Origin of the sequence: Spirosoma flavum (assembly GCF_042686045.1) — a bacterium.
GTDB classification, from domain to species: domain Bacteria; phylum Bacteroidota; class Bacteroidia; order Cytophagales; family Spirosomataceae; genus Spirosoma; species Spirosoma flavum.
Map to the genome: position 1 here is coordinate 518895 of NZ_JBHUOM010000002.1, position 230686 is coordinate 749580.

Below are 230686 nucleotides of genomic sequence, written 5' to 3' on the forward strand. Positions count from 1 at the left end.
CCATAAAGTGAAGAGAAAGTGAACCAGTTCACAGGAATAATGTAATCTAGTTCATTTTTCAGGACTTCAACTGACGGCACCTTTGTGTTTGTAAAACAACACGAAAATGTCAGGTAAATTAGAAAATACAGTAGCTGTAATTACCGGGGGTAATAGCGGTATTGGTTTAGGAACGGCAAAATTATTTGCCAGTGAAGGCGCAAAGGTTACCATTACGGGTCGTACTCAATCCACGATTGACACGGCTATCGAAGAGATCGGTCATGGTGCCATCGGTCTTGTAAGCAATGTAGGTGAGGTGGCCAGTTTTGAGCCGCTCTATACTACAGTTAACCGTACGTTTGGTAAAATAGATGTACTGGTCGTCAATGCCGGTATTATGGTCATGGCTCCGCTCGAAGAGTTTACCGAAGAGCTATTTGACCAGATCATTAATATCAATTATAAAGGCGTTTTCTTCACCGTGCAAAAAGCACTTCCCTTTCTGAATGAGGGTGCTTCCATCATTATTACATCGTCTACAGTAGCCAACAAAGGCATACCCAACGGCGCAGCTTATACCTCCTCAAAAGCGGCAGAGCGTTCACTGGTCCGTGCGTTTGCCGCCGAACTGGCGGGTCGGAAAATTCGGGTGAATGCTCTTTCTCCAGGCGCAGTTGATACGCCGATTTTTATAAAAGCAGGGTTGTCCCAGTCAACAGCCGACGGAATGAATAGCTTTTTTGCTAATGCAGTCGCCTTAAAACGACTCGGAACCGTAGACGAGATGGCGAAAGGATTCCTCTTCCTGGCGTCGGATGATTCGTCTTATATGACCGGCGCTGACCTGGTCATTGATGGTGGATTCCGGGATTTGTAAACTCAAAAATTAATAGTGAACAGGGCTTTCTTATTGCCGTGGTGTCGGTTTTAAGAAACCGACACCACGGCAATAAGAAAGCCCTGTGGGAATGCAGAAAATGAATTATTGTTAAAGAAAATTCATCATCGGGTGAAGAATAACCTGGAAGTATTGTTCACCAGAAACTCTACCAGGGCCAAAACCTGGGTGCTGAGGTTAATGAAAGACTATTTCATTAACCTCAGCGATAATATACTTGATTCGTTTGGTGAACACAAAAGGGTGCAAGTGCAGATGGAATATGCCATGAACGCATCGAACATAGATCTGGACTAGTCTAGTCTAGTAGTAATCCTGTCACTAGATTTAGGGCACTTCTTTCAGGGGCGGACTTGCCCGCTGAGAAACGAAATGTGAGTTACACTCGCCTTGTTGGTGACGGCCAATGTCTTGTCAAAAGTGATATACCTTCTTTGTAAGATAAACGAAACGCTTGCTGGATAGGCAACGTATCCGGCTGTACAGCCATTTTCCTAATCTGGTCTGCCACGGGTCAGTTAACATAACAAGGTCAATGTCACTATTTTTAGCTCCACCTGGGATTTTTATTTCTTGATATGTTGGAAATCTTTTCTCCAGTATCTTTTAGCCTCTTTTTCACCAGGATTAACATGCCGGGATTGAATCCACTTGAGTGCCTGTCCAGGAATGCTTCGGCATCCGTTACGTTTTTTAGCGCCTTTTGCCAGTCGACTTGTTCCCAGATGGCCCCCACATCAACTTTCGCAGCTTTGTATAATCCCATGCTGCCTGTAACAACGGAAATAGCTGCCCCACCGCCACCTGCTACCGCTCCTATTGCTTGGGAGCCCACCTCGGTAGTCGCCATCAGTCCTCTGGTTAGACCCTCTTTAGCGCCTATGGCCCCAGACCCTTTTGCTAACTCCTTTCCTCCCAAAACTGCTCTTCCATGCTGCACGCCACCTTCCTGCCGTGCGTTTGCCAGTCCTCTATCTGCAACTGCCCGTGCAGCACCTATCCCTACACCTGCTGCTCCCGAAGATACCGCAATCGCTATTCCGGCAGCGGTCATTGGAATTGCCGCCAGTCCGCCGGTAGCCACAATGGCACTAATCATTAGTCCGGCACCTACCAGGCCCAACGCTATTTGTGCTCCGCTTAATGCCGCCAAACGGTTTCGCCACGTTGTCACATCGGTCTCATTATTCTCAAACAGGGAAATGAGTTCATCAATATTTTGACACCATGCGGCTAGTTCGCTGAAACGTTCCAGTTGAAGTTTACTAGGCATGGGAGTCATGATTCCGCGGTCCCTACTGCTACGCGCCCTGCCTTCCCCTGCGCCAATATCGGCAAAGGAGTCATCCACTTCATACGCTAGCGAAGTGCCCGGTTCGGCAGCAATGAGAGCAAACGGCTGATCTAATCTTGATATGAGTTCAACCCCGGCTTCGCTGGTATTTAAGGGGGCATCACTGATGAGCGGAGTTGATGCTTCATCCCATCCGCCATTGCGGTCCCGCCCATACCAACCTGATTTTCTTACGGTCGCTCCAGTTCCTTGATTCCAATATCTCCACTCCCTCCCGCCTGTGTGCACTGTGTGCGTCTTTTTGGCCACCCAATACCCCCGGGAGCTAATCTTACCTGGCAATGATGCCAACTGTCTCACCTGGCCAACAGCAGCAACACTCGCTTGAGCAACCTGCCGTGGGCTACTTGCTTGATGAGCTATTTGCCGTGGGTTACCACTCACTGCCACTGCCGGCCTTGCACTACTGGAAGAAGCAGGTTCACTAACGGCAGGGCTAACCTTCCGTGGCACAACAGATTTGGGAGCAGATCTAGAAAACATGGGGATAAAGAATTATACGTAACTAACTGATAGAGTCAATAAGTCAAAGTACTCTCCAAGAAAGAGTAATTTAAAATTAATTAATTTAAAGGTAACTTTTTTAGGTAAAATGTAGTATTTCCCAGCGAGTGCTTCGGCGTGTAAGCTGTGTGTGTACGTATTAATAAAGCGTTCCCCAATCACCTTAATTTAAAACTCTGCAACAAGGCACTTGTAACGGTACATTTCATTTCTTAACGGGCAAATTCTACCCTTAAAAGAAGTGCCCCATTTAGTAAGGTTACCTGGCTGCTCTGAAAAACAGTATTGTGCTTATTATCAGTTATAAAGCAGGTATTTCTTGCGCATTTGTTTATACGCTGACAAGCCGGGTTCCCAGCTTTGGCGAATTTCTTTTTCGGATTTACCCGCTATGATCTGCTGCTTTAAGTTTTCTGTGCCAGCTAGTTTGTCAAAATTCCCCATTTGCTTGCTCTGGCTCATATCGAAAAATCGGGCTTTGTCGGGGTAGGCTTTGTATAACTCCATCAGCCATTTCAGATTGAGTTGCTTTGTTTTTCGAAACACGTTGGTATCATACTTTCGTAAATCAAGTCCGTAGCAATCTGTATCCTGATGTAAAGGCGTTTCGCTCATGCCCTTGAGGCTAACCGGTCGAAACGAAAAAGGATACAGACCTTTCAGAGCGGGTGCGCCCAAAACCGTGAAGGGCATATATGTGCCCCGACCCTGGCTGATAATTGTTCCTTCGAACAGACAAAGACTTGGATATAGCATAATGGATTGCTGCGTATTTAGGTTTGGTGAAGGCATTACGAGCAATGTATAGGGCGTATCGTGCGTGTAATTCGCTACCTTAATAATACGAAGTTTGCACGGGGTCTTGTTTGGTAATCCCCATCCTTCTCCATTGATCATTTGGGCAAATTCGGCCATGGTCAGCCCATGCGTAATGGGAATACGGTGCATGCCAATGCCCGAATGGAGATGATCGTCTAAAATGGGGCCATCTACGATAAAACCGTTTGGATTAGGACGGTCCAGAATCAATAATTCTTTATTGTTTTTGGCGCAGGATTCCATCACGTGATTGAGCGTGTTGATGTACGTATAAAAGCGCGCTCCCACGTCCTGAATATCGAAAACCATCAGGTCGATGTCCGCTAATTGCTCCTGCGACGGCTTTGCATTTTTGCCATACAGGGACACAACCTTAATGCCGGTTTTAGGATCGACGCTATCGTCAACCTTAGCGCCATTGCTGGCATTTCCTCGAAATCCATGCTCGGGACCAAAAATTTTCACAATGTCAACGCCCAGGCTAACCAGACTGTCAACGCTGGGTTTACTGCCAATAATAGAGGTTTGATTAACGACCATCCCGATGCGTTTTCCTTTGAGGTAGGGCAGATAGGCGGAGATTTGCTCCGCCCCCGTCAGTACTTTCTGGTTCGCTTTTTTCGGTATGGTGGTGACTACATCAGGGGCAGCTACGAACGAATTACGGAAAAGGCCAACATGTGTTATTGAGCAAAGAAGCCCGATTACCAATGGTAGCAAAACGAATAAAATGATTTTCATGAAGATCAGCGTAGCGGTAGTTGGGCAGCAAGTTGCTGATAAAAGAGTTTGTGAACAAGCCTTGTTATGCCGTTTGTACCGTCTTTGCCAGATTCGTCAAGGATGATTTGATAGGTTGAAAACTGTTGCTAGAACCGAGATCAAAACCATAGCTGCTATTACCGGACGGGCTATTAATCCTGAAAGTAAAGTCCTGTATACCGTGTAGCCTATAATAGTATGAAAAGTTACGCCATGTTAAATTAATAATACATTTAGTACCTGTTTAGAATAAAATAAAACTTTTATGTAGGTTTATCGACCAGTCATCAACAAACCTACGTGTATGCTTGAATTCATAAGATCCAAAAAATTTTACGCAGCCTGCGCGGTCGTTGGCTCGTTGATAGTAGGCTGTCATTCAATCAGTGAGTTGACGCCAGGTGTCAATGACAAGGCTCTTTCCAGTGGAGCCCGAAAGCTGGCTGTATCACTGGCAGAAGGGTTTGAAGTTGGTTCAACTAGCCCCAAAACGGCGTATGATGTGTCGCCAACCGGATCAGCCAGCGGAGATAATGTAACGTTACCCTCCGGCTCGTGGACTATTTATGATGCACTAATTGGTAATTTGAGTGGTGATCTGAAAGCGGGTTCATGGTCGGCTAGAATCCGTAACACAGGTAAAATCACTATGCTGTTCGATGTAACGTCAGGAATTAGCACCGTTACGATCAAACACGGAACCTATAGTAGTGACGCGTCGAGTCAATGGGGATTATGGTATTCGATTAATGGGGGCAGTAGCTGGACACAAACGGGCTCAAACATTACCACAACCTCAACGCTACAGACGCAAAGTTTTACACTGAACGCATCGGGAACGGTTCGGCTGGAAATTCGTAAAGTTTCTGGATCAGCAAATCGAATTAATATCGACGATATTAGTATCAACGATAATGCTGGAGGAGGCACGCCTACAGGCAAAAAGTTTTTGTTTGATGCCAGCCATTATGAAAACGCCGGTAGTGCCGATTGGCAGATTGACGCCGACGGCACCGAAAGTGTTCCGCTCTATACGGGCGGGACAACTGTAGAAACGAAGGCTCAACGGGTACCAACGCCATCCTATACCGGCATCACATCAAGTACTCTAGAAACCTACTGGAAAGGCGGTATATCATCCTGGGCCGTTGAACTGGTTAAACGTGGTAATCTGGTTGAGACGCTTCCAAATGGAACGGCTATCACGTACGGAAACGCTGCCAATCCGCAGGATTTAAGCAATTACGCTGTTTATGTAGTCGTGGAGCCTAACCGTCTGTTCACCGCTTCAGAGAAAACGGCTATCATGAATTTCGTCTCCAATGGTGGTGGATTGATGATGGTTGCCGACCATACCGCTCCGTCGCTGACGGGTACCGACCCTAATGGCTACAACCCATCAGACCGAGACGGCGATGGAGCCGATTCGCCCAGAGTGTGGAATGATCTGATGTCGAACAATGGTATCAACAACAATAAACCGTTTGGCTTTGTCATCGACTACATAGACATCAGTGAACAGCCAACAACCAAAGTATATTCGGGTACTAATACCAATGCGCAAAAAGTACTGGGCGGCCTTGCCGGTACTGCCTCAAAGCTGGCTTTCTATAATGGGACAACTGCGACCCTCTACCCGACAAACAACACAAACGTACAGGGCTTATTCTGGCGGATGAGTAGCACAGTAGGTAGCACAACTAGCGTTATGGCATTGCTTTCTACGTATGGCAGCGGACGCGTGGTATTTGTCGGCGATAGCTCACCAGCCGACGATGGAACGGGTGATACGAATGACAGCTTATTTAATGGCTGGTCGGGAGACGCTCCATCTGGGTATACCTCGCATCCGGCCTTGCACATTAACGCTTCGCTGTGGCTGGCTAAAATCCAGTAAACGTAATGGGGAGTAGGCTAGCTTACTCCCCATTACGTTTACTCACTTCGCAGACTTTTCACAGGGTTCATCAGAGCGGCTTTGATACTCTGAAAAGAGATGGTCAATAAGGCAATGCTTACCGCCAGCAAACCCGCCAAGCCAAACATCCACCAGGCTAGATCAATCTTGTAGGCAAAACCCTGCAACCATTTATTCATGGTGTACCAGGCAATAGGCGAGGCAATGATAATGGCAATAAGCACCAGTTTCAGGAAGTCGGTTGAGAGTAGTGTAACGACGCTACCTATTGATGCACCCAGCACCTTGCGGACCCCGATTTCTTTGGTGCGTTGCTCTGCCGTAAAAGTAGCCAGTCCAAATAAACCCAGACACGAAATGAAAATGGCGAGACACGCAAAGTAGTTGGCCAATTGGCTAACGACCTGTTCGCTCCTGTAAAGTTTGGCGTACTCCTGGTCCGAAAACTGGTATGTGAACGGGAACTTGGGATTCAATTCTTTGCAAACATTCTCCAGACTGGTGAGAGCCTCTTTAGTTTTGCCCGCTTCGATACGAACGAGTATGGTGCCCCACTGTCGTTTTTCATCCAGCCGCATGATCAGCGGCTCAATTGTCTGATGCATTGAGTTAAAATGAAAATCTTTCAAAACGCCAATAATCACGCCTTGCTTTTTACCCCAGATCAGTGGTTGGCCAATCGGCGATCCGGCCAGTCCATTTGTGTGATTTCGGTTTTTATAGCCGATTTTCGCTAAAGCAGTCTCGTTCACCAGAAAACCTACAGAGTCGGTACCAAAGGCTTTCGAGAAATCCCGTCCTTCCTTTACTATCAGATTCATTGTCTTCACAAAATCGTATCCAACTGGCGTATCGGCAAACGATGTTGCCACATTGGGGTCTTTGCCGGGCCATGTGAAATCGCCATTATGATGAGCAATAATGGTGGGCGTTCCGCGCATTTGTGAAATGCTCAGAACACCAGACATTTTGCCCGCTTCTTCCTTAAACAGACTATATTTTTTCGCTAAATCGCCCTCTAACGGAATGTAAATGAGGTTTTCGCGATTGTAGCCAAGGTTCTTCGTTTGAACGTAATCGGTTTGGCGATACATCACGATCATGCCTATAATGAGCATAACCGACAGTACAAACTGAAAAACTACCAAACCTTTGCGGAACGTTGTTGCGCCGGCACCAAACCGCAAACTGCCTTTTAACACCCGAATGGGACTCTGCGATGACAGGAAAAGCGCGGGATAACTACCCGCGACGAAGCCTGTTAGTACGAATAAACCCAGCAATGTTGCCCAGAATATAGGCTGGCTAACCGGTAGGAATAAGTGCTTTCCCGTGAGGATAGAAAAGCTAGGTAAGATCAAAGCTACCAGACTAACGGCGATACAAATGGAGAAGAAAGTGAGTAACATGGCCTCGCCAACAAATTGACCCACCAGCGCAGAACGAACCGCCCCAACGACCTTCCGAACACCAACTTCTTTGGCTCGTTTCGTTGAGCGGGCGGTCGCCAGGTTCATGAAATTGATGCAGGCAATGAGCAAAATAAAAATAGCTACGAAGCTAAACAGGCGCACGTATTCAATACGGCCACCATCAAGATACCCATTTTTAAAGGTTGAATGAAGGTACTTTTCGGAATACGATTGCAAACCCAGTTCCGTGATAAACCGTTTGTCTTTTGCTTTATATCGGTAGATAAAGTCCTTGATTTTCGCTTCGACTTTAACGGGATCTGCCTCTGGTCGCAATTGTAACAGGGTGAATGGGTTGGTGTTATTCCAATTACTAACCCACTCATTTACTTTTATATAGGCTTCCCAGGGTCGTAGGAAATCAAACTGCTGCGACGAATTCGCCGGTAAATTTTCAAATACCGCCGTTACCTGTAAATCATCTTTGTTCTCGTAACGTATCTGTTGCCCGATGGCTTTTTCGGGGCTGCCAAAAAACTGGTTAGCCATTTTTCGGGAAATGGCAATACCGTTTGGTGCGTTTAAGGCTGTTTCGGGAGTTCCCTGCAAGAGCGGGTAACTGAACATCTTGAAAAAATCAGCCCCGGCAAACGTTCCCTCCATTTTATTAATCTTGTCCCCGGCTTCGAAGGTAACGGGGTTGTTCCATTCCATACTACTGGCATACTGCACTTCGGGAATGACTCGTTTAAGCTCGTCCGCCAACAAGCCCTGTGTAAGGTAGTCTGCCTCAATTTTGCCATCGTATTGCTGGCGTTCGTACACTTGATACAACTGCTTTCCGTTGGCATGAAAACCATCTACGCTACGTTCATCCTGAACCCAGAGTAGAATCAGCAAACTACACGCCATGCCCAGAGCAAGCCCCACTATGTTGATGCTTGAAAAGCCTTTGTTGCGAACCAGGTTTCGCCAAGCGATTTTGAAATAATTACGTATCATGTCAGGGCTTAGAGAAAAAGGTGTCGAATAGGGTGCTGATAGTGTTGGTTTGGCCAGAGGCCGCAGCAATTTGAGTACGCTCGCTACGTATCGCCAGCGGGCTTTGCGTTCCCCCGCCGTCCGGACCCAATTCGCATAAAGTTCGAGCAAGTCGCCCTGAGTTTCCTCCAGGGTGTTGGGGTCGCCGAAGTTCTCTAGAATTCTCTGAGCCCAGCGAGGTGGTTTAAGGTTGGCGTTCATGTTTTTTTATGTTGTAGAGACCGGTCCGCCGGTCCCTACAAAATTTACTCGCTACGTAGTGATTTAACCGGATTCATCAAGGCCGCTTTGATGCTTTGAAAACTGACTGTTACCAGCGCAATCGCGATGGCCAGAAAGCCTGCCAGAGCGAAGACCCACCAGTCAAGGTCAATTTTATAGGCGAAATCCTGTAACCACCTATTCATGGCGTACCAGGCCAGAGGTGAAGCAATGACAATAGCAATCACGACCAATTTCAAGAAGTCTTTCGACAGAAGGGCCACAACGCTGGCCACCGATGCGCCGAGTACTTTGCGAACACCGATCTCTTTGGTACGTTGTTGCGCCGTGAACATAGCTAGTCCAAACAGACCCAGGCAGGAGATAAAAACCGTTAGCCCGGCGAAGATGCCGAATAGCTGCCCAACTCGTTGCTCAGATTGGTACACCCTGTTGAACCGCTCATTTAAGAATGAATAGGAAAATGGGTTATCCGTTTGCGTTTTCCAGCGTTGCTCTATTGTTTTCAGAAGACCGGGAACATCTGCCGTACGAATACGTAGCGCCATCTGATATTTATCGGCGCCGGAAAACATAACTAACGGCGCAATGTGTTGATGCATGGACTCGAAGTGGAAGTCCTTTACAACGCCAATGACGGTATACAGACGATGACTTCCCGGACTACCATTGCCAACTGTCCAGATTCGCTGACCGACTGGATTCTTCCAGCCAAACCGTTTGACAGCAGCTTCATTTATCACGATGGCGGTACTATCGGACGGATACGCTTTCGAGAAGTTTCGACCCTGAGCCAGCCGGATGCCTAAGGTTGGCAGATAGTGCTCGTCGATATAATAGTTTTTCTCCCGGTAGATTGTCGTTTTGTCGGCTCCGTTTTCTGGCTGAAAACCATCGTTAGAACTGTTAGACGGCCCAGCAGGTATATACCCCGCCTGCGTAACGTCAAGAACTTGCGACAGCTTCACCAGTTCATCTCTAAACGCGCTGTTTTTTTGACCGAGGGCATATGTATCATGTAAAATCAGCACCTGATCTTTATCGAAACCTACCTTTTTGTTCTGGATAAAATGTAGTTGCTGATAGACGACGATAGTGCCGACAATCATTCCGATGGAAACGACAAACTGGGTCGTAACGAGTGTGTTACGTAGCCAGCCACTTCGGAATCCCGCCCGAATGGTTCCTTTAAGCACGCTAATCGGTTTAAAGGCCGAAAGGAAAAAAGCGGGATAGCTACCGGCCAGCAACCCAATCAGCAAACAGGCCAGCAAGATACCCGGCAACATCCAGCCACTCATAAGGGCACTAAATCCAAATTGCTTACCGGCCAACTGATTGAAGCTGGGCAGGGCTGCCGCTACTATACCAAGCGCTACCAGCAATGCAATGAACGTGAGTAACACCGATTCACTCAGAAATTGCCAGACGAGTTGCTGTTTTACCGAACCCAACACCTTCCGGATACCAACCTCTTTGGCCCGCCCTGCCGATCCGGCTGTGGATAGATTCATGAAATTGATGCAGGCAACCAGCAGGATAAAGACAGCGATGATTGAAAAAATGTAAACGTACTTGATGTCGCTATTCGACTCGATTTCCGATTCAAGGTCTGAATGAAGATGAATTGACGTAACTGGCTGAAGCTGAAAGTCGACGCCATTGCCTTTTCGTGTAAACTCAGTCAGGCTTACACCGAAAAGCCCCTGAATTTCCGAGCCGATGTATTTTTTTGTCAGTTCGGGCAGCTTAGCGCTCAGGTCGTCAGCCGAATAGCCCGGACGTAACACAATGTAGGTGAGTATGCTACTGGTAAGCCACGTTTCGCGCAACTGAATTGAGCGCAGGGAACCGAACATATCGTAGTGAAAGTGCGTGTTTGAGGGGACGTCCTGGCACACACCCGTCACTTGGAAAAGTCCACGAGTACCCAGCGTTAACGTTTGGCCGATTGGGTCATGTTCACCAAAATATTTCCGGGCAATTGTTTCCGTAACGACAATTGTATTCGGCTCTGTTAGTGCTGTTTTAGAATTTCCTTTTAGCAGAGGTATCGAAAAAGTCTCGAATACGTTGGAATCAGCGAAAACGACGTGTTCTTCTTTGAAACTCTCCTGGTTATGTTTAACGATAAACGTCCCTTCCTGATTCAGACGGGTAAACGCTTCTACTCCGGCGTAATCACGTGCCAGCGTCGGCCCAATCGGAACGCTCCCCTGTGCTGCATTGATCTCCTTTCCACCCACCTGACCATGAATAATCATTCGGTAGATGCGGTCAGCTTTAGCGTAGTAGCGATCATAGCTCAGTTCGTGGGAAACAAACAGCACAATCAGCAGACACGTAGCGAGACCAACAGCCAACCCGACACTATTAATGGCGGTAAAGGCTTTATTGAGAACCAGATTTCGCCAGGCAATTTTGATGTAGTTTCGTAACATAGCAGGACTTAGAGAAAAAGGTGTCGAATAGGGTGCTGATAGTTTTGGTTTGGCCAATGGCCGCAGCAATTTCAGTACACTTAGGCTGTATCGCCAGCGAGCGCGTCGTTGGCCCACTGTTTCTACCCAGTAGGCGTAAAGTTCGAGCAGGTCGCCCTGCACTTCTTCCTGCGAGTTGGGGTCTGCCCACCAAGACAGGAGTTTTTCACTCCAGCGGGGTGGCTGTCCAACTGGTTCGGCGGTTCGGTGAGATTGCTTTTTGTTAATTGTACTCATCAGTTACCCATCAGTTGCAATGTTTGTGGGGGTAGTGCCTCCCATAATTGTTCGCGAACCTGTTTAACCTCAAGCAAGGCCTTGCGTCCGGCAGCTGTAACGATGAAAAACCGCTTTCGGCGACCCCCGCGTTCAGCCGTAGCCCCGCCCATCTTGGAGGATAGAAAACCTTTTTCTTCCAACCGTTGTAGCGTCGTGTGAACCGTGCTGAACCCAACCGAACGACCCGTTTTCTGCTCTATCGCCTGCGTAACTGTAACGCCGTAAGCGCTTTCATCGAGAATCGCCACCGTTAGCAGAACTACCTCTTCAAACTCTCCCAGAAAGGCCCTTTTCATGACATAATGATATTATACGATAATGTCGATCAAATGCGGTGCCAACTATCAAAATCGCTCTTTTTCACTCTGAAATGGCGTTTTTAGGAAATTGTGCGTGTATCATCTGTCCGATTCTGGACAATGGGTGTCTGCAAAACGGACACGGCAATCCGTAGTGGGGATTGCCGTGTTATGAAGAAAGAAAAACCTTACTAGTCGCTGCGTAAGCTTTTCACCGGGTTCATCAGAGCGGCTTTTATGCTCTGGAAACTCACCGTCAGCAGGGCAATTCCCACCGCCAGCAGACCCGCCAGGGCAAATATCCACCACTCAATGTCAACTTTGTAGGTAAACTCCTGAAGCCATTTATTTATGGCGTACCAGGCGATGGGTGAGGCAATGACGATAGCGAACAAAACTGGTCTGAGGAAGTCTTTGGAGAGAAGTGAGACAATGCTTGTAACAGATGCCCCCAGTACCTTGCGAACGCCAATCTCCTTTTGTCGTTGCTCGGCGGCAAAAGCACTCAGTCCAAAAAGGCCCAGGCAGGCAATCAAAATTGCTACGGTAGAAAATGCCATAAAGAGTTGCTCAATTCGCTGCTCGGCGCGATACATTGCGTCAAAGTCTTCACTTAAAAAGGAGTAGTCAAAAGGCCGCCCCGGAGCGATCTGCTTCCAGTTTTTTTCAATAAAAGCGAGTGCCGAGGAGACATTAGTGGTATTCAGCCGAAATGAAACGGCATCTAAAGAATACGTTTCGACAGTGCTACCCAACATGGCTGCATCCACGACCAGCCCAACCGGTTCGATGGTGGTGCGTAGTGATTCGTAATGGAAATCCTTCACCACGCCAATAACTGTCAGTTGCTCCCCGCCGGTCTTATGAATAATCTTTCCGACTGGGTTTACGTAGCCAAATCGTTTGGCCGCACTTTCATTAATAATTACGGCTTGATTATCCGCAACACGTCCTTCTGTAAAATTTCTGCCCTTCAGAAGCTGCATACCCAGCGTGGCTATATAATCCGGATCGACCTTCCATTCCTGCATGCCCACAGACTGTTTTTGGTCGGTTTCGTTTTCCGGATACCACATGTCATTGCTCCGGTTGGACGTAACAGGCAGATATCCGCTTACCGTACCCGTTTTTATGGCTGGACTGCGCAGCACTTCATTCTTAAAGGCGATTACTTGCTGTTTGGTCGATTGAGATGTATTGACCACTACCACCTGTTCTTTGTTAAATCCTAGTTTCTTCGTCTGGATATACTGCATCTGCTGATTAATGAGCAGCGTGCCAATGATAAGTAGCACAGACAGGGCAAACTGAAAAACTACTAAGTAACTGCGCAAGCTTTGGCGTCCGGGCATTACCCATACTTTGCCTGTTAAGGCTGTGATTGGTTTGAAAGAAGAGAGGTATAAGGCGGGGTACAAACCAGCAATGACACCTACACATGCTGACCCGAACACCAAATAGAGTATAAATGATGGGCTTATTACCTGACTGATCGATAGGTTTTTAAGGGCAAGTGTATTGAAGGCAGGCAATAGCAAATAGACCAAGCCCAGGCCAACTACTAAGGCCAGAAAAGTAGTTAATAGTGACTCCGATAGAAACTGTAAGACGAGTTCCGCTCTGGTAGAACCGGCTACTTTTCGGACGCCCACTTCCCGCGCGCGTTTGGCTGATCGGGCCGTTGTCAGGTTGATAAAATTAAAAACGGCAATTAGCAAAATGAATAAAGCAATGAGTAAGAAAAGGTACACATACTTGATGCTGTTGGTAGGCGTCAACTCGCCCTGCCGGTCAGAATACAAATGAATATCCGTTAGGGACATCAGGGAGTAATTGAAATAATTACCCGCTTTCCTCGTCTCAGCCAGCGTGGTATTAAAGAATTGACGTAGTGCCGGATCGACGTAAGTTTGAAGGATGCGTTCAAATTTAGCCTCGACCAATCGGGGGTCAGCGTCTGGCCTGAGCAAGACATAGGTATTGAAAATATGGTTGCCCCACTTATTGACTTTAGCGTCTTTGGTTCCGTGCAGAGGCAGGAAGAAGTCAGCCTGAAAATGCGACTGTGCTGGAATATCCTTGATGACTGCTGTAACTTGTCTGACATCATTATCATCAAAGATCAGTACCCGGTTCAACGCGTCGATTGTGCCGAAATACTTTTTAGCAGTACTTTCTGTAATGACGACAGACTGCGGTTCGACCAGTGCCCTTCTGGGGTTTCCTGCCAGCATAGGCAACGTAAACACATCAAAGACAGTCGAGTCTGCATAAAGAACTTTTTGCTCACGAATGCTCGTCTGATCACTTTTTACCAAATGGCTACCATATTTTCCTAACCGGGTAGCCTCCTCTACCTCAGGAAATTCTCGCTTCATCGTTTGGCCCATTGGAGTAGGGGACGTTGCCGCCTTTACGCCCCTGAGCGAAAAGCTGATGTCGCTGTTGATTCGGTAAATCCGACTGGCCTTTTCATTATAGCGGTCGTAACTTAACTCATCTGCTACGTAAAGAATACTTAACAGGCTCACTGCCAGACCAAGAGCCAGACCAAAAATTGTCAGCGCCGAGTAGCCTTTACTTTGAGTTAAATTCCGAGAGGCTATTTTTACATAATTTCGTATCATAATCGGGCCTAGAAAAGATGGTGATAAATACTCACTGGATTTTGGTTTGCTGACGAACGGCCATCCCGGTGGAGGTTTGACAAATCCCAACACATCCCACCAGTATCGCCAGCGTGCTCGACGCTCACCTATGCGCCCGACCTGGTAAGCGAACTCCTCGTGCAGATCGCCCAGGGTTTCTTCTAGCCGATGTGGGGGGCAGACAAATTTGAGCAGTTGGTCGGCCCGGCGAGGTGGTTGGGGATTCATACCTTACTCGCTTCGGAGCGATTTGACTGGATTCATTAGCGCAGCTTTTATGCTTTGGAAACTCACCGTCAGTAGGGCGATTCCTACGGCCAGCAGACCTGCAAGAGCAAATACCCACGGGCTAATTTCAATTCTGTAGGCAAAACCCTTTAGCCAATGGCTTATGGCATACCAGGCGATTGGTGTAGCGACCACAATCCCAATCAACACCAGCTTTAGAAAATCTGTGGAGAGCAACCTTACAATACTAATCACCGACGCGCCAAGGACTTTACGCACCCCAATTTCTTTAGTACGTTGCTCAGCGATAAAGGTGGCCAAACCGAAAAGCCCCAGACAGGCAATGAATAAAGCAAAAATCGTAAATGTCCCAAAGAGAGTAGCTAACCGAGCTTCCGACTTGTAAATGTTGTTGAACGTCTGATCCAGGAAATAGTACTCGAACGGTTTTTCTGCATTTAACCGTTGATACGTTTTCTCAATGCGGTCAACCGTCTGCGGCAGATCAGCACCGGGCTGAATGCGAATGTATAAACTGCCTCCGTTTGCCGCCATTGCGCTGGCGGTGTCTTTGGCGACAAACACCGCCAATGGCTCGTTAGAATCGTTGATATCTGTAAAGTAGAAATTACGCATAATGCCCACGACCTCGCTCTTCTCGTTACCAAATGCTAATTTCTGCCCTAATGGCTGGCCGCCAAACCCCAGTTTACGCACGGCTATTTCATTAAGGACAACTGTGTTGGGAGCGGCCAATTGCGTTGGGTCGGGTTTGCTTTTCCAGGGTATTTGCAGCGTTTCGGCAAATTGATCATCTACCGACAGCACATGAATACTAATATCTTTTTTAGTTGTTGGCGATTGGGTAAAGTAAATGGTTCCGCCCTCTTTATAGAGAACCGACGAGGCAGCGGCTACCCGTTCCACTCCCGGCACCTGCCGTAAGTCGTGCTTGAAAACGCTGTATTGTTTCGCCAGCGACGCATCGACCGGCACCACCAAAACCCGATCTTTATACAAGCCTAACTTTCGGTTTTGCAAGTGCTGCACCTGCTGGTAAATCAGCACACTACACCCAATCAGACCAATGGACACGGCAAACTGCACTATCGTGAAAACGCGCCGTACTTTTGTGCCTCCGTTGCCAGGAGACAGGGAGCCTTTCAGTACATCGACTGGACTAAATGATGACAACAGCAAAGCCGGGTAACTGCCCGAAAGCAAAACGCAGGTAATCAATAAGCCCAATGCTGCCAGCCCAAACATAGGGCTATAGATAAAAGACGGATCGATCTCGAGTTGCAACACTTGATAAAAAGAAGGCCGTAATACCTGAACTAACCCGAGTGCCAAGCCAAAGGATAGCCCCGTAATGAGGATAGATTCGCCGTAAAACTGCCCCGCCAGTTCATGCCGGGCCGCTCCCATAACTTTTCGAACACCCACTTCTCGGGCACGCTGGGTAGCGCGGGCAGTGGTCAGACTCATATAATTGATTAAAGCCAGTAACAGCGTTAGAGCGGCAATACCTAGAAAAATAGTGATGTACCGCGAAGTGGTCGTATCGCCAAAATTCATGCCCAGGTGTACGCTCGTTAGTGGGTCAATCACATATTTTGTGCCTTCCACTTTCGCGCCCGATGTTTTTATCAACGTTGGCAGCGTACGGAGAATACTGGCTGTGTCGGCTGACGAACGAAGCAGGAAAAACGTTTGGAAATTACCATTTTGTACATACTGGCTGTTTAAAGCCACATCGTCGTCTTTTATAAAGCCTTCCCGGAGACGCTCTACCGCCGGATGACTCTTGAGTGAGGCTACAAAATCGAACTGCACGGTTGAGTTCGACGGTGGGTTTTTTAGCACGCCTGTCACTTCAAACTGAAGCTTATTATTGAACATAACCGTTTTGCCGATGGGGTCTTCCCGTCCGAAATAACGTTCGGCGGTGCGCTCGGTTAATAAAACTGTCATGGGCCGTGTCAAAGCCGTTTTAGCTGATCCTTCCACAAGTGGAAAGGAGAAAATCGTTAGAAACGATGGGTCAGCCATGATAAAGTTATTCTCAAAATACTTCCGGTCGGGGCTGGTTTTAATCACAACCCGACCCTGTGGCGTTCCAATACGGACAACATCAAGTACACCCGCATTCGCTTCCTGAATAGCTGGCCCGAATCGTGCCGACATCCGTTCCAACTGAATCTCCTGCTCACCAAACCGCATGTTGGCATAAACCCGAAAAATGCGGTCGGCATTGGTGTGAAAGTGATCGTAGGTTCGTTCGTGAACCACAAACAACAAAATCAGTAGGCTAACGGCAATGCCGAGGGCTAATCCACCGATATTAATGAGGCTGTAAAGCTTACTCCGCCAAAGGTTCCGCCAAGCGATTTTAAAATAGTTTTGGAGCATATCAGGGCTGAAAAAGTAAGGTGAAAAATAATCACTTGAGTTACCGTGTTTGCGTCTTGTGGCGAACGGCCATCCCGGTGGGGGTTTGACAAAGTCCAACACATCCCACCAGTATCGCCAGCGCGCCCGACGCTCACCCATGCGTCCGACCTGGTAAGCAAACTCCTCATGCAGATCGCCTTGCACTTCTTCCAGTCGGTGGGGGGCACAAACGAATTTGAGTAGTTGATCGGCCCAGCGGGGTGGTTGGCAATTCATACCCTATTCCGATCGTAGTGATTTGACCGGGTTCATTAAGGCGGCTTTAATGCTTTGGAAACTTATTGTCAACAGCGCAATGGCAACTGCTAGACTACCTGCCAGAACAAACATCCACCACTCAATGTCAATCTTGTACGCAAAGCCGTTCAACCACTTACTCATGGCCCACCACGCCACCGGCGACGCAAGAAGAATACCGATTGCCACTGGTTTTAGGAAGTCTTGCGAGAGTAACCCAACGATATTGCCCACCGATGCGCCCAGCACCTTGCGGACCCCGATTTCTTTGGTTCGTTGTTCAGCGGTGAACGTTGCCAACCCAAACAGACCTAAGCACGAAATGAAGATGGCCAGAAAGGCAAAGTAATTGGCTAGTTTACTGACAACCTGCTCGCTTTGGTATTGTCGGGCGTATTCCTGATCGGTGAAATAATACGTAAAGGGAAATTTAGGATTCAATTTTTTGCAAATGATCTCTAATTGCGCAAGGGTTTCGGTTGTTTTACCCGCTTCGATACGAACGATTGCATTACCTCCATGTCGTCTGGAATTTGTGTTTAGGTATGCAATCAGGGGTCTTATTGATGTGTGCAAAGATTGAAAATGGAAGTCTTTCAAAACACCAATTATGGCACCTTTATTATTACCCCAGGTTATCGTTTTGCCGATTGGATCTTTATAGCCAATTACTTTAAGCGCAGCTTCATTGATGAGAAAACCAGTAGAGTCTGTGGGGAAATCTTTGGCGAAATCCCGGCCTTCCACGACGTTTAAATTCATGGTTTTTACAAAATCGTATCCTACACCAACAGGCGTAAATCTGACTTTGTCAGTTGGATCGCTACCCGGCCAACTTATTCCCTCAGTACCCGACCCATTTGAGGCTGGTGATTCGGTCATTTGCGATACCTGTTTTACACTTAAAATCTGCGAAATCTCCTCTTTCAGAACGTCGTAATTTTTCGACAAATCACCTTCTAACGGAAAGTAAATGAGATTCTCTCGGTCGTACCCTAAGTTTTTAGTCTGCACATATTCAACTTGTCGGTAAATGATAATCATACCGACAATCAAAATAATAGACAATGAAAATTGAAATACGACCAACCCCTGCCGAAGCCACGTAGATTTTGTGTCAAATTTCAATGCTCCCTTCAGTACGCGAATGGGGTTCAGTGAGGATAGGAAGAATGCCGGATAACTCCCTGCCAGTAAACCGGTAAATACCGTTAATCCACCTAGTATTCCCCAAAACGAAAGGTCATTGATTGGTAGTGCTATTTGTTTGCCGGTGAGACTATTAAAAGAAGGTAATAGCAACCCAACAAATAGGACGGACAGCATGACGGAGAAAACAGTCAATAACATAGCTTCTCCCAAAAACTGACCGACTAATACCGCACGGATTGCTCCAACAACCTTCCGAACTCCCACTTCCTTCGCTCTTTTTGCCGAACGGGCAGTTGCCAAGTTCATAAAATTGATGCAGGCAATCAGCAGAATAAAAACGGCGACCAGACTGAATAGTCGCAAATACTCAATGCGTCCGCCATCTATCTGTGCATTTTTAAAATTGCTATTCAGATAATATTCGTGAAAAGGTTGCATGGCCAATTCCGTATGAAAAGGCTTGTTCGCATCTTTATTAAATTTGTCCATAAAATGCTTGATTTTGGCTTCTACCTTCTCAGGATTTGCATCAGGGCGAATCATAAAAAAAGTGAGCGGGTCAGTGCTTTCCCACCCTTTGGCCCAGGGATTGTCTTCTAAATAGCCATCCCAATTTTGTAAACAGTCAAACGTTAATGTGCTACTCTTGGGTACATTTTCAAAGACTGCTGTTACCAATAGATCCTTGCGGTTGTCGAACCGAATTGGTTTACCAATAGCCGCTTCGGGGCTGCCAAAAAACACCTCGGCCATGCTTCGGGAAATAGCCAGACTATTGCGGTCTTTTAAAGCCGCTTCGGCGGTACCCTGCAAAAGTTTGTAGCTGAACATTTTGAAGAAATCAGCCCCCGCCGTGTTTGTCTGCTGTTTATTTACCTTATTTCCTACCGAAAAAGTTTGACTACTGGCCCAGGAAAAAGCCGTTGATAATTGAATCTCGGGAATCGACTTTTTTAATTCGGCAGCCAGCGGACCGGGCGTCCAAATCACTCCTTGTACTTTTCCGCTGAAATACTCGCGCATATAAATGCGATACAATTGTTGCTTGTTAGCGTGAAAAGCATCTACACTACGCTCGTCTTGCACCCATAGCATAATCAGTAAGCTACAGGCCATTCCCAGCGCAAGCCCGAGCATATTTACTACCGAGAATGTCTTGTTCTTAACCAGGTTTCTAAAGGCAATTTTGGTGTAGTTTCGTATCATAACAGGACTTAATAAAAAAGTGGTCCGGCATTCCGGTGATGAATAGTCAATTGTCGATTTTGGTTTAATGGCAAACGGCCATCCCGGTGGGGTTTTGACAAATCCCAACACATCCCACCAGTATCGCCAGCGCGCCCGACGCTCGCCAATACGCCCGACCTGATAGGCAAACTCCTCGTGCATATCGCCCAGAGTTTCTTCCCGTCGGTGGGGTGCACAAACGAGTTTCAGCAAGCGGTCGGCCCAGCGAGGTGGTTGGGATGTCATTCTTGTCATTCGCTCCGTAAGCTTTTGATGGGGTTCATCAGGGCGGCTTTAATGCTTTGAAAACTGACCGTCAGCAGAGCAATAGTCAACGCTAGTAGACCGGCTATGGCGAACATCCACCATTTGATGTCAATGCGGTAGGCAAAATCCTGCAACCAATGGTTCATGGACCACCAGGCTATCGGTACGGCAATGACAATGGCGATTAAAACGAGTTTGATAAAGTCTTTGGCCAGTAGTTGAATGATGCCGGTTATACTGGCACCCAATACTTTCCGAACGCCAATTTCGCGGGTACGTACTTGAGCCGTATACGCCGCCAATCCGAATAAGCCCAGGCAGGAAATGAGGATGGCAATGACCGCAAAAACAGTAAACAGAAATCCCGTCTGCTGCTCTGATTGATAGAGATCATTGAACGTATCATCCAGAAAGGCATAGCTAAATGGGAAATCCGCGTTGTACTGTTTCCAGGAACGTTGGGACGCAGCAATGGCCTGTTCGGCGTCTTTACCCGTTGTTTTTACGTAAATCGCACCCATGTTGTTGGGATCATACAGGAAAATAGCGGGCTCAATCTTCTGTTTCATAGAGGCAAAGTGGAAATCTTTAACCACGCCAATAATGGTACCATTGCGATTCCATAATCTAAACTGCTTCCCAATCGGGTCTTTAATCCGCGCTGCTTTTATAGCGGTTTCATTCAGAATAAAATGCAGTGAGTCGGCTACGGCACCGGTAAAATTGGCTCCCTGCTGCAACTGCATTTTGAAGAAAGGGATAAAGTCCTTGTCGATTGTCACCGGACGCATCATCATTGTCTCGCCGGTTTCTTTTCCTTCCCAGGCATTATCGCCGGTCTGATTGCCAAGCTGTACTATATTAGAATTGGCCCGAGTAATGGCCGATATGCCGGGCTGATTGAGCAAGTCCGCTTTGATCGCATCATAATGAGTTTTCATGTCCCGCATATCGAAAGCGAACACATGGGTTTTATCGTAGCCTAGCTCCTTGGAACGGATATATTGTAGTTGATTACTAATAATAAATGTACCGGCGATCAGAATTACCGAAACGGCAAACTGAATCACTACCAGGACTTTACGAAAGGAGGCTTCGCTGATACGGCCCGAAACTTTGCCTTTTAGTGCTTTAAGTGGCTCAAGCGAAGAGAGTAATACAGCGGGGTAGATGCTTGACGCAGCCAATGTCCCGGCAATTGTTAAACCAATAACCTGCCAGATGTGGTAGTCTGTGAAATCCAGAGCGAGTTCTTTACCTGAAAGCTGATTGTAGACGGGCAATAAACCATACATCAATCCAATAGCCAATACCGCAGCCAACGAAAAAAGTAGCGTCGTTTCAATCAGAAACTGCAAGAATAGTTGCGTTTTTGCCGCCCCAACAATTTTACGCATACTTATCTCTTTGGAGCGGAGCAGCGACCGGGCGGTTGAAAGATTTACATAGTTAATGCAGGCAATTACTAAGATCAGAAGCGCAATAATGACAAACATCCTGACCGTTTCAATGCCACCATCGGTGCCGTCGGCTTTGTACAGGTGCATGTCTGGTAACGCCTGCAACAGGTAAGTAAGGTCTACATCGTCGGGCTTATTGCGGAGGTGAATATTCCGCAGTTTAACGGCTAGATTGCTTATAGACACGCCCGGTTGAAGCAATAGATAGGTGTTGTAACTAAACTGTCTGAAATCATTATCCATGTTTCTGCCATCCTTTCTTCCTTCATACATGGTTTTAAACAAGAGAGATATCGGCAGAAACAGGTCACCCTGGATACTTGAATTTTTCGGCAAATCCCGAACAATACCACTTACTGTAAAATAGACATTATCATTTGCCGCCAATACTTTACCCAGCGGGTTTTCGTCACCAAAATAGCGTTTGGCCGTAGTTTCTGTAAGAACAATTGAGTGGTTATCGAGAAACGGTTTGGCCGGATTTCCCTGAGTAAGGTTAAAATCAAATACCGAAAATAGGGTTGGGTCAGTAAATGAAGAATTTACTTCATTGAAAAGCTTATCCTTGTACTTAAACAGGGTGTATACGTCATTATGCGTTAAACGAACGGCATCTTTCACCTCAGGCACTTCTCGCTTGGCGAAACTGGCTATCGGCGCTACAGTAGCTGTCCAAATTTGCCGACTGGTTCCGGTGCCTGCCCAATTTTCGAGCCGATAAATAGACGCTGCTTGTCGGTGAAAGCGATCAAATCCTACTTCATCCTGTACCCAGAGCAGGATCAAGATTCCAACGGCCAACCCAACAGTTAGACCTGTAATATTGATCAGCGAATAAAATCTGTTCTTCAATAAATTGCGCCAGGCGGTTCTAAAATAGTTACGTAACATAGCAAGACTGAATAAAGATGTTGTCGAATACGGATAATAACTGGTATGCCGGAGCGTACTACCTGTCGATTTTGGTTTGCTGGCAAACGGCCATCCCGGTGGGGGTTTAACAAAGCCCAGCACTTCCCATCCATAGCGCCAGCGCGCCCGTCGTGCTCCAATCCGCCCAACCTGGTAATTGAACTCCTCATGCATATCGCCCAGGATTTCCTCCAGCCGGTGCGTATCCAAAACCCAGGACAAGAGCCGGTCGGCCCAGCGGGGCGGGGCTTTCATAAACTGGTTACTGGTTTAAAGGGATTCAACAAGCGGCTCCATAAACTGACGCGCACCTCCTGAGTCTCCTGCAATGTCCGGCGACCGTATGCTGTAACGGTAAAGAGTCGTTTCCGACGGCCACCCCGTTCGGCGGTAGGTTCGCCCATTTGCGACTTGAGCATACCCTTTTCCTCTAACCGTTGTAAAGCCGCATGAATCTGGTTCAATCGCACCGACCGACCCGTTTGTTCAATAATTTCGTGGGTGATGGCTACGCCGTATGCGCCAGTTTCCAGTATGGCAACGGTTAGTAGCACAATCTCTTCAAACTCGCCTAAGTAGGTCCGTTTCATAGGGTTGAATTAGTTCTATTTTTGCTGATCAAATGCCTTGCCAATGTAAAAAAAGTGCCTATGCGGGTAATAAAGGTAGTTTTGCTTCCTTGTGCAGATGATAGTTGTCCGAATATGGACATCTCAACGTCCTGAACCGGACGTTCTTTGGATAGGGTTAAAGCTGATTGCTAAGACCTCTTTATCCGTAAATGTTAAATAAACCGGGTAAAGCGGCTTCTGCCCTTCCTTTTGTCCAGAACCATATCCTTCACTTTTCTATGAACTACGTAACAAAATCCCTGCTTTGCGGGCTGCTACTTTCGGTAAGTGCCGTTTCGTTACTGGCTCAGAAAGGGCCTGAGGATAAAGCCGGTTGGAAACTAGGGGCGCAGTCCTATTCGTTCCGGTTGTTTCCGTTTGCCGACGCATTGCGCAAGATTGATAGTTGTGGACTAAAATACGTAGAAGCGTTTCCGGGTCAGACAATTGGCGGGGGAGTGGCCGGAAAGATGGATTTCAGTATGGACGCCACTACCAGGCAGGCGGTCAAAAAGTTGATCAAAGATCGGGGGCTTACACTGGTTGCTTATGGTGTCGTTAATCCTAAAACCGATGACGACTGGAAAGCCTTGTTTGAGTTTGCGAAAGACATGAATATTCTGAATATCAACTCAGAGCCTACCCTTGAGCAAATGCCGTTGGTTCGTAAATTGGCCGATCAGTATAAGATAAATGTGGCATTGCATAATCATCCAAAACCATCTCGGTACTGGCATCCCGATACTGTGTTGGCGGCAATTGGCGGCAGCAAATATATAGGTTCCTGCTCCGATATTGGGCACTGGGTACGTTCGGGACTTGATCCGGTCGAGTGCCTGAAAAAGCTGAACGGCCACGTGTTGGGTATGCACTTCAAGGATGTGAAAAAAGATACGCCCGACCGGGACGCCGGAGCGGGAAAATATCATGATGTTGTCTGGGGAACGGGCGATTGCAAAATCGAAGCCGTTGTTGCTGAACTAAAACGTCAGCATTTTAAAGGGCCAATCTCAGCAGAATACGAATATCACTGGGAAAACAACGGACCCGAAATTGCTGAAAGCGTTAAAAACTTCCGCGAGATTTATAATCGTGTGAAAGTGCAGTAGTATAGAGACCACACCGACGTGTCGGTATGGTCTTTATTTTTATTCAGAACGCAAACTATTCACAGGGTTGATCAAAGCCGCTTTCACGCTTTGAAAGCCAACCGTCAGCAAGGCAATACCTACGGCTAAAAACCCAGCCAACGCAAAAATCCACCACTCGACATCAGTTTTATAGGAGAAATCCTGCAACCACTGATTTAGGGTCCACCAGGCAATGGGGGAGGCAATGATCAGCGCGATGATGATCAATAGTAGAAAGTCTTTTGAGAGCAGCGCTACGATACTAGCCACCGATGCGCCCAATACTTTCCGAACACCAATTTCTTTCGTACGCTGTTCAGCCGTGAATGTTGCCAGCCCAAACAGCCCCATGCACGAAATCAGAATAGCGATGGTCGTTGCCGTATTGACAAGCTGGCCTGTTTTCTGCTCTTTTTCATAAAGCTTGGCAATAGAGTCATCCAGAAACTCATAATCAAACTTATTGTCTGGATACACTGCTTTCCACTGCTGCTCAATGTTCGCCAATGTCGTTGTCAAATCGCTTATTTGGCCCCCTCTGGTCACTAGTTTTACACCAATGTTTTTTGACTGCCGGGGCATATAACCGATAAAAGATGAACTGATTTTTTCGTGAAATGACTGCTCATGAAAGTCGGCTACAACCCCCACAATCGGATACTGTTTACCCTGCATCTCAACAAACTGATTTATTGCTTCGGTTGGCTTTTTGAAGCCCAGGGCTTTGGCATAGGTGGCATTGATCACCAGTTCCCGGAGGGAGTCACTCTTTACATAATTTCGACCCGCCAGCAACCGGAGCTGATAAAGCGGAATGAAATTCTCATCGCCCACTTTTGCTGACACATCCATTTCTACTTCTTTCTTGCCCTTATATTTCAGTTTGGTCATCATGTAGCTTGTGCCCATTGGCGGAAACCATTGCATTGTGACCCGTTCAACGCCTGATAACTGCTTAATTTTTTGTGCTAATACGAGGCTTTTGTCGTCGCGCAGCGTATGAACTTCTATAATGGCGTCGGTCGAAAAGCCTAAATCTTTATTGCGCATAAAATTGAGTTGCCGACCAACCATAAGTGTTCCAATAATAAACACCAGCGACACCGCGAACTGGAAAACAATAAGCCCTTTTCGCAAATACCCTTTCTGACTTCCTTTCAACGCACTTTGGCCTTTTAACGTTAATGCTGGTACGTAGGATGACAATATCCATGAGGGATAAAAGCCAGCTAGTAAGGATGTTGTGACTACGACAGTCGCCAGAAAAAGAAGGGTTTGCAGACTAAATAAGTTGAACGTTAACCCCTGGGGAATCAAGCTGTCAAAGATGGAAAGCATTGGCTTGATAAGCACTAAGGCAACCAACACCGAAATAAGGGTTAGTATAGTGGTTTCGCTCAAAAATTGTATAATCAACCCTTTTCTGTTGCTCCCCATTACTTTCCGAATGCCTACTTCCTTCGCTCGCTTCGATGATTGTGCCGTTGCCAGATTAATGAAATTGATGGCCGCAATTAACAGAATAAAACCAGCTATAGCCATCAATCCATATAGGGTTGGTAAATGGGCTTTGCGCGAATAATTATCTTGATAATCTTCATTGAAATGAAGGTCGGCCAGGGGTTGTAAGCCCGGCACAAATTTCAGATCCTTTCGAAAATGCTTAGTGGAAAATTGCTGGAAGGGTATGGCCAACTGAGCTGACGTTACACCTTTTGGTAGTTTGATAAATGCCTGTGATGCCGACCAAATATCATCCCATTGGTCGAGGTCAATTTCCCGTTTTAACTGACTGGCCCGGATTGTGGCAAATGAAATAAAATCGGTAAACGTAAAATCAGTTGGTTGTGTCCAATCTTTCACAATACCCGCCACACTAACCCGAACCGAATCCTGATAAATAACCTCTTTGCCTATGATTTCTGCGAGCGGCAAATTGCCAAAATAAGTACGCGCTTTCTGTTCAGACAGAACCAGTTTAAATGGTTCATTTAAAGCGGTTTTTGGATTGCCAGCTAACCACTGATAGGTAAAAATATCGAAGTACTGTGGGTCAACAACCACAATATCGGCATTGCCGCCTGTACGTCTTCGGCTCTCAAATCGCTTCGGCTTTTGACTGCCGCTCGGTATCAATACGTCTGATTCAATATTGTAAAAGGCGGCTATAGTTTCAAGTCCCGCAATTTCCTTTCGCAAGGCTAATGGAACCGCATTCGGCGCGAAACCTACCGGATGTTTTTCGCCGGTCGGTCCATACTTAGCCTCACCAACCAACCGATAAATCTGCTCACTATCAGGGTGGAATGTATCATAACTGAGTTCGTAATTGGTAATGATGTAGATTACCAGACAAGCCGTTATCCCTAAGGTCAAGCCAAAAAGGTTTATAGCTGAACTGACTTTATGCTTGGTTAAGTTGCGGAAAGCCGTTTTAAGATAGTTATGTAGCATGACAGGGCTGAATAAAGGGGGTGATGAATAGTTGCTGGTTTGACGCTTAATGGCAAATGGACGCAGAAAACTTATTACTTCCCATGCGTATTGCCGCCGGGCCGCCTTTACACCAATCAGCTCTACATGCCGCTCAAATCGCTCATGCAAATCGCCCTGCACTTCCTCCAGCAAGTGCGGAGCGCAGAACCATTCGAGTAGGCGGTCAGTCCAGCGAGGGGGGTAATGGGTCATAGCTGTAGTGCCGTCCGTCCCGGTCGGCGGAGAAAGAAGGTTTAGATAACAGTTACTCCGCGGTTCGGCTGGTACGCCGGTGCGATATCGCTTGACGCTACTACTCAGTCTTTAAACTTTTCACCGGATTGATCATTGCAGCCCGTAATGACTGCCAGCCAACGGTTAGAAAGGCAATAGAAATCGCAATGAAAGCGGTCACTAGAAAGACCCACACGTTCATGTTTATTCGATAAGGATAGTTTTTAAGCCATTCCTGCATGGCATACCAGGCGGCAGGGAAAGCAAAAATGAATGAGATGGAAACCAATTTCAGAAAGTCGGTTGAGAGTAGTTGAACAATGCCCGAAACCGATGCTCCCAACACTTTGCGGATACCAATTTCTTTAGTTCGTCTTTCGGCTGAAAGTGTAGCTAATCCGAAAAGACCAATGCACGAAATGAAGATGGTCAGGATAGCGCCAAATAGCATCATTTGTTTCCACTTCGCTTCCGACTCATACCGTTTGAGGTTTTCCTGATCCATAAATTTATACGAATATGGATTGAGCGGGAAACGTTTTTTAAATATTTTTTCAATATACTGGAGGCTCGCCGTTTCGGTATTGGGTTGAATTTTAATAAAAGCCGTACCGTATGAATTACTTTGTTTCATCGTAAATAATTGCGGCTTTATTGCCTGACTCAACGATTCGAAATGATAGTCTTTCACAACACCGATTACGGTATATTTTTCGTTCCTAAACCAAAAGTCAACGATCTGACCAATGGGATTTTTCCAGTTAGCTTTTTTAACGAATGTTTCATTGACTATAACTGAATGCGAAGAATCAGATGGGAAATTAGTTGAAAAATTGCGTCCTTTTATGATTGGTATTTTGAGGAGTGGTAAATATGTTTCACTAACTGTTTCGTAGGCAAAATCTACCTGTGTTTCACCATTTACTTTAGCGACTGTGCCCCATCCTCCACCATTTTTTGGCGCTACATTAATGATGTTCTGGTTTTTTGCTAACTCTTCCGTTAATAATTTTACTTCACTGCGTTTTAAGTTCGATTTGTCAATGATGACCAGATTTTTATCATCATATCCCAATTGTTTACTGGTCAAATGATTGAATTGCAAATAGATAGTGAGTGACGCAATAATCAGAAAGGATGCCAGCGTGAATTGAAGCACAACCAATGACTTTTGCAGGTAATTCTTACTCGAAAGATTGAATCGGCTATACAATGTTTGAACCGGACTATAACCAGATAAAACAAGGGCGGGATAAAATCCGGCCAGTAGACTCGTTACAATAAAAAGACTAATGTAGCCCGCTACCAGATTAGTATCCAGTAGATAAGAAAGTGAAAGTGCTTTGTTTGACAGCTGATTGAACGCTGGCAATGCCAGTTCCAGTAAGACAATGGCTAGCACGAAAGCGGCAAAACAGAGGATAAATGATTCGCCTAAAAACTGGATGATTAGCTGATTTCTAGCGCCACCGACCACTTTCCGAACACCAATTTCTTTGGCCCGTTTGAGCGATCTCGCTACGGTTAAATTAATAAAATTGATACAGGCAATCAGCAGAATAAATAAAGCAATACCCGATAATATATACGAAAAGGTAGGATTGCTTTCGTCCACAAGTCCGTTGGTGGCCGGTAGTTCTTTACTCAGGTGCATATCAGTAAATGGCTGGAGTACATACGTTGTTCTGCCTGTTATGCCAAACTTTTTAGCCACTAAGACAATACTTTCCTGGGCATCTGCCAAATAAACCTGATTCATTTTAGCCTCTACAGTTTTAAGGTTAGCTTTGGGGTTAAGAACGACGAACGTATTCAGAAAGACGCTGAACCAACTTTCGTTATCTGCCAATTGCTCTTTATCTATTTCTATCGGCATTAGTACATCAAATTTGATGGACGAATTTTGCGGGCAATTCTTCGCAACTCCCGTTATGGTATAAGGCTCAAATTTGTCATCATCTTTAAAGAACATGAGCTTGCCCAGTACGTTTGTTGTTCCAAAGTTTTCCTCAGCTGACTTTTCCGAAATCACAACCGATTTTGGGTTTTGTAAGGCGGTTTTTGGATTGCCGCTCATCAGTGGAAAAGTAAAAACCGAAAAGAAGCTGGCATCGGCAGAATAGACGGTCTGACTCTTTACCTCGGCACCTTGTTTCAGGTCTCTTCGGCTTTGCTGATACCGAACGAAAGACGCTATTTCCGGAACGCCAGCCTGAAACTTTGGGCCCGGTAAAACACCTGTGTTAGACTGTTGGAATTCAACAATACCGGCTGGTGTCAGACTTTTGCTGGTGATCCGGTAAATCGCCGGATTGTTAGCATGAAACCGGTCATAGCTGACTTCATCTTTGGTATAAAGCATAATCAGCATGGCAGCCGCCAAACCAATACTCAAACCAATGATGTTGATGGCCGAATAAGCTTTGTTTCGGGCCAGATTTCTGAAAGCGATTTTGACATAGTTCTGTAACATAGCAGGACTGAATAAGGGAATTGGCGGATACTCGTTCGGTTTGCGTTTCAGGGCAAAGGGCCGTAAAAAACTTAGCACGCTGAGGCTATACTTTTGATTCGCTTTTGTAGCGCCAACTCGGTCTACATCCCGCAGATAGCGCTCGTATAAATCGCCCTGCACTTCCTCCAGCAAGTGTGGCGCGCAGAACCATTCCAGAAGTCGATCAACCCAACGGGGCGGCTTACCAGTTCGATGAGACTTCATAAGCTAATGGCGGGTAGCGATTGTGGTGAAATAGATTCCCAGAGTTGTTCGCGTGTAGCCCGGATATCATGTAGCGCACGGCTGCCCAGTGGCGTGACCGCAAACAAACGTTTACGCCGACCTCCGCGCTCGGCAGTGGCTTCACCCATATGTGATTTGAGCATGCCTTTTTCTTCCAGCCGATGTAAGACCGCATGAACGGCGCTAATACTCACCGAGCGGCCCGTTTGTCGTTCCAGCTCGTCGGTGATAGCAACCCCATAAGCCCCTTCATTCAGGACCGCCACAGTTAGTAAGACGACTTCTTCAAACTCGCCTAAGTACGTTCGTTTCATAACGGAAGGATAAGATTAACTTTTGTAGAACAAATGCTTTGCCAAACTATAAAAAGTGCTTTTGTGACCTGTATTCCCTTAATTTACAAAGTGTGTCTTGTCCGAAATCGTACACGTTTGTCCGAAGCCGAACAATCCCGACAGGAAGCACGTAATACAATGCGCCCATGTTTGTACCTTCGCGGTCCTGTATAATCCTTATATACTGCTCACTGATACTTACCAATATGGCTCTTAAAACGCTGGTCAAAATATCTAACGTTACAAATCTCAGCGATGCCCGCTATTGTGCGGGTATGGGCGTTGATATGCTTGGCTTTTCGATGGATGCTGACTCGCCGGACTACGTTAGCCCCAAAAAATTTGAAGAAATAAGGGCGTGGGTGGCTGGTGTACAAATTGTTGGGGAGACAACTACGACTGACCCTGAGATAATTGAGCAACTTCTCGAAACCTACCAGCCTGACTTATTACAGGTTGACGAAGCGGCTCTGCTTCCCTATCTTGGTACGTATGGTAAACAACTCATTTTACGGGTCAATCTAGCGCAATTAACACTCGACCAGTTCGATACGCTGTTGCAGACGGGCGTATCCAGTGCTGACTATATTTTGCTTGAAAGCAATGGCCCACTTTATCTAGACACTGATCTGAAAACCCTTCTTCAAAAAAAGGCGATCCGGTATCCAATCTTGTTAGGAATTGGCATATCAGCCGAAAACGTTCAGGAGTTATTAGCCAACTTGTCGGTGCGTGGCATTGCCCTGAGTGGCGGCATTGAAGAACAACCTGGCAACAAAGACTTCGGCGAATTGATGGATATACTGGAAGCTATTGAAGAGGATTAGTTACAATCTATAGCTACTAATCGCTCTTAGACCCGTGTGGGGAACTGCAACTGTTGACTGGCCACTACTATGCATTGCCTACTATCATTGAAAACATACATCCATCAATACGCGTGTCCATTCTTCCGATTCTCCTTTTGCTGAACCTGTCTACCTGCTAGGTTTACATCGGTTTTAAACAACGGTCCGGCGTTCCGGAGAAGCCATGAAAAAACGATTGGAGCGTATTGCTAACCAGGCCCAGATTGGGGGCGTGTGCGCTGGTTTAGCCGATTATTTTGACATTGATCGCACGTTAATACGTGTACTTTTTGTCGTTGGAATTTTCCTGCCACATTTTCCAGCCATCATCATTTACATTATCTTGTGGGTTGTATTGCCCCAACGCCATTTCGATGGGTCTATAAGTTCGTCAACAGCTTTTTCTAATCCTTATTTCTCTATGAATCCCTACAATCCCAACAAACCTGCATCACCCGATCGCTCTGTCATTGGCGGGGCCGTGCTGATTTTCCTTGGTGTTCTGTTCCTGATTGATCGCTACTTCGACATTGATTTCGGGGATCTGTGGCCGTTTGTCCTGATTGCTATTGGTTTGTGGCTGATTTTCAGGGATCGGATTAAAACCCCGTTCGACCAAAACCAGAATGATCCCTACAAAAGCGATCCGACTCAAAATACGCCGAATGACCCTAATGGCACCTTATAAGTGACAGAGAATGCAGGCAATAGGGTTTTATGGTAAACACACCTTATTGCCTGCCTCATACAGACAAAAACGATCATGCAACGAAAAAACGGATTATTCTGGGGCATTTTTCTGCTCACACTGGGTGTGCTTTTTCTGGCCCGGCGGGCAGGCTGGTTAGAGGTGGACTGGCATTCACTCGTGAATCTATGGCCACTTTTGCTAATTCTGGCGGGCGTTAATCTGATTCTGGAACGGCGCGGCAATCCAGCGGCTTTTGTCACAACGGTTATGTTGGCCGTGGCTGTACCGACTACATTGTTTGGCTTTCTTGCCCGCGACCGGAACCACGAAGGATTTAATATGCGCTGGAATCATGACGACGATGATAACGATGACAACAATGAAAGCGACTCGGACGATGATAATGGAAATGACGATAACGATAGTGAAGATGACTATCGTTCGGAACGTGAACGCCGGAATGTAGAAGGTACTGAAGCGCACAGCAACACATTTGCTGAAGCGATGGACGTCGAAACGCGTGAGGCTGTATTGAAGTTGTCGGGTGGTGCCGGGCGATTTATTATTAGTGACCCCACTACCGAACTCATCAAAGCTGATACAAAACAGACTGTTGGGACGTATTCAATGTCTGTGGACCGCGACGAGACCACTCATATTCCAACCGTTGAGTTAAAGCCGACGGAAGAAAATCAGCATGTTGATTTGAAAGACGGCAATTTTGAGAACCGTGTAGACGTACACCTAAATGCAACGCCCGTCTGGACAATGGATGTAGCCCTCGGTGCCGGTCAGGGCGATTTGGACTTGAGTGCTTATGCCGTAAAGAGCCTGAAACTCGCTGTTGGTGCGGCTGATCTTGATTTAAAATTGGGTGCTAGATCCGACCAGACCGATGTGAAATTAAATGTCGGTGCAGCTTCGGTTACGGTTCGGGTTCCGAAAGAAATTGGTTGCCGGATCAAGAAAGATGGTGCCCTGAATATAGAGCAGTTGGATGATTTTACCGATGTAGGTGGGGGTGAGTTTGTCAGTCCTGGCTACGATACCGCCAAAAAGAAAATGACTATCCGCTTCGACGGGGGTATATCGCGATTTAAAGTTGTGCGGTACTAACCGTTTAGTTAAACAAAGAATGGGGTGTTTACGTGAAAAGATGATCGTCGTCTTTTCACGTAAACACCCCATTCTTTGTCGTACGTCAAAGCGATTTTCGAACGACAAGGTGGAACGGATTCTCTACGTGTTCTACACTGGCGTTCAGTACTAATTGGGCCGCAGTTCGCCCCATTTGGGCAAAATCTGTTGACACAACCGTGATGCCGTCCAGCAGAAATTCTTTCAGTGGGGTGTCATTGTACGAAAGGATGCCCACTTCCTGACCGACAATGTATGGTGTTGTCTTAATCCTCTTGATCAACTCGACCAGATCTTCTTCCATCAGGTTAATGTAAGCATGTTGGGGCTGAATCACCTCATCCTGAATGTTGTTGATAACCTGTGCTTCAAAGCCATGTTCGTAACAGAATTTATAGAATCCGTTTAATATGGCCTTCGGATGGTAGGTGTAAGCGGGGAACAGAATACTTAGGGTCGTGTATTTTTTTAGAAGTGGCAGGGCATCCGTCAGCGATTGATAAAGGTCTCGTTCAAAATTTTGGAATACGGCTCCGTAACTCCCCGTTATCCCTTCTACCAGTTTGTCCAGAATCACTAATTTGTGTTTCGGTAAACTATTGATCAGCTCATCGGCTTTTTCTCCCCCCTCAAAAAAATGTCCGATAATAACATAGTGAGTATGATTGCGAGCCTGCCGCTGAATCAAGTCCCGAAACAACCGAAAATCATTGTTGTAAATAAAAAAATCAATAGCCACACCCGGTCCCAGCAGTTCTACAAATGAATCATAAATGATCTTCTTATGGACGCTCAACTTGTTGAATAACAGGAATATTTTTAAGTTGTTCCCCGTTGGCGTATAGTTGATATAAAACCCCTTGCCCTTAACAGCGCCGATAATTTCTTTCTCCTTCAAGAGTTCATACGCTCGTTCGATAGTGCCTTTCGAAATGTCGAATTCGGCGGATAGTTCATGAATGGATGGGAGCTTATCGCCCGGCAGAATATCCCGATTCTCGATTCCTTCAATAATTGAGTTGTAAATCTGCTGGTACTTAGGTGTATTCGAGTAATCGTTAATTTTAATATGATAAAGCATAATAAAGTAGGAGTTGGAGCCAGGTTGAAGGAAAAGTAAGTAGCTGCCAGAAAGTACTGTGTACCTATAAGGGGTCTTAAGAACTTAGGAGTCCCTGCAGGTATATGAAAAGAAGAACACGAAGCTTATATATTGAAAATACTGAGAAAATTATTCAAAAAATGATACTACTGGGTATGTATAGGAAAGTTGTAGAGACACATGTGGTAATATTTGGCTATTAAATTGACTTTTTTTGAAGCCAATTTATATCAATTGCCCTTATCTTATCTAAATATGACCATGAAAAAACTCTATCAGTTAGTGGCACTGAGTATGGTAGTAGGCTCATTGACAAGCTTTGCCCGGGAGCCCAACAATAGTCCACAAAAAAACCGTACGCTTACTAATAGGCTGATCGGACTGAATACCCCAATGCACTCGGATGAAACATTAGCGGACGTTACCATAACGGGTAAAGTGAGTGATGAGAAAGGAGAAGGATTGCCGGGCGTAAGTGTAATTGTGAAGGGATCTACACAAGGAACTACCACCGATGGCACGGGCAGCTTCAAAATTGTAGCGCCAAACACCGATGCGACGCTGGTCTTTAGTTTCGTTGGTTATGGGCGAAAAGAAGTGGTTATCGGTACGCAAACATCGATTAGTGTTACCCTTGCGCCAGACGACCAAACGCTGAACGAAGTGGTTGTGGTTGGCTATGGTAGTCAGTTGAAAAAAGAAATAACGGGCGCTGTTCAAACGGTAAGTGCTCAGGAAATTAAAGATCTTCCCGTTTCTCAAATTGGTCAGAAACTACAGGGCCGTCTGGCCGGTGTTCAAATCAACCAAACCACTGGAAAGCCCGGTCAGGGTATATCCATCCGTATTCGTGGGCAACAGTCGGTCTCAGCCGGTAGCGATCCGTTATATGTGATTGATGGATTTCCAATTACGGGTAGCATTGGGCAAATGAATCCCGATGAAATTGATGATATTACGGTTCTGAAAGATGCCGCGTCTACGTCTTTATATGGCTCGCGGGCGGCCAATGGTGTGGTGTTGATCACGACCAAAAAAGGCAAGCCCGGCCAGACCAACATTAGTTTCAATACGTATGCGGGTGCGCAACAGGTGCCGATGCGGGGACGGGTGAAAATGCTGAACGCCGTTGAGTTCGCTCAATTCAAAAAAGAATACTACCAGGATCAGGGCCAGGCCGTGCCCGTTGAATTTCAGGATCCATCGCAATACGCAGGCAAAAACAACGACTGGTATAATGCGCTGATTCGGGTAGCTCCCGTCCAGAGTTACAATTTGAGTATTTCATCGAACACAGAAAAATCAAATACCTCATTAGTTGCCGGGGTATTTAATCAGCAGGGTGTCGTGATCAACAACGAGTATAAGCGGTATTCGCTCCGGCTTAACTCGAACTATAACCTGTCTAACAAGGTATCTATCGGCTTCAACGTGGCTCCTTCCTATGTGTTCGATAACACCCCTAAAACGGATGGTGATCGGGGCACCGGGATTCTGTTCAACGCGCTGCACACCTGGCCTGTTATGCCCATCTATGATGCTAATGGTGAACTAACCAAGTTTAACAATTTTCCGGGAAGTACGGGCAACATTTTTGCCTATCCGAACTGGGTACGGGCCGCGAATGAACTGAAAAATGAAACGAGAAATACAAACCTGCTGGCGAATGCTTATGTTCAATACCGGCCGGTTGCCGGGCTAACGCTCCGGTCGACCATCAACGTTGAGTATTTGAATTCCAAGTATTTCTTTTTTAATCCGTCGACAGCCACCAATTTCATAAACGTTCCGATACCAACCACCGCCGTTTCGATACGGCAGAGTACGGAAAACATATCGTGGCTCAACGAAAACTTGGCTACCTACTCTAAAACCATCAACAGCGATCATAATTTTGAGCTGCTGGCTGGTTTTACTCAGCAACGTTTCCATCAGGATTTTACGCAGATTCAGGCCAATACGTACGCCGATGATCGGCTTCCAACTATCCAGGGAGCGCTTAATATAGACCGATCAGGTAGCCCAGATAATAATACCAGAAGTGGTGTTCAAGAGTGGTCATTACTTTCCTATCTCTCGCGGTTAACGTACAATTACAAAGGCAAATACCTGTTCACTGCCGCCGTACGTAGTGATGGATCGTCGCGTTTCGGCTCGGCCAATCAATATGGTACGTTCCCGTCGGCTTCGGTAGGCTGGGTACTATCGGACGAGAATTTTCTCAAACCAATCACGCAGGTGTCCTTTGCAAAAGTCCGGGCCAGCTACGGTTTAATTGGTAATAATAATATTGGTAACTATAGCCAATATGCGCTGGTTAACAATACGACAAATGCCGTTTTTGGCAGTAATGTCGCTACAGGTGCAGCATTAACCTCGCTGTCTAACAAGAACTTAGGCTGGGAAAGGACTAAGCAGTTTGACATTGGCCTTGACTTAGGGTTGTTTAACGATCGGATTCAGTTCGTGTATGATTTTTACACCAAACGAACCTCGAACCTCCTGTATGCTGTACAGATTCCGCAGGAATCGGGTTTTACGAACTTCACCGATAACATTGGCGAAATCAAATTCTGGGGTCATGAATTTTCCATCACGTCCAAAAACACAACGGGTAAACTGCAATGGACAACCAATGCCAATATTTCGTTTAACCGAAATATAGTTGTTTCGCTGGCACCTGGAATCGACCGCGTATATGGGGACGATCACATCACGCAGGTCGGACAACCATTTGGTATGTTCTATGGCATGGTTAAGCAAGGGTATTATCAAAACGCCGATGATCTCAAGAATTCGCCAAGTATTCCGGGCCGGTCGGCAGTCGGGACTATCAAGTTTAAAGATGTTAACGGTGATGGTGTCATTACCTACGGTGGTGATAAGGATGACCGGGCGATCATTGGCAGCCCTTTTCCTAAATTCACGTACGGGCTTGTCAACAGCTTTCGCTTCGGCAAATTCGATGCGTCGATTACGGGTTCTGGTTCCTATGGCAATCAGCTTTGGGTACGTCACTTATATAGTACAGCCAACCTGGACGGTGTGTTCAATATGGTGGAAGGCGTAAAAGATCGCTTCCGGGTTAGCAGTGACGGTACGGTTATAACGCCAGGAAAGGGCATGTTTGGCGTAACCAATGGCGGTGGTAACTACACCGGTGTTGAGAGGGACTGGAACAGTTCGCAATTTGTAGCCAATGCGTCGTATTTCACGATTAAAAATATAACGATTGGCTATACGATACCACCGGTGAACAAGCTGTTCAAATCGGCCCGCTTATATGCCTCTGTGCAGCAGGTTTATGTATTCACGAAATACTGGGGTGGACCCAATCCGGAAACGAGTGCTAACGGCGCTGGAACTGGTCCCGGCGATAATTTAAGTCAGGGCGTCGACCTGTCCAACTACCCCGTTCCCCGTACCTACACGCTGGGCGTCAATCTGAATTTCTAGGCTTATAAAGTCTATCAAACTTATTTTTTAACATTCTTACTAGTCACAAAGGATGAAAACAAAACTTATAGCTACCTGGCTTTTAGGCGTTGCCCTAACTGGTTGCCAGAAAGATTTTTTGACCATTGTTCCTCAAACGGCCCTTAGTTCGGCTACGTTCTTCAAAACAGAATCCGATTTCCTGCAAGCGGTTAATGGGACTTATGTGCCACTTCGGTCTAGCTTCAACGATCGGGCATGGGTATTAGAGGAAATGCACTCCGACAATACGTATTATGCCCGGAATACGCTTTATGGGGCTGTAGATCCGACGGAGAACGTCGCTGATTTTGCGGTTCCGACATCTGGCGGGGTCACAGCGAACGACAACGTACTGCAACAATATCGACTCGATTATTTGATTATCTCTCGGGCCAATCAAATTCTGGCGCTAATCGACGGTGCCGGAATAACGTTTAGTTCAGATGCATCCAAGGGCAATCTGAAGGGGCAAGCCTTATTTCTCAGAGCATTCGCTTACTTCGATTTGGTTCGTTTGTTCGGTAAGGTTCCCCTGCATTTAACGCCTGTTGTGGGTCGTGAAGATGCGGCATTGCCCTTATCAACGACCGATCAAATTTATGCGCAGATTGAGAAGGATGCGTTGGCTGCTAGCACCCTGTTGTTAAATAAATTGAACCAGGAACCTGGTCGGGCAACATCGGGAGCCGCAAAAACGCTATTGGCGAACTTGTATATCACGCAGAAGAAATGGGCACTGGCAGAACCCTTAATGAAATCGGTTATTACCAATGACGGGTATGTGCTCATGCCTGATTATAACCAGGCTTTTTCGTTTTCGGCCAGTAACAAGAACAATCAGGAATCGGTTTTTGAGGTTCAGTATTTAGAAGGTTCGGCGGGCTATAGTGGTAGTTTCATTTATCGCTTTATACCCTCTCCCATAACAATCGCTGAATTGAATCCTATTACCGGTACGTCTAATACGCAGCCTACGTCTCAGGAGAGCAATAATATTCCGACGCCGGATCTTATTGCGGCTTACGAAACGGGTGACAAACGGAAAGATATTTCCATTGGTTACGTTACCCTAAGCCAGAGTCTGCGGGTTAACCAGACGTATCCATACATCAAAAAATATGCACGAACGCATGCATTGCATGGTAACACCGGCACGAACTGGCCTGTCTATCGCTATGCAGAAGTGTTATTGTTTTTAGCCGAATCCTTGAACGAGCAGGGTAAAGCTGGCGAAGCCGCTACCTACATAAACCAAGTGCGGGCTCGTGCGGGTCTAGCTGCTACGACAGCATCATCGCAAGCCGATATGCGCGAGGCTATCTTTAAGGAAAGACGCGTTGAGCTGGCCTTTGAAAACAAACGCTGGTTCGATCTGACCAGAACGGGCCGTGTGAAGGAGATTATTAGTGCCTATGGAGCTCGTGTGAAAGCCAATCCAGACGCCTATTATTTCCCTAAAGGCGCGATTCCTCCACCGAATGCCTTCACCGTATTGGATGATTACTATGGTCTTCCGGCGGTTGAGTCTGCATTAACGCCTAATTTCTAATTTCTCAATAAGTCGGCTTCTGGCAAATAACAACCGACTTGTTGACCGGATGTATTGCGCTGGTAGCAATTTTCTCTTCTACAGGAGGAGATGAGTTTTGTGACTTTTTCTTTGTGAAATCAAGGTTGGTTATCTAGAAGCAGAATCGTTTCGGCTCTGCTTCTATTCTTTCACCTATCTATTAATAGACAAAAAGCCGGTATATCGCTATCATCTTATGCTTTATATGAGAAGGTTACAGCACGTTTTCAATTCGACAGCCCACCGAGGCATTGATATTAATTTACTTACTCAATAGTATTATGTTTTTCACGTACAAACCAGCCAAGTTGCTGCTTATTGTTTCGGCTATTGCACTTGCTGGAACATCTTGGGTCAATATGAGCGGAGTAACGTCCGAAACGACCAAAGCAGACAACCCGAAACTTGATAAGTTAAAGCTGCAACCCGGCTTTAAGGCTGAGCATTTATATAGCCCCTCCGATAACAAGCAAGGCTCTTGGGTTGCTATGGCCTTCGACGATAAAGGCCGGATGATTACGTCAGATCAATACGGATTTTTGTATCGGCTGGAATTGCCGCCTGTTGGCTCTGGGATGCAGCAACCTAAAATCGAAAAGCTGAAAGTTGGTATTGTTCAGCCGGGCGATACAACTGTAGGTATGGGCTACGCGCAGGGCTTATTGTATGCCTTCAATAGCCTCTACGTAATGGTGAACAACTGGGAAAACAAAAACTTCAGTAAAGGTAGCGGCCTCTACCGCTTGCAAGACACCGATGGCGACGACCAGTTCGACAAAGTAACCTTACTAAAAGCCCTCAAAGGTGAACCGGGCGAACATGGTCCCCATAGTATAAAGCTTTCACCCGATAAGAAATCATTATACGTCATTGCGGGTAACCATACCGATGTGCCGCAAATGGATGCCTATCGCCTGCCGTCTAACTGGAAGGAAGATAATCTGTTCCCGCAGATAAAAGACCCACGCGGTCATGCTAACAATCGAATGGCCCCCGGCGGCTGGGTGGCTAATGTTGATCCGGAAGGAAAGCGTTGGGAACTGATGGGTGCTGGTTTCAGAAATGCATTTGATATTGCCTTCAATGAAGCAGGTGATATGTTTACCTATGATTCTGACATGGAGTGGGATTTTGGCCTACCCTGGTATCGACCGACTCGTATTTGCCACGTCACCAGCGGTGCTGAATTTGGCTGGCGTACGGGTAATGGCAAGTGGCTGCCCGGTAATCCAGACAATTTACCACCCGTTTTGAACATTGGTCAGGGATCGCCTACGAACCTTGTTTACGGCGATAACGCACGATTCCCACAGCGATACCGTCAGTCATTGTTCGCCTTCGACTGGAGTTTTGGGATCATTTATTCAATTCATCTAAAGCCTAAAGGGGCTACCTACGAAGCTGAGCGGGAAGAATTTATTTCGGGCTCACCGCTGCCTCTGACCGACGGTATGTTCGGACCCGACGGAGCGCTTTATTTTCTGACTGGTGGGCGTCGCCTGGAGTCTGATTTGTACCGGATTACTTATACCGGCACAGAATCGGTAACGCCCGTTGCCAAGGCACCTGTTCTGACAAAAGAACATCAACTTAGAACCCAGTTAGAGCAGTACCATCAAGGCGCTAATCCGGCAGCCATTGCGGCTGCATGGCCCAATCTGAACCATCCCGACCGCTTTGTTCGGTATGCCGCCCGGATTGCTGTTGAACACCAGCCTGTAGCCCAATGGCAGGATCGCGTATTCACCGAAACCGATCCACAACGCTTAACGCAAGCGGCCATCGCGCTGGCCCGGCAGGGTACTCCGGCTCAAAAAAGCCAATTGCTCAACGCGTTGTTGACAATAAAATACGATCAGCTGCCGGAATCTCAGCAGTTTGATCTGTGTCGTGCGTTCGAACTGGTTTTCCTGCGGATGGGCATGCCCGAAGGCGCTGATAGAGAAAAAGCCATTGCTTATCTGAATCCTCACTATCCAGCTAAAACGGCTCTGATAAACCGGGGATTAAGCAAGGTCTTGATTGCTCTGGAAGCACCGGGTGTGGTCAATAAAACGCTGGCGCTCATGGATATAAAAGACGAACCTGGTAGTAAAGACCTTGGACTAGAAACCAGTACAGCTTCTTCCGATCTTATTCTGCGCAATCCGCAATATGGTCTCGATATTGCCAATATGCTGGCAAAGGTGCCGCCCCTGCAACAAACGTTCTATGCCGTAATGCTCAGTCGTGAAGATACTGGCTGGACACCTGAACTTCGGAACAAATACTTCAGCTGGTTTGCCAATGCGTTTAAATATCAAGGCGGGCGAAGTTATGTTGGTTTCATTGACAGAGCCCGTAAACTGGCCTTAAATCACGTACCTAAAGACCAGTTTGAGAAATACAATAAATTGTCGGGAGCCGATTTATTGACTACATCTGGCAACGATTTTGTTAGCGACTTTTCTCCTAAAGGCCCCGGTCGGCCCTGGAAATTAGATAGTGCCTTAATGGTTGTTGACAGTGGTCTGGTTGCCCGTAATTTCGATACAGGGAAAAAGATCTACTCGGCCATTTTATGTAGCCGTTGCCATTCGATGGGGGGACAAGGTGGAGACATCGGCCCTGAACTGACTCAGCTTGGCACCCGCTTCTCAAATAAAGATATACTGGAGTCTATCATTTATCCCGACAAAGCCATCTCGGATCAGTACGTGTCAACCATTTTCACGCTGAAGAACGGTCAGTCGGTATTGGGTCGCCTGGTTAATGAAGACAAGGCTAACTATTCAATTTCTCAGAACCCATTTGCCCCGGATGATCTTCGGAAAGTCTCGAAGAAAGACGTAGTGTCAAAGAAAAATTCAACCGTTTCAATTATGCTCCCAGGCCTTATTAACAGCCTGAATCCTGGAGAACTCAAAGACTTGATAGCCTACCTAAAGTCGGGCGGTAATCAGGACAATGAGGTGTATAAAACGACAGGTGGTGCAGTGAAAGGTAAATAAAGCGTAACGTGGACGGTTCGCTATTGCAGTCTATAGACCAACCGTCCACGCTACCCAAAACCCTAAAAGAGAAATCGACATGGTAAAAAGGATAGCTTCCAGGTTTTTACAAGTAGGACTATTACTAGCGGTCGTGATGACCGCCAGTATCAATATGTCCTGCATGGCGCAAAAGAAGAAAGATGGCTTTGTTAAGATTTTTGATGGAAAAACGCTCAAGGGTTGGGATGGTGATCCAACTTACTGGCGGGTAGAGAACGGTAATTTGGTGGGTGAGATTACGCCCGCTACGTTGCTGAAAACCAACTCCTTTATTATCTGGCGGGGGGGAGAGCCGGGAGATTTTGAGTTTACCGGCGAGTTTAACATCACTAGCGAGGGTAATTCTGGTATCAACTACCGAAGCGAACAGCTAACCGACGTTCCGTTTGCGTTGAAAGGTTATCAGGAAGATATAGATGGAGCGAACCGGTATACGGGGCAGAACTACGAAGAACGTAAACGGACGACGCTAGCCTATCGCGGTCAGAAAACGCTTATAAAAGCACCAACTGGACCGATGACGCCGGAGGAAGTAAGGGCAAATGTTAAAAACAATGCCTGGAGCGGATTGGCAGTCGTTGGGTCGTTGGGTAGTTCAGATTCACTAAAGACATTAATTAAATCTGAAAACTGGAATACATTTCATTTGGTCGTAAAAGGTAATCATCTTCAACACTACATCAACGATGTACTGATGAGTGATGTCACGGATGACGACGCTGTTAACAGAAAAGAAAAAGGTCTACTAGGCGTACAGGTTCACGTTGGTCCGCCCATGAAAGTGCAATACCGGAATCTGATGCTGAAGCAGTTGTAATAAAATTAATATTTTTTCTTTTTTGACAGGATTAACAAGATTTTCATTCAAACACAATCTTGTTAATCCTGTCAAAAAATCTCGTTCTCTATCCCTTGTTAGGTTAAAGCGGCATTGGCCGACGATAATTGAAAACAGTCTTGACTCAACAATCCTGGACGGATAAAGTATCGAATCACACCCAGATCGGCGGTATCGAGACATCAACGCTGGATAATGGCACTGGGCGGGGTACGCGGATTGCTTGGATAAATACCGGAACGGGACTGCGCTATAAAGTGGTCATTGACCGCGCAATGGACATTGCCGATGCCTTTTATAATCAACACAGTCTGGCCTGGCTCAGCCACACGGGTATTACGCCACCCCAACCCTTTTCGGACAAAGGTGCTGGCTGGTTGCGGACATTTGGCGGTGGCTTATTAATCACCTGCGGACTCTCGCACGTGGGTGGTCCCGAACAGGATGAGTACGGCGAGCGGGGATTGCATGGGCAAATAAGCAACTGCCCCGCCGAAATCGAATCCATTATCCAGCCTGATCCCAGAGCGGGTAAACTAGAGATGAGCATCACCGGTATAATAAAGGAAACGAAGATATTTGGGCCTAGTCTGGAATTAAGACGGACCATATCCGGCACACTTGGACAGCCTTTTATCCGGATTCATGATGAAGTCATAAATAGGGGTAATGCACCCGCGCCACACATGCTGCTTTACCATTTTAATTTCGGTTGGCCTTTGGTCGACGAAGGAACCGATATTATCTGGCAGGGAAACTGGCAGGCGCGGGAAGGCGGTATTAACGCTGATATCTTTCATGAAGGTAATACCTTTCGTAAGTGCCCTGCTCCGATAGACGCGCACAGCGGCACTGGCGAAGCAGTTGCATCAATTGATAGTACTCCCGATAGTTCAGGGCAATGTACTGCCGGATTGCATAATGCTCAACTTGGCATTGCGATGGCCTTACGGTTTCAGAAGGCGCAGTTGCCCTGGCTAATTAATTGGCAGCATTGGGGGAAGGGCGAATACGTGACGGGCCTCGAACCATCTACTAATCAGTTAATTGGACAGGCAAAAGCTCGTGAACAGAGCACGCTTATCTTTTTGGCACCGGGCGAAATCCGGACGTACGATTTAGAGATTGAAATCTTACATGAGAAAGTTGCGATCAACGACTTTATGTCAATACATGGTAGCTGACTACTAATAAACCTCTTATGGAAACAACGGAAAAACTGAGTTTAATAGCAAAAGCATTAGAACAGGGGAAGGGAATTTTGCGGCTAACCCCAACGTGGGTACCTCGGTCTTTTTGTGTGCCAGGGCGTCGAATTAAACTTCACCCGGATGATTATTACGTGTTGGGTGGCGAGCGGGGCGGCATCGACGAACGTTGGTTCTCCTCAACGACCCCCGCTAAAAATGGTCCATTGACGAGCGAAAATGAAGGCTTGAGTCATGTTGTTTTCAATGATGACGGCAAGGAAGTTCAGTTTTTGCTGAAGGATGCCGTGAGTGAGTTGAAAGGCGAATTGATCGGCGACCGTTTGTGGAGTGAGTACGGTGCCTGGCCTATGTACTCTAAGTTTTTTGATAATATGGGCCCTCTGCCCCATCACCTGCACCACAACGATGAGCAGGCAGCCCTGATTGGCCAATTGGGTAAACCCGAAGCCTATTATTTCCCGCCCCAGGTGAATAACCACGGTGGTGATTTCCCCTATACGTTTATCGGAATCGCTCCTGGCACCTCGAAAGAGCAGATTAAAGAGTGCTTACAAAACTTCACCAAAGGCGATAACAAGATCACCAATTACTCGTCAGCTTACCGACTGGAACCCGGTACGGGTTGGGATGTGCCGCCGGGACTGCTTCATGCGCCGGGAAGTATGTGCACGTATGAGCCGCAAAAAGCGTCTGATGTCTTTGCCATGTACCAATCGCTGGTCAACGAAGCTATCATTCCTGAAGAACTGCTTTGGAATGGGACGCCCAAAGATCGAATCGGTGATTTTGATCAACTGATGGAAGCCATTGATTGGGAGTTGAATACTGACCCACAAATGATGGCAAACCGATATATGGTTCCGAAGCCGGTTCGGGATGTGGACGAGATGAAAGCCGAAGGCTATAGTGAGGTCTGGGTGTGTTACAAATCAGACGCCTTCAGTGCGAAAGAACTTACCGTTTTTCCGGGAGAAACTGTAACCATAAAAGATAGTGCTGCCTATGGCTTGATTATGATGCAGGGACATGGAAAAATGGGCGATTGGGCTATTGAAACGCCTGCCCTGATTCGGTACGGCCAGCTAACTAATGATGAGTTTTTTGTGAGCGAAAAAGCTGCTCGCGAAGGGATTACCATTGTCAATGCCTCGACAACAGACCCAATTGTCATGCTGAAACACTTTGGCCCAAATAATCCTGATCTGGTTCTGTAGACGTTCACCGGAATTTAGTCCGGTGAGGATAACTAATTAACAATCCTTACTCTTTCTTCTCATGAACGAGAATAACTATCCTAAACTCCACAACGCCATGTGGCCGGGTGTTGTTGGAAAAGGTCCCGATTCCGAACCCGTTGTGGGTTTCGATACCATGCTGGAACTGACAGCTGCGGCTGAAGTAGATGGGGTGAAATTCGATGGCGTCGATCTAGCTCTCTTCGAGCACATTGATGTCAATATATCGGATGATGAAATTAAAAAACTGGCCGATAAAGTAGGCGGATATAACCTTAAAATTGGCTCGTTGGTAGCGCCAATATGGGGTGGTCCGGCTATGGGCAGTAAAGAAGATCGGGCCAGCTTTGTTGAGATGGTGCGTAAATCATGCCATATCGGCCAGAAACTGACTGAACTCGGTATTCGCCCAAGTGGTGTGGTACGCATCGATTCGGCCAGTTCTCCGCACGACTGGGATGCCGATCCGACGGGGAATTCTAAACTCATTGCCCAAACCTTCCGCGAAGCCTGCGATGTAGCGGCTGAATACGGTGAAAAACTAGCTGCCGAAGGTGAAATCTGCTGGGGCGGCATGCATAGTTGGAAAACCATGCTTGAAACGCTGGAAGCCGTTGATCGTCCGAATATGGGTTTTCAGGCCGATATGGCGCACACGTTATTGTACACTTTAGGCTATAACCGGGAACAGGACCGTATTTTACCCCCCGACTTTGATTGGAGCGACCGGGCTACTTTAGAGGATGCCCTCAAAACCATAACCCAGGCATTACGCCCCTGGACCATAGACTTCCACGTTGCCCAAAACGACGGAACGGTATTTGGCTCCGGCTCACACGATAAAACAGGTCGCCATTGCCAGGCATTAGACCCAAATGGTAAACTAGATGTTGTTCATGATGCCGGTTATTGGTTACGCGACGAAAACGGTATACTGACAAAAGCCTTCAAACACATCTGTTGGGATGGCTGTATGTTCCCCAATGCGGTGATGACTAACCAGCATACCTGGAACGATATTCTGGCTACCATGATCAATGTCCGAAAAGCACATGGCTGGTACGAAGCGTAAAAAATGCTTGGTCATGTAGAGACCGGTTCGCCGGTGCGATAATACGTTGCATCTCGGTATGGTTTCGCTGACCCATAAGAGAGTATACAGACTAGTCCAACAATCCTGAACCTGAAAAATGACACCGAAGAAAGAACTAAGAATTGGTTTAATCGGCACCGGTTTAATGGGCCGAACTCATTCTAACGGATATAAACGCATTGGCGACTTCTTTCCCGAACTGGAGTACCGTCCGGTGTTGAAAGCGGTTTGCTCACGCAACGAAGAAAACCTGCGAAAATTTGCCGATCAGTGGGGGTATGAGTCAGTAGAAACCGATTGGAGGGCTATCATCGCTCGGGACGACATTGACGCAGTCGATATTTGTACGCCAAATGATACGCACGCCGAAATCGCGATTGCTGCCGCTGAAGCCGGAAAAATGATCTTGTGCGAAAAACCCCTTGCTCGTACCTTAGCCGAAGCGCAACGTATGGTGGAGGCTGTCGACAAAGCGGGAGTTCAGAATACCGTTTGGTACAACTATCGCCGTGTTCCGGCTGTTACACTGGCCAAGCAGATTATCGATTCAGGTAAGCTTGGCAAAATATTCCATTATCGGGCCAACTTTTTGCAGGACTGGACTATCAATGCAGACCTGCCGCAAGGGGGAGCTGCTCTGTGGCGACTGGATGCCGACGCAGCTGGGTCTGGTGTGACGGGAGATTTGCTGGCTCACTGTATCGACACCGCCATGTGGCTGAACGGTGGTATCACCGATGTATCAGCTATGACGGAGACCTTCGTCAAAGAACGGGTTCATCAGTTAACTGGTAAAGTACAGAAAGTTAGCATTGATGATGCCTGCATTTTTCATTGTCATTTTGAAAATGGCTCGTTGGGTCTCTTTGAGGCTACGCGTTACGCTCGTGGACATAAGGCTTTGTACACGCTTGAGATCAACGGCGAAAATGCGTCCATTCGTTGGGATCTTCATGATATGAACCGCCTGGAATATTTTGATTATGCCGATGAGTCAATTGTCCGTGGTTGGCGGTCCATCCTTGTAACGGATAGTGATCAGCCTTACATGAAACGCTGGTGGATACCGGGAACGAGCATAGGGTATGAGCACACCTTTGTTCACCAGGTAGCTGATTTCCTCAAGAGCCTGGAAACCGGCGAACCCTGTGCACCAACCTTTCAGGATGCGTTGCAAACCCAGAAAGTTTGTGAAGCTGTTCTGGAGTCGGCAGCTTCTAAAAGCTGGAAAGATACCGGTGCCAAGGGTATATAGACCAAGCAGGTTGCAGTAAAGGGAACATTTCTGATGTGTCTCCTCAACAAAATCACCTGACTATATCAATAAGAAGCCTGACCGAAATTCGGTCAGGCTTCTTATTGATATAGTCAGGCTCCTTAATTAATTTGATTATTCAGTTTGTTCAGGAGCATTTTATTGAACATTTGTTCCGTTTTATACAACTCAGCTAACTGAGCCGGTGAAATAACTTTCAGAAACCGACTCATATATTCCTCATCGAGATCGGCAAGTTTTTGTTTGGTCGAGTTAACTTCCCGCAAGCCGTTTACTAATTGCTCATCATTAAGACTGGTACGTGACGGCGCATTATTTAGTTGCCTGACCCGACGGTTCAATTCCTGCTTCTTAGAATTGTATTCGTTGTAAACAGCCCAAAACTGCGGAGCCTGATCGGTAGTCAGGTTTAGGCGATTGGTAATCAAACCAATCTTTGCCGATTCAATTTTCTGCCTTCCGTTAATGTCGTTCTGCGCTTTGGCGAATTGAGTCGTCAGTGTCAGAGCAATCATCCAGCCAATCCATGCGTGTTTCATCGCGGTAAAGTTAACCATTCTAAAATCAGGAGCCGACATTCGGACTGTCAAATACCGTTTCGTCCTTAATATGCTGCTGAATGTCATTGGGCTGCACGTTCAGGTACTGAATGGCAGTCGTATCATTTCCTAATGAATTGTGAAGTTGTTGACTGTCAGCTAATTCATCAGCGTTAACACCTTGCTCGTCGAGGTAAGCTGTAATGATTTCATTACTCACACCGGCCAATGCCTCGCTTGGCAATGACTCCTGGCGTTGGGGCAATGTTTGCCAAACGAGCAAGGCAATCAGGCTGGCCCCAACTAATGAAGCCGTTGTCCGTTGCCAAGACCAGCTAATACTGAATGCTGACTTAGTTCGGTGATTTACACGAGCCTGTACCCGCGAGGGCAGCGTATCGAAATAGCCATCCGGTGCCACAAACGGGTGTTGCCGCATCGGGTGTTCTGGTGGTAATTCGTCAAGCCGGAAGTTATTATCCTCGTTCATGGTAAGTGGTGTGTGTATCACACAATTCAGTCTCTGGTTATTAGTATTTGACAAGGCTGAACGGCTGAGGTTTAATCGGTCGTATCAGTTTTAGTCAGATAATCTTCTATTTTTTTAGTTGCCAGGTGATATGATGCTTTCAACGCACCAACAGACGTTCCGGTAATCTCCGAAATCTCTTCGTATTTCATATCATCGAAGTATTTCATGTTGAAAACTAACCGCTGTTTGTCGGGAAGTTTAAGAAGCGCCTTTTGCAACTTCAATTGTATCTCCTCGCCACTTGGATCGTTGCCTGTAGTAACATAAGCAGAGTTGCTTTCCAGCTTTTCCATCAACTCACCTTCAACATCGCCGATGGGCAGAAAAAACCGTCGTCGTTTCTTGCTAAGGAAGTTAAGGCATTCATTAGTGGCAATACGGTAAATCCAAGTATATAACTGACTATCACCCCGAAACTGTTCCAGGCTTTTCCATACTTTAATAAATGTTTCCTGTACCAAATCGTCCGTGTCTTCGTGGTCGATGACCATTTTACGGATATGCCAATAAATTTTCTGCTGGTACTTGCGTACCAGCAAATTAAAGGCGTAGTTCCGGCTTGACAGGTCGCGGTATTTGGCGAGGATTTCTTCGTCAGTCATTCGTTTATAATGTAGAGACCATCCAGCGCGGCATAGTCACGCCTTTTACACAGTAGCCCTCTTGTGCCGCTAATATGAAACAGCTAGTTAGGGAACGTAAGTATGCCGCACCGATCTCTACTTTCTTGCCATCACTTTCTTCACCTGCTCAACAATTTTGTCGGCGGTAAGGCCATATTTCTGCATGAGTTGATCGGGAGTTGCGCTTTCGCCGAAGGTGTCATGAACGCCTACGTATTCGAGCGGGGCGGGGTAGAAGCGAGCCAATACCTGCGCTACACTGTCACCTAAACCACCATTAATCATGTGCTCTTCAGCCGATACGGCACAACCCGTTTTCTTCACCGATGCCAGGATGGCCTCTTCATCTAACGGTTTAATCGTGTGAATGTTGATAATATCAGCTTCAATTCCTTGTTCGGACAGGATTTCACCCGCTTTAATAGCTTCCCAAACCAGGTGACCGGTGCAGAAAATCGACACATCGCTGCCTTCGTTGACGGTCCACGCTTTGCCAATTTCAAACTTCTGGTCGGCAGGCGAAAAGACTGGAATTACTGGCCGACCAAAGCGTAGGTAAACTGGTCCAACATGGTCGGCAATGGCAAGGGTAGCCGCTTTTGTCTGGTTATAATCACAAGGATTAATGACTGTCATGTTAGGCAGCATTTTCATCATGCCTAAATCTTCCAGAATCTGGTGGGTAGCGCCATCTTCGCCGAGTGTTAGACCCGCGTGCGATGCGCAGATTTTAACATTCTTATTCGAGTAAGCGACCGACTGACGAATTTGGTCATAAACCCGACCGGTAGCGAAATTTGCGAATGTTGTGGCGAAGGGAATGTGGCCACCGATGGTCAGACCCGCCGATACGCCAATCATGTTCGCTTCGGCAATACCACACTGGATAAACCGTTCTGGGTTCTCTTTAATGAAAACGTCTAGTTTGAGAGAACCAGCCAGATCAGCCGTTAGAGCGATAACATTAGGGTGTGACTTACCCAATTCGGCTATACCCGCGCCGAAGCCCGACCGGGTGTCTTTTTGCTCAGTATATTCGTACTTTTTCATGTATTCGTTTGGATATTGAGACGCAACGTGTTTTTAATCCATCGGTGCGGTCTTCTGATCGTATATTTTCATTGACGAGCGGAGTTTTCCTGCTCGGAAGATTTATCTGATGCAAATAGAAATTGCATTAGCACTAGTCTCTACAGACACTAAAATCAATAATCCGTTACGCCCACCGATAAGGGTAACCCGTTCAGGGCTTGCGTTAATTGAGCCGCGTTGGGTGCGGTGCCATGCCATTTGTAGTTGCCTACCATGTACTCGACGCCGAAACCCATTTCGGTGTGCATCAGAATCATCGTTGGAACGTCTGGGTTTTCCTGCGATTTTTGGAGTGTCCGAATTACATCTGCAATATCGTTACCCTCCATCTCATCCACGAACCAGCCAAAGGCCCGGTATTTAGCGGCCAGGTCACGATTGCTGTTTACATTGTCGGTAGTGCCGTCAATTTGGGCGTGGTTGAGATCAATGACAGCGGTAATATTGCCAAGCTTTTTATTGGGTGCAAACTGAGCTGCTTCCCAAACCTGTCCTTCCTGCTGCTCACCATCGCCCATCAAAACATACACATGACTTTTGTCGCCATTGAGTTTCTTCGAGTAAGCCGCACCATTTGCTACCGATAACCCCTGGCCCAGCGAACCCGATGCAATGCGAATACCCGGAAGGTGTTCAGCCGTAGTTGGGTGGCCTTGTAAGCGGCTATCTAACTTGCGAAAAGTCGCTAATTCTTCAATTGGGAAGTAACCCGCCCGTGCCAGCACCGAATAAAATACGGGTGAAATGTGGCCGTTCGACAGAAAGAAAAGGTCTTCGTTGCGACCATCCATGTCAAAGATGGGCTTGCCATCGGCATCTTTTTTTCGGTTCATCACCTCAAAATAAAGAGCGACAAAAAAATCGGTGCAGCCTAAAGAGCCGCCGGGGTGTCCCGAATTAACGGCCGCAACCATACGGAGAATGTCGCGCCGAACGGCGGTTGCAGTGTGTTTGAGTTGTTCGATTTCCATGTAGTAGTGCGGGTGGAAACCCGCTTTTTCAATCAAAAATGACGGGTTTCCACCCGCGTTACGTCAAAATCTGTTTTGCGTGTTCTTTGGTATCTATCTTACTGATAATATCGGTAATAACGCCGTTTTCATCAATCAGAAACGTCGTTCGTACCGTGCCCATGTAGGTTCGGCCATACATTGATTTTTCTTTCCAAACATCGTAGGCTTCAACAACTTTCTTATCGGTATCGGATATGAGTGTAAACGGTAAATCGTATTTTCCAATAAATTTTTTATGTGACTTCTGGTCATCTATGCTTACACCCAAAACTTCGTAACCTGCTGTCTGTAAATCGGCGTAATGATCACGAAGACTACAGGCCTGCGCGGTGCAGCCCGGCGTATCATCTTTGGGATAAAAATAAATTACTACTTTTTTGCCTCGATAGTCAGACAGTTTAATCAGCTGGCCATTCTGGTCAGTACTCGTAAAATCGGGGGCAGGATCGCCGATGTTCAGGCTCATGTAGTTATGGTTTCAGCAACCCTATAAGGTTTGTAAAAACCTTATAGGGTTAATGGTTATCGTCTCTTTCGTCGTTTCGGAGCTGTTTTGCGCCGTACCACTGGATGAGGTACTTCAATAGTTGTGCTGTCAGAGCCTATGTTGCCCGAACGATCTTTCACTTGTATTAGCACCTCGGCACCGCTTTCAAACGGCTCGTCTTCATTCAATTTATCCGACCACAGCAAGGCCCGTTTGTAATCGTATTGCATTAATACCCACTCGCCGTTGACCAACGCACGGAACTCGGAAATTCCCGATAGATCATCCCGAATTTTGGCCGTAATACCTTTGGGCGTAGCGGTCAAAATTTCAACCGCTGGTGGATTGGCATCGGTTAACAATTGAAACCGACCAAGCGAACGGGTTTTAAACTCAATCTTTCCTTTGTTCCATGTCCCACCTAGAAAACTTTCCCGACCACCACTAATCCAATACGCTTTGGTTCGCATAGTATCGATGGCAATTGGATAATTTGGCACATAGTGAACGGTTAGGTAATCATTAAGTGGAATAGTAGCCTGATTAATTTCCAAGCCGCCACCCGGCAACGGTCGCATTGCCAGATGTAACGTATCAAACAACGTTTTTGAGCTAAATTCCAGCCGAGTGTTACCTTCCGTAAAAACCTCCTTCTGGCCTGGTATAATCCGTTTTTTAAAATTTGTTCGTACTACACCCCGACCAAATTGTACTGAGTCGGGCAAAGTCTGACGCAAATCTATAAGATAAATGGCTTGGTTGTTACGGATATAACTAACCGGTTGCTCTGTTACAGTACGTCCAGTGATGAGTTTTGCAACGGGTGGATTGCCTGTCCCGATATTCTTAACCGTTAATTTCAACACATTTTCATCGGTCGTAACGGTTACGGCAGACTCGCTGTCGGCTAATTCCGGCGAGTAACTTACCGAATGAACGGTCAACGAATCCATTGAGGGGGGATTTGTCGTCGCTACTTCGGGCAGAATCGTAAACGTGAGTCGGGCCGCATGATCATAAGCATCATAGAGAATTAGTGTAACCTCGTGAGGTTGCCCGTCCAGTAAGGGCAACCGGCCTCGGTAGGCTGCGTTACTTTGTAACTTGTATAAATTCAGGATATTGCCATCCGCAATGTAAGCCCGGTGGTACCGCTGGCCGGTTATTTGCTCTACCTCGTAGTTTTCATGGATATTCATGAACCGCGTCTGCTCGTTTGGGAAACTGTTCATGTTGTAGGCAAATACCTCACGACCATCGAGCCGGATTTCTAAACAACTGATACCATTGCGATAGGGTGACCCATTGGTTTTATCATACCCTAACACCTCCAAGCCAATTAATCCTGAGGCCGTAATAGGTTTGGTAAGAATGTATGAGCCATCGGCCTGACGAACGGGTGCGTACCCAATGCGCTGATATTCACCATTGATACGCGATGTGGCAGTCATAGTTTTCAGGGCGATGCGCTCAAAATAAGGTGGTACATCATCCTGAATTTCTGAAAAATTGTAGAGTAACGGGTTAATCAAATTATCTTTTGCATCGCGAATTTCGAAATGCAAGTGTGGGCCGCCTGAACCACCCGTGTTGCCCGACGCGGCAATTACATCACCTTTCTTGACCGGAAATTGCCCCGGTTGCGGACGGAGATCAATTTCAAAAGTTTTTTTCTGGTATTGCAGTGTGCGAAGATAGACGCCAAGCGAATCATTTAACTTTTTAAGGTGGCCATAAACGGTGGTGAGGCCGTTGGGATGTTTGATGAACATGACGTTGCCATAGCCACCAGTAAAAACGGCAATCCGCGACACATAACCATCTGCAGCTGCGTGAACGTTCAACCCTTCGCGACCACCGGTACGAATATCCAGGCCCGCGTGGAAATGATTGGGGCGTAAGTCGCCCATACCGCCTGATAGCGAATTGGTAGCACCGGGTTGAATCGGAAATAGAAAATAACCGTTTTCGATAGTGCCGGGTTGAAGATAGCCTGTTGTGGTAGTCGAATTTGTTGGCATTGAATCCAGCCTATTTTGCCCGATTGCCCAACCCGAAGTTAAAAGAGCGGTTCCTACCAACTGATAAATTAATGCTTTTCTCAAAAGTTAAATTAATTGAAAACGTTAGGGTTAGTCAAACTTGACAGTCTAGTTTAACAAATCAAAAACGTTCATTTTACATCAAACGTCAGCATTGGCTTATCGTCAATGAATGCCGTTAGCCGGTCACCAATTTGCACGGGACCAACCCCTTTAGGCGTTCCAGTAAAGATGATATCACCCTGCTGTAGCAAAAAATACCTCGATACAAACGAAATGAGATAGTCAATTTTGAACAGCATCATGCTTGTATTTCCCTGCTGACGGGTCTCGCCATTCACATCTAACCGGAAGTTTAAATTTTGTAAATCGGGAAAGTCTGTCTTAGGCACGAACCCTGAAATAGGAGCGGAGCCGTTAAAACCTTTAGCTAGTTCCCAGGGTAAACCTTTCGCTTTTAATTTGCTCTGAACATCACGGGCTGTAAAGTCAATCCCAACCCCAATTTCATCGTAATACTTATGCGCGAATTTCCCGTCGATGTTCTTTCCTACCCGGTTTATTTTTACCAGAATTTCCACTTCATGATGAACGTCATTGGAGAAATCGGGGTAAAAAAAAGGCTCATTTTTCAACGGAATCGCCGTTTCGGGCTTCATGAAAATGACCGGATCCTCGGGATGTTCGTTGTTGAGTTCCTTAATATGTTCGGCGTAATTGCGGCCAACGCAAATAATTTTCATAGATATAACGCAGAGACAACTGGTGCTTTATTTTGACAATGTATGGATTTTTGTAAACGCTGGCTGACCACATTACATTAAACCTATACGAAGACTACAAATCTAAGGACTAAAGAGGGCCTGACCGCACCGGTTCAGAAAATTTTGAACAATTCTGGTACCTTGCGGGTCATATAAAGCTAGAATACCCAACCACTATAAAACACACACAAATGAAAAGAGTCATAATTGTTATGTTATCACTTGCTTTTGCGGTAACCGCCTGCGAGAAAGTACCTCTTACGGGACGAAAACAACTGATTTTAGTGCCTAATAATGACATGCTCGCAATGAGTTTTACCCAGTACAAAGCATTTTTAGATACCAGCCGGGTGGTCGCTACCAGCAATGGAGATGCCGAAATGGTTAATCGGGTTGGAAATCGTATTCGGCAAGCTGTCGAAAGTTACATGAACAGTAACGGGTATAGCAAACGACTCGAAGGGTTTAAATGGGAATATCACCTGGTGCAGAGTGGTCAGGTGAATGCCTGGTGTATGCCTGGCGGAAAAATCGTTGTTTACTCAGGTATATTGCCCTATACACAGAATGAAGCCGGTTTAGCGACGGTATTAGGGCATGAAGTCTCACATGCTATTGCCGAACATGGTAACGAACGCATGAGCGAAGGGCTGGTTGCCAATGGTCTTCTTCAAGCTGGTCAAGTGGCTACAGGAATTGGTACTTCTGGAAAGAGTGCGCAAACCCAGGCCCTGTTTCAACAGGCATTTGGCGTAGTGGGACCACTGGCCTATCAGTATGGTGTTGGTTTGCCACATAGCCGTAAACAGGAGTCAGAAGCTGATCACCTCGGCTTGATTTTTATGTCGATGGCCGGGTATGATCCCGCTGAAGCCATTACGTTTTGGACACGTATGGCCAAAGCGGGTGGTGGTAAAGCGCCGGCCGAATTTATGTCTGATCACCCTTCTGACGCACGTCGGATTGGTGACTTACAGAAATTACTTCCTGATGCCCAAAAGTATTATGCCAGCAACCGGGGACGGTAGAATTAACCTATTGCCTATACACAGAAAAGCCGAAGCGTGAGCTTTGGCTTTTCTGTGTAAATATCTAACAGAAAAAAACTGCTGGAACTTATAAGGAGGCTATAACCTGACGTACTTTTTCGGCAGCTTCTTTTAACAAGACGGCTGATTGTACTTTCAGACCTGATTCATCAATGATTTTTGCGCCTTCTTCAGCATTGGTGCCCTGCAAGCGAACAATAATCGGAACAGGAATATCACCGATAGCTTTGTAGGCTTCTACAACACCTGTTGCTACACGGTCGCAACGCACGATACCACCAAAAATATTGATTAGAATCGCCTTCACGTTGGGGTCTTTCAGAATAATTCGGAAGCCTGCTTCAACCGTTTTGGCGTTAGCTCCACCCCCAACATCGAGGAAGTTAGCCGGTTCACCACCTGATAATTTAATGATGTCCATAGTGGCCATCGCCAGTCCGGCGCCGTTCACCATGCAACCTACATTACCATCAAGTTTTACATAGTTCAGGTCGTTAGACGAGGCTTCAACTTCGAGTGGATCCTCTTCGGCTAAGTCACGCATCGCCTTCAAGTCGGGATGACGGTACAGGGCATTGTCGTCTATGTCTACTTTCGCATCAACGGCCAGAATCTTGTTATCTGATGTTTTCAAAACTGGGTTGATCTCAAACATGGACGCATCCGTATCGACATACGCTTTATAAAGCGACGTTACGAATTTTACCATTTCCTTAAACGCTTCACCTTCCAACCCCAAGCCGAACGCTACTTTTCGGGCCTGAAATGGCTGTAAACCCACGGCTGGGTCAATCCATTCTTTTGTGATTTTTTCGGGCGTATTCGCGGCTACCTCTTCAATGTCCATGCCGCCTTCTGTGCTAGCCATGATAACATTGCAGGCTTTTGAGCGGTCAAGCAGGATGCCGATGTACATCTCTTTTGGTTCCGAAGGACCGGGGTAATACACATCCTGAGCGATAAGTATCTTATTCACCTTCTTGCCTTCAGGGCCGGTTTGGTGCGTTACGAGTACATTACCGATAAGGTTTTTAGCGATGTCGCGCACATCATCAACCGACTTGGCCAAGGCCACACCCCGCTGCTCACTGCCAACGATTTTGCCTTTACCACGTCCACCCGCGTGAATCTGCGATTTTACAACAACGAACTTTGAGCCGGACTGCGCCATAATTTGCTTGGCGGCTTCAACGGCTTTCTCGGGCGACTCAGCAACGATGCCCTCCTGAATGCGGACACCGTACTTTTTGAGAATTTCTTTACCCTGATACTCGTGTATATTCATGACAACTGCAACAAGGAGGATTGGAAATCGTATTTTTGTGCGGCAAGTTAGCACGAAATGATGAATGATGGATGAGAATGATGAGGTATAAGCATAACGATCTAAACCTCAATTCGTGATTCACTAGTTTTTCATCGCAAAGCGACCGCCGATGGCTGGCGGGTTATTATTCCCTATGAAATCATTACTTCAAACGACCGACATTCGCCGAAACTATGGCGATCTACCCGTACTTAAAGGGATTAATTTAGCTATCGAACCGGGTGAGGTCGTGTCTATTGTCGGCGCATCAGGAGCGGGTAAAACTACTTTGTTGCAAATTCTTGGCACGCTTGACCGTCCCGATTCGGGCGAGCTTCACATCGCCGGACAAAATGTATTTACGCTGAATGACCGTCAACTGGCACAGTTTCGGAATGAACGCATCGGTTTTGTATTTCAGTTTAATAACCTGTTGCCCGAATTTACGGCGCTCGAAAACGTGTGTTTACCGGGTTTCATTGCTGGCAAGGATGAGCGGGCTGTTCGGCAACGTGCTGAATCACTGCTGACGACGCTTGGACTGAAACACCGCTTGACTAATTTGCCTTCACAACTGTCGGGTGGAGAGCAGCAGCGGGCAGCGGTGGCACGGGCATTGATCAATGAACCAGCTATTGTGTTTGCCGATGAACCCAGCGGAAATCTCGATTCGCGTAATGCCGAAGATCTACACCAGTTATTCTTCCGCCTTCGCGACGAACTTGGTCAAACGTTTATTATTGTAACTCATAATGAGGCTTTGGCAGCCCTGGCTGATAGAACTGTAACTATTAGAGATGGTCTCATATTTACTTAGCAGGAAACAGGTAAAATTAAGATTTCGATAAATTTTTCTGAGTAAATATACTTATTTAGAGAGCGAAAGCTAGAAGCATTTAAAGTCGTAATTTATTGGTTATCAATTTGTTTTGAATTTCCGTAAATATTTTTTTAGAGAAAAGACACTAATTTCTGTATTTTTGTTTTATTATTGTGTCGAAAAGAAAAGTTTTTCATAACGTTGAGTAAATCAGAAAGCCAAGAGAGTGTCTCGCTTGGCTTTTTTGTTTGTCAATATGTCGGTTTTGTAAGTATACCTTGTGCAGAGATACGTATACATTTCTCTCTGTTGTCCGTAATCTTCCCGCAGCATCCCATACAAGTTCAGGTCGTAATAGACAGCGTCTGTCTATTGTCCTAATATGGAGGATTTTTTTAACAGTGTGCAGCCAAATCCTTTACTTTCAACTGAATAGAGTATCGTAGATAATAATATATGGTTGTAATTCAGCCAATTAAACGCATAAAAAATGTCCCCAATCTTTCGACGGGGACATTTTTAGTATAAAGTAATCAGCAACTTGATATTACATCATGCCGCCCATGCCGCCACCGCCGTGCATACCTGCACCGCCACCGGCTGGAGCTTCTTCTGGCTCGTCAGCAATGACACACTCGGTTGTTAGCAACAGACCAGCGATAGACGCTGCGTTTTCTAATGCCAAACGCGTTACTTTTTTAGGATCAATAACACCAGCTGCAAACAGATCTTCGTACGTGTCGTTTTTGGCGTTGTAGCCATAACCACCCGTACCTTCTTTTACTTTGTTTACAACTACTGAACCTTCGCCACCGGCGTTAGCTACAATCGTCCGTAGGGGTGATTCCAGCGCCTGACGAATGATATTGATACCAGTTTTTTCGTCTTCGTTGATAGCTGTAATGCCATCCAGAGCCGAGATAGCTCGGATCAGAGCAATACCACCACCCGTTACGATGCCTTCTTCAACGGCTGCGCGAGTTGCATGCAGCGCATCGTCAACGCGATCTTTCTTTTCTTTCATTTCTACTTCGGTAGCAGCACCAATGTAGAGAATAGCCACACCACCCGACAGTTTAGCCAGACGTTCCTGCAATTTCTCGCGGTCGTAATCTGATGTCGTGTTTTCGATTTGGGCTTTAATTTGATTTACTCGACCCGTAATATTTTCTTTCTCACCAACACCATTGACAATAGTTGTATTGTCTTTGTCGATCAGAATTTTTTCAGCCTGACCCAAGTATTCGATCGACGCGTTTTCAAGTTTGAAACCACGTTCTTCGCTGATAACCTGGCCACCCGTTAGGATAGCGATGTCTTCCAGCATAGCTTTCCGACGGTCACCAAAACCTGGAGCTTTCACGGCAGCCACTTTCAGTGCGCCACGAATTTTGTTTACTACCAGAGTAGCAAGTGCTTCACCATCAACGTCTTCAGCAATGATTAACAAAGGACGGCCGGTTTGAGCAACCTGTTCCAAAACTGGTAACAGTTCTTTCATCGACGATACTTTCTTTTCCGAAATCAAGATGAACGGACGTTCCAGATCAACTTCCATTTTCTCGGTGTTCGTCACGAAATACGGCGATAGGTAACCCCGGTCAAACTGCATCCCTTCTACGGTTTTAACTTCCGTTTCAGTTCCGCGCGCTTCTTCAACCGTAATGACACCTTCTTTGCCCACCTTTTGCATGGCTTCGGCAATCATAGAACCGATTTCGTCATCGTAGTTGGCCGAGATCGTTGCTACTTGCTTGATTTTGCTGAAATCATCGCCAACGGTCTGCGCTTGTTGGGCCAAATTAGCTGTTACAGCTATAACAGCTTTCTCGATACCACGTTTTAGATCCATTGGATTGGCACCAGCCGCTACGTTTTTCGCACCGATCGAGTAGATCGCCTGTGCCAATACGGTAGCAGTTGTTGTCCCATCACCAGCTGAATCAGCGGTTTTCGAAGCTACTTCTTTTACTAACTGAGCACCCATGTTTTCCATGGCATCTCTCAGTTCAATTTCTTTAGCAACCGTCACACCATCTTTGGTGATAACAGGTGAGCCGAATTTTTTATCAAGAATTACGTTCCGGCCTTTAGGTCCGAGGGTAACTTTCACCGCATCAGCAAGGGTGTCAACACCCTTTTTAATACGCTCGCGGGCTTCGGTATCGAAGAAAATTTTCTTAGCCATGATTGGTTAATAATGAGTTATTAATGATGATTTAGACCGAAGAAACAAGACGAAAGAAAAAGAATCAAAACAGTCTTTTATCGGTGTCCGTTATCTAACGTCTGCTTACAGGATTGCGAAAATGTCGGATTCACGCATGATCAGGTACTCTTTACCTTCAACGGTGATTTCTGTACCAGCATATTTGCCATACAATACCGTATCGCCCACCTGAACCGTTAGTGGTTCATCTTTCTTACCTGTGCCAATGGCTATCACTGTGCCACGCTGTGGCTTTTCCTTTGCCGTATCGGGAATGATAATGCCGAACGAGGTTTTTTCCTCAGCCGGTGCGGCTTCTACCAGCACCCGGTCGGACAGCGGTTTCACGTTCACTTTAACGCTTTCCATTTCTGCTACCATGATAATGAGTTGATTAAGGTTATTTACTGTTTGTGTATTGTACTTACACGACCGCACGGGCGGCCCCGGGTTCTCGATCGCCAATTACTGTGCCAATACGCTGAACTGCCAAATTTTCCGGTTTCTGACTGACATACTGCCATTCGCTACTTTAGCTAAATTTCCTTCGGTGAATGAACAACCTTTAGCAAATAGAATTTGGCAGTTTGGTAACGATTGGCTAGTTTAACCAAATCATACACCCAAAAATGAGTTTCTCCGGTTTATGAAAAAATTACAATCTGACTGGTTTACGCAAAATTGGCTTGACGCCGAATATCAGAAATACGTCGTGATGGCATACTTGCAAGCGGTTCAGCAGAACTTCGTAGAGCACAAACTTTGCCCGGACCTGCCTGAATTACGCAGTCACTACGATGCTGGTATTCGTTTTTCGAGGGGCAAAGGTACGTTAAATGCTGCGTTTCCCAAGCGTATTAGCCGAGTTACTGGACCACCCCCCCGAATCGAATACAAATCTGAGGTAACGGACTCCGCATTCATGGCAGAAATGGATGCTATTATGGAGTTTGCCTTACCGCGCTTCCAGGCTATGCTGGCTGAAGGACAACAGCGTTGGGCCGATATTGCAAAATCACTTACACTCGCGCCGGTGGGTTTGTTACCCTTACGTCCAGAAGAGGGATACTTGCTTTTAAATGCGACTAATCAGGCCGAAACGCAGGTGTATTATTTCTGCCTGACTCTCTATTCGGATCAGGAGCCGGGTGGGCGGTTAGTACAACTGCGGTTTGTTGAGGTTGTGCGAAAGAGTCTGGTCAATACAGTCGAGAACATAAAGCTCGATCTAATTCGGCGGCATCGACATATGCCCAATCCAGCAACGTTTATATTGGAGAGCCAGCAAACGTACCCTGTGCAAGAGACGCTGTTGCCAATTGCCCGGCAGTTGCTGGCACAGGTAGTCGCCTAAACAGGCTAAACTAAAAAGCCACGCCTGAAAGGGCGTGGCTCGTAACATAGTTTTTTGCACAACTTACTTTTGGGGCGTTGGTACCGGGGTAGGCGTGCCTGGTGTCGGAGTTGCACCAGGGGACTGGCTTGGAACCGCCTGATTTGGTGTAGCACCTGGTGTTGGTGCTGCCGCACCCGGTAGCGTTTGGGTTTGCGCCCGATCTACGTTTGCACTATTGATACCGCCTAGCTGGGTGCGGTCAACCATGATGTAGGTCGATAGCGACAGTACCATAATAGCAATGCCAAGACCCCACGTAATCTGCTCCAGCAGGTCAGTGGTTTTTTTTACGCCCATAAGTTGGTTAGAACCTAAGCCACCGAATTCGCCGGTCAGCCCTCCCCCTTTTGAGTTCTGAACAAGGACAATAAGAATCAGAAGAACGGTGAGAATACAAATGATGACAATAGTTGCCGTTATCATGAAATCAGTGGTCACCGGGTCGCCGGTGCGTTAAACAGTTAGGAGTAAACAGTTTACAGCTCGTTAGGAGTGGTTTCACGATTCAGTCGATCCTCTATCCACACTCGTTAATTCGCTGATTTTTGCCGCAAAGTACGCCTTTTTTTCTGGGTTTTTCTCCATAAGTTTCATATAGATTTCGCGGGCCTTGTCAAGTTTGCCTTGCTTCTCTAATATTTTAGCGAAACTCTCTGTCACCAGACTACCACCAACCGGCTTGTTACGCTTGGCTAAATCTTCCTGGTTGAGTAGCTCACCGGGTTTGGCTCGAACCGGCGAAATGCGGGGTTCTTTCTTAATAAAACTGTCAATCAGATCTAATTGTCGCTGACGTTCGAGATCGGCTACGGATGGCGTAGGTTGAACGGAGACCGTTTCTGCAATCTGTGTAAGATCGTTTTGCAGGTTTGTTTCAGCCAGTGTCGGGTCTTCGGGCGTAGGTACAGTTACAACGGGTTCAGGTAGCTTGAATGCTACATCACCCACGTCGGTAGGCTTATCATCACGGTCGATCTGGCTGGGCAGTCTCAGCAGTGATAGCTTTGGAAAACCATTACTCAACCCCGCTTTTGCTTTGAAGAGTGCGTAGCTTTCCTGTTGATAATCGTCAGGAATCGAGACATGTTTAGTCGATAATTCGTTTAACTTGGTCAACAGATTATCTGACCATTGAAACTCATTATCAATTAGTTTTCGCAATGCGTTACGACTCAGCGCATGAGCAGCTGCCTGGCGGACGTAAGAAATAGCCTGACTCCGCTGGTGTACCGAAGCCGCTTTCGCCGTCAGGGTATGCAGTGTCTGGCAGTACGGGTAGGTAGCCAGACTTTCCCGTAACTGCACAAAGTCGGTAGGCGCAAGGTCGTCGGGGTGGGTGACCCAGTAGGAGAATGTTTCTTTATCGAGAGCGAGCACAGGGCATGTACGATTTAGGAGGTACGGAGTAGGAATTGGGTGTCACGAAAATACCGACTTCAACCGTAAATGGTACTTCGTAACGCATAAATCTTCTTACCAGTCGGCAGCTGTTTTATTAAATATGTCCAGTACAATCTGGTCCAGAATTTTCGGTACCAGACGACTTTCATTCTGGCTAAGGGTTTGGCCTTGTGGAAAGTCCTGATAAAAAGAAAACGGCTGTTCAAAGTTTTTGCTCTCGTCTTTATTATTGTAGAACCGGGCCAAAACCGTGATTTGAAGGCGATTAACACCGGCCTGATCCTGAGCCGTTGGTGCTACCGCCAGAAGATCATAGCCCGTAATATTACCTTCCAGCACCATATCACCATTGTTGGGTACGACTTTCAGATTGGTATAACGCTGGTAATATTCCTTCAGCCGTTCGTTGAACGTCAGTGGCAGGTTGGCCGGACCACCTGCCGTAGCCAGCGTAAAGTTATTCACCGTTACCGATTTAATAGCGGGCGAAAGCGTGGTGCCGGTGAACGAGTAAACGCCACAGGAGGAAATGAGGAATGAAGAGTTAAGAATAAGGAATAAGACTAGTAGCCTTTTTGCCTCTTTAATCTTCACTCTTGATTTTTCCGCGTCGGCGGACCGATTCTTATCTACTAACTTACTCTTCATCAATCTCATACTGTTTGATTTTTCGGTATAACGTACGTTCGGAGATGCCAAGTGCCTGAGCCGCATACTTTCGTTTATTATTGTTGCGCCGAAGGGCTTTCAGGATCATTTCTTTTTCCTGACGTTCTAGTGAGAGCGACTCGTCTTCTTCCGTTTCGTGGGTTACATCTTCCACCTCCGTCACATCATTAATGTCGCCTTCTACATCATCAAAAATTTGTACGGGCGGGTGGCTGCCGTATGTTTCTGAGGGCGGTCCGGTGGTTCGGGCTGCCGTATCTCGGGGTAATTGGGGTGTTTCGGGTCGGAGATTTCCGTTGACAGCGGGTAGCAATCGCGTTACATTCGTATCGGTCAACGGGCGATTATCACCATCGGGCGAAATGGAATCGAATAGGTCTTTATGGGTGTGCAAAATATGCCCTGAGTCCTGATCATTGCCCAACAGCACATCGCGAACGAGTTTTTTGAGGTCGTTCACATCCCGACGCATATCAAACAATACCTTATAGAGCAGGTCACGTTCCGAAAAATTGTCGGCACCAGTACTACCAGTGGCCTGTGGAAATAAGGCCAGCATTCGGCTGGGTTGTTGCGGCTGAGGCAGGTATTTCGTCAGCGTTTCGGGATCAACAGGCTTGTTTTGCTCTGATTCGAGGATAGAAATTTGCTCGGCAATGTTTTTTAATTGCCGGATATTTCCCGGAAACGGATACCTTACTAACTGTTGTTTAGCGCCTTCAGTTAGTTGTAGGGGGTTGATCCGGTAACGCTCGGCAAAATCGCTGGTGAACTTACGAAATAGCAGTTCGATGTCGGTGCCGCGTTCGCGCAGAGGAGGCACGAAAATAGGTACCGTATTGAGTCGGTAATATAAATCTTCCCGGAACTTGCCTTTCTCAACGGCTTCCATCAAATTGACGTTTGTAGCGGCCACCACGCGCACATCCGTTTTTTGGGTTTTCGAAGAGCCCACGCGAATGAATTCACCGTTTTCGAGGACACGGAGTAATCGAGCTTGTGTACCGAGTGGCATTTCGCCAATTTCGTCTAAGAAAATAGTGCCGCCATTTGTCGTTTCGAAATAGCCCTTTCGGGACTCAACGGCTCCTGTAAATGAGCCTTTTTCATGGCCGAACAGTTCCGAGTCAATTGTGCCTTCTGGAATAGCCCCGCAGTTGATGGCAATAAACTGACCATGTTTGCGGGCACTAAGGCTATGAATAATTTTAGAAAACGATTCTTTACCACTACCGCTTTCGCCCGTGATGAGCACGGTTAAGTCGGTAGATGCTACCTGCATCGCTACGTTGATGGCGTAGTTGAGGCTGGGTGCATTACCGATTATGCCGAAGCGTTGCTTAACACTTTGAATTTCCTGTTGATTCATAACTATTGTGGTGTCGGTTTCCACAACGGCGGACCGCTCAAAGCCGACACTCTAAGACAACTTAAGATTGTCGGCTTTGAGCGGTCCGCCGTTGCGGAAACCGACACCACCTGTCAAACCGCTTCCCCTCGCAGTGTTGCCGACGTACATTCTGTTATTAATACGCTGACATACTGTCCTTTTTGATGATTTCCTTTTGGGAAAACAACTAATTTATTCTGGTCACTCCGACCGGATAAGTCATCGTCGGAGCGCCTGGATGTGCCTTCAACCAACACCCGCTGCACTTGGCCAATGTGTCGTTGGTTACGCTGGGCAGAATGGGCTAACTGTCGGTCGATGATTTCAGTCAGTCGGCGTTTCTTGACGTCCTCTGGAATGTCGTCGGGGTATTTTTTTGCCGCCAGCGTACCGGGCCGCTCCGAGTAAGCGAACATGTAGGCGTAATCGTACCGCACATAATCCATGAGCGATAGTGAATCCTGATGTTCTTCTTCTGTTTCAGAGCAGAAACCCGAAATCATGTCGGTTGAAATGCCGCAGTCATCACCTAAAATTTCACGTATACGGTCAATCTTACCCATATACCAGGATCGGTCGTACGTTCGGTTCATCAACGCTAATACCCTGCTACTACCACTTTGGGCGGGTAGGTGAATGTAGTTGCAGATGTTATCGTACCGGGCTATGGTGTGGAGTACATCGTCGGTAATGTCTTTCGGATGCGAAGTCGAAAATCGTACCCGCAGGTCGGGGTGGATACGAGCTACCCGTTCGAGGAGGCCAGCAAAACTTAATGATGAATCAGTCCGACTGTCAGCCGACTTATCATTTGTCATTTCTAATTCATCATTCCACTTATAGCTATCCACATTTTGCCCTAGCAGCGTAACCTCGCGGTAGCCCCGGTCGAAGAGGTCCTGCGCTTCGCGGACGATACTGTATGGGTCACGGCTTCGTTCGCGACCGCGCGTAAACGGTACGACGCAGAAACTACACATATTGTCGCAACCACGCATGATGGACACCAAAGCCGTAACCCCGTTGGAACTTAGCCGAATAGGGGAAATGTCGGCGTATGTTTCTTCGCGAGACAGAAACACGTTAACCGCTTTTTGCCCGGATTCGGCTTCTTCAACCAATTTAGGGATATCGCGGTAGGCGTCAGGACCGGCCACGATATCCACCACTTTTTCTTCTTCCAGAAGCTTGGTTTTTAGCCGTTCGGCCATGCAGCCGAGTATCCCGACCAGCAGTTCGGGTTTCAAGCGTTTAAGACCTGTGAGGTGCTTCAGTCGGTGACGAACTTTCTGTTCGGCATTATCGCGGATGGCGCAGGTATTCAGGAAAATCACATCTGCTTCTGCCGCCGACGAGGTCGTGGCAAAGCCAGCATTGCGCATCACAGCCGCGACAATTTCGCTATCGGCAAAATTCATCTGGCAACCGTAGCTTTCTATATACAGCCGTTTTTTTCCTACTGCCCATTCATCTTCCAACGTATGTGGGAGGTCAATTTGCTCTTTATCGTTGGGTTGCAGTATGGTTAGTTCGGGGATGAGCGTCATAATGGTCAATAATTGATGATCACGGTTCGCCGGAATGCCGGGCCGCCGGAGCAGTCAATTAATAGTTATCAACTATTGACAACCACCAATTGATTTACAAATTTACGAAGAAAGCCCCGATAGTGCTGTCATTTTGGCAGGATTTGACCGTTAAAATAGCTTAACCTCTTGTTTTAGGGTAATCCGTCCGCCAAAACGGTTCTAAAGGCCATGTGTTGTCGTTTGCCAGTGGAATGTGAACTATGAATTAACTAGAATGGATACCCAATACCAAAGTTGATTACCAGTGGGTTAGCGCTGCTGAATAGCTGACCCAGCGAAAACTCGGGGAGGATAAATCGCTTGTCCACCAATTCATTTTTGGTGTCTATGTACCGCCGGGCGGGATCCCAAACTTTGATACCACCATCGAATCGGACAACGAAAAATGAAAAGTCAAATCGTAATCCTACACCGGTTCCAACGGCAATCTGCGGTACAAACGTATCGAATCGAAAGGCGGAGCCGGGGCGGGAAGAATTATTGCCCAGTGTCCAGACGTTGCCCGCATCGACAAAAATGGCTCCATTTACGTCGGCCCCGAGGTGAAACAGACGTCCTCGCAGTTCGGCAGAACTTTCGATGAGTACGTTGCCCGGTTGCTCAAACAGGTATATGAACTGTTTGTTGTCCGTGTTTATAGCTGGTTGTGTTGGGTCATTAGCCTGATAAGGAAAAGCCGAACCTGGACCTAAACGCCGGGGCAACCACGCCCGAACGCTGTTACTACCCCCGGCGAAAAAAAACTTCTCATACGGAACCGGACCACCATTTGGCCCATATCCGTAGGCTAGGCCCGTGTTTATCCGAAAAGCCAATGTTGTACGGCTACGAATAGGAATATAATGCCGGTAATCGACGTTGGCCCGCAGAAATTTATAAAATTGCAAGCCTGTCCCATTGATCGAGTCGCTCCATTGGGCAATGGTTTTATCCGAAAGAAAGTTGAGCGTCGTTCCGCCCGATTCAACAACCGTACGCAGAAAATTAGCTCGACGATTTTGGCCCGGCGTGTTCGTATTATACGTATAGGCCAAGCTGAAACTTGAACTCAGTGACCGCCGGAAACTCAGGTATACAGTACTCCCCTCATTTTTCAGGGTGTTTAGCTGTTGCTTAAACGCGTCGCTGATAACCTTTTCATTGCCATCTCCAGCGTTGATGAGATTAATGTCAGCGATCAAAAAACTAAATAGCTTGGTGGGTGTCGTTTGCCAATTGTAAGCCATTGTGGCTCGCAGGAGTGACCGTCGAAAATCGGGCCGAAACGTGTTGTTAAAACTTAAACTGACCTGTGTTCGGGGAGCATAGCGGGTAAATCGGAAACGAAGACGTCCCGGAAATAAAATCTGCGGAAAGATAAGTGAACTGCTGACACCTAACTCCTGAGATTTATAAACCACACGATCAGGATTATTCGGGTCGGTCACGAAACCCGTCTGGGCCTCAATACCATAGCGGACAGACGTTTCGAAGGTTTCCAGCCCACCAAACATATTACGCACCCTGAAGACAAGGCTACCAAACCCACCGGGGAAACCTTGGCCCTGATACAGCAGGCCCGTAGCACCCCCTTCGGCAGTGGCTTCGTATTTATCCAGTGGCGTCGCGGTGATAAGCGTCCGCAGTTGACGGTTGGTAGTATCGGTGAAATTAAGATTGACGAACTTAAATTGATTCAGCAGAAAGAGTTGCCGTTGGGTATCCCGGTAATTGGTCTGATTATACAATTGCCCCTGGCGAAGTAAGATTTTTGCTTCTAATAACCGGACCGAAATATCGCGTCCGCCCAACAAATAGGTAATGCCCTTACGACTGACTGTATCGAGGCTAACAGGCGCGACGGCTGGCTGAGTAGCGTCGGGGCTGATACGAACTTCCACCTCGCCAATATGGTAAATCGGATGGGATGACTGGCCCGGAGGGTTCGCTAGTTGTAAGGTCACATCAACATTTCGCCGAGTGGAATCGCCGGGTTCGAGGCCGTCGCGGAAACGGCGGTCATTCCCCCGACGAACTGTATCGACGTCGGTTGCCCGAATGTATTGCCGGGAGAACGTGTAGTACCCCTGATCGCGCAATAAGGATTCAATCCGAAGGCGCTCCCCTGACATATTATCAAAATCGAAGCGATCACCGGTCTTCAGTTTTGATTTGTCGAATGATTGCCGAACGATAGAATCTACGCGCGGATCAGCAATTTCGTAGACGATATTTCGTAGATAAAAACCTGCGTTTTCGGTAATTAAATAATTGACTCTAATTTGTCTTCGTCGCAGCGTATCGAGTTTGTAGGCCGTTTGTCCATTGAAAAACCCCCTGTCCGACAGATATTTCTGCATCTTCACGGCATTGGCCTTTGCATCTTTTTCTGAAAAATAGGAAGGTGGCTCGCCGAGATTACGCATTACCCAATTGCCTTCTTCCGCTTTTTGACGAAGGCGTTTTAGTTGGCGACCATAGCGTCGATTTAACTTTTTGAGTTCCTTGGGCTGGTTGGCTGCTAGCTGGCTTTGCTGTTCAAATTCGTTAGTTTGGGTCTGTAACTCACGCAAGGCTGCTTCACGGTCATATCGGCGCTGACCGAGTTGGTACAACCATAATTGGGTTGTGATGGGTAGACCAAGCAGTCGGCGGTTCGGTTTTTGCGGAATCAGGCTTGTGAGGTTTTCGCTCAGAATGGCATGGTTTCCCCGCACCGTCTGAGATGTGAGTATATATTCGTTATTTCGCAGTTGCTTAGAACTCAAACAACCCGACAGGCAAATTACTATCGCCAACAATAGTATTGCTGCTCTATGATGTAGGCTACATGATATGTGGCTCAGTAGCCAATCATACATCACATATTTGACATCATACTTTTTTTTCATGCTTTCTAAAAATCAACTTAAATATATTCAGTCGCTGCACCAGAAAAAATACCGGCAGCAGCACGGCGCATTTCTGACCGAAGGAGCCAAGAGCGTTCAGGAAGTACTTCGGTCCGATTTTCAGGTCGAACTGGTAATAGCGACAGAAGCATTCTACAAAGAAAACGCTCACCTGACAGACTACCAACGAACATCGTTCGAAATCGCGTCAGTGGCCGACCTCGAACGAGCCGGAACGCTCGAAAGTAACAACGCGGCTATCGCTGTGGTGAGAACGAAAGAGAACCGCCCACTATTGGCCGGACCCAACGAGATTGCTCTGATTTTAGACGACATCCGCGATCCCGGCAATCTCGGTACTATTCTTCGCATCGCCGATTGGTATGGTATTCGTAAAATTTTGTGCTCCGAAACCACTACTGATGTGTATAACCCGAAAGTGATCTCGGCCAGCAAAGGTTCGTTCACCCGGGTAAACTGGTGGTATGGCGATATCGTGCAATTGCTGCATCAATCAGCCAGTGTGGTGCCGGTATATGGGGCGTTTCTGGATGGCGACGACGTACATACGCTGGCTTTTGGCTCGTCGGGTTATTTAGTCATGGGGAACGAATCGAATGGTATCCGGCCGGAGGTGGGTCAATATGTTACGCAACGGGTAACGATTCCGCGCTATGGCGATGCCGAATCGCTGAATGTAGGAATTGCTACGGCAGTGCTGCTGGACAACTGGCGGAGGACAATGACCAGCGTTAGTGCTACATAAAGTATATTAACCGTTCGTATGGAGCCGTCCCTTTCCTGGCAAAGCGCACTCTGGCGAACGTTCTAAACTGATTATCTTTATGTATCGTATCGTCAGTTTGTTTTTTCTAATAGTGGCTCTCCCATCCTTTCTTCCTAAGGAGTTATGGCCCGTTGGTCAGCCCGTTTACGAGCAGTTTCTTGCCGATAAAAATAAATTTCACCAGCAGTTGCAGCAATTGGCCAACTCTGTTGCAACTGATGCGCCTGTCGATTCGATCCGGGCGGCATTTAAACGAAGTCGTCGCGACTATAAGCGCATTGAATGGTTATTGGAGTATTATCAGCCATTTTTAGCCACTCACGTCAACGGTCCCCCGGTGATAGAAGTTGAGGAACAAGAGCCGGGACAAGTTCCTATTTTGCCAACGGGATTGCAAGTTGTGGAGCCGTATTTATTCCCATCGTATGACCCATCCCGAAAGGTCGATCTTACCCGTGAGTTAACCGTACTAATTTCATATGCCTCCCGTCTGGAGCAGGGAATACCCGCCGACCGGATAACGGATACGGACATACTGGACGCTATTCGGCAGGAATTGTTCAGGTTAGTAACGGGCGGAATTACCGGGTATGATGCCCCCGAAGTTCGGACAGGTTTATCAGAGGCAGCCCTAACCCTACAAACGCTTCATAAGGTGTTTCAGTCGTACACTGGGCGACTACCTCAACCGATGTCAGGCCACCTGGAACAGCAATGGATGGATGCAATTCGGGTTGTAAATTCAACTACTGATTTCAACGGGTTCGACCGGGTTTCTTTTATCCGACAGCAGCTTTATCCACTTTGTCGGTCTTTGCAAAAGGCCCGGCAGGCACTGGCTATTCCGACTGCCACCAGTGGCCGATTTTTGTCGCCAACAGTTGCGACATTATCTGATTCTGGGGCTTTTCGACCTGATTATTTAATTAATTTCGGTGAGTTTGCCAGTACGCCCCAAAAAGTAGCTTTAGGAAAAACCCTGTTTTTTGACCCATTACTGTCGGGAAACAACGCCCGTAGTTGCGCATCATGCCATCAACCAGAACGGGCGTTTACCGATGGACGAACTAAAAGCCGGTCGTTCAGTGGGCGGAAGCCTGTTCTTCGCAATGCTCCTACGCTGATTAATGCTGGCTTGCAAACGGTTCAGTTTTACGATTCTCGGGTATTTTACCTCGAAGATCAGGCCCACGATGTACTGAAAAATGCGCATGAGATGCGTACGTCGCCCGATGAGATCGTGCAGAAATTGTCGGCTAGCACCGCATACAAGAAAATGTTTACTGATGCTTTCTCCAGTGGACTAATGGCTCAAAACGTTCGCAATGCGTTGGCGTGTTATATTCGTAGCTTAACGGGTTTGAACGCCCGGTCGGACCGCTATCTGCGCGGGGAATCCGTCATCTTCTCGGCTGATGAGCAACTGGGTTTAAATCTGTATTTGGGAAAAGCCCGCTGTGCAACCTGCCATTTCTTCCCGATCTATAATGGCTTCGTGCCACCCCATTACGAAAAAACGGAGAGTGAAATAATCGGCGTACCACGTCGCCGGAAGACTCGTAATGCACAAATTGATACGGATATGGGTAAGTTTAACACCTACCAAAAGAACATTCATCAGTTTGCCTTCAAAACGCCAACCGTTCGTAATGTCGCACTGACGGCCCCGTATATGCACAATGGCTCGTATAAAACGCTGGAACAGGTCGTTGACTTCTACAACCGGGGTGGTGGCCGGGGCATTGGTATTCAACTCGATGGGCAGACTTTATCTGAATCATCCCTTAACCTGACTGGCGTGGAGCAAAAAGCACTGGTCGCCTTTCTTCGTTCCCTGACCGATACAACAGGTCTCACCCAACGCCCTTCCCAACTACCAACCGTTGATGGCAACCAATCCTGGAATAAACGAAAACCCGGTGGCCGCTATTGATCTCCGCTATGACTTCGCATTAGCTACCTAGTTATAGAGCCAGGAAGAGATGGGCATTTGTGCCGTAGGTCAACTTTATGCCTGAGTCGAAAGACACGCGTAAGGCATGAGCCTCTGTATTGGCCGGAATAAGCACAAGGTGCTTAACCTGTAACACATCGCCACTGGTTGGAAGCCGATTGCCCGACCATACGGTAGGGTCGTTCCAGCTTCCCGGTTTAACTGTGAGCATAGTGCCCGAACCAATTACCTGCACGTTAAATGAGTCCTGCACGCAGTTTTTACTGTCTCGCACTACATATGTAGTATTGGTACCGATAGCCGGGTTAACAACAACCGAACGGGCCGACGAGGAGAAGGTCACATCAGCCGAATTACTCCATTGATAGTCACTGATAAATGAGGACGTTAGCGTTGCCGATTGACCGGCGGAAATGGTTAGTGACTGGGGCTTCTCTACGTCTTTCATCACCGTAAATTGGTCGCCAATGGAATAAGGGGATGAATTTGGTTGGATAAATTTTGCGTCCAGCCGGTTATCTTCAACCTCGAAATAAAACGAACCGCCAGCCAGTCGTTGCGTAGAAACCATAACCGGGTGAGGGCTCAAGGCGGGATTATACGCTAGTGCGCCAGCTGAACCGGCAAGCACATAAAGGGTTCCCTGTTTCTTTTTCTCCGATGTCGTTTTATAAGGGCAGGAATTTGCCGAACCGTCATAACGACCTGTGCTATTGTCTTTTGGGAAGCGGTAAGCCGATGGGTTATTCGTAAAATCACTCATCGGACCATACTGGTCGTGGAGCGGGTAAGAGCGTTCATAATTGTGACTGTGGCCCAACAAAACCATATCGACACCAAAGCGTTCGAGAATAGGGTTAATGCGCTGGCGAATGGCGATTAAATCGGGATCAGTTTCAGAGTTATGCGCCCCCTGACTGTAGGGCGGAAAGTGCATATAGACAATTTTCCATTTCTTGGTCGTGGCCGCTAAATCCTGCTTCAACCAAATGGCTTGTGGATGATTGAGCGTATCGGAATAGAACCGCATGTCCATGCCGCCAACATTTCGTTGGCCATATCCATCGAGCATAACAAAGTGAATAGGCCCATAGTCGAACGAATACCACTCTTCGGTGCCTGAAGCAACTCCACCAGCCTCTGCATTGGTTGGGAAACTAAAAATAGAAAAATAAGGAATGTTATGCGTAGCAGCTAGCGTGGGATTGTTGTTATAATCATGGTTACCCGGAACGGCAAAAAGCATTGAATTCTTCATCAGGGTGGTCTGATAAGGTTCGAAAAAATTCGCCTGAAACTGCGGGTCGTCGCCGTCATAGGAATTATCGCCAATGAGCATCCAGAGATCAGTGGGGGTATTTCCTCGAAAGTTCAGGAATGCGTTCCGAACGTTAGTCTGGTTATTGTTAGGATTTTGCCCACAGTCGCCGAAGGAGGAAACCCGAATTTTTCGCTTCGTATCAGCGGGTGGAGCCGTTAAAAAATAATTATCTGTGCCTTGTTGCAGCACCTGGATTGGGGTGCCGATACTGTAGAAATATTGCTTATCGGGCGTTAATCCCGTTAGTCTAATCTCATGTTCGGTGGTGCTGGCTGTTTCGCTGGTGTTGCCCGTTAAGCTACTCACCGATAGCCCGTAGTTGACCTGTCCTATATTGGCTATATCAGTGCGCCAGCGGATGGTGGCACCAGTCTGAGTGCCAAGTTGCAGGTAGGGTCCTCGTGTGACAACGGCAGTTTGAGCAGTTGTTGTCACCCAGTTCAGCCATAGAAAGCTCAGTAGTAGACCTATTTTCATAAAGCCATATTACATAAACGAACTCATTGCCGACTCGTTGGCTAACTCCTCCGCATGTTCCTTGCCTAAATACCGGTCAATGAAATAATGGGCTACATAAAGCACTGGTGTCAGGACAATGGCCGACGTGGCTTTGTAGATGTAGTTGATAATTCCCACCGCCAGTACTTGTGTGAGCGACCAGTTACCGAAAATATAGAACGCAATTCCCAATACCACAAACGAATCGACCAATTGCGAGACCAGTGTTGAGCCGGTAGCCCGAAGCCAGATTTTTCGGTTACCCGTGATTTTCCGGAGTGAATGAAAAATATATACATCCAGAATCTGCCCAATCAAGAAGGCGGTAAGGGACCCAATAATAATTCCCAGCCCTTGCCGAAATATCATTTGAAAGGCATTATTGATATTGATGGGGTTACCAACACTATCTTTTGCATTTACATCGAGCCAGAATTGTGCCGGGGGCAGGATGGTCACGGCATAAATAATCAGGAAACTAAAGCCCACAAATCCCGCTGTCAGAAATGAAATGCGCCGAACGCCCGCCTTTCCAAAATACTCATTGATAATATCGGAGGTGATAAATACGAACGGCCAGATAACGGCTCCTGCGGTGAGGTTGAAGTCTAGAATGAAGTTACCAAACAGGTGAATCTGAGCCGGTTTAGTCCCGAATAATGTTTCGACCGAAAATATTTTAACGCCAATGATTTCGGCAATGAGCGCATTGGTCAGGAATACGGCACTCAGGAAAATGTACAGATTTGTACGCTTATTGGTAAAGGAGGAGGGCATAGCAGAATAGGTTTTATAAACCTATAAGGTTTTAAAAACAGTATAGGTTTCCCGCCAACTATTTTCGCTTATATACCCCCGTTGCAGCCGTTTTTTCGTACCGAAGAGCCAGCGCAGGGGCACGTTGGAATAGCTTTTCGACCACGTTTTCCCGATCTATGATGTAATCGGGCGGATCTTGCCGAAAATGATCGAATACATTAATAACTGATTCGTAATTATCTAAATTTTTGAGGTCATACTTTGCCAAATCCCAGTTTAGATAAGGCGTTGCTAATCTATTTTGGCGGTAGGCACTCAGGTCTTCGCCGATAATGAGTACACGCCGGTTTATGATGTCATTTGGTAAGGGAGACGGCTGCACCTGCAAGCTGCCCAGACGGCCCAGTTCAGCTCCCGGAACCAGACCCAGCGCGCCCTGATAAAACAGCAAAAGCATCAGGCAAAAGGCGATCAGGAAGGTGATTTCGACCAGCCATTTCTTGCGGATATTCTCGAAGTAATAAAAGGCAAAGTAAGCCATTGGCGGCACAAAACTCAAAAATACCATCGGGGCCAGAAACGGCATCAGGGCAATGGTCAACACAGCAATGACAAACCAAATAGCCATAATTTGTTGCACTCGCTGCTGAAAGTTGACGTATCGACCCGCCCGATTGAACAGACTCAGAAATCCTAATATCCCCAGTCCCAGCGGAATAAATAACGAGGCTATCAGCGACTGGAAATCGGATAGTGGGTACTGCCGGACCCGGAACACCGACGCCAGCAGGTTCCGGTTAAAATCGTCAAGACTATCGGAGAGGTAATAAAATAAGACTGTGGCGGCAAATGGGAACAGAAATCCGAACAGCGATAGTGAATACTGCCGCAAGGTAGCACCCGTGTAGAACAGCAGCGACAGGATAGCCCACAGAATAAACAAGGCCGAAGGTAAGTAGAACAGAGCGGCAATGCCAATGTAAAAGCCCACTTCAAACACCTCGTCGGTGGCACCCCGGCGGTCCATTTGCTTAATGAGCGTTCCGAAGGCCAATAGCAGAAAACTCGTTGACATTAGAACCGGTGAGAGCGTCAGGCAGTCAAACGAGAGATGCATGAACAGCATGTAAATCAGACCCGGCCAGAATGACCTGTCTGGATATACATCTCGGTTATTAGTCAGGTAGTTGAAATAAACGATTTGAAAGACAGATACCAACGTTGCCGCTCCGTGGAGCACTAATGGCGACCGGCCAAACACACTGTTTATTCCCCAATAAACCAGCGCCGACAGGGGGCTGACACTATCCCAAATGTCGCGGTAAAGCAAGTTGCCCTGACTCATCTGCTCGCCAACAATCATCCAGTTCAGTTCTGGAATCAATAGCGGAAATGGATGTAGAAGTAGGGGCAACCGGATAAGTATCAGCAATCCCAGCAGACTGACGTATTGGTAAGAAAAGTAAGATTGGAAGAAACGTAGCAAAGGAGTTAACAGTTATTAGATACCGGTGAACAGTTAATTACGAATAGCTTCTATATATGACTAGGTATTGGTAGCTGTTCACGGTAAAATTACAGGCAATTTCGGCAGAACGGAAAAATGGGCGGATATTTGCAAAATAGAGGTTCGGACGAATGTAAACCATTCGCTCATTCGGACCGTTCAATTTAGTACCCAAGTACCGATAATATGGAATCTAAACGACAGCAGAAAGTATCCCGACAGTTACAGAGAGATTTAAGTGAAATTTTTCAGCGTGACGTGCCGCATTTGTTCAATGGTGCATTTATTACCGTTACCAGTGTGCGTATATCGCCCGATTTGAGCGTGGCACGGGTGTATCTTAGTTTTCTGGCTGCTAAGAATAAGCAACTGTTGCTGGACTCAATTTTGGAGAAAGGTAAAGTGCTTCGCCAGCACCTCGGCGACCGTGTCCGGCATCAGCTGCGCATTGTTCCCGAGTTACATTTCTTCCTGGATGACACGGCTGATTATGCCGACAAAATGGATAAACTCTTTTCTGGTCTTGAGATTCCACCCGCCCCGGCGGAAGAGGATGACGATGAATAATGAGCAAATTATGACTGGTCTGTCGTTACGGTGAGTGATTGGTGAAGCTGCTTACGAAAAATATTCACTAACTACGCACTGTAACAGAAGCCCGGTTACTTAGTCAAAACTAGTAGATGAACCTCCCTGTTTGGATTGCCCGTCGGTATTTCTTCTCCCGTAAAAAACGCAGTTTCATCAGCTGGCTGTCTATTTTGTCGATGCTAGGTGTGGGCGTCGGCACGATGGCGCTGGTTGTGGTACTGTCAGTATTTAACGGTATGGAGGAATTAAACCGCCAGATATTCAAGACCTTCGAGTCTGATATGACCGTTTCGCCAAAGCAGGGCAAACGGTTTTTGGCCACACCTTCATTGCTGACACGCCTGCGTCAGACGGCGGGCGTTAATCTGCTGACACCCGTCGCGCAGGATAACGCGCTGGCTCGCTATGGCGCTTCCCAGACCGTTGTGCGACTGAAGGGTGTGGATGACAATTACCTTCAGCGCCGGCAACTCGACTCCTCTCTGCTCGAAGGGAAACTCTTGCTTCGCCGGGAGGGCGTTAATTACGCGATTGTGGCCGATGGGGTTCGCAACGACCTGACGATTTCGCCAGTTGACATTCTGACCCCGCTGGAGATACTTTATCCACAGAGCGGGCAGGCGTTTAGTGTACTTAATCCTGATGCGTTTAATCGCGAAGCGCTGACGGTATCCGGTATATTTTTCATCGAGTCGAAGTACGATAATTTCGTACTAGCGCCAATTAGCAGCGCCCGGACGTTGTTTGGTTATAAACCTGATGAAGTAACGAGTCTCGAAATCCAACTCCAACCCGGTACCGACGAAAACAAAGCTAAACAGGCCTTGCAGGACGTAGTGGGTGCAAACTTAACCGTACAAAGTCGTGACGATTTAAATGTTGACCTCTACCGGGCCATTCGTGTCGAGAAACTATTCGTGGCTCTGACACTTTCGTTTATCATCCTGGTCGCGTCAATCAATATTTTCTTTTCCCTGTCGATGTTAGTCATCGAGAAAAAAGCAGACATCCAAATTCTATACGCTTTAGGCGCAACGAGACCAATGGTTCGTCGAATTTTCCTGACCGAAGGGGCTATTATTGCCTTAACAGGAGCTTTTGCCGGGTTGGTATTGGGCGTTGGTATTTGCTTAGCGCAGGAAAGCTACGGATTCATCCGTATGGGAACGGTAAGCTCAATTATTGATGCCTATCCCGTACGTCTTGACGCCAGCGACATTCTACTAACGGGTGTATTGACCATTCTAATGACTATCTTAACCTCTTGGTTTCCAGCCCAACGAGCCGCTAATATTCGGTAAATGAGCATTGAGAGGCCCCATTCAGCTATACTGAAAAATTATTACTCATTCACTACCGTAGTCCCTTCGGCAACTGTTACGATATACGCTTTTCCTCCTTCCCGCTGAATCGCTTCCGCAACGGCTTCGGAATGTTCAGGGGCATAAGCGAACATACAGCCGCCACCCCCTGACCCATTTATTTTTCCGCCTAAAGCACCAGCGCTAAGGGCAGCATCCAGCATTCGGTCGATTTTAGGCGTCGAAATGCGTTGAGCGTCTCTGAGATTGACTTGATGAGCTGTCAGAAGTTGACCAAAACGAGCGTGATTAAAGGTTTCTGCCGAATTACCTGGAGTCTTCAACAAGGTTAAGGCATCTCGCAGAATATCGCGGTTGGCCAGGTTACCTTTCAATAAAATGTACTCGTCTGTTGTCAGGAAGTCTTTAAATTCGGCGGCTTCGGTACTGGCGGATTCTTCTAACGAAAAATTGGGGTTTATATTTTTCAGATTCTTTATAATGGCCAGCATCCCAAACTTAACCCGCCCCAAAATACCAATGGTATCTTTGGGTTCCTGCGAGTCGCCCAGCACAAACGCGCCTAAAGGTGGATTAAGTTTTTCTAGCCGGATTCTGGGCTGCGATTCCAAATAGATGACATTGCCAACGGCTGTTGAATAATGGTCCATCATGCCACCGGGTTCGCCAAACTCCAGCACCTCGGCTACGTAGGCGAGTTCGGCTATCTGTTCAGCAGGAAGCGTACGCGGTTGATCGGCGAGTTGGGTGAGCACAGTAAGCCACGTAACGAGCAATGCTGACGAACTTGATGTGCCTGAATTGATTGGAATATTACCATGTACGTCGCCTTCGATACCTTTCTCAAACGTGAAACCTTCTCGTAATAAGATATTTACCGCCGAGCGAAAGTAATCCCTAGTTTGTGGGTAAGGCAGCGGTTGGCCATCAAATGGAATGTTGACCGACCCATTAATATCAGGTAAACTCAATCGAAAACCCCGTTGGTCTGCCTGATGAGCCGACACCTGAATTCGACGCGAAATGGCAGCTGCGATCACCGGCAAGCCTAAATAATCCTGGTGTTCGCCAAAGAAACAAATGCGTCCGGGCGTCGAAGCCGTAATGGTAGATCCTGTAATGGGCACGTTGACTGCAATGTTAAAGGAATAATACGTCTTCTACCAACTCGTTTTTTTATGGCCTGAAATAGCGTAGTAGAGTATATACCCGAACAGCGGTAAGAGCAGGGCATACGCCATTTTGGGACTGATGGCATCGGTCAGGTAACCATGCAATAAGGGTAGTAACGCACCGCCCGAAATGCCCATAATCAGTAAGGCTGATCCAAGTTTAGTGAATTTTCCAAGCCGGTTTAGAGCAAGTGGCCAAACCGCGGGCCACACTGGCGAGATGGCAAATCCCATAAGAGCAATGCACAAAACGGAAGCAAACCCATCGGTTACCAACGCGCCTACTGTTAAGACTAAGGCTAATATCATACCATAACGTAAGGCACTTTGCTGAGAAATGAACCGGGGAATGGTAAGTATTCCTAGTAGATAACCCGCTAGCAAACCAATTAGCGTATAGGTAGTGAAATGTTTGGCTTCGTCGTTGCTGAAACCGATGGCACGGCCATAGCTAATGATTAAATCGCCGGTAATAACTTCCGCGCCGACGTAACAGAACAAGGCTAACACGCCCAAAACTAAATTTGGAAACTGCCACACGCTGTCATGAATGGCTAACGCATCGGCGGGAATATCATCCTGTTCTTCTGATACTTCGGGCAGATTTGAAAAACGGATCAGGCCTGCCAGTACGACCAGTACACCGGTTAAGATTAGATAAGGGGTAACGACTTTTTCGAGCGAAGCAGCACCAATTACTTCATTGGCTCCTGACAGCAGTAACCCGCCAAACACAATCTGGCTCAGGATACCCGCCAGTTTGTTGGCAATACCTAAAAAACTGATGCGCTGGGCGGCACTCTCGCGTGGGCCGAGAATAGTGGCGTAAGGATTAGACGCCGTTTGCAGTACGGTTAGCCCGATACCGATGATAAACAAGCCCACCAGAAACAATGGATACGAAACTGACCTGGCCGCCGGGATGAAAATAATGGTGCCAACAGCCATAGTTAGCAATCCCAACGACATTCCATTCTTAAACCCTGTGCGCCTTAGCAACGCCGACGAAGGAATAGCCATCAGCGTATAAGAGATAAAAAAAGCAAACGCGACTAAGGTTGATTGGAAAGACGTTAGACTAAAGGCTTGCTTGAAAAAAGCAATCAGCACACTATTGACCCACGTAACGAAGCCAAAAACAAAGAAAAGGGCACCGATAATGAGCAGCGGGCCGGTATAATTTTGAGTTTTAGTCGGGGCGGTGGGCGTCATGGGCTGATTCGGGGTTAAGAGCAGGTGAAGGAGAAAGAGATTTTAAAATATTTTACAAATTAAAAATAGAAATTGAATTCTCATCAACTATCTGTCAATAGTTGTCGCCCAAGCCGAAAATTGGCTTGTTGGTTTTCCATTTGCCCCGCGTGAAATCGGGAATCTCAACGGGCTTGCTACCGCCGGCTATACTCTGCTCAGACAGTGGGCTAATCGCACTCCAAACAGCCGCATCATATACGTCGATGGGGGGAGCCGTTTTGGCTTTTATTGATTCGATAAAGGCGCGGATAACAAAGAAATCAATGCCGCCATGTCCTGCGCTTTCGGCCGTTTGGGCGTGGCGTTTCCAGAGTGGGTGGTCGTACTTTTCCTGATAGGCAGCAAACGGTTCCCAACTATGCGGCTTTGGCGAAACGCCTTCCAGATAAATCATGTCGTTGTCGTCCATCCAGATGCCGTTGGTGCCCTGCGCTCTGAACCCAAGGGAGTAGGGGCGGGGAGAATTTGTGTCGTGAATAATGACAATATTTTCCCCATTGGCGCACTGAATTACCGTCGTTACTACATCGCCAAGTTTGAAATTGACCTTTGCATTGGGATGATCCGGTCCTCCTTTGTCCACCACATATTTATGTAATCCCCGGCTTTTAGTCGCGGTTGACGTCAGGTGCGTAAACCGATTACCTCGGTTGATGTCGAGCCAGTGCGCCACCGGGCCGAGGCCATGCGTTGGGTATATGTCGCCGTTGCGGTCTACCGAGTGCTGCGTTCGCCAGTGTGCTTCCGAGTAACCTTTCGCGCCAAATTCGGCACCAACACCATTAATAGACTTGCCATCGTTGAATTTAATGTTCCGCAAATCGTGTTGGTAGCCGCAGTGAGCGTAGGTCATTTCTCCAAACATACCCTTCCGAATCATATTCAGCACGGCCAGCACATCGCGCCGATAGCAAACGTTCTCCAGAATCATACAATGCGATCCTGTTTTCTCGAATGCCTCAACCAAATCCCAGGATTCTTTGAGTGTTACGGTAGCTGATACTTCCACTCCGGCATACTTGCCTGCTTTCATGGTTGCCACGGCCATTGGAACGTGCCATTCCCAGGGAGTAGCAATTATAACCCCGTCGATGTCATCGCGTTTAAGCATATCTTTAAACGCTTCGTCGCCTTTACCATACGCCACCGGTGCTTTCCGACCCGCCTTTTCAATCATGGCTGTGGTACGGCTGATAGCTTCAGGTGCAGGGTCGCAAATGGCGGTTATTTCGACATCGTCACGATAGAGAGCCTGCTCAACATGACTGCGCCCCCGCGACCCAACACCAATAAACGCCAGCCTGACTTTAGGGTCTGCGGGCTTGCTACCGGTCAGAATAGCGGGAAAAACAGATGTTGTTGCGACAGATGTTGCTGCGCCAGTAAGAGCGGCTGTGCGAATGAATTGGCGCCGGGTAGGTGTCTGCATAGCGATGCGTTACGTAGAAGGAGTTTACTTGCCAAAGAACGATGTTTCGCGGCACAAAAACATACGTTCAGCAAATTTTACCCGGTAACAATGACTATGGCGTAGGGCTGGTACCAGCGTGGCTTGGCCTTACGCCATGATCTCATTCAATAATTCCACCAAAGCGATCGGGGGTAGGTCACGCCAACGACGAGAGGCTCTCCAATCATGGGCGTTGTGACATCCAGTTTTTGCTCGGTTGCCCGTATTGTAAACCGTTCAATGGGTTCTTTCCAGCCGTGAAGGGCCAGCGAGAATTTCGCCCAGTGAACTGGCAAAACTGTTTTGGCGTGCAGGTCCTGCGCAGCTATGACAACCTCTTCGGGAAGCATATGAATAGTGGGCCAGTCCTTGCCATACTGTCCGCATTCGAGAATTGCCAGGTCGAATGGGCCGTACTTATTGCCAATCTCCCTGAAGTGTTTGCCATAGCCCGAATCGCCACCCAGATAAAGTGAATACCCGTGTAGTTTCAGGACAAAAGCTGTCCAGAGAGTTTTGCCGCGTGCAAAACTGCGGCCCGAAAAGTGGCGAGCTGGAACTGCCGTTAAGTCAATGTCAGGGGTGACACGATTACTTTCCCACCAGTCGAATTCCACAATCCGATCTGCCGGAACGCCCCAGCGTTCGAGGTGAGCGCCCACACCCAATGCTGTATAGAATTTTTTGACTTTGGGAATAAGCTGGATAATCGTCTTATAATCAAGGTGGTCGTAATGGTCGTGGGAGAGGACCAGCATATCAATATCCGGCATGTCGTCAACACCATAAACATTGGAGCCGGGATACGCCCCTCCAACAAACGAAACTGGCGACGCATTGCCACTAAAAACCGGATCGACCAGAATAGTAATCCCCTTTGATTTGATCAGGTAGGACGAATGCCCGAACCAGACAACTGTGGGAATTGAATCGGGGAGGGTTTTGAGATCGGTGCGGACGGAAGGAATCGGTTTTGGAGGAGTATTGTCTTTGGGTTTGTTGAGATTGTCCCACAAAAGGGCCGTGTAAGAGGCACCCTTGCGCATGACTTCCGTTGGTTCCAGATTCTGAAAAGCCCCATCGCGGTAGTTTGGAGAACGTTTTATGCGTTCCAGTCGGAGTGTGGTCGGGTCGCTTCCAAAGGTGCTTTGTTGCATGAATAGGAAGGTAGTAGCAATCAATCCAGTTACGATAAGTATAGTCAGTAGCATAGGTTTGCGCAGGCGTTTCATGGGTGCACAACGGGTAGCAATCTTATCTGGTTCCGTACCTGCCGATGGAATAGATAGGTGGGAACAATACCGGATAAGCGGACGTTATCGACCTAAACCGGGATAGACTTTGTTTAATCTTTTGTTAAAAATGTTGAACAAAGAACATGAACTACCCGTTGAGTTATTGCATACGAAAGAGCGTTTTAGCTACTCGCTCGGCGTCTGCCTGTGTTGTACACAAACTTTGTAACGACAGGTTGATCGAACCCTATTTCGATTCGTTTTTATGAACAATTCCCCCCGGGTTGCTGTGTTTCGAAAGGAACACTTTAATGCAGCTCATCGTCTGAATAACCCTAATTGGTCGGACGAAAAAAACACGCGGGTATATGGTAAATGTAATAATCCTCATTTTCACGGACACAATTACGAACTGATTGTACAGGTTACCGGCCCAATTGACCCCGAAACTGGTTTCGTAATGGATATGAAGTATCTGGGCGACTTAATTAAAGAACACGTTACCGATCGTTTCGATCACACAAATTTGAATCTCGATACCGAAGAGTTTGCCGATTTAAATCCGTCGGCAGAAAACATCGCTATTGTCATCTACAACATTTTACGTACCCAACTAAGCGAGGGCTTAGACCTTAAAATCAGACTCTATGAAACTGAGCGGAACTTCGTCGAATATCCCGTCTAATGGTCAGGCTACGAATGGTAGTCACAACAACGGTCATGGCTTAAACGGGTATCACACCGAACTGCCAGACAACGACGAATTAATGGATGAAATTGGCGATGCCCATGGTGCCGCTGCAATTGATACACCCATGCGTCCTGACGCCTTTGCTATTGATGACGATCTCAAGATTGATCTCATTGAAGAACATTTTCGCGAAATAATGAGCATTCTTGGCCTCGACCTAACCGATGATAGCCTGAAAGGGTCACCCCGGCGGGTAGCTAAAATGTATGTAAACGAAATCTTTAGCGGCCTGAATCCAGCGAATAAACCTGAACCAACGCTGTTCGACAACAAGTTTCGGTACAATGAGATGCTGGTTGAAAAAGACATTATCGTTCAGACGTATTGCGAACACCATTTTGTCCCTATCATCGGAAAAGCTCACGTTGCTTACATCTCCAGCGGAAAGGTTATCGGCTTGTCAAAATTGAATAGGTTTGTCGAATATTTTAGCAAGCGGCCACAGGTTCAGGAACGCTTAACGGTGCAAATTGCCGAGGAATTGAAGCGCATTCTGGAAACCGACGATGTGGCTGTAATTATCGACGCCAAACATCTTTGTGTGTCAACGCGGGGCGTTCGCGATATTAATAGTTCGACCGTTACATCATCTTATAGTGGCAAATTTGCCGAAGAAGCGACAAAGCAGGAACTGCTGCATTATGTTGCTCAACCGAGCGTAACAATTTGATTGAACGGATGATTTAGGATTGTAGGCGTATGATTACACGATCAGAAGCCGCAATCCTAAATCATCCGTTTAGTTATGCAGGGTAAAAATATTCTCATTATTGGCGCCAGTTCGGGCATTGGTCACGCGCTCGCTCAGCAACTCCAGACACAAGGTGCAACGCTATTCACGGCTGGTCGTACTCAGCCCGATGGCATTCAGTCCACGCACATGATGTGGGATGTTACGCAGACTCCCGCCGTTGATGCCTTTAGCCAATTGCCCGATATATTACACGGGCTGGTTTACTGCCCCGGCACCATAAATCTTAAACCATTTCAGCGACTTACGCTGGACGACTACCGGCACGATTTCGAGATAAACGTGTTGGGCGCGGTGAGTGCTATTCACGCGACTTACGCAGCCATCAAAAAGTCCAAATCGGCCAGTATCGTATTGTTTAGTACCGTAGCAGCCAAACTTGGGATGGGCATGCACTCATCGGTGTCGGTGGCAAAATCAGCGGTTGAAGGGCTAACCAAGTCGCTGGCAGCAGAATTAGCCCCGTTCAACGTTCGGGTCAATGCTGTTGCGCCTTCACTGACGGATACGCCAATGGCGGGCTTCCTGCTTGGCGACGATGCAAAACGGGAATCTGCCAACAAACGACACCCGTTGAATCGATACGGCTCTCCGCAGGACATTGCGGGTATGGCTGCTTACCTACTTACCGATCAGGCCAGTTGGATTACCGGTCAGATTATTGGCGTAGATGGGGGAATGGGAAGTTTGAAATAAATTATAATGATGCCGGGATAGGTACTCAGCTTAGGCATCACTTTGCACGTTTTTAGGTAAAATATAAAGCGTTTGTTAGATGGCATATGGGATGCCATCTAACAAACGCTTTATATCGTTATCAACTACCGACTGAAGATTGTGTCAGTTTACCATCAACATTTCGCCAGATACCAAGCGGGTTGGCATTCTGTAAGGCCAGCGGTAGTAATTCATTTGGGAAACTTTGATACGTGAACGGCCGCACGAATCGTAGAATGGCTCCCGTACCAACGGAGGTTGAACGACTGTCGCTTGTAGCGGGGAAAGGTCCACCATGTGTTATGGCTTCAGACACTTCTACACCCGTTGGGTAGCCGCCAAACAATACCCGTCCCGCCTTCGCTTGCAATAAAGAAACCCAATCCGTTTCAGATTGAGTCAGTTCAGTTGGTGTGGCATAGATCGTGGCCGTAAGTTGCCCTTCCAGAGTAGTTAAGCATTCGACTAGTTCGGCTTCCGTTTCGCAAACTACAATTAGCGATGTAGGACCGAAAACCTCTTCACTTAAGGCCGAACTGCTCAGAAAAATAGCTGCACTGGTGCTAAGTACGATGGGTCTGCCCTGCGTTTGACTGTCTTCTGCATCAACGTCAGCTTCGGCTAGTACATGAACACCGGGTATTATTCTGTTTTGTTGAACACCCTTCTGATAGTTGCGGCAGATACCCGCATTCAGCATTGTCGCTGGAGCCGATGAGCGGATTTTCTCAGTCAGTGTTTCTAGGAAAACGGATGTTTTAGGTGAATCAAGCAGGAAAACTAGCCCCGGATTGGTGCAAAACTGCCCCACACCGAGTGTTATGGAAGCGGCTAAACCGGCTGCTACCGTAACGGCTGAATTCGGCCCGGTATCCTGGCTAATAGCTCCTGGCAGAACAACAAATGGATTAACCGCGCTCATTTCGGCATATACCGGAATGGGTTCGGTACGCTCCTGCGCTACTCTCAGCAAGGCCAAACCGCCCGCCCGTGAACCCGTAAAGCCTACGGCTTTCACCGCCGGATGAGCTACTAGCTGTTGTGCAACATCAATATCAGCGTGGAGAAGTGAAAAAACGCCGTCGGGCATACCTGTTTCTAGCGCAGCCGCCACAATTGCCTGTCCCACCAGCGATGAGGTGCCCGGATGCGACGGGTGTGCCTTGACAACTACCGGGCAACCAGCCGCTAAAGCCGATGCCGTATCGCCCCCCGCTACTGAAAATGCCAACGGGAAATTACTGGCTCCAAATACGACTACGGGGCCAAGCGGTATCAGCATTCGGCGCAGGTCTACGCGCGGCAATGGTGTCCGGTCAGGTAGAGCCGGATTAATTCGGGCATCCACCCACGAACCCTCACGCAGTACGTTGGCAAAGAGCCGAAGCTGGCCTGTTGTACGACCCCGCTCGCCCGAAATACGTCCCGTTGGGAGACCACTTTCGAGTACGGCCCGCTCAATGAGTTCATCACCCAGATCCTCTATCTCGGTAGCAATGGCCTCTAAAAAATCAGCCCGTTGGGCAGGAGTAAGTTTAGCGTAGGCTGGGAAAGCTGCGGCTGCTTTTTCAATTGCTTGATTGGCTTGTTCGGGGGAGACATTCGCGAACTCGTCGGCAAGGTTCTCGTGCCGGGCAGGTGCGAAAGCGTGGAACAGATTACCGTCGCCCGAAGTCGGTTTGTTGCCAATAAAACTGACGTTGAGAGATTGTTGCGTGATTGACATATTGTTTGGATTGGTCAAAAAATCGGTATAGATACAGGTTACCGGGAAACAACAGAATAAGCAAAAAAGTGGCCTGACTACGCGACTTCATGCGTGTACAGGCCAAAAAATTATACACTATAGCTCAGCTTTAAACCATTGGGCCAACGCGCTCCAACACGGCCTTAGCTTTACGAATACCATCGTATTCTTCCAGTTTGTCACCTTCATATTCGATGCCGATGGTGCCTTTAAAGCCGCTATCTTTTACAATTTTCATGATGCGGTTATAATCGGTTTCAACGCAATTACCATTGGCGTCGAAGTCGTAAAATTTAGCCGATGCGCCTTTTGCGTAGGGCATTAATTCTTTCGTGCCTTTATAGCGGTCATATTCCTCCAGGCAAGCGTGTCCTTCGCCATGCTTGATGCAGAAGTTGCCGAAATCGGGTAACGTGCCAACGTTTTTCATTCCGACCTGCTTCATCACATTAGACAGCCACTGCCCGTTTGATGAATAGCTACCGTGATTTTCAACGATAACGTTAATGTTCATTGTTTTGGCAAATTCGCCTAGTTTTCCCAACCCCTCGATGGCGGCTTTGGAAACTTCTTCGGCAGTACCTTGCCCGGCGGCATTGACCCGAATCGTTTTACAGCCTAAGAACTTCGCACATTCAACCCACTTATGGTGATTTTCAACGGCTTTCGTCCGTTCGGCAGCATCAGAAGCACCCAGATTACCCTCACCATCGATCATGATAAGGTGGTTCGAGATGCCGTTGTCTTTACAACGGGTCAGCAGATCATTGAGATACGTTTTATCCTCTGCTTTATCTTTGAAAAACTGGTTTACGTATTCAACTACACTGATATCGAACTCTTTACGAGCAATGCCGGGAAAATCTAAATTTGTGATTTTCTTGCCAAACAGGGCTTTATGCAAGGACCATTCGGCCAGTGAAATATCGAAAAACATCTTTTTCATGGGAGTTTCGGCAAAAGCAGTCGGCAGAATGGCCATGCCAGCTAGTGAGCCAGCAGCTAGTTTCAAAAACGAACGACGATTGGGGGTCATAACGAAACGGGTTTACAAGACATGAATTTGGAAAAGCAAACGACTGCTTACCTCATAAAGAAACAAAGCAACGAAAAATTACTCATTCGATTTGACATCTGGTTATGGGTTTAACCAATACCGAATTGTTTTCTTGCGTAATTTGCCCATATCTGTAGACGACTAGTGATGATTACATTCGATACCATTCAGGATGCCCATGACCGTATCCGACCTTACATCCATCGCACATCCGTGCTAACGAACCAAACCATCAACGACCGTGCAGGGGCCGAGCTGTTTTTTAAGTGTGAAAATTTTCAGAAAATAGGGGCTTTCAAAGCGCGGGGCGGGCTAAATGCTGTGTTGCAGGTGGCCCAAAATAAAGAAGGCGTAGCCATTACGACTCACTCATCAGGCAACCATGCGCAGGCCGTAGCTTTTGCCGCCCGTCAGGTAGGAATGCCTGCGTATATAGTTATGCCACGAACGGCCCCAAAGGTAAAAAAAGACGCTGTTTTGGGTTATGGAGCCGAAGTTATTGAGTGCGAGCCAACGCTCGATGCCCGTGAGGCCGGTGTGCGTGAGGTAATGGCGCGCACCGGAGCCGTGCTGGTTCATCCGTTCGACGATGATCGTGTTATTGCCGGGCAGGCCACAGCCGCAAAAGAATTGATTGAGGATGCTGGCGAGGGGCATCCGTTCGATGTGATTCTGGCTCCCGTTGGTGGGGGAGGGTTACTAAGCGGTACTGCTCTAGTAACTCACTACATGTCGCCGATAACCCGCGTTATTGCCGGAGAGCCGGAGGGTGCAGCCGATGCAATTCTATCTTTTCGGAGTGGACGCGTTGAGAAAGCTCCCTACATCAATACCATTGCTGACGGACTTATGACGAGCCTCAGCGAACGTACATTATCCATCATTCGGGCACACGTTACCGATATTTTGACGGTTTCGGATGCCGAAATCGTAGCGGCTATGCGGCTCATTTGGGAACGCATGAAAATTATCATTGAGCCATCGTGTGCGGTGCCATTGGCCGTCGTACTGAAACACAAAGACCAGTTTGCCGGACAGAAAATTGGTCTTATCCTGACGGGTGGGAATGTTGATTTGGGTAAGCTACCGTTTTGATTTTTAGGTAATGACAACCCAACCACAAGATACCGTTTCAATCCGGTCAATTACCCCCGAACAAACCTATCCTCTTCGCCATGCTGTGCTTTGGCCTGACAAACCACTTGACTATGTAAAGGTCGATAACGATGCTGATGGGTACCATTTCGGGGCGTTTCGAGATGAAGATCTAGTTGCTGTAATCTCGCTATTTGTTGACGGAAAAGAGTCTCGTTTTCGGAAGTTTGCCGCCCGCCCTGACCGCCAGCGACAGGGTATTGGAACGCTTTTGCTGAATCACGTCATGGCCGAAGCTCAACGGGTAGGAGCAATGATTATCTGGTGCGATGCCCGTTTAGATGCGGCTGATTTTTACCGTCGGTTTGGTATGGAGGCCGTTAGCGAGGTATTTTATAAAGGCACGATTCCGTATGCCAAATTTTCGCGTACCTTGTAATCACCTGCTATTAGGTATCCTAAAAACCTATAAACCAATGAAATTTACCTTAAACGCTATATTTTTGGGTAGTCTGCTGGCTATTGCTATCAGTACAAATGCCCAAACCACACCAGGCTCGTCGGCTGATTCTACCAGCTTAAAGGCGTATGCTGGTTCCTACACACTTGCTAGTGGTAGTCCGATTCAAACGTACGTCATTACCGTTGACAAGGGGGATTTGTTCGGTGAGGCTGATAGTTATGGAAAAAACAAGCTGGTCAAGCAAGCTAAAACCGACACCTATCAGTCAACGAGTAGCTACGGGTCTATGATTACCTTCATTCGGGATGCAGCTACCAAAGCGGTTACGAGCCTGACAATGTCTGCTCAAGGAACAGAGTTAACAGCTAAGAAAGACAATCCATAACTAAACGAATGTTCAGCGAGTTGAGTAGTTAATTATACAATTAACTCAACGATGAAAACACCAACGCTTTTCCTCACAGCTACTACGCTGTTGGCGGCTGTATTGGCTTGTAGCCAGAAAAAAGAAGCTAATCAAACGGGTGAGGTGGTAACTACTGCCGACACCACGATTAGCTTGCCTGCTCCATATGCCACAAAATCAACCCAAAATTTTAGTAATGTAATTGGCTGGCCGGCTGGCAAAACGCCTTTGGCCCCAGCGGGCTTCACTGTAACTGAGTATGCCCGCGATTTGGCGAGTCCACGCTGGTTATATGTTGCGCCCAACGGAGATATCTTTGTTGCCGAATCAAATACAGAGCGCAAAGGACCTAAAAATGCTGTTATCAGTGCTGTAACCGGAAGGGATAAATCTGAGCGTACAGCCACCAGTGCTAATCGAATTACGCTCCTTCGTGACACCAACAATGATGGAAAACCTGATTTACGCGAACCCTTCCTGACCGGCCTGAATCAGCCTTTTGGGATGTTAGTGCTAGGTAACAGTTTTTATGCAGCCAATACAGACGGGTTGATGCGCTATGACTACAAACCTGGCCAGACGAAAATAACCGCGCCTGGCAAGAAAATTTTAAGCCTTCCTGCCGGAGGGTATAACAATCACTGGACACGCAATCTACTGGCTGGTCCGGATGGAAAGAAAATTTTTATTACGGTTGGGTCGGGTAGTAACGTGGGTGAGCATGGGCCGGAAAATGAAATCCGCCGGGCAAATATCCTGGAAATTAATCCCGACGGAACTGGTGAGCATATATACGCCAGTGGACTGCGTAATCCCGTTGGTATAGGATGGCAGCCAAAAACAAAGATACTTTATGCGGCTGTTAACGAAAGAGACGAGCTAGGCGATGACCTTGTACCCGATTATATGACAAGTGTGAAAGAGGGCGCATTTTACGGTTGGCCGTATTCGTACTATGGTCAGAATGAAGACCCACGTCGGAAAGGTGAGCGTCCTGATTTAGTGAAAAAAGCTATCGTTCCCGATGTGCCGCTGGGCGCGCATACGGCCTCGCTGGGATTGGCCTTTTATGACAAGACAGCTTTCCCCGAAAAATACCGAAATGGTGCGTTTATTGGGCAGCATGGTTCCTGGAATCGTTCGCAACTGTCTGGCTATAAGGTTGTTTTTGTTCCATTTGAGAATGGAAAGCCTGGTAAGCCAGAAGATTTCCTGACGGGATTTGTGGCCGGTAAAAACAAAGATGTATATGGGCGACCAGTTGGTGTAACTGTACTGCCCGATGGATCGATGCTCGTAGCCGATGATGCCTCTGGGCGAATCTGGCGGGTGGCCGCGAATAAACAGTAAGTAAACGAGTGGTGTAAGGTTCGAAAACCTGATACCACTCGTTTGAACAGGCAAGGGGGTGAAGTCGTAAACATTACGACTTCACCCCCTTGCCTGTTTTTTAACTATTCTTTTCTAAAACTGGTATAATACCCGCGCTCGTAAGCCGAGTGTTGTATGATTCTGCCAGTTAGGATCATTCTCAGACTGCATAGGCAAGGTTAGTACTGGACTGGTTTGTACAACCCAATGGCGATGCTGCCATTCTATACCGGCACCCAGTGCAAAACTGTTAATCAGTGCAAAAGGCCGATCGTTATTGGGGACTATGAATTCATCAAATCCACGTTTTTGTGGCATGAATACGGGACAGTAGTACGTTACATTTTCTGAGCTTCTTATATTTAGAGACGTACCGATAGTTGGCAATAACGACAACGTTTGGGTAAGTGGGATTCTGTAGCCGAAGGAAACGGGAATCTGTAAACGAACGGTTTGAGTATTGATATTTAGAATGTCACGTCTGGGGTCGATAGAATGGGCAAATTCCTTCCGGAAATCCCGGCGTGTACGTACGTCGAAATCATAATCGTTTATAAATATACCGTTGTAGGCCGCCTGATTAAGCCCGACACCCACTGTCACATGCTTGCCAATCAATATTTCGGTAAACACACCGGCACTCAACACATGAGAGGCTACTTCACCACCCACACCCGCCCGGAATCGGGTAGCTTTCTGGTTTATTGGCTGGCTAGCTGGTGCCGCCTTCTCAACAACTGCCGCAGCGAGCACTGGTTCAACGGCCACCGCCCGTACTGGTCGTATATTTTTTGCCCGTTGGGCAAGCCTGACAGTCCAATTGATAGTTGGTGTTGACATTGGCAGGCTATTCACGAGCTCATAATTGGCCGATGTAGAAGTCTCGTCTTTCTCATTAACTGATTCAGGCTGTGTTGGTGTCGTTGCCGTAATTGCATTTGTTGTTGGGATATTAACAGAATTCGTTGGAACTGCCTGCTTGTTTTTAATTTCCCGACCTGCTATATATTCGCCTTTCGACCCGCGTTGTCTGGCAAGCTGACGGACTGATTTAGTCGTTGCTATCGAAGAGTTATTGGCTTCTTTATTAACTACACTAGAAGGAGTAGAAGGTGCACCATACGCGTCTGTTTTTGAGTTATAGGTTGTTGAATTTTCTGATTGATCAGGTTGAATTTTTGATGCTGATGGGCGATCAGTCGTTGCATACCGTTGTTCGGTTGTTTTTTCTGAACGCTCAATTACACGCTCTTCTTCGGGCCGTACCGACTGAGATCGTGAAGGCACAGCTACATTACGGGTTATATAAATCGTATCGCGTTGGCGCGGAAGGGCTGCGTAGTTTTCAGACGATGCCGTAGGCTGTTGACCTGTCTGAGGACGTACCCCTTGTGATCGCGTTAATTCGGGAGCGTTAGTTTTTGACGCCACAAGATCAGGTTGCCCCAGACTGGTCTGGTGCGTTGGATGCTTATTTAGTTGGCTAATCGTCTGGCGCAGATTATTAATTTCGCGTCGTTGCCAGAAACTAAAAGTTACCAGCACAACCGTGCTAATGGTGGCCGCGGCCATCAACCAGGGTTTGGCTGCCCACATGCCACCACTAAAGGGTTGGCCAGTGGTAGGCGAACCGGGCTGAGGAATTCCCGTTTGCAGTGAGGCCTGCATCCTGGTCCAATCTTTTTCGGAAAATTCCGGCCGAATACTTTCCAGTTTTCGCCGGATAATATCGGTAAATCGGTCAGTTTTCATGATATGGAATAGAGGCTGTCGAGCCAGTTTTAATGTAGTGAGCTTGTTTGATGAGTTGTTGTAATTTCTGCCGGGCACGGGCAAAATTAGAGCGCACTGTAGCTTCGTTATGACTTAATATGCCGGCAATTTCGTGGAGACTGTACCCATCTACAACGTGCATCATAAACACCGTTCGGTACGTTGGACTTAGCTGCTGTACTAAGCCCAGAATCTCCTCAGCCGCAATCTGATCCACTACATCTTCATCGCAGGCAACTTGTTCGCCCGATTCCAGCGAAGCATGTTGTTCAAACCGATGATTTTTCCGGTAATGGCTAATAGCTGTGTTTACTAAGATCGTTCGCAGCCAGGCTTTGAAGGGCAACGTTTCGTCATAGCTGTCTAAATGTTGAAACGCTTTCAGAAACCCTTCGTTCAGCACATCTTCAGCTTCTTCAACGCTTGAGGTATAGCGCAGGCAGATGCTCTTGGCATAACCAAAGAATTGCTTGAATAACGTTCGTTGCGCACGAGGGTCATTGGTACGGCAAGCCTGAATGACGCTCAGTAGGTCATGGTCGGCGAACGGAGACGATTTTCGAAAAAACAAAGCTTGGTCGGATTTATGTAAATTACTCCTGACTACAAACAGACTACGCTTTTCTAACGCATAACGTTGCAGCTATCATTCAGGTTATTAACTATTTTTTTTGATCACTGCCACACTTATAGGCGTCAGTACGTACTGGCAACAAATGGGTTTACTCACCCCATTTGTTGTTGGCTAATGAAAGTCTTGGTAATTGGTGACGAACATACCTATGGCTATGGGCTGTCGACCGGAAATCTTAGTTATATAGGTCATTTTATTCGGCAAATTGGTCGTGCCGGGCGGGCAGTCTCCGTGGAAGCGTATGCCCATCTAACAATGGCACAAACGATCTATACGCTGGCTCAGCTGCCGTTGAATCGGTACGATCTTATTATTCTTCAACTCGATTATACATTAATTCAGGGATCTTCCTCACAACTGGCTGGTTCGCCACGTATATTGATACCTGTACTTCCGGATTTAGCTCACTCTCCTAAGCCAACTGCTCAGCCAACATTCGGTAGTCACATACGGGCCATTGGTAAAGCCTTGCGCTCATTTGTGTTGCCACCCCAAGATCTTTCACCAGTGTCGCTATTGCTCAATCAATTAAAGCCTTACCGGCATAATGTACTGTTACTAACGCCCTTTTCGCATCAGCAAGTGTTAAGTCGATGGATGCGAAAACGAAGCCGGGCCGTGCTATTGCGAGAAGCAGAGAGACGTTTGATTAGCGTTTTTGATACTGATTCGGTGATCCATCCACGAGAGGAGTATTTTTTGCCGAATGATAACGAGCACTTGAGTTCCATAAGTCATGAGTTATTGGGGCGGTCGTTATTTGATTTTTATCAATCTGCTCCAACTATCGTTACGATTCAGGCTATCCGAAGGGAATAAAAAAGGTGGTGTCAGGTTCTGAAACCTGACACCACCTTTTTTATTCTTAATCCTGATTTTTGTTGACCTACGACCGAAATTCCGGTTTTCTATGCAGCGTGTCGTAGCGAAGCAGAGCTTCCAGATAATAGTAATCGGCATAAATGATGGGCGTATCAACTTCGCTTTTCTGGGGTTTGTGTCCCACGCTGTGTTTCAGAATGAAATTATTGTTCTCGCCTAAGTTGGCTTTATATGTCGGGCTGGATAAACTCTCCAACATCTTTACCGCCGATTGATAATAGATTTTAGATGACGGGCCACCGTATGTGCATAATTCAAGTAGAGCCGAAGCCGTGATAGCACCCGCTGAGGCATCCCGCTCTTCATTCGGAATGGCTGGCGCGTTGAAATCCCAATAAGGAATCTTGTCGGTGGGTAAGTTGGGGTGATTCAGGTAAAAATCGGCAATGTGCCGGGCGTGGTCCAAATACTTTTTGTCTTTCGTTTCTCTATACATGACCGTGTAGCCATATAATCCCCAGGCCTGACCCCGTGCCCAGGCCGAATTATCAGCATATCCCTGCGCCGTTTTTTTTGCCGTTACTGTGCCGTCTGGATTATAACAAACGACATGGTAACTGCTGTAATTAGGCCGATAATGGTTTTTCATCGTGTTGTCAGCGTGAGTTACTGACAGGTTATAAAAATCCTTGTTGCCCGATGTCTTAGCTGCCCAGAACAAAAATTCCAGATTCATCATGTTGTCGATAATGACAGGGTAATCGTACGTCTGAAATTTATTCCATGATTTAATCACACCAACTTTGGGGTCAAATCGGGTTGCCAGCGATTTGGCACCGGTTAATAAAATGGGTGGATACGTGGCATTTTTCGTGAGTCGATACCCGTTCCCAAATGGGCAATAAAGCATAAAGCCAAGGTCGTGTGTACCGGTATTGCCTTGTTCCTTCGCTACCGCCATTGTCCACTTTTGGGCGGCTTCTTTCAAAGCAGGGGCTTTTGTTCGTTCGTATAAGTACCAGAGTGAGCCGCCAAAAAAACCGCTACACCACCAGTCTGAAGACATATTACGGACAGTTCCGTCGGGGTTAGTTGACTGCGGAAATTTAGTAGTGTCCGGGTGTGATTTCAACATTAGAGCATATTGCTGGGCGGCAAAAGCAAATTCATTGTCAACGTTAATGGGTTTTTGGGCGATGGCAACCTGCACTAGTAAAAACAGACAAACAGAGAGATAGCGTTTCATACGTATTTTATATCGGGAAGCAGGCCATTTATAGGTGGAAGACTGGCTCGCTAACACTCTAAGTAGAAAGCTGGCGATTTTTAACTAAGCGAAGACTTTTTAGACGAATTATTTCCTTTACTAACGAGACAGGGGTGATCCAATTTATTGGATCACCCCTGTCTCGTTAATGTATATCTAGTTTTTAAGCATGCAGTTCCAGTTCTTCTGGTTTTACATCGTCTTTCTTCTGTATTTCAGGCTCCACCTGACCATCTTTTCGACGACTCATGTAGGTATAAATAACGGGAACGACATAAAGCGTCAGAATAAGGGAGAACATTAGCCCACCTACAATAACGATACCGAGTGGAATTCGACTTTTCGAGGCTGAACCCAGCGCGAGGGCGAGCGGCAAAGCACCAAAAGCAGCCACAAGCGTAGTCATTAAAATAGGTCGTAGGCGCAGAGCCGCTGACTCTGTCGCGGCTTCAAATTTATTTTTACCCGTTAAGCGCTGCTCATTAGCAAACTCCACAATCAAGATACCATTTTTAGTTACTAATCCGACCAGCATGATGATACCAATCTGACTGAAAATATTCAGTGTTTGGTTAAACATCCAAAGCGAGAGCACGGCTCCGGCGAGGGCAAGTGGTACGGTAATCATAATGATAAGCGGATCGATAAACGAATCGAATTGCGCGGCTAGTACCAGATAAACAAGGATAAGCGCCAATCCGAAAGCAAACAGCGTATTGGAGGAACTTTCGGCATAGTCGCGGGAAGGGCCGGAAAGAGCCGTTTGGAAACTTTCGTCGAGGGTTCTGGCGGCAATAGCCCGCATGGCTTCTACACCGTCACCAATGGTTTTGCCGGGCGCTAGCCCTGCCGATACCGTCGCCGATTTAAACCGATTAAAGTGATACACCTGTGGTGGGCTGCTGACTTCCTGAAATTTCACCAGGTTATCTAACTGAATCAATTGCCCCTGGCTGGAGCGAACATAAAACGACGCTAAATCAACGGGAGCGTCGCGGTCGGCCCGGTCCACCTGCCCAATTACCTGATACTGCTTTCCATTCATTAAGAAGTAAGCCAAACGCCGGTTACTGAGCGCCAATTGCAGTGTTTGGGCTACATCCTGAACCGAAATACCAAGGTTTGTCGCCTTTTCGCGATCGATACTAATGTTCAGTTCGGGCTTATTGAATTTCAAATCAACGTCGGAGTTCTGAAACGTAGGATCTTTCTGTACTTCGTCTAAGAAGAGTGGCAGCTTTTCACGAAGCTTCTCAAAGTTAAGATTTTGAAGTACAAACTGCACCGGTAAACCACCGCCCCGTCCAACCTGAATCGTCTGATCCTGAGTGGCAAACATCCGGGCTTCGTTGAACTTTTTGAGGTTTTTGGTTATGTAATCCACAATGTCCTGCTGCGAGCGTTTTCGTTCGCTGGGATCACTCATGTTAATCATGACAAAGGATGAGTTAACAGCCCCCGCGCCCGAAAACCCTGGTGCTACAACGCTAAAGGCCAGTCTTGTTTCAGGAATGGAGTCGAGAACAAACTGCATTACCCGGTCGGTGGTGGTGGCCTGTGACTCATAACTGGTGCCTTCGGGTGAGGTAATCGCGATACGGGTGCGGCCACGGTCTTCGAGAGGAGCTAACTCAGACTTGAGCAATGATCCCAGACCGAAGATTAACAGCATACATACGCCAATCATAACAAATGCCCACCCCCGCCGACGCATGAAACTATCGAGCGAATCGCGGTACGAGTTGTCTAGCCAAGCGAAAAATGGTTCTGTTTTCCGATAAAACCAGGAGCGTCCATGATTTTTGCTCGTTAGCTTTACACTTAACACCGGAGTTAACGTAAGCGAGACGAAGGCTGAAATTAAGACCGCTCCAGCCACCACAATGCCAAACTCCCGGAACAACCGTCCGACGAAACCTTCAAGAAAAATAATGGGCAAAAACACAATGGCCAACGTGATTGATGTGGCTAGTACGGCAAAGAAAATCTCGTTAGAGCCTTCCCGTGCTGCCTGCTTGGTCTCCATGCCCTGTTCTATCTTCTTGAAAATATTCTCCGTCACGACAATGCCATCATCAACCACCAGGCCCGTAGCCAGAACGATACCCAGCAGGGTAAGTACGTTGATACTAAAATCAGCCACGTACATAATGAAAAACGCACCGATGAGCGACACCGGAATGTCAATCAGTGGCCGGAACGCAATAAGCCAGTCGCGGAAGAAGAAATAAATAACCAATACCACCAGCACGAAGGAGATAAGCAGCGTTTCGCCCACTTCTTCAATGGCTCGTCGAATAAATATACTGCGATCAATGCCAACGCTAACAATAATATCGTCGGGTAGATCTTTTTTTAGTTGATCGAAGCGTTTGTAAAATTCGTCGGCAATACTAACGTAGTTGGCACCAGGTTGCGGAATCAAAACCAGAATAACGCCTACTGCGCCGTTCTGTTTTGAAAGGGTTTCTTCATTCTCTGCGCCCAGAGTTGCATAGCCTACGTCCTTAAAACGCACGATCTGATTACTCGTTTGCCGTAGAATTAAATTGTTAAAATCATCTTCAGTTGTTAGACGCCCCACGGCTTTTACCGTTAATTCGGTGTTGTTACCATACACTTTTCCGCTGGGCAGTTCAACGTTTTGAGCTGTTAGTGCATTCTGAATGTCCTGCGTTGTCATCCGATAAGCAGATAACTTGATGGGGTCAATCCAGAGTCGCATCGCCTGACGTTTCAGCCCGTAGATGTTGGCCTGACTTACACCAGGAATCGTTTGCACCCGCTCCTGAAGCACATTCTCGGCGTAATCTGATAATTGTGTCGGGTTGCGCGTAGTGCTCTGAACCGTCATGAAAATAATCGGTTCAGAGTTAGCATCGGCCTTCGTTACCACTGGTGGGGCATCGATATCCTGCGGGAGTTGCCGCTGTGCCTGGGCTACCTTGTCTCGCACATCGTTAGCGGCCTGTTCCAAGTTCGCATCAAGATTAAACTCGACCGTAATGGTACTGGCACCAAGCGCACTATTGGAGGAGATTGTCCGAATGCCTTCGATGCTGTTCAGCGATTTTTCGATGGGTTCGGTAATCTGCGACTCAATAATATCGGGGTTTGCCCCGGTATAGTTTGTCCGCACCGAAATTACCGGCGGGTCGATAGCTGGGTATTCTCGAACGCCCAGAAAAGTGAAGCCAATAATCCCAAAAAGAACAATGATGATAGACATCACCATGGCAAAGACCGGTCGGTTCAGGCTAAGTTCGGGGAGACTCATAGTGGTTGAGTTTGTGTTTTTTCGTTTTGATTTGTCACTCCTCCATTGGTAGGTAGCCAACGACAAACCATACCTTTATATCAATTAGTGGCTACTTTCAACTCATTACCCGGCAACGATATAACTTTACCAACTTTAACCGGTCCATCAGGTTTGAGAAACAACAACCCGGTTGTTGCCACTGTGTCACCCTTTTGCAAGCCCGATAGAATTTGGATTGTGCCTGCCGTCCGAAGGCCAGTAGTCACATCTTTAAACGTGGCTTTACCATTTTTAACCACAATGACCTGATTGGTTCGGGTTTGTGGAATGACCGCCTGCGTTGGAACGACCAAACTCTGCTCGTTTTGAATCGTTAATGTTACACGGGCGAACGTACCGGGTCGAAATAGCGGTTGTCCATTGCCAGCAGATCCATTGTTAACCCGCGCCCGAATGCGAAGGTTGCGCGTTTGCTCATCCACACCCGGCTCAATGGCATATACAACCCCTTGACTGGTTTTTCCACTTCCATCTACTAAGAACGAAATCTGGCTTCCATTGTGCACGGATGCCCCATATTTTTCGGGAATGGAAAAGTCGAGCTTAAGGGATGATATCTGTTGAAGTCGGGCAATGAGTGTACTGGGTGATACGACAGCCCCGTTACTAACGTTACGGAGGCCAATTACACCAGAAAACGGTGCCCGAATTTCGGTCCGTTGCAGGTTCGCTTTTACCAACTCAATATCGGCCAGTGATGAGCGCAGGTTAGTCGTAACAATGTCATATTCCTGTTGGCTGATACCACCCCGTGCCAGCAATTGTTTATTTCGCTCTTCGGTACGCCGGGCATTGTCGGCCTGTGCCTGAAGTTTCTGAAGTTGTGCCCTTAGGTCAGTGTCGAAAAGCTTAACTAGTAAGGCTCCTTTGGCAACGGGCTGACCCTCCTGAATGTTGAGCTGGATGATACGGGCCGAAATTTCAGGATAAATATCGACCTGCTCGGATGCCAATAATGAGCCGCTGGATACGACATCTTCCCGAAGCCGTTGCGATATGACCACGAAACCATTCACGCTGGCTGGTGCGCCACCGGCCATGCCGCCCTTGCCGCCACCCGACCCTCCTTTAGTGTCTGATCCGCCTTTGCCACCACCTGCCGACGCACCCGGTGCCGGGTGTAATACTTTGTTGTACACAATTATCCCGCCGAGTATTAGGACGACGAGACCGATAGCAATCCATCTTTTCACAGGAAAATATTTTGCAGGAAGGACGTTAGTTTTTAACGGTCGAATGACCGTATTTGTTCTCTTACTGCAAAGCTATCAAGGTTGGCGACTATATCAATCGGCAGATAGCTGAATATGAAGGGATTTTGCGAGAATTATTTGCGTTGATATGAAGAATGTATTCAGCTTCGTATCCGTAAAAATGCTCATTTCTTTGACGATACTTTTAGTTGACTTTTATCGGTTTAGCAAGCTCATGCGATGGTAATGAACTGAATAGCTTCCGTAGATGATGGTATGCTGACGGACGTAGATAAAAGACACTTTCAGGAAGTACTTATAGCCGACTACGAAAAGAAAAATGCACCCCGTAAATGCAATGAAAAGTTCCGGACCCGAGACACTGATTCAGGGTCGGGGATTTACGAATCCATGACCATAAGTAACTCGCTAATCATCATGGCTGTAGCGCCCCAAACACGGTAGCCCTGAATCTGATAAAACGGCGCATCAATCATTGTTCCGCGGACCTCAATCTGACTGTCGCCAACGATGGTTTCATCTAACAACGTATCCAGACTTACTTCGACAACCGCTTCGACCTCGCGTGGGTCGGGGTAAAAGTCCGGTCGGTAAGGCAGCACACCAACAACGGGCTGCACGTAGAAATTGCTTGGTGGAATAAAGAGCTCCGTTAGTAATCCCAGCACTTTTACATCAGATACCCGGATGCCAACTTCCTCCTGAGCTTCACGAAGAGCCGTGCGGGTCAGGTTTTCATCGATTCGCTCAATTCGTCCGCCCGGAAACGCCATCTGCCCGGCATGAACACCGTCATACTGGGGTCTGAGAATCAGGGGTAAATAAATTGAGTGCTGATAGGGATAAAAACAGATCAACACCGCACTTCGGCGTGTTCGCTCATTTGGTTTAATGCCGAGTCGGTAGCGGGAAGCCGATGCCATTTTTTGATGGGCAGTTTCGCCCGGTAGCGGCTTCTGCAACCGTTGACGGAGATGTTCAGTGAAGGTATGGAAGCTGGTGTCAATCATTTATATCATTCGTTGGCATTGATAGTCATTCGTTGACATTAACTGGTAATGATAACGAATGACGGTCAATGACTATATAGTTTCACTAATTCTTCTGCACATCGTTCGCCATCCATTGCTGCCGAAACGATGCCACCGGCATAGCCCGCGCCTTCGCCACAGGGAAACAATCGCCGAACCTCAACGTGCTCACATGTTTCGCGGTGTCGAGGAATACGCACGGGTGACGATGTGCGACTTTCAACGCCAATCACTTGCCCGTCGTTGCTCAGATAACCGCGCATCTTTTTACCAAAATCGCGCAAACCCTGCCGCAATGGTTGCGTAATATAATCGGGCAATACATCGGCCATATCGACTGAGGCCAGTCCAGGCTGGTAGGATGTTGGTAGTAGCTCAGCTGAGATACGCCCATCCACGAAGTCGGCGATGCGTTGCGCCGGAGCTGTTTGTCGGCCATCACCCATTTTGCAAGCCCAACGTTCGAGGTCCTGTTGGAGAGCCAGCCCTGCCAGCGGTCCCTCATCGGCATAAGGCCGCAGATCATCGTCAGCGATAGCCACAACCAAACCCGAGTTTGCGAATTGCGAATCCCGACGTGATGGCGACATACCGTTAACTACTAATTCGCCCGGAGCGGTTGCCGCCGGGACAATAAAACCTCCCGGACACATACAAAATGAAAAAACGCCCCGGTCTACCCCCTTAAAACGTGTTTGCGACACTAAACTATACGAGGCCGCGGGTAGATAATCGCCCCGGCCCAGAGTAGAGCGGCCCACATTGGAGGAACTGGGCAGATGGTACTGAAATTGATCAATCAAACTCTGCTGATGCTCAATGCGAACGCCCATAGCAAAAGGCTTGGCTTCGATACGAACATGGCGCTTGTGAAGCAGATAGAATATGTCGCGTGCCGAGTGGCCCGTTGCCAGGATAACGCCAATGCCAGTCAACTCTTCGCCGTTGGCCAACACAACGCCTTTTAACTCATTCGGGCCAGATGTAGCTCCGGTCAGAATCAGGTCTGTCACTTTGGTATCGAACCGAACCTCGCCCCCGGCATTCAGGATTGTCTCGCGGAGGTCGGTTACTACGTTTGGAAGTTTGTTGGTGCCGATGTGGGGGTGAGCCTCTACCAGAATCTGCTCAGTTGCTCCGTGTGCAACAAAAATTTCTAAAATACGCCGAACGTCACCCCGCTTTGTGGAGCGCGTATAGAGCTTACCGTCGGAGTAGGTTCCTGCTCCGCCCTCACCGAAGCAATAGTTCGATTCAGGGTTGACAATATGGTCTTTATTAATGGCCGCTAAATCGCGTCGGCGGGTACGAACATTACTGCCACGCTCCAGCACGATGGGCTTTATGCCTAACTCAATCAGCCGAAGAGCCGCAAACAACCCCGCTGGTCCGGCACCCACGACAATTGCCTGTGGTGACTGACTAACATCAGTTTGTGGCTTTCGGTACTGGATGAGTGGGGGAGGGATTTCACCGGAAAAAACTTCAGCGTCAACCATCACTCGAACGTTTCGGTTGCGCGCATCAATCGATTGTCGGCGTTTACGCACCACCACATCGTCGGTGTCGGGCAATGAAAGGTGGCTTAATGCCTGGTCCCGGAAAGCTATTTCGTCCAGGGCGAGTTCGGGTGGGAGCGTAAGTGAAAGCTGGTGAATCATCGTCAAAAAGGCCGGTTCGGTCCGTCGTTACGGCTACTCGGCAGATAACAACTTACTGTCTTACTAGCTAGAGCTAGCAATGACAGCGCGAATTGAATAACAGGAAGACAACGGTTTGGGTTCTTTTTAGGCGATTTCGGTAGTATTTGCCAAATCAACGGCAAAGTGTAGTTTCGTCTGAGCACTTCTCTTGTCTGAGATTAAAGTAGAATTTGGCCTAAATGTGCTATCTACATTACTAAACAAGAAGAAAACGACGATGAAATTTAGTCTTTTCGGTTATCTGTTGGTCTTCAGCCACTTTATATCGGCGCAGTCAACTGCCAATCAGCCCGACCGCGATACGCCCTGGTCGCAGCGCATGGTTGCAACGATCATGACCAACAATGCTGATTCGATTGCTTACGTAAAAGAAGGTAAAGATGCCCATTGGGAGTATGAAATGGGGGTTATCTTACAAGCTGTTGAACAGGTATGGTATCGGACCGCCGATGATCGATATTTCCAATATATCCAGAAAAACATGGATCGGTATGTAACCGCTAATGGCGACATCCGAACATACAAAATGGATGATTACAACATTGATTTTGTTACACCCGGTCGGTCGTTGTTGATGCTTGCCCAACAATCATTACCCGGCAACGAAAAATACCGCAAGGCCGCTGACCTGCTTCGCAAGCAGATAACGCAACAGCCCCGCACAAAAGAAGGTGGTTTCTGGCATAAAAAACGGTATCCATATCAGATGTGGCTCGACGGATTGTACATGGCTGAACCGTTCTATGCCGAGTATACCAAATTATACGGACGGTCCTCTGGAACGGAGACTAAAGATTTCGATGATATTGTCAACCAGTTTGTATGGATGGAAAATCACGCCCGTGATGCGAAAACGGGCTTGCTTTATCATGGATGGGACGAGAGCCGGGAGCAAAAATGGGCGAATAAAGAAACGGGTAAATCGCCAAATTTCTGGAGCCGGGCAATGGGTTGGTACGTAATGGCCCTTGTCGATGTGTTGGACTATATTCCACGGTCGCACCCGCGCCGGAACGAATTAATCACGATTTTACAGCGCACTATTCCTGCTATTGTGAAGTATCAGGACCCGAAGTCAGGCTGCTGGTATCAGGTAACAAACCGGCTAGGCGACAAAGGAAACTACCTCGAAGCATCGGGTACGGGCATGTTTATTTACTCAATTGCCAAGGGTGTGCGGCTGGGTTACCTGCCCATGTCGTTGCTGGCTTCTGCCCGAAAAGGGTATGATGGCATGTTGAAAAATTTCATTTCTACGGATGCTAAAGGCTTGATTCACTTGGAGAAGACAGTTCTTGTAGGTGGTTTGGGCGGCACACCTTACCGTGATGGTAGTTATGAATATTATCTGAGTGAACCGCTGCGTCAGGATGATTTGAAAGGTGTTGGTCCGTTTATTATGGCCAGCGTCGAAATGGAGATAGCACGGCCCGGTGATCCGGCTGAAAGCAACGTTGGGAAAGGGAAAACAGTAGCCGTCGATAACTACTTTAATCACGAGTTCCGTAAAGGTATTTCGGGTGAACAGGAGCCGTTTCACTATACCTGGGACGACCGTATGCATTCCGGTTTTTTCTGGTGGGGCAGCATCTTTCAAAATCTGGGGGCTAAAACCGCTACGGTTTTGGGTGCGCCAACAGCCGCTTCACTGAAAGGCGTGGATGTATACATTATCGTTGACCCCGACACCCCAAAGGAAACAGCTAAACCAAATTATATTAACGATGCCGACATTAATGCAATCGCCAGTTGGGTGCAGGCGGGGGGTACGCTGGTGCTGATGGCCAACGATACATCTAATTGTGAGCATATTCATTTCAACCGGCTTGCCGCTCGGTTTGGGATGCAGTTCCTTCCCAAAAATCGCAATATGGTTCAGGGAACGCAGTGGAATCAGGGTACAATTAGCCTACCGGCTGGTAATCCTATCTTTCCTAAAACGAGAACGGTTTATATTAAAGAGCTGGCGCCAATCGATATAAAAGCCCCGGCTAAAGCTGCCGTAACCGATGGGGGCGATGTGATTATAGGCGTTGCCAACGTTGGCAAGGGAACGGTCTTTGCCGTTGGCGATCCCTGGCTTTATAATGAGTATGTAGATGGTCGCCGAATACCGGCCAAATTCGAAAACTTTCGGGCAGCTAAAGAACTGGCAACCTGGTTATTAAACCAGGCAAAGACTGCCTCGAAATCGGCCACAAGTAGGCGGTAACGAAATAGTGGAACACGGGTTGAACAGACAGATGACCCATGTTCCAATCAATTACAACGCCAACGCTTTCAATTGCTTTACGGCATAATTGGCGGCTCTTGCCGTGAGCGCCATGTAAGTTAGAGAGGGATTTTGCGTACTAGTCGAGGTCATGCAGGCTCCATCGGTCACAAATACGTTTTTGCAATGATGAAGCTGGTTCCAGCGGTTTAGTAGCGACGTTTTAGGATTAAGTCCCATACGAACACCGCCCATTTCATGATTTTCACTGCCGGGCAATCGCCCGGTGTCTTGTGTGCGAATATTTTTGAAACCGGCCTGCGTGAACATTTCTGTAAACTGCTCGAAGAAATCCCGGAGAATTTTCTCGTCGTTCTCATCGTATCCCACCGATACCTGCAGTTGCGGAATGCCCCAATTATCTTTCAGCACCGGGTCGAGTTGTACCGTACTACTGACTTTGGGAATAGTTTCGGCCATCATCGCCGAACCCACCTGCCAATCGCCCAAGGTAGTGTTTAACAGACTCTGTTTCAGCGACGAACCGATATCTGCCTGATTTTGAACGGTCGCTCTCGACGCGTAAAATGAAGACGCATATCCACGCAGAAAATCGGTTTCCTGCTTAAACACGTTTCGAAACCGGGGAATATAGCTGCTGTTTGGTCGGCGACCGTCTGTTGTGAAGGCGTCAAAACCTTCATAAGAAGCCGAAATACGGCCCCGGTAGCTATGAAAGGCCATATATTTGCCGAGTAATCCGCTATCGTTTCCCAACCCGTTCGGAAACCGGCTGGAGATTGAATTTAGTAAAATCAGGTTAGTATGAAGCGCCGACGCATTCACGAAGATGATACGGGCAAAATAGTCCGTCAGCTGCTGAGTATGAGTATTAATTACTCGTACACCCGTTGCCTTATTACGCGTTTCGTCGTAGATAATGGAGTGCACGACAGAATCGGGTTGTAGGGTGAGCTTTCCCGTACGCATTGCCCAGGGAATAGTGGAGGCATTGCTACTGAAATAACCACCGTATGGACAGCCTCGCTCGCACAGGGTTCGATGCTGGCACCGCGCCCGGCCCTGTTGAAAATGAATAGGTTTGGGCTCTGTCAGGTGAGCCGCTCGCCCAATAATAACGTGCCGGTCGGAATAGTGTGCGGCTACCTGTTTCTTGAAATACGTTTCAACACACGACATTTCGTGTGGCGGTAGAAATTCGCCATCTGGTAAGGTTGCCAGTCCGTCTTTGTTGCCGGTGATACCTGCGAATTTCTCCACGTGGCTGTACCAGGGGGAAATGTCGGCGTAGCGGATAGGCCAATCGACGGCAAATCCATCGCGAGCCGGGCCTTGAAAATCAAAATCACTCCAACGTTGCGTTTGTCTTCCCCAGGTCAGCGAGCGGCCACCCACCTGATAACCATGCATCCAATCAAACGGCTTTTCCTGCACGTATGGCTGGTCACTGTCTTTAGCAAAAAAGTGCCGCGTATCTTCGTGGAAGGCGTAATTCCGGCTAGCGATGGAATATTCCTGCTGTATGTGAAGCGGAACTTGTCCCCGGTGTTCTAATTCCCAGGGGTTTAGGTTGGCGGTGGGGTAGTCGGTAACGTGGCTCACTTGCCGACCCCGTTCCAGCAATAAGGTGTGTAGCCCATGTTCGGTGAGTTCCTTTGCCGCCCAGCCGCCACTAATGCCTGAGCCGATAACAATGGCATCGTAGCGATCCGTCATATGGGTACGGTTTTCAGGCTATCGGTAAGTAAATTAGCCATGTATGGAAAAGCCTGTAGGATCGATTTTTTAACTATGTAAAGTTGCCTTTCCTGATTATCAATTTTCTGTACAGGTATGGGCTTACAGTCAATTAAGTCAAGGAATTACTTACTTAGGCATATTGACAAAAAAACAGTACATTAGTAACAAGCCCTAACTTTTCGAGTTAATCCCCTATGCAAGCTCCTTCCTTAACTCCGCCCCGGAATAAGGTTGACTCGTTCGAGTCGCCCGATTTCTACTGTCTCGATGACTTACTAACGGCCGAACATAAATTGGTCCGGTCAGCTGTGCGAAATTTTGTTAAACGCGAGATTACCCCCATTGCCGAAGAGTATGCCCAGCGTGCTGAATTTCCTCGGCATCTCGTGTCTAAATTCAGTCAGATAGGGGTATTTGGTGCCACTATTCCGGCTGAATATGGTGGAGGAGGACTTGACCAGATTTCCTACGGCCTGATGACGCAGGAAATTGAACGGGGCGATTCAGGGTTGCGCTCGTGTGTGTCGGTGCAAAACTCATTAGTAATGTACCCAATATGGGCTTTTGGGTCAGAAGTCCAACGACAAAAATATTTGCCCCGGCTGGCCAAGGGCGAATTGCTTGGATGCTTTGGCCTCACTGAAGCCAATCACGGCTCTGATCCCGGCGGTATGGAAACCAATTTTATTGAGCGTAGTGATTATTATTTGCTTAATGGCTCGAAACTATGGATTACCAACGCTGACATTGCCGACATTGCCATTGTGTGGGCCCGAAATGATCAGGGTAAAGTTCGGGGGCTGATTGTAGAACGAGGAATGGAAGGTTTCTCGACTGCCGAAATAAAAAACAAATGGTCTCTACGGGCCAGCAGCACCGGCGAACTGATATTTCAGGACGTGCAAGTGCCGAAAGAAAACCTTCTGCCCGAAGCCTTTGGCCTGAAAAGTGCCCTGAAATGTTTAGAACAGGCTCGATATGGCATTAGTTGGGGCGTGTTGGGAGCCGCTATGGAATGCTACGAAATCGCCCGGCGCTATTCGCTGGAACGCATTCAATTTGGCAAGCCGATTGCCAGTTTTCAGTTGGTACAGAAAAAACTGGCTGAGATGCTAACCGACATTACACAGGGCCAATTAATCTGCTGGCGGCTCGGGATGCTTAAAAACGAAGATAGAGCCACAACGGCGCAGATTTCTATGGCTAAGCGCAACAACGTTGACATGGCTCTTCGGGTTGCCCGTGAAGCCCGCCAGATTTTGGGAGCTATGGGTATATCGGGCGAGTATCCAATTATGCGTCACCTGATGAATCTTGAATCGGTTAGCACATACGAAGGAACCCACGATATTCAACTGCTAATTTTGGGCGCAGAAATTACGGGTATTCCCGCTTTTAAATAAAAATGTTTCGTTTAGAACCATACCAAAGCCGCTTTGAACTATTGCCGTGGTGTGGTTCTAAACGAAACCGCTGATAAGAATTTGTGCCGTTGGTAAACCGGAAAAGACAGGCAATAAAAACTGTATTATGGCGGGTAATGTGTTCTTCGCCTGAATGTTAGTTTACGATGAACCCGCTTTTATCCAGGACTGGCACGCCTGATCATAATATTTAATCACTTTGGCTGGATTTCCTGCTACGACCGAGTAGGCGGGAACATCTTTCGTAACGATGCTTCCGGCTGCTACAACGGCATGTTTGCCAATTTGTACACCAGCCGTAATGACAGCGTTAGCACCAATCCAGCATTCATCGTCAATCAAAATAGGAAGTGCGGTAACGGGCTGTAATCCAATGGGTAAATCAATGGCCTGGTAACCGTGATTAAGGCCGGAAATGACAACATGTTGGGCAATAAGTACTTGATTGCCAATAGTAACTGGTCCAATAATAACGCTGCCAATGCCAATGCGTGAATACTCGCCGATGATCACATCACCCACCCCGTTATTGATGACACAATAATCTTCGACGGTAGACATTTGCCCCAGTTCAAACTTGCGGAAAGGTAAAATGTCCATCCGGGCTGAACTGCAAACATGAGATCCTGCGCCTTTTTTGTGTACCCATGGATTTACCACCCAGCTTACCCAATGACGTGGTCGGGCTTTGTTTCTGGGAATAAGTAGGTAATGGATCCAGCCTTTAACCCGACTGTTTTGATTTATTAACTCAACAATACTCATAGGTATACGGGATTGGCCGATACTAATTGACTCTTATATAAATTATTGATAGCCTCTTTTCGCATTAAACTGAATTTCCTCCGACAATCATGCTTTTTCCAATAGCCAAACACTATTATCCATAGCTGGATAGCCGCAATGAAAAAGGCAAAACTCTTAGGATATATAGACAACAAGAAATTTACCTATGTCATATGTAGAATATAGTTTATTTTAAAATAGATACTATTTGTTAAGTAAATGTATATATTTCCGAAAAATAAAAAACAAATAATACATCAGTTTGTTCATTTACGGGATTATATGCAGACTATTTTAGAGAGAGTCGGGGGAAGTATGAGCCTACACGGTCCTGCAAGTTGCCGTATTATGAATCCAGGAACGATCTAATGGGCCGGCAAGCGGCTTCTTCAACCAACTGTTTTCTGTTTATAGTGGCACAAGTAATGCAATGACCTAGCTGCCAGGCCAGGTTGGTAAACTAAATTGGCTCTACTCCGGCAGTTTACGTTCTGATTGTTAGCCGCTAATACAGCCCTGCAATCTGTATTTTTCTTCATGATAAAGCCAGGTTCAAATAACCACCTGAAGTGAAACAGCCGGATTCCACGCCTGATCAATTGCTTTCTTATTAATAGATACGACCTGTAATCGATGATCATCCTCAACCTATTGGTAGCAATTATTCTTGGGTACACGGCTTTCGGAACCGCCTGTCTTTTTTACTTCGCCGTTACGGGTCGTACTGGGGAAATCAAGTGTACAAACAGTATCAATTCTGCCATGTACCAGCAAATCGTTGTTTTGATATCCACGTATAAGGAAGATTGCGTTATCCTGGAATCTGCCCAGTTGTCACTGTTACAAAACTATCAATCGTCGATGTATGACGTTGTTGTTAGTGCTGATTCACTGAAAGCGGCCACTGTAGAAACGTTACGAAAGCTACCTGTTAACGTAATTGAGGTCACAATTGAAAAGCCAACGAGGGCTACTAAGATAGTTCAGATTTTGCTACCCTCCAGAATGTTGCTGTTATGTTGTCTTGTTGTGAGCACGTTACTTAGTGGAGCACTCCAAAATCACTACTTTTTTATGGCTTCGAGCCTCCAACTCATACTGGTGCTTCTGACACTCTATATATCAACGCCCGTCTCATTAATCCGTCAGCTTGCACTAGCCGAACTGCTGAAGCTACAGTTTTATCTTACTAGTTTCTTGAAACCTACTTATAAGATGCAGACGGCTAAAAATCAGTTTCTGCATACTCTCCACAGGTCTAAACAGGTAAATCAGTAAAAGCGTGAACCAGCGTGTCGGCGGGTTTGAGAATCCGACAACACGCTGGTAGCAAAACGACTAATTAGGTTGTAATTCAACATCATCGGCGCGTCGGGCCTTTTCCCAAACCCCCGACGTATTACCCCGCCAGTAACGCAGAAAGCCCAGAATGGCGCACACGTTCATGAAGGTAAAATAAAACGGCACGAATAACGCTTTCACTCGAATCCGTCTATGTTCCAGTCGATAACCTACATAAGCGGCAGTATAAAAGAGGCATTGGCCTATGAAAAATGCTGTCCAGAAAAGCTGTAAAGGACTCATCGGCGTTTGCGGAAATGGTAGAATCAAGGCCAGATTAGTTAGCCAGATCAACGGCAGGCAAAAGGGCGTAACGGCCCAGCGTAATACCCGATGCGACACGTACTGGAACGATAGCCAGCCATAGCGAACAATATTTAGCAAGTACAGCAAACGCATAATGGACTGGAATCCACCGGCGGCAATTCTGATTTTTCGCTTCTTTTCTTCGTCAATTGAAAACGAGGGACGCTCCAAAGCATAGGCGTCTGGCTCATACTCAACCCGGTATCCTTTACCGGCAATTCGTAGTGAGATAATGAAGTCGTCCAGCAGCGTGTCGGGCTCAACAGTTTCGTAGAGTGGCGCGCGTAGCGCAAACAACTCACCGGCGGCTCCAACAACGGTATGCAATTGAGCATCTTTCCGCTTTAAGTAGGACTCATATTTCCAGTACAAGCCTTCGCCAGAACCAGCAGCTGACTCACTGTCAAGGACTTCTATTCGTTTTTCGCCTGCCACAGCGCCAACAGACTCATCCCGAAAATGACGAACAAGGTTTCGGATCGCCCGGCTATTAAGTTGTGTATTGGCATCGCTGAAAACAACAATCGGTGTCATAACGTGCTGCATGGCCCTATTCATAGCGGCCACTTTACCAGCCCGTTCCAGCCCGCCCAACACCTCAATCTGGCTGTCAACGCCAGCGCGTAGGGACTCCAGATAAGCTGTAGAGCCATCGGTTGAGCCTTCTGTAACAAACAAAAGCCGAAGTTTTTCCGCAGGGTAATCTAATTCGCGAGAATTTTTGAGCTTGGCCAGCAGGAAACTCATTTCGTTATAGGCAGCCATAACTAACGTCACCATCGGCGTATAGGAATCATCATCCACAACTGGCCGAAGGGGTTTGAACAGGCTGCGTACTTTGACCAGTAGTGTAATCAGGATTCCGTATCCTACATACGTGTAGGCAACTATGCCTAGGCACAGGAGGAGAAAAAGTTGCATGATTAGTAGACAATTGAATAAGCGTGAGCCCTGGTATTCTGAGCCGCAGGCGCGTGTGTTTTATAGGTGGCAAGTAACTGCTGGGCTGTATGTTTCCAGGAAAAGTGGGCGACTCGTTCCTTACCGCGCCGAATCAACAGTTGTCGGAGCAGTGACTTGTCGACAAGTTGATGCATGGCTTCGGCGATACTTTGGGGCTGGTGTGGATCGACCAGCAATGCGGCATCACCGGCTATTTCTGGCATAGCGGTCAGGGTACTCGTAATAACGGGCGTGCCACAAGCCATAGCTTCTAAGATTGGCAAACCAAATTCTTCACTGATTGATGGAAATAGAAAAACTTCCGCCAGTGTATACAGGGCCGGTAAATCGTCATTGTGAATAGTACCGATAAACTGACAACGTTCCTGTACAAACGCGTACTCATCAGTTGTCAGTAATGGCTTTATTAAGCTGGAAAGTTCACCACTAATTATCAGGCTAATACCTGGATTCGTTCGACCGTACTTGATGAATGCCTGTAAAACGTTTTTACTGTTTTTACGCGGGTCTGTACTTCCAAAAAAGAAAAAATAACGATCAGGTAATTGATAAGCTTTCCGTACGCTGGCTAAGCGGTCATGAGTCACCGGATCATTAAACCGATTACTAACGCCATTATACAGCACATCGATTTGGGCCTTGGGGATGTTTAGCGCTTCTTTAATTTGCTGAGCCGCAAATCTGGAAACTGTTAGAACGTTGCTGCTGCGGTTAATTAACCGGCCAACCAGCATAGTGCGGTATTGATCTCCAAAACGTTGGTAAGCTGAAGCTGTATTAATGCCCGATGTTTGCCTCAAGAACAGTACATCATGCAACGTCACAATTAATGGTACGCCCGTTAGTCGTGGAGCTATATTACTGGTACAATGCAACACATCTAACTGATAGGTACGCAAGGCTTTGGGCAGTGCCACCTGCTCCCAATAAATAGAGTTCACCCCCGGTACGCTTACTAGCGTAAAGTTACTGTGAATAGTAAGAAACTTTTTATTTTCGCCTGGGCAAACGAATATAAAATACGTATTTACGTGGTCTATTTGCTGGAGTGCCTGAATGAGTTCCAGTGCCGTAATATCTGTTTCGTGTTTGTGCGGGTTCAGCAAGTGCTGAGCTTCGATTCCAATTCTCATACACTTGTCTTTAGCGTTAGTAAATCATCAGGTTACCTTACCTTGACTAGAAGCGAGGGTAATCAGAGAAACAAGCAGTACAGATTTATACATTTTCTTTCTGAAAAACGGCTTTGACGGTCCTGATTAAAATGATCAGATCCGTTTTAAATGAATAGGTTTTAGCGTAGAGTGCATCCAGTTGAATACGTTCCTGATCTGATACGCCAGCCTTTCCTCGTTTCGTGACCTGCCAAAGACCCGTCAGGCCAGCGGGTGCGGCAAACCGTCGGGCATAGGCTGTTGTGGTTAATTTTTCGGCCTCGTAAGGTGGTAATGGCCGATTGCCAACAAAAGACATGTCGCCTTTAAGAATATTAATAAGCTGGGGTAATTCGTCGATACTGCTATTGCGCAGAAATTTGCCGAGCCGAGTTACCCGGGGATCTTCCTTGAATTTCATGAACATAGCCTTTGCTTTTCGAGTGCGCTGAACTTGTTTTTCGCACACTTGCATATTGTCCTGAAACATCGGCTGCTGGCAGGGGGTATTGGCTAGTTGACACGCTTCGCACAGTTCGCCGGGAGCCTGTTCGGGCAGGGCCGATTTGTACATGTTCTGCGATGCCATACCGGCTATTAGCTTATCAGCTCCGGTGCTCATTGTCCGAAACTTATACATAAAGAACAGCTTATAACCCATGCCAATCCGCTTGGATTTGTAAAAAATAGGCCCTTTCGAGTCAAGGCGGATTAAAGCCGCCACCACAATTAACAAGGGTGATATGGCTAATAAAACGCTGAATGATACGATGATATCAAACAGTCGTTTTCCAATTGGAATCCGTTGGCTTCGGGAGTTATCCACTTCGCCCTCTAATTCATTGTATTTCTTACGGCGAATGAGGTAAGCTAACCGTTGCCGGAGAGCCGTTTCGTCGAAGTCCAGTGGGAATATGTCAATAATAGGATGCCCTTCCGCCTGAACGTTTGTGTCGGTTTCTGCATTGGCAGTGAGCAACATGGTTGAGAATTCACGATGAATTCTAGTCGAATCAATGATATTTAAAAATTTGAGGCCGCCCAGGGCATCATTGATAATTACTAAATCGACAGCTTCACTTCCCTGTAACCGCATGATAGCTGCCGCCCGGCTGGAAACAGTCGTCATTGTTATCATCTGAGAAAAAGCCTGCTTAAATTCAGATGCTCTTTGAGGGTCACTTTCGACGTACAAGACGTGAAAATCTTTCTCTTTTGGTATTGATTCCGAAAGCATACAATTTTAGAAAGAGTTACTAACGAAGTGGAGTTAAACGCGTTGAGTCAAAATTTGATCGAAAATTCTGCCGCTCAGTAGTCCGGCGTAGCAGGGCCTTAATTTTAGCTTTCACCTCCAAAGGATTGAACGGTTTCACAATAAAATCATCGGCTCCCTGTTCTATGCAGCTGATTTTTAGTGAGCTATCTTCCATACTTGATAGCACAATGATTGGTACGTTACGGTAAAGTGAGCTATTCCTAATCAGGCCAATTAGCTCCTGTCCATCCAATAGCGGCATCCGTAAATCCGTAAGGATAATATCAGGCACATTCCCTTTTTCCAACCATGCCATAGCTTCTATCCCGTTTGTGCAGGAACTAAGCTCAAATTCTGCGCTTAATGTGTGCTGGATAATTTTCCTTATGTAGACATCGTCGTCTACATGAAGCACATGATATCGGGTTTCCATCAATATATATTTGTTTCGAAAAAATGAGGATTCTATTCAAATATAGTAAACTATAAGTTTATTTGTAAGAAAAAAAGTAAATATAAAGATAGTTTATTGATTACTAAGTGATTTATGTAGAAATATTTATTGATTATATAAATAAAATTATAGTTAGCGAGCACATATATACCAAATTGGGTATGGAAACGTGACTATTACTTGCCTTTAATGATCTTTGGCTTATCAGATCTTATTATTCATTCTGAAAAAAAGTAAAAACATTATACAGACGGTAACTTATATTTACCATATTATCGCTTTGTGTCTCAATTAATTAATCCTTTATAATTGACCTATATTTTATCCTACAGTTTAAGCAGTTGATATTATGTACTATTTAATTAATTAAAACCGTAAAAGGTAAAGTTATAATTGTTAAATTTGGCTAGTAGTAATTTTTGGTGACTTTGGTAATCCTACCCTTTATTAGTAATAAAGCTTGTTAGTATGCTCTGGTAAGCTTCATCGGGTAATGCTTGGCCCTTAATAAAAGCCTATAAAGAATGATCTGGAAACTATATAAAATGATGGCGACGATACTTTTTCGGTGCACTATCCTTGCCTGTTTTAGTGCAGATGCTTCCGGCCAAATTGAAGTGCAGACACAAAAGATTCGCCGACTTAGCCGGATTGTTAGTTGTGTGAGACAGTATTACGGACTACACCCTAACTTCGTTATGGACAGATATGGTAATATTGAGATCTATCTTAAACAGCACCTTTCTGAGCAGGATTGGGCTCTTTTAGCTCAACTACAGGTTATTAAACTCACGCCCGTTCATAGTCACCACAATCAGGTTTTAGATATTGCTTAACCTATACGGTTCACTTTCTATCATAATCTTATTCCTGTTTAAGTAACGTTCAGAGAGAAAGTAGCGCAAAACGGATAGTTCACCTGTTATTTACGCCAGTCAAATAACACTGTACACCCTGCCCCCGGCGCCGTAACCACCCGAAGTGTTCCGCCTTGCTCTTCCACAAGCATTTTAAGAATATTAAGTCCAACTCCAGTACTACTTTCCCGTTGCGAATGCCCGCTTGGTTGGAAAAGCTGGAAGAGGTGGATTTGCTGTTCGTTCGTCATTCCAGGGCCGTTATCCCGAACAAAGAACTCGATGAAATCCCCCTTGTCATTACAGCCAACGTCAATTTGACCCTGAGCTTTGTCATTGTATTTAATGGCATTACTCAACAGGTTTTGAAAGACCTGCTGCAACTTTACTTTTTTGGTGTAAAGCACCGGCATCGGTTCAATAATATGAATTTGGATATGTTTTGGCGGAAACAGCAAGTGGCTTGTTTGTGCTAGAAGTTCGGAGACAGATACCTCTTCAGATGCTTGTTGATCAATGCTTTGCCGCGAATACTCCAATATAGTACTGATCATTGTGGAGAGGTGATACCCGGCCTCTTTTAAATCACCAACATAGTCGGCTAGTTCACTCTGGCCAACGGGGTGGCTATCGTTCGTACTTTCTAATAAGTGCAATAAGGTGATTAAGCCGGTAAGGGGCGATTTAAGATCATGGGCGACTATATATACGAACTTTTCCAGCTGTTTATTAATCGTTGCCAGATCAACCGCCGATCGTTTCAATGCCTGCTGGTAGAACCATAACTGCTCGAATACATTTACTTTAGCCTTGGTTACATTACTGTCCAGGGGTTTGGACAGATAATCAACCGCACCTTCTTCAAAGCCTTTCAGTACATACTGTTCTTCCTTATTGATAGCCGTTACAAAAATGATGGAAATATCGCGGGTCTTTGGATTAGTTTTTAAGAACTTGGCCACTTCAAATCCGTCCATGTCAGGCATCTGCACGTCCAGCATAATCAGGCCAATCTGATCATTCTTTAAGGCATATTTAAGTGCTTCGTTCCCGGAGGTTGCTTTAATGAACTGACGATCACCATTATCCAGCAGTTCTTCCAGAACAAGCAGGTTTTCATCCCGATCATCGACTAGGAGTATTGTAAATGGATTAGATTGTTTCGTAGAGGTTAACATCAAATAGAACTAATTAAAATATGTGTCGGTAAAAATTAGTGGTGAACGTGTAAACGAGTCGCTGAGTTAGTCATGGGAATCAATACATAGATGTTCTTCAGCTCATCGTGTGCGTCGAAAAATTTTGGCATCAGAACTAACTGTTTCAAACTGCGCTCGCAGGTCAGTAAATAAGAGTGATTCTCTGGGACCGATGGCTAAGTAGCCCAACGATGATAGACTATCGTGAAAAAGCCGGATGACATGATTTTGCAGATCTTTGTTGAAATATATCAGCACATTGCGACAGCATACCAGTTGAAACTCATTAAAAACCCGGTCTGTCACTAAGTTATGTTGCACAAATAGTATCGAATCTCTAAAACTCTTGTGCATTATTGCGTGATCGTGATGAGTTGAATAATACGTTGAAAAATCACCGGTGCCACCCGCCTGACGATAATTGAGCGCATATTCATTCATGTAGTGTAATGGTACTAAACCTTGCCTGGCTTTTTCTAGATTGGTGGGGTTTATATCGGTTGCATAGATGCGGCAGCGATCCAGCAGATTAGCCTCTTTTAACATAATAGCCATCGAATACACTTCCTCACCGGTGGAGCAGCCAGCGTGCCATATTTTAATATTTGGGTATGAGGCTAATAGTGGTAATACCTTTTCGCGCAGACTTGCATAAAATGGCGGGTCGCGAAACATTTCGGTCACGTTTACCATAATTGCCCGTAAAAACCAGGCAAAAAATTCGGAATCGTTGGCGAGCTGAAACTGGAGGTCAGAGGCCGATCGAATAGTAACCAGGCTCATACAGCGCACTATTCGGCGTTTTAAGGAAGCCTGGGCGTAATTGGTGAAATCATACCCATAAACAACCTTGATAAGCGTTAGAATCTCTTCCAGTTCTGTGGTGCTAAGTTTGCAATCCAGATTCATAGTCAGGCGGGCATCCAAACAGTCATCACCGTTAGTAATTGGTTAATATCCAGTGGCTTGGTAATGTAATCTGATGCGCCAGCTTCAATGCATTTCTCCCGGTCGCCCGGCATCGCTTTGGCGGTCAGAGCAATTATTGGCAGATCTACAAAGCGCTTATCTGTACGAATCCGTCGCGTGGCCTCATACCCATCCATAGTTGGCATCATAATATCCATCAGAACCAGATCTATCTTAGGGTTCTCGTTAAGGGTTTCAATGGCTTCCTGTCCATCGCTGGCGGTAACAACCGATAGTTTATTTTCTTCCAGTAATGTGCTGATAGAAAACACGTTACGCATATCATCATCAACCAGCAATACGGTTTTTCCCTGCCAGTTTGTTTGGGTCAACAACGGGGGATCAGTGGTTAGAGGTGGATTTATGGATGGAGGTAAGGGATGGATGAGATTTTCCTGTTGAACTTTATACAGAAACAAATCCAACTGATCCATCAATCGATCTTTCGCCTGAACAGAGTTATAAACGACCGTATCAGACAGTTTCTTTAACTGCAATTCATCGAAATCGGAGAGATCTTTGTCTAAATAAATGATTACCGGAATCTGATCGTTCTGCATGGCAGCCTGCAACTGGCGTAACTTGTGAAGGCCCGGTTCCAGGTCTTTACCGATGTCAGCGATTACGCAGTCGTAAGCCTTTTCATGCACTTTTTGCAGCGCTTCATCATTTAAAACGGCATAATCGCATGTAATGTCGAAGTGTCTTTCATCAATCAGTTTCGTCAGTGAGTTATCCGGTAAGTAGTCGCCTGATAGCACCAGCACGTTTTTTATCTGCTCAGTAATACGGTTGTTGATTCGGGTAAAGGCATCTTCCAGATCCTGTTTTGTAAGCGGTTTCTGAATATAAGCCAGCGCCCCCTGCAGTGCCACTTTGGGCGCATCGTTTGCCGATATAACATGAACAGGAATTCGGTTTAAATGCGTATCGTCCTTGAGCAGTTTTAGTACGCTTATGCCGTCTAAAACGGGTAGTTGTAAATCCAGAATGATAGCCGACGGTTCATACCGTCGGGCATAAGCCAAGCCCTCGTCGCCCTGCAAAGCCACCAATGTTTTATACCCTTTGGCGCGGGCAAAGTCCTGTACGATGCTGGCAAAACGAACATCATCTTCTATAATGAGCATTACCTTATCACCTTTTTGCAGGTTTTCCCGATCATCAGCAATGGTACTTTGCTGCGTTAGAGTGGTTGGGTAATTGGTGCCATTGATGCTGGTTGACCTCACCAGCGGCTGAGACGTTGCAATAGATGGCGGGTTAAAATCAGTTGTTGAACTTTCTACTGACAGAGGTAGCCATATGGTAAATGTACTTCCCTTGCCATCTTCGCTTTGCAGGGTAATTTCGCCCCCCAGCCGTTTTATCAATTCCCGACTAATGGACAATCCCAGACCCGTTCCGCCATATTTGCGGCTGGTTGAACCGTCTACCTGCTGAAAAGCTTCAAAAATAAGTTGTTGTTTATCGGAGGGAATACCAATCCCTGTATCTGAAACAGCAATGGCCAGCAGCGAGGTTTCCTTACGAAGATCCTGCCGGGTGAGTGAAGGAACGCCCTGTTCTACCGAGAAAGACAATGTGATTTTACCATCGCGTGGGGTAAACTTGAACGCATTGGATAATAGGTTTTTGAGAATCTGTTCTAATCTCAATCGGTCAGTAGTTACCTCCGCCGGTACAGATTCGTCTATTTTTGTAATTAGCTGTACCTTTTTTTCCTCGGCCACTACGGTGAACAACTGGGTAAGGTCTCGCAAAATACTTTTTACCGATACCGTTTCACGATGTACTTCGATATGACCGGCTTCGATTTTAGCCAGATCCAATATATCGTTGATGAGTTTTAGCAGATCATTACCCGATTTATAAATGACATTGGCATATTCGATTTGCTTTATCGTGAGGTTTTCTAGTTTATTATCTGCCAGGAGCTTGGCCAGAATCAGCACGCTGTTTAAAGGCGTTCGCAACTCGTGCGACATATTAGCTAAAAAGGCAGATTTGTATTGACTGGTCACTTCTAATTCTCTGGCTTTCAGGGAAAGTGATTGCCGGGCAATTTCAACTGCTTCATTTTTCTCTACTAATTCAGCATTAATCTGACGTAGTTCCTCCTGCTGAACGGTCAGTTCTTCCTCCGATGACTGCAAGTTTTCGGCGTGACGCAACAAAGATTCATTGGATTGTCGCAGTTCTTCCTGCTGATCGGCAACCAGTTCATTTTGTTGTTGCACCCGTTGTAAAAGTGTGCGCACCTGCTCGTGAGTTTGTGCTGAATTAATGGCTACCGCCAGCGACTCCATCAGGCGTTTAAGCAGATTTATAACAGGCGGCTCCAGTGTTCGGAAGGAAACCAGCTCAAGCACGCCAATGAGTTCTTTATCTTTACGATACCACAAAGGCACCAGCACTAACTGGCCCGGTTGAGCCTGTCCACTACCCGATTCCAACTGCCAGTATTCGGTCGGTACCTGATTAATAATCGACATTTTTTGACTCTTAGCTGCCTGTCCTATCAGCCCTTCGTCCAGAGTAAATTTACTGGCTACGTTAGCCGGCAAGCCCACGGCTGCTACTCGCTCCAGATAATGTCCTGCCGAATTGTATAAGTACACAGCTCCAGCGGGTAAGTCAAGGTGAGCAGTCAATGTGGCAATAATATTTCTGGCCATATCCTGAGGACTTTCCTGATCCTGCAAACTGTGGCTAATAGCCGACAGGCCAGAGAGTTGCCAGTTTCGTTCTTCGCTCTCCTGATTGTAAGTTTGCAGCGTTGCCAAATTAGTCTTCAATTCCCGTTCGGCTCGGCGACGTTTTCGGAACTCTTCAAAAATGACTAATATTAAAATAGCAATGTTAATAACGGCGACTAGAACCGCTACCCACATAGCACACTCTTCCATGTAGTCGGTATCGGCTTCTTTCTGTTTCCGAACCAGCAACTCTTGTTGAGATTGTTGCTTGATTTGTGTCAACTGGCTGCGAATATTGTCCAGTTGGCTGATGTCCCCCGCCAGATAAGCAATCGTTGCCTTTTCAACCTGATTGAATCGATTCAGTTGGGAGGGTTCCAAAGCCAGTAGATCTTTCAGATCGCTAAGTATTCGATCGATGGCTGATAGCGTCAGTGGGGAAGAATATGATCTGGGTATGGAAGTAATGGCCGCGTTAGGTTGACCAGTGTTCTTGATTTCCAGTAATGTTAGTTGAAGGCTGGCAATCTGTTCCGCTATTTTTTCAACTTTTGTGGAATGTACCAGTAACGCATCATGCCTCCGAAAAGCACTAAAATAGAGTATAATTATTACTGGTACGGTTAGAAAGGTAAGGGCAGTTCCAACATAAATTCGACCAGCTAAAGACTTTATCATTTACCGTATACTGTTATTTTAAACAATAAAGATTTGAATTTTACTATTAGAAAACAAAATTTATCTGATTAAATATATTTAATATATAAGGATAGCACCTATCGAACTGGTCGATTAGAGTTCTCTTAGTAGCCAATTTGTTCTAATCAGTTGACCTCGCAAGTCTATTAACAGACTAAAAGAATAGCTAATCCCTGGTCTGGGCCGATAGAGTTTGTGCCATCTTTCTGTTGTAAAGAAAGAATTGGTTAGCGGCTATAGTGAGGTGATACGTCAGCAATAATTCAACGAATAGTAGATAGGCAGTAAAGTGAGGTTCTCAAACCTGACTAATCCATTTAAATAAGTACAGAGTAATGAAATGGTAGGCCGATAAACCAGCGATTCCAATTGGGCCAGTTCAGAGAGGTAAAACGTAGGAATCAGTGTTTATGGATTTTATAAAAGCAATTAATTCTGGTATGTTAAGGATATGATCAACCGGAGTATGTAGAATAGCTTGTTGCGGCATAAAGGCAACCTGGGCAGTTTCGGGCTGCTGAACGACCAGAAGGCCCCCCGCTTTTTTAACAGCTTTTAGCCCCAATGTGCCATCTGAGTTAGCCCCTGAAAGCAAAATTCCGACTAGTGAGGAACCATACACATCGGCTGCCGATTCGAACGTAACATCTATGGATGGACGACTATAATTGACTTTTTCAGAATCGTCCAGCGAGAAAAAATCACCCTGTTCGATCAGCAGATGGTAGTCGGCAGGAGCCAGATAAATGGTCCCTGGCTCAATTGCATCTTTATCGTCTACTTCGTGCAGGGGGCTGGTTGTTTTAAGCGAAAACAAGTTGGCCAATGTAGAGTCAGCCGTATTTTTACGATGCAGGACAATGATCAGAGCGAACGATAAAGGGGTCGGTAGCGCTGGCAGTAGGCTAAGCAGTATCTCAATACTGCCCGTAGAACCACCCATAACGACGACTTTGTACTTTTTGACTAGCCTATTTTCCGCCATATCTTTTCGCTAGCTATTTGCCTGTACCTTGGCTGTAAGGTTGAGAATTTTATTGTTTCCTTAGCCCCTAAGGCTAAATATCCAAGCGGCCCGATACTCTCGTCGAAAAGTGTAAATACTCGCTCTTGTAAGGCTTTGTCGAAGTAGATCAACACATTACGGCATAGAATTAAATCAAATTCGTTAAACGACCAATCTGATACCAGGTTGTGTGTTGAAAAAACCACTTTTTCGGTTAAGTCATTCCTAAATTTAACGTGGCCGTACTTTGCTGTATAGTAGGATGAAAAATCACTTGTTCCTCCTGACAGAATATAATTTTCTGAGTACTGTTTCATCGGCGTTATCGTAAAGATACCTTCCCGAGCCCTCTCCAGAACTTCCGGGTTTAGATCAGTAGCATATAGCAACGATTTATGAAGCAAATTGGCTTCTTTAAGTAGGATAGCCATCGAATACACTTCCTCTCCCGTTGAGCAACCCGCGTGCCAGATGCGAATGAAGGGCTTAGCTGACAGTGTAGGCAACACCTCTGTTCGAAGGGTTTTGTAAAATAGCGGATCGCGGAACATTTCAGTCACGTTGACTGTCAGCTCCTCTACAAAACGCTTTAGATAATCCACATCCGACCGGAGTTGGTAGCGAAGTTCGGCGAAACTGGGATATTTATCCAGTAGCCACAGTCGATTAATCCGTCGCTTTAAAGAAGCTCGGGCATAGTGGGTAAAGTCGTACCCATGTACCTCAAATAGATCAGTTAGTAACAAATCAATTTCTTCCTCCTCAATCATACTAGCACACTATTTGTTAACTACGTGACAAAAGAAGTAACAATCGATCCACATCAATTGGCTTCGGTATATAATCCGTTGCTCCCGCCCGAAGGCATTTTTCCCGGTCTCCAACCATTGCCTGAGCGGTTACCGAGAAGATAGGCGTATTTTTCCGGTTATCCAGATTTTTGATGCGCGGAATGGCTTCGTAGCCGTCCATGTAAGGCATCATCATGTCAATGAGAATCACATCAATTACTTCATTGGTTTTCAATAAATCCAGCGCTTCCTGAGCATTGCTGCACGCGATACAATCGAATGATTTTGCCCGTAAGGTAGCCGTAAGGGCAAAAATATTTCTGGAATCGTCGTCAATGATCAAGACTCGTTTTTTGCTCATTTTGTTAGTTTTAAGAGACTAATTCGGCTCGTTTCCATCGTGATATAATCGGCTACCCGGCCCTACTTTTTTACGATCGATCATAGAGCCAAACGCGTAATAATGATATAAGTTGCTCAATGTCAACGGGTTTTGTAATGTAATCGGAAGCTCCAGCCTGAATGCACTTTTCCCGGTCGCCGGTCATTGCTTTGGCTGTAACGGCAATAACAGGTAAGGTCTTCCACTGATAATTTTCGCGAATTTTTCGGGCCGTTTCGTATCCGTCCATCTTAGGCATCATCATATCCAGTAAAACGACATCAATGGCTGGGTTTTCGTCTAATTTTTGTAGAGCTTCTTTCCCGTCCAGTGCGGCTATTACGGTCATATTATACTGTTCCAGGGCTTTTGACAGAGAGAAGATATTCCGTACATCGTCATCGGCTATCAGTACTGTTTTTTCGTTGAGTACCTGGCTCAGAGCACCAAGCTTTCTGGCTGCGCCGTTCTTGCCGGTAGCCTGTTTATTTTCCTCAACTAAATGCAGGAAAAGCGAAACTTCGTCGAGCATACGTTGGTAGGAGTGGGCCGTCTTGACAATAATCGAGTCTGCATATTTTTTCATTTTAAGCTCCTCGGACATTGACAGACTTTTGCCAGTAAAGATGATGATGGGCAGGTTTTCCAATCCTGGGTTTTTCCTGGCTTCTTCCAGCGTTTCGCAGGCATTCGTATCGGGAATCCCCATATCCAGAATCACGCAGTCTACTTCTTCACGCTTCAGCGCGTCGATGCCTTCTGAAATGGTGCTTTTTAGTTCAGAAATGATGTTGTAAGTCTCCAGAAAATAAGCCAGTGCTTTGGCATGTATGGCATTATCTTCAATGATCAGAACTTTTTTGGGGTCGCGGTTAAGTACCTGTTCAATCTTTTTGAAGACTTCCTGGAGTTGTTCGAAAGCTACCGGTTTATCCACGAAATCAACGGCACCTTTCAACAGACTTTCATTCTTCATATTGTGAGACGACATGATATGCACCGGAATGGGCCGGGTTTGGGGATTTGCTTTCAGCGCATCCATTACCTCCCAGCCACTCATAACCGGCAGTTGAATATCCAGCAGGATACCAAGTGGTTTGTAGATAGCGGCCAGCCTTAGGCCCTCATCGCCCTGAACAGCTACAATACCTTTGTAGCCCTTTTTGCGCGCATAATCCAGCAGCGATTTGGCAAAGTTCAGATCGTCTTCAATAATCAGGATTGTTTTATCCTGATTGGTAACGCCATCACGATCATCTGAAATAGCTGCTGGAACATTGGCATTGATATAAGATGAAGCCGGACGTGTTTCGACGGATGGCGACTTTGCTATCGGGCTATAATTTTCCTGAACTGAAGGAGACGGAGCATCTTTATAAAGAGGTAAGTGTATCGTAAACTCACTGCCCTTACTTATCTGGCTGGAAAGAGTAATTTCGCCCCCAAGCAATTTCGCCAGTTCGCGGCTAATGGATAAGCCTAAACCCGTTCCGCCGTATTTTCGTTTGGTCGAACCATCTGCCTGCTGAAAAGCCTCAAAGACAAGGGGTTGTTTTTCGGGAGAGATACCAATACCGGTGTCCTTAACCGCAAAACTAACCGTATCTGGTTCTGAAGGCTGTCGTTTAATTGTGAGCGTAACATGTCCACTCGATGTGAATTTGAGCGCGTTAGAGAGTAAGTTTTTGAGAATCTGCCCTAACCGCATATGGTCAGTATTGATAATCGACGGCACATCTGGCTCAACGGTAATGGTGAAATCCAGCCCTTTCTCTTTCGCCAGCAAGCCAAAGAGAGCCTGTAATTCATCCGTAATTTCGGTAATAGAAACAGCCTGATAATCGAGTTGCATTTGACCGGCTTCGATTTTGGACAAGTCCAATATCTCATCAATCAAACCAAGTAAGCCATTACCCGATGATTGAATTACACGGGCATATTCCACTTGATCATTCGTGAGGGTTTCATCGTGATTTTCGGCCAGTAAACGACTTAAGAGCAAAATAGAGTTGAGTGGGGTCCGGAGTTCATGCGACATGTTAGCTAGAAATTCTGATTTATACCGGGTCGTTACTTCCAACTCGTCGGCTTTCTTCTGAATCTCATCATTTTTCTCTTCCAGCAGGAGGCCACGTTCTTCAAGTTCGGTGTTAGTTTGTTGCAACTCTTCCTGCTGAACCCGCAGTTCTTCTTCGGATGCCTGTAGTTTTTGGGCCTGCATTTCCAGCTCCGCATTCAGATTTTCCAACTCGCTGTGTTGAGCCTGTAATTCTTCTCCCTGAGCCTGAGTCTCTTCCAGAAAGTTCTGCAACTTGCTATAATCCAGGGCGGAATTGATGCCGATAGCGATGGCTTCCAGATTGTGTTCTAAAAAGTCGACTTCCAGCGGGTCAGGGTCTCGTAGAAGCCCCAGCTCAATGGCACCTATGCACACATCGGCGTAAACCAGGGGAGCAATGACCAGGGCGGATGGAAGAGAACTACCCAGGGAGGAGGTTATCTGGCTATAATCGGGAGGTAAATTCTGAACAATAATTGTTTTTTTACGCTCAATAACCTGTCCAATAAGCCCTTCTCCGGCTCTAATAGTAGTGGGCACGTATTGGGCGGCATAACTACCGGCCAGGTTAAAACGTAGGTCGTTATCAATCAGGTAGATCGTGCCCAACGGCGCATTTACGTAGTTGGTGATGGTATCGATCAGGCGGTTTGCCAGTTTGGGCAGATCCTTTTCGCCCCGAATGGCATCGCTCAGTTTTACTGCACCGGTTTGCAGCCAGTTTTTATTTTTTAAATCAGTAAACGTTTGTTCGAGCGAGGTCGCCATTTGGTTTAGCGCCTTCGAAATGCGTCCCAGCTCATCATCTCGCGAATCTACACTTCGCACAGAGTAATCCCCCCCGGCGATTCCCCGGGTTATTTCTTCCATAACCGCAATACGTCCCGCCGTTTCAATGTATTTTTCGTCGGCTAGTTTCTGTTGGATAATCCGGTTATCCAGATCTCTTCTGATTCTAAAATACGTGCTAATCGTGATGAGTATGGATACAATAGCCGCGATAATTAGCAGAAAGGGGGTATAGGTGATGTAAATCTGTTGCTGTTCAACGCGATTATTAAGTAGATTTTCCTCCTCGGTTTTTATCTGGCTGATAACTAATCTGAGAGCATCCATAATTTGTTTGCCCTTTACCATTTCTCTATGCCGCTCAGCCGTATCCCGCATGAACCCTTTGTCTCGTTTTGATAGGGCGATAATCCGTCTCATTTGCGCAAATTTGGCTTCATACAAGTTTTTTGCTTTGTCAAGATTCCTCTGCTGGACCGGATTATCGGGGGTCAACGAACGAACCCGGTTATAACTGGTCGTTACTTTTTCGTAACTGCCAGTATAAGGTTGTAAAAAAAGAGGATCGAGAGTAACCAGATAGCCGCGCTGACCCGTTTCCGCATCCTTCATGTAAGAAATAATGTTCTCGGATTCGATCAGTACCTGATTGGTATGATTGACTAATTGGGAATTGCTGATTAGCTTTTGACTGCTGTAGAACGACGCGACGAGGCTAATCAGGAGTAAGAGTGTCGAAAGCGAAAAGACAATTTGTAGTTGTCGGATAACCGAGTTCGATGTGGATGTCTGTGGCATGAGTAAGTAATTAACAACGTTCACCTTGCTTCATTAGCCGGTATCGAACTAGCTTGTTTGATCGGTAAAACGAAAATAAAACGGGCTCCTTCATTAACTCGGCTTTGGGCCGAAATGATACCATGATGCTTGTCGATATTTTTTTTGACAATAGACAGACCAATACCCGTGCCTTCGTAGCTGGTTTGGCTGTGCAATCGCTGAAAAATAATGAAAATTCGGTTCAGGAATTTTTCATCAAAACCAATGCCATTATCGCATACGGTAATCCGGCAAAAATCACCCGTAGCCGAGGGAGTACTGTCAATTGCCTTACTGTCAACTCGTTCTGCGCTAATGTGAATAGCGGGAGGCTGATCTGGTTTGGCAAACTTGAGCGCATTACTAAGCAGATTTTGGAAAACCTGCCGTATTCGAGTCGGTACGGCGTCAATAATGGGTAATGAATCAACCGTAACAATAGCCTCTTTCTGGCTGATTAGTTCGTCGAAATCCAGTAGTAGTTCTTTGAGTAAATCAGTAAGATTGGTTGGTTGAAACGGCTCAGGAACTGATAATTCCGAATAGGCTAATAGATCTTTAATGAGGTTAGCCATACGTGCCGAAGACTGAATCGATCGGTCAAGATAGGCAGATGCTTCGGGGTTATTACTGAGGTATTTTGTTTTAATAGTGTCGTTGAGCAGCTGTATTTTTCGGAGTGGCTCTCTCAGGTCATGCGATACAACCCAGGTGAATTGCTGAAGCTCATGATTGATTCGCTCTAATTCCATATTCTTTATTAGGAGCTCATTCGTCCTTAAATTGACTTGCTGTTCTAGTAATTCGGCTGCCTGTTTTTGCGGGTGAATATCCGTAAAAGTGCCAATCCAACGAGTCAGTACGCCTTGCTGGTAAATGGGGATTATCCGGAGTAAATGATAGACATACGCCCCTGTAGCCAGTGCTTTCAGGCGTACTTCGCGTATGAACTCGGTCCCGCTATCCAATGAATTAGTCCAATCGTTCCAGAAGTCATCATCTGGGTGCGTTGTCGGAAATGTCGTTGAATCGGTGGCGTAGTGAAACCAGTGCTTATTAACATACTCGATTCGGTTATCTGGAGCTACACTAAACGCCATTTGCGGCAAAGAGGCCAGGACAACCTGTAGCTCCTGCATGCGCTCTGCCAATTCATCCTGCGCCTGTTTCCGAACGTCGATTTCCTTGCGTAGCGAAACTTGAGCAGCCCTGAGTTCCTGTTGCTGGTTGTACAGTTTGTGAAACGTCTTAACTTTTAAGACCAGAATATCAGGGTCAGCGGGTTTTGTCAAATAGTCTATGCCTCCTGATGTGTAGCCTTTGGTAATGAATTTTTTATCAGTATTAACGGCTGATAGAAAGATAATGGATGTGTCTTTGGCTTTACTGAATCCTGCAATGGCATTGGCAACTTCATAGCCGTCCATGTCAGGCATCTGCACATCAAGAATAATAACCGAATAATCGGTTTTAAGAATTTTCTTTAACGCTTCTTCTCCCGATTCGGCGGTATCGACCGAAAAGCTGTGCAATTCGAGAATTTTTTTTAGGGGAAGGATATTCTCGGGCCTATCATCAACAAGAAGAATCATGTGTAACGGTTAGTAAAACGTTGATAGAGAACGCATGACGACTGTATTGCGCGTTCGATGCAATTGTTAAGACAGACTGCCTGTTTGGAAAATTGCGTGAAGGTATAACCGCAGTTAACGTGTTTCCAAATCAGGCTGACTGCGGCTATATGATGAACCAATTCCGACCGGGCTATCCAAAGTTTTGTAGAATAAGTATGCTTATGCTGCGTTGGTTTACCAGATTACAGTGAATCGATTCATAGAATTTGAAAGAATAACTCACCAAAGTGAATTATTCTTTATTTTATTTGGATGATACATAGTATCCAGGCCGTTAATTTTTTTAACATTTAATTTACGACTACATTCAATATAGTGTAAACAAACTGATTACCAAAAGGTTGCCGTATTGTCTAATCGGTGACATATTCTGCATCCACTTACTTGCTCTTCTAAATCGACAGTTAGCACTCTTTACTACGTCGATCATGAAATTTCTATCCCCTCCGGCTATCGATGCCATTTAAATGAAACGAGTATCTTCTCGTATTGCTAACCGGCTTAAGAGCTTGGTACACAAGATTTTCTTTCCTCAGACCTCTTAAAAACGTACCGATGAAATCTATTGTGGAGACAATTAAATATCAAGACTGGGCAATAAAGGGTCAAGATTGGTCAATTAGCGAATGGCAAATTCAATTTTTATTTTCCGACCAGCAGCTTCAAGAAGTCAAGAAATTATCAAGAGTAGACAACTGGTATGAAGATCCAATTGTAGCAGATACATACATTGACCGGCTTTCTACTTGCTTTAACAGTATCAAGAAATTTCACACCACATTTGGTAGCCTACCCCAAATTGGTGACCGGTTGTTTGATGATGATTTGGGTATGATTATTCAGAACCGAGCCATTGATGGAGATGTAATGACCATTACGTTTACACTCAGCATTTAGTCAACTATGCCTTCGTAAACTAGTATCTGGCCCCGCTCGGCTTATCAGGTAGTCATATCCTGAGCAAAAGTGATTAAGTAATTTACTACCTGAATGGAATATTGTATTGTTTATATTAGTTCGGCTTTTCTATCTGAAGAAGAGTTAAACCTAATCATGTATCAAAGTCAAAAAAAGAACCGTGCTTTAGGTATTACCGGCGTTTTATTGTACTTCAATGGCAGCATTATTGAAGTGCTTGAAGGGCCGGAAGAAAAAGTAGAAGCCTTATACGAAGTCATTAGTCAGGACAGTAGACATACCCAACTAATTCAATTATACGCGAATCCTATTGAACGCCGATCCTTTCCGAACTGGTTTATGGGCTATAAAACAATATCGGCTATAGAGCTGGAGCATCTAAAAGACGTAGTGCCATTTACAGAAAACTCAGTGTCTGAGACGCTAAATGAGGAAAATGTTATCCTGGCAATGGTGAAACTGTTTTATAAGAACAATTATTGGAATTAACCTTTATTATCTGCTTGGTATTAATTAAAAATGAAGGTATAAATCAGAATACCCCACGCAGGTTATTGACAATTTTAATTAGTTGCTGTGCTTAACGGAACAAGTATGGATGTGGTCAATAGCGGTCATTGAAGCAAAATTTTGGTTTTAGGTAATGAATGCGTCAACTAATTGGTTACGTGTTTGACTCGTATTCAGTAACGTCTAACCTACCTATAGTTACTACATTTACTACCCTATACAACCACCGATTTTGTATTTATGCAATTACTATACTCCTATCTGCGCCATTACTGGGGCTTGCTGGCCCTTGCCCTGTTCTTAGCCACCATCAACCAGGTTTTCTCGTTACTTGATCCTTATATTTTCCGCAAAATCATCGATCAGTTCGTCGTTAAACCTGGTGGAGAACTACCGACGGTAGGCTTCTGGGAGTTTTTGAGCGCCGGGGCTGGCGTCCTGATTTTGCAGGCTTTAGGCGTAGCTATGGTTAGCCGTATCGCCAAAAACTTTCAGGATTACTACGTCAACGTCATCACCCAGCGGTTGGGTGCCCGGCTCTATACCGACGGACTTCGGCACTCGCTGGAGTTGCCTTATCAGGTGTTTGAAGACCAGCGGTCGGGGGAGACGCTAGGTAAGCTCCAAAAAGTGCGGGCTGATGTAGAGAAGCTCATTCAGTCGTTCGTCAATGTATTATTTACGTCCGTTGTCGGCATTGTATTTGTCATGTGGTACGCCAGTACCGTGTATTGGCCCATTGCACCCGCTTATTTCCTGACTATTCCGCTACTTGGTTTCGTAAGTTCGTTGCTAAGCCGAAAAATTAAAGTGGTTCAAAAGACCATCGTGGCTGAAACAACGGCCCTGGCAGGATCAACCACCGAAAGTCTGCGTAATATTGAACTCGTTAAAAGCCTTGGTCTGGCTCAGCAGGAAACCGAACGCTTAAATGCGACAACTGAAAAAATCCTGCGGCTGGAGTTAAAGAAGGTTCGCTATATCCGTTCGCTTTCGTTCGTACAAGGTACGTTTGTGAATCTGCTTCGTAACGCTATTATGCTGCTCATGTTATTCCTGGTTGTGCAGGGACGCATTACGGTTGGTGAGTTTTTCTCGCTCTTTATTTATTCCTTCGCCATTTTCGGACCCTTGCAGGAGCTAGGTAACATTATCAATATTTACCGGGAAACAGAAGCATCGCTGGCCAACTTTCAACAGATTCTCGATACTCCGCGCGATGTAAAACCACTTCATCCACAAGCAATTAATAACATTAAAACTCTCGCTTTCAAGGATGTACGGTTCAAGCATCTTTCAGCCGATGTCCCGGCACTCGACGGTATTTCGTTTACGGCGAAACTTGGCGAAACTATCGCCTTTGTAGGTCCGTCGGGTTCTGGTAAAACAACGCTGGTGAAATTGCTGGTGGGCCTTTATCAGCCTTTAGCTGGCAAAATACTATATAACGGCATCCTCGGTTCGGAGATCGATTTAGACGAGTTGCGCGAGCAGATTGGATTCGTTACGCAGGATACACAACTTTTTGCTGGTACTATTCGAGAAAATCTACGTTTCGTCGCACCCCAGGCTACGGACGACGAATGCCTGTTGGCCTTGCATCAGGCTGCTGCCGATACCCTTCTCAACCGGGCTCCGCAAGGACTTGACACCGTGATTGGCGAGGGCGGGGTGAAAGTTTCTGGTGGTGAGAAACAGCGTCTGAGTATCGCCCGCGCGTTGTTGCGTCACCCAACCTTGCTCGTGTTTGACGAGGCTACATCGGCCCTGGATTCGCTTACTGAGGAAGAGATTAGCAAAACAGTACGTCAGCTTTCGGGGTCGCGGCAACACATTACTATATTAATTGCCCACCGCTTGAGCACTATTTTACATGCCGATCGAATTTTTGTACTGGAACGGGGCCACGTTGCCGAAGAGGGTGGCCATGCTGAACTCCTGATGCAGAAAGGGCTGTATTATGCTATGTGGCGGCAGCAAATTGGCGAACGCAAAGAGATATCACTGCCTGAACAAACATCCTTGCCAGTAAACTAGTGTCGGTTTAACTAATTGCACCACTATCGGACTATCAGCACTAAGGGGGGAAATAGAATTAGAAGTCTTTGATATCTTTATGAGGTTTCCACGAAGTTTTACTTTGCTCAATCTTTGTCGCCTGACCCGAACAGACCCGGCAAAGATACACGACCTCTAAAGACCATCCTTTATCGACATTACCAACCGAAAAGCTGATCTGAGTTCTTGGCGTTAGCCAGACGACATTCCTGATATCACCCAGAAAGGAGGCTTTTCCAGGACCATATTTCTCCGTTAATAGTGCCTCGAAATCAACAGATGCCGCAAGTACATCATCTTTGGTAATGGACGCGGTGGTATAATAATAATAGGATGCAGACAGTAGAGAATCGCCATTAAAATCGTATTCGAGACCAACTTTCCGATCCACAAGAGGTACTTGGGTATAGATTACTTTATCTTTCTTTGTAGAGGATGGCTTGGCTCTTTCGGCTTCTTTAACCTGTTTTGGCGTAAAGCCCCAACGCACATTACGGACATCAGCCGTTGGTTGCGCATTGAGGTGACCAACGGTCGGCAAGAGCATCACGACAAGTAAAAAGAAACGTTTAGAAGGGGTCAGCATAATCGTTAGGCTTGAAGACACAGCAAAGTCATTGCAAGATACGCTGACTGATCTGGTAAATTACTCCTCTACATAGTCTCTGTTTCTTTTGCTTTTAGGCCATTATACACGTCTTGTCGAATGAATGTACGTTTCATCGCATCTGTGGAATGGACTAATACATAACCTGCTTTTTTGAGTTTAGCACAAGAATTTTTTATTCGAAAATGAAAGGATTTATCGTTGGCATTATGAACTTCATCAAACTCGACGAGAATGATTTTAACAGCTAACTTATCCTCAAGCAGTGTATCTATGACCGCATATTCAGCGCCTTCAATTTCCAGTTTTACTACATCTACTTCGCTGTGTCCCAGGGTTTTCATCAAATTGCTTAAGCGATCAACCGGAGCTTCTATATAATTCCCCGACTCTTTAAATAGGTATACAGAATGGGAAGCATAGTTTTCGCGTTGGGGCGCATAAAATCGTAGCGTTGTTTGGTGATCCCAAACGCCAATCGGCACGAAGGTGATCGTTTTAACCTGTTCGTTTGTAATCCGATAGGTAAAAGGCACCTCATTCGCCAACGTAAGGGGTTCACCCCGTTCAGTGTAGTCGTTTAGCTGTTGAAAATGATTGATACCTTCAGGAGTTGGGTCGAAAATGTACACCTGCGCATCATAAATAACTTTGAGCTCCGTATCAAATGAAATATCATCCCCAGCCCCAACACAGTAACAAATTGAGTTGCTAGTCAGCCACTTATCCGGCAGGTGGTAGCCGTGGAATTCGGAGCCTATATGGACCAGATGGCGCAGTGGTTGTACGCCCTGTTGGGGATGAATACCGATTATCTTTTTTGCCAGTTGCGAAAAATTCTCCATTATGACTATAAACGGGGCAAGCAGGTGGGCGATTTTGACAAACAAGATGATTGAAAGCTACCATCAAGCTCTCTAAGCTAACAGATGTTTATCAATTCTCTCCATACGACTACTTCAAAAATTTGTCCAAATTGTCTTTGGTGACCAACTGAAACGGGATAAGTGTTTCTTTATCATAGGCTTGCCCTTTAGCTGCCTTGATAGCCGTCTCAATAGCCTTAGCCCCTTGCTGTTCGGCATTCTGAAAAACTGTAGCGTCCAGCGTTCCTTTTTTTACCGCTTGTAAAGCATCTGGAATCGCATCAATGCTGACAACGATAATCTTGTCTTTCAGGCCCGCGTCTGTCAGGGCTTTTACTGCGCCCAAACCCATTTCATCATTATGGGCAAAAACTGCGTTGATTTTTGGGCCAAATGATTGAATCCAGTTTTCCATTAACGACATCGCCTTGGCCCGATCCCATTCGGCAGTCTGATTGGCAATGAGCTTCAGGTTTGGGTATTGTTTCAGAATTTCCCGTGCGCCCTGTTCTCTTTTTAGTTGGGCGGCCTGACCCATGTAGCCGTGAATCATCACTACATTTCCTATGCCGCCCAATTTGTCGGCAATGTATCTCATGGCTATTCGAGCCGATTCCACGTCGTCGGAACCAACAAACGCCGATGGTTTTGACCTTGTCTCCGAGTTTACGTTGATAATTGGAATCTTTGCGGCTAACGCTTTGGCTACCGCTGGAGAACTGGCTTCCACTTCGCACGGATTCATGATGATTGCATCCACCTTTTGTGCAATAAAACTCTCGACCTGTTCGACCTGTTTCAGTGCTGATCGTTCTGCATCAACGGTAAGTAACTCAATACCTGTCTCCTGCGCTTTCTTGACCATTTCGTCATGCACATTGACGATGAACTCATTCTGCATGCTGAGCATGGTAACGCCCACAACGAGTTTCTTGCTGCCGTCTGTTTGGCTTTTTTCGCTGGTAGTTGCCTGATTACAACTAGTAAATAGAACCGAAATAAAAAGTGCAGTGCTAAAGAATGGTGAAGATATCCGTCTCATTATATACTGATTGTGCTGTTGATTATTCGTTACTGGATTGATTTACACTGTCCAAAACCACGGCTCCGATAATGATGATTCCCATCACTACCTGCTGGTAATAAGATGTTACGTTGAGCAAATCTAGGCCATTGCTGATTACGCCAATTAATAACGCGCCAATCAAGGTGCCTGTCATCGTTCCGGTTCCGCCTGATGTGCTGGTTCCACCAATAATTGCAGCCGCAATAGCGTCAAGTTCAAAACCCGTTCCGGCGTTGGGTTGCCCTGTTGTAATGCGGGATGTCAACAGAATACCGGCCAATGCAGCTAAGCCACCACACAGTGTGTAGACGATCATTTTTACTTTATTCAATTGGATACCAGACGCTTTAGCCGCTTGTTCGTTGCCGCCAACAGCATAGATGTAGCGGCCCAGAACGGTTCTTTTTAGCACGATTGAGCAGAGGATAAAGAGCCCAATCAGGATGATAATTAGCGTTGGTATGCCCAGAATTTTGCCACCACCAATGAAATTGAACGAATCGGACAAATTAGATACCGGACGGCCTTTGCTCAATATAAGTGCCAGCCCCCGGCCAATTGTCATCGTGCCTAATGTGACGATGAAAGGCGGAACGTTGCTTCTGGTAATGATGAATCCGTTGAAGGCACCAAAAAGTAAACCGGCAGATAATCCCATAAGGATAGGAACCCCCACCGGATACGTATCCGGGTGAGCGAAAGAAGCCGCCACGACGCCTGTGACAGCAACCATCGACCCAATTGACAAGTCGATGCCGCCCGCTATAATGACAAACGTAACGCCAAAGGCCAGCAAGGCATTAATGGATACCTGCGTCAAGATGATCATCAGGTTCTGAATGGTCAGAAACGTTGGCGTCAATAGCGAAAGAGCGAGGCAGATTAGGACAAAGGCAATGATAAGTCCGAATTTGCCAATGCCTCTGATACGAGTTTTGTATGAATTTCCAGTCTGCGTAAACTGAGTAAGAATGCCGTTTTTCATTAATTTTAGTGAGATGTTGGCGAGTAGGATTGCATCGCATAACGCATAATAGTTTCCTGGGTAGCTTCTGCCCCTGAAAGCATGGCGGTTTGTTTTCCTTTTGACAGAACAAGCACCCGATCACTCATGCCCAGTATTTCGGGAAGCTCTGATGAAATCATAATGACAGCTATGCCGCTGGCGGTCAACTGGTTGATTAGCTTATAAATTTCAGCTTTGGCGCCTATGTCAATGCCTCGGGTTGGTTCGTCGAGGATGACCAGAACCGGTTTAGCCAGCAGCACCTTTGCGATAACCACTTTTTGCTGGTTTCCTCCACTGAGATAAATCACTTGTTGATTCAGGCTGGACGCTTTTATTTTTAAATCAGCCATCATAGTGGTGGCTGTTTCATTCTCCCGTTTAGACTTGATAAATGGCCCACTCACCAGTGTCGATAAGCTCGCCAACGTGATATTGTGCTTAACCGACAAGCGGGGGATAAAGCCGAATTGTTTCCGGTCTTCACTAACGTAGCCTATCCCATGCCGGATGGCCTCATGCGGAGAGTTGATTTTTGCCTTTTTGCCTTTGATGTATATTTCGCCACTCGTAAAGCGATCTAATCCAAAAATTGTCCGCGCGATTTCGGTTCTCCCCGCACCCATCAGCCCCGCTAGTCCAAGCACTTCTCCAGCATAAACATCAAAGTTGATAGTGGAAAAATGACCGGTTCTGCTGAGGTTTCTAACCGACAGAATCTTTTCTCCTTGGGGACTAAAGTTGGTTGGAAACAGCGTATTGATTTCGCGGCCAACCATCAGTGTTATCAGCGTAGTTACATCAAGTTCAGACGCTGGTTTTGTCACGATGTATTTGCCATCTCTTAGCACCGTGATAGTATCGGCGATGGCAAATATCTCCTCCATCTTGTGTGAGATGTAAATAATAGCTACTCCTTTTTTGGTCAATTCACGGATAATACGAAAGAGTGTAGCAACCTCTTTACTGGATAGGGCGGAGGTCGGCTCATCCATAATAATTATTTTGGCATCGTTCGAAATAGCTTTCGCAATGTCTACCATTTGCCTTTCTGCCACGCTCAAATACTTCATTTTTACAGTGGGTTGGATACTTACGCCCATCTGCTCAAGAAGTTCGCCCGCCTGCTTCGTTAGCTTTTTGTCGTCCAGCCAGCTAAACAACCCGCTATTCGTTTCCCGACCCAGGAATATGTTCTGAGCAACGGTCAAGTCGGGGACAGCCAGAATCTCCTGATGAATCATTGACATACCCTTCTTTAGTACGTCATTGACATTGCTGGTCTTTAGGGCTTTACCGTCAAAAATAATTTCACCGGAATCGGGCGTCTGCAAACCAATCAGCAGCTTCATAAACGTGGATTTGCCCGCTCCATTTTCACCCATTAAAGCATGAACTTCACCTTTCCGTACGGCCAATTGAACGTTATCCAGCGCCTTCACCCCCGAAAATGTTTTCGTTAGTCCGGATACCCTGAGAATATACTCCTGATTGATAGGCATAACCTAATGACTGGTGGCAACTGTGAATCGTACAAGGAACTTAGTGGCAAATTTTACCCTTTCCTTAGTACTTATGCACTTGTTCATTACCTCCTTAAATTCGGGCAGCAACGGAAATTGTTATTATGTCGGGAATGAAAAGGAAGCTGTTTTAATCGACGCGGGTATCTCTTGCCGGGAAACCGAAAGGCGTATGCTGCGACTTGGCTTGTCACTCGACAAGGTGAAGGCGATTTTCGTTTCTCATGAGCATAGCGATCATATTCGGGGGATTCCTCAACTGGCGAAGAAGTATCAATTGCCGGTTTTTATCACACCAGATACCCTGAATAATTCAGGTTTGCCGCAGAAAGGCTTTCCTCTTCGCCCGTTGCGGGGGTATGAACCCGTCTGGATTGGGGAGCTTTGTGTTACCGCTTTCCCGAAGTTTCATGATGCGTCTGACCCGCATAGTTTTCTTGTAGCTGGTCAAGACACCAATGTGGGCGTATTTACTGATATTGGCGCCCCTTGTGAGCATGTCATTCACCACTTTAAGCAATGTCATGCTGCTTTTTTAGAAGCAAATTACGATGAAGATATGTTAGAGAAAGGACGGTATCCGTATTTTCTCAAGAACAGAATCCGGAGCGGAAAAGGGCACTTATCCAATCAGCAGGCGTTGGCTCTTTTTAGAACGCACAAGCCTTCTTTCATGAGCCATGTACTGTTGTCTCACTTGTCGAAAGATAACAATTGTCCGCAACTGGCAGCAGATTTGTTTACCCCCCATATGGATAATACCGAGATAATTGTCGCTTCCCGCTTTGAGGAAACGCCGGTATATAGGATTAGTGCTACGAACGAAACGCGTTGAATACGGTAGTCGGCGAGATAAATTAATAGCGTTTACTGATTAGATAATTCACCTTTTCATCTCTAGTCATAAATACCTTCCCGTTGTAGTAGTCGATAAGTGGTAGCGGTTGTTGAACGGCCTGCTTATTTAATCTTGATCTTATGTCTGATCGTAAAACCCGGCTGGCCATCATTCTGATTACCTCGCTGTTTTTTCTGTGGGGATTTGCCCTCAATCTGAATCCAATTCTGATTCCTCATCTCAAAAAAGCCTGTCAACTGAGTGATGTTCAATCCGCCTTAATTGATTCGGCTTCCTACATTGCTTATTTTCTGATGGCCTTGCCCGCGGGGTTATTTATGAAGCGGTACGGCTATAAATCAGGGATTACACTTGGTTTGCTACTCTTTGCATTTGGTACGTTTTTGTTTTATCCGGCGGCTGAACAGCGGCTGTTCGGCTTTTTTCTGGTGGCCCTGTTCATCATCGCCAGCGGATTGACATTACTGGAAACGGCTGCGAATCCCTACATTACAGTGCTGGGCGACGCTGAAACGGCAACCCAACGACTGAATTTTGCGCAGTCGTTCAACGGGCTGGCTGCTTTTCTGGCTCCACTCATGGGCGGCACGTTTATCCTGTCGGGCAAAACCTTATCCGAACAAGAACAGCAAGCAATGTCGGCTAGTCAGCTTAATGCTTATCTGGCTAAAGAAGCGGCTTCGGTAGAAATTCCCTTTCTGGTCATTGGTATTGTTGTTTTGCTGGTCGCCCTGTTAATCTGGCGAACGCCGTTACCCGACATTATTGAAGAAGCTGACACCTCAGAGAGAGCCAAAGGATCAATTTTTACTGAGAAAAACCTGGTGCTTGGGGTCATAGCTCAATTTTTCTATGTGGGTGCTCAGGTATGCATTAGTAGTTTTTTTATTCGTTTCTCGGATCGCGTGGCGGGTGTTGACGAGAAAACGGCGGCTTTGTATTTGTCCGGTTCCTTACTGGCATTTATGATTGGCCGCTTTTTTGGCACCTACCTAATGCGCTTTGTCTCACCGCCCCGGCTACTGGCCATTTACAGCATCTTAAATGTTATTTTGCTCTTTGTAGCTATCCTGACGCACGGCATGTTTCCAATCTATGCGCTGATTGGCGTCGAGTTTTTTATGTCCATTATGTTCCCAACCATTTTCGCCTTGAGCATTCGGGGGTTAGGGTCAAAGACTAAAATTGGCTCCTCACTAGTTATCATGGCTATTGTGGGTGGCGCGGTTTTCCCCGTCATAATGGGCCGCATTTCGGATTTGACGACCATCCAAACCGCTTACATTGTTCCGGCCCTGTGCTTTTTGATGGTTTTCTATTTCGCGCTGAAAAACAGTACCGTAAAGAATGTAAAACTGGTGGCTTCTCATTAAATACTTACGCGAGCCAGTTCAACTAGACACCCCAATATGGACTCATTAGTGTGTATAACTCCCCGTCAGTTTACGTACAAACAAGCCACAAAGCCCGTTTTGATGACCGGACAGGCTATTCTGAAGATCAGACGAATTGGTATCTGTGGTACGGATTTGCACGCCTTTGAGGGAACACAGCCTTTTTTTAATTACCCTCGAATTTTGGGCCATGAGTTAGCCGGTGATTTGGTTGATGCTGATGGAGCACCCGATTTTATGGTTGGCGAAGCGGTTACATTTATTCCCTACTTCAACTGCGGTTACTGCATTGCCTGTCGCTCCGGCAAGCCCAATTGCTGCGTTCGGCTTCAGGTTAGTGGCGTTCATATTGATGGCGGTATGGTCGAATACCTGTCCGTGCCGTCTTATTCACTGGTGCATGGCGCGGGTTTGAGCCACGATGAATTGGCACTGGTTGAACCCCTGGCCATTGGTGCTCATGGCGTTCGTCGGGCCGATATTCAGCCGGGCGAGGTAGTGCTGGTGGTAGGTGCTGGACCCATTGGATTAGGGACGATGGAGTTTGCCCGGATTGCAGGCGCTACAGTCATTGCCCTTGATATTAACGACGGTCGCTTGGCCTTCTGCCAGAATCGATTGGGGGTTAGTCATACCATAAATGCCCAGTCGACGGACGTAGCCGACCAACTTGCGGCTATTACCAACGGCGATATGCCAACGGTGATTATTGATGCAACCGGAAGTCTTCGCGCTATCAATACGTCGTTTTCATACCTGGCTCACGGTGGTCGCTATGTACTGGTTGGCTTACAGAAAGGGGATATTAGTTTTAGTCATCCCGAGTTTCACAAGCGGGAAGCCAGCTTAATGAGCAGTCGGAATGCCACACGGGCCGATTTCGAACATGTAATCGCCAGTATGAAGGCTGGTCTGGTTGACCCAACGACGTACATCACGCACCGGGTTGGTTTCGATCAGGTAGAAACTGAATTTGAAAGCTGGCTGAATCCGGCCAACGGCGTTATCAAAGCAATGGTGACACTAGCCTAGGTGAAAAGAGCCTTATTCCCAGTCTACTAATAAACGACCAGGCGCATCAGCCAGGCTGTAATTAATCCGCCGTAAGTGCCCAATACGTGACTCAGCACAGCCAGCAATACACCAACAGGAGCCAGGGCCGGATGGAAAATAGAGGCTACTGCTGGCGCGGTTGACACTCCGCCAATATTCGCCTGACTTCCAACCGCCACAAAAAAGTAGGGCGCTCGAATAATGCGGGCAGTGATGAGCATAACCGTAATATGAATGAGCATCCAGATCACCGCTACCAAAAACAAGCCCATGTTTCCGCCTAAATTGGATAGATCAAGGCGCATGCCAATGGTCATAATTAGAAAATAGACAAATAGCGTAGCCAGGTCAGTTGTGCCGAGTTTCTCGAGTTTTCGCAATCGGGTAAACGACAAGCCGATACCGAGGGAGGTAGACAAAATAACAACCCAGAGAAAATTGGATGTGAAAGGATCTAATCCGTAGGCGGCTAAGGGTACTTTGTAGGGTTGAAGGGTAGTCGAAATTACATAAGCCAGCGCGTGTGCAAGAGCCCCACCGCCAAATCCGAGAGCTAAAATGGTACTCAAATCCACCAGGTTGGCTGGTCGATCAGGCTCCTCTTTATAAGCCAGTATGCGCTGTTTTACTTCCTCAATTGAACTCGTATCGGCATGGAGCCATCCGTCAATTTTGTCTCGGTAGGCGGCTCCGTAAATTAAGCAGGCCGTCCAGGTCGTTGACACAACGGCGTCGACAACGAGAATAATAGCGAAAAGAGCTTCGCTGCAACCGTATATTTCTTTCAGGGCCAACTGACTGCTGCTGCCGCCAATCCAACTGCCCGAAATCGTAACCAGACCTTTCCAATAGTCATTGGCAATGGCCTGTTCGCGAAAACCAGGTAGTAGCCACATAACGGCTAACAGGGCAATTGGTGCGCCAATAATGATACCCACCGTCCCTGCCATAAAAGTAATCAGGGCTTTAGGGCCAAGTCGCAAAATAGCCCGTAAGTCAGCCGATGAGGTTAGAAGGACCAAAGCCGCTGGCAAAAGATAAGTCGTTGCCACTTTGTAGAGACTTGATTGCTCACCCGAAATGATTCCGAAACTATTCATCGTAGCCGGAAAAATATAGCATAGCAATAGCGACGGCACGTAGGTGTAGGCCCTCTTCCAGAAAGGATGGTCAGATTGAGACGTTTTGAAAATCAGCGTCAGTAATACTAAAAAAATGCCGAGGATGATGGCATCGTTAGTAATGATCGGCTCTTGCATTGAATGGAATGTTGTGTAGCCGGAAGGCCGCATAGCCGTAAGCTAATAGGTAAATGAAATTTTTAGCCTACAACTACGCGGTCTTCCGGCCACGCTACAATCACTAATAACCGGCTGACTGTCCATCTTTCCGGGACTCTGTAGCGCCGTGATAAACTTTGTTTTTAGCGTCGTACATAATCGCCTGATACCCACCGTACCCGCCAAGACCATAGCCTATCTTATGCCCTTTGCGCATCAAATCACGAATGGTTTCGTAGGGATAACCCGACTCCAAGGTAATTTGCCCGGAATCCAGCATTTTCTCGCCCGTTGGCTCCGACGATCCTGAATGGTCAATACGAGGAGCATCGCCAGCTTCCTGCGGATTCATCCCGAAGTCGATCATGTTCATGATAATCTGGACGTGGCCCAGCGGTTGGAAACCTCCACCCATCACGCCAAAACTCATAAATGGCTGGCCATCTTTAGTCACGAAAGCCGGAATAATTGTCTGGAAAGGCCGTTTGTGTGGAGCAAACGTGTTGTTCTGCCCATCGGTGAGGCTATAGAGTTCGCCCCGATCCTGAAACATGAATCCCAACCCGTCGGCGACCATTCCCGAACCAAATCCCCGGTAATTACTTTGAATCAACGAAACCATGTTGCCTTCCTCGTCGGCCACGGTCAAGTAAATAGTATCCCCTTGTTTCAGGGCTGGGTTGCCCGCATCGACACGACTGGCGGCCCGGTTAAGGTCAATTAGTTTCCCCCGTTCGGCGGCATATTCTTTACTAATCAGTTCCTTGACGGGTATTTTGGCAAAAGCCGGGTCAGCATAATACTTGGCACGATCTTCAAAGGCTAGTTTTTTGGCTTCGATAAAGCGGTGAATGTGTTCAGGACTACCCCAGGGAATTTTAGAAAAGTCATAGGGTTCCAGCAGATTCAGCATCTGTAACGTCGCGATGCCCTGACTATTAGGCGGCAATTCCCACACGTCGTAACCCCGGTAGTTGGTCGAAACGGGTTCAACCCATTCCGATGTATGGTCGGCTAAATCTTTTGCACTGAGATAGCCGCCTACTTTTTTCATGAAGGCATCAATGGTTTGGGCAATATCACCTTTGTAGAATGCGTCGCGGCCACCCTTTGCAATTTTCTCTAGTGTATTGGCGAGGGCCGGATTTTTAAATATTTCCCCGCGCTTCGGCGCAGCTCCCGTTGGTGCGTATGTCTCTTTTACATTCGGGTATTTGCCAAAACGATTGATCATCGTTGCCCAGGAAAGAGACGCTTCGTCGTGAACTGGGTAGCCTTCTCGGGCGTAGCGAATGGCGTGCGACAAAATTTTAGGCATGGGCGTTTTCCCAAATCGCTTGTGCAGTTCAAACCAGCCGTCTACGCACCCTGGCACCGATACAGGCAACGGTCCCTCAGACGGAATATGCGTTAGTCCCCGTTTTTGCAACTCGGCCAGTGTCAGGCTATAAGGTGATCGCCCTGAGGCATTCAGGCCATAGAGTTTTTTGGTTTTGGCATCCCAGACAATGGCAAACAGATCGCCCCCAATGCCGTTAACATGTGGTTCGACTAACCCTTCCATGGCATTGGCTGCAATGGCTGCATCAATAGCGTTGCCGCCTGATCGTAATACATCAATGGCGGCCTGGGTTGATAATGGATGCGAGGTGCAGGCCATACCGTGTTGCGCCATCACGACAGATCGGGTTGCGAAGGCTTTACCCATGAGCCGATCCTGAGCGAACGTCGGTGAGACGAGCGTTAACAGAAAACAGGCCGGCAGGAAGATTTTTTTCATAAGCAGGTTGTATGAGGTACTAAAACCAGTTGTGCCACGATTAATACACCGTGGCACAAGATAATGAAATGCTTATATATTTACCGAGTCACGCCTACTGTGGGTATAAGACAAGTTTATTTTTCGACAGGATTACAGGATTTTTATTGATTAAAAATCCTGTAATCCTGTCGAAAAAAAGAGACACAATCTGTGTCGATAACCACCCAGATCAAACTTGTCTTACATACTCTATCGTTTTATTACTTACCGAGATTGCCGGCTTTTTTCGCTCTCGTACTCGCTTCCAGATAAAATAAGCAATGATGCTCAGGCCAACTGCCGACGGTAAAATTTGGCTGTAAGGTTTATATTGGGGAAAGACTGTACCAGCAAAAGCAGAGGCAAGGGCGCTATAAGCCGACATCATTTTGTAGATGTGTTCGTAGAGCCACCACGTTCTGAGCCGCGTGAAAAGCCAAAAATGCTTTACTAAATCGTACCCTGCCACAAGGACCAATGCCGATAATGTTGGGTAGACCACTGCCGGAGACCAGTTACCACCCGCTACTTGCATCGACCTCAGGTATAGACCACCCACCACGACAACACTGATGGCCAGTAGCACGTCAAACGTAGAGGTCTGCCGATCGCGCAGTCGAACTGCGCGGTAGCCTGAGTAACCTACGTAACCAGCCAACACCGTTAATATGAGCAAAAAAGGATTGGATCGAAAAAAGAGAATACCGACAAAAGCCGAGACAACGACAATTGATAGACTGTACATAAAATAGCGTCCATACCTAATGTGTTGTTGAGGACGGTTCTGGTAGAAAAGAGCTACCAAACCGATGAGTAATCCGATCGTTCCGAAGAACACATGAATGATGATATTGGCCGTATGAAGCGTTTGCATTGGAAACAAATTTCTGGTTGTGTTGACCGGAGTGTTTCCAAAATTGAGCAGACATAGGCCACCCTGCAACACATACGTGACCAGGTGATTTTATCTGTGACGAACGCCTTTCATCACTCAATTGATGGCTGTACTGATTCTACGTCGTAATTTGGCTCAATGAAACGCAACCGGCTTCTGGATAATTTTGTCGTGCGTAACCTGCTGGGTCTACTGGCGCTGCTGTCGGTTCACTACCTCACCGACCTGTATGCTATAGGCCAACGACCGGGATTTTCTAAAGTGTCGCCTTATCTATACCTGCTCTTATTGTACGGCTGGCTGGTTTTCCATAACCGTATTTTATTCGACCGGCTGTTCCTGAAAGGCAGGAAAATGATCTACTTTGGCTGGCTGCTGCTGTTGATGGCGTTGGGGTCATTCAATATGAATTTCATTCTGCATACCGAGTTCAACATCTCTCGTTCGCTGCCTTACTTAGTCAACTTTTGGGTATACACCGTTACGGGTTTAGGCGTTTACATCACCTACCTGTATCTGCGCACACATCCGCAAGCGGTAAGTCTGTCAATACCAACAATTACTGATAGTGCAGTCGAATCAGGCAGTTTTTCGTGTGTAGTGGATGGGAACCGTCAAGTTATTTCATACGCTGACATTCAGTACATCGAAAGCCTGGAAAACTATTTGAAGGTCATAACGAAGCCAAAAATTTACGTTACCCGACTTACGCTGAAAGAAGCCGAGGAGCGATTACCAAAACGGCAATTTGTCCGCATTAGCCGGTCCTATATCGTGAACATGTCTCATGTAGATAGTACAGGGCCGGACGCTGTCTGGATTGGCTCAAAAGAGTTACGCATCGGTAAGGTGTACAAGCGATATGTAGCCGAGCAATTATCGGGTGACTAACTCCTTCAGGTTCAATAGATGCCTGTAAAGGAAAAAACAACCGTTTACTAAAGTGGCCGTCCTTTAACACAAAGGGGCGGGGTAATTAGCGGTTAATGTGTGAATTTAACTCTCATAACTAACCACTTACACCAATGCGTACTAATTTAGTGATGATTGCCCTGTTTCTACTGGCAAGCCTATCCGTGTTTGCTCAGAAAGACATGAAAGCCCCTATCATGGCGGCTAATCAGAAATTTATGGATGCCTTTTCAAAAGGAGCGACTACGCTGAACACGCTGTACACTACGGATGCGCAGTTGTTTCCGCCCAACAGCGATATTATTAAGGGCAACACCGCCATTGGTACTTTTTGGGTAGGAGCTTTTGGGTCGGGTGTTAAGAAGGCCAAACTCGAAACGCTCGAAGCTCAGCAGGATGGTAATTCCATCGTCGAAGTTGGCCGCTACATACTCTACGGCGCCAATGATGCGCAGTTGGATATGGGCAAGTACATGGTGGTCTGGAAGCAGGAAAACGGCGACTGGAAGCTTTACCGCGACATCTTCAACACCAGTACGCCACCAGCTACTGCCTCAAAGTAAAAACCTTATTTTCTACGTAGAATTCAGCCCGCACCATAGGTCAACCTATGGTGCGGGCTGAAATTTTTAACCCATTTCTATTTCTCTTCGCTGGTCGTGTATTCGTACGTACCCAATCCCAAAACTTCACTCGTCTGCTTTCTGAGTTCGTTGCCAAGTTGTGGGTTGTCGGCCAGAATCTGACCATAACTTGGAATCATTTCTTTAAGTTTTTGCTGCCAGACTTCGGTGGCTAGTTGTTCCGGGAAGCAGCGTTTCAATAGATCAAGCATAATGGAAACGGCAGTTGAGGCACCCGGCGAGGCACCTAATAAAGCCGCAATACTACCATCAGCCGCGCTGACCACTTCGGTGCCAAATTCTAGTACACCGCCCTCTTCATCATCCTTCTTAATGACCTGCACCCGCTGACCGGCAATCTCCAATTCCCAATCGTCCATTTGCGCATCAGGGTAATATTCCCGTAACGCATTCAGCCGATCTTCCGGCGATTGCATAACCTGCTGAATAAGGTACTTTGTTAAAGAAACATTGTGCAAGCCAGCCATCAGCATAGGCGCCATATTGCTTAGCTGAATGGATTTCGGTAGGTCCATATATGACCCACTTTTGAGGAATTTAGTCGAAAAACCAGCGTATGGGCCAAACAATAATTCTCGTTTGCCGTCAATCATGCGGGTATCTAAGTGAGGTACCGACATGGGTGGCGCTCCCACCGACGCTTTGCCATAGACTTTCGCCTGATGTTGCTCAATGATTTCAGGATTGACGCATTTAAGCCATTGACCACTTACGGGAAATCCGCCAAACCCCCGACTTTCAGGGATATCTGACTTTTCGAGTAGCCGAAGTGAACCACCACCGGCTCCAATAAAGATGAACTGAGTCTGAACATCGCGGACCTGATTGGTCGTCACATTCTCGACGCGCATTTTCCAGCCACCCAGACTTTTAGACCGCCACAGATCGCGCACTTCATGGGCAAAATGTAGATGAACACCCGGCATATCATACAACCGGCGGAACATGGCTCGGGTTAGCACCCCGAAATTTACATCCGTACCAATATCCATACGTGTAGCGGCTACGGGTTGCGATGGGTCTCGGTCTTGCATGACCAACGGCATCCATTCGGCTAGTTGGGCCGGTTCTTCCGAGTACTGCATACCGTGGAAAAGGTAGTTCTGCTGAAGAGCATCATACCGTTTGCGGAGATACGCCACATTGTCGTTGCCCCACACAAAACTCATGTGCGGAATAGACCGGATAAAATTGGGCGCATCGTTTAGGAAACCCTGCTGGATGAGAAAAGACCAGAACTGCTTCGACAACTCGAACGATTCTGCAATTTTAATAGCCTTCGACGGATCAATAGAACCGTCTTCCTGTTCGGGAGTATAGTTGAGTTCACAGAAAGCGGAGTGGCCGGTTCCGGCATTATTCCATGCGTCCGAACTTTCGGCAGCCGCGCTGTCCAGGCGTTCGTATATGTCGATAGTTATGTCGGGTTGCAGTTCTTTCAGCAACACACCTAACGTGGCACTCATGATACCAGCCCCGATTAACACCACATCGGGACCCTTTTCTACTATTTTATTGCGTTTTGCCATGTTATAAATAGGCCAGTATGTATTCGTATATAGCTACAAAATTGGAAGGTAGGATGTTCCGAAACCATTATTAATTGCTATAAACTTATTTAGGAACTACTCAAAATTGGCTTTGTGCTAAAAATCAAATGCATAAATGAGCTAAAGGCTAATCTAATTATTGGGTAATTTTGGTCCATGATATACCGAATTCGGGCCGTCGGATTACTTTGTTTGTGTATCCTCCTGCTTAGCCAATCCGTTCAGGCACAACCGTTACCAGTAGCCCCTACCATGTCCGACCCGTCGGGTATCAATCAGGGGCGATTTATTGGTGTGCTGGTAGGCACAGCGGCTTTTTATACCATTACGTTGCTCCTTCTGCGTAAACAATGGTACAAGAAAAAAGTCCCGTTTCATTCCTTCAACGACAATGCTGAATGGCTCCAGATGGATAAAGTTGGTCATGCGGCAACCGCCTATTGCATGAGCCGGGGTGGGTATGAACTGATGCGCTGGAGTGGTGTTAACGAGCAAGCCAGCATCCTGACGGGTGGTTTACTTGCCTTATTGTTTCAAACGACCCTCGAAGTTTACGATGGCCACGCCGAAGGCTGGGGGTTTTCTAAAGGGGATATGTTGGCGAACGTTGCCGGAACGGCCCTGTTTGTCGGGCAGCAGTACGGGGGCGGGCAGCAGGTGGTGAGTATGAAATACGGCTTTCGAAAAACAATTTTTCCGCCTTATCGACCGAATTTGCTGGGCAAAACCACAGGCCAGCAAATGCTGAAAGATTACAACGGACAACAATACTGGCTGTCGGTCAATCTGGCATCGGTGCTACCCGTTGGTCCATCATTTCCGCGCTGGCTAAACTTGGATTTGGGGTATAGCGGCAGTGGTATGACTGGTGGACACGAAAATCCTCCCGCAGTTGATAAAGAAGGTAAGGAAGTGAAGTTTGAGCGATACCGTCAATTCTTTATTTCGCCCGATGCCGATTTGTCGCGTATTGGTACATTTTCACCATCACTACAACGATTTATTGGCACGGCGCAGTTCTTCAAAATTCCGGCTCCATCTTTGGAATTTAATCGGGTAAACGGGCTTCGATTTCACCCGTTGCTATTGCCAAAAGAGTGAATCTGTTTAGTTTGGCATGTTGAAATACTGATACTGATTTAGTTAGATGAAATATGCAAGACCTGCCCATATTTCCACTTTCATAACTGTGTTGTTTACAACACAGCAGGATAACTGACCCATCTATTAATTAAGAAGTTGCTTCTTGAACATATTCGGACTAATACCAACCTCTTTCTTAAACAACCTGGAGAAATAAGATAAATTCTCAAAGCCTAGCGCATATGCAATCTCAGACACGGACTTGTCCTCACCTTTAAGCCGATTTTTAGCTTCCGACATTAAATAAATGTGGATATGTTCCAGGGCAGTTTTTCCGCTTTCCTGTTTTAATATGTCGGTCAAATAGCCAGGAGAAAGATGCAGCCGTTCGGCAATATACTGAACAGAAGGTGAACCTTTGACGCCTAGAAGTCCACTAGCGACGTACTTATCTATCTCCTCCGTAAATTTAGTAACGGTTTTGCTCGAAATTTCTGAGCGATTAATAAATTGTCTTTTATAAAAACGTTGGGCATATTTTAACATCGTATCAATAGTCGCCAGAATAATTTCGCGACTATACTCATCGGGATTATTATTGTATTCCTCTTCAATTTTGCGGTATAAGTCCCACGTTGTTTTTTCTTCTCTGGGTGAGAGGTGCAGCGCTTCGTTCGTTTCGTAATCGAAATAATGATATTTTTTTATGTCGGTGTGTAATACATGTCCATTCAGAAAATCTTCATGAATAAAGATCAGAAAACCATCTTCTTCGAAATGAAGATTTTTCATTTCGATAAGCTGCCGGGGTTTAAAAAATACCATAGATCCTGATTCATGATCGTATCTGCTGCGACCATATAGAATGACGCCGGATACTATCTTTTTGAGGCCAATCATATAAAAGTCGCTGGTAAATTCCCGATCACCCAGCGAACAGGTTCCATTACATTGGTAAATGCTGAACAACGGATTTTCGGGAGGAGGGAACCCGTTACCCCGGTGTAATTCACTCAGACTTTTATAATGTTTCATACCTTATTAAATAAATCACAATCTACACAAGTTCATTGAGCAGATTGTGATTTATAGGTTTAAAATGTTTCTGTTTTGTTAATGACCGTGTGCGTCTGCTGCAACTTCTTTCCACTGTTCAAATTCAGCAAGGCGATCTGCGTAAACCTGTTTGACCCCAGGATAAGCCATCTTGCCTAATAGAAAGTGCAACGGAGGATTTTCGCTGTCAATCAGTTGCAAAACCGCAGCAGTTGTGGCTTCTGGTTTGCCCCATGTATCGGGCGTAGCTCCTTCGGCAAATGCTTTTTTAATGGGTGCGTAAATTTCATTTGGCTCTGTCTGAAAAGCTGATGCGCCAGACCAGTCCGTTGAAAAGCCATTCGGTTCAATCAAACTTACGTTTATACCAAAGCTTTTTATTTCAGTGGCCAGGGTTTCGCTTAACCCATTGACGGCGTATTTTGATGCGTTATAAAGCCCTAAAACCGGTAAGGTTACTAAACCCAGAAAGCTTGACACTTGAATTATATGCCCACTTTTTTGCTCTCTCAAAATTGGAACAACAGCCTGTGTCATCCAAAGGACCCCAAAAAAGTTTGTTTCCATTTGGGCGCGGGCCTGTTGCTCAGTTGTTTCTTCAATCGCACCAAATAAGCCAAAGCCAGCATTGTTAATCAATACATCAATACGGCCAAAATATTCCTTTGCCTTATCGACTGCTGCAAAACAAGCCGCTCTGTCATTCACATCGAGTTGAATAGGCAGAATTGCATCGCCATATTGTTCAACCAGGTCAGTTAAGCTTTCCAGGTTCCTGGCGGTTGCCGCCACTTTATCACCCCGTTCTAAAAGGGCTTTTGCCCAAATTTTACCAAAGCCACGGGAAGCACCGGTGATCAGAATTATTTTTTCCATGATGTTAATTAGTCTTGAATTAATCTACGACAAAGGTATCGTGACCCCTTCAGCTGGATTGATACAAAACCCGGAATCATTGACACATTTCTAGACCAACTTTCCACTCCCGTAGAAACGGTTCGGAAAACATACTCTTGGCTTTGGCGTACGTCGTTTTTAGAGTTGTTAAATAGCTTCAACACTAAAAAACCGCGCAGACTCTGCGCGGTTTTTTTAGTAAATGCGTTATTGTTCACACTATTTCCGGCCACCGCCAATATCGAAGCCAATTTTGATGCCCAGATAAGCATTCTTACTATCAATTGTGGTGTTTGTCAATTTAGTTGAGGTTGTCGGAACCGCATTATACTCGACGCCTGCTACAAAGTGTCCTGCCTTGATTCCAGCCCGAATCATAGCACCGAACTTTGTTTCGCTCACGAATGAGACATCTTTCGGCGTCTGATTATCAATAACTGTAATAGTACCGCCCGAGGCAATAGTAAAAATCCCGGCACCAACGCCAATGAAAGGCCGAATGCTACCCGTACCAATCAGGTAGGTGCCCGTTAACAGGTAAGAGCCAAATGCCACCGCATCGCCTGTTGTGGTGTTTCCATTATACGTAACACCACGGGCTATAAAAGCCGACTCTAGCCGTAAACCCACATCAAAATGATCACTGACACCGTATTTGGGCTCTACTGCTAATAAAACTCCGCCAGATATACCACTAGCCAATGCCTTGGCATAGCCCAGCGAAACGTTGACTTTAAAAGGCTTATACTCCTGTGCCGTAACTGAAAAGGCCCCCAGTGTCAACAGCAAGAAAAGAATATGCTTCATGATTTTTGCGATAAATAGTGATAATGAATAGGTAAATTTTCGCGTAAACATACGTTAAGTAACTGTTATGACTATTAGTTGACACAATTGTAAATGAAAAAAAGTTGCCTGAGTCATCCAACTCAGGCAACGTAATGAAATTGCTATATTTTCTCTTTACTATTTTATTTCGCCTGGTATTACCATAATACCTTTCTTCCGGTTCTCACGTAGTATAGTCAATTGAATTTGTCGGCCAATGGTATTATCGGTCAGGAGACGATGTAAATCATCAACCGATGTTATTGATAAATCATTGAAGCCTACAATAATGTCGCCTTGTCGTAATTCATCGTTACCGGCTACTCCGTCGGGCTCAACACTTACTACCATCACGCCCGTTTTGGCCGAAAGCTGATTATACAGCATAATTCGTTCCGTAAGGTTAATCGACTGCCCGGCAATACCCAGATAGCCTCGTCTAACGCGCCCGGACATAATGAGTTTTCCGGCTACCAACGCCGTTAGATTCGATGAAACAGCGAAACAAATACCTTGAGCCGGTAAGATAACGGCAGTATTTACGCCAATAACGTCGCCTTCAGAGTTCACCAGGGGTCCTCCTGAATTTCCGGGATTCAGAGCAGCATCGGTTTGTATAACGTCGTCGATCAACCGTCCTGATTCAGACCGAAGCGTTCGCCCTAAGGCGCTGACAACACCCGCCGTGAGCGAATACTGAAACCCGTAAGGGTTGCCAATAGCAATGGCAATCTGCCCGACCTGTAGGTTTTTTGAGTCGGCAAAGCGAATCGCTTTAAGATTATCGGTATAGATTTTCAGAACGGCAATGTCGGTATCGGGATCACGCCCAATCAATTCAGCGTCACACTCGCGTGAATCGGGTAACAGGATTTTAATCTCCGAGGCCCCGGCTACAACGTGGTTGTTAGTAATGATATAGCCATCACTGGAAATAATAAAACCAGACCCAGAACCACCGTCGGTCTCACCCCGACCGGGCTGAGGACGTTGCGGGCGCATTCGATGTTCGGTCGTTGCTTCGGCTGACGGCTTACGAACCTTAATCTGCACGACCGACGGGCTAACCTTTTTAGCTACATTTACGACTGTATTTGAGTATGTGTCAAGCAAAGCGGCATCCTGTGCCGCTGCTTGTCCGGGTTGCGAAGCCCCATCTGAAAATGTTACAAACTGAGTGTTCATCCGTAAAAGTTGATTAGTTGTACTAAGTACAGACCTCACGATTTATTCCAGTATTGATTTTCAGACTAACAAATAGCTCCTTATCCGCCAGTTTGACATACTTAGTGGCGTAATGCGCGTTCGTGATACAACCGGATAACGATCACTTCTTATCGATTCGGTTAAAATGACAGACTATAAATTATGACATTTGAGGAATACTTAATCCAGAAAAAGATTAGTGCAGACCAGTTTCAACGGGCTGAACCAGAGCGGTATAATGAATGGCAGCGAGAGTTCATGGAAATGCATCCGCAGAGCTTTACCATTCAAAAGAAATTTCTTTTGAATGATACCCGAAGAAAGTACCTTGCTCGTTAAAAGTGTAGTTTGCGGCCTGAAAATCAGGGCGAATTTTGCGGTTTACACCTAACTTCTATTCTACATGAGTCTTACATTAGGGGAATTACGCGGCATTACAGATGCCGTTCTGAACGCCTTGAAAGGGCAAGGTATAAGCGATGGAGATTCGTTGCTTGATGCCACAAAAACACCAACAGATCGCAAAACTCTAGCTTCAGCCAGTGGTGTTGATGCAACTACTATTTTGGAATTGGCTAACCGGGCCGATTTAGCCCGTATTAAAGGAATTGGTCGTGTTTATAGCGACCTGATGGAAGAGGCTGGGGTTGATACAGTAAAGGAACTGGCTCAACGCGTTCCCCAGAATTTACACGCTAAATTGATTCAAATTAATAGTGTTCGACAGTTCACTCAACGACCGCCTTCCGTTGAGCAAATCGGCGACTTTGTTGAGCAGGCAAAAAGCTTGCCCCGTATACTCGATTATTAAAGAAAGCAAACTTGAAAACCTTCCAAAAGACAACAAAATAGCCCGCCCGAATTAAGTATCGGGCGGGCTATTTTGTTGTCTTTATTTATATCACTTTTTGTAATTCTATCGACCTTTGGGTTCATTCAGGTAACGCTCCAGGCGGGTTTCCAACTCAGATTGGCTCAGATTCGTAAATAACTCACCGTTGAGAGCCAGTGACAAACGGCCACTTTCTTCTGAAACGGCAATGACGGCGGCATCGGTGGCTTCGCTCATGCCTAAGGCGGCCCGGTGACGGAATCCCAGTGAAGGGGGTAATTCATCATCTTCCGAAACTGGCAAAATACAGCGGGCCGCGCGAATTCGCCCATCGCTAATTATAACTGCCCCGTCGTGCAGTGGACTGTATTGACTGAAAATAGCCAGTAGCAACGGTTTCGATAAGTCAGCATCAACTACTTCTCCCGATTGCGCAAATTTTTCTAAATCATCATTTTTTTGAAGAACCAGCAACCCGCCCGAAAATTCAGCGCCCAGTGTTTTACAAGTATCCAGAATAGGTTTTAACGGAGTGTGCGTATCTACCCAATCCGAGTCGCGCAGGAGCCATTGCCGAAGCCAGCGGTTATTAGTCAGGTTGGTAGACTTTCCAATGAGCAGCAGGAAACGCCGAATTTCATGTTGAAAAATAATAATTAAAGCTAATGCGCCAACGCTAATGAAATACTCAAGAATGGTGGTCATTAAATTCAAGGCCAGGGCCTTCACAAGCAGATAAGCCAGATAAACCAGCAAATAGCCAATAAATACCCGGCTGGCAACGCTTCCCCGAACGAGATTATAAATCTGGTAGATTAATAAAGCTACCAGCCCGATGTCGAGAAAATCGAGCCAACCAATGTCTAAGAATCCCAGGCGAAAAGCCAGCATGAATAAATTGATAAAGTTTCGGGGTTAAATATAAACAGAAACGAGCCGGTAAGTCTGCCAGTCAATATAAATCAATATAAAGGCAACGAAATCCAGGAAATCTATACTTAAATAGTTGTAGTTTGACCTTCAATGGCTAGATAAGTCTCTGGAAAAATGGACCGGGCTTCGTCTAAAAACAAGTCAAATTGTTTATAGCGCGAGGAAAAATGCCCAATCAACAGTCGGCCTACCTCGGCTTTTGCTGCAATAGCAGCGGCTTGTTTGGCAGTGGAATGATAGACTTCTGCCGCCCGTTGCGCATTGTCTTCCAGGAATGTCGCTTCATGATAAAGCAAATTGACGCCGTGCAATTGCGGCACCAATTCCTCGACATAGCGCGTGTCGGAACAATAGGCGTAGGAGCGGGGCTCAGGACCCGGTTCAGTATAGTCGGCGGTTGCGTATAGAATCTCGCCGTCGGTCCCCAGAATATCCTGTCCATCTTTCAATTGCTTTAGGTAGGCCACTGGCACATCGTCGGGAAGTTTATCGCGCAGTAGATGCGGCTTGTAGGGTTTTTCCCGAAAGAGGTAACCCGTACAATCAATTCGGTGCTGTAACGGAATAGCGTGCACCGTTACCTGCGGATGATCGAGTAGGAGTGTGGGTGTGTTAGGTTCAACAGGTTGAAAATGAATGCGATACCCTAATCTTGAATCCGAAACCCGAAAGATAGTTGTCAGTACCTCATCCAGTCCGCGCGGGCCAAAAAGGTATAAATCTTCAGTCCGTCCACCCAGATTTAGACTTGAGAGTAGGGGGGGCAGCCCAAAGTAATGGTCTCCATGGAGGTGGCTGATGAAAACATACCGTAACCGTCCCGGCCGAATTCGCTGCTCGAGCAGGCGCAACTGCGTACCCTCGCCACAATCAACCAGCATGTAATCGTTGCCAATAGTCAGCAACTGCGCCGTTTGATGGAGCCGTAGGGTAGGCGTAGCTGAGCCTGCTCCCAAAATTGTGAGAGAAAAGGGCAGGTGAGCTGGTCGGCTATGATCGGCTTCCTGATTGGCTAGTGGGTTAGGCCTCAGCATTGCCGACGCTGCCTCCGATGTCGTACTCATCATCCTGTTCGCTGCGAAAATCGTTCTCCAGTTCATTCATAAAAACAGCGTCTATGGCTTCTTCTACCGTTGGCAGAATTGTCAGGTCGCTGATACTGGCCGCGTCTAAAAAGTTAATCAGTTCATCGTTTTTAGTAACCAGAATCAACAGGCCAACTTCATTGGTGCATTGTCGGTTTATCTTTCGGATGGTTATAATCCCGGTTTGATCGATCGATTGCACAGGGGTAATATCAACAATGATATTGCTGTAACCTTCCCGAAACAGACTTCGGCTCAATGTTTCAAACGTAGTAGATACGTCTTCCCCAAACTCGCTTTCGGCTAATCTGATTTGGGCATACTGTTCGTTTTTTTCGATTGTGTAATTCATGTCAATAGGCAATATAGAACGAATAAAGCAAAATAATGTTGGTTGTCCGGCAACCACGGTCTGTTAGTGTAGACAACGGGAACTAGTCTTGAAGTGCCCGTAAAATAGCAGTTTCAATTCGCGCAGATGGATCGGTGGAATCGGCTGGCTGAAAATCCTGACCTGTAACTGTCTCAAACAATTCAATATAGCGGGTAGAAATTTGATTTACCCATTCGTCAGACATTGTCGGAATTGTTTGGCCGGTTTTCCCCTGAAAACCATTTTCAATAAGCCATTCTCTAACGAATTCCTTAGATAATTGTTTTTGCGGTTGACCAGCCTCCTGATTTCCTTCGTAGGTATCGGCGTAGAAATACCGAGACGAGTCGGGGGTGTGAACTTCATCAATCAGATAAACCTTGTCGTTCAGATTGCCAAACTCATATTTGGTATCGACAAGAATAAGTCCCCGCTCGGCAGCCATTGCCGTACCGCGCGCGAAGAGTGCCAGTGCATACCGTTCCAACTGGTCGTATTCAGGCTCAGAAACAATGCCCTGACGTAGAATTTCATCCCGGCTAATATCTTCATCGTGGCCCTCGTGCGCTTTGGTCGAAGGCGTAATGATGGGCGTAGGTAGTCGGTCATTCTCGCGCAGACCATCGGGTAGAGCAACCCCACACAATGTTCGATGTCCATCACGATACTGTCGCCAGGCGTGGCCTGCCAGATAGCCACGCACAACCATTTCAACGGCGTATGGCTCACATTTAAGACCAATACTTACGTTCGGATCGGGCACGTTGAGAAGCCAGTTTGGAACGATGTCGGCTGTAGCTTTCAGGAAATAGGATGCCGTTTGATTCAGAACTTGCCCTTTGAATGGAATAGGGCGGGGTAGTACCACATCAAACGCGGAAATCCGATCTGACGCAACCATAATCAGTTTTTCGGGGAAGGAGTATACATCCCGAACCTTACCGCGATAAAAGGCCGTTTGGCCGGGAAATTGGAAGTTTGTTTCCTGAATAGCGTTCATTTATTTCTAAGGTCAATTTTCGGTAATGGTGGCCCGGTCTTGCGCCATCACAAACCCCTTTACAATTTTTCAATAACAATTGCCGAGGCCCCGCCACCGCCGTTACAAATGCCGACGGCACCGTAGCGGCCCCCATTTTGGTGTAATACGTTTGTAAGCGTTGTTACAATTCGAGCCCCCGATGCGCCCAGTGGGTGGCCAATAGATACAGCGCCACCAAAAACATTTAGTTTCTCCTGCGGAACCTCAAGCACTTTGCTAAACACCAACGGTACAACAGAAAAGGCTTCATTCACCTCCAAAAAATCCATATCGCCTATTTTTAGTCCGGCCCGTTCAAGGGCTAGAGGCACTGCTTTAATTGGGGCTGTGGTGAACCACTGCGGCTCCTGCTCTGCGTCGGCATAAGCCAAAATCCGAGCCAGTGGTTTCAATCCCAATTCATCAGCTTTCCGTTGGCTCATTATTACCAGAGCCGATGCTCCATCACTGATGGGCGACGAGCTGGCTGGAGTGACCGTGCCACCAGGAGTAAAAGCGGCTTTTAGCGTCGGAATTTTGTCGTAAATAACGTTTTTATACTCTTCATCTTCGCTCACTGTAACGGTGCCTTTCCTGCCGACAACATCGACCGGCACAATTTCGGCACCAAAGCGTCCGCTTTGCGTACTGGCTTCAGAACGGCGATAGGATTGCACCGTAAATGCATCCTGATCTTCACGGCTAATGCCGTACTGTTGGGCCGTCTGGTCAGCAAAAACGCCCATAGCGCACTGGTCGTAAGCATCCACCAAACCATCGCGGGCAAGGCCGTCAACTAATTCAGCGTTACCGTATTTATAGCCAAAACGGGCTTTTGGAATGTAATAAGGCGTGTTGGACATACTCTCCATACCGCCAGCCACCACCACGTCGGCCTGCCCCAGTTGAATAGACTGAGCGGCTAACATAATAGCCTTCGTGCCCGATGCACAAACTTTATTAATGGTTGTGCAGGGAATAGTAGCGGGCAAGCCTGCTTTCAATGCTGCCTGCTTGGCAGGTGCCTGTCCTACATTTGCCGATACGACATTGCCCATATACACTTCCTGAACCTGGTCGGGATGCACACCCGCCCGGCTGAGGGCAGCCCGGATAACCGTAGCGCCCAAATCAATAGCCGTTAAGGTTGACAAAACGCCCCCGAAACTACCAATTGGCGTTCGAACGGCAGAAACAATTACGACTTCGTTCATATTGGTTTTGTTGTCTCGTCTATAAACTACTTACCACCGATTTCCTCCCGATGCCGGTTTTGTTGAACGCCGGGCTAAGCGAGTTAGTGCATAGGGTAAATCGTCGCCCTGCATCGCATCGAGAAGTTGCAGCGCTTGTTCCTCCGTCAAATTCAATCGTTGAAAACGACGTAGCAATTCATCCTGCCGTGCCGATCGCTCGACCTGTTGCCCACCAGCCGGACGTGGCTTGTTAATAACTCTCGGCTTTTTGTCGGCTGATTTCTGACGTGGGTTTGTTGCTGGCTTTTTACCGGAGTAGTATTTCTTTACTAATTCAAAATTATACCGAGCTGGTTCATTATCGGCATTTTCAAGCAAAGCTTGTTGAAATAACGTCAGAGCGGTGGCGCTGTCGCCCTCCAGACAGGCCATTACGCCTAGTTGTGTAGCCGCAACTGTCCGTAAATCGGGTCGGTCAGACTGGAGTAATGTTTCATACTGCGGTTTAGCTTTTGTGTATTGCTTCAATTGAAAATACGTGTGGCCCAGGTTCAATCGTACTGCCGGGTCAATGGTTGTTGTCGTGCGACTCAGATAAGCATATAAGGAAAGCGCATGAGTATACTGCCCCGCCTGATAAGCTATTTGAGCTTCCTGACGCATTTGATTATTGCGTGAAATGGGGCTTACAGGAAGTAACTCGTTCCACCAAAGCCAGGCAGTAATCAACAGGTAAATCATCAGGCATTAACGGATGGCGGGCCAAAAATAAGACGAAATAGGGAGATCAACTCACAGCCTGAAGGTTCGAATGGTCACAATCAGGTCCAGAGCCAGCAATCCCAGCGCAACTAAAAGGAAATAATAATATTTATTGGTCGAAACAGCCGCACGATGCTGATCAATTGTCCGGCCCTTCAAGGAGCGTATAATGTCAGCTAATTCATTAACATATAGTCCGTTAGCATCCGCTTCGATATACTGCCCCCGTCCATCCCGGGCCAGTTCCTGTAAAAATGGACGGTTCAGACGACTGCGAACAATTTGACGGTTATCATCTCGCACAAAATTACGGCCCTCCCGGATTGATGAGCCCGCTTCTGTTCCAACACCAACCGTAATCAGGGGCAACCCAAATGACCGCAAACGAGCCAACTCACTTCGTTCGCAAGGGCCAAAGTTCTCACCATCGCTGAATAAGACAATAGCTCTGACACTCTGGTAGGTCGAGGAGTCGGTGACAAGTTTTTGGCGGGCCAGTTCGATTGCATTACATAAATCGGTTCCGCCCGATGGTGATACGCTCGTATGTACTTCACGCATGAACTGCTTAAGCGCATCGTGGTCGGCAGTTAGGGGCGATAGAACAAACGACTCCGGAGCCGCAAGAATTAGTCCGAACCGGTCGGCGGGAAGGGTATCACACAATTGCTGAATATCATATTTCACCCGCTCTAAGCGGGTTGGCACCACATCACCAGCGTTCATTGATCGCGAGACATCCACCAGCAAAAACGTATCGTGGCCGGTAGTGATCAAATCGCCTTCCGCTTCACCGAATGATGGGCCAAGCAACGCAATAATTAATAAAGTTAGATAACTACCGCGCAGGAAAAACTTGGGTACCACGCCCCAGGCCGCCGTATTAAGTTGGCGAGCTAACCGAAATGTACGCCAAATGTAGAGCGCATATAGGCTCATAAACAGGCCGATAAAAATAAATTCGGTACTGGTAAATGGATAAAGCCAGTTCATTTAGAGCAAGTATCAGGCTGATGATGAGCTAAATCGCTCCATGGTGGATAGCCTTAGAAGGGGCGAAATTAGCGATTATGAAAAGATTTTTTGGAATACCTCTTGCTGAAAACGTTAAATTACCCTACCTTTGTATCCCAATCATTCAGGAAGGGAATGGTTGGCTTCGGAGAGATGCCTGAGTGGCCGAAAGGAACAGTTTGCTAAACTGTCGTACTGGTAACGGTACCGAGGGTTCGAATCCCTCTCTCTCCGCTGAGTGAAAAGAGTAAACCTTCGGGGTGTAGCGTAGCCCGGTATCGCGCCTGCTTTGGGAGCAGGAGGTCGTAGGTTCGAATCCTGCCACCCCGACATTGAAAATCAAGCACTTATCAGAAATGGTAAGTGCTTTTTTGTTGTTTGGTTTACACAAGTTTTAACAAAGTGTTTTAGGCGATTTTCTGAAACCTTTATTTTCTACGAAATATATAGAGTGTTGTAACCAAAGTCATCCCTGATCTAAACGGCTTCGATCCTGCTCCCCGCTACAGTATAAAAGCCTAATAATCCTACAGTTAGAGTGTTAGACTTTTTCGCGTTAAGTCGTGTACGGAAACAATAGTTACTGCAAACTATAGCTTTATCTCCTTATTAATAAGTTATGGACCTGCCACCTTTAACTGGACACTAAGTTGAGCATGATCTGACTTGGGCCCGACTACCGGCTCCGGTGTCTTGAGAAACCACTCGTTCCCGGCACCATCTGGTTAGTATCTATGGCGTAATGCCCAATTCATCAGCGGTCACTTTCAGAGAGCCTTTAGCATCCGTCAACTCCACCGCCATTCGTTTAAATTCCTTGTCGTACTGCCTCCTGGTTTTCATGCAGGGCCGCCTGAGCGGTTCACTAAGTTAGATCATGCTTAACTTAATGTCCAGTTAAAGGTAGCAGGTCCAACGTAATGATCTCTATCTTTTCGGACTGGGTCATGTGATGGTATCGAATAGTCGTCGGCTTTAAGCCGCGGTGGCGGACCACCTTTTTTTTAATACCCTATTTTCTAGGCTCAACTCAGCCACCAGTTGTTTGAGGGCTTCATTTTCTGACTTGATGGATTGTACTTCGGGCGCGGTGGCTTCCCGAGTCGTATCACCTGCTAAGCGCTTTTTACCAACTTCTAGAAATTCCTTGCTGCTTCGGCAGTCCGATCCAGCGATAATAAATGTTGGTATTGAGCCCTTCTCGCCGACAGATTTCAGCCACTGACTGTTCGCCTTGTAAACCTTCCAGGACAATCCGGATCTTTTCTTCAGCGGTATACTGACGTCGGGTTTGCCGCTGGATATCTTTAATGATGGATAGGGCTGGTTTTCGTTCCGCCGAAGTCGAGGAGTTGATCGCGGAATGCTTAGAGTGGGATGGTTTGACCGATTTGGACATAACTAAGGTGATTTAGGTGAAACAATTTAGGAAATTGTCTCTTCCCATTTTTACCCCTTTTGTCCACTTTCATTTGACGACGTACACTACCTAAAATTGAAATATGTCATTAGAACACCATCTGCCACATTTTTAACTATTGAATTAATAAAATGCCTCTTTACGGATTAGATGTTTCGCATAATTTAGACGCAAACTCAAAGGCTTCATGACGTTCCACGACCAGGTGTTATGGAAATTGTAAAGGTGATAAGCAGGCGTTATGTCGTTTGGTTGAACGCTATTATAGCGGATTAAAACAGTATGGCTTAAAATTTATGGTAGATGAAGCAGTCGTTGAGGATTGTATACAGGAACTTTTCTTACAACTCTGGCAAAATCGATCTAACATCAATGAAACCGATTCGGTCAAACACTATTTATTAAAGGCCCTACGGCATCACGTCTTTCAGCACTTACGTTCTCAAAAACGGATGGCTTTTGACGAATTGGATTGAGACATCTCACTAACCGAGAGCGTCGATTCGGAAACATTATTGATTCAACAAGAAATATTGACAAGCTTGACAATTAACATTCAGGCTAAATTAGTTACTCTTCCAACACGCGAGCGAGAGGCACTTTATTTATGCTATTACGAAAACTTATCGATTCCCTAGATTGCCGAGGTCATGAACGTCAATCGTCAATCGGCGTCTGACTTTTTGCAGAAAGGGCTGATTAAATTACGTAACAAGTGGCTGGGGCCTGTTTTTTTAAGCTTTTGCATTTTTATTGAAAAAATTTTCCTTTAAGAAGGGTATCACTGGAGTGATTCTTCATACTATTAATGAAAATCGCCGAAAAGTACCAATGGACCTTCCTTTTGAGCATATTTCTACTGTTGAAGATTTTTTAGAAAACGACGCTTTTCGGAGCTGGGTAACTGAACGGCGGCTGGAGGATCAGGTATTCTGGCAGGAATGGCTAGCGCAGCATCCCGAAAAGAGAGATCTCTATGAGCAGGCTGTCGCCACTTTTTTAGTACTGCAGGGGAAACAGATTTCGATCTCTGACCAACAGGTAAAAGATAAAACGGAAGAAATACTAAATCAGCTTGCTGAGGTGCACACGGTCGTAAAGCCTCTTTTTAGCTGGCAATGGGGGCGTTGGGTTGCTGCAGCAGCGGTAGTTGGTTTAGCGGTCTATTGGCAAGTAGGTAATCCCATTTCAAAATCAGTAGAGCTATCCAACAAACCAGTGGTGCAGCCTGTAGTGGTTGCTGACTGGAAGATTGTAAGAAATATAACGGGTCAGCCAGTAGTCGTGTTGCTGCCAGATAACTCTTCAGTTTTGCTATCATCGGGAAGCCAGTTACGTTTTCATAAACAAAACACGCATACGCTTCGGGAAGTGTACCTCCAGGGAGAAGGTTTTTTCGAAGTAAGTAAAAATCCGGCTAAACCTTTTCTTGTTTACACGACCAATTTGACAACTAAAGTACTGGGCACCAGCTTTCAGATACGTTCTTTTGATAAGGAAACAGCGGCTTATGTGAAAGTGAAAACGGGTAATGTGTCGGTTACCCCAGTTGATTCTCCTAGCAAAACGATTTTGCTGACCAGTAACGAACAACTCAGTCTTGAAACCAGAACCGATAAGGTCGTTAAGCAAGATATCATTCCATCGAAAGAGACTTCGTCAGCCATTGTCAATCAGCAATTTACGTTCGAATTCACGCCCGTATCAGACATATTTACCCAACTGGAGTCTAGCTATCATATGCCTATTCGCTATGATCGACAACTACTCGCCAACTGCACCTTTACGGGGCAACTTAACGATGTGCCTTTTTTAGAGAAAATCCGGCTTATCTGTCTAACCACTGAATCTACCTTCGAAATTACTGACAACCAGTTAATTATCCACAGTAACGGTTGTAATTAATTAGCCTTCAACCCTTAACCAACTTACTACCTATGGTATAAAAACTATCTCTTTTTTAACAGAAAAGCGATAGTGCTACCAACACTATCGCTCGAATGTCCCTAAATGTGTCAAATACACACATTAGCTTCTCGATTTGAGAAGGAACACATGTTTTATCACTTTATTCCTAAAAACAACAAAAACGCATAAATGTATGCATCACCTTTCTATCAATCGCAATGTTTGGATCAGGATTATGAAAATTTCAAGCCTGCAACTCTTACTTGCCCTTACTCTAGCCAGTATAAGCTTCGCCCACGATGGGAAAGCCCAGGAACTCTTGAACCGACGCGTTAGTCTCTCCGCCCAAAATCAGGATGTTGAGGTAATTTTCAAACGACTTGAAAAACAAGCAAACGTTCAATTTATATTCAGCCGAGAGATTATTCAATCGAAGCGAAAAATTAACTATCAGGCTAAAAATGAACAGCTTTCCGAGGTCCTGGCTCATATTCTGACACCCCTCAATTTAAGTTACGAAGTAGTTGGTCAGCAGATTCTCATTAAAAGAGACCTTGCGCCCATTACCCAGCCTCAGCAAACCTCCTCCAGCGAACAGAATACCATGGTAACGCAGGATGTGCAGATCGCAGGTCGGGTTACCGCAGAAAACGGAGAGGGCATACCAGGCGCAAACGTTCAGATAAAATCTACCCAACGTGGAACAAGCACGGATGTTAATGGTGCTTATAAGCTTTCCGTGCCGGACAACGCGGTGCTGGTCTTTTCTTATATCGGCTACGCTACTCAAGAGGTGGCGGTTGGGACCAGAACGGTTCTCAATATCACCCTGACTACGGACGATAAAACGCTGAACGAAGTAGTAGTAGTTGGATACGGTACGCAGAATAAACGGGATATCACCGGGGCAGTAGCTTCAGTTACCGAAACGACCCTGAGAGAAGTACCCGCTCCTAATGTGGTCAATCAGCTAAAAGGCCGGGCGGCCGGCCTTACCATTACTAGTAATGGCTCTACACCGGGTTCGCAGGGCCAAATTAGAATCAGAGGAAACCGCACGCTGACCAGTGGTGGAGGGTCAGCGAGTGACGCACTGGATGGTCCGTTGGTGGTAGTTGATGGCATACCCTATAGTGGGCTTAATGACCTTAACCCCGACGACATTGCCAACATCGAAATCCTAAAAGACGCTTCGGCCACGGCCATCTATGGATCGCGGGGAGCTGGTGGGGTACTTCTGGTAACAACAAAGAGGGGGAAAACCGGCAAGCCCGTTATCAGCTACGACGGTTATCAAAGCGTTACGTCCAACATGGGTAAGTATCCTGTATACAACGGGGCCGAATATGCTCAATTTAAAGCAGATGCGACTACTTATAACCGGTCTGCCCCAGGCACTACATCTTACCCACTTACCCAGGCGGAAAAGGATGCACTGGCAGCCGGCGTTTCTACGGACTGGCAGGATTTGATTTACCGGAAAGGCTATACCACCAATCATCAGCTAGGCTTGCAGGGCGGAACCGAAGCGACGACGTATGGTATGAATGTTGGCTATTTCCGGGAACAGGGCATTATTCCCAATCAAAACTTTAGCCGGTTCAACATTCGGGCAACCATCGACCAGCGGATAGGCCGGCGGGTAAAAGTCGGGCTGAATACGTTGAATACGTTGACCTATACGAATACGCCCGGTGGTGGTGGCGTTCCGTCGGGTTTAGTACGGCTAACCCCGCTGGCTTCGCCTTACAATGCGGATGGAACCCTGAATCTGACCCCTGCGATTGGTTCGATTGATGCCGCTACAATTAGTCCCTTGACGCTGCTCACCAAAAGCAGTTCCATACTGGCCCAATCCAGAAACCTCCGAACCTTCAACAGCATTTATGCCGAGGTGAATATTATTGACGGGCTACGGTATCGGTTCAATGCAGGGTTAAACTACAGCCAGGCCGGGGGCAATAACTACGGTGGCCCGTTGACGTATGTGAACACGGCTACAGTGCAATCATCATCCAACGCCAGTATCAACAATGCGGAAACCTGGAATTGCGATTTGCAGCACCTGTTGTACTACGACAAAACAATCGCTCAAAAGCACAAAATCGGGTTTACAGGCTTGTTTGAGGTTGTTAAAGACCATGCATTGGGCAGTAATTTCAGCATAACCGGTGTGCCTGCCGATTACATTAGCAGTTCCAACTTCGGGCTGGCCAGTGGTACACCGGTGGCCGATCCGACCTTGCAATACTTTACCGAACAGGGACTGGTATCCTACATGGGACGGGTAAACTATAGCTATGCGAATAAGTACCTGCTGACACTTACGTTACGACGGGATGGCTCATCTACGCTGTCGCCGGGCCACCAGTATTTCAATTATCCGGCCGTTGGCCTGGGCTGGAACCTGGCCGAAGAAAGTTTCATGAAGAACATTGCAGCCGTCAATACGCTGAAGATCAGAGGTGGATTTGGTATATCGGGCAACCGAAATGTGAGCCCGTATTCTACCTTAGGCGCTTTGTCGGCGGGTTATTACAATTTCGGTCTGGGTACCGCCGGTCAGCAGTTGGCGTATACGGTCACCAGTTTACCCGCTACCAATTTAGGTTGGCAGTCGACAGCACAACTGGACATCGGCGTTGATTTTGGCTTACTCAACAACCGGATTACGGGTAGCGTCGACTATTATAATCAGCAAACAAAAGACATTCTCTTGTCCGTGCCACTGCCAGCCAGTAACGGAGCCGGTTCTACCCTAAAAAACCTGGGGAAAACACAAGGCGAAGGGATGGAGGTTTCGATGACCATTGACGCGATCCGAAAACCAAAAGGGTTTAACTGGAGTGCAGATGTTGTTTTCTTCTTCAACCGGGAAAAAATCACCCAACTCACCACACCCGCCGAGCAATCCAACATAGGGGCTGGCTGGTTCGTCGGACAACCGCTGAGCGTTATTTACGACTACAAAAAAATTGGTATCTGGCAGACGGCCGATAAAGAAAATGGTACGCTGGCGAAACAAACGTCACCGGTTCAATATCCGGGTCAAATTCGGATTGAAGACGTCAATGGCGACGGTAAAATCGACCCCAACGACCGTCAGATTCTGGGTAATTTCCAGCCCAAGTGGGAAGGTGGCTTAACCAACCGGTTCAGCTATAAAGGCTTCGATTTGTCCATTGTTACGTTCGCGCGTATGGGTATGAAGGTGGTAGTACCTTACCTCACCGGAACGTCGGGCGGGGCAGGTGGTTTCCCCTTCTTCAATCAGGCTCGGGTCAACCAGGTAAAAGTCGATTACTGGACAGAAACAAACCCGACGAATGCCTTCCCGGCACCGGATGCGGGCAACTCGGTTGCTTATTTCGCATCGACGCTTGGGTACTACGATGGCTCGTTCGTCAAGATCAGAAGCATCAACCTGGGCTACACCTTATCCGGTCAGTTTCTCAAAAAAATCGGGATGAATTCGGCCCGGGTTTATCTCAACGCCACCAATCCGCTTATCCTTTATTCGCCGTTGGTTCGCGCCCACCTGGCTATTGACCCTGAGGGAAATGGTTACGCCGGTAATGCTGGGGACAACGGAGCAACAGTAGCTACAGGGGCAGGTAGTGCCGGTACTCCATCCCGTGCAATTGTCGTAAATATGAACAACCCACCCGTACGGCAATTCACGTTTGGCGTAAACCTTAAATTCTAATTGTCAACACGATCATGAAAACGATAAAAGTTGGGTTACTTATTGGTCTGATTTCTTTATTGAGCACAGGCTGTGAAAAACTATTAGTAGAGCAGCCGCAGTCACAAGTTGTTCCTACGTATTTCAATAGCCCGGCCGGTGTACTGGGCGGGATAGCTGGTGTTTATAACGATATCCGGTCGGATTGGGGTACCGAAGGATTCACCGTGGAGATGCAGGCGGGCACCGATGAGTTTTTGCAGGGAGCCAGTTCGGGTGGCGTGCCACCTTACACGTATAATGGCCTGAATGGGAGTAACTTTGGTGCGGCTTGGGGCGTAGCTTTTCAGGATATCAACACCCTGAACGGTGTACTTCAATACGGACAAACGGTTGATTTGCCCGATGCTACCCGCAAACAGTATCTGGCACAGGCCAAGTTTTTACGGGCCTTCTGGTACTTTTATCTGGTGCAGACCTTTGGCGATGTTCCGCTGCATACGACCTTTATTACCGTTCCTTCTCAGGCAGATTCGCGTCAGCCGGTGGCTCAGGTGTATGAACAGATCATTAAGGATTTGACCGATGCCATTGCCGACTTGCCTAATCAGCCTACGGCTCCGTTCCTGGGTAAGGCGGCCACCAAACCCGTGGCCCAACTGCTACTGGCGAAGGCGTATCTAACCCGTGGCTGGCTAAACAATACGGCCGCTGATTTTACACAGGCCGCTACGCTTTGTGACGCTATCATCGCCAACAAATCATCGTATGGCCTCGATTTATGGCAGGATTATGGCGATGCCTTTGTACCGGCCAACGACTATGGAAAAGAAACGATGTTTGTCAGCGACCACGTGCTCGACCCTAAGTATGGTTACTATACGGTGGGTGGGGCCGCGGGTGGTGGGGCCGCTCAGAACCTCACTCCCTGGCTTACTAACTGGAATTATCCGAACAACAGCGGCATCAACTCCGTTAAAAATGCTTCAGGTGTTTTAACAAACAGCGGGACATCGGGTATGATCCGGGATTCTTATTATGGACGTCCCTATGTTCGGATGCGCCCGAACAGTGATAAATTGAAGACGGGCGATAATGCGGGCAGGAGCTATTTCCTGGATCAGGCTTTCGTGAAACGGGACATCGACTCTCGGTTTGCCAATTCGTTCTACACCGTTTATATCGCCAATACGGCTGTAACAAATGCGGCCAATACCGCTAACAACATGCGGGGTATTGGCTACACGACGGTTGTGGGTGCTGATACAGCCGTTTGGTTACCAGACTTCGAAGTAGCTGGTGCCCCACAGTTTGTTGGCACGAGACCGTTTAAAGGAATTGTTGTTCCACCCAGCTTGTGGAACAACGGGATTTTTCCTGCTTTGAAAAAGTTTATGGATCCCAGTCGGGGCGCTAACTTCAATGACCCATCGACCCGTCCGGCTGTATTATACCGTTTCTCGGACGTGTACATGACGGGGGCCGAAGCCTACCTGAAGGCAGGAGACGCCACCAAGGCAGCTGCGCTGATAAATGTGGTGAGACAGCGGGCAGCATTCCGAAAAACCAACACAGCCGTTCAGAATGCAGCGGCTGTAATAGCCATAACTATCACGCCTGCTGACGTAACCGTAGACTTTATCCTGGATGAGCGCAGTCGGGAATTCTTCGGCGAATGGCAACGATGGAATGATCTGGTTCGGACCCGTTCGCTGGTTCGTCGGGTGAAAGCCTGGAACCCGGAAGCGGCTCCCTACGTGCAGGATTTTAATTTGCTCAGACCGATCCCGCAATCGCAAATCGACCGGGTTACAGACGGGCCTGCTTTTCCACAAAATCCTGGCTATTAAGGATTAGAATTTAATGTAGCAAAAGAAGTAAGAGGATTAGAAATTGATCCTCTTACTTCTTCTATAAGGTATAGGTTCTTACAATACGCCAATTCGATTATGAGATTACTGGTCTGCCTTTTTTTCTGTCCCAATCTCTGGCCGGTTTTTCGCAAACCAAGTCAGCATTAAAACTTTGGTATAACAAACCTGCCAATGCCGTCTGAGAAAATGCCCTACCCATTGGTAATGGTCGACTGGGCGCAATGGTCTATGGAAACGTAGGAAAGGAAACCATTCAGCTTGATGAACACACTGTATGGTCGGGCAGTCCTAATCGGAACGATAACCCGGATGCGTTGGTTACCCTGCCCAAAATTCGGCAGTTGATCTTCGATGGCAAACAAAAAGAGGCAGAGCAACTTGCCAAATGCCAAAGTCGGCGCTTTTAGCTACGACCTGGTCCACCACAAAGCATTGGCAATTGCTGTTGGCGTGGCTGGGTTAGTGCTACAAAACAATGAGTTGACGTTGGCGGGTATACTGCTCTTTGGCCACTCCTCAATGGATAGAATAATAGGAGCCGGATTGAAATACACGACGGGTTTTGCCAACACCCACCTGAGTGAGGCAGCCGCTCAGACGAAGCCAAATACTGAATTAGCGGTTGCCTGATAGGCAACGAACCAACTACCAGATGCTATTGGCCTTAGACAAATTCATGTAAACAAATGCCTACCGACGCTACCATTTCTTCCGCTTCCGTAAAAGGGCTGCTCTATGCCGTCACGCAATGCGGGGCCGATGCCGGGGCTTTGAGCCAGGCAGTTGCTTTGGATATTGTCCAATTGGAAGACCCCGACGGTCGGGTACCCATGGCGACCATGCAACGCCTGTGGAGCCTCGCTGTACAGGCCTCCGGCGACCCGCACCTCGACCTGCACATGGCCCAACATGTCCACCACAGCAGCTACGGCGTGCTGGCGTACATACTTATGCATTGCCCTACACTGGGTGTGGCCATTCACAAATTGTGCCGCTATCAGGACATCATTTGCAACGGAACGCGCATCAGCCTGCGGCATCTGGGAGACAGTGTGGAACTGGTCGTCGATATAACCAGTCCTACTATCGTGTACCCGCACTTTGTGCTCAACTCCGAGCTAGCCATTTATCTGCATATGTTACGGCTGCTGAGTGGCCAGTCCCTCGCCCCCCAAGCGGTACACCTGGCCTACCCCGCTCCGGCTGATACTCGCGAGCACGTTCGTGTTTTTGCGCCTGCCTCGGTGCAGTTTGGCACCCCCTATTCGGCCCTGCGCCTGCCAGCTACCGTGTTAGCGCTACCCATCCCCACCGCCGACCCGCAACTACTGGCGCTGCTGGAGCCGCATGCCGCTGCCTTGCTGGCTCGCCTAAACGAGCTACCCGCTCTTGCCGACCGCGTACGCCACGAGTTGTTGCGCTTGTTGGTCCAATCCGAACCCAGTCTGGAAGCCGTGGCCGAGGCTCTGAGCCTTAGCCCGCGCATCCTCCAACGGCAACTGCATCAAGACGGCTACAGCTACCAGCAACTGCTCGACGAGGTACGCCGTGAGCTGGCTGAACGCCACCTGCGCGACCATATCCTCAGCATCAAAGACATCGCGTTACTGCTGGGTTTCGCCGAGCCGAGCGTGTTTATTCGGGCGTTTCGTCGCTGGACCGGCCAGACACCCGGTATGTTCCGCCGGGCGTCGTAATAGCTGTGACAAGTACTTGTGTAGATTAGGTAAATTGGCGATTGGGTAACTGTCTATTTTAGAATACCTTGCGAATAAATACCTCATTACCATCTACTTAAGCGCCTGAGTTACCAGAGGTATCCAGCTACCGAAAGAGGTTCATTTCCGTGCCTTTTTAACGCCTTACGCGAAAAGTCAATTCAGGTTACGGAATCTGTCAACAAGCCAGACACCGGCACGCAATAACTTTGCGGTGTACAGGAGGACGGTAGCCAAGTGGCCATATCCCGTACGCGACGGATTATGCTTGATACTTATTAAAGATAAAATCGGGTGGGGTGATTCGTTCGATACACTAAACTGAGTCAAAAAGCCGAGCCAGCTTCTGCTGGCTCGGCTTTTTGACTCAGTGTGATTCTTTAGGTACAGTCAGTTGGAATCGGAGTGGTACCGCACCGGCCACCGCGGGCCGAAGCCAGGGAATAAAAATCCAGTTTCACTCCTCTTTCCCATCCTGACCAGTCTCAGCCTGAATGGGACGTTTAAACGAACGGTGATTGGGTGGACTTGTTCTAGAATCGAATGATTGTACCGATCCCATGAAGACAGGAGCAGGCAAACCTATGCCTTTTCTTTTACTAATCTTGTTCAATAGTCTCTTTGTAGCCGGGTTAATTGAATGATTGCCGGAACTTCAGCGGTGAGAGTCGGGTCTTGGCCTTAAAGAACTTGTTGAACGACTGGGGATGTTCAAAACCCAGGCTATAGCCTACTTCGCTGACCGATAGATTGGTGGTCGAAAGTTTTTCTTTCGCTTTTTCAATTAACCGTTCGTGAATATGCTGCTGAGCATTCAGGCCCGTCAGGGTGCGTAATAAGCTGCTTAAGTAATTGGAGGAGATATGTAAGGCGGATGCCAGATCACCCACAGGCGGCAAACCGGTTTCTATCAACCGATCACTATCAAACTGGGCAGCCAGAATTTCCTCCAACCGGTCTAACAACTGATGACTCTGAATGTTTCGGGTAATAAACTGCCGCTCGTAAAAGCGCTCGGCGTACGTCAGTAAGGCATCCAATTGACTGGCGATGAGTTCCTGACTAAACTTATCGATCGTGGACCGATATTCCTGATCAATAATATTGATGATGCTTCCGATGATCGCTTCTTCTTTATTCGAGAGGAACAAGGCTTCATGGACGGCGTAGTTAAAGAACGCGTAGCTCTTGAGCTTTTTAGCCAGCGGAGTGCCCCAGAGGAAATCGGGATGGATGAACAACAGCCATCCCGATTGGGTCAGTTCCTGACCTTCTTCCAGCTCTACGCTAAGGACCTGGCCCGGCGCCATAAACGTCAGCACGCCGTCATCGAAATCATATGTGGTTTGCCCGTATTTAAGCTTGGCGTTAACGTTCTTCTTGAGGGCTATCGAATAAAAATCAAACACCATGGCTGTGGGTACCCTATTGCCTGAAAGCTTTACATCTTCGGCATTGACCAGGCTGATCAGGGGGTGCTGGGGCCGGGCTAGTCCCCGAAAGTGATGAAAGTCACTGATGGTGTTAAACCGGTGCGGTTTTGCATGTATCATAGTCCAAGGTAATTAATGCGGGTGATAAGCAGTAGCAAATTCGCGGGCAAAATCCGTCATTTTTACCTTGCCCATTACCACCGGCCGATGCTTTTCATAGTCCGCCGACAAATTCCCCTTATGCTGGCTGGCATACATGTCCACCAAACCCTTGGCGATGAGTGATGACAGCCCCGCCGACTCCAGGCCACTTTGCATCTGCTCATCCGATATGATGACCCATTGCAAAGGAGCCGATGGCTGGCTTAGCGCCAAGGGCTTCGATCTCTTGTTTTCTGTCGGCACGGCTGCTGACCACCGTCACGGTGTGTCCTTTTTGGACTAGCTCCTGGGCTAATGGTCTACTGATGTTGCCTAATGAACCGGTTACGATAATTTTCATGGCTTTTCGTTGTTTAGTTGCTACAAAGGTCTAAAGCCATAGACAAAATGAATTAGCCAAATCCACCGGGGTTGTAGTCAAAGCGGTTGTCAGGGGAAAAAGTTGCTTAGAAAATTGACATCTCTTTTGAGGATTCTAAAACAGGAGGTCAATGAACACCATCGGTAGTAGATAGTCAGCTACTGGGTCACCAACCCTTGGGATTATTACGCCCAGTACAGCAGCAAGGTGTATGCTATAGAATATGTTTGACAGTTATTAATAAATTGAGACCTGTTTTCTAAAAAGAATCGCACCTTTTACTGGACGAAAATAGTCGGTGACCCGTCCGGAAATTATCCGATTGTGCAACACTATTGACTACCAAGGACAGGTCAACAACGGTTGAAATTCTACTAGTTGACCGGTTTGATCAAGGGTTGGAAATTTGCTGACAGCGGTCATACCGCCTTTTTGTTTGGTTTTGCCCGATCGATAATTTCCAAGAAATTTTAAGGGATAGATGGCCTTAGAAACAAGGTAAATTCGAGCTCTAAAACAAAATCCGCGAGCTACAGGAACTTAAAGCTTACTACACACGAAAAACGGCCGAAGGCAAGAACGAAATGTTGGTCATTAACAACGTCTGTAATAAGCTGATTCATCGAGTATGTGCTTGCGTCCATCGGAAGGAAAAATATAAAGATTTTTATTCCCCCGTTGTTGCTTGAATCATAGAAATCGGTCCGATGGGATAATGCTGTAGCGGAGAGTTTTTTTAGAAGCCTCAAGTCGGAGTTGGCGTATCAGCAGGAGTTCCAAACTCAAACTATGGCTAAACAGGCAGTCTTCGAGTAGATAGAGATTTGCGGGGTCGCCCGTGCGGTACAATGGCACAGGCCACCCTGCGTCAACGAAGGCACTCAGGATTAGGCTATCTTTCCCCTTTCGACTATTATAACAGGCAATATCAAAATGTGGCTAAGAGATTTGTCCAGTGTTTTGTTGCAAGTCCAGTTGTTTGCTAGTAGAGTAGTGTCGAACAAAGATAAAGCAGACTTGTTCCTAGCACCATGGGTATTTGCGCCAATGGGAAAGGGGGGTTGAGACTCGATGCATGGCCAAACCAATTTGATCAGGTAGCGAACCAAGGCCAGTGTCCATATAGACTTCTATGATCTTTAGCTTTATCAATAAGATAAGTTGATACTTTGCATCGGAAATGGAGCAATTTGTTAGTGTTTGTACTGTCATCCCTCTTCGCTATGCACCCAGCGTTAAAAAAATATCTGGAGGGCAAGATATGCCTTTCAAATCAACAGGAAGAACTAGTGAATAATCACTTTACCCTACGCCTGACCAAACGCAATGAATTACTAGTCGAGAAAGGAGCCATTGCCAGGCATCTGTATTTTGTCTGTAAAGGGTGTCTGCGGATATTTCTCACCAATGAGGATGGCAGTGAGTCCACTCGTTATCTGATCGTGGAGGGGCAAATGGGCACCGCACTCCCTAGTTTCATTTTAAACCAACCCTCGGTAGCATCGATCCAGAGCCTGAGTGCGGCTGAAGTGCTTACCCTGAGCTATGCCGATCGCCAGCTGCTCTTCCAACACGTGCCAGGTTGGGAAACAATGGAGCGTATTCGACTCGAATTAGATTATATCGCATCGATTCAACGGCTTGAAAGCTTAATCACGATGAATGCCAAAGCCCGCTATGACTACTTTCGGCAAGCCAATCCAGCCCTAATTCAACAGCTTCCAGCTAAAATCGTGGCGGATTACATGGGCATCTCTCCGGAAACACTCAGTCGCCTAAAAGCCAAAACGTGATTTGTTGACTTTTGTCAATCGTTTTAACCCGCCGCTTTTGTTGCTTTGTGGAACTCATCCATTATACCCATGCACAAGCTACTGGTCACTGCCTTTTTCCTGCTGGTTCATCCCGTTACGTTTGCCCAGCCCGTGACCTATTCTAAAACAGTGCTGGCCAAGATCAACCAAGTGGAGAATCACCTGGCTGGAGATATCCGCACGCCCGACGATAAAGACGGGAACTTACAGCAACGGATGACGTATTTTGACGTGCCGGGACTAAGTATAGCCGTTATCCATAATTACCAGATTGAATGGGTTAAAGCCTATGGATGGGCCGATACTTCCTCCCATCGTCCCGTCACGCATGGAACCCGTTTTCAAGCAGGTTCCATTAGCAAATCACTCAATAGCGTAGGGGTGTTGAGGCTAGTACAGGATAAACGGATTGACTTGTATGCCGACATAAACCAATACCTGACAAGCTGGCAATTTCCTTATGACTCAGTCGCCAAAGGCAAAAAAATCAGTGTGGCTCATCTGCTAAGCCACACCGCTGGTTTGACGGTTCATGGTTTTCCCGGCTACGCTTCCCACGACCCTATACCCACCCTAAAGCAGATCCTCGATGGACAACTACCCGCCAATACCAAAGCGGTTCGGTCGCACCTTGCACCGGGTTTAATCTTTGATTATTCCGGGGGCGGAACCACTATTTCCCAGGTGTTGCTCATGGATGTAACCCACCAGCCGTATGAGGAGTATATGTGGGAGCGGGTCCTTAAGCCAATGGGTATGATTCATAGTTCGTATAAGCAACCACCTGCTCAAAATACCCTTCTGGCAACGGGTTATGACAACACAGGGAACGAAGTGTTGGGGAAGTATCATATCTACCCCGAACAAGCCGCTGCCGGACTGTGGACAACCCCGACGGATTTGGGTCGCTACATCATCGAAACGCAATTGGCCTATCAGGGTAAATCGAGTAAAGTGCTGTCTCAACAAACGACTCGATTACGCCTGACGCCTTACGTAGATAGTTCCGCGGCCTTGGGGGTGTTTATCAAGCAAAAGGGAGCGGAAAGGTACTTTACTCACGATGGATCAGATGCTGGCTTTCGAGCGACTTATTACGGTAGCCTGAATAGTGGCAACGGGGTGGTTATCATGGTCAACTCCGATAATGGGGACATCCTACCCGAAATCGTCAACAGCGTTGCCCGGGTATATAACTGGAAGGGATTTTATCAGCCTACCACAAAGCTAACCGTCAGTGTGCAAGAATCCATTCTGGATACGTACGTAGGCGACTATGAGGCTACCGAGTTCTTAGCCTTTCCTACGGTTATTTTTTCTATTACCCGAGAAGGCAACCGTCTCTTTCAAACAATAAAAGGCTTCTTTAAATGGGAGCTATTTCCCGAAACTAAAACGAAATTCTTTCTCAAATCCACCCCGGCCACGGTTGACTTTATTAACGATGATTCGGGCAGAGTAGTCAAACAGGTATTCACGTTTGGGGGCGAAAAGACCGAAGCGCTACGAATCAGGTAGGTTTCATTACGAACGTATTCATACGGTCAAAGCAACTACTGTAATTACTGGAAATAGCTACCCCGCTACAGGACAATTCGTTTTTATCGAGGTAAAACAACCAAGGCTCGAATCTACTACGGCCGCCGGTCCCGCAATCAGCATGCCGACCCAGCGGTTCCCGCCGGGATCGGACGTGCCCACTAGTTAGTCCTCCAACATCTCCACGATGAACCCCGAATCGAATGATATTCCTTGTATTACGCCTGTTTAACCCATTTCCGCTTGTTCCAGACCCTTGAAAAAGCACCATCCAGGGTAAATCGCCAAAACCTGGGTTCCCGTACTTTCTCTTCTGGAATCATCACCGTCCAGCACTCGTCATTGGGTAAGTGGATTAATTCGTGAATGCAGTCCGCTTCGACCACGTGGGTTGTACCTGGCGCCCGAAACACATCGGCATACTGCCAATTCCCTTTTTCAGTTAGTTGATAAACCCGCTCCGTATAGCCGCCTTTCAAAATATGAGTCGTGAACCGGAAGGGGTGACAATGAGGCCCCCCCTTGTCGCTGTCCGTAAAGTTATGCACCACCATATGAAAGGGGGTACGCTTACCCTTAAAATCGAATAGGTGTTTGGTAAACTCATTGCTCATTTTTTCTTTTCTGTACTTCATGGGTAAACGACCCTGCGCGGGTAGGTTTGTTGATTCAACTAGGTTGCCGTAAAAATAGGTGTAAGAGGCCTGTAAAGCGGTGCTTGACCCGCTTTACAGGCCGGTATTTTCATTAGCTGCGAGTAGGGAAGCGAAGAAGAAAGCCCTTCATTATGGTAAGAAAATATCCGTAGATTGAGTGTATCAATTGTGAGCAAAGAACCACACTTCAGCCTACCAGTGAAGTAACGAGACGTTTAGGTATCTACTCTTAATAGCCTGAAGGTACCCGGCATGTGTTCAACCAGAAGTATCACACGTGACAACAGCCCGACGAAAAGAAAGGAACTGTCTCGTATGTACTTATTACCTACCTAATCGCTATCGTTCTAGGCCAATAAGTTCGTACCCTAGTATAGGTTGGCTAAGTACAGTTTTTTTATTAACATCCTGATTCCAACTAGGAAAAGTAGAATAGGGTCTTCATGTTCAATCCGTAAAGCGTTCTTCTATGGCGATGTTTCCTGCCCTACTAATCCCATGTCTACTGAGTTTGATTCAAGTAGGGGATGAGCCTAAGGTTCACTTTCATTCGGGAAATTTTTGTCAGATTTTGACGCAGGCCAATCTGAGAAATAGGCCTGTTTTTATTAATGTATCAACCAGCTGGTGTGTTCCCTGCAAAAAAATGGAGAAAGAAGCGTTCAGTACGCCATCCATTGTTCGAAAGATAAATGACCATTTTATTGCTTATAAAATTGATGCCGAAAAAGGAGAAGGGGAATCCATCGCCAGAAAGTATCATGTAACAGCCTATCCGACATTGGTATTTCTAAATCAGGATGGTACCCTGCGACAGAAAACGGTAGGCTATACTACGATCACTACGTTATTGAGTCAACTCGATGCCGCTCTACAGGTGCGTCAGCCGGGACTCTCTTTAACGCAATTTGCCGCCCGCTACAAACAGAGTAATCGACAGGCTTCCTTTCTATATGCCTATTTACAGGCCTTGCGCAAAGTAGACCTTAATGGGGCCGATGTTATTGACGCCTATGCCGCGACGCTTCCCTGTGATCGCGTGTATGCTCCACCCAACCTAACCTTAATGACCCAGATGCTATCGACGTCCCATTCTCAAACGTATGATTTGTTACAAACCTATTTGCGGAGCCAGGGAAAGCAACCCATTGATTTAGACCGAAACAGTCAGCTCATCGCTAGCTTTTCAACAGCACTAGGCTATGATCTACAGGAGGCCATCGAGCGAAAAAATGATGATTTATTTCGGATTATTCTTCACCGAAAGCGTCAATTTACCAAGTTACTGGAAAGGATTACCCCTGAACGAGAAACCCAAATAATTCGCAACGAAACGATCAATTTTTATAAACGGACAGCCAAATTTTCGCCGTATAAATTGGCGATCAGACCCTATTTAACGTACCTCTTAACGCTACCTGACGAGTCGTCTCGAAAAGTAGATTCGCTGAATTTCTCCCGCTACTTATCGGAGATAGCGCCCTTACCTGATTCAATCCGAAAGCAGCAATATGCGCATTATCTAACCGATCGGACCGATACGCAAGCCTATTATATCTCGCTTGATTTAAGTGATATGGCACGCATGTATTTAACCTATGCGACAAATCGGGATGATTTACTCGAAGCCATCAATTGGTCCAAAAGGGCTGTTGACTTAACCCCACACCCTGATTTTTTAAGCACATATGCGGGTTTATTAGCCAAAACGGATCAGGTAGGGCAAGCTATCCTGATTCAGAAAAAGGCCCTGACGGAAGCTAAAAAACGAGGCTTAGCCAGCCAACCTTATCAAGCGGCCCTTGACCAATTAGATCAATCTTCACTCGACCGGTAAACAAATCAGCGGTACGGAACTCAATGGGAATGACGCTTTCTTTCGAGGACTCCATTCTCACTAACCAATTCATCATGACTACACTGAGATACTTTACCTATCCGCTTTTCTTTTTTTTTGGGTTTAGTTTGACTAGTTGTCAAGGAGCTGACACCCTGAAAATAACCCTCCATCGATCGTTTCTGACCGCGTCGAAAATTAATCTAACCTCGGTCGACATGATTTCGATGGAGTCTATGTCAATTGGTCATGTCCTGCACCGAGCGACTAACCAGACCATTCTGGGTGTCATCATTCCGCAATCTCAGTTTGCGTCCCTGGAGATTGATGGTGTTTTTATACCCCTCTTCCTTGAACCGGGGTATGATTTGCAGCTTTATCTTGACACTCTTAGTCGCCAGCCATCGGTTCGATTTGAGGGGCACAGTGCATCCGCCAATACGTATCTGACAAAAGCCAATGCCATTCGGATGCGAGTTGAGCAGTCAGCCGGTAAATTCTATTTTGAGTTATCGGCGGCTGAGTTTGTGACCCATCTGAAAGCAACCAAGGGACTTTATGCGCAACTCGATCAAACGTTTTTAGCGAAGCTTACCTTAGCCGACTCGCTAAAAGAAGTGCTATCTGGCCGCAACCAGGCCAATTTAGCGTTTATGCAGCAGAATTACGCAATGACTCATCCACAACCAAACCAACCCGCTGATCCGCTGAACGTGGCTGGGCCACCTCTCCCCTTTAGCCCCCATTTTATCCAGACTAAAATGGCTGAATATGCGATGGTGATGAATGTATATGTCAGCTACACATTACCGAATCTATTGGGTCTTCAACAGATGTCTAGTGAGCAAAAGTCATTGCTCGTGGATCAGTATATTCAAACCGGTACCTTCACGCCTGCCGAGAAAGAGTATTTGAGGGCTAAGAACGTCCATGCTTGGTTAACGCTCGTGGGGATTTCCCCGGAAACGGACGTTCTTTTTGCCCGCTATAAAACCAGTTTCCCCCACTCGGTCTATTTTCCTACCCTGGCTCAACTCTATCATAAGTGGTCAACGCTGGCACCGGGTCAACCGGCACCGGATTTCTACGGTGTGACACCAATGGGGGATACGCTGGCGCTGAGTTCGTTAAAAGGGAAAGTCGTTTATGTCGATGTGTGGGCTACCTGGTGTGGCCCCTGCCGGGCTGAATTTCCACAGGCGAAGCAATTGCAACAGCAATTTTCAGCCGATTCAGCCGTCGTATTTTTATATGTGTCGATCGATCAGAATCAGGCCGCCTGGAAAAAACTGTTGCAAGAGGATCCTCAATTTGAGGGCGTTCATATAAACCAAGTCTCTACTGAACAGGCTGGTTCTTTGTGGAAACCTTATCTGCTGAGTGGTATTCCCCGCTACCTGCTCATCGACCAACAGGGCCGGATCGTTCAGGCGAACGCTGATCGCCCCTCCTCGGGGAAAGTAGCCGAGGCAATTCAGAAACTACTGTTTTAACGTGAACTACCATCCTGAATCAGTTTATCTACCTGTTGCCCATCCTGATGAAAAAACTATTATTTACGGGTCTAGTGCTTTGTGTTTTGACAACACCTGTGTTAAGCCAATCCAAAACCGTTCGTCCTCGGTCGAGCCTGTCAAAAGACATTATAGGCGTTTGGGCCTTAGTGGACAAATCAACCAGTAAGGTTTCAGCAGGGAATCGGCTTAAACTCATTGTGGATCGCCATTGGAGCCTTACCCAAGCAGACTCAGTCAGCCATGTAACGACCGTTCATCATGGCGGTACGTACACGTTAACCGATAGTATCTATAGCGAACGAGTGGAGTATGCCAATCCCAATACGGCTCGCTACATTGATACGATAGCTAAGTTTTCAATCCAGATAAAAGGCAATAGTATGTATCTAAAGGGTATTGACAATCCTTGGAATGAAATATGGAAACGTATTCGGTGAACCGCCTTAATTCGTATTTGACGGGTCTGGATTAATATAATGGCAGTGGCTGTTGCAAAAGACAGCGGATCTAATCTAGGATAGCCAGAGCAGTGTTACCTGCTTGAACAGCAGACTTTCACAAGGTTTTTCTTACTAAAAAGAAGGCCTTATATTCGCATAAATCTTACTTGGTAGGACTATGAGCAAGAAAAAATTCTTTCCATCTTTCTTTCCTTTCAATATATTTTTCGGTTGGTGGCGCGCCATTTTGGCCTTACTCAGTCTAGCCATTCTAGCATTGGTAAGGATATTTAGTTGAGTGCTGGCTACAGTTTTGCAACAGCCACTTTTGTTATACAACGAGTATGGGAAATGTACAAACTAACTGAGGGTTAGATATTTGTACATTTCCCATACTCGTTGTATAATTAACCTTATGTTAGTGAATTAAAAGTAGTTGGTCGCTTCTTAAGTATATCACGGGTTAATAGAAAAAGTACAAAACTCCAAACTATTGCTGAAAACAACGACCACCTAGCTTGAGGGGCTAGCAAGCTGTAATAGAAGATTGGAGCACTACCATAAAGACCAAATACAATTGAAGTAGTTAGGTAACTGTAAGCAATCTTTGATCCTGTACTTGTGAGTTCCAATGAGTTATAAGTGATAGGCAAACTTTTGGTTAGCAATATGACCAATTGCCAAGCAACCAATGGGGTACCCAATACGAAGCCAACCCAAGCTGGAATGCTCAAACCAGTTTCAAAATGGCCGACGTCTCCGTTAGACGAAAAGGCTCTCAACGGCATGTAACTGTATAATTCGGCTAGATTAAAAACGGCAAACCAGAATAAGGCTTGGGTTGAAAGCGGTCTTCGTTGGGTAGCTAATTTACGTAATCCTACTTGTGAAAGTAAATACAACAAGACATTCGTTACTAAAGCTGCCACTGCAATCAAAGACGCTTTCCAAGGGTAGAATCGAAATATTGGTTCGTAATTAATGTCTTCTTCAGCGTAAAAAAGAGTCCAATCGCCATAAATAATATCGAATGGTTGTGCCTTATAGCCCAACAACCAGCCAACCATACTATGAGACCACTCATGAACTAAGACCATTATATGGTGAGTTGCAATAACTGTGACGACAGTCATCATAAAAATGACAATTCCTCTAACCATAAATTTTGTAGTTGGTCTGTGCTTACTTAATGTGTTGTATAAGTGCCGTCCAAGCTTTCATATTGGTTAGTGATCACTAAATCTTGTTATATAAGTGGTGTGGCTGTTGCAAAACTCTGGAGAAGGGTGATCTACTCTGGTAAGGGTGCCCGACTGGAACCAATTTCACCTTGCAAATTACTGGTTCAAGTCGCTACTTTACTCATTATTGACTTTTGCAACAGCTAGGTCAATTATACGACAAAAATCAGATGCTCTACTTGATGGAAAATCGCTCATTGATTAACGTCCAGTCGAACGGCTGAGCCAACTCGTCGCTGGCTATTAATGGTACTACCCACTACTTTAATCTCCTTCAAAATCACACGACCAGCTAGGTCAGTTAAATACAAAGAGTCTTTAGGAACTAACAAATTATTCTTCCGCTGGTAATCTTGGAGTTGAAAGGAGACAGGTAAAATGTAATGGCCACTATAGTGTAAGCTGAGAGGGGGCAACCTTTTTAGCGCGTTGATAACAGTAGGCTCTAGTCCGAAATAGACTCCTTCGTTGCTGTGATTCAAAATTGAAATCAGTTGAACATGGCCTTTCTGATCCACCGTAAACTCAGCAAAAAGACGGACGTAAATACTCGACCACTGCGCTTGCCGAGGGTACTTGAGTCGGCGAGCGAGCACAGTCGTGAATACGGGATCTTGACTTAAATCATCTTGGGTGAGTTGAGCCGGAGCGGGGCAAAGGTTAAGTAGGAGAATAAGGAGTATTAAGTAGTTCATAGTAGTACTTTTCTCAGCTACTAACCCAAGTGCCTTAGTAAGAGATTATACTTTTATTCCCTTTACATAAAGACAGTGGCTGTTGCAAAAGTAGATCAGTAATATCTTTCCAGGGGTGGTAGGATAAGGGACCGGTGAAATACCGCCTAAATGCTATTTTAATTGAATGAATGGCGAAATTCCAGCGGGGAGGAATTAGTCTTGCTCCTGAATAACTTACTGAACGACTGGGGATGCCCGAAACCCAGCTCATAGGCAATCTCACTGACCGACAAATTCGTCGTCGATAGCATTTCTTTAGCGGTTGAGATGAGTTTGTTATGAATATGCTGTTGAGGGTTTTGCCCAGTCAGCGCCTTCAATACACTGCTTAGGTACGTTGGGGATAGATTCAGTTGTTCGGCCAGATACCCCACGGTTGGCAACCCAATTTTCAGGAGCTCACCGTTGACAAAATAAGCTTCTAATGCGGCCTCAAATCGGTCAAGCAGGTTGTGGTTGGTAATCTTCCGGGTGATGAACTGCCGCTGGTAAAACCGCTCAGCATAGTTAAACAGTACCTCGAGTTGAGCAACAATTATGGCCTGACTGAACTTGTCGATTGGAGCCTGGTATTCCTGCTGAATCTGCTGGATGATGCCCACAATCATTTCGTCTTCTTTTTCAGACAGAAACAGGGCCTCGTGAATAGCGTAGTCAAAATAGTCGTACTGCCGGATGGTTTTAGCCAAGGGAGTATGCCACAAAAAATCAGGGTGAATCATCAACAGCCAACCCGTATGGTCGTGTTGCTCATCGGCCGCAACGGTAAGCACTTGACCAGGCGCTAGAAAGACCATCACCCCTTCGTCGAAATCATACGGCTGTTGTCCGTATTTCAGCTGGCTGTTGAAATTTCGTTTCAAAGCAATTGAATAGAAGTTAATAACCATGCTTTTTGGCTTGGCAATCTTGCGTGGTCTGATGTCCTCAAAGCGGACCACACTAATAAGCGGGTGGGCTGGTTTGGGAAGACCAGCAAACTGATGATAGGCGGATAGGGTATCGATTCGGTGCAGCGACTCGTTTGGCATAATTCGACGGGCTTAAGTCCTGACTTTTTCCAGACAGGCGACGCGTGTTACAGGTTACACAACAAGGTTAACCCTTCGTTAAGTGCAGTCGGCTTTCTTTCGACCAAGCAACTTTTCTAGATCCGGGCTTATGATGTCTTCCTGACCATTGGCAATATCGGTTATAAACCCGGTGATTCGCTGGGCCATTATCTCAGACAAACCTCGCCCCATTAGTTGGTCTGCAAAAGTGGCTGGCTCCACTAGCGTGTAGGTCACGAGCTTGCCAGAAAGGGCTGTGAGGGAAGTTGCTAAATCATAAAACGAATACGACTTACTGCCGGTTAACTGATACGTTAGGTTGCCCTCACAAGTACTAGCCAGGGCACTCGCTATGGCTTCACCCATCTCGCTTCATAGGGCAAGGGCAACGCGGCCTTGCGCGTCCGGTAGGTGAATACCGCGCTCAAAAACGGCGTCTTCACCCACAAACTGCGGAATGGCATCCATGTACAGGATGTTCTGAAACAGCGTGTAGGCCATTCCACTTGCTTTAATGTATTCCTCAGTCTGAAAGTGATGTGAGGAGTCCGGTTTAGCGGCACACCTCACTACCGGCTATCAACAGGATGCGCAAAAGAGTTGCTAGGGTAATTAATTTCATGCCTCGAGCGTAAACATAAAACCACTCAAGTCTAAGCAGATCGGTCAAAATTTACCAGTATACACCCTAAAAATACTTGTTCTATAGGTGCAGTGTCAGTTGCCAGCTTACGGCCTTACCTGCCGGTTCATTGCAACCATCAAAGGCGGTTGAGCGGTTTATACGCCATCCAGTCAACTTCTAATTGATAGGGGTTTTTAGGCGCTTCCGTCGACAGCGGATTCGTTTCAACCGCCCAATTGTTGGTATGCCAGAAATTCATCCGGTACCGCGAGGCATTCTGGGGAATACCCAACGATGACCCCTGGTAATCCCAGAGCACGATTTTGGCACCCGTGGTGGGGTGAATCATCCACCAGCGCAGGCGGTCGGGATACCAGTCGAATCCGTAAGTGTAAAACTGCGAGGAGGCATCGTAGCCGGGCAGAGAGGGCAGCGTTTCGGGCTGGTTCTGCACGCCCGTCAGGGGGGTGGGGGTGCCATCGTAGTTAATCTTCTGCTCTGTGGTGTAAATAATGCCTTTGGCCAGATTGATCGTCCGGCCAACCCGCTGCAAGGCGCCGGTATGCCCTGTCCAGGTGCCGAGGTAGATAATAGTGGGGTCGGCAATGAGCCACTCGATGTCAATCTCGCTCAGGCCGGGAATACTATCGAGGTGATAGGTGAAATATCCCACCACGGCCCCTACATTAGGCTGTATAGTAATCACGGTGGGTACCTTAATTCGCGCCGAATACGTGCCGAAATGCGTGAACTTGGTCGAGATAATTTCGGGTCCCTTCCCGGCCCCGGGTGCTTCGTTGGGATTAATCTTGAAGGAAAGAACATGGCTTTTAGGCTCGGTTGATGAAGTGACACCCTGCGCATATTTGAAGGCGATTTTTTGCCCCGTCGATCCGTAGCTGAAATAGGGGGAAGTGGGCTTAGTGAAGTCTTCTTTAAAGGCTTTCTGGAATGGTTTGGGCTGGGCAGTGGCCGAAAAACAGCCAAGGGCGAGGAGCATGAGCAGATTTTTCATATCAAAACTGTCTAAACGTTTATCAACACCCCAAAACTATAGAAACGTTGATCAGGTCCACTTGGGCGGAACTACCTTTGACGTATCCATTTGAGTGAATTACTAGACAAAGCTACCACTGAAACCTTACTTTTGTCCCCTCCAACCACTCCCATTGGGTAGTTCTACGAATCGGTATGATCCTTTGTGTAGCAAGCCTAACCTTGCCCAAGTTTTTTGAGGAGTTTCATAAATTCCCTATCCGAAACAACTTGAACGAATCACTGCTCATCTAAAAATTGCCGACCGCACCAGCGGTCTGGCCCCACGACGGCCCCCAAAATCCATCACTTATTTTTAAAGAGTCCGCGTAATACGAATAGAGCGTCTTATGAGAATGACGTCAGCTGTTACAAATCTGCTTTTAGTATGAGTAGATGTCCAGCGAAGTCGTGTTCAGGATTGAATCTCAATTGTTAAATAAACGTAACGGGTTCCAACCGATTCGTTCATGATGATGTCTCTATGATAAACAGGTATGCCATGAACTATATCTTTGTATTTTGTTTAGCTGTCAATTCAACTGTCTTTCCCCAGACGCTTTCTGATAAAAGACAGCCCGTATCAAGTGAAGAAAATTATAGTGCCTATCATCGGAGTATCGCTCAGGCCCATAAACGGATTGCTCAGCAAGACTACCAGGGAGCGCTAGATCTGTACCAACAAGTGTTCAACTCGTATCGTTTTGTGTTCCTGAAAGACTATAAAGTAGCCACACAATTGGCGCTACAGCTTGGAAAACAAGAAGACGCGTTCATCTACTTGAAAAAGGCAATGGCTGCCGGATGGAAGTTGAAAGAGGCTAAGAAAGCTAAATTTCTTAAAAAGCTGCAACGCAATCCCGAATGGGAGATGGTTGAAAAACAGCGTGATTCACTCCGATCCGTTTATCAAAAGAGCGGCAACCGTGAACTGCGGAGTATAGTCAAACGACTGTTTAACAAGGACCAGCGAAAGGCACTCTTAGCGCTATTTACGTTCGGTTCTAAACGACAGGAGCGGTATGCCGAAAAGAAGTTTGCTCCTCATAGCGAGAAGCAACTCGCCGAACTTAGCCGGCTTATCAATGCCTATGGCTATCCTGGAGAAAGGCTAATCCATAATAGGTATTGGACGTCGGTTATCCTGAGTCACCATAATTCGATTAGTAGGGCTTATAACTTGACCGATAGCTTGTATCCAGCTATCAGACCCAAGCTGTTGAGGGCAATCAGGTCAGGTGAAATAACCCCCGAGGAATTTGTGCGAATTGATGACTGGTATATAGCTTCCACAAGTGGTGGGCAAGAAAAGCATTTTGGCCATTTGATCAGTTCTCTGACCCGCCAAGAGTTGGAGAACGTAAATCAGTTGCGAGAAGAAATTGGGATGATTAGCGTTGAAACAGCCAACAGTCTGATTGATTTACAGGCTCAAACGGGGATGAATTTTTATTTCCCTTCGGATTTAGGGAAGAAGATAGCTATCGTTAATTAATCCTTAAGCCCGTCTACAAAAAGGTACGGCACAACTGATTATAAAACGCCTATGCCAGTTCATTTTCAGGAGCGTAATCTGAGATTAAGCAATTTCATTTATTAATCAACCTTTTTTTTCCTTTGCCAAGCTAAGTGCCGCTAAACCTTCGCTCGACAGCAGCCATTCAGCCTACAATAGGGATTGAGATTGCACGCCAATAGTCGGTTTAGCGCCTAAAACATAGGTTCTCCACACGTAGCGCCAAGGCACAAACAAAATGGGCAGAAATACCGGCAGAAACACCACGGTCATCCCCTCCGCCGGGGACCCAGCTAACTTATCCGCCTGCCATAAGGGGTAAGCCACTATCAGCAACCAAATCACTTTGTAGCTGATTTCCAACAGTAAGATAGGCAGCATTTTAAGGGGATGGAAGATGCCAAGCAGCGCCAGCAGGGAGAAGGAAGCCCAGACCGACCAGGCCATCGCATTTCTTGGCTCCCAGACCTCCGTGTTGGTGAAGATGTACGTCCAAGCGTCTTTACCCAAAAAAACGAACATCAACGTATACAGGAATCGTAGAAAGTAAATGTTGATTTTGGGCACGCCTTCCCAATGCTGATAATCAGGCTTGACTAAACGTCTAAAGCTCGAACCAAGTAGAGATGTTCGCATGGAGTTGTCAGCTTATTGATGGAGTATCAATGTAATCAGTTCTGTGCTTGGTCTGAATACAAACGGTACGAACGGCTAAATGGAAGGAGGAGTGCTCAACTCTCACTGGTCAACTGCTTGGCTTTATACTTGGTTTTGCCAGCTTCTTTCCATAAAGGCGCATCGCAGACTTTGTGCAACCGGAAACAGGACAAGGCTTGGCCACAAATCGGAGTGGCGAGTGGGAGAGTAAGCGCGGCTATTACCTGTAAAGAATCATCCCCATGAACGCCCCTAACTGAATGCAGTGCAAATGATTAATTCGTCTCAGATAGTAGGGTTTTATTAGACGGTCATTTTTAATAGGTGTCCAATGCTCCACCGTTACGGCTCAGTTATAAAGCATACGCCTTAAGGGCAACACAACTTCGTACACTTATCTAGTAACGGATCGCAAGGATGAGCGCTCCAGGATGATAAATGGGCCTGGTTGTGGCATCCCTAACGTATTTACTCGGTTACGGCCCGGCTCATCCACATTAGCCACGTTTGATAAGCGGGACGCGGAACATTGTCTTCATCGACCAAACCCGTGTCGGCCCATAAGGCAAACAGATCCTGGTAGACACCAGCCTGCTTTAACTGGCTAAGACCCGCATTATAATCTTTGTGGCAAAACCAAATAATGAATTTCCCCTTTCGCTCGTTGACCAGCCCACAGATCAGTTGCAGGTAAGCATCCTGCCAGGCATCTGTGCCAAGTTTGGTCAGCCCAAAAGCAGGTATTGACAGGGACTGGGCTATATAACCCGTCTCAGCGAAACAGAGTGGCTTACCAGGAGCCAAGTCAAGGAAACGGCTAAAATACGTCGCTGGAAATAAGGCCGGATCAGTGGTGCCACCAGCCGACGAGCTGACGTTGGTGTAGGGATACGCACTCAGCGCTAAGTAATCGGTATAAGGTACGAGTTGACGAGCAAAATTTAGCGATTGCAGCGTCTCGTTGACCATAAAACTGAGCAGGATGGGCGTGGTGGGATACGCTCTTTTCAATTGCTGGTAGACCTGACTAACGAACTCTTTGTACTGATCAAACGTAGTGAGATTCCAACTCTCAACATTACTCTCGACGGCATAATTAATGAAGTCGGGCTGTAATGTATCAATCAGCAGCTTCATAAAATTAACATAGGCCGTTACCACCCGGGCATCATTAAAGGGCAGCGCTTCCCATTGATTTTTCGTCGTAGTGGTCAGGGTTGTGGCGTATCGGGAGTAAGGAGCCTTCTGGTTGCGGGTTAAGGCCAGCACCGATGAACTGAGCAGTATTTTTTTTCCAGCTGGGGTTTTGCTTTTGCGGGTTTGCAGGTCGGCCAGCAGCGCTGTTGGCCAGTTGCTGTTGGTATAGGCTTCCTCATACGGAATTCCTTCGTCGAAATGATGCGATATTATATCGCAATGCTCATCAACAAAGCGGTAAGCGGCCTCCACTTCCGGGGTCGTAAAATCAGCTGGCCAGGGGGTTATACCCAGATAGAAGGGGCGGGTTTGAGGGGCAGCTGGTTGCTTGTTGCATGCCGAAGAGAGCAACATACTACCACAAAACAGGATACACAGCCAGTGTTTCATACGAGAGCTTTCAAATCACCACAAGCCAGTTCTTGCCTTAAAAATGAGGCAAATCATGAACTGACTCCTATGGCTGACAGTACCTATATTAGCAAGTTACTAGTTGCCTATATGTGAGTAAAACGGGCCAGTAAGTATTTAAGTATCAATAGCCATGCTTGTCCTTGTGAAGACGGGTTCTCCCTTACTTTCTCACTATACCAACGTATATCAGCGTCTGTTTGAATGCCCATTCAAGAAGCAGATGCATGAAATTCCCGTCGTCTCAAGTGGGAGCGTTATACTGCGACTTTCATCTGATACTTGGAGTTTTGGTATTTAGTGCAAAACGGGGCCAAAATGAAAATAGGGTGTCAGAAAACCCAATACTTAAAGCAGCTAAGCTTACTTTGATTGTTTGCCCGAGTTACTTGCCTTAAAATAGGAAAAAATTGGCTGTGTATAGCTTGCGAATTCGATAGTAAAGTAAATGACCGTTTTCTTTACCGTATCTCAAAGTCAGCACTTTACGGGACTATTTTCATTTTGGCCCCGTTTTGCACTAAAGACCAGTTTTGTAAAATAGTAGTACTAGACTAGACTTGATTCGATGCTAAGTAATTGCTGTAAACAATCCAGGGCATTATTCACAGAACAAGGCCAAATTAAGCGTTAATCAACGGCTTAAGATACCGTCCACAAAAAGCAGTTGTAAGAGAGTCTGCACGGAGGATAAGTTGGCTGTTTCGACATTAACCAGTACATCATTAGCAATATTATGGAGTGCGCTGATCATCATAGTTGTAATCAGTCGTATCTGTTCATCAGGTAAGGCAACAAACTCATCCGTCGCAATGCCGTAACGGATGATACCCATCAGGTACTCGGTTTCAGGAGGGTCCGTGTAGATCCGCATTCGGTTAACCATCTCCGGTTGCTGAGCCATCTCCTGATTCATAATTAGGTATTCCGTCGCTTTAGCGTAACGAAAGTTGAATTTGATCCGGAAGTAAGCCCGCAGTCGCTCAACAGCGGAATGGTGCTGTTGCAACTCGGCTGTCAGTTCAGCTAGGTAAGCCTTTATTTCCCGCTCGACAATAGCCCCAAAAATGGCGTCTTTGTCTTTATAATACAGATACAACGTACTGCGGCTCTTGCCTACCGCCCGAGCAATGTCTTCCATCACCAGTTTGTGATAGCCGAAAAGCTGAAAAAGCTTGGTCGCTCGTTCCAGAATAAGGTTGCGTAAATCGGTTTCCTTGTGAGTTGACAAAGCCATACTGGTTGCTGATCAATGAAGCTTACCCGGCCGGAAGGTGCTGGCTGGCAAACAACGAAAGTAAGATAATTTTGCAAAATTACAACATACTGACAAAATAATACAAAACGTCATCGTGTTATATATGTACAATCAGGCCACACATTGTGATTTATTCAACAGGCAATAGAGTCATGTCGAAGCAAGCAGTTGAAAAATGGCACATCGCCGGGTTCCAGGCCGTACATTCCGCCTGTCAGCAGGGGAGTGAAGCGGCTCAAACGATGCAGCAGAAAAGTACGGATTCTGATCGGAAGCAATTCGCCAGTCAGGTGAAAGAAACGATGGACCGCCACGGCAATACGCTGGCAGATTATCTGAAAGACGCGGGTGCCCCCGTCGACAGTGCGCACGACGAAATCATGGATGGCATTAACCGGGGAACAAAACTGATGCTGGAAGCCGCCGTTGATCCTGCTTCGACCGATATTGCTCTGCTGTCGGGCGGCACGGTAGCCGCCAATTATTTTGTTACTGCCTTCAAAAAAAGCGGAACGCTGGCCCAGTTACTGGGTATCGAAGAACAGGTCGCCGAATTTAGCAAGATGACCGACGAGCAGCAGCAACTCATTGACCGTTACAACGCGATTGCCAACTCGACCATTTACCCCAGGCGTTGACATCGTAGAAAGTCGACAGCGTCGATCTAGCTGAACACTCTCCTGCGGAATCGCCCTTTAAGGCCGTCGGTAGGCGGGTGTTTTGACTGGTCAGCCCGCTTTTATCGGCGTTCCTGTCAAGTACGTCAATGACCCCCTTATTACCCCGCACGCAAGCGATAAATAGCTATGGATACCCGGCAAGTGACTGAAATTTATCGGCTACTAAGCCAGCACTACACCCCCTTCGATCAGACCGACGATGAATGGACGACGAGTGGGATATCAGACACGCCTTTTAAAAGTCTGGTGTCGGTCGCACTTTCAACCATGACGCCCTCCAAACGCACCATTAAGGCGGCACTGGCCCTTTATAAGACGGTGCACACGTTTGAACAACTCCGCGATATCGATGAGCAGGAACTGGTCGAGCGTATCAGGTCGGTGGCGCATTACAACCGCAAGGCCAAAACCCTGAAAACGATGGCCGGGCAGATCATCGATAAATACCACGGGCAGATTCCCCACACCCAGGAGGAGCTGATGGGCCTGAGTGGTATTGGCCGCAAGTGCGCCGACATTATGTTGAACTTCGTGTTTGAGCAGCCTACTATCGCCGTCGATACGCACGTGTTTCGGGTTGTCAACCGATTAGGCATGGTCAGCACGACCACGGCCGAAGCTACCGCCGATGAGTTGACTAGAATTACGCCCCTGGAGTTTCGGCGACACGCGCACGAATGGTTGATTCAGCACGGTGGGAAGGTGTGCATAGCCCGAAAACCGCATTGCGGAGAATGCCCCCTGACCGATCTCTGTGACTACTACACCACTCAGGCAAAACACGCATCCCTGATACAATTTATTAACCCATTAATTGACTACCAATGGCCCAATCATCCATGCTGCCTTTCTTGAAAAAGCTGGCGAAGAACAACGATAAAGGCTGGTTCGAGGACCACCGGGACGAGTACGATGCTGCCCGTCAGGAGTTCGAGCAACTGACTGAATCCGTCATTCAGGAAACGGCTAAGTTCGATGAGTCGATTGCCCACTACGAGCCCAAAAAAGCCATGCTTAGGATTCACCGGGATATGCGGTTCACGAAAAACAAACCGCCTTATCATACTACGTTTCGGCTTGGTCTAAATCCAGTAGGTAAACAGGCTATTGCCGCCAGCTATTACCTGAATTATGAGCCGGGGAATATATTCATGGGGGGCGGGCTGGTTGGCGCGCCCACAGAAGCGGTCAGGAAGGTGCGGGAAGAGATCGATCACAACTGGAAGGAATTTCAGGGGATTCTGCACAAACAGGACTTTAAATCGCTTTTCAACGACCTGCAAAAAACGGAGGAATTTAGTTTAAAGCGGCCACCGAAGGGCTACGCCGAAGACAATCCGGCTACAGGCTACTTAAAGTTGACCGATTTCGTTGCCCGGCGCTGGCTGAAGGACGAAACCCTGTCGCAGCCCGAACTGGTGAGCGAAATTGTCAAGTCGTTCGAAGCAGCCAAGCCCTTCCTCGACTTTGTCAACCGGAATCTGAAATAATATGGATGGCAGACTATAGCGGCCTTCACGACTTAGCGAAACTCACCCAGAATGGATAAACGCCCCGGTATCGACATTGTCTGGTTCAAGCGTGATTTGCGCCTGCACGATCATGCGCCCCTACAGGCGGCTATCGAAGCCGGACGAGGGCTTGCCAATCGGAGGTTACTGTTACTCTATTGCTTCGAGCCATCGGTGATGGCCGATCCAAATTACAATGAGCGGCATTGGCGGTTCGTTCACGAATCGCTGGTCGACCTCAATAAACAAGTAGCGTTGGTGTCAGAAACAGGTCTCCCTGCGCCCGACACCAACGCACCTGCCATCTCGGTTTTTCAACGGGAAGTGGTAGATGTGCTGACGGCTCTACAGACCCAGTACACCATCCACACCATTTATTCCCATCAGGAAACAGGCCTCAAGGTTACGTATGACCGGGACAAAGCGGTTGCCCGCTTTTGTCGTGAGCAGAGCATTACGTGGTCAGAGTTTCAGCGCAACGGGGTCCGGCGCGGGCTGAAAAGCAGCGCCGGTTGGCAGAGTGTCTGGCTTCATACCATGCAGGCAGCACAGCACCAGCCTGACCTGACCCAATGGAAACCAGCCCACGTACCGGCTGACTGGTTTGCCGCCGAGCGGGGCCCCGATCTGCCGGCTAACTGGCAGGTAGCGAACCCTTTGTTTCAGCCAGGTGGGGAACGCAACGGACACCGCTATTTGACGAGCTTTCTGGACGAGCGGATCCGGCTTTATGAAGACTCGATTTCCAAACCGCTGGAAAGCCGCAGGGGGTGCAGCCGCCTGTCGCCTTACCTGGCCTGGGGTTGTCTGAGCGCCCGGCAGGTGTACCAACACTATGTCTACGCGCTCCAACAGCCCGAGCCCAAGGCAACCGGTCAGATTCATGGGTCGACTCTGTTTATCAATCGGTTACGCTTACAAAGCTATTTCACTGAACTCTTCGAGCGCAACGAGCGGATTGAGTTTGTGAACAAAAATCCTGATTTTGACCGGATCGAAAAGCAAGTTAATATCGACCAACTAATCGCGTGGCAGGACGGGCAGACGGGGTACCCGCTGATCGATGCCTGTATGCGTTGTCTCCGGCAAACGGGCTACCTCAACTTTCGGATGCGGGCGTTGCTCACTTCGTTTCTGACCCACCATCTGTTCCAACACTGGCAGGAGGGCGGCTGGCATCTGGCCCGCCAGTTTACGGATTTTGAGCCCGGTATTCACTACGCCCAACTTCAGCTTCAGTCGGGTATTCTGGCCAGTGATCGACAGCCGGTTCGGATCTACAATCCAGTCAAGCAATCAAAAGAGCATGATCCGGAAGGTGTATTCATTAAACAGTGGATACCCGAACTGGCCGTTTGCTCCACGGCTTACATCCACGAACCCTGGACGATACCCGTGGAAGAACAGGACGCTATCCATTTTCATATTGGCGTTGACTACCCCGCCCCCATCATAGACGTCAAAACGACAGGTCGCCATGCCCGTACGCAACTCTACCAGCCGCGTCAAAGCAATAAGAACAAAGCTAGATAGGAGCGTAGGGTGAAGCCGTCTCATCCGTGTACTGAAACGCCCTATTTAAGCGACCGTATGCTACTGGAAACTTTAGTCAGAATCCAGTATGAATCCCTATCTTAACGATCTATTAGGCTATAAGAAAAAGAAAACTCGATACCTATTCCGTTGGAGGGTGGTCGAAGCCTAGCGCGCCGAACGGGTCCAAGCCTCCGAACTGGAAGAAACCCTAGGTATCTCTATGACGGAACTGCGCCGTCTCAACCGCAACTACTTTCGCTACCGTCTACTTCCGTTGACTGTTTATGGTCAACATTTTCCCGGACAAGTCATTTTTCGAGTTCCATCACCAGATTGATTTCCTCAGCAACTGGCATGGGGCCGTATTGATTGGTGTGACGATTCTAGGGGCAGGACTGGCCATTGGTGTGATTGCCTTATCGAGTTACGATTTGAGCGAATTCATTGGATGGCCCGAGTCAAAAAAAGTGATATCAGGGGTGGATTTCGCCAACGTGGTATTCTGGGCTATGTACGACATCCTTTGTATCTGGGGATTATTCTGGCTCTGTTTAGCATTTTTTTATATCAACCCACTTGGGCCAACCTTATTTTTCTATTGGCCGCCAGCCTTTACATACGCATTGGAATTTATTTCGAGGAGCGGAAACTCATCGAGGAATTCAGTGAACTCTACAGGCACTATCGCCGACGGGTTCCCATGCTCGTGTCACACTGGCCAAAACAGGTTAAGACGTACTTCGTTTGATACGTTGACAGAAAGATGCTTTAACATGCTGAATCATAAATACCTGGAAAGGCTGTTGACTCAAGTTTTCTGACTCAGCAACTTGCCGGTTGTGTTGGCTGTTACGCTATCAGCCTATCAATACAAGGACTATTCGATGACATTGACAACCACTTATTTGCAGGAAACATTTGCTGGTATGTTCGAACTAGCGTTATTGACTGAAATGGCGCAGGCAGGACTCTATAAGCGGGTACCCGCGGGCGCTTATTTAATTCGACCAGGCGAATACATTCGGTCCGTACCCATTATTATTCGTGGTTCGGTCAAGATCATGCGACCGGATGAGCTGGGTCGGGAAGCCCTCCTGTATTATCTGGGCGGTTTAGATTCCTGCGCCATGTCGCTTACCGGCTGTCTGGGCCAAAAGAAAAGTGAAATCACGGCCCTGGTCGAAGAAGAAACCGAGATAATTGCCATCCCCATGGAAAAAGTCGATGAGTGGATGTGCCGCTATTCAACTTGGAAACAGTTTGTATTTCATACGTATCAGAAGCGATTTAACGATCTGCTGGCGACAATCGATCAGGTAGCGTTTCATAAACTCGACGAACGGTTACTGGCTTATCTGCGTAAAAAGACCCAAAGCTGCCACTGTACCGTCATTTCAATTACCCATCAAGAAATCGCCCAGGAACTGGCTACCTCACGAGAAGTGATTTCCCGCTTGCTAAAACAGTTAGAGAAAGCAGCCCATATAAAATTAATGCGCAATAAAATTGCCATACTATAGGGGAATTAGTAGCTCCTGTAACATTTGTCACGGAAGGCCAAAAGAGGGCCCGCTACTTTCGTTAAAAAAGTAGCGTTTATGACCACTCTGCAAATAGCTGGTTTCTCTTCGTCCATTCTGATCGGTATTAGCCTGGGCTTACTAGGGGGTGGTGGTAGTATACTGACACTACCCGTTCTGGTATACCTGCTCCACATTAATCCCATCTTATCAACGGCCTATTCCCTGTTCATTGTCGGTACTACCTCCCTGGTGGGGTCAATCAATTATATGAAACAGGGGCTGATTAATTACTCGGCGGCTATTGCCTTTGCGCTCCCTTCCCTGGTTACGGTCATCCTTGCCCGTCAGTTTATGCTGCCTCACATCCCCGCTCAACTTACGCTTTGGACCGGCTTTGTGCTGGCTAAACCAGTCGCGCTGATGGTTCTGTTTGCGCTGATTATGCTGGCCGCAGCCTATTCGATGATTCGGGAGAACGAAGCCGTCTCATTTACTGGGCGGGAGGATAAGGCAACTAATTTTCCTGTCATTGCCCTGGAGGGCGGGCTAGTTGGCCTGGTGACCGGTATCGTTGGGGCGGGTGGGGGATTCCTGATTATCCCGACGCTGGTTCTCTTCGCCCGGTTACCCATGAAAACAGCCATTGGTAGTTCGCTGCTGATTATAGCGTTCAATTCACTCATTGGGTTTACCAGTAGTCTGGCCGATCAGGTAATCGATTGGGGCTTTCTGAGCGTATTTACGGCACTTTCCGTGGGAGGTATTTTTCTGGGTAGTCAGTTAGCCCGCTATATCGCCGGGCAGCACTTGCGGAAAGCCTTCGGGTGGTTTGTCCTGGGCATGGGCGTATTCATTCTGACGAAAGAATTGCTTTTTTAGGTGATTTTGAGGTCTATGTGACAAGTATCACAGAACCGCGGAGATCCTCTTCTTACGTTTGATTCAATCTTCAGAACGCATGTCAACCCAATCGTTTTATGAAAATCGAGCAGATTTATACCGGTTGCTTATCGCAGGGAACCTACTACATCGAAAGCAACGGTGAAGCCGCTGTCATTGATCCCTTACGGGAGGTGGCTTCGTATATGGAGAAAGCCCGAAGTGATGGAGCAACGATAACGTATGTATTTGAGACGCACCTGCACGCTGATTTTGTGTCGGGTCATCTTGACTTAGCCCGGCAGACAGGCGCACCAATCATCTATGGCCCCAACGCACAGACTGGCTTCGAATCGTATAGTGCCCGCGCAGAAGAAGAGTTTCATCTGGGTGCGCTAACGATTCGTGTACTGCACACGCCGGGCCATACGATTGAATCGAGCTGTTATCTGCTCCTGGATGTTGCCCGGCTGCCCATCGCGCTTTTTAGTGGCGATACCTTGTTTATTGGCGATGTTGGTCGACCCGACCTGGCGCAGGGTGCTACATTGACCACGCCGGATTTAGCCGGCATGCTCTTCGATTCGCTTAGAACCCAGATTATGCCCTTACCAGATAGCGTAGTTATTTATCCGGCTCACGGAGCGGGCTCCGCTTGTGGCAAGAGCATGAGTAAAGAAACCAGCGATACGCTGGGCAATCAGAAACGGGTCAATTATGCGCTCCGGGCCGACATGAGCCGGCTGGAATTTATTCAGGAAGTTACCGACGGACTAGCCAAACCTCCAGCCTATTTTCCTGAAAACGTCCGCATGAACCGGGAAGGCTACGAACAGATTGACAGTGTGTTGAAACGGGGAGCGCAGCCACTTAGTCCACAGGCCTTTGACGCGGCAGCCAACCAGACAGGTGCGCTCATGCTGGATACCCGCGATGCTCAGCTCTTCGCTACCGAGTTTGTGCCCAACGCCATTAATATTGGCTTGAATGGGCAGTTTGCTCCCTGGGTGGGTGCACTCATCCCGGACGTGAGGCAGCCAATTTTGCTCATCGCGGAACCAGGTAAAGAGGCTGAATCGCTGGTTAGACTGGCCCGTGTGGGCTACGATCAGGTTATTGGCTACCTGGACGGAGGAATAAACGCCTGGATCAATGTAGGTCTTGACGTTGACCACATTCCGTCTATTTCGGCCGATGAACTGGCCACTCGTTTGGCGCTGAATGAGCTGACACTAGTGGATGTTCGCAAGCCGGGCGAGTTTGCCGCTACTCACCTCGACGGAGCAATCAATCTACCACTCGATACGTTGAATGACAGGATGGCGGAAATCCCAAAAGAAGGTTCGGTATATGTGCACTGCGCAGGAGGATACCGCTCCATGATGGCCCTTTCGATTCTGAAAGCCCGTGGCTTCGATAACCTGATCGATATTGCCGGTGGTTTTGCCGCTATGCAGCAGACCGCGCGTTTCAACATAACTAATTTCGTCTGTCCCGCTACCCAGCGGTAACCTATCAATTTCATGACCGAAAATCATCAGCACTGGGAAACCGTTTACCGGACCAAACAACCCGATCAGGTAAGCTGGACGCAGGCTATTCCCCAGACATCGCTTGTGTTCATTCGCAGTTTCCAGTTACCCAAAACGGCCCCCATTATCGACATCGGCGGTGGCGATAGTACCCTGGTTGATTGTCTACTCGCCGAGGGCTACGAGCAGATTACCGTACTCGACATTTCGGCCCACGCCCTTACCAAAGCGCAACAACGAATCGGCAAGCAGGCAAACCGGGTCAAATGGGTCGTGAGTGATGTGCTGACTTTCCGGCCAACGGCTACCTATGCCATTTGGCACGACCGGGCCACGTTTCATTTTCTGACTTCGACGGACCAGATTGCGACCTATCTCCAGACAGCCCGGCAGGCCGTTACCGGATTCATGACTATGGGTACTTTTTCCGAGAATGGGCCGGACCGGTGCAGCGGATTAGCCGTAAAACAATACTCAGAACCGGAGCTGGAAGGGCAACTAAAGGCGGGCTTTACGAAGCTACATTGCGTGACTGAAGATCACCAAACCCCGTTTGGTACAACCCAAAATTTTCTGTTTTGTAGTTTTAAACGGAATTTACCAAGTAGCTTACAGCCAATCTAGTACCTTATGGAATTTCTGAATACAATCCGTCAGCCCTGGCCCTGGTACGTAGCTGGGCCGCTTATCGGCCTTACCGTTCCAACGCTGCTACTGATTGGCAATAAGTCATTCGGTATCTCATCGTCGCTTCGGCACATCTGTGCAGCCTGCCTGCCCGCTAACATTTCCTTTTTTCACTATGACTGGAAGAAGGAAGCGTGGAATCTGTTTTTTGTGGCGGGTGTGCTACTGGGAGGTTTTGTCGCCACCCGCTTTTTGGCCAACCCTGCTTCGATAAGCATAGCACCGCCGACCGTAGCGGCTTTACAGGCCCTGGGGATTCGGGATTTTTCAGGGCTGATGCCCGCCGACCTGTTCGCCCTGTCGAATCTGTTTACGCTCAAAGGTTTGTTCTTCAGCGTCGTTGGCGGGCTGATGGTGGGCTTCGGAACCCGGTGGGCCGGAGGTTGTACATCAGGGCATGCCATTATGGGCCTCTCCAACCTGCAATGGCCATCATTGGTGGCGACGATTTGTTTTATGGTGGGTGGCTTTGTGATGACGCACCTCTTGCTGCCGTTTATTTTCGCCTGGGTCAACTAAACCATCTTTCCTCTTGAATCAATCCCTTCCCCTAAAGCCGCGTTCATCGACTGGCCCGGCTTCTCTCCACGAAATGCCACTGGCAAAAACTAAACCCGAACGTGGGCTTGTCAACCTAAAGTACCTGATTGTCGGTCTGCTGTTTGGCATTGTCTTTGTCAAAGCCGAAATCATTTCCTGGTTCCGAATTCAGGAAATGTTCCGACTTGATTCGTTTCACATGTACGGGGTTATCGGCAGTGCCGTTGTGGTAGGGCTCCTATCCGTACAACTCATTAAGCGATTCGGTATCAAAACGATAACTGGTGAGCCAGTCTATATTGCGCCTAAGGCATTTCACAAAGGCCAGATCTATGGCGGCCTTATTTTTGGCTTGGGCTGGGCCATTACCGGTGCTTGTCCAGGACCCTTATTCGCTCAGATTGGCAGTGGGTATGGCATTGTGGCCGTTACACTGCTGAGTGCTATCGCAGGTACGTGGCTGTATGGCTACTTCCAGGAGAAACTGCCGCAGTAATCGACCGTTTGCTTATCACCACTGCGGTTTTAAGTACCTATAGTATAATGGCCTGTCCTGGTTCGGTCAGGTAATGAAACTGAATGCCCAGTTTCTCAAAATAGGGCCCGTAGGTTTCATAGCGTTGCTTGAGAAAGAACGATTTGGCATAGCCATCATGGACGGGCAGGATCTGTTTAGGTTGTATCTGTTTGGCAAAATCTGCCACCATGAGCTCGGTCAGAAACGGAGCCATGACGGGCAGCACCAGCAACTCGATCCCCTTATAATTCAGCAGAGAAGGGGAGAACGAGTCCGCGGGATTGATCACCTGATCGTTAATTACAAAGGCAAACATCCTGGGCAGGTGATCATCCAAAACGGGCTCATGCTGAACGCTAATCGCTTGCAGGGAAAACGTACCGAGTTGAAAGGTTCCTTCCTCAATAACCCGCACGGGAATAGCCAGTGGGTGGAGTTTATCGGCCACTTCCTGCGTCGAAAGTACCTGGGCTCCACTCAGGTTTACAATCTGTTTGAGGATATCGACGTCCAAATGATCGGGATGGTCGTGGGTAATGATCACCTGCGCTACATGTCGAAAGGTTTCGGGTTTTACCAACCCCTCGATAAAGGAAAATTTGCCAGGATCGAACAGGAGCTGCTGTCCGTCTTTTTTCCAGTAATAGGCAGGAGTGGATGTATTTGGTGATTTTCATGTGATGATCAGTCTAACTGAATGGATACAACCCAGAAACTTCACCACCCAGTTTCTAGTTAGTAGAAATTAATAATTTATGCTGGATCGAACTATTTGGCGATCTGAAGATCGGGCGTAAGTTCAATTCATACGCGAGATGTCAAGGTCCACTCAAACGACTCCTTCCCCATTTTTTCTGCGTTTTGATCATAGGAGGCTTTGCTTTCACCTTAATCATGCGGCCTGAAGGCTTACAAACATCGCTGGGCTTTGTCGGACTCTTTCTCGTCGGTCTGGGTACTCTATCCAGACCCTACTGACCTGGCGCTTGACGCATAAAACAAGGATGTAACTCAACAAACAAATTAGCCTTGCGTACGCTTCTAAACCTATGAACAACGACACTTCGAGTCTGTTTAACCGGCGGCCGGTTCCCTAACAACGCTAACCGCCCTGCTGGGCACGAACATCGTCTTTGCCGACCGACTTCCCAAACATTACCTGCCATTGGCGTTTGACCGGTACGCTGGAGCGGAACCTACCGATCCAATGACCGCCAAAAATAAGGATTTGGTCATTCTCAACGACAAACCCTGGAACGTAGAAACACCTGCCTACCTGCTCGACGATGCGGTAACCCCCCGCCGACAAGATGTTCATTCGCAACAATGGGCAGATTCCCGCTACCATCGATGTAGCGAACTGGAAGCTGACCATCAACGGTGAATCGGTGAAAGCTCCGAAAACCTATTCCCTGAGTGAGTTGAAAACCAAATTCAAACCCTACACCTATCAACTGGTGGTTGAATGCGGGGGAAACGGACGGGCAGGCTTCTTTCCCGAAACGGTGGAAAATCAGTGGACCGAGGGCGGAGTAAGTTGCGCCGAGTGGACCGGCGTTCGATTGAAGGATATTCTAGCCGACGTCGGCATTACCGACACGGCGGTTTACATCGGTTATTACGGGCAGGACCTGCACCTGAGCGGAGATCCAAACCAACCTGTAATCTCCCGGGGCGTGCCCATCAAAAAAGCGCTCGAAGACGAAACGCTGGTCGCCTGGGCCATGAACGGGAGCTGGTGCATGGCCACCCCCTACGGTTGGTGATTGGCAGCTGGCCAGCGTCGGTGTCTGGCAAATGGCTGCATACAATTGCCATCCGAAACAAAGTTCACGACGGAGCTAAAATGACGGGCAAGAGCTACCGGGTACCGATTCATCCGGTCGTTCTTTGCGTTGATCCGCCGGATAGTAACTTTAAAATCATCGAATCGATTCCGGTGAAGTCCGTCATTACGTTCCCAAAAAAATGTACGGCCTGCCATTCCAGCAAACTGATTTTGCAAAGCCATTTTGACCAGGAAAAATGGATTAAGCGGATTCGCTGGATGCAGCGTACCCAGAAGTTGTGGGATTTAGGCGATACAGAAAAGCCTATCCTAGCCTACCTAACCAAATACTACGGCTGACTGGTTGATTAGGGATGCATAAACGCCCAACCTTGCTGCTGGCGAATAACCAATTCCCCATTCCCATTAGGCACGTAGCTGACAAAGGAGGAAAGATCGTCTTTACTCACCTTTCGTTCGCGCATGGTGTTCTCACACATGGCCAGAATAACGCCCTGATTTTGCAAGTTTTTGATCAGTTCTTCATACGATTTGTCCTTTTGGAAGCCAGCAATGCCTGCTCCTTGCACAACTAACTCGACTTCCAGATTCCCTTTTAACCGTGGATCATCTAAACAATTCTGAATATTTTTCAGGGTTGCTTTGATTTTTGCCTCTTCATCGCTGTTCAGCTGATAAACCTCCTGATTATGATACTTTGTGGTCGTGGCTCCATTAAATGAAGCCGGGTTCGCTGCCTGAGCATGAACTAAATCGGGAATGCTCAAGGAAACGCCAATGGCCAGAAAGAGTATCGTTTTCATCGTGTTATTCTTGTTTGTAATGTAAAATAAGTCGGTACTGTATGTTAGAAATAGAAAGTCGGTTTTTCAACTGAGAGCTTAGCAACTTGCCAGGCCGTCCAGAAGCTCAGTATGTGAATGACGTTACGGTCTATTCTCACCCAATACCCTCGCTACCGAGCGGAAACCTCCCTTGTGCCGACAGTGGACGTTGCCCTGATCGTTTTGATGGCCACGTTATCCCGAATATCGTCGGACCCTTTCACCAGGACCTGATCGGTGGGTTTGAGATTACCGATCACTTCGGTTTGTCCGGCAGTTTCATTTCCGGTTTGTACCGTCACCCAGTGCGTTTTACCCTTAACCACCGTAATGACGTAGCTCCCTTCCATCGAAACGACCACCGCTGATTTTGGTACATACAGGCTTTTGCTTTGCCGCTGGACCGGAAAGCCCACCGTGGCGTACATTCCGGGCATGAGTTGCAGACCTGGATTCTTCACTTCGATCTCAATTAGCTCAGCCCGGACACTGCGTTCGACATTGTAAGAAATCCGGTTAATCTTGCCGGTAAACACCTTACCTGGAAAAGCATTTACCGAGTAGGTGACCGGTGCATCCTGCCGAATCTGGCCAGCATAGACCTCCGGCACTGTTACCTGCAAACGTAGCCGACCGATTTCTTTGAGTTTCAGCATGGGCTGGGCATCTTTCTGGGTTGGACCCACCAGCGCCCCCGGACTAAGAATGCGTTCAGTAACCACCCCGTCGAAGGGAGCGGTGAGCATCAGGTATTGTTTCATTTGCCTGGCTGCTGCAACCCGTTGTTGTTGGCTGGTCAGATTGGCACTGTCGCCCATCACCACCGCCTGTGACTGATCTAACTCCTGGGGCGCCACAGCTCCGGCTGTTTTGGACGCCTGCACTAGTCGCCGGTAGTTGCTTTTGCTGATGTTGAGTCGGCCTTTGGCGGCTGTTAGATCTGACAGCGTCCGGCTTAAATCCGATTCCAGCTCGGGCGCTTCCATGGTGGCCAGCACCTGTCCCCGATTCACTTTAGCGCCCACATCAACGGGCATGCTTTTGATAAAACCGTTCACCTTGGCGTACAGCGCCACATCGTAATAAGGGATAAATTCACCCGGTAAGGCTAGTTGCTTCGCGACGGATTCTACCGATACGAGTACAGTTTGATAAGCCGCCTGACTGACGGCTTCCGCCTGCTCGCCAGTCATTTTTTTGGTGTTCTCATCCGACGAGCAGGCCGGTAGCAGCAAGGCCATTACCAGTAGCAACACACTATAATACAGTAGGTTTTTCATAGAAGTAGAGACGATTGGTGCCCGGCCTGACGTTCGGTGTTCCGGGTATCGGAGACCGGTATTGATAACCGGGCCAAGCGTCAGGTAGTGGGCAGATTAGTTGGGGTGCGTGGTTAAGAGTTGTTTTTTCAGCGGGTCAACGCCGTCATAAAATTCACTTTCTTCATCATTAGGATTCAACGAGGATGATTTGACGGAGGCTTTGCCCTGGACACTGGCAAAAATGACGGGCAGAATCAGTAAGGCCGCAAAAGCCGAGAAAAACAAGCCCCCAATCACCGCCCGACCCAGCGGAGCCGATTGGTCCCCCGCTTCACCCAGCCCCGAGGCCATTGGAATCATCCCGGCAATCATGGCCATCGAGGTCATCATGATAGGTCGTAGACGCATGCCTCCGGCTGTTATGGCGGCCTTCGTCGAATCATTATAGACCAATCGCAACTGTTCAGCATTGGTAATTAGTAAGATCGCATTGGCCACCGATACTCCTACTGACATGATTATGCCCATATATGATTGTAGATTGAGTGTGCTGCCGGTCAGCGTTAGCAAACCCAGTGACCCGGCCAGTACCGCCGGAATAGTCGAGAGCACTACGAAAGCGACACCGAATGACTGGAAATTGGCCATTAAGACCAGGAAAATCACGACAATGGCCAAGCCCAGACCGGTTTGTAAACTACCCAGCGTTTCGCGCAGCAGTTGGGCCATCCCCAGCAACTCGACCACGGTACCCTTTGGCGGGGCTCCCAATCCATCAATGACTTGTTGTACATCGCGAGTGGCTGTACCCAGGTCCTTATTGAAAATATTGGCCGACACGGTCACTAGCCGCCGGGGACCACTGCGGTCATATTCTCCCGGTACCGTCGTTCTGCGGATCGTTGCTACGTCGCCCAGCGTTGGGCGAAGCTGACCTTTCACCAGAGGGATATTTTCCATGTCTTCGGGGGAGCTCATTTCGTATTCGGGCAATTGAACCTGCACCTGATAGGCGTAGCCCGTTTTTCGATCCAGCCAAAGATTTTTGGCCGTGAACCGACTCGATGAGGTGGCGGCTACCAGGCTCTTTGATATATCATCAGCGGTCAGACCGAACTGAGCCGCTTTAATCCGGTCGAATTGAATATCCAGCGTGGGATAATTCAGGGGCTGTTTAATGCGGATATCACGCAGGTACGGAATGGATTTCAACCCATCCAGCAACCGCTTGGCATAGGCCTGGCCATCTTCCAGGCTTTTGCCTCCGACCTGAATTTCAATCGGCGTCGATGCGCCCTGGCTCATGATTTTATCGGTCAGCTCAATGGGTTCGTAGGAAATGCCTACGCCCGGCAGTTGTTTCTTAACCTCGGCCCGAAGCTTATCTCGAAGCACATCCATGTTGCCGGTATAGCCTTCATTCAGGGCCACCTGCACGGTTGCTTCGTGAGGACCGGCGTTAAATACATACAAATTACTGGTCCCGTAACTGGAAGGGGTCATACCAACAAAGGCGGAGGAAATCTCTACATTTTCTTTTCCGACTAATTGCTCAATGATACCCAGCACCCGCTGGACCCGTTCTTCGGTTCGCTCAATACGCATCCCCTGGGGGGCAATGACCCGCACCTGAAATTGTTTGGCGTTACTTTTGGGCAGCATGTCCTGACCGATATGCATAAACAATAGACCCGCTAATCCAAAGGTGATCAGGACGTAACAGCTAATTACCACCGTTCGATGCCGTAGCAGTAATGCGACCAGTGACACGTACCGGGCTTTGAATTTTTCAAACCCTTTCAGTTCATTTTTGCGATTCTTCTCAAAACTTTCATGGAGCTCAACCTCGGCTAATTCCTGCTTATCCAGTACCTCAACAGCCGCTTCGTGTTCCCCTTTGTGATGCGATTTCATCCACCAGTTCGAAAGCACCGGCACCAGCGTCAGGGCCAGAAAAAAGGCCACGATCATCGCAAATCCAATGGAGAGCGAGAGCGGTAAAAACATGGCTTTGGGTACACCACTCATCAAAAAGGAAGGCGCAAATACGGCCAGGATACAGATCAGAATCAAAAACTCCGGGAAGGCAATTTCCAGACAGGCATCGTAAATCGCCCGCGCTTTGGATTTGCCCATTTCCAGGTGCTGGTGAATATTTTCGATGGTCACCGTCGCTTCATCGACCAGAATACCAATGGCCAGCGCTAATCCCGAGAGGGTCATGATGTTGATGGTCTGACCGGCAGCATTGAGCAGCATCACAGATGCCAGAATAGCCACCGGAATCGTCAGGACCACAATCAGGGAACTGCGCCAGTCTCGTAAAAATAGCAGGACGGTTAGTCCCGTCAGGACGGCTCCGATGATGCCCTCGCTCATCAGTCCACTCACCGCATTGGACACATATACCGACTGATCGAACTCGTAGCTGAGCTGGACATCGTCGGGCAGCAAACTCTGCATCTCGGCCAGTTTTGCTTTCAGGGCCTTAACGACGGCCATCGTGGAGGCATCCCCCGTTTTGGTCACTGGAATGTATACCGCCCGTTTGCCATTCACCAGGGCGTAGCCCACTGTTTGGTCAGCCGCGTCATTGACGGTGGCCACATCACCCAGCAGGACGGTTGGCCCCATGCCCATTTTCAGGGGGATTTGTGCAAATTCACTAACGGAATTAATGACCGAGTTCGATGGAGTCATGTAGGCGTAGTCTTTCATCCGCACCACGCCAGCGGGAGAAATCTGATTGGCCTTGACTACCGATTGCACAATCTGGTCGGGCGTCAGGGCGTAGGATTGCATCTTGGCTGGATCGACTCTGATCACCACCGTTCGTTCGTTGCCGCCAAAGGGCGGTGGAGACGAAGCGCCCGGAATCTTAGCCAGCAGAGGCCTGATTTTAGTCGACGCCAGATCCTGAATCTCCGACAAGGACCGGGTCTTGGAATTGAACACCAGCTGACCCACGGGCAGAGTGGAGGCATCAAAGCGCACGACTACCGGCGGCTGGGAACCGGGCGGCAGGTAGGATAATACCCGGCTCACCTGATTGGCGACCTCCCCGGCAGCCTGAGCCATGTTCGTATTTTCGTAAAAGGAACATTTCACCAGCGTCAGTCCCTGCACGTTTTTGACGTCTACGTCTTTCACGCCCGATACGTACAGCATCTGATTCTGGTAGCGGGTGGCAATGAACCCTTCCATCTGGGAAGGCATCATGCCGCCGTAGGACTGGGCGATGTAGATGGTTGGGGCGTTGAGTTTGGGGAAAATATCGACGGGAATGTTCAGCACGGCCATGACCGAGAACACGAGCATTCCCAGCACCAGTACCACAATTGTGACGGGTCGGGTGAGGGCAGAAGCGATGAGTTGATTCATCTGAAGCGGGGTTATTTCGTGGTCAGTTTGATAAAATCGGTTAAGTCGCCTGCCGCAGCCGACTTGAGCAGTAGCGCCCGCCAGACATTATTGGTCGTGACGAACTGGTCAATCTCGGCCCGGTTCAGCAGGATAAACGCCTGGGTGAATTCGTACACGTTCGAGAGACCTGCCGTGTAGCGCGCCTGCGCCTGTTCATACGCGGCCCGCGCAGCACCCAATTGGACGGGGGCCTGCTGAGCGGCTTCATAGGCGTTCTGAATCTGGAGGTCGGCCATTTGCTGCTGAGCCCGGATGCGCAGCACTTCCTGATCGTACTGGTACTGATCGCCCTGCGTTCGCAAGACCTGGGCTTTGGTTTCCTGCCGGGTCCGGAACACATCACTGAACCGCCAAAACGTACTTACCCCCACAAAATAGTTGGCTACCCGAAAGGGCAAACCCGCCCCCAGGGATGAGTTATAGATGAAATTGCCTTCAGGCGTGGTGTTGTCACTAATGCCCGATCCCCGCGCCCAGAACGACCCATTCAGCGAGATAGCGGGTAAATAGGATTTTCGGATCGCTTCTGCCCGGGCCTGGCTGAAATCAATCTGCCGTCGATAAAAAGCCAGTACGGGATGATTAGCCAGATTATCGGCTGAAAACTGAAAATCGGGGGGGATGGAAACCTGAAAGGTATTGGTATCGAGTTGGAACGCCGAACCGGGAAAACCCATAAACTCACCCAATTGCACCCGTTGCTGCTGGGCCATCCGACGACTCTCGATCAGCAGTAACCGGGCTTTGGCCTGTTCCGCGTCGGCCAATACACTATCGACCCCAGGCCGTCTGCCCGAGCGGGTATTGGCCTGCATGACGGTCCGAAAAGACTCGATCCGGGCGAGATTAGCGGCTTGGACCTTAACTGTCTGGTCGACAATGAGCGCCATCAGATAGGTATCGGCCACGCGTACCTGGTGAACAAACAGCTCCTGCCGGTAGTCAGCATTCGCGCGCTGGATAGACGACTTAGACAGGGCTAATTCCGCTTTATTACGACCAAACGTGATGGCTTTCCAATTGACGTTCAGGGAACTCAGACTGCCCCAGACCGCGTCCGCCGTAGGGCCATTGGCTTTAATCCCGCTGGAAACCGAGTTGGTCGATCCTTCATTGGGAAAGGCAGCACCCCGGACGTTGTTGGACGTGGCATATAATGCCTGGGCCTGAAACGAGGCAACGGGCAGGAAACTGGCTCTTCGCGCAGCCAAATCTGCTTTTGTCGCTTCGGTTTCGGTGAGTTTATTTTTAATGGATGGGTAATTCTGTACCGCCAGATCAAGGGCTCTGGCAAGCGTCAGGATCGAATCGGCCGGTACGGATTGGGCCGATACTATGCCGGTGCTGATAAGCAGCAGACCCAAAAGAAATCGACTAGACAATAGGATTTTCATATAGCTAAGAATCAGCGTAAACCAGGTAAGCTTTCTGTCAACAGGAGATTGAATCCTCCGATCAAGGTCCCTGGCGGGTGGACAAGGTGGAGTATGCAGGGCTGGCTGAACTATTCCTGAGGACAGCGATGACGCTATCTTTCCGGGTATTTTCCTGATCACAGGTCGACAGTTGCTTAAGCAGTTGAGCCGCTTCAGTCGCCTGGTCCACTGCCTCCGAGTCAGACGACCCACGAACACCATGACTGTATAACTGGTAGATATTTACGCCCAGCGAAGCCAGAAGGCCGATAGTCAGAATGATAGCTAAGAAATTAATGGAGGCAGTCCGCTTCATAACCCGATCGCCGTTTAAGCCTGGGACAAAGATGAAGCTGTGGGATTAGCGCTGTCTTAGGAGGAGATTAGAATTCATTAGAATCGATCGATGGTGGATCGAATTAGACTCAGGACGTAACGGATCGCCCCGCCCCATTAAGCAGCCGTACTTGTGTTAGCATCCAGAATGGGCAGTTCGACCCGAACCATCGTGCCGGTGGTTGGCGTTGAGGCCAGGCTAATTTTACCCCGGTGCCGCTGAATGACCTGCTGGGTGATTGCCAGCCCTACCCCAAATCCCTCGGCCTGCCCCGCATTTTTACCCCGGTATAAGGGTTCGAATACATGGGGAAGATCGTCGGGCGGAATGCCAACGCCCTGATCGGTAATGATGATCAGGTGTATTCCATCAGCTGGCTGGGTAAATAAATCCACCTGCACCACCTGTCGGGAATATTTGCAGGCATTGTCAATAACGTTCTGGATGGCCGTTGTGAGCAGGATTTCGTTACCCATGACCATGAAAAAGTCATCGTCGGGCATCTCGCCAAACTGAAGTACAAGGCTACAGCCGGTTCGTTTTCGTTTTACCTGACTAACCGCAGCCATGACGCATTCTTCTAGCCGGACAGGGGTCATCGATAGAGAACCGTCGCCCATTTTGGCTAGATTCAGTAAGCTGTTGGTCAAGCCAGCCAATTTGGTTAATTCCCGCATGGCCACCTCCATACTGATCCGGAAGTCAGCCGGATCGGTATCGTACTGATGGGAAGTTTCCAGCGTTCCCAGCACCGTTGTCAAAGGTGTGCGCAGTTCGTGGGACGCATGGGAGACAAACTGCCGCTGGTTCTCGAAGGTGGCCCGTAGCTGGGCCAGTAACTGATTGAAGGTAATTGCCAGTTGGGCAATTTCATCCGTCTGGTTGCCTTCGTTTAGCCGCAGGTTTAGGTGCGCATCCGAAATTGGTTGTACACCCCTGACCATATTGACCATGCTGGCCAGGGGGCGTAAGAATCGCCCCGCAAAGTACCAGCCCGCGACCATGATGAGCAAAAAGCCGCCGACATTAGCGACCAGCAGGATCATAAACAGATTCTGCTGTTTGGAATGGCCCAATCGGTCGTAACCCGTCACAAAGATGGAATATAGGAGGCTTTGATCCTGGTATATAATGCCAACGCCTTCATTTTGATTAATCGTAAAGGGGAGTGGTGTTTTCTGAGTCAGGGACGGGATCAATCGGGCTTCCTTTTGTACGAAAGCAGGCAATTGGTTCGTAAACAGAAGATCACCTTTCTGATCGAAAATACTGATGTGCTCTTCGGTAAGGGTTTGCAGATCTGTGGCATTGAGCGCCCGGTCCAGTACGCCCTGATCGGAATGACGGGAAATCATGACCCGACCGAACAGCCGGGCCTTTCCCTGAAGGCGTACCGTGAATCCCTGTTCCCGGTACACCGAGTAAAATGTATAGACAAAGCTGGTGAAGGCAACTTGGATTGCCAGCACGATGCCCGTAAACAGGAGGGTTAGTTTGTGTCGGATCAGCATAGGTCGGTCGTAGCTGGGCGTACCTTATGAGTCGTGCAATGAGTAGCCCATGCCGATCACCGTGTGCAGGAGTTTGGTCGAAAATTCCTTGTCGATTTTCTTGCGCAAGTAGTTGACGTACACATCAATGACGTTGGTGTTGGAGTCGAAATCCGTATCCCAGACCCGTTCGGCCAGTTCGGCACGGGAAATGATTTTGCCTTTATGCAGCAACATATATTCCAGCAGGGCGAACTCTTTGGAGGTCAACTCGATGCGCTTCTCAGCCCGCGTGACTACTTTGGTATCTAAATTCAGGGTCAAGTCAGCCAAGTGCAATACGGTCGAATGACGGAGCACATGGCGTTTGGTGATGGCCCGAAGGCGAAGCAGCAATTCCTTAAACGCAAATGGTTTGGGTAGATAATCATCCGCACCCGCGTCGAATCCCCTGACTTTATCGTCTAACGAATCCAGCGCCGTAAGCAACAGAACAGGGGTGCGTTCGTTTTCCCGTTTGATGAACTGGCAGAGATCGAATCCATTCATCGACGGTAGATTCACATCCAGAATGACGACATCATACTCGTTTTTCTGGAAGAGCTGCTTGCCAATGTAGCCGTCATAGGCAACGTCGGTGCTGAACGATTCCGCTTCCAGTCCTTTTTTGATGAACGACGCTAAACTAACTTCGTCTTCGACGAGTAAGATTTTCATAACCGGATCACTTAGCCATTCAGACAGCCAAAGTAAGGGAATAACGTTTAAACTGACTACATGGCTGTTCATCGCTCAAAAGACAGCCTCTTTCCATTTGTACTATGTATGCTGCTCTAAAACAAGTGGTGTCCCTCGACGAAGACAGCTGGCTACTTCTTCGTACCGTACTGGTTGAGTACCAACTGGTAAAAGGTGATCTAATTCTGCAACCCGGTCAGGTGTGTAAACACATTTATTTTCTTGAGGCAGGCCTGTTGCGGAGCTTTTATCTCCGCGATGGCGATGAGCGAAACGTTGCCTTTACGCTCGAGAACGGATTTGTTACGGATCTGAAAAGTCTACGCTCAGGGCAAGCTTCCGAATTGAGTATTCAGGTGCTTGAGGCCTCAACCCTGTTTAGTATTCCCAAAGCCGACTTGCTTGATTTGTATCGGCGGTCCCACCAACTGGAGGCTTTCGGCAGACGGCTACTGGAAAGCTTGCTGGAACAGCAGGAAGACTATGCCGCCTGGTTTACCCGCTACTCAGCCAGGGAACGTTATGACCGATTGGTCAACAAGCAACCCGATTTGGTACAGCGGGTTTCATTAGGCCATCTAGCCTCCTTTTTAGGTATTCGCCGGGAAACGTTAAGTCGCATTCGCAGCTTAAAATAGGGCTTCTTTTTTGACTTTTGTCACAGATATTCCGTAAACCGCCCGGCTACTTTTGTGTTGACTTAAAACGTAACGCAATGGCCAATCATCAAACCAAACAACTAATCGCCGATTTTATCGAAGACATCTGGAATCAACAACAGTACGATAAGCTGGGCTTGTATCTTCATCCGGATTACGTCGACCATTCGCTGCCAGCGGCTTTGTCTCCGGACTCAACCGGCTTACTAAACTGGATTCAGGCAACCAGCCAATCATTTGTACATCAGACCCTGATTGACGATCAGGTTACGGAAGCCGGTAAGACGATTCTGAAAATCACCCTGTTGATGACACATGTGGGAACATGGCGGGGCCTAGAGGCCACAGGGGCTCAAGCCAAGACAATGGGCTACCGGTTTTATCGGGTAGCCGATGGTAAAATCATTGAACACTGGGCTATAATTGACGGTACAGCCTTAGAAAACCAGCTAAAACAGCAAGCTAATCAAGGGTGTAAGCTCCCTGAATAGGCTACAAGTAGGCCCACTCCCCCGCGAGAGGTTCGTAGGCTTTAGCCGCCTGGTCTACCGTATCGATGTGATGGATACCGGCTTTAAACAAGACCGTTCCCGCCGACAGCATCATAAAGAACATCACGATATTCGAGCAAAGCATGCCAATATTTACATCAGTTCGCATGGTGTTGATGTCACGCTTATCGACCAGGACGGCGGGTGAGTTGGCTTGCCGGTTCTCGACTTCCATAGAGGCTTGCCAAAAGAAGAGGTAAGGCGATATCGATGTACCCAGAATGGCGACGAGCATACTGGCAAAGTCTTTATTGAGATGAATCGTTGGCAGGATCGTACTGCGGGCAATCAGCCCCCAGTCCTGATGGGTCACGAACGGGATCACCAAGTATAGGAGCAGGGTCAGACAGAGCCATTTCAACACCGAAGCAATTGTCTCGTACGGGAAATAAATGATGACGCCCATCAGGAGACCGGTAAAAAATACGTTAAATACGGCGGTGGGGATAGGTGGAAATAGTAAATGAGCTACCGCACCCATGCCGGTAATATCGGCCCCAATATTGAGCGCAATGGCGGGAAAGCTGATGAGAATAACCAGATACAGCACTGATCGGGAATAATGCTGCTTGATGACACCCGCCAGGCCCTGGGCCGTAACGATCCCCACTCGGGCGCACATCTCCTGGATGGCGGCCATCAGGGGAAACGTGATCCAGGCGGTCCACAGGGTAGCCAGGCCAAACTGGGCCCCGGCCTGGGAATAGGTAGCAATACCAGAAGGGTCATCATCGCTGGCACCGGTAATGATGCCAAGTCCTAATTAGCGAAGAATGCTCCAAATTTTGACTAATAGTTTCATGCACTTAATCGGCTCCGATAGCCTTTTACCACTGGCTACTCAAACAACAATGTCAACTTAGGTATGGCAGGGCGCTGGCTACATATTAACGCTTTCTTAATAGACGCTTTACATCTCGTAACCAAGTTGACAGATGGATGTCAATACGGGAATTAACTGGGTCCAGGTCTCTGATTTCTTTCCCTACGTCAACCTGAATCGCCCGTGATTTGCTCACGGCTAGACGTTGCGAACTATAGAGGCTCCGGTGACCCGACATCATAAAACTAATTACGCAGGAAACGGCTGCGTAGGGCGCTACCGTCGCCCCAAATAATTCAATCGCCAGGATACTCGAAGCAATGGGGGTATTGGTCGTCCCGGCTAAAATGCTCACGAAACCAATAGCAGCAAAGGTAGATTGGTCCGCTCCGACCAGATCGGCAAAGAAACTTCCCGCCGTCGCCCCAATAAACAACACGGGTGTAATCACACTACCACTTCGGCTGATACTGAGCGTAATTACCGTGAAGAGCGCTTTCAGTAAAAAGGCGTACCAGTTTACAGGCAGCCCTTTAATGCATCCCTCCATCAGGTTGAGTCCCAGTCCCAGATAGTCCCGTGAAAACAAACCTGTCAGGCCGACCAAAACAAACCCGCCGAGTAAACCTTTCCAGGGTCGCCAGAGTGGCAGTGCATTGGTGAAAGCGCTACTCTGCTGAATGGCCCGGATCAAGGCGTAGGCGCAGAGGCCAAAAAAGATACCACCCGTGAGGAGCTGAATAAAAAATCCCTGACCAAAAGCGGGAACAAATTTTAGTGGATAATAGAAGAAGGTAACGCCAAGTGCTGACGAAACCTGATAAGCCGTAATGGACGCCACAAAAGCGGGCAGCAACACATCGTAAAAAATAACGCCGACGGCCAGCACCTCAATACCAAATAGAGCGCCCGCGATTGGCGCCCCAAACACGCAGGCAAAACCGGCGCAGAAGCCACAAAGAACCATTTTTCGCCGATCAATGTCATCCACCCGAAATAAATTGGCGCACACACTACCGATGCCCGCCCCAATCTGTGCGCATGGACTTTCTTTACCTGCTGAGCCACCCGTGGCCAGAATGAGCACAACGTTTATAATTTTGGTGGGAATAAAACTACCTTCCAGTTTACCATAGTTTTTGTTGATAGCCTCAATCAATGCATCGGTTCCTAGGTGCTTTTTAAGCACGAACTGGCTAAGCAGGTTGGCCACAAAAAAACTCAGTGGTAGTAAATAAAAAACGTGCTGGTAGTAATTGCTCTGGTCAATGATGTAGTGAATGAACAAAATGAATCCAGAGGCCGCAAAACCAACTAGACCGCCAATCAGGCTGGAAATAAACAGCCATTTAAGGACCGTGAGGAAGAGGACCAGTTCGTCATTGACACGCATGTTCCTTTTAACCATTAAGTTGCCTGCTCAGTTTTGACAAGCGTATTTAGCCAATAAGTTAATCAGCATAAGGGTTATCTGAAATACAAAGAATCTTTACTAAAACCATATGTAGAACTTATGGGATCAGGATAGTAATAAATTGGTTAGGCTGACCATCAACATGATTAGAAACGGTGGCTTTGCGACTTCGTTGACGTAATGACAGCAGCCAGTCAGAAAGTTGAGACGAACACGACATCGGTAGCATGTTGAAACTTGATCTGACTGCCCCTATTTTACCAACCCATCGAACTTACTGCCTTGACTTATGAAGAATTATAGTCGTTTTTTCACCCCGCGTAGCTATTCCAGTAAAACGATATGGTTACCTATAGTGGCCTTTCTAATCAGCACGGTGTTTGCTAATGTAAGCCTGGCACAGGGGCCTAAAGGCATCCGCAAAACGGTAATTACGGGTGTGGTTTCCGATGCGGTGAATGGTAGGCTGATCGACTCGGTCAGCGTTTCAGCCGATGGGGTCACCACACGCTCCAATGTTCAGGGCGTTTTTACCCTCGAAATCCCGGCCAAAAAATCGGCTGTGCCCAACGACTATGTGTTGACCTTTTCCCGGAAGAACTTCAGCCCCCTGAAACGGACCGTTTCGGCTGGCAACGGGTCACGAATTGAGGCCAAAATGAAATCTCCATACCCGCTGCGCAACATACTTCACCTGTTTACAGACCCCGGCATTCCTGAGCGGGGGCCACACGAATCGCCCCCAACGCCAACATGTGCGGACGTAACCGTCGTACCAGACCTGATTGGGGGGCAGCTGGGTCGGCACAACTTTATCTACATTGGCGAAAATCGCCGGCGCATCTGCCTGGTCATCAATGGGAAACTGGCCTGGCACTACGACACAGAAAACGATTGGGAAGACGATGAAATCTGGCTCCTCTCCAACGGAAACATCCTCCACGCCCACATGAAATACATCGAGGAAATAACGCCTAAAAAAGAGATTGTGTGGCGTTATGACAGCCCCAAAGGCACCGAAATTCATACCTGCCAGCCCATTGGCGTTGATAAAGTGCTTTTTCTCCAGAATCAGAGCGATGTAGCCATTGTCAAGTTGTATAACAAAGTCACCGGGAAATACGAGATTGAAAAAGAGCTAAAGGGGTTAGGCAAAGGCCCTCACGGTCAGTGCCGACGATTCCGCATGACCAGTAAGGGTACCTACGTGGCGGGCACCTTGGGAAGCCACACCTTCTATGAATATGACAAAAATTTCAACCTGATCTGGACCCACGATCCGGGGTCAATGTGGGGCGGGGTTCCGCTTAAAAATGGCAACTACCTTTTCCAACGGGAAAATGCCATGACCTCGGTCGAGATAAACCGGGCGGGTGAGATTGTCTGGCAGGTTTCTATTGCCGACATTCAGGACCAACTTAAAAAGCTAGCCCCCAATGCAGGCACAATAACCGCCACTCAGACATGCGAACGGTTATCCAATGGCAATACGGTGATCTTTACGCGGTTTTGTGATGCCAGCCTACCGCAGGCTATCGAAATTACCCCCGACAAAAAGGTGGTCTGGATTCTACAGGACTGGCAGCACTTGGGCGATAGTGTGTCGGCGCAATTTCTGGATGAACCCGGCTACCCGGAGGTACCCGGCGAAACAAACCATTAGGTGTCTTACACTGTGTTGCTACGAGATTCATTGGCCGACAGCGGCATTAAGGTAGGTCGCGATAAGTTGCATCGACTTCTACAAGATCACGATCTCATTTTGCATCAACAACGTCATGCGCCCAAAACGACTGACTCTACTCATAGATTTAAGAAATATCCTGATCTACTTATTAATAGGGTGATAGATCGTCCTAGGCAAGTGTGGGTTAGTGATATAACCTATTTATATATTGGATTTAGCTTTGGCTACTTATCATCGATCACCGATGCCTATTCAAAGATGATCGTTGGGTATTTCCTTCATCCCTACTTAAACACGGAGGGGTGCTTGATCGCTTTAGAGATGGCTCTTATTAGGTGTAACAAAGGGGCAAATGAACTCATCCATCATTCTGATCGAGGCAGTCAATAGTGTAGTTTTCAGTACATACGGAAATTACAGGGGGCAGGCATTTCTATCAGTATGACTCGGCACGGCGATCCTTATGAGAATGCTATGGCTGAACGGGTCAATGCGGGGCCGCCCGTGCGGTATGCTTAAAACGGAGTTTCTACTAAATCAGGTGTTTGGTAGTTTTGATGACGCGAGTCGAGCCGTGGACAGCAGTCTATATAACTACAACCATTTGCGCCCCCACATGAGTTGTGATTACCTTACGCCTGCTATAGCACATTTAATGGATCAGCCACTGAAGAAACAGTGGAAGCCCAAAGTATACAAACGAGGGAAAGGCATTATTTCTACCGAACCAGAAGACAGCATTGACCTATAATTTCTCACCCCAACACTGACAACCTAATTTCAGGATCAGACAATCTGATAACCTATTTCAGTGTAAGACAATAACAAAACCTCAAAAATCTGTTGACAAGTTTAAGCTGGCTTATTACTGTAAAATGTTTCCAAAATAAATACACTTCATCCGTAAATAGGCAGCCCATTTTTCTCCGGATATTAATTTTATGCCATACATTTACAGATACAATACAGATACAATACAGATATGACATTCGAGAATAAGCTTCAGTTCGACTTTACGACCATGCAGGAGGTGATTCGTCGAATTGGCTTAATTGATGCATTTAGAGGAAAGTGGGGAGCCATTGAGCAGAAAAATAATCGATACTTGAGAGAGCTGCGTAGAGTAGCGACAATCGAAAGTATTGGTTCATCAACACGGATTGAAGGGGCTATTCTGACAAATGAGGAAGTTGAGAAGTTAGTTCGAAATGTAAAGATTACGGAATTCAAAACCCGGGATGAACAGGAAGTCTTCGGTTACTATGAAGCATTAGATTTGATTCTAGATTATGCAAAGGAGATTGACCTGTCGGAGGCTTATGTGAAGCAGCTGCATGGTATCTTACTCCGTTATAGTGATAAGGACCAACGGCACCGGGGAGGTTATAAAACGCTCTCGAACCAAGTCGTAGCTAATTATCCAGATGGGAGTCAGCGGGTCATCTTCAATACAACAGCTCCCCATCTGACCGAAACAGAGATGTATGAAATGGTTAGCTGGGTTCATGCTGCCTTAGAAAGCGGTAAAATTCATCCCCTGCTGGTTATCGGGCTATTTATCTATGAATTCTTATCAATACATCCTTTTCAGGATGGAAACGGTCGATTGTCACGACTTATGACAACACTACTACTGCTTAAAATGGGATACGATTTTGCCCAGTATGTATCGTTTGAGAACATTATCGAGCAACGAAAGGCAGATTACTATCGGGGGTTAATGGCAGGTCAGCAATACCGTAGTACAGAAAAGGAGGTGATCGGAGAATGGATGGTATTCTTTCTAGATTGCTTATTGACATTGACAAGTCGTTTAGAAAGCAAATATGCCCTATATAAAGATAAAGGGGGTTATCTGAACGAGCGACAACAGCAGCTACTGGCCGTGCTGCAGGACCACCAACCCGTAAAGGTTGGCGGCTTAAGTGCATTGTTGCCGGATATATCGATAAACACCCTCAAAAAAGATTTACAATATATGGTACAGCAAGGTATACTTGAGCGACTTGGCGAGTTGAAGGCAACTATATATTTAATAAAATCTAAGTAGTTAAAGCGCTTGACCAAGCGTACGAGTCTTATTGCTCAATGATACAGATTGATCTTTAATTTAGAGTTTAAAACCGTTCATGAAAAGGTTGCTTTTTGTGAACGGTCACTATGAAAAGTACAAAATTATAAATGATCAACAGATTACTTTCCTGAACCTAATATATCTGCAAAATACTATTTTACCTGTTTGGTCTATTCATAACATATACTTGGTCTAGTAAATTAACCGATTGGTATACCCGATTTAGCGCGGTCAACAGGCCTTAACAGGAAATAGCCTAAGCCGCTGCTGAACAAGGAGGGATTTGTCAATTTTCGGCAAACGATTGCCGGAACGCCAACGGGGTAAGCTGCGTTTTCGCCTTGAACAGCTTACTGAAGGATTGCTGATGCTCAAAGCCAAGGGCGTAGGCAATTTCGCCTATCGAAAGATCAGTGGTGGACAATTGCTCTTTAGCCCGCTCAATGAGCTTGTCATGAATATGTTGCTGGGCGGTTTGCCCGGTCAGCACTTTTAACAAACTGCTTAAATATTTGGGCGAAACATGCAGGGCCTCGGCCATATAGTGAACCGTTGGCAGCCCGCTTTTTAACAACTCGTGCTGGCGGAAATAATCTGTCAACACATCTTCCAACCGGCCCAGAATCGCGTGATTACTGATTTTTCGGGTGATAAACTGACGGTGATAAAATCGCTCAGCATAGCCCAGCAGAGTTTCGATCTGAGATATAATGATCCCCTGGCTGAATTTGTCCATATTGGCATGATACTCCTGCCGCATCGTGTCAATAATGGTCGTAATGATCGTCTCTTCCTTATCGGACAGAAATAGGGCTTCGGCTACCGAATAGTCAAAGTATTCGTATTGTTTGATGGTCCTGGCCAAGGGCGTATTCCACAAAAAGTCTGGATGAATCAGCAGCATCCAACCCGAACGCTGAGGGCTTGGGTCTGGATCAACTTCAATGCGGAATACCTGACCGGGTGCAATGAAAAACATGACGCCTTCATCAAAATCGTATGCCTGCTGACCGTATTTAAGCTTGGCCGCTACGCCCCGCTTGATGGAAATCTGATAAAAATTCAGCACCCAACTGACCGAACTCATTTCCGGTGTGCGCTGGATGGTGCTGTAATCGACCACGCTGATGAGCGGATGTTCGGGTTTGGGCAGACCCCTGAGCCGGTGAAACTCGCTGATGGTCTTAATGCGCTGAATACTCGACATGGTTACTGTATAATGATCAATTAATTGGAATACGTAAGGGTGTTAACGGAGCCAGTGGAGATTAACCTCTACCAGGACACGTCACCAGAGTCTTTATAGAATTTTGCGGTTGCCACCTCATCCAGTTGGGTCGCGATTCATTCTGGATACAAAGCTACATAGGTCAATCCCGTGGCTTTCAACGTCTCGACGGCTTCCTATCCTCTTTTTGTGCATCACGACTGCCAATATAAATCGAATACCCTACCTCTGCTTGTTGCTTCGCCGTTTCAAAACCGATTCCTTTATTAGCCCCTGTTATAAATACTGTTTTCATTGGAAGTCCTGTTTAGTCGTTGTGATAAGCAAGGGCAAAATCCTGGGCAAAGTCGGCCAGCTTTACCCTCCCCAGCGTTGGCCGGTTACGGTAATAGTCCTTGTACAACTTACCATTACCTTGGCTGGCCTGTAGCTCGACAAAACCTTTGGCCACCTGCTCATTAAATCCGATGTTCAGCCAGCCCGTCAGCAGTTGCTCGTCGGAAATAACGCGCCATTGTAGATCCGGCTTTCCAATGGCTTTGCCCAGCGCTCGGGCGATTTCATTAGGCGAGACTTCATCGCTAGCTACATAGCGAACCATACGACCATCAAACGGTTGGTCCATCTCTTCGCTAATCGCAGCGGCAATATCAATGGGCGATACCCACGGCTCTTTGGTGTCACCCCCGTAGTTGGAAATAATAGCCCCCTGACGTTTAATAGTGGGTATAAACGAGAACATATTGAGGTAAAAGCCGACGGGACGCATGAATTTGATGGCAACTTCCGTGGGTAGCTGCCGCAGGATTTGTTCTACGTTATGATGGAACAGAAGAATGCCATTATCCCGATCCATATCCGCGCCAATACTGCTCAGGTGTACCACCTTTTTGACGCCCGAGCGCTCAATCGCCTGCTTATAGTGCTGACCAATATGGGTGATCTGGCCAATAAAGTCTACCGACTTATCAAAGGTATCCCCGACGGCCTCCATGGTTTCCATGAGGAAAACAATATCGGCGCTGGTAAAGGCTTGGGACAGAAAATTGATATCCTGCATGGTACCAATGGCGGCTCTTGCACCCATCGCTTCAATTTCTTCCTGTCGTTGGGGGTTACTGCTGATGACGGTAACGGAATGCCCTTTTTGCGCCAATTCCTGGGTAAGCGGTTTGCCAATATTACCCAAGGAGCCTGTTAATACAATATTCATGTCTCTATTTTTTTTGTCCATGCAAAAGTCCGCAGCCGGGGCAAAATCATTTTAGCCAAAAGGCTGAATGTTGTAGTCAAAAGGCAGTTGTAAAATGGTTGGTGTATAATTTGGAGATTTCGCTGCCCAGACCACCGCCGGGCACGGTCTGCCGTTGCGGGGAACCGCGCTTAGCGGTGCGGCTCCAATTCAACCCCGCTCGGTGGTCCGATTGATACCGAGTCTGGTGAATTCAGGAAATGCCAACAACTGTATACGACCAATTGTCGTTTATAGTCTTTGTATTCGAAATCAAAACTTGTTGGCCTCTAGCCCTTACCAACTATTAAGCACCAGTATGACGATTGAGAAGTTACTAAACTGGATCACACCTCTAACGCTGGGGACCTTACTGGGTCTGTACGAGATACTACATGGCCTATTTTATGTGCTTTACGGAACACCCGCCCAAAAGAGAGACTATCCGCTCGAGATCGTACTTGGGCTGCCGATAATGGCCGTATGCCTGGGGGGACACTGGGTGATTCGACGGCTCACGCATGATAATACACGCAACATCTGGATCATTGAATCGATACTGGTGGGGCTTATCATATATGGTTTTTATCGATCGTAAAAGCGAAAAGTACCGCAACGAATGTACAGTGAATAGGAACCGGTTGTCGCCGTTGATGCTGGCTGTGGGCAGGATCATCTAGGGCACCCTGTGTTCTCCCTAGACGTACAACCAAATTTAGTTTGTAGCCAGCATTCCATTGCTCTTGATCTCTGTCAGTCTGAATTGGGCACTCCTTCCAACAGATCGATTTTTAGAGCAGCTGGCAGAGTTAGGTATACCGCTACTTTCGTAGCATAAGTAATTCTAATAGATTTTTTTAACCAAAAATATATGTGGCGTCGGCGCAGGGTTGCGGTAGTGGCCGAACGTCTGTGCCATCCGATTTTAATGAGGTTTTTTTTGAGATAATTATAGAGTGAGGGCTAATTACCTAACTCGACCCGTCTTATTCATTAATAAACTGGATAATAAAGCCGCCTTTGGGCGCAAAAGCGTACTGCCAGTTAGACGTGATTGGATAAGTCTCTGTTTTAAATGTCATCAATGGATTTTCGCCTTCCGTAATGACTCTAAAGTTAGAAAAGCCCTTGGCATACTTGACCAGATTTAGCTCGACAGGCACTACTTTATTCGTACCATTGATTCCCACAATGTAAGAAAGGCCCTCCTTCTGACGAGAGAGTATGATCTGTTCCCCCGGTTCAGCCACAATACTTTCCGTTTTATCCCACGTAGCGGGCATGTCTTTCAATAGGTGTCGAACTGGCACAGGCAGTGAATCAAATATCTCTTTTGAATCCGCAAAATTAATAATGCCCGAGGTATAGATCATAGCCGTAGCCAGTTCATGAACTGCCGTGTTCAACCGGGGATATTTTCGGATGGTTAGGGCAAACGGGGTGTAGTCTGTAGGACCTGCTACATTTCTGGTGAAGGGCAATACCGTATTCTGCTCGGCGGCTAGATCCGGATATCTAGGTTCATAAAAATAATGTTCCGTTCCTAAAACCGCTTCGGCTGTCATAAAATTTGGCCAGGTTCGATGCCAGCCTCTTGGAACGGTCGTGCCATGCAGGTTGACCAGTAAATGCTCTTTTGCGGCATCCTCAAAAAGTGACTGGAAGCAGGCCATCACTTCCTGTCGGTCTGAGCACCAAAAATCGATTTTAACCCCTTTGACGCCCATAGCCGCCAATTCTTTGAACTTCATTTTTCGTTTTTCTGGGTCGAAATACGCAGCCGAATAGGCCCACACCATTGGTTTGACACCCTTGGCAGTAGCCTTAGCAATGATTCCCCCTTCCGTATTAGCTTTCTCCCAGCCAGCATCAAACAGCGTATAGCCGAAACCGAAAGAGGCAGCCAGATCAGTGAATGCGTTATACGTTTCAGGTGAACGATCCTCGGGATGGGACCACCATGACCAGGTGGCTTTTCCCGGTTCGATCCAGGACGTATCGTCAAGTTTAGAGGCAGGAGCCAAATCCGTAATCAGGCTTGACAGCAGGATGTCCCCGGCCTGGTCACCAATGATAATCACCCGCCAGGGCATCGTCCAGGGAAGATTGGATGCCGGATGATTGTTGTCGCCCAAGGGAAGGGTATATTTTTCGTCTTGTTCCGCAAAGGCAATTTTATACAGTCCACCCTTGGAATCAGGTTGTAGATGACAACCTGGAAACGACCCATCCGTTGCGGACTCCGCCAGTAAAACCCAGTTTTTGCCCTCATTTACCTGAAAAAGGGCAGGCATGCACCATCCCACAGACGGGTTACGGGGATTACGGATTGAGTCGCCGGGATGTATGTTGAGGTAAAAATCTTCATAACCCGGAGTGACTTTACCCGCTTTATTATAAGGCTGAAACCAACCCTTCGCATTTTTTTCAATCTGAAACCCTGTGCTCTCTGTGTTGATCACCCGTATTTTTTTATCCTGATCCGGAAACCGGTAGCGGAAAGCAACGCCCTCCTTTCCGGTTACCAAATCAATGATCATAAGCGCGCCCGACCTATTTTTAAACGTTATACTCTTCGTGTCAAAAACATGATTTATCGTTTTGAAATTACTCACCTTCAATTCGTATTTCTCCCTTCTGACGTCAATGGGTGAAACGTGAACGAGGGAGAGTCCAGACGTAAAATTCTGATCGTCACCGTTGAGGCCAAGCGGAGAATCGGCAATAATGATTTTATCCCGGTGTGTTACTCGGTACTGCAATTCTCCATTTTTGGTCAACGACAATGTAATTTTATTTGATCCCAGCTTTGAACTCAGGCTCAACGATTGGCTTGCCGCTTTAAAGCCGCTGAACAGAAAAATTGCGCTGGCTAAGACGGGAAGGATTTTGTAAATCAATCCATTCCTCATTCTACGGATTGGGGTTATTCGTGCCAAGATGGGGCAGGCCGTGAAAGCACATAGCTTGTAACGAAAGGTACTTATTCTCATTAGTGAGCGGGTTAACTAAGACCGGTACTGGATAGATTTGATACAGCGAGCGTGGTCTTATCAGGTGGTTGTAGGCGTAAAGGCAGATATCAACCTGTCGATAAGGTTTGCAGAGAGGGCAGCTTAGCGATTGGGTTTAATTGGGTATCGAAGGTATTGTTGTCTTCATTGAGCTGAACGTATTGCTGATTATAGGCCCAAAAACTGGCCGTATCTTTTAGGATTAGGTTCGGATCAGTGATTGGCTTTTTAGAGATGCAAGCACTCATCATCACCATCAGAATTAAGCAGAAAAAGGATACCTAGTGGTCATAGATAGAATCTGTCAAAGCAGCTGGCATTGGATTAGAATTCAATGTTGGAAGGCGGGCTGATATGATTTATACTTGTAGTAGTCACGACTTAACTCAACACAACCCGTCTCTTTCAACGCCCGTTTTTCTAAGGCAGGAATAAAGCGCGTTATTCCTAAATCTCGAATAATAGCAATAGTCTTAAATTACTATCCGCATGGGCGGTCCCATCACGAATCAACGTATTATTTTCGCAGTAGGAGTTGAGTTTGTGCCCAGGCAGCCGTCGCTGACACTTACTGAATACCAATCGTAATCCTACACATTTACAGAAATGCATCTAGTCTAATTTTACTGGCAAGTTTATCCATTTGAATTTTACCAATCTGTTAGCTCAGCACGATTTGACTATCAAATCCTCTCAGAAATTTTCTATTCTATCTATTTCGATTTTTGAAGTGTCGCTGCTTACTGAGTCGTCAATAAGTGCAATTCTAGAGTTCTACGATTTCGTCCACGAAACCCCTTCTTTAATTGAATGCTGTCTCGTAAAGAACTTGTGAGCCTTCTACTTACTAGCCTACACGTACTTCACTGGCCTTAACGCATTTGCTTTGGTCCAGCCCTTACTTTGGCGTACTTGCTGTCGGTCGGCAACAGATAGATTGCCTGGGATCTGACCAAACTTCCTCTTTATTTAACTAAATAAGTATCCTTTTTATGAAAACTATTAAAACCTGTCCCCAGTGTCAGGACACCTTTACCGGGGCTACCAACAAAACCTATTGTTCGGATCGCTGCCGTAATCAGTATTTTCACCGCCAGCCTACCCCCAGACCCGCACCCAAGCCGCTCCCTTGACGGCACCAGGCCCACCAGCCGCGTCGAATCGAGCTCGGGCAGCCAATAATGAACATAACCGCAAAGCGTCGGAGCTCATTCGCGCTCTGCTGGAAGCTAATTTAAGCTATGTGGAGATGGACAGACGCTTAAACCGGGCTGGATTTAAAACCGCCCGGAGTGGCACCTTTTAAGCCACTCAAGTTATGCGATTAGCTAAGCAACAAGCCCAAAGCTGATTTAGTCGGACCACTTTTCCAGGCTTGCCGCAATGCGTAGGGCTCGCTGTATATCTTCCCAATAATAGCCACTCTCATAGCCCGTAGACAAGCGCCGGGCGGCCGGTGCCGTCACAAATAGTCAGAAAGTCATTAGCGGCATCAAACCGCTGCCGCGGACGGTCGCAATTTCTCCGGAGCTGGTTGGTCCTCTTGAGCGGGGAGTTGATCAGACACGCCTTCCATGAGTGCAAAGGTAAACGTAAATGGACATGAAAAAGCCCCATTGGTTGAACCAGTGAGGCTAGGAACGCGTAACAGATATAGAGCGCGGTTTGGGGCGTTTTATTGTGTGCTCTGAAACAGGAGGAGCCTTATTTAGCACATTCTTCCGGTGATTTATCTAATAGCTACCAAGTGGCGTTTTTTGCAACCACCGTTTGTAAAAGCCATAGCAATTTGAGCATCCTACGCCCAGCGTTTTTACCAGCGCCAATTATTATTTGCGAGGCAAGTCCTCACCAACTGCTCGACCAAATGGATGAACTGTTGAACTAGTATTTTAAACACCAGAAACTGCAATCTGAAGGAATACATACCGTAACTTATTTCGTAGACGCTTTGTATTTTCCCCGCATAAGTTGGTTGGTCTCATGTTCTTTTTGCGTTTTGGAATCCTTCTTTTTGTCGAGTACCCAAGCGAGCTTCTTTAGAAGGAAATTCATCATAAAGTGTTGACCCTAAAATAGATCTCAATCATTAATAAGGTTGTTTGGTCAGTCGTTCTAACGGTTGAGCTTGGTGGGCCTTGTCAGCATATTAGTTGGCGGTAGTCATACCACTAGTAGAGTAAGCTATCCTTGTATTAAACGCCATTTGCCAACCGTATGGCAGCTTTAGTATGGGGTAGCTTTTATTATTCCAGTTGGAGTCGCTCAAATTTGGCATTAGTTCGATCGCAGATCAAACCACTGGTGCTTATAGAGCCATCATCGATTTTACCACCTATAAAGGCCACATCAAGCAACTCATAGGATTGGCGGTAAAAGTTTAGTTTCGCAAGAAGCTCTTTTTGTTTATCCGTGTCTAAAAGGGCAAATCGTTCAGCATTACTTTTTTGAAGTCTGCTCATTTTTTGCTCCGCTTTCGTATAATGGTTATTTGTCTTAAGAATGGTATTTTTTATGAATGTACAGCTGACATCATCAACAAGTACAATCTCGGATATCATTTCCCGATTGATAAAATGATTCAGCGCTTCAGCATAATCAAGGTCTGAAAAATCAAATACGGAACCCAAAGCGGTTAAAAAATAAACATCCTGGCCATATTCGTTTCTTATTGTTTGTTCGATATAACAGTCAGGGCATAGCAAGTATAATTTTTTTTCATAAACGTTGTTCTGTTCGGATTAGCCCGACGACGCATCGTCCTATGGCGCTTTACTGAAAAGGAAGCGAAACAGGCTGTCGCGCTGACACCCTGTTTCTGCCTATATGGGCCTATTGACAGTTGACATTCGCCGTTGTGCCGTATGAGCTTATCGTGATTTGGCGGTTGATTTTTCAGGTCTATCTCAATCGAGACGATAAATTTCCTTTATGTTTTCTAATAGTTTTCTAAAGTCAATTTGTAGGTCGATCAATTCGCCCGAGTGTATATCAAAAACCCATCCGTGAACCGTAAGATCTCGATCCTGCTGGGCTTTTTGCACTTCTGCCGTTTTGAGCACATTTATACATTGTTCTTCGACATTCAGTTCTACTAATCGTTTATAGCGTAGTTCTTGGTCTTCAATACCATTTAATTCATCCTTGTGCATTCGGTATACGTCACGAATACTTCTCAACCATGGATTCAATATGCCCATATCTGCTGATTTCATGGCCGCTTGGACACCCCCACAATAGTAATGACCGCACACCACGATGTGATTCACTTTAAGGTGTAAGACGGCATAGTTAATCACGGACATTACACTTAGATCCGTATTGGGAACCATATTGGCAATATTTCTAAGCACAAACACTTCACCGGGTGATACGCCCATCAGTTCTTCGGCTGACACCCGGCTATCTGAACAACCTATATAGAGGATATCTGGCGTTTGCCCAATGGAGAGATCACTGAAGTAATTAGGTTCAACACTCAGCTTCTTTTGCACCCACTGTTGATTGTTTTTAAAGATTCGAGTAATATCCATTTAGGTTCCTTGGGGTTAATTTCCAATCTATTTAATAGCTATTAGCTAAACGAAGCTACTCCTTTTGTGTTTAAACAGGCTGAAGTTTGGCGATTTTAGTGTGGCTGAGCGTACCGACAGCTGAGCAGCAGCCCAGTGGACCTGCTACCTTTGATTGGACATTAAGTTAGATCATGCTTAACTTAATGTCCAGTTAAAGGTAGCAGCTCCAAAGGCCACGAACGCTAAAACATTGGAGCCAATCATTACTGAACATGTAACGTTAGGGGCTAAAATGGTGACCGACGAATGGAAGGCGCACGTTCGTCTGCATAAACTTTACGATTACCTGATAGTAAAGTTTTATCGGCTTCTCATTCGGTCCTTGGCAGAACACCCCTTTTGCGCTAATCCATAATTCCAAGTCCTTATTTCTTAATTTAGATATTACATGTGGGTGGTATGACTCACAAGCATTATTATTACTTCTTAATATCTTTATTATGCTTCACTTTTATCTCTTCTCTCTACTTGTTGGATTGTCGTTCGTATGTCCTGACATGCTGTTCGCGCAGAACAACTATGTAGCTAATACAGCCAATGCTACTGCACCAGGTACTTATAATATATTAGTTGGGCCTGAAGCGGGTAATAGCATTACAACGGGCTACAACAATGCTTTCGTGGGATATAGGGCGGGTTATACGAATACGACGGGCTATCAAAATACCTTTATGGGACATCAGGCAGGTTATACTAATACGACCGGAAACTATAACACTTCTTTAGGATACGACGCGGGTGCTGGAAACACTACAGGCGGATTTAATACTTTTATAGGGGCCAGTGCGGGATTAAATAACACATCGGGTACTCAGAATGTCAATATAGGCAACAATGCGGGCTATTTTAATCAAACAGGCAGTTTGAATACATATGTGGGATTTAATGCTGGATCTTACAACTCAACAGGTACCCACAATACGTACATGGGAAATATCGCTGGCGAATTAAGTACGACAGGTTATGACAATGTCTTTATAGGCTTCTCAGCAGGGGGTACTAACGCAAGTGGCAATGTTAGCACCTTTGTTGGCTCCGGTGCAGGTCGTTCTAATACAACGGGTAGCCAAAACTCCTTCATAGGTTATCAGGCTGGTTACAGTTCCAATGGTATAGCCAACACGTTTATGGGTTACCAAGCAGGCTATAATGTAACTACAGGCCGCAATAACATTATAATCGGCCCCAGTTCTGGAACGGCTGTAGTTAACAGCGATGATAACGTATTAATGGGTTACAACGTCCAATCTGGAGACGGTAATGGAAGCCATAATGTCATTATAGGCGGGGAAGCTGGCGGTGGGCAGTGGGCGGGAGGAAGCAATACCCTGATTGGTCATCAGACCAGCGCCGAGTCAATTAGTCTGCACCACGCTACGGCTATCGGCGCCGGAGCACATGTAGCCACGAGCAATGCTGTCGTCTTAGGCAACAACGCTAATGTAGGCATAGGTACTTCTGCTCCTGTTACTCGACTGGAGGTGGTTGGCGCCACTGATAATGATAGTGGGCTTCGTTTAAGTAAGTTAACCGCTACAAGCCCCACGGCACAGCGTACAGATCAGTTTCTAACGGTCAACGAACAGGGTTATGTCGTCAAAGCTAAGTACCAGTTGCGGATCGTCCATGCAAATGAATGGAGTGATAAGGTTTTCTCCCCTACTTATGTGCTTCGGCCATTGAGTGTATTGGAAAACTACATTCATCAAAATGGTCATTTACCGGGGATACCGTCGGCGGGTGAGGTAGCAGAGCAAGGCGTTGATCTGGCCAAACTAAATGCTGCGTTGCTGGAAAAGATTGAAGAGTTGACCCTATATAGTATACAGTTAGAGAAAACTAATCAGGTAATCCAACAGAAACAACAGACTGATAATCAACAGCAACAAACAGAAATTAATGAATTGAAGCGACTTGTCAAGCGGTTAGTAGAAAAGAAATAATCAATGTGTAGAAAATGGGGTAGGCCAGTGGCAAGCTCACCGTCCCGGCTGCCCTATGGAGGGTAATTGTGGCACTAACAATAGGATTGGGTAATATGAATCGGTTTGGTGCTTAGGTGCGAGTTATTGCGGTCTGGGTAGGTAACACCAATGCCGTGGGTGAACAGTCTTGGTCAGGCTATAGGGTCGGTGTTGATGAGGTGGAGAAACAGACTGGTGGCTGAAGTTTGGCCAAAGGAACTTAGTAAATAGTCAGTATAGAGATCAAGGTTCGTTTGCATGACTAGAGACAATTTGTTCAATTAACTCAGTTGCGTAACTTCAGTTCTATAAATATCAATATTATCATTAGAATCAACTTCAATGCTGAATACATCACATAGTAGGATATGAACAGGGTTAAATACTATGTGCTACTGCTTGACAGGCTGCTTTAACACCCTTATAGGACCTATCTATTGCACCGCTAGAGCAATTCGAACGCCCTTTGACAGTTTCGGATGCCCATTCTATAAGCTCAAAATGCGACCGTTTAATCAGTTCATTTAAGGTAAAAGTAGTGTAGATAGTAAATTGCTATTCGTGCTGTCCTATCAACAAAGAAGCCATCTAGCAAACCTTAAACTCCACTTATATGGGCTACTTTATCACATTCCTGATAGGCGTCTTACTTCTTCTAGGCTCATTGTACTCGTTTTCCACTTCCATTAGTTTCATTAAGACTGGCACCCGTACGATGGCAACAGTTGAAGAACTTCACAGAGAAAGCGGAAAAAAAGGAAAGTCCACCTACCGGCCTATTTTTAGATTTACTACGCTCACCGGCAAAGAAATACATTACCCCTATAAGGTTGCGAGTTCTCCACCTGATTGGGCAGTAGGGGAAAAAGCGACGATTGTTTATAAGGTAGACGACCCCGAAAATCCAATGTTACTAACTTACTTTGGCGCCTTTGGCTGGGCAATCATTGCCTTGGCGATTGCCATAGTCTTACTCATTATTGGTGGAGGGTATTATATATTCGACTATTATGCGAAGCAATTTGTATTATAAGCTTCCGCTCCGCATTCCTCCCGTCGCTCTTGGAGAAGATGCTGACCACTTTTTTTAGTATAGCCCGTTCCAACTGCGCTTCTTTAACCGGGCCGCCAGTGCGGTTCTTTCTGTAGGCACTTGATCTGTTTTTGCTCGTCAGTCAATTCGGTAAGTGGCTCTAAAGGCTAGGCTGATCAGGCTTTTTTTTCGTTGTCGCCATTGGCTAATTCGACCGGCGTCAATACCCAGTTCATTGGAAGCTCGTCGAACTGAGCCTTTTACATAAGACAACTCGATAGCCATCTTCTTGAACGCTTCATCAAACACACGTTTTTCATAGGAGTCAAATTTAATCGGTCTGCTGAAGCGGTTTGTCCTTGAATCTGCTCAAAAAATTCTCCAGTCAAATGTAGCAAGTCCAATTGCCGACACCATTATACCCTGATGGATGGTTATGAGTTGTGTCGGTTTGACTGTCAAAAATGATGCGGTTGAGTTCTACTATTTTTGTTGGTCATCTTACGTCTAAAAGT

General features: G+C 47.1%; 194 protein-coding genes, 2 tRNA genes and 3 pseudogenes (1 of these 199 running past the window's edge). 85 read left to right on the forward strand and 114 right to left on the reverse strand.

The features are described from left to right. Positions 1–22, forward strand: the end of a protein-coding gene (locus ACFS25_RS07680; RefSeq protein ID WP_381498219.1) for a Crp/Fnr family transcriptional regulator. The gene continues 566 nt to the left of window position 1, outside the view; the window shows 22 of its 588 coding nt (coding positions 567–588); its start codon lies beyond the left edge, outside the window; the stop codon is at positions 20–22. 84 nt (positions 23–106) lie between these two features. Continuing rightward, positions 107–859 carry an SDR family oxidoreductase gene (locus ACFS25_RS07685; RefSeq protein WP_381498222.1) on the forward strand — a complete coding sequence of 251 codons (753 nt, stop codon included), beginning with the start codon at positions 107–109 and terminating at the stop codon, positions 857–859. Positions 860–1427: 568 nt separating this feature from the next. On the opposite strand, the gene ACFS25_RS07690 is transcribed toward ACFS25_RS07685, so the two are convergent. Together ACFS25_RS07690 and ACFS25_RS07695 are read right to left on the reverse strand one after the other, a co-directional pair. Further along, a complete protein-coding gene (locus ACFS25_RS07690; RefSeq protein WP_381498224.1) occupies positions 1428–2717 on the reverse strand; it encodes a hypothetical protein in 1290 nt (429 codons plus the stop codon). A gap of 318 nt (positions 2718–3035) precedes the next feature. Beyond that, a complete protein-coding gene (locus ACFS25_RS07695) occupies positions 3036–4298 on the reverse strand; it encodes an exo-beta-N-acetylmuramidase NamZ family protein (RefSeq protein ID WP_381498227.1) in 1263 nt (420 codons plus the stop codon). Between the two features lie 325 nt (positions 4299–4623). Here ACFS25_RS07695 and ACFS25_RS07700 point away from each other — a divergent pair, with 325 nt between their 5' ends. Continuing rightward, positions 4624–6216: a hydrolase gene (locus ACFS25_RS07700; RefSeq protein WP_381498230.1), complete on the forward strand. Its 1593-nt coding sequence runs from the start codon at positions 4624–4626 to the stop codon at positions 6214–6216. A gap of 38 nt (positions 6217–6254) precedes the next feature. Here ACFS25_RS07700 and ACFS25_RS07705 read toward each other — a convergent pair whose 3' ends face one another. From ACFS25_RS07705 to ACFS25_RS07740, 8 genes are all read right to left on the reverse strand, one after another. Beyond that, positions 6255–8891, reverse strand: coding sequence for an ABC transporter permease (locus ACFS25_RS07705; protein ID WP_381498233.1), 2637 nt, complete (start codon positions 8889–8891; stop codon positions 6255–6257). 44 nt (positions 8892–8935) lie between these two features. Further along, complete coding sequence (locus ACFS25_RS07710) at positions 8936–11629, reverse strand: ABC transporter permease (protein WP_381498235.1); 2694 nt, start codon at positions 11627–11629, stop codon at positions 8936–8938. After that, a complete protein-coding gene (locus ACFS25_RS07715; protein ID WP_381498238.1) occupies positions 11629–11967 on the reverse strand; it encodes a PadR family transcriptional regulator in 339 nt (112 codons plus the stop codon). The genes ACFS25_RS07710 and ACFS25_RS07715 overlap by 1 nt, the downstream gene beginning before the upstream one ends. A 194-nt stretch (positions 11968–12161) precedes the next feature. Next, the gene (locus ACFS25_RS07720; protein WP_381498241.1) at positions 12162–14846 is read right to left on the reverse strand and encodes an ABC transporter permease; all 2685 of its coding nucleotides are present in this window, start codon (positions 14844–14846) and stop codon (positions 12162–12164) included. Positions 14847–14849: 3 nt separating this feature from the next. Next, complete coding sequence (locus tag ACFS25_RS07725) at positions 14850–17516, reverse strand: ABC transporter permease (protein WP_381498245.1); 2667 nt, start codon at positions 17514–17516, stop codon at positions 14850–14852. A gap of 3 nt (positions 17517–17519) precedes the next feature. Then, the gene (locus tag ACFS25_RS07730) at positions 17520–20162 is read right to left on the reverse strand and encodes an ABC transporter permease (protein WP_381498248.1); all 2643 of its coding nucleotides are present in this window, start codon (positions 20160–20162) and stop codon (positions 17520–17522) included. 5 nt (positions 20163–20167) lie between these two features. After that, complete coding sequence (locus ACFS25_RS07735) at positions 20168–22810, reverse strand: ABC transporter permease (RefSeq protein ID WP_381498251.1); 2643 nt, start codon at positions 22808–22810, stop codon at positions 20168–20170. Then, complete coding sequence (locus ACFS25_RS07740) at positions 22807–23145, reverse strand: PadR family transcriptional regulator (protein WP_381498254.1); 339 nt, start codon at positions 23143–23145, stop codon at positions 22807–22809. The genes ACFS25_RS07735 and ACFS25_RS07740 overlap by 4 nt, the downstream gene beginning before the upstream one ends. A gap of 260 nt (positions 23146–23405) precedes the next feature. Here ACFS25_RS07740 and ACFS25_RS07745 point away from each other — a divergent pair, with 260 nt between their 5' ends. Beyond that, positions 23406–24275, forward strand: coding sequence for a sugar phosphate isomerase/epimerase family protein (locus ACFS25_RS07745; protein WP_381498257.1), 870 nt, complete (start codon positions 23406–23408; stop codon positions 24273–24275). A 39-nt stretch (positions 24276–24314) separates the two neighbouring features. Here ACFS25_RS07745 and ACFS25_RS07750 read toward each other — a convergent pair whose 3' ends face one another. The 3 genes from ACFS25_RS07750 to ACFS25_RS07760 all read right to left on the reverse strand — a co-directional run bounded on the left by ACFS25_RS07750 (position 24315) and on the right by ACFS25_RS07760 (position 30059). Continuing rightward, positions 24315–26984: a permease prefix domain 2-containing transporter gene (locus ACFS25_RS07750; RefSeq protein ID WP_381498260.1), complete on the reverse strand. Its 2670-nt coding sequence runs from the start codon at positions 26982–26984 to the stop codon at positions 24315–24317. Between the two features lie 100 nt (positions 26985–27084). Next, entirely contained in the window at positions 27085–29724 is a 2640-nt protein-coding gene (locus ACFS25_RS07755; RefSeq protein WP_381498263.1) for an ABC transporter permease, read from the reverse strand. After that, positions 29721–30059, reverse strand: coding sequence for a PadR family transcriptional regulator (locus ACFS25_RS07760; protein WP_381498265.1), 339 nt, complete (start codon positions 30057–30059; stop codon positions 29721–29723). Before ACFS25_RS07760 ends, ACFS25_RS07755 begins: the two co-directional genes overlap by 4 nt. Positions 30060–30286: 227 nt before the next feature. On the opposite strand from ACFS25_RS07760, the gene ACFS25_RS07765 reads away from it, so the two are divergent. The 3 genes from ACFS25_RS07765 (at position 30287) to ACFS25_RS07775 (ending at position 32735) form a co-directional block, all read left to right on the forward strand. Continuing rightward, positions 30287–30907 carry a phosphoribosylanthranilate isomerase gene (locus ACFS25_RS07765; RefSeq protein ID WP_381498268.1) on the forward strand — a complete coding sequence of 207 codons (621 nt, stop codon included), beginning with the start codon at positions 30287–30289 and terminating at the stop codon, positions 30905–30907. Between the two features lie 205 nt (positions 30908–31112). Then, positions 31113–31616: a PspC domain-containing protein gene (locus ACFS25_RS07770; RefSeq protein WP_381498271.1), complete on the forward strand. Its 504-nt coding sequence runs from the start codon at positions 31113–31115 to the stop codon at positions 31614–31616. Between the two features lie 75 nt (positions 31617–31691). After that, positions 31692–32735 carry a LiaI-LiaF-like domain-containing protein gene (locus tag ACFS25_RS07775; protein WP_381498273.1) on the forward strand — a complete coding sequence of 348 codons (1044 nt, stop codon included), beginning with the start codon at positions 31692–31694 and terminating at the stop codon, positions 32733–32735. Positions 32736–32820: 85 nt separating this feature from the next. Here ACFS25_RS07775 and ACFS25_RS07780 read toward each other — a convergent pair whose 3' ends face one another. After that, the gene (locus tag ACFS25_RS07780; RefSeq protein WP_381498276.1) at positions 32821–33837 is read right to left on the reverse strand and encodes a GntR family transcriptional regulator; all 1017 of its coding nucleotides are present in this window, start codon (positions 33835–33837) and stop codon (positions 32821–32823) included. A gap of 414 nt (positions 33838–34251) precedes the next feature. Between ACFS25_RS07780 and ACFS25_RS07785 the strand changes: the two genes are divergently transcribed. The 8 genes from ACFS25_RS07785 to ACFS25_RS07820 all read left to right on the forward strand — a co-directional run bounded on the left by ACFS25_RS07785 (position 34252) and on the right by ACFS25_RS07820 (position 47569). Then, entirely contained in the window at positions 34252–37314 is a 3063-nt protein-coding gene (locus tag ACFS25_RS07785) for a SusC/RagA family TonB-linked outer membrane protein (protein ID WP_381500795.1), read from the forward strand. A gap of 52 nt (positions 37315–37366) precedes the next feature. After that, a complete protein-coding gene (locus ACFS25_RS07790; RefSeq protein WP_381498279.1) occupies positions 37367–38884 on the forward strand; it encodes a RagB/SusD family nutrient uptake outer membrane protein in 1518 nt (505 codons plus the stop codon). Between the two features lie 302 nt (positions 38885–39186). After that, positions 39187–41895, forward strand: coding sequence for a heme-binding protein (locus ACFS25_RS07795; protein ID WP_381498282.1), 2709 nt, complete (start codon positions 39187–39189; stop codon positions 41893–41895). 136 nt (positions 41896–42031) lie between these two features. Continuing rightward, a complete protein-coding gene (locus ACFS25_RS07800; protein ID WP_381500797.1) occupies positions 42032–42754 on the forward strand; it encodes a 3-keto-disaccharide hydrolase in 723 nt (240 codons plus the stop codon). 140 nt (positions 42755–42894) lie between these two features. Then, complete coding sequence (locus ACFS25_RS07805) at positions 42895–43959, forward strand: aldose 1-epimerase family protein (RefSeq protein ID WP_381498286.1); 1065 nt, start codon at positions 42895–42897, stop codon at positions 43957–43959. A gap of 17 nt (positions 43960–43976) precedes the next feature. Further along, positions 43977–45200 (forward strand): class I mannose-6-phosphate isomerase, encoded by a 1224-nt coding sequence (locus tag ACFS25_RS07810; RefSeq protein ID WP_381498289.1) that lies wholly within the window; start codon positions 43977–43979, stop codon positions 45198–45200. Positions 45201–45261: 61 nt separating this feature from the next. After that, positions 45262–46293 carry a sugar phosphate isomerase/epimerase family protein gene (locus ACFS25_RS07815; RefSeq protein ID WP_381498291.1) on the forward strand — a complete coding sequence of 344 codons (1032 nt, stop codon included), beginning with the start codon at positions 45262–45264 and terminating at the stop codon, positions 46291–46293. Between the two features lie 118 nt (positions 46294–46411). Then, positions 46412–47569, forward strand: coding sequence for a Gfo/Idh/MocA family protein (locus tag ACFS25_RS07820; protein WP_381498294.1), 1158 nt, complete (start codon positions 46412–46414; stop codon positions 47567–47569). Between the two features lie 122 nt (positions 47570–47691). Here ACFS25_RS07820 and ACFS25_RS07825 read toward each other — a convergent pair whose 3' ends face one another. The 8 genes from ACFS25_RS07825 to ACFS25_RS07860 all read right to left on the reverse strand — a co-directional run bounded on the left by ACFS25_RS07825 (position 47692) and on the right by ACFS25_RS07860 (position 54661). Then, complete coding sequence (locus tag ACFS25_RS07825) at positions 47692–48129, reverse strand: hypothetical protein (RefSeq protein ID WP_381498295.1); 438 nt, start codon at positions 48127–48129, stop codon at positions 47692–47694. A gap of 25 nt (positions 48130–48154) precedes the next feature. Beyond that, on the reverse strand, positions 48155–48619 hold the full coding sequence (locus ACFS25_RS07830) for a hypothetical protein (RefSeq protein WP_381498297.1): 465 nt from the start codon (positions 48617–48619) through the stop codon (positions 48155–48157). 71 nt (positions 48620–48690) lie between these two features. Beyond that, positions 48691–49263, reverse strand: a complete 573-nt coding sequence (locus ACFS25_RS07835; protein ID WP_381498299.1) for an RNA polymerase sigma factor — start codon at positions 49261–49263, stop codon at positions 48691–48693. Between the two features lie 117 nt (positions 49264–49380). Continuing rightward, entirely contained in the window at positions 49381–50334 is a 954-nt protein-coding gene (locus ACFS25_RS07840) for a transketolase family protein (RefSeq protein ID WP_381498302.1), read from the reverse strand. Positions 50335–50489: 155 nt separating this feature from the next. Then, positions 50490–51347 carry a transketolase gene (locus ACFS25_RS07845; RefSeq protein WP_381498305.1) on the reverse strand — a complete coding sequence of 286 codons (858 nt, stop codon included), beginning with the start codon at positions 51345–51347 and terminating at the stop codon, positions 50490–50492. A 58-nt stretch (positions 51348–51405) separates the two neighbouring features. Further along, positions 51406–51855, reverse strand: a complete 450-nt coding sequence (gene bcp / locus ACFS25_RS07850; RefSeq protein WP_381498308.1) for a thioredoxin-dependent thiol peroxidase — start codon at positions 51853–51855, stop codon at positions 51406–51408. 56 nt (positions 51856–51911) lie between these two features. Continuing rightward, positions 51912–53897, reverse strand: a complete 1986-nt coding sequence (locus tag ACFS25_RS07855) for a M23 family metallopeptidase (RefSeq protein ID WP_381500800.1) — start codon at positions 53895–53897, stop codon at positions 51912–51914. Positions 53898–54049: 152 nt separating this feature from the next. Continuing rightward, a complete protein-coding gene (locus ACFS25_RS07860) occupies positions 54050–54661 on the reverse strand; it encodes a fumarylacetoacetate hydrolase family protein (RefSeq protein WP_381498311.1) in 612 nt (203 codons plus the stop codon). 212 nt (positions 54662–54873) lie between these two features. Here ACFS25_RS07860 and ACFS25_RS07865 point away from each other — a divergent pair, with 212 nt between their 5' ends. After that, positions 54874–55710 carry a M48 family metallopeptidase gene (locus ACFS25_RS07865; RefSeq protein WP_381498314.1) on the forward strand — a complete coding sequence of 279 codons (837 nt, stop codon included), beginning with the start codon at positions 54874–54876 and terminating at the stop codon, positions 55708–55710. Positions 55711–55798: 88 nt separating this feature from the next. Here ACFS25_RS07865 and sucC read toward each other — a convergent pair whose 3' ends face one another. Next, complete coding sequence (gene sucC, locus ACFS25_RS07870; RefSeq protein WP_381498317.1) at positions 55799–57016, reverse strand: ADP-forming succinate--CoA ligase subunit beta; 1218 nt, start codon at positions 57014–57016, stop codon at positions 55799–55801. Positions 57017–57191: 175 nt separating this feature from the next. Here sucC and ACFS25_RS07875 point away from each other — a divergent pair, with 175 nt between their 5' ends. Then, the gene (locus tag ACFS25_RS07875) at positions 57192–57854 is read left to right on the forward strand and encodes an ABC transporter ATP-binding protein (protein WP_381498320.1); all 663 of its coding nucleotides are present in this window, start codon (positions 57192–57194) and stop codon (positions 57852–57854) included. Between the two features lie 550 nt (positions 57855–58404). Here the strand turns inward: ACFS25_RS07875 and groL are convergent. After that, a complete protein-coding gene (gene groL / locus ACFS25_RS07880; protein ID WP_381498324.1) occupies positions 58405–60045 on the reverse strand; it encodes a chaperonin GroEL in 1641 nt (546 codons plus the stop codon). Positions 60046–60150: 105 nt separating this feature from the next. Then, a complete protein-coding gene (locus ACFS25_RS07885) occupies positions 60151–60447 on the reverse strand; it encodes a co-chaperone GroES (protein ID WP_381498327.1) in 297 nt (98 codons plus the stop codon). Between the two features lie 265 nt (positions 60448–60712). On the opposite strand from ACFS25_RS07885, the gene ACFS25_RS07890 reads away from it, so the two are divergent. Next, complete coding sequence (locus ACFS25_RS07890) at positions 60713–61420, forward strand: hypothetical protein (protein ID WP_381498330.1); 708 nt, start codon at positions 60713–60715, stop codon at positions 61418–61420. Positions 61421–61483: 63 nt separating this feature from the next. Here ACFS25_RS07890 and secG read toward each other — a convergent pair whose 3' ends face one another. The 6 genes from secG to tamL form a co-directional block, all read right to left on the reverse strand. Continuing rightward, the gene (secG, locus tag ACFS25_RS07895; RefSeq protein ID WP_381498332.1) at positions 61484–61885 is read right to left on the reverse strand and encodes a preprotein translocase subunit SecG; all 402 of its coding nucleotides are present in this window, start codon (positions 61883–61885) and stop codon (positions 61484–61486) included. A gap of 75 nt (positions 61886–61960) precedes the next feature. Further along, on the reverse strand, positions 61961–62839 hold the full coding sequence (locus ACFS25_RS07900; protein WP_381498334.1) for a hypothetical protein: 879 nt from the start codon (positions 62837–62839) through the stop codon (positions 61961–61963). A gap of 96 nt (positions 62840–62935) precedes the next feature. Further along, positions 62936–63511, reverse strand: coding sequence for an LPS assembly lipoprotein LptE (gene lptE / locus ACFS25_RS07905; protein ID WP_381498337.1), 576 nt, complete (start codon positions 63509–63511; stop codon positions 62936–62938). Then, entirely contained in the window at positions 63501–64901 is a 1401-nt protein-coding gene (locus ACFS25_RS07910; protein ID WP_381498340.1) for a sigma-54 interaction domain-containing protein, read from the reverse strand. The genes lptE and ACFS25_RS07910 overlap by 11 nt, the downstream gene beginning before the upstream one ends. 113 nt (positions 64902–65014) lie before the next feature. After that, on the reverse strand, positions 65015–66469 hold the full coding sequence (gene miaB / locus ACFS25_RS07915; protein ID WP_381498342.1) for a tRNA (N6-isopentenyl adenosine(37)-C2)-methylthiotransferase MiaB: 1455 nt from the start codon (positions 66467–66469) through the stop codon (positions 65015–65017). Positions 66470–66720: 251 nt separating this feature from the next. After that, positions 66721–69351, reverse strand: coding sequence for a translocation and assembly module lipoprotein TamL (tamL, locus tag ACFS25_RS07920; protein WP_381500803.1), 2631 nt, complete (start codon positions 69349–69351; stop codon positions 66721–66723). A gap of 28 nt (positions 69352–69379) precedes the next feature. Here tamL and ACFS25_RS07925 point away from each other — a divergent pair, with 28 nt between their 5' ends. After that, positions 69380–70147 carry a TrmH family RNA methyltransferase gene (locus ACFS25_RS07925; RefSeq protein WP_381498345.1) on the forward strand — a complete coding sequence of 256 codons (768 nt, stop codon included), beginning with the start codon at positions 69380–69382 and terminating at the stop codon, positions 70145–70147. A gap of 79 nt (positions 70148–70226) precedes the next feature. Continuing rightward, complete coding sequence (locus ACFS25_RS07930; protein ID WP_381498348.1) at positions 70227–72101, forward strand: cytochrome-c peroxidase; 1875 nt, start codon at positions 70227–70229, stop codon at positions 72099–72101. 31 nt (positions 72102–72132) lie between these two features. On the opposite strand, the gene ACFS25_RS07935 is transcribed toward ACFS25_RS07930, so the two are convergent. From ACFS25_RS07935 to ACFS25_RS07945, 3 genes are read right to left on the reverse strand one after another with little or no spacing between them, the layout of a single operon-like run. Then, positions 72133–73920: a metallophosphoesterase gene (locus ACFS25_RS07935; RefSeq protein WP_381498350.1), complete on the reverse strand. Its 1788-nt coding sequence runs from the start codon at positions 73918–73920 to the stop codon at positions 72133–72135. 9 nt (positions 73921–73929) lie between these two features. After that, positions 73930–74718, reverse strand: coding sequence for a queuosine precursor transporter (locus tag ACFS25_RS07940; RefSeq protein WP_381498353.1), 789 nt, complete (start codon positions 74716–74718; stop codon positions 73930–73932). Between the two features lie 58 nt (positions 74719–74776). Beyond that, complete coding sequence (locus tag ACFS25_RS07945) at positions 74777–76186, reverse strand: hypothetical protein (protein WP_381498356.1); 1410 nt, start codon at positions 76184–76186, stop codon at positions 74777–74779. Between the two features lie 207 nt (positions 76187–76393). Here ACFS25_RS07945 and rbfA point away from each other — a divergent pair, with 207 nt between their 5' ends. After that, complete coding sequence (gene rbfA, locus ACFS25_RS07950; protein ID WP_381498359.1) at positions 76394–76774, forward strand: 30S ribosome-binding factor RbfA; 381 nt, start codon at positions 76394–76396, stop codon at positions 76772–76774. 116 nt (positions 76775–76890) lie between these two features. Then, entirely contained in the window at positions 76891–78099 is a 1209-nt protein-coding gene (locus ACFS25_RS07955; RefSeq protein ID WP_381498363.1) for an ABC transporter permease, read from the forward strand. Positions 78100–78140: 41 nt separating this feature from the next. Here the strand turns inward: ACFS25_RS07955 and ACFS25_RS07960 are convergent, their stop codons facing one another. The 4 genes from ACFS25_RS07960 to ACFS25_RS07975 all read right to left on the reverse strand — a co-directional run bounded on the left by ACFS25_RS07960 (position 78141) and on the right by ACFS25_RS07975 (position 83228). After that, the gene (locus ACFS25_RS07960; RefSeq protein ID WP_381500806.1) at positions 78141–79241 is read right to left on the reverse strand and encodes a mevalonate kinase family protein; all 1101 of its coding nucleotides are present in this window, start codon (positions 79239–79241) and stop codon (positions 78141–78143) included. Between the two features lie 39 nt (positions 79242–79280). Then, the gene (locus ACFS25_RS07965; protein WP_381498366.1) at positions 79281–80504 is read right to left on the reverse strand and encodes a sugar MFS transporter; all 1224 of its coding nucleotides are present in this window, start codon (positions 80502–80504) and stop codon (positions 79281–79283) included. Positions 80505–80598: 94 nt separating this feature from the next. Next, positions 80599–81975, reverse strand: a complete 1377-nt coding sequence (locus ACFS25_RS07970; protein WP_381498368.1) for a Gfo/Idh/MocA family protein — start codon at positions 81973–81975, stop codon at positions 80599–80601. Positions 81976–82121: 146 nt separating this feature from the next. Further along, entirely contained in the window at positions 82122–83228 is a 1107-nt protein-coding gene (locus ACFS25_RS07975; protein ID WP_381498370.1) for an MBL fold metallo-hydrolase, read from the reverse strand. A 268-nt stretch (positions 83229–83496) separates the two neighbouring features. On the opposite strand from ACFS25_RS07975, the gene ACFS25_RS07980 reads away from it, so the two are divergent. The 3 genes from ACFS25_RS07980 to ACFS25_RS07990 all read left to right on the forward strand — a co-directional run bounded on the left by ACFS25_RS07980 (position 83497) and on the right by ACFS25_RS07990 (position 85429). Beyond that, positions 83497–83916, forward strand: a complete 420-nt coding sequence (locus ACFS25_RS07980) for a 6-pyruvoyl trahydropterin synthase family protein (protein ID WP_381498373.1) — start codon at positions 83497–83499, stop codon at positions 83914–83916. Continuing rightward, complete coding sequence (folE, locus tag ACFS25_RS07985; RefSeq protein WP_381498374.1) at positions 83879–84652, forward strand: GTP cyclohydrolase I FolE; 774 nt, start codon at positions 83879–83881, stop codon at positions 84650–84652. The genes ACFS25_RS07980 and folE overlap by 38 nt, the downstream gene beginning before the upstream one ends. A gap of 75 nt (positions 84653–84727) precedes the next feature. After that, positions 84728–85429 (forward strand): SDR family NAD(P)-dependent oxidoreductase, encoded by a 702-nt coding sequence (locus ACFS25_RS07990; protein ID WP_381498377.1) that lies wholly within the window; start codon positions 84728–84730, stop codon positions 85427–85429. A gap of 121 nt (positions 85430–85550) precedes the next feature. Here the strand turns inward: ACFS25_RS07990 and ACFS25_RS07995 are convergent, their stop codons facing one another. Next, positions 85551–87176 carry an aldehyde dehydrogenase (NADP(+)) gene (locus tag ACFS25_RS07995; protein ID WP_381498380.1) on the reverse strand — a complete coding sequence of 542 codons (1626 nt, stop codon included), beginning with the start codon at positions 87174–87176 and terminating at the stop codon, positions 85551–85553. 130 nt (positions 87177–87306) lie between these two features. Beyond that, positions 87307–88233: a sugar phosphate isomerase/epimerase family protein gene (locus tag ACFS25_RS08000; RefSeq protein WP_381498383.1), complete on the reverse strand. Its 927-nt coding sequence runs from the start codon at positions 88231–88233 to the stop codon at positions 87307–87309. 168 nt (positions 88234–88401) lie between these two features. Between ACFS25_RS08000 and ACFS25_RS08005 the strand changes: the two genes are divergently transcribed. Genes ACFS25_RS08005 through ACFS25_RS08020 form a run of 4 tightly spaced genes read left to right on the forward strand, consistent with a single transcriptional unit; the run spans position 88402 to position 91568 of the window. After that, a complete protein-coding gene (locus ACFS25_RS08005; RefSeq protein ID WP_381498385.1) occupies positions 88402–89349 on the forward strand; it encodes a threonine ammonia-lyase in 948 nt (315 codons plus the stop codon). 10 nt (positions 89350–89359) lie between these two features. Next, complete coding sequence (locus ACFS25_RS08010) at positions 89360–89788, forward strand: GNAT family N-acetyltransferase (RefSeq protein ID WP_381498388.1); 429 nt, start codon at positions 89360–89362, stop codon at positions 89786–89788. Positions 89789–89825: 37 nt separating this feature from the next. Further along, positions 89826–90197 (forward strand): DUF3471 domain-containing protein, encoded by a 372-nt coding sequence (locus ACFS25_RS08015; RefSeq protein WP_381498391.1) that lies wholly within the window; start codon positions 89826–89828, stop codon positions 90195–90197. Between the two features lie 51 nt (positions 90198–90248). Then, entirely contained in the window at positions 90249–91568 is a 1320-nt protein-coding gene (locus ACFS25_RS08020) for a PQQ-dependent sugar dehydrogenase (RefSeq protein WP_381498394.1), read from the forward strand. A gap of 114 nt (positions 91569–91682) precedes the next feature. Here the strand turns inward: ACFS25_RS08020 and ACFS25_RS08025 are convergent, their stop codons facing one another. Both ACFS25_RS08025 and ACFS25_RS08030 read right to left on the reverse strand, forming a co-directional pair. Next, positions 91683–93341 carry a hypothetical protein gene (locus tag ACFS25_RS08025; protein WP_381498398.1) on the reverse strand — a complete coding sequence of 553 codons (1659 nt, stop codon included), beginning with the start codon at positions 93339–93341 and terminating at the stop codon, positions 91683–91685. Next, complete coding sequence (locus tag ACFS25_RS08030) at positions 93331–93933, reverse strand: RNA polymerase sigma factor (RefSeq protein ID WP_381498401.1); 603 nt, start codon at positions 93931–93933, stop codon at positions 93331–93333. Before ACFS25_RS08030 ends, ACFS25_RS08025 begins: the two co-directional genes overlap by 11 nt. Positions 93934–94110: 177 nt before the next feature. Here ACFS25_RS08030 and ACFS25_RS08035 point away from each other — a divergent pair, with 177 nt between their 5' ends. Then, entirely contained in the window at positions 94111–94815 is a 705-nt protein-coding gene (locus tag ACFS25_RS08035; protein ID WP_381498404.1) for an SGNH/GDSL hydrolase family protein, read from the forward strand. Between the two features lie 67 nt (positions 94816–94882). Here ACFS25_RS08035 and ACFS25_RS08040 read toward each other — a convergent pair whose 3' ends face one another. The 5 genes from ACFS25_RS08040 to ACFS25_RS08060 all read right to left on the reverse strand — a co-directional run bounded on the left by ACFS25_RS08040 (position 94883) and on the right by ACFS25_RS08060 (position 103310). Then, positions 94883–96064: a glycoside hydrolase family 88 protein gene (locus ACFS25_RS08040; RefSeq protein ID WP_381498406.1), complete on the reverse strand. Its 1182-nt coding sequence runs from the start codon at positions 96062–96064 to the stop codon at positions 94883–94885. Between the two features lie 184 nt (positions 96065–96248). Then, complete coding sequence (locus ACFS25_RS08045) at positions 96249–99362, reverse strand: efflux RND transporter permease subunit (protein WP_381498409.1); 3114 nt, start codon at positions 99360–99362, stop codon at positions 96249–96251. An 80-nt stretch (positions 99363–99442) separates the two neighbouring features. Then, positions 99443–100597 (reverse strand): efflux RND transporter periplasmic adaptor subunit, encoded by a 1155-nt coding sequence (locus ACFS25_RS08050; protein WP_381498412.1) that lies wholly within the window; start codon positions 100595–100597, stop codon positions 99443–99445. A gap of 401 nt (positions 100598–100998) precedes the next feature. Beyond that, complete coding sequence (locus ACFS25_RS08055; RefSeq protein WP_381498414.1) at positions 100999–101628, reverse strand: NUDIX hydrolase; 630 nt, start codon at positions 101626–101628, stop codon at positions 100999–101001. 65 nt (positions 101629–101693) lie between these two features. Then, entirely contained in the window at positions 101694–103310 is a 1617-nt protein-coding gene (locus ACFS25_RS08060; protein ID WP_381498415.1) for an NAD(P)/FAD-dependent oxidoreductase, read from the reverse strand. A 259-nt stretch (positions 103311–103569) separates the two neighbouring features. Between ACFS25_RS08060 and ACFS25_RS08065 the strand changes: the two genes are divergently transcribed. Beyond that, complete coding sequence (locus ACFS25_RS08065) at positions 103570–105564, forward strand: glycoside hydrolase family 88 protein (protein WP_381498418.1); 1995 nt, start codon at positions 103570–103572, stop codon at positions 105562–105564. Positions 105565–105615: 51 nt separating this feature from the next. Here the strand turns inward: ACFS25_RS08065 and ACFS25_RS08070 are convergent, their stop codons facing one another. After that, positions 105616–107301 (reverse strand): GMC oxidoreductase, encoded by a 1686-nt coding sequence (locus ACFS25_RS08070; protein ID WP_381498421.1) that lies wholly within the window; start codon positions 107299–107301, stop codon positions 105616–105618. A 218-nt stretch (positions 107302–107519) separates the two neighbouring features. Between ACFS25_RS08070 and ACFS25_RS08075 the strand changes: the two genes are divergently transcribed. After that, positions 107520–108728: an acyl-CoA dehydrogenase family protein gene (locus ACFS25_RS08075; RefSeq protein WP_381498424.1), complete on the forward strand. Its 1209-nt coding sequence runs from the start codon at positions 107520–107522 to the stop codon at positions 108726–108728. A 162-nt stretch (positions 108729–108890) separates the two neighbouring features. Here ACFS25_RS08075 and ACFS25_RS08080 read toward each other — a convergent pair whose 3' ends face one another. Then, entirely contained in the window at positions 108891–109514 is a 624-nt protein-coding gene (locus ACFS25_RS08080) for an acyltransferase (RefSeq protein ID WP_381498427.1), read from the reverse strand. Between the two features lie 654 nt (positions 109515–110168). On the opposite strand from ACFS25_RS08080, the gene ACFS25_RS08085 reads away from it, so the two are divergent. Continuing rightward, positions 110169–110813: a hypothetical protein gene (locus ACFS25_RS08085; protein WP_381498430.1), complete on the forward strand. Its 645-nt coding sequence runs from the start codon at positions 110169–110171 to the stop codon at positions 110811–110813. Between the two features lie 60 nt (positions 110814–110873). Here the strand turns inward: ACFS25_RS08085 and ACFS25_RS08090 are convergent, their stop codons facing one another. The 4 genes from ACFS25_RS08090 to ACFS25_RS08105 form a co-directional block, all read right to left on the reverse strand. Then, complete coding sequence (locus ACFS25_RS08090; protein ID WP_381498434.1) at positions 110874–112103, reverse strand: glycosyltransferase family 2 protein; 1230 nt, start codon at positions 112101–112103, stop codon at positions 110874–110876. A gap of 2 nt (positions 112104–112105) precedes the next feature. Then, positions 112106–113278, reverse strand: coding sequence for a glycosyltransferase family 4 protein (locus ACFS25_RS08095; RefSeq protein WP_381498436.1), 1173 nt, complete (start codon positions 113276–113278; stop codon positions 112106–112108). An 85-nt stretch (positions 113279–113363) separates the two neighbouring features. After that, on the reverse strand, positions 113364–114428 hold the full coding sequence (locus ACFS25_RS08100; protein ID WP_381498439.1) for a sugar transferase: 1065 nt from the start codon (positions 114426–114428) through the stop codon (positions 113364–113366). Between the two features lie 127 nt (positions 114429–114555). After that, positions 114556–114990, reverse strand: coding sequence for a response regulator (locus tag ACFS25_RS08105; protein WP_381498442.1), 435 nt, complete (start codon positions 114988–114990; stop codon positions 114556–114558). 545 nt (positions 114991–115535) lie between these two features. Between ACFS25_RS08105 and ACFS25_RS08110 the strand changes: the two genes are divergently transcribed. Next, entirely contained in the window at positions 115536–115847 is a 312-nt protein-coding gene (locus ACFS25_RS08110; RefSeq protein WP_381498445.1) for a hypothetical protein, read from the forward strand. A gap of 86 nt (positions 115848–115933) precedes the next feature. Here the strand turns inward: ACFS25_RS08110 and ACFS25_RS08115 are convergent, their stop codons facing one another. From ACFS25_RS08115 to ACFS25_RS08150, 8 genes are all read right to left on the reverse strand, one after another. After that, positions 115934–117046, reverse strand: a complete 1113-nt coding sequence (locus ACFS25_RS08115; RefSeq protein WP_381498448.1) for a hybrid sensor histidine kinase/response regulator — start codon at positions 117044–117046, stop codon at positions 115934–115936. A 102-nt stretch (positions 117047–117148) separates the two neighbouring features. Continuing rightward, complete coding sequence (locus tag ACFS25_RS08120; RefSeq protein ID WP_381498451.1) at positions 117149–117976, reverse strand: CheR family methyltransferase; 828 nt, start codon at positions 117974–117976, stop codon at positions 117149–117151. A gap of 2 nt (positions 117977–117978) precedes the next feature. Next, positions 117979–121413 (reverse strand): response regulator, encoded by a 3435-nt coding sequence (locus ACFS25_RS08125; RefSeq protein ID WP_381498454.1) that lies wholly within the window; start codon positions 121411–121413, stop codon positions 117979–117981. Positions 121414–121813: 400 nt separating this feature from the next. Next, positions 121814–122419 (reverse strand): chemotaxis protein CheB, encoded by a 606-nt coding sequence (locus ACFS25_RS08130; RefSeq protein WP_381498456.1) that lies wholly within the window; start codon positions 122417–122419, stop codon positions 121814–121816. Then, a complete protein-coding gene (locus tag ACFS25_RS08135; RefSeq protein WP_381498460.1) occupies positions 122401–123210 on the reverse strand; it encodes a CheR family methyltransferase in 810 nt (269 codons plus the stop codon). Before ACFS25_RS08135 ends, ACFS25_RS08130 begins: the two co-directional genes overlap by 19 nt. 16 nt (positions 123211–123226) lie before the next feature. After that, positions 123227–123592, reverse strand: coding sequence for a response regulator (locus ACFS25_RS08140; protein WP_381498462.1), 366 nt, complete (start codon positions 123590–123592; stop codon positions 123227–123229). A gap of 70 nt (positions 123593–123662) precedes the next feature. Beyond that, positions 123663–127259: a response regulator gene (locus ACFS25_RS08145; protein ID WP_381498465.1), complete on the reverse strand. Its 3597-nt coding sequence runs from the start codon at positions 127257–127259 to the stop codon at positions 123663–123665. A 20-nt stretch (positions 127260–127279) separates the two neighbouring features. Further along, a complete protein-coding gene (locus tag ACFS25_RS08150; protein ID WP_381498468.1) occupies positions 127280–128872 on the reverse strand; it encodes a hybrid sensor histidine kinase/response regulator in 1593 nt (530 codons plus the stop codon). Positions 128873–129469: 597 nt separating this feature from the next. On the opposite strand from ACFS25_RS08150, the gene ACFS25_RS08155 reads away from it, so the two are divergent. From ACFS25_RS08155 to ACFS25_RS08165, 3 genes are all read left to right on the forward strand, one after another. Further along, a complete protein-coding gene (locus ACFS25_RS08155) occupies positions 129470–129811 on the forward strand; it encodes a hypothetical protein (RefSeq protein ID WP_381498470.1) in 342 nt (113 codons plus the stop codon). A 93-nt stretch (positions 129812–129904) separates the two neighbouring features. Then, positions 129905–130321: a BLUF domain-containing protein gene (locus tag ACFS25_RS08160; RefSeq protein ID WP_381498472.1), complete on the forward strand. Its 417-nt coding sequence runs from the start codon at positions 129905–129907 to the stop codon at positions 130319–130321. Positions 130322–130582: 261 nt separating this feature from the next. Further along, complete coding sequence (locus tag ACFS25_RS08165; protein ID WP_381498475.1) at positions 130583–132379, forward strand: ABC transporter ATP-binding protein; 1797 nt, start codon at positions 130583–130585, stop codon at positions 132377–132379. A 58-nt stretch (positions 132380–132437) separates the two neighbouring features. Here the strand turns inward: ACFS25_RS08165 and ACFS25_RS08170 are convergent, their stop codons facing one another. The 5 genes from ACFS25_RS08170 to ACFS25_RS08190 all read right to left on the reverse strand — a co-directional run bounded on the left by ACFS25_RS08170 (position 132438) and on the right by ACFS25_RS08190 (position 137447). After that, positions 132438–132986, reverse strand: coding sequence for a hypothetical protein (locus ACFS25_RS08170; protein WP_381498478.1), 549 nt, complete (start codon positions 132984–132986; stop codon positions 132438–132440). Positions 132987–133054: 68 nt separating this feature from the next. Further along, a complete protein-coding gene (locus tag ACFS25_RS08175; RefSeq protein ID WP_381498480.1) occupies positions 133055–133852 on the reverse strand; it encodes an FkbM family methyltransferase in 798 nt (265 codons plus the stop codon). 109 nt (positions 133853–133961) lie between these two features. Further along, on the reverse strand, positions 133962–134915 hold the full coding sequence (locus ACFS25_RS08180; protein WP_381498483.1) for a sugar ABC transporter substrate-binding protein: 954 nt from the start codon (positions 134913–134915) through the stop codon (positions 133962–133964). A 22-nt stretch (positions 134916–134937) separates the two neighbouring features. Beyond that, positions 134938–135924, reverse strand: a complete 987-nt coding sequence (locus tag ACFS25_RS08185) for an ABC transporter permease (protein ID WP_381498485.1) — start codon at positions 135922–135924, stop codon at positions 134938–134940. A 5-nt stretch (positions 135925–135929) separates the two neighbouring features. Next, positions 135930–137447: a sugar ABC transporter ATP-binding protein gene (locus ACFS25_RS08190; protein WP_381498487.1), complete on the reverse strand. Its 1518-nt coding sequence runs from the start codon at positions 137445–137447 to the stop codon at positions 135930–135932. Positions 137448–137520: 73 nt separating this feature from the next. Between ACFS25_RS08190 and ACFS25_RS08195 the strand changes: the two genes are divergently transcribed. The 3 genes from ACFS25_RS08195 to ACFS25_RS08205 all read left to right on the forward strand — a co-directional run bounded on the left by ACFS25_RS08195 (position 137521) and on the right by ACFS25_RS08205 (position 140753). Beyond that, the gene (locus ACFS25_RS08195; protein ID WP_381498490.1) at positions 137521–138303 is read left to right on the forward strand and encodes an MBL fold metallo-hydrolase; all 783 of its coding nucleotides are present in this window, start codon (positions 137521–137523) and stop codon (positions 138301–138303) included. Between the two features lie 143 nt (positions 138304–138446). After that, positions 138447–139700: an L-fucose:H+ symporter permease gene (gene fucP / locus ACFS25_RS08200; RefSeq protein ID WP_381498493.1), complete on the forward strand. Its 1254-nt coding sequence runs from the start codon at positions 138447–138449 to the stop codon at positions 139698–139700. A gap of 36 nt (positions 139701–139736) precedes the next feature. Beyond that, positions 139737–140753: a zinc-binding alcohol dehydrogenase family protein gene (locus ACFS25_RS08205; RefSeq protein ID WP_381498496.1), complete on the forward strand. Its 1017-nt coding sequence runs from the start codon at positions 139737–139739 to the stop codon at positions 140751–140753. Between the two features lie 26 nt (positions 140754–140779). Here the strand turns inward: ACFS25_RS08205 and ACFS25_RS08210 are convergent, their stop codons facing one another. The 3 genes from ACFS25_RS08210 to ACFS25_RS08220 form a co-directional block, all read right to left on the reverse strand. Beyond that, complete coding sequence (locus ACFS25_RS08210; protein WP_381498500.1) at positions 140780–142033, reverse strand: DUF819 family protein; 1254 nt, start codon at positions 142031–142033, stop codon at positions 140780–140782. 103 nt (positions 142034–142136) lie between these two features. Continuing rightward, entirely contained in the window at positions 142137–143834 is a 1698-nt protein-coding gene (gene ggt, locus ACFS25_RS08215) for a gamma-glutamyltransferase (RefSeq protein ID WP_381498504.1), read from the reverse strand. Between the two features lie 211 nt (positions 143835–144045). After that, positions 144046–144729, reverse strand: a complete 684-nt coding sequence (locus ACFS25_RS08220) for a hypothetical protein (protein ID WP_381498505.1) — start codon at positions 144727–144729, stop codon at positions 144046–144048. Between the two features lie 159 nt (positions 144730–144888). Here ACFS25_RS08220 and ACFS25_RS08225 point away from each other — a divergent pair, with 159 nt between their 5' ends. After that, entirely contained in the window at positions 144889–145641 is a 753-nt protein-coding gene (locus tag ACFS25_RS08225) for a LytR/AlgR family response regulator transcription factor (RefSeq protein ID WP_381498507.1), read from the forward strand. 134 nt (positions 145642–145775) lie between these two features. Beyond that, entirely contained in the window at positions 145776–146225 is a 450-nt protein-coding gene (locus tag ACFS25_RS08230) for a YybH family protein (protein WP_381498510.1), read from the forward strand. Positions 146226–146302: 77 nt separating this feature from the next. On the opposite strand, the gene ACFS25_RS08235 is transcribed toward ACFS25_RS08230, so the two are convergent. Further along, complete coding sequence (locus tag ACFS25_RS08235) at positions 146303–147835, reverse strand: malate:quinone oxidoreductase (protein WP_381498513.1); 1533 nt, start codon at positions 147833–147835, stop codon at positions 146303–146305. Between the two features lie 177 nt (positions 147836–148012). Here ACFS25_RS08235 and ACFS25_RS08240 point away from each other — a divergent pair, with 177 nt between their 5' ends. Then, complete coding sequence (locus tag ACFS25_RS08240) at positions 148013–148957, forward strand: DUF2279 domain-containing protein (RefSeq protein WP_381498516.1); 945 nt, start codon at positions 148013–148015, stop codon at positions 148955–148957. A 126-nt stretch (positions 148958–149083) separates the two neighbouring features. Here the strand turns inward: ACFS25_RS08240 and ACFS25_RS08245 are convergent, their stop codons facing one another. The 4 genes from ACFS25_RS08245 to ACFS25_RS08260 form a co-directional block, all read right to left on the reverse strand. Further along, positions 149084–149974 carry a helix-turn-helix domain-containing protein gene (locus ACFS25_RS08245; protein WP_381498519.1) on the reverse strand — a complete coding sequence of 297 codons (891 nt, stop codon included), beginning with the start codon at positions 149972–149974 and terminating at the stop codon, positions 149084–149086. A 78-nt stretch (positions 149975–150052) separates the two neighbouring features. Continuing rightward, positions 150053–150871, reverse strand: coding sequence for an SDR family NAD(P)-dependent oxidoreductase (locus ACFS25_RS08250; protein WP_381498521.1), 819 nt, complete (start codon positions 150869–150871; stop codon positions 150053–150055). Positions 150872–151111: 240 nt separating this feature from the next. Further along, positions 151112–151699 carry a hypothetical protein gene (locus tag ACFS25_RS08255; protein WP_381498524.1) on the reverse strand — a complete coding sequence of 196 codons (588 nt, stop codon included), beginning with the start codon at positions 151697–151699 and terminating at the stop codon, positions 151112–151114. Positions 151700–151858: 159 nt separating this feature from the next. Next, complete coding sequence (locus ACFS25_RS08260) at positions 151859–152905, reverse strand: S1C family serine protease (protein WP_381498527.1); 1047 nt, start codon at positions 152903–152905, stop codon at positions 151859–151861. 183 nt (positions 152906–153088) lie between these two features. Here ACFS25_RS08260 and ACFS25_RS08265 point away from each other — a divergent pair, with 183 nt between their 5' ends. Together ACFS25_RS08265 and ACFS25_RS08270 are read left to right on the forward strand one after the other, a co-directional pair. Then, positions 153089–153265 carry a hypothetical protein gene (locus ACFS25_RS08265; protein ID WP_381498530.1) on the forward strand — a complete coding sequence of 59 codons (177 nt, stop codon included), beginning with the start codon at positions 153089–153091 and terminating at the stop codon, positions 153263–153265. A 64-nt stretch (positions 153266–153329) separates the two neighbouring features. Next, positions 153330–153737 (forward strand): DUF4332 domain-containing protein, encoded by a 408-nt coding sequence (locus ACFS25_RS08270; RefSeq protein ID WP_381498533.1) that lies wholly within the window; start codon positions 153330–153332, stop codon positions 153735–153737. Positions 153738–153842: 105 nt separating this feature from the next. Here ACFS25_RS08270 and cdaA read toward each other — a convergent pair whose 3' ends face one another. From cdaA to ACFS25_RS08305, 7 genes are all read right to left on the reverse strand, one after another. Beyond that, positions 153843–154649, reverse strand: coding sequence for a diadenylate cyclase CdaA (cdaA, locus tag ACFS25_RS08275; RefSeq protein ID WP_381498536.1), 807 nt, complete (start codon positions 154647–154649; stop codon positions 153843–153845). A gap of 107 nt (positions 154650–154756) precedes the next feature. Next, entirely contained in the window at positions 154757–155725 is a 969-nt protein-coding gene (locus ACFS25_RS08280; RefSeq protein ID WP_381500808.1) for a ribonuclease Z, read from the reverse strand. Next, positions 155712–156128: an STAS domain-containing protein gene (locus tag ACFS25_RS08285; RefSeq protein WP_381498540.1), complete on the reverse strand. Its 417-nt coding sequence runs from the start codon at positions 156126–156128 to the stop codon at positions 155712–155714. The genes ACFS25_RS08280 and ACFS25_RS08285 overlap by 14 nt, the downstream gene beginning before the upstream one ends. Positions 156129–156210: 82 nt before the next feature. After that, positions 156211–157149, reverse strand: a complete 939-nt coding sequence (locus ACFS25_RS08290) for a phosphoribosylaminoimidazolesuccinocarboxamide synthase (RefSeq protein ID WP_381498543.1) — start codon at positions 157147–157149, stop codon at positions 156211–156213. A 59-nt stretch (positions 157150–157208) separates the two neighbouring features. Further along, entirely contained in the window at positions 157209–158384 is a 1176-nt protein-coding gene (locus tag ACFS25_RS08295; RefSeq protein WP_381498545.1) for a thiolase family protein, read from the reverse strand. A gap of 30 nt (positions 158385–158414) precedes the next feature. Next, positions 158415–159107, reverse strand: a complete 693-nt coding sequence (locus ACFS25_RS08300) for a tetratricopeptide repeat protein (RefSeq protein WP_381498548.1) — start codon at positions 159105–159107, stop codon at positions 158415–158417. Positions 159108–159158: 51 nt separating this feature from the next. After that, positions 159159–160121, reverse strand: a complete 963-nt coding sequence (locus tag ACFS25_RS08305) for a vWA domain-containing protein (RefSeq protein ID WP_381498551.1) — start codon at positions 160119–160121, stop codon at positions 159159–159161. Positions 160122–160289: 168 nt separating this feature from the next. Between ACFS25_RS08305 and ACFS25_RS08310 the strand changes: the two genes are divergently transcribed. Then, positions 160290–160376 (forward strand) — tRNA-Ser (locus ACFS25_RS08310). A gap of 22 nt (positions 160377–160398) precedes the next feature. Then, a tRNA-Pro gene (locus tag ACFS25_RS08315) sits at positions 160399–160472 on the forward strand. Positions 160473–160874: 402 nt separating this feature from the next. Here the strand turns inward: ACFS25_RS08315 and ACFS25_RS08320 are convergent. Together ACFS25_RS08320 and ACFS25_RS08325 are read right to left on the reverse strand one after the other, a co-directional pair. Next, a complete protein-coding gene (locus ACFS25_RS08320; protein WP_381498554.1) occupies positions 160875–160985 on the reverse strand; it encodes a transposase in 111 nt (36 codons plus the stop codon). Between the two features lie 156 nt (positions 160986–161141). Then, positions 161142–161499, reverse strand: a pseudogene (locus ACFS25_RS08325) (transposase); the annotation flags it as partial. 359 nt (positions 161500–161858) lie between these two features. On the opposite strand from ACFS25_RS08325, the gene ACFS25_RS08330 reads away from it, so the two are divergent. From ACFS25_RS08330 to ACFS25_RS08360, 7 genes and pseudogenes are all read left to right on the forward strand, one after another. Further along, on the forward strand, positions 161859–162038 hold the full coding sequence (locus ACFS25_RS08330; protein WP_381500811.1) for a sigma factor: 180 nt from the start codon (positions 161859–161861) through the stop codon (positions 162036–162038). A gap of 355 nt (positions 162039–162393) precedes the next feature. Beyond that, entirely contained in the window at positions 162394–163467 is a 1074-nt protein-coding gene (locus ACFS25_RS08335) for a FecR family protein (protein WP_381498558.1), read from the forward strand. 238 nt (positions 163468–163705) lie between these two features. Beyond that, the gene (locus tag ACFS25_RS08340; protein ID WP_381498560.1) at positions 163706–167176 is read left to right on the forward strand and encodes a TonB-dependent receptor; all 3471 of its coding nucleotides are present in this window, start codon (positions 163706–163708) and stop codon (positions 167174–167176) included. A 14-nt stretch (positions 167177–167190) separates the two neighbouring features. Then, a complete protein-coding gene (locus ACFS25_RS08345) occupies positions 167191–169005 on the forward strand; it encodes a RagB/SusD family nutrient uptake outer membrane protein (RefSeq protein WP_381498563.1) in 1815 nt (604 codons plus the stop codon). 99 nt (positions 169006–169104) lie between these two features. Continuing rightward, positions 169105–169412, forward strand: a pseudogene (locus ACFS25_RS08350) (glycoside hydrolase N-terminal domain-containing protein); the annotation flags it as partial. Then, positions 169381–169659 (forward strand): DUF4260 family protein, encoded by a 279-nt coding sequence (locus tag ACFS25_RS08355; RefSeq protein WP_381498566.1) that lies wholly within the window; start codon positions 169381–169383, stop codon positions 169657–169659. The pseudogene ACFS25_RS08350 and the gene ACFS25_RS08355, both read left to right, overlap by 32 nt. Before the next feature lie 56 nt (positions 169660–169715). Next, positions 169716–170726 carry an AraC family transcriptional regulator gene (locus ACFS25_RS08360; RefSeq protein ID WP_381498569.1) on the forward strand — a complete coding sequence of 337 codons (1011 nt, stop codon included), beginning with the start codon at positions 169716–169718 and terminating at the stop codon, positions 170724–170726. Positions 170727–171379: 653 nt separating this feature from the next. Here ACFS25_RS08360 and ACFS25_RS08365 read toward each other — a convergent pair. The 3 genes from ACFS25_RS08365 to ACFS25_RS08375 are packed head-to-tail and all read right to left on the reverse strand — an operon-like array spanning position 171380 to position 172682. Further along, the gene (locus ACFS25_RS08365; protein WP_381498573.1) at positions 171380–172300 is read right to left on the reverse strand and encodes a helix-turn-helix domain-containing protein; all 921 of its coding nucleotides are present in this window, start codon (positions 172298–172300) and stop codon (positions 171380–171382) included. Between the two features lie 12 nt (positions 172301–172312). Further along, on the reverse strand, positions 172313–172528 hold the full coding sequence (locus ACFS25_RS08370) for a hypothetical protein (RefSeq protein WP_381498577.1): 216 nt from the start codon (positions 172526–172528) through the stop codon (positions 172313–172315). Next, positions 172503–172682: a hypothetical protein gene (locus tag ACFS25_RS08375; protein WP_381498580.1), complete on the reverse strand. Its 180-nt coding sequence runs from the start codon at positions 172680–172682 to the stop codon at positions 172503–172505. Before ACFS25_RS08375 ends, ACFS25_RS08370 begins: the two co-directional genes overlap by 26 nt. Before the next feature lie 759 nt (positions 172683–173441). On the opposite strand from ACFS25_RS08375, the pseudogene ACFS25_RS08380 reads away from it, so the two are divergent. The 3 genes and pseudogenes from ACFS25_RS08380 to ACFS25_RS08390 form a co-directional block, all read left to right on the forward strand. Continuing rightward, a pseudogene (locus ACFS25_RS08380) lies at positions 173442–173519 on the forward strand (hypothetical protein); the annotation flags it as partial. A 407-nt stretch (positions 173520–173926) separates the two neighbouring features. Then, positions 173927–174496 carry a Crp/Fnr family transcriptional regulator gene (locus ACFS25_RS08385; protein WP_381498583.1) on the forward strand — a complete coding sequence of 190 codons (570 nt, stop codon included), beginning with the start codon at positions 173927–173929 and terminating at the stop codon, positions 174494–174496. 69 nt (positions 174497–174565) lie between these two features. Beyond that, the gene (locus ACFS25_RS08390; protein ID WP_381498586.1) at positions 174566–176035 is read left to right on the forward strand and encodes a serine hydrolase; all 1470 of its coding nucleotides are present in this window, start codon (positions 174566–174568) and stop codon (positions 176033–176035) included. Positions 176036–176274: 239 nt separating this feature from the next. Here ACFS25_RS08390 and ACFS25_RS08395 read toward each other — a convergent pair whose 3' ends face one another. Beyond that, complete coding sequence (locus ACFS25_RS08395) at positions 176275–176691, reverse strand: hypothetical protein (RefSeq protein WP_381498588.1); 417 nt, start codon at positions 176689–176691, stop codon at positions 176275–176277. Between the two features lie 496 nt (positions 176692–177187). On the opposite strand from ACFS25_RS08395, the gene ACFS25_RS08400 reads away from it, so the two are divergent. The 3 genes from ACFS25_RS08400 (at position 177188) to ACFS25_RS08410 (ending at position 180503) form a co-directional block, all read left to right on the forward strand. After that, positions 177188–178549, forward strand: coding sequence for a thioredoxin family protein (locus ACFS25_RS08400; RefSeq protein ID WP_381500814.1), 1362 nt, complete (start codon positions 177188–177190; stop codon positions 178547–178549). 74 nt (positions 178550–178623) lie between these two features. Continuing rightward, positions 178624–180042, forward strand: a complete 1419-nt coding sequence (locus ACFS25_RS08405) for a TlpA family protein disulfide reductase (protein ID WP_381498591.1) — start codon at positions 178624–178626, stop codon at positions 180040–180042. Positions 180043–180089: 47 nt separating this feature from the next. Further along, positions 180090–180503, forward strand: coding sequence for a hypothetical protein (locus ACFS25_RS08410; RefSeq protein WP_381498594.1), 414 nt, complete (start codon positions 180090–180092; stop codon positions 180501–180503). Positions 180504–180919: 416 nt separating this feature from the next. On the opposite strand, the gene ACFS25_RS08415 is transcribed toward ACFS25_RS08410, so the two are convergent. The 6 genes from ACFS25_RS08415 to ACFS25_RS08440 all read right to left on the reverse strand — a co-directional run bounded on the left by ACFS25_RS08415 (position 180920) and on the right by ACFS25_RS08440 (position 185176). Continuing rightward, positions 180920–181666 (reverse strand): hypothetical protein, encoded by a 747-nt coding sequence (locus tag ACFS25_RS08415; RefSeq protein ID WP_381498597.1) that lies wholly within the window; start codon positions 181664–181666, stop codon positions 180920–180922. Positions 181667–181941: 275 nt separating this feature from the next. Then, positions 181942–182442 (reverse strand): hypothetical protein, encoded by a 501-nt coding sequence (locus tag ACFS25_RS08420; protein WP_381498600.1) that lies wholly within the window; start codon positions 182440–182442, stop codon positions 181942–181944. A gap of 158 nt (positions 182443–182600) precedes the next feature. Continuing rightward, positions 182601–183515: a helix-turn-helix domain-containing protein gene (locus tag ACFS25_RS08425; RefSeq protein WP_381498602.1), complete on the reverse strand. Its 915-nt coding sequence runs from the start codon at positions 183513–183515 to the stop codon at positions 182601–182603. 78 nt (positions 183516–183593) lie between these two features. Continuing rightward, complete coding sequence (locus ACFS25_RS08430) at positions 183594–183902, reverse strand: Rossmann-fold NAD(P)-binding domain-containing protein (RefSeq protein WP_381498605.1); 309 nt, start codon at positions 183900–183902, stop codon at positions 183594–183596. Between the two features lie 6 nt (positions 183903–183908). Further along, positions 183909–184037, reverse strand: coding sequence for a hypothetical protein (locus ACFS25_RS08435; protein WP_381498607.1), 129 nt, complete (start codon positions 184035–184037; stop codon positions 183909–183911). Between the two features lie 260 nt (positions 184038–184297). Then, the gene (locus tag ACFS25_RS08440) at positions 184298–185176 is read right to left on the reverse strand and encodes a glycoside hydrolase family 16 protein (protein WP_381498611.1); all 879 of its coding nucleotides are present in this window, start codon (positions 185174–185176) and stop codon (positions 184298–184300) included. 522 nt (positions 185177–185698) lie between these two features. On the opposite strand from ACFS25_RS08440, the gene ACFS25_RS08445 reads away from it, so the two are divergent. After that, complete coding sequence (locus ACFS25_RS08445) at positions 185699–186691, forward strand: hypothetical protein (RefSeq protein WP_381498615.1); 993 nt, start codon at positions 185699–185701, stop codon at positions 186689–186691. A gap of 171 nt (positions 186692–186862) precedes the next feature. Here the strand turns inward: ACFS25_RS08445 and ACFS25_RS08450 are convergent, their stop codons facing one another. From ACFS25_RS08450 to ACFS25_RS08460, 3 genes are all read right to left on the reverse strand, one after another. Beyond that, a complete protein-coding gene (locus ACFS25_RS08450; protein WP_381498618.1) occupies positions 186863–187348 on the reverse strand; it encodes a hypothetical protein in 486 nt (161 codons plus the stop codon). A gap of 489 nt (positions 187349–187837) precedes the next feature. After that, positions 187838–188956, reverse strand: a complete 1119-nt coding sequence (locus ACFS25_RS08455; protein WP_381498621.1) for a hypothetical protein — start codon at positions 188954–188956, stop codon at positions 187838–187840. Positions 188957–189611: 655 nt separating this feature from the next. Further along, on the reverse strand, positions 189612–190214 hold the full coding sequence (locus tag ACFS25_RS08460) for a TetR/AcrR family transcriptional regulator (protein ID WP_381498624.1): 603 nt from the start codon (positions 190212–190214) through the stop codon (positions 189612–189614). 173 nt (positions 190215–190387) lie between these two features. Here ACFS25_RS08460 and ACFS25_RS08465 point away from each other — a divergent pair, with 173 nt between their 5' ends. From ACFS25_RS08465 to ACFS25_RS08515, 11 genes are all read left to right on the forward strand, one after another. Beyond that, a complete protein-coding gene (locus ACFS25_RS08465; RefSeq protein ID WP_381498626.1) occupies positions 190388–190873 on the forward strand; it encodes a DUF892 family protein in 486 nt (161 codons plus the stop codon). A 168-nt stretch (positions 190874–191041) separates the two neighbouring features. Then, entirely contained in the window at positions 191042–191770 is a 729-nt protein-coding gene (locus ACFS25_RS08470) for an endonuclease III domain-containing protein (RefSeq protein WP_381498629.1), read from the forward strand. Then, complete coding sequence (locus ACFS25_RS08475) at positions 191740–192405, forward strand: DUF2461 domain-containing protein (RefSeq protein WP_381498631.1); 666 nt, start codon at positions 191740–191742, stop codon at positions 192403–192405. Before ACFS25_RS08470 ends, ACFS25_RS08475 begins: the two co-directional genes overlap by 31 nt. A gap of 51 nt (positions 192406–192456) precedes the next feature. After that, entirely contained in the window at positions 192457–193959 is a 1503-nt protein-coding gene (locus ACFS25_RS08480) for an FAD-binding domain-containing protein (protein WP_381498634.1), read from the forward strand. A 451-nt stretch (positions 193960–194410) separates the two neighbouring features. Then, the gene (locus tag ACFS25_RS08485) at positions 194411–194710 is read left to right on the forward strand and encodes a methyltransferase family protein (RefSeq protein ID WP_381498637.1); all 300 of its coding nucleotides are present in this window, start codon (positions 194411–194413) and stop codon (positions 194708–194710) included. A gap of 136 nt (positions 194711–194846) precedes the next feature. Beyond that, positions 194847–195482, forward strand: a complete 636-nt coding sequence (locus ACFS25_RS08490; RefSeq protein ID WP_381498639.1) for a Crp/Fnr family transcriptional regulator — start codon at positions 194847–194849, stop codon at positions 195480–195482. A 78-nt stretch (positions 195483–195560) separates the two neighbouring features. Continuing rightward, positions 195561–196364 carry a sulfite exporter TauE/SafE family protein gene (locus ACFS25_RS08495; protein ID WP_381498642.1) on the forward strand — a complete coding sequence of 268 codons (804 nt, stop codon included), beginning with the start codon at positions 195561–195563 and terminating at the stop codon, positions 196362–196364. A gap of 98 nt (positions 196365–196462) precedes the next feature. Continuing rightward, the gene (locus ACFS25_RS08500; RefSeq protein WP_381498645.1) at positions 196463–197875 is read left to right on the forward strand and encodes an MBL fold metallo-hydrolase; all 1413 of its coding nucleotides are present in this window, start codon (positions 196463–196465) and stop codon (positions 197873–197875) included. Positions 197876–197887: 12 nt separating this feature from the next. Continuing rightward, a complete protein-coding gene (locus ACFS25_RS08505; RefSeq protein WP_381498648.1) occupies positions 197888–198520 on the forward strand; it encodes a class I SAM-dependent methyltransferase in 633 nt (210 codons plus the stop codon). Between the two features lie 6 nt (positions 198521–198526). Next, positions 198527–199102, forward strand: coding sequence for a YeeE/YedE family protein (locus ACFS25_RS08510; RefSeq protein ID WP_381498651.1), 576 nt, complete (start codon positions 198527–198529; stop codon positions 199100–199102). A gap of 73 nt (positions 199103–199175) precedes the next feature. Further along, entirely contained in the window at positions 199176–199619 is a 444-nt protein-coding gene (locus ACFS25_RS08515) for a DUF6691 family protein (RefSeq protein ID WP_381500818.1), read from the forward strand. Positions 199620–199656: 37 nt separating this feature from the next. On the opposite strand, the gene ACFS25_RS08520 is transcribed toward ACFS25_RS08515, so the two are convergent. Beyond that, a complete protein-coding gene (locus tag ACFS25_RS08520; protein ID WP_381500822.1) occupies positions 199657–200256 on the reverse strand; it encodes an MBL fold metallo-hydrolase in 600 nt (199 codons plus the stop codon). Positions 200257–200742: 486 nt separating this feature from the next. After that, positions 200743–200958 carry a hypothetical protein gene (locus ACFS25_RS08525; RefSeq protein WP_381498654.1) on the reverse strand — a complete coding sequence of 72 codons (216 nt, stop codon included), beginning with the start codon at positions 200956–200958 and terminating at the stop codon, positions 200743–200745. On the opposite strand from ACFS25_RS08525, the gene ACFS25_RS08530 reads away from it, so the two are divergent. Continuing rightward, on the forward strand, positions 200951–201406 hold the full coding sequence (locus ACFS25_RS08530) for a molybdopterin-dependent oxidoreductase (protein ID WP_381498656.1): 456 nt from the start codon (positions 200951–200953) through the stop codon (positions 201404–201406). The two genes, ACFS25_RS08525 and ACFS25_RS08530, sit on opposite strands and share 8 nt — an antisense overlap. Then, on the forward strand, positions 201403–201768 hold the full coding sequence (locus ACFS25_RS08535) for a hypothetical protein (RefSeq protein ID WP_381498659.1): 366 nt from the start codon (positions 201403–201405) through the stop codon (positions 201766–201768). The genes ACFS25_RS08530 and ACFS25_RS08535 overlap by 4 nt, the downstream gene beginning before the upstream one ends. An 8-nt stretch (positions 201769–201776) precedes the next feature. Here ACFS25_RS08535 and ACFS25_RS08540 read toward each other — a convergent pair whose 3' ends face one another. From ACFS25_RS08540 to ACFS25_RS08570, 7 genes are all read right to left on the reverse strand, one after another. Further along, complete coding sequence (locus tag ACFS25_RS08540) at positions 201777–202232, reverse strand: DsrE family protein (RefSeq protein WP_381498661.1); 456 nt, start codon at positions 202230–202232, stop codon at positions 201777–201779. Between the two features lie 152 nt (positions 202233–202384). Beyond that, positions 202385–203533, reverse strand: coding sequence for an efflux RND transporter periplasmic adaptor subunit (locus ACFS25_RS08545; protein WP_381498664.1), 1149 nt, complete (start codon positions 203531–203533; stop codon positions 202385–202387). A 96-nt stretch (positions 203534–203629) separates the two neighbouring features. Further along, positions 203630–206896 (reverse strand): efflux RND transporter permease subunit, encoded by a 3267-nt coding sequence (locus ACFS25_RS08550; RefSeq protein WP_381498668.1) that lies wholly within the window; start codon positions 206894–206896, stop codon positions 203630–203632. 11 nt (positions 206897–206907) lie between these two features. Further along, complete coding sequence (locus ACFS25_RS08555) at positions 206908–208332, reverse strand: TolC family protein (RefSeq protein WP_381498671.1); 1425 nt, start codon at positions 208330–208332, stop codon at positions 206908–206910. 61 nt (positions 208333–208393) lie between these two features. After that, a complete protein-coding gene (locus ACFS25_RS08560) occupies positions 208394–208669 on the reverse strand; it encodes a hypothetical protein (protein ID WP_381498674.1) in 276 nt (91 codons plus the stop codon). A 137-nt stretch (positions 208670–208806) separates the two neighbouring features. Next, the gene (locus ACFS25_RS08565; RefSeq protein ID WP_381498677.1) at positions 208807–210201 is read right to left on the reverse strand and encodes an ATP-binding protein; all 1395 of its coding nucleotides are present in this window, start codon (positions 210199–210201) and stop codon (positions 208807–208809) included. Positions 210202–210225: 24 nt separating this feature from the next. Beyond that, the gene (locus ACFS25_RS08570) at positions 210226–210897 is read right to left on the reverse strand and encodes a response regulator transcription factor (RefSeq protein WP_381498680.1); all 672 of its coding nucleotides are present in this window, start codon (positions 210895–210897) and stop codon (positions 210226–210228) included. Between the two features lie 104 nt (positions 210898–211001). On the opposite strand from ACFS25_RS08570, the gene ACFS25_RS08575 reads away from it, so the two are divergent. Both ACFS25_RS08575 and ACFS25_RS08580 read left to right on the forward strand, forming a co-directional pair. After that, on the forward strand, positions 211002–211556 hold the full coding sequence (locus ACFS25_RS08575) for a Crp/Fnr family transcriptional regulator (protein ID WP_381498683.1): 555 nt from the start codon (positions 211002–211004) through the stop codon (positions 211554–211556). 77 nt (positions 211557–211633) lie between these two features. Next, positions 211634–212068, forward strand: a complete 435-nt coding sequence (locus ACFS25_RS08580) for an ester cyclase (RefSeq protein ID WP_381498686.1) — start codon at positions 211634–211636, stop codon at positions 212066–212068. 1 nt (position 212069) lies between these two features. Here the strand turns inward: ACFS25_RS08580 and ACFS25_RS08585 are convergent, their stop codons facing one another. Continuing rightward, entirely contained in the window at positions 212070–212879 is an 810-nt protein-coding gene (locus ACFS25_RS08585; RefSeq protein WP_381500825.1) for an NRAMP family divalent metal transporter, read from the reverse strand. 136 nt (positions 212880–213015) lie between these two features. Then, complete coding sequence (locus ACFS25_RS08590; RefSeq protein ID WP_381498688.1) at positions 213016–214344, reverse strand: chloride channel protein; 1329 nt, start codon at positions 214342–214344, stop codon at positions 213016–213018. A 310-nt stretch (positions 214345–214654) separates the two neighbouring features. Here ACFS25_RS08590 and ACFS25_RS08595 point away from each other — a divergent pair, with 310 nt between their 5' ends. The 4 genes from ACFS25_RS08595 (at position 214655) to ACFS25_RS08610 (ending at position 218102) form a co-directional block, all read left to right on the forward strand. Next, complete coding sequence (locus ACFS25_RS08595) at positions 214655–216028, forward strand: peptidase associated/transthyretin-like domain-containing protein (RefSeq protein WP_381498691.1); 1374 nt, start codon at positions 214655–214657, stop codon at positions 216026–216028. 201 nt (positions 216029–216229) lie between these two features. Then, positions 216230–216442 carry a DDE-type integrase/transposase/recombinase gene (locus ACFS25_RS08600; protein ID WP_381500828.1) on the forward strand — a complete coding sequence of 71 codons (213 nt, stop codon included), beginning with the start codon at positions 216230–216232 and terminating at the stop codon, positions 216440–216442. Between the two features lie 73 nt (positions 216443–216515). Further along, positions 216516–216803, forward strand: a complete 288-nt coding sequence (locus ACFS25_RS08605) for an integrase core domain-containing protein (protein ID WP_381498693.1) — start codon at positions 216516–216518, stop codon at positions 216801–216803. A gap of 231 nt (positions 216804–217034) precedes the next feature. Beyond that, entirely contained in the window at positions 217035–218102 is a 1068-nt protein-coding gene (locus ACFS25_RS08610) for a Fic family protein (protein ID WP_381498696.1), read from the forward strand. Positions 218103–218412: 310 nt separating this feature from the next. On the opposite strand, the gene ACFS25_RS08615 is transcribed toward ACFS25_RS08610, so the two are convergent. From ACFS25_RS08615 to ACFS25_RS08625, 3 genes are all read right to left on the reverse strand, one after another. After that, entirely contained in the window at positions 218413–219333 is a 921-nt protein-coding gene (locus ACFS25_RS08615; RefSeq protein WP_381498699.1) for a helix-turn-helix domain-containing protein, read from the reverse strand. 178 nt (positions 219334–219511) lie between these two features. Further along, a complete protein-coding gene (locus ACFS25_RS08620) occupies positions 219512–219649 on the reverse strand; it encodes a hypothetical protein (protein ID WP_381498701.1) in 138 nt (45 codons plus the stop codon). A gap of 12 nt (positions 219650–219661) precedes the next feature. Further along, positions 219662–220567, reverse strand: a complete 906-nt coding sequence (locus ACFS25_RS08625) for an SDR family oxidoreductase (RefSeq protein ID WP_381498702.1) — start codon at positions 220565–220567, stop codon at positions 219662–219664. Positions 220568–220904: 337 nt separating this feature from the next. Here ACFS25_RS08625 and ACFS25_RS08630 point away from each other — a divergent pair, with 337 nt between their 5' ends. Then, positions 220905–221183, forward strand: coding sequence for a hypothetical protein (locus ACFS25_RS08630; protein WP_381498705.1), 279 nt, complete (start codon positions 220905–220907; stop codon positions 221181–221183). 388 nt (positions 221184–221571) lie between these two features. Here ACFS25_RS08630 and ACFS25_RS08635 read toward each other — a convergent pair whose 3' ends face one another. After that, positions 221572–223497: a glycoside hydrolase family 97 protein gene (locus tag ACFS25_RS08635; protein ID WP_381498708.1), complete on the reverse strand. Its 1926-nt coding sequence runs from the start codon at positions 223495–223497 to the stop codon at positions 221572–221574. Between the two features lie 1094 nt (positions 223498–224591). Between ACFS25_RS08635 and ACFS25_RS08640 the strand changes: the two genes are divergently transcribed. After that, entirely contained in the window at positions 224592–224732 is a 141-nt protein-coding gene (locus ACFS25_RS08640) for a hypothetical protein (protein ID WP_381498711.1), read from the forward strand. Further along, positions 224729–224905: a hypothetical protein gene (locus ACFS25_RS08645; protein WP_381498713.1), complete on the forward strand. Its 177-nt coding sequence runs from the start codon at positions 224729–224731 to the stop codon at positions 224903–224905. Before ACFS25_RS08640 ends, ACFS25_RS08645 begins: the two co-directional genes overlap by 4 nt. 629 nt (positions 224906–225534) lie before the next feature. Here the strand turns inward: ACFS25_RS08645 and ACFS25_RS08650 are convergent. The 3 genes from ACFS25_RS08650 to ACFS25_RS08660 form a co-directional block, all read right to left on the reverse strand. After that, entirely contained in the window at positions 225535–225657 is a 123-nt protein-coding gene (locus ACFS25_RS08650; RefSeq protein WP_381498716.1) for a hypothetical protein, read from the reverse strand. A gap of 188 nt (positions 225658–225845) precedes the next feature. After that, positions 225846–226229, reverse strand: a complete 384-nt coding sequence (locus ACFS25_RS08655; protein ID WP_381498719.1) for a hypothetical protein — start codon at positions 226227–226229, stop codon at positions 225846–225848. 276 nt (positions 226230–226505) lie between these two features. Next, positions 226506–227132 (reverse strand): carbonic anhydrase, encoded by a 627-nt coding sequence (locus ACFS25_RS08660; RefSeq protein WP_381498722.1) that lies wholly within the window; start codon positions 227130–227132, stop codon positions 226506–226508. Positions 227133–227614: 482 nt separating this feature from the next. Between ACFS25_RS08660 and ACFS25_RS08665 the strand changes: the two genes are divergently transcribed. Continuing rightward, positions 227615–229117 (forward strand): hypothetical protein, encoded by a 1503-nt coding sequence (locus ACFS25_RS08665; RefSeq protein ID WP_381498725.1) that lies wholly within the window; start codon positions 227615–227617, stop codon positions 229115–229117. Positions 229118–229853: 736 nt separating this feature from the next. Next, positions 229854–230171, forward strand: a complete 318-nt coding sequence (locus tag ACFS25_RS08670; RefSeq protein ID WP_456242996.1) for a DUF3592 domain-containing protein — start codon at positions 229854–229856, stop codon at positions 230169–230171. Positions 230172–230686 lie beyond the last annotated feature (515 nt).

What these genes read in the sequence shown, in the direction of transcription:
- ACFS25_RS08450 (WP_381498618.1), bottom strand. Translation starts at nt 187,348, where the DNA reads ATGCGAACATCTCTACTTGGTTCGAGCTTTAGACGTTTAGTCAAGCCT.
- ACFS25_RS08190 (WP_381498487.1), bottom strand. Translation starts at nt 137,447, where the DNA reads ATGCCTATCAATCAGGAGTATATTCTCAGGGTATCCGGACTAACGAAA.
- ACFS25_RS07810 (WP_381498289.1), top strand. Translation starts at nt 43,977, where the DNA reads ATGGAAACAACGGAAAAACTGAGTTTAATAGCAAAAGCATTAGAACAG.
- ACFS25_RS08570 (WP_381498680.1), bottom strand. Translation starts at nt 210,897, where the DNA reads ATGAAAATCTTACTCGTCGAAGACGAAGTTAGTTTAGCGTCGTTCATC.
- ACFS25_RS08630 (WP_381498705.1), top strand. Translation starts at nt 220,905, where the DNA reads ATGACGATTGAGAAGTTACTAAACTGGATCACACCTCTAACGCTGGGG.
- ACFS25_RS08305 (WP_381498551.1), bottom strand. Translation starts at nt 160,121, where the DNA reads ATGAACTGGCTTTATCCATTTACCAGTACCGAATTTATTTTTATCGGC.
- ACFS25_RS08410 (WP_381498594.1), top strand. Translation starts at nt 180,090, where the DNA reads ATGAAAAAACTATTATTTACGGGTCTAGTGCTTTGTGTTTTGACAACA.
- ACFS25_RS08040 (WP_381498406.1), bottom strand. Translation starts at nt 96,064, where the DNA reads ATGAAACGCTATCTCTCTGTTTGTCTGTTTTTACTAGTGCAGGTTGCC.
- ACFS25_RS08415 (WP_381498597.1), bottom strand. Translation starts at nt 181,666, where the DNA reads ATGGTTAGAGGAATTGTCATTTTTATGATGACTGTCGTCACAGTTATT.
- ACFS25_RS08220 (WP_381498505.1), bottom strand. Translation starts at nt 144,729, where the DNA reads ATGCAAACGCTTCATACGGCCAATATCATCATTCATGTGTTCTTCGGA.
- ACFS25_RS08460 (WP_381498624.1), bottom strand. Translation starts at nt 190,214, where the DNA reads ATGGCTTTGTCAACTCACAAGGAAACCGATTTACGCAACCTTATTCTG.
- ACFS25_RS08210 (WP_381498500.1), bottom strand. Translation starts at nt 142,033, where the DNA reads ATGCAAGAGCCGATCATTACTAACGATGCCATCATCCTCGGCATTTTT.
- ACFS25_RS08670 (WP_456242996.1), top strand. Translation starts at nt 229,854, where the DNA reads ATGGCAACAGTTGAAGAACTTCACAGAGAAAGCGGAAAAAAAGGAAAG.
- ACFS25_RS07995 (WP_381498380.1), bottom strand. Translation starts at nt 87,176, where the DNA reads ATGTCAATCACGCAACAATCTCTCAACGTCAGTTTTATTGGCAACAAA.
- ACFS25_RS08525 (WP_381498654.1), bottom strand. Translation starts at nt 200,958, where the DNA reads ATGAACATCTTGTCGGCGGGGGGTTACCGCATCGTCGAGCAGGTAGGC.
- ACFS25_RS08545 (WP_381498664.1), bottom strand. Translation starts at nt 203,533, where the DNA reads ATGAAAAACCTACTGTATTATAGTGTGTTGCTACTGGTAATGGCCTTG.
- ACFS25_RS08125 (WP_381498454.1), bottom strand. Translation starts at nt 121,413, where the DNA reads ATGATAAAGTCTTTAGCTGGTCGAATTTATGTTGGAACTGCCCTTACC.
- ACFS25_RS07970 (WP_381498368.1), bottom strand. Translation starts at nt 81,975, where the DNA reads ATGCAGACACCTACCCGGCGCCAATTCATTCGCACAGCCGCTCTTACT.
- ACFS25_RS07755 (WP_381498263.1), bottom strand. Translation starts at nt 29,724, where the DNA reads ATGAAGTCTCATCGAACTGGTAAGCCGCCCCGTTGGGTTGATCGACTT.
- ACFS25_RS07775 (WP_381498273.1), top strand. Translation starts at nt 31,692, where the DNA reads ATGCAACGAAAAAACGGATTATTCTGGGGCATTTTTCTGCTCACACTG.
- ACFS25_RS08060 (WP_381498415.1), bottom strand. Translation starts at nt 103,310, where the DNA reads ATGATTCACCAGCTTTCACTTACGCTCCCACCCGAACTCGCCCTGGAC.
- ACFS25_RS08085 (WP_381498430.1), top strand. Translation starts at nt 110,169, where the DNA reads ATGATCATCCTCAACCTATTGGTAGCAATTATTCTTGGGTACACGGCT.
- ACFS25_RS07830 (WP_381498297.1), bottom strand. Translation starts at nt 48,619, where the DNA reads ATGAACGAGGATAATAACTTCCGGCTTGACGAATTACCACCAGAACAC.
- ACFS25_RS08375 (WP_381498580.1), bottom strand. Translation starts at nt 172,682, where the DNA reads ATGAAAATTATCGTAACCGGTTCATTAGGCAACATCAGTAGACCATTA.
- ACFS25_RS08140 (WP_381498462.1), bottom strand. Translation starts at nt 123,592, where the DNA reads ATGAGCAAAAAACGAGTCTTGATCATTGACGACGATTCCAGAAATATT.
- ACFS25_RS07720 (WP_381498241.1), bottom strand. Translation starts at nt 14,846, where the DNA reads ATGAATCCCCAACCACCTCGCCGGGCCGACCAACTGCTCAAATTTGTC.
- ACFS25_RS08155 (WP_381498470.1), top strand. Translation starts at nt 129,470, where the DNA reads ATGAAATCTATTGTGGAGACAATTAAATATCAAGACTGGGCAATAAAG.
- ACFS25_RS07835 (WP_381498299.1), bottom strand. Translation starts at nt 49,263, where the DNA reads ATGACTGACGAAGAAATCCTCGCCAAATACCGCGACCTGTCAAGCCGG.
- ACFS25_RS08510 (WP_381498651.1), top strand. Translation starts at nt 198,527, where the DNA reads ATGGAATTTCTGAATACAATCCGTCAGCCCTGGCCCTGGTACGTAGCT.
- ACFS25_RS07865 (WP_381498314.1), top strand. Translation starts at nt 54,874, where the DNA reads ATGAAAAGAGTCATAATTGTTATGTTATCACTTGCTTTTGCGGTAACC.
- ACFS25_RS08145 (WP_381498465.1), bottom strand. Translation starts at nt 127,259, where the DNA reads ATGCCACAGACATCCACATCGAACTCGGTTATCCGACAACTACAAATT.
- ACFS25_RS08020 (WP_381498394.1), top strand. Translation starts at nt 90,249, where the DNA reads ATGAAAACACCAACGCTTTTCCTCACAGCTACTACGCTGTTGGCGGCT.
- ACFS25_RS08530 (WP_381498656.1), top strand. Translation starts at nt 200,951, where the DNA reads ATGTTCATTCGCAACAATGGGCAGATTCCCGCTACCATCGATGTAGCG.
- sucC (WP_381498317.1), bottom strand. Translation starts at nt 57,016, where the DNA reads ATGAATATACACGAGTATCAGGGTAAAGAAATTCTCAAAAAGTACGGT.
- ACFS25_RS08225 (WP_381498507.1), top strand. Translation starts at nt 144,889, where the DNA reads ATGAAACGCAACCGGCTTCTGGATAATTTTGTCGTGCGTAACCTGCTG.
- ACFS25_RS08330 (WP_381500811.1), top strand. Translation starts at nt 161,859, where the DNA reads ATGGTAGATGAAGCAGTCGTTGAGGATTGTATACAGGAACTTTTCTTA.
- ACFS25_RS08180 (WP_381498483.1), bottom strand. Translation starts at nt 134,915, where the DNA reads ATGAGACGGATATCTTCACCATTCTTTAGCACTGCACTTTTTATTTCG.
- ACFS25_RS07740 (WP_381498254.1), bottom strand. Translation starts at nt 23,145, where the DNA reads ATGAAACGGACCTACTTAGGCGAGTTTGAAGAGATTGTGCTACTAACC.
- ACFS25_RS08540 (WP_381498661.1), bottom strand. Translation starts at nt 202,232, where the DNA reads ATGAAAACGATACTCTTTCTGGCCATTGGCGTTTCCTTGAGCATTCCC.
- ACFS25_RS07990 (WP_381498377.1), top strand. Translation starts at nt 84,728, where the DNA reads ATGCAGGGTAAAAATATTCTCATTATTGGCGCCAGTTCGGGCATTGGT.
- ACFS25_RS08100 (WP_381498439.1), bottom strand. Translation starts at nt 114,428, where the DNA reads ATGACGACTGTTTCCAGCCGGGCGGCAGCTATCATGCGGTTACAGGGA.
- ACFS25_RS08000 (WP_381498383.1), bottom strand. Translation starts at nt 88,233, where the DNA reads ATGACCCCCAATCGTCGTTCGTTTTTGAAACTAGCTGCTGGCTCACTA.
- ACFS25_RS08615 (WP_381498699.1), bottom strand. Translation starts at nt 219,333, where the DNA reads ATGTCGAGTATTCAGCGCATTAAGACCATCAGCGAGTTTCACCGGCTC.
- ACFS25_RS08170 (WP_381498478.1), bottom strand. Translation starts at nt 132,986, where the DNA reads ATGCTGACCCCTTCTAAACGTTTCTTTTTACTTGTCGTGATGCTCTTG.
- ACFS25_RS08590 (WP_381498688.1), bottom strand. Translation starts at nt 214,344, where the DNA reads ATGCGTGTCAATGACGAACTGGTCCTCTTCCTCACGGTCCTTAAATGG.
- ACFS25_RS08625 (WP_381498702.1), bottom strand. Translation starts at nt 220,567, where the DNA reads ATGAATATTGTATTAACAGGCTCCTTGGGTAATATTGGCAAACCGCTT.
- ACFS25_RS07940 (WP_381498353.1), bottom strand. Translation starts at nt 74,718, where the DNA reads ATGCCCTCCTCCTTTACCAATAAGCGTACAAATCTGTACATTTTCCTG.
- ACFS25_RS08095 (WP_381498436.1), bottom strand. Translation starts at nt 113,278, where the DNA reads ATGAGAATTGGAATCGAAGCTCAGCACTTGCTGAACCCGCACAAACAC.
- ACFS25_RS08395 (WP_381498588.1), bottom strand. Translation starts at nt 176,691, where the DNA reads ATGAAGTACAGAAAAGAAAAAATGAGCAATGAGTTTACCAAACACCTA.
- ACFS25_RS08430 (WP_381498605.1), bottom strand. Translation starts at nt 183,902, where the DNA reads ATGGGTGAAGCCATAGCGAGTGCCCTGGCTAGTACTTGTGAGGGCAAC.
- ACFS25_RS08160 (WP_381498472.1), top strand. Translation starts at nt 129,905, where the DNA reads ATGGAATATTGTATTGTTTATATTAGTTCGGCTTTTCTATCTGAAGAA.
- ACFS25_RS07750 (WP_381498260.1), bottom strand. Translation starts at nt 26,984, where the DNA reads ATGACCCATTACCCCCCTCGCTGGACTGACCGCCTACTCGAATGGTTC.
- ACFS25_RS08440 (WP_381498611.1), bottom strand. Translation starts at nt 185,176, where the DNA reads ATGAAAAATCTGCTCATGCTCCTCGCCCTTGGCTGTTTTTCGGCCACT.
- bcp (WP_381498308.1), bottom strand. Translation starts at nt 51,855, where the DNA reads ATGAGCCTGAACATCGGCGATCCTGCCCCCGATTTTACGAGTACTGAC.
- ACFS25_RS08110 (WP_381498445.1), top strand. Translation starts at nt 115,536, where the DNA reads ATGATCTGGAAACTATATAAAATGATGGCGACGATACTTTTTCGGTGC.
- ACFS25_RS08505 (WP_381498648.1), top strand. Translation starts at nt 197,888, where the DNA reads ATGACCGAAAATCATCAGCACTGGGAAACCGTTTACCGGACCAAACAA.
- folE (WP_381498374.1), top strand. Translation starts at nt 83,879, where the DNA reads ATGAAACTGAGCGGAACTTCGTCGAATATCCCGTCTAATGGTCAGGCT.
- ACFS25_RS08335 (WP_381498558.1), top strand. Translation starts at nt 162,394, where the DNA reads ATGGACCTTCCTTTTGAGCATATTTCTACTGTTGAAGATTTTTTAGAA.
- ACFS25_RS08435 (WP_381498607.1), bottom strand. Translation starts at nt 184,037, where the DNA reads ATGGCCTACACGCTGTTTCAGAACATCCTGTACATGGATGCCATTCCG.
- ACFS25_RS08620 (WP_381498701.1), bottom strand. Translation starts at nt 219,649, where the DNA reads ATGAAAACAGTATTTATAACAGGGGCTAATAAAGGAATCGGTTTTGAA.
- ACFS25_RS08205 (WP_381498496.1), top strand. Translation starts at nt 139,737, where the DNA reads ATGGACTCATTAGTGTGTATAACTCCCCGTCAGTTTACGTACAAACAA.
- ACFS25_RS07730 (WP_381498248.1), bottom strand. Translation starts at nt 20,162, where the DNA reads ATGACATCCCAACCACCTCGCTGGGCCGACCGCTTGCTGAAACTCGTT.
- ACFS25_RS08565 (WP_381498677.1), bottom strand. Translation starts at nt 210,201, where the DNA reads ATGCTGATCCGACACAAACTAACCCTCCTGTTTACGGGCATCGTGCTG.
- ACFS25_RS08240 (WP_381498516.1), top strand. Translation starts at nt 148,013, where the DNA reads ATGATATACCGAATTCGGGCCGTCGGATTACTTTGTTTGTGTATCCTC.
- ACFS25_RS08405 (WP_381498591.1), top strand. Translation starts at nt 178,624, where the DNA reads ATGACTACACTGAGATACTTTACCTATCCGCTTTTCTTTTTTTTTGGG.
- ACFS25_RS08165 (WP_381498475.1), top strand. Translation starts at nt 130,583, where the DNA reads ATGCAATTACTATACTCCTATCTGCGCCATTACTGGGGCTTGCTGGCC.
- ACFS25_RS07770 (WP_381498271.1), top strand. Translation starts at nt 31,113, where the DNA reads ATGAAAAAACGATTGGAGCGTATTGCTAACCAGGCCCAGATTGGGGGC.
- ACFS25_RS07825 (WP_381498295.1), bottom strand. Translation starts at nt 48,129, where the DNA reads ATGAAACACGCATGGATTGGCTGGATGATTGCTCTGACACTGACGACT.
- ACFS25_RS07695 (WP_381498227.1), bottom strand. Translation starts at nt 4,298, where the DNA reads ATGAAAATCATTTTATTCGTTTTGCTACCATTGGTAATCGGGCTTCTT.
- ACFS25_RS08610 (WP_381498696.1), top strand. Translation starts at nt 217,035, where the DNA reads ATGACATTCGAGAATAAGCTTCAGTTCGACTTTACGACCATGCAGGAG.
- ACFS25_RS07705 (WP_381498233.1), bottom strand. Translation starts at nt 8,891, where the DNA reads ATGAACGCCAACCTTAAACCACCTCGCTGGGCTCAGAGAATTCTAGAG.
- ACFS25_RS07955 (WP_381498363.1), top strand. Translation starts at nt 76,891, where the DNA reads ATGAACCTCCCTGTTTGGATTGCCCGTCGGTATTTCTTCTCCCGTAAA.
- ACFS25_RS08300 (WP_381498548.1), bottom strand. Translation starts at nt 159,107, where the DNA reads ATGATTTACCTGTTGATTACTGCCTGGCTTTGGTGGAACGAGTTACTT.
- ACFS25_RS07795 (WP_381498282.1), top strand. Translation starts at nt 39,187, where the DNA reads ATGTTTTTCACGTACAAACCAGCCAAGTTGCTGCTTATTGTTTCGGCT.
- ACFS25_RS08295 (WP_381498545.1), bottom strand. Translation starts at nt 158,384, where the DNA reads ATGAACGAAGTCGTAATTGTTTCTGCCGTTCGAACGCCAATTGGTAGT.
- ACFS25_RS08010 (WP_381498388.1), top strand. Translation starts at nt 89,360, where the DNA reads ATGACAACCCAACCACAAGATACCGTTTCAATCCGGTCAATTACCCCC.
- ACFS25_RS07975 (WP_381498370.1), bottom strand. Translation starts at nt 83,228, where the DNA reads ATGAAACGCCTGCGCAAACCTATGCTACTGACTATACTTATCGTAACT.
- fucP (WP_381498493.1), top strand. Translation starts at nt 138,447, where the DNA reads ATGTCTGATCGTAAAACCCGGCTGGCCATCATTCTGATTACCTCGCTG.
- ACFS25_RS08080 (WP_381498427.1), bottom strand. Translation starts at nt 109,514, where the DNA reads ATGAGTATTGTTGAGTTAATAAATCAAAACAGTCGGGTTAAAGGCTGG.
- ACFS25_RS07800 (WP_381500797.1), top strand. Translation starts at nt 42,032, where the DNA reads ATGACCGCCAGTATCAATATGTCCTGCATGGCGCAAAAGAAGAAAGAT.
- ACFS25_RS08005 (WP_381498385.1), top strand. Translation starts at nt 88,402, where the DNA reads ATGATTACATTCGATACCATTCAGGATGCCCATGACCGTATCCGACCT.
- ACFS25_RS08500 (WP_381498645.1), top strand. Translation starts at nt 196,463, where the DNA reads ATGAAAATCGAGCAGATTTATACCGGTTGCTTATCGCAGGGAACCTAC.
- cdaA (WP_381498536.1), bottom strand. Translation starts at nt 154,649, where the DNA reads ATGCTGGCTTTTCGCCTGGGATTCTTAGACATTGGTTGGCTCGATTTT.
- ACFS25_RS07935 (WP_381498350.1), bottom strand. Translation starts at nt 73,920, where the DNA reads ATGAAAATAGGTCTACTACTGAGCTTTCTATGGCTGAACTGGGTGACA.
- ACFS25_RS08665 (WP_381498725.1), top strand. Translation starts at nt 227,615, where the DNA reads ATGCTTCACTTTTATCTCTTCTCTCTACTTGTTGGATTGTCGTTCGTA.
- ACFS25_RS08365 (WP_381498573.1), bottom strand. Translation starts at nt 172,300, where the DNA reads ATGATACATGCAAAACCGCACCGGTTTAACACCATCAGTGACTTTCAT.
- ACFS25_RS08130 (WP_381498456.1), bottom strand. Translation starts at nt 122,419, where the DNA reads ATGGCGGAAAATAGGCTAGTCAAAAAGTACAAAGTCGTCGTTATGGGT.
- ACFS25_RS08660 (WP_381498722.1), bottom strand. Translation starts at nt 227,132, where the DNA reads ATGGATATTACTCGAATCTTTAAAAACAATCAACAGTGGGTGCAAAAG.
- ACFS25_RS08260 (WP_381498527.1), bottom strand. Translation starts at nt 152,905, where the DNA reads ATGAACACTCAGTTTGTAACATTTTCAGATGGGGCTTCGCAACCCGGA.
- ACFS25_RS08055 (WP_381498414.1), bottom strand. Translation starts at nt 101,628, where the DNA reads ATGATTGACACCAGCTTCCATACCTTCACTGAACATCTCCGTCAACGG.
- ACFS25_RS08105 (WP_381498442.1), bottom strand. Translation starts at nt 114,990, where the DNA reads ATGGAAACCCGATATCATGTGCTTCATGTAGACGACGATGTCTACATA.
- ACFS25_RS07815 (WP_381498291.1), top strand. Translation starts at nt 45,262, where the DNA reads ATGAACGAGAATAACTATCCTAAACTCCACAACGCCATGTGGCCGGGT.
- ACFS25_RS07885 (WP_381498327.1), bottom strand. Translation starts at nt 60,447, where the DNA reads ATGGTAGCAGAAATGGAAAGCGTTAAAGTGAACGTGAAACCGCTGTCC.
- secG (WP_381498332.1), bottom strand. Translation starts at nt 61,885, where the DNA reads ATGATAACGGCAACTATTGTCATCATTTGTATTCTCACCGTTCTTCTG.
- ACFS25_RS08485 (WP_381498637.1), top strand. Translation starts at nt 194,411, where the DNA reads ATGGCCCGAGTCAAAAAAAGTGATATCAGGGGTGGATTTCGCCAACGT.
- ACFS25_RS08135 (WP_381498460.1), bottom strand. Translation starts at nt 123,210, where the DNA reads ATGATTGAGGAGGAAGAAATTGATTTGTTACTAACTGATCTATTTGAG.
- ACFS25_RS08470 (WP_381498629.1), top strand. Translation starts at nt 191,042, where the DNA reads ATGGATACCCGGCAAGTGACTGAAATTTATCGGCTACTAAGCCAGCAC.
- ACFS25_RS08185 (WP_381498485.1), bottom strand. Translation starts at nt 135,924, where the DNA reads ATGAAAAACGGCATTCTTACTCAGTTTACGCAGACTGGAAATTCATAC.
- ACFS25_RS08360 (WP_381498569.1), top strand. Translation starts at nt 169,716, where the DNA reads ATGCCTACCGACGCTACCATTTCTTCCGCTTCCGTAAAAGGGCTGCTC.
- ACFS25_RS07685 (WP_381498222.1), top strand. Translation starts at nt 107, where the DNA reads ATGTCAGGTAAATTAGAAAATACAGTAGCTGTAATTACCGGGGGTAAT.
- ACFS25_RS07760 (WP_381498265.1), bottom strand. Translation starts at nt 30,059, where the DNA reads ATGAAACGAACGTACTTAGGCGAGTTTGAAGAAGTCGTCTTACTAACT.
- ACFS25_RS08045 (WP_381498409.1), bottom strand. Translation starts at nt 99,362, where the DNA reads ATGAGTCTCCCCGAACTTAGCCTGAACCGACCGGTCTTTGCCATGGTG.
- ACFS25_RS08090 (WP_381498434.1), bottom strand. Translation starts at nt 112,103, where the DNA reads ATGCAACTTTTTCTCCTCCTGTGCCTAGGCATAGTTGCCTACACGTAT.
- ACFS25_RS08075 (WP_381498424.1), top strand. Translation starts at nt 107,520, where the DNA reads ATGCAAGCTCCTTCCTTAACTCCGCCCCGGAATAAGGTTGACTCGTTC.
- ACFS25_RS08320 (WP_381498554.1), bottom strand. Translation starts at nt 160,985, where the DNA reads ATGAAAACCAGGAGGCAGTACGACAAGGAATTTAAACGAATGGCGGTG.
- ACFS25_RS08495 (WP_381498642.1), top strand. Translation starts at nt 195,561, where the DNA reads ATGACCACTCTGCAAATAGCTGGTTTCTCTTCGTCCATTCTGATCGGT.
- ACFS25_RS07925 (WP_381498345.1), top strand. Translation starts at nt 69,380, where the DNA reads ATGCTTTCTAAAAATCAACTTAAATATATTCAGTCGCTGCACCAGAAA.
- groL (WP_381498324.1), bottom strand. Translation starts at nt 60,045, where the DNA reads ATGGCTAAGAAAATTTTCTTCGATACCGAAGCCCGCGAGCGTATTAAA.
- ACFS25_RS08065 (WP_381498418.1), top strand. Translation starts at nt 103,570, where the DNA reads ATGAAATTTAGTCTTTTCGGTTATCTGTTGGTCTTCAGCCACTTTATA.
- ACFS25_RS08425 (WP_381498602.1), bottom strand. Translation starts at nt 183,515, where the DNA reads ATGCCAAACGAGTCGCTGCACCGAATCGATACCCTATCCGCCTATCAT.
- ACFS25_RS07780 (WP_381498276.1), bottom strand. Translation starts at nt 33,837, where the DNA reads ATGCTTTATCATATTAAAATTAACGATTACTCGAATACACCTAAGTAC.
- ACFS25_RS07965 (WP_381498366.1), bottom strand. Translation starts at nt 80,504, where the DNA reads ATGACGCCCACCGCCCCGACTAAAACTCAAAATTATACCGGCCCGCTG.
- ACFS25_RS07725 (WP_381498245.1), bottom strand. Translation starts at nt 17,516, where the DNA reads ATGAATTGCCAACCACCCCGCTGGGCCGATCAACTACTCAAATTCGTT.
- ACFS25_RS08385 (WP_381498583.1), top strand. Translation starts at nt 173,927, where the DNA reads ATGCACCCAGCGTTAAAAAAATATCTGGAGGGCAAGATATGCCTTTCA.
- ACFS25_RS08480 (WP_381498634.1), top strand. Translation starts at nt 192,457, where the DNA reads ATGGATAAACGCCCCGGTATCGACATTGTCTGGTTCAAGCGTGATTTG.
- ACFS25_RS08015 (WP_381498391.1), top strand. Translation starts at nt 89,826, where the DNA reads ATGAAATTTACCTTAAACGCTATATTTTTGGGTAGTCTGCTGGCTATT.
- ACFS25_RS08465 (WP_381498626.1), top strand. Translation starts at nt 190,388, where the DNA reads ATGTCGAAGCAAGCAGTTGAAAAATGGCACATCGCCGGGTTCCAGGCC.
- ACFS25_RS08555 (WP_381498671.1), bottom strand. Translation starts at nt 208,332, where the DNA reads ATGAAAATCCTATTGTCTAGTCGATTTCTTTTGGGTCTGCTGCTTATC.
- ACFS25_RS08250 (WP_381498521.1), bottom strand. Translation starts at nt 150,871, where the DNA reads ATGGAAAAAATAATTCTGATCACCGGTGCTTCCCGTGGCTTTGGTAAA.
- ACFS25_RS08605 (WP_381498693.1), top strand. Translation starts at nt 216,516, where the DNA reads ATGAGAATGCTATGGCTGAACGGGTCAATGCGGGGCCGCCCGTGCGGT.
- ACFS25_RS07710 (WP_381498235.1), bottom strand. Translation starts at nt 11,629, where the DNA reads ATGAGTACAATTAACAAAAAGCAATCTCACCGAACCGCCGAACCAGTT.
- ACFS25_RS07690 (WP_381498224.1), bottom strand. Translation starts at nt 2,717, where the DNA reads ATGTTTTCTAGATCTGCTCCCAAATCTGTTGTGCCACGGAAGGTTAGC.
- ACFS25_RS08340 (WP_381498560.1), top strand. Translation starts at nt 163,706, where the DNA reads ATGAAAATTTCAAGCCTGCAACTCTTACTTGCCCTTACTCTAGCCAGT.
- ACFS25_RS08475 (WP_381498631.1), top strand. Translation starts at nt 191,740, where the DNA reads ATGGCCCAATCATCCATGCTGCCTTTCTTGAAAAAGCTGGCGAAGAAC.
- ACFS25_RS08235 (WP_381498513.1), bottom strand. Translation starts at nt 147,835, where the DNA reads ATGGCAAAACGCAATAAAATAGTAGAAAAGGGTCCCGATGTGGTGTTA.
- ACFS25_RS08290 (WP_381498543.1), bottom strand. Translation starts at nt 157,149, where the DNA reads ATGAACGCTATTCAGGAAACAAACTTCCAATTTCCCGGCCAAACGGCC.
- ACFS25_RS07930 (WP_381498348.1), top strand. Translation starts at nt 70,227, where the DNA reads ATGTATCGTATCGTCAGTTTGTTTTTTCTAATAGTGGCTCTCCCATCC.
- ACFS25_RS07845 (WP_381498305.1), bottom strand. Translation starts at nt 51,347, where the DNA reads ATGGAAATCGAACAACTCAAACACACTGCAACCGCCGTTCGGCGCGAC.
- ACFS25_RS08575 (WP_381498683.1), top strand. Translation starts at nt 211,002, where the DNA reads ATGTATGCTGCTCTAAAACAAGTGGTGTCCCTCGACGAAGACAGCTGG.
- ACFS25_RS08355 (WP_381498566.1), top strand. Translation starts at nt 169,381, where the DNA reads ATGGCAAACAAAAAGAGGCAGAGCAACTTGCCAAATGCCAAAGTCGGC.
- ACFS25_RS08195 (WP_381498490.1), top strand. Translation starts at nt 137,521, where the DNA reads ATGCACTTGTTCATTACCTCCTTAAATTCGGGCAGCAACGGAAATTGT.
- tamL (WP_381500803.1), bottom strand. Translation starts at nt 69,351, where the DNA reads ATGTATGATTGGCTACTGAGCCACATATCATGTAGCCTACATCATAGA.
- ACFS25_RS08345 (WP_381498563.1), top strand. Translation starts at nt 167,191, where the DNA reads ATGAAAACGATAAAAGTTGGGTTACTTATTGGTCTGATTTCTTTATTG.
- ACFS25_RS07860 (WP_381498311.1), bottom strand. Translation starts at nt 54,661, where the DNA reads ATGAAAATTATTTGCGTTGGCCGCAATTACGCCGAACATATTAAGGAA.
- ACFS25_RS08640 (WP_381498711.1), top strand. Translation starts at nt 224,592, where the DNA reads ATGAAAACTATTAAAACCTGTCCCCAGTGTCAGGACACCTTTACCGGG.
- ACFS25_RS08595 (WP_381498691.1), top strand. Translation starts at nt 214,655, where the DNA reads ATGAAGAATTATAGTCGTTTTTTCACCCCGCGTAGCTATTCCAGTAAA.
- ACFS25_RS08445 (WP_381498615.1), top strand. Translation starts at nt 185,699, where the DNA reads ATGAACTATATCTTTGTATTTTGTTTAGCTGTCAATTCAACTGTCTTT.
- ACFS25_RS07890 (WP_381498330.1), top strand. Translation starts at nt 60,713, where the DNA reads ATGAAAAAATTACAATCTGACTGGTTTACGCAAAATTGGCTTGACGCC.
- ACFS25_RS07715 (WP_381498238.1), bottom strand. Translation starts at nt 11,967, where the DNA reads ATGAAAAGGGCCTTTCTGGGAGAGTTTGAAGAGGTAGTTCTGCTAACG.
- ACFS25_RS08400 (WP_381500814.1), top strand. Translation starts at nt 177,188, where the DNA reads ATGTTTCCTGCCCTACTAATCCCATGTCTACTGAGTTTGATTCAAGTA.
- ACFS25_RS07855 (WP_381500800.1), bottom strand. Translation starts at nt 53,897, where the DNA reads ATGCCAACAAATTCGACTACCACAACAGGCTATCTTCAACCCGGCACT.
- ACFS25_RS07745 (WP_381498257.1), top strand. Translation starts at nt 23,406, where the DNA reads ATGAACTACGTAACAAAATCCCTGCTTTGCGGGCTGCTACTTTCGGTA.
- rbfA (WP_381498359.1), top strand. Translation starts at nt 76,394, where the DNA reads ATGGAATCTAAACGACAGCAGAAAGTATCCCGACAGTTACAGAGAGAT.
- ACFS25_RS07875 (WP_381498320.1), top strand. Translation starts at nt 57,192, where the DNA reads ATGAAATCATTACTTCAAACGACCGACATTCGCCGAAACTATGGCGAT.
- ACFS25_RS08560 (WP_381498674.1), bottom strand. Translation starts at nt 208,669, where the DNA reads ATGAAGCGGACTGCCTCCATTAATTTCTTAGCTATCATTCTGACTATC.
- ACFS25_RS08285 (WP_381498540.1), bottom strand. Translation starts at nt 156,128, where the DNA reads ATGAATTACACAATCGAAAAAAACGAACAGTATGCCCAAATCAGATTA.
- ACFS25_RS07735 (WP_381498251.1), bottom strand. Translation starts at nt 22,810, where the DNA reads ATGAAAGCCCCGCCCCGCTGGGCCGACCGGCTCTTGTCCTGGGTTTTG.
- ACFS25_RS08420 (WP_381498600.1), bottom strand. Translation starts at nt 182,442, where the DNA reads ATGAACTACTTAATACTCCTTATTCTCCTACTTAACCTTTGCCCCGCT.
- ACFS25_RS08650 (WP_381498716.1), bottom strand. Translation starts at nt 225,657, where the DNA reads ATGATGAATTTCCTTCTAAAGAAGCTCGCTTGGGTACTCGACAAAAAG.
- ACFS25_RS08120 (WP_381498451.1), bottom strand. Translation starts at nt 117,976, where the DNA reads ATGAATCTGGATTGCAAACTTAGCACCACAGAACTGGAAGAGATTCTA.
- ACFS25_RS08515 (WP_381500818.1), top strand. Translation starts at nt 199,176, where the DNA reads ATGCCACTGGCAAAAACTAAACCCGAACGTGGGCTTGTCAACCTAAAG.
- ACFS25_RS08635 (WP_381498708.1), bottom strand. Translation starts at nt 223,497, where the DNA reads ATGAGGAATGGATTGATTTACAAAATCCTTCCCGTCTTAGCCAGCGCA.
- ACFS25_RS07910 (WP_381498340.1), bottom strand. Translation starts at nt 64,901, where the DNA reads ATGAATCAACAGGAAATTCAAAGTGTTAAGCAACGCTTCGGCATAATC.
- ACFS25_RS08255 (WP_381498524.1), bottom strand. Translation starts at nt 151,699, where the DNA reads ATGAAGCATATTCTTTTCTTGCTGTTGACACTGGGGGCCTTTTCAGTT.
- ACFS25_RS08550 (WP_381498668.1), bottom strand. Translation starts at nt 206,896, where the DNA reads ATGAATCAACTCATCGCTTCTGCCCTCACCCGACCCGTCACAATTGTG.
- ACFS25_RS08230 (WP_381498510.1), top strand. Translation starts at nt 145,776, where the DNA reads ATGCGTACTAATTTAGTGATGATTGCCCTGTTTCTACTGGCAAGCCTA.
- ACFS25_RS08175 (WP_381498480.1), bottom strand. Translation starts at nt 133,852, where the DNA reads ATGGAGAATTTTTCGCAACTGGCAAAAAAGATAATCGGTATTCATCCC.
- lptE (WP_381498337.1), bottom strand. Translation starts at nt 63,511, where the DNA reads ATGAAGAGTAAGTTAGTAGATAAGAATCGGTCCGCCGACGCGGAAAAA.
- ACFS25_RS08245 (WP_381498519.1), bottom strand. Translation starts at nt 149,974, where the DNA reads ATGAAACATTATAAAAGTCTGAGTGAATTACACCGGGGTAACGGGTTC.
- ACFS25_RS08270 (WP_381498533.1), top strand. Translation starts at nt 153,330, where the DNA reads ATGAGTCTTACATTAGGGGAATTACGCGGCATTACAGATGCCGTTCTG.
- ACFS25_RS08455 (WP_381498621.1), bottom strand. Translation starts at nt 188,956, where the DNA reads ATGAAACACTGGCTGTGTATCCTGTTTTGTGGTAGTATGTTGCTCTCT.
- ACFS25_RS08070 (WP_381498421.1), bottom strand. Translation starts at nt 107,301, where the DNA reads ATGACGGATCGCTACGATGCCATTGTTATCGGCTCAGGCATTAGTGGC.
- ACFS25_RS07765 (WP_381498268.1), top strand. Translation starts at nt 30,287, where the DNA reads ATGGCTCTTAAAACGCTGGTCAAAATATCTAACGTTACAAATCTCAGC.
- ACFS25_RS08580 (WP_381498686.1), top strand. Translation starts at nt 211,634, where the DNA reads ATGGCCAATCATCAAACCAAACAACTAATCGCCGATTTTATCGAAGAC.
- ACFS25_RS08390 (WP_381498586.1), top strand. Translation starts at nt 174,566, where the DNA reads ATGCACAAGCTACTGGTCACTGCCTTTTTCCTGCTGGTTCATCCCGTT.
- ACFS25_RS07785 (WP_381500795.1), top strand. Translation starts at nt 34,252, where the DNA reads ATGCACTCGGATGAAACATTAGCGGACGTTACCATAACGGGTAAAGTG.
- ACFS25_RS08035 (WP_381498404.1), top strand. Translation starts at nt 94,111, where the DNA reads ATGAAAGTCTTGGTAATTGGTGACGAACATACCTATGGCTATGGGCTG.
- ACFS25_RS07840 (WP_381498302.1), bottom strand. Translation starts at nt 50,334, where the DNA reads ATGAAAAAGTACGAATATACTGAGCAAAAAGACACCCGGTCGGGCTTC.
- ACFS25_RS08265 (WP_381498530.1), top strand. Translation starts at nt 153,089, where the DNA reads ATGACATTTGAGGAATACTTAATCCAGAAAAAGATTAGTGCAGACCAG.
- ACFS25_RS07980 (WP_381498373.1), top strand. Translation starts at nt 83,497, where the DNA reads ATGAACAATTCCCCCCGGGTTGCTGTGTTTCGAAAGGAACACTTTAAT.
- ACFS25_RS08490 (WP_381498639.1), top strand. Translation starts at nt 194,847, where the DNA reads ATGACATTGACAACCACTTATTTGCAGGAAACATTTGCTGGTATGTTC.
- ACFS25_RS07700 (WP_381498230.1), top strand. Translation starts at nt 4,624, where the DNA reads ATGCTTGAATTCATAAGATCCAAAAAATTTTACGCAGCCTGCGCGGTC.
- ACFS25_RS07820 (WP_381498294.1), top strand. Translation starts at nt 46,412, where the DNA reads ATGACACCGAAGAAAGAACTAAGAATTGGTTTAATCGGCACCGGTTTA.
- miaB (WP_381498342.1), bottom strand. Translation starts at nt 66,469, where the DNA reads ATGACGCTCATCCCCGAACTAACCATACTGCAACCCAACGATAAAGAG.
- ACFS25_RS08025 (WP_381498398.1), bottom strand. Translation starts at nt 93,341, where the DNA reads ATGAAAACTGACCGATTTACCGATATTATCCGGCGAAAACTGGAAAGT.
- ggt (WP_381498504.1), bottom strand. Translation starts at nt 143,834, where the DNA reads ATGAAAAAAATCTTCCTGCCGGCCTGTTTTCTGTTAACGCTCGTCTCA.
- ACFS25_RS08150 (WP_381498468.1), bottom strand. Translation starts at nt 128,872, where the DNA reads ATGATTCTTCTTGTTGATGATAGGCCCGAGAATATCCTTCCCCTAAAA.
- ACFS25_RS08280 (WP_381500808.1), bottom strand. Translation starts at nt 155,725, where the DNA reads ATGCTGAGGCCTAACCCACTAGCCAATCAGGAAGCCGATCATAGCCGA.
- ACFS25_RS08115 (WP_381498448.1), bottom strand. Translation starts at nt 117,046, where the DNA reads ATGTTAACCTCTACGAAACAATCTAATCCATTTACAATACTCCTAGTC.
- ACFS25_RS07790 (WP_381498279.1), top strand. Translation starts at nt 37,367, where the DNA reads ATGAAAACAAAACTTATAGCTACCTGGCTTTTAGGCGTTGCCCTAACT.